Source organism: Vibrio paucivorans (assembly GCF_054053395.1).
On record NZ_CM133230.1, the window covers coordinates 3,052,858 to 3,283,543 of the forward strand.

Genomic DNA, 230,686 nt, shown 5'->3' on the forward strand with positions numbered 1-230,686 from the left:
TTGTTAACAACACAACATCGTAAGGAGACGGCAATGGCATTTGATAGTCAAGAACGCGCCAAGGCCTACTGGGACAAGAACGTCAAACTGATGATCAGTCTAATGGTGATTTGGTTTGTAGTGTCGTTCGGTTGCGGCATTCTATTTGTAGAAGAGCTCAACCAATTTCAACTAGGCGGTTACAAACTGGGTTTCTGGTTTGCTCAACAAGGCTCAATCTATGCCTTCCTAGGTATTATTTTCTACTACGCGTGGAAAATGCGCCAAATTGACCGTGAATTCGGCGTAGATGAGTAAGGAGTCACTCAGATGGATTTGAAAACAATCACCTACCTCGTAGTAGGTGCCACATTTATCCTCTATATCGGTATCGCCATTTGGGCGCGTGCTGGTTCAACCAAAGAGTTCTACGTTGCCGGTGGTGGTGTTAACCCTATCGCTAACGGTATGGCAACCGCAGCCGACTGGATGTCAGCCGCATCATTCATTTCGATGGCAGGCTTAATTGCCTTTATGGGTTACGGCGGTAGCGTATTCCTTATGGGCTGGACAGGTGGCTATGTACTACTTGCTCTGCTTCTAGCGCCTTACCTACGTAAGTTTGGTAAGTTCACAGTACCAGAGTTCGTGGGTGAGCGTTTTTACTCTAACACCGCACGTATCGTTGCTGTTGTGTGTCTTATCATTGCATCGGTCACCTACGTTATCGGTCAGATGAAAGGTGTTGGTGTTGCGTTTGGTCGCTTCTTAGAAGTGGATTACTCTACTGGTCTTCTAATCGGTATGTGTATCGTATTCATGTACGCCGTAATGGGTGGCATGAAAGGCATCACGTACACGCAGATTGCTCAATATTGCGTACTCATTTTAGCTTACACTATCCCTGCAATCTTTATCTCTCTGCAGCTAACAGGTCACCCGCTACCACAAATTGGTTTAGGTAGTACCATGGCCGGCACCGATGTCTATCTACTCGACCGGCTCGACCAGGTCGTCACCGAACTCGGCTTTAGTGAATACACCACTCAGGTTCGGGGTGACACACTCAACATGTTCGTTTACACCATGTCTCTAATGATTGGTACGGCGGGTCTACCTCACGTAATCATCCGCTTCTTTACTGTACCGAAAGTACGTGATGCTCGTACCTCTGCAGGTTGGGCGCTAGTGTTCATTGCAATTCTATACACAACTGCTCCTGCAGTATCTGCAATGGCTCGTCTAAACCTAATGGATACAGTTAACCCAGCACCAGGTCAGCACTTAGCTTACGACGAACGTCCTGACTGGTTTAAGAACTGGGAAAAAACAGGTCTACTTGGCTTTGACGACAAAAATGGTGATGGTCAGATCCAATACACTTCTAGCCCTGAAACGAACGAGCTAAAAGTTGACCGTGACATCATGGTACTGGCTAACCCTGAGATTGCGAAACTACCTAACTGGGTAATCGCACTTGTGGCAGCAGGTGGTCTTGCAGCAGCACTATCTACCGCAGCTGGCTTACTACTGGCAATCTCGTCGGCCATATCCCACGACTTAATCAAAGGGGTAATCAATCCGAACATCTCCGAGAAGAAAGAGCTGCTCGCCAGCCGGATATCCATGGCGGTCGCTATTGCAGTCGCGGGCTATCTCGGTCTCAATCCGCCTGGTTTCGCCGCAGGTACGGTAGCACTGGCATTTGGCTTGGCCGCATCCTCCATCTTCCCTGCGTTGATGATGGGTATCTTCAGCAAAGGTATCAATAAAGAAGGTGCGATTGCCGGTATGATCGCAGGTATCAGTATCACTCTGTTCTACGTATTCCAACACAAAGGCATTCTATTCGTTGCTGATTGGAAATACCTAGAAAGCTGGGGTAGCAACTGGTTCCTAGGCATTGAGCCAAACGCATTCGGTGCAATTGGTGCAGTATTTAACTTTATCGTGGCATTCGCAGTATCGAAAGTAACTGCAGAAACACCGCAAGAAGTAAAAGATTTGGTTGAACACGTACGTGTACCAGCTGGTGCTGGCGACGCGGTAGACCACTAAAATCTAACCCAAACCACAAAAGCCCCTTCGGGGGCTTTTTTATTCAGCGCAATGCTGTATTTTATTCAAGATAACAGTCAGTTACATAAAAAATTCAATTGTCAAACGCTCTATTATTTAGCAAACACCCAAGAACACCCCATATCGCAAGGAAGCTAATATGTTCAAAAACAAGCATTTCATCGTTGCTTTACTGGTCGCGCCAATTCTCTCTATTTTGGCTTATGTTGGTACCGACCTAGCACTGAGTGAAAAGCCTCATGCCGCCAAGAAAGGCGAAGCTTATAAGCTATTGAGCAAATCTAACTGCCGTTACACCAGCGGCTTGTGTGATATGGAAAATGGCGAATTCAAAGTGCAATTTCGCTCAGAAAGTTTGACTGATGAGCAGTTGGTTTTAAGCCTGAAAGCCAAGCTTCCTCTTCAAGGAATTAAAGTTTCCTTAGTTGATAGCCTAGACGCTCAATCCACACCTATCGATATGCAGCGCACCTCTGACGACGATTTAAACTGGACCGTCACACTACCAGCTCCAGTCTCTGATGAAAGCTGGCTAAGAGTCGCTATTCAAGCCGATGACACCTACTACTACGGCGATACTCAAACCCCATTTGTGGTGTATGAAACCTTGCTTGACCAAGAATAAGCGTCGCCTAGCATCTAGCGCCACTACTGGCGCACCCAAGCTAAAGACAAAAAATGGGAGCTCTAAGCTCCCATTTTGCATTATTTAGCCCCTGATTTAGGGCTCAACGTAGCTCACCACTTCTAGGCCAAATCCAGATAAAGCGTGATACTTTTTATCGGCTGAAGAGAGCAAGTTCATCTTACTGACCCCAAGATCAGCCAAAATCTGCGAACCGACACCGACTTGGCGTGATGTTTGATCTTTCTTATTCGGCTTAACGCTCACGCCAGTGTCGAGTGCTTGATAGTGCTTTACACGTGCGATCGCCGATTCTGATGACTCTTGCTGGCCTAATATCACCAATACACCGCCATCAGCACCAATCTTTTGCATGGATTTGTTCAGTGGCCAACTTTGCTTACTGTCACGAGTCGAAAACAGCACATCATTGAAGGTATCTTGCAAATGCACGCGTACATTGGTTGGTTCGCCATTTACGTCACCTTTACTCAATGCATAATGCACTTGGTTATCGACCGTGTCGCGATACGTGGTCATAGAGAACTCACCAAACTCCGTAGGCAGTTTGCACTCGGCAATACGTTCAATGGTGGTTTCTGTTGCATTGCGGTATTCAATCAGATCCGCAATCGTACCGAGTTTAATGCCATGTTTTTCGGCAAATACCTCCAGTTGAGGGCGTCTTGCCATCGTGCCATCTTCGTTAAGGATCTCTACGATCACCGATGCAGGTTCAACACCCGCGAGCTTTGCTAAATCACAGCCCGCTTCTGTGTGGCCTGCACGAACGAGTACTCCACCCTCTTTCGCCGCTAGTGGGAAGATATGGCCAGGAGTCACCAAATCAGTAGGCTTGGCACCTTGCGCGACAGCAGCTTGGACTGTAATAGCTCGGTCTTCTGCTGAAATGCCCGTTGTCACTCCTTGAGCCGCTTCGATAGAAACGGTAAAGGCTGTGGCCCACGGCTCCGTTGGGTTAGAAACCATCGGGAATAAGTTGAGCGATTCACAACGCTGCTTAGTCAGAGTTAAACAGATCAAACCTCGACCATGAGTAGCCATAAAGTTGATGTCTTGCGCGGTCACATGCTGCGCCGCCATCATGATGTCGCCTTCGTTTTCACGATCCTCATCATCCATTAGGATGACCATTTTACCTTGGCGATAATCTTCAATAATTTCTTCAATTGTACTAATTGGCATACGACCGCTCGCTTAGTCAGTGATAGTGTTAATGTGTTCAATGCATTGGCTCAGTACCGAGACAATGGTCTCCATACTTTCTGGTGACCGCCCACGAATAGGAAAAGAGTCCTTGCGACGATACATACGTAATGGTTTTTCAATGCTAAAAGGGATTTGTCGCGACGCCAAAGACTGCATAATCGGCTGATAGTTAATCACCCCTTCGCCCAACACTGGGAAGGTGAACTTGTCGTCATGCACTTGGACGTCTTTAACGTGGAAATGGCGGCAAAACGGCAGTGCTATCTGTGCTTCTTCACTCGGGCTTAGATTCGGCACTAATGACACTGAGTTACCAGGATCAAAATTCAAAGCCAGCGCCGAATTGTCCACTTCCGACAGAATTCTTACCCCATCATGCGCGCTCGCAAACGCGTTGAAGTTATGGTCGCCGCCATTTTCAATACAGATGACACAGCCTTTATCCTTGGCATATTCAGCCAATACTTTGAGGTTTTCGACAATGATGTGGCGATCGGCAATGGGACCAGTACAGGTATTTAAATAAGTCACGCCCAGCGCATGAGCGAAATCAATACGCATCATAAAATCTTCAATCGCTGACGGAGACGCTAAGTTCATCGTGCAGCCTAACGCTTGTGTGGTCAGTTGTTCTTTTTCTAGCAGAGACAACAAATATTGGGCATGGTTTTCAGAGAACATATCGCTGTCTAAGCTACCGACGTAGCCCTGATTGAAAGCGAACTCAACTTGGTTGACTCCCAAGTTTCGAATCGTTTTTAACGATGTTTTAAGGTCATGCCCGTCAAAAATAGCCGTATTGATGGCTAGTCTTTCTAATACATTCATAGTGTCCAACCTTTAGCAATTCTTTGTTTAAACCACCCACTGCTGCAACAAGACTTCCCAACCCAACAAAGAGATAAGCGAAAAACCGGTGGTAAATAGGATGACTCCAGCAGTAGCTTCTTTGGCGACTTGATAGCGCTCGGATAGCAAGTAGACATTCAACCCTGTCGGCAAGCTGGCCAAAATAACCAACACTTGGATTTCGATAACCGAGAGAGAGAACACATACTGTGCGCATAACAAGATAAACAGTGGAAATAGAAGAATCTTGATGGCCAGCAATAGGCCTATTTTTTCTTGAATCAGCGAGCGAAGAGAATAAAAGCTCAAGCTCGCGCCTAAGATGAATAAAATAATCGGTATAGCGGCCGCACCAATCATGGATAAACCATCAATTAACAGAGTCGGAAACTCAACACCCCACGCGTTAAGCAATAACCCAAACACGATGGCCAATAGGATCGGATCAGTTGCCACCTTTCGGTAGCTATAAAACCCCCGCTCCCCCGAGCGAATCATTAAGATATTTACCAGTGGTAAAACCAATAGTAGATTCGTCACAATCACACCCATCAACACTAAAGTGGCTTTGGGGCCATAAAGCGCCAGCACTAGCGGCCCACCCACCCCAACAGCGTTAGGATATAAAGCTGCGACAGCCTTGATATTGGACGAAGCCACCGTGTGATTACCTTGTGCGACGAGCCAAGCTTTCACTCCCCAGAAAACAGCGCCAAAACACACAATGTAAGTGGCGAATACCGACAATGATGGAAGGTTCTGCAGATCCGTTCGATATACCGATGAAAAAAACAAGCACGGTGCAAGATAAGTAAAAGCAAAGCTTCTCACCCAATCCACTCTGGGTTTGGAAATCGCAGCAATCAACTTGGCACACCCTAGTCCAAGAATGATCCAGCTCATTAACTTAACTTGCTCCATGCCTGACCCTAACTGCCGCTGCGTTCAGCGATACTCAGTAACTCTGAGTAGCCGTCTGCTTCCCATGCAGTTCGGCCCACAAACACACCGTCGATATCCGGCTGTTCGATTAAGCCACCAGCATTGGACAAGTTCACGCTACCGCCATACAGCAGAACCATGTTTTGAGAGACGTTTGCACCATAGAGTTCTGCTAGCGCTGAACGAATCGCTTGATGAATGGTTTGCGCTTCTTCTAGCGTTGCCGGTACGCCATGTTCACCTATCGCCCAAACAGGTTCATAGGCGATCACGACCTGCATTAACGACTCAACAGGAACGTCATACAATGCAATCTTCACTTGTCGAATGACAGATTCAGCCGATACGCCCCATTGCTTCTCTTGCGCAGTATCGCCAACGCACACCAGTGGAGTTAAGCCATGACGCAATGCAGCATGCACTTTCAAATTGACCGTTTCATCGGTCTCTCCAAACATAGCACGACGCTCAGAGTGGCCAATTTCGACAATCGAGGCACCACAGTCTTTCGCCATAAGAGGAGATACTTCTCCAGTGTAGGCCCCTTCATCCTGCCAACAAATATTCTGCACACCGACTCTAATCGGCTGTTCGCTGAGCAAACTGGACACCATTTGTAGGTAAGGGAAAGGAGGGATAACGAAAGGCTGGATGCGACTCGAGCAATGCTTCAATGACGGCAAGACAGCAGAAGCCCAAGCTTCTGCTGTTTGCGTATTTTTGTTCATTTTCCAGCTAGTGCCGACCCAAATCTTCTTCATGCGGTAACCTGCTCAGTCGCGTATTCATTCATGTACTGCAGAATAAACGCCATCGACATCGCACCTGGATCTGGATGCCCCAGCGAACGTTCGCCCAGTGTCTTCGCTTTACCTGTCGTTGCGATCATGTCTTTGGTTGCTTCCACACCTTGAGCCGCTGCTTCTGCAATAGCCGGTAACGTGCCGGTTAATGAACCAGACAGTTGTTCTGATTTCTCAACCGCAGCCACTAATGCATCGATCATGGTTTTATCACCCGGCTTAGCGCCACCACGGTCATAAACCCCTTGCAACCCACCAGCTAGGAACGTAGATAATGTAGCTGTATCCAGCTCTGTCGCACCTTTAATTGACTTCGCACCGCTGCGAAATAGCGTGCCGAAAATCGCACCGGACGCACCGCCCATAGTCGCCATCATCGTCGAGCCAATTTTCAACAGTAATTTACTGACATCTTCCGGCTGGTAATCGCTGTCTAAAAGCTCTGCAACCGCTTTGAAGCCGCGTTCCATACCAATGCCATGGTCACCATCACCAATCGCTTGGTCGTATTTGGTTAATACTGGCTCACTTGCAACCATCTTTTGAGCAACATAAGCCATCATGTTTTTCGCTGTTAATGCATCCATCTTTATTTCCTCAACGCAAATGATTCACAAGGTAGGTCAAATAATGTTTTTAGCTCGTCATCGAGCTTCATAAGAGTGATCGAGTAACCTGACATTTCTTGTGAGGTACAGTAGTTACCGACCAAGGTGTTATGTACTTTGATGCCACGCTCAGCCAACTTGACGTGAGCACGGCGGTTTGCAATCAGCAGCTCCATATAAGTCGAAGCGCCAAGGTTATTGACTAGCAAACAGACATCGTCACCTGATTGGTAAGGCAGGTCATCACACAGTTGGTCTATTAAGCGATCCACCACTTCATCCGCCGACGTCATTTTTTCGCGTGATACCCCCGGCTCACCATGTAGGCCCATACCGATTTCTAATTCGTCGTCTGGCAGCTCGAAGTTGAAGGTGTTGGTTTGTGGCACCGAGCCTGCCGATAGCGCTACACCAATGGAGCGGGTGTTGTCACGAGCACGCTCTGTTACCGCCACAATCTTGTCAAAGTCATCGTATTGCTCAGAAGCCGCGCCAGCGATCTTCAGCACATACAAATCACCCGCAGTGCCGCGGCGTTCTTGAATTTTGTCTAACGGTGCCGAAGCCACATCATCCCAAACACGAATAGTGTGAGTTTTGATGTCATCATCATCCGCAAGCTCTGCTGCGATATCGAAATTCATATTGTCGCCAGCGTAATTACCGTAAATGTAAATCACGCCTTTACCGTTATTGACCGCTTCCGTCGTTTGTAAAATCACGTTAGGCGCAGGCGCTGCAAAGATATCGCCAAGTGCCGCAGCATCCGCCAAACCCGGGCCAACATAACCCGCAAACAAAGGCTCATGTCCTGCACCACCACCTGTGACAATCGCCACTTTGCCCGATGGGAAGTCTGTGCGCATCGCTGCGGTAATCCCCGGTAATGCTTCCAATTTTCCATTCATTGCCGAGAGCAAACCATCGAACTGCTCCTGAGCGACATTCATAGGGTCATTAATTAATTTTTTTGGTGTTCTCATCGTCTTCCCTGCCCTATTACTGATTGTTTGCTTGGTAACTAGATGCCATACGAACGGTAAGCTTGAGTGCATTTTCCATCGCTGGGGTCGACGCGACATTCTTGCCGTAGATATCAAATGCGCTGCCGTGGTTTGCTGTTGCAATCGGAATTGGGATCCCGCCCTGAACAGTCACACCGCGATCAAAGCCCATCATCTTCAGTGCGGTTGCACCTTGATCGTGATACATGGATACAATCGAGTTCATGTTCTCTTTCTCCACCACCCACATCGTGGTATCACCAGGGAAAGGCCCAAACGCTTGAATGCCTTTCTGCTTAGCTTTTTCAATCGCTGGTGTAATGACGGTGATTTCTTCATCCCCAAACAGGCCACCTTCACCGCCATGTGGGTTAAGGGCTTGTACCGCAATACGAGGCTGCTCAAAGCCTGCTGATTTCAAGGTCGTGTTCATCAATTCGATGGTTTCCAGCACTGAATCTACCGTCAGATTCTCAACCACATTTTTGAATGGGATGTGCGAAGTCACGCGGCCAGCCCAGATATCATCAACCACATTCACTTCACAACCAAAGCCATGGAAGTCGGTCAATTCTGCAAACCATGACAGTTCATCACGATGGGCAAGCCCAGCCATGCTCATCGCTTGCTTGTTCAATGGTGCGAAACAGATGCCATGAGTTTTGTGCGCTAACGTCAGGTCAACAGCAATCTTCAGTGTTTCCAGAACATAAGTACCACCTTGCGGCGTGGCTTGGCCGTATTCAATGGCATCCGCGTGAGAGCTTGAGAAGCTCAACAATACCGGCTTACCCGGCTGGAAATCAGCTTGTTCAAAGTTGTCGACCACATCGTAATCAAATGACACTTGCGCGATGTCCATGCCTTTGCGCAGTTCATACTCATCGGCAATGATCAGAATGTTCGCTTGTTGGCGGTTTGCTTCCTCAGCCAATACTTTTACTGCCACTTCAGGACCGATACCTGAAGGGTCGCCGAGAACAAGTGCAATAGTAGGTTTAGTCATTTCTCAAATCCTTGAAGTTATTTATACATGTAGTCAACAAAGCCAACAGACAGTGCTGGAACGTAGGTCGCAAGCATTAACACTGCGAACAGCACACCAATAAATAGAATGTTCACTTTAGTCACTTGCCAAATGTCACGCTTCGCTATCGAACATGCAGTGATCAGCACACTCGCAACCGGAGGCGTCTGCTGACCAATCGAGATGTTAAGCGCAAGCATGATGCCGAAGTGAATTGGGTCGATACCCAGCTCATGAATCAGCGGTAATACGATTGGCACGGTTAAGATGATCGCTGCCGCACCGTGTAGGAACACGCCAACAACCAGTAACATTAGGTTCAGCATCATCAGCACAACGTATTTGTTTTCTGAGATGCTAAGAATGCCTGCAGCCATTGCTTGTGGTACTTCTTGCTCAGTTAGGAACAGGCCAAGCACCGCTGACGTCGCGACTAAAAGCATCACAACTGAGGTGCCCGTAACACCTTCCATCATCGCTTTGTAAAACAGCTTTAGGTTCATTTCACGGTAGATGAAGACACTGATAACAATCGCAAGTAGTACCGCAATACCCGCAGCTTCTGTAGCGGTCATAAAGCCAGAAAGAATGCCACCTAAAATGGCGAATGGCAGGGTCAGAGCCCAGAACGCATCTTTAAATGCCACCCACAATTTGCGTAAGCTGAACGACTCTTCACGAGGTAAATCGTATTTCACGGCGTAGTAGTAACAGACTGCAAACATACCCGCCGCACCCAGTAGACCAGAGATGATGCCGGCAACGAACAGCTGCGAGATCGATACATCCGCCATCGCGCCGTAAATAATCATAGGTAGAGAAGGTGGAATGATAACGGCGAGTGAAGCTGAAAAAGACGTGACTGCCGCAGAGAAACTGCCCGAGTAACCACGCTTTTTCATTGCAGGAATCAAGATCGAGCCCAGCGCTGCAACGTCGGCTACTGCTGAACCCGAGATCTCAGCGAAGATCATCGATACACCCACGTTAACCATTGAAAGGCCACCGCGAACAAAACCCACAATCGCGTTAACAAAGTTAATCAAACGCAGCGAGATACCACCGGTATTCATCAATGCACCAGCAAAAACAAACAGTGGAATAGACAACAGGGTAAATTTCGAGCCGCCTTCAAACATCGCCAATGCTGCGTTATAGATTGCATCGACCCCCGATGTCGCTACCATACCAACCAGAGCTACAGCACCAATGGCGATACCAATTGGCACGTTGATCATTACCAAGCCGATTAAACAAAATAGTACAACTAGCGCGCTCATTTCACTGCCTCCATGGCTTCAGCCATATCTTTTTTCGCATCCTTGATGGCTTCTCTGATCTCTTCGTTTTCTTGGTTAGAGCCAAGGCGAACCCACGCCCACGCTTTAGGGAAAGAGCACAGTTGCGCCACAATAAACAGCACTGCACCAATTGGTAATGCTGATTGCGCAAAGGCTAAAGGGATAAAATCGAGACTGGTTAGTGTCTCGTCACCGAAGATTTGTAAGATGTAGTAGCTGGCCCAGGCAATCACTGCAAAGAACGCAATGACGATGAATTCACTCAATAGGAAAATGGCTTTGCGCATACCCAGCGGCATATTGGCCACCAACCCGCCAAAGCCCATATGTGAGCGCTTTAACGCACACAAAGCCGATCCATAGAAGGTCAGCCAAGCTAAAAGAATGGCCGACACTTCGTCGTACCAATAAAGAGAAGCGCCGCTAAATCGTGAAAAAACAGCGACAATAATAATGGTGCTTAATGCGATGAGAATCGTCATCGAAATCGCGATCAGCACTTTTTCTAGAATATTTGAAATTGTATTTATGCTAGCTAAAAAAGACATCGTAAGCCCTCGCAACAAGTGACAGCTAGACTGCGCCTGCCGGCGCAGTCCTTAGAGATAAACGTTAGGGCGTTTTACCTTAGTTACTTGCCGCCATAACTTTGTCTAACATCACCTCGCCGTTGTTTACGTTTTTCACGAAGTCATCGTAGATTGGCTGACTTGCGCTAACAAAGGCATCGCGGTTTGCAACGTTAAGCTTCATACCACCAGCAACCAGTTTATCTTTTAGCTCGGTCTCAAGTTTTGTCGCTTCTTGATAACCCCATTGCTGCGCTTGCTTCGCTGAACTTTCTAAAACTGCGCGTACATCATCTGGGAACTTACCGTAGTGGCGCGCGCCCGCAGTTAGGTACGCTGGCGTGTACACGTGGTTTGTCACACTTAGGTAACCCTGTACTTCATGCAGTTTTGCCGCATAAATGTTGGTGTATGGGTTTTCTTGCCCATCGATAACACCAGTTTGTAAACCAATAAATACTTCACTAAAGCTCATTGGTGTTGGGTTAGCACCCCAGTTTTTGAACATTTTCACGCGCCAAGAGCTGTTCGGCGTGCGAACTTTCAAGCCTTGCAAATCTTCTGGTGTATTGATTGGGCGTTTCGCGTTAGTAATGTTACGGAAGCCGTTTTCCCAAAAGCCGATAACTTTGTAGCCTTTCTTCTCAGCGGCAGGCGCGATATATGGCCAGAATACGTCTTGCTCAATCTTGGCAACGTGTTCACGGTCAGACACAAGGAATGGCAGTTCAAACAGAGCCATTTCTGATACGTGAGTTGGCAGTGTTGATGTTAGTAGCGCCAAATCCACCGTGCCCAATTTCAGTTTTTGCTGAACATCTTTGTCTTTACCTAATTGAGCTGCACCGAAGAACTTCAGGTTGTAATCAATGCCTTGTTTCTTAAACTCTTCGTTAGCAACTTCGGTGAAGTATTGAGTTGTGTTGTACTGAAGTGAGCCGACTTGAGCACTGGTTGCCACTTTCAGGTCTTTTGCAAATGCGCTAGTCGATAGTAGGGTTGTGATTGCAACTGCAGTAAGCGTTAGTTTGGTATTTTTCATTTTTATTTCCACGTTATTCCATTAAACATTGAATCTAAATTAACTAATAAACTCTTTCTCTATCTCCTTGATTCTATTTACCTTTGGAGTAGATGGACCATCAGAAAACTCAGAATCCAACCAAGTATCCAAAATCGACTTAGCTAACTCATGACCGATGACTCGTGCTCCCATTGTGATAATTTGAGCATCGTTACTTTTACGCGCTCGCTCTGCTGAAAAAGTATCGTGGCAAAGAGCAGCTCGAATACCCGGTACTTTGTTCGCAACTATTGAGACGCCAATCCCCGTACCACAGAGAATAATTCCGCGTTGATGTTTACCTTCACTGACAGCAACACTGACTGTCTTTGCTATGTCTGGGTAAAGCTCTGCATTTTGTGGATCGACTCCATAATCAACAAATTCAATACCTTTCGAAGCCAAGTGCGATTTCAGACACTCTTTCAATTCAATCGCCGCATCATCACAACCTATCGCTATCATGTTTCCTCCTGCTCATATGACCACGAAAGTTACAAATGATATTGAACTCTTACACAGATAAATAACATATGAACATTTACCAAGTGGGATTTCGATCACTAATTAACTACATTTTGATAACAATTGCGTGATCACTATAGCGCTGGATATTTAAATTTATAATTATGTGATCCGTAACAATTAATTTTATCAAAAACAAATAAAATCCAATAAGAACAACATCATAAACAAATAAAAGCCTAACTATAGTACGCCAAAAGTAGAGCTTAAACTCTATTTTTAACTATAAAACACTCAGTAATCATTCACTAAATTCATGTGTACATAACAATTAACTTTTGATCTGGCCATATCGTGTTCTTTTGTTTTGCATAATGAACATATGAATTGTAATCTGAACAAATGAACAGCCATTAATACTTTAATAAGGACGTGTACCATGGATGAATTAGGCTTCGCACTCGCACAAGTAACCGAGAATGCCGCTTTAGCTGGCTACCAGTGGCTTGGTAGAGGAGATAAAGAGAAAGCAGACGCCGCTGCTGTAGAAGCAATGCGCTTACAACTCAATCGAACTCAGGTCGACGCAACCATTGTGATTGGCGAGGGAGAAATCGATGAAGCGCCAATGCTATATATAGGAGAGCAACTCGGACTGGGTGGTGTTGAGATTGATATCGCAGTCGACCCTATCGAAGGTACGCGTATGACAGCCATGGGACAATCCAATGCGCTCGCCGTACTCGCAGCAGCAAAAAAAGGCACACTGCTGCAAGCCCCAGACATGTATATGGAAAAGCTCGTTGTCGGCCCTCAAGCAACACACGCCATTGACTTAACACTCGATTTAACAGACAACCTGAAAAATATCGCCCAAGCGCTCAACAAACCGATTAATGAACTGGTAGTGGCGACGCTCGCAAAGCCGAGACATAACCAAGCCATTGAACAGATGCAAAGCCTTGGCGTAAAGGTGTACGCCTTCCCAGATGGAGATGTCGCGGCGTCATTACTCACTTGTTTGGAGGAGAGCGAAGTTGATGTGATGTACTGTATTGGTGGCGCTCCAGAAGGCGTCGTCAGTGCCGCTGTGATCCGAGCGATGGGCGGAAATATGCAAGCGCGCTTGCTGCTACGCGATCAAGTCAAAGGAAAAGACCAACACACCATCGCGTTAGCTAAAGTAGAGATTCAGCGCTGCGCGGAAATGAACGTTACCCCCAATACCGTTCTACCACTGAACCAACTGGCAAAAAGTTCCGAAGTGATCTTCGCGGCAACCGGAATCACTAAAGGCGACGTACTTAACGGTGTTCAAAAGCAAGGCCAATCACTAACTACCGAGACTCTACTTGTACAAGGCAAGTCAAAAAAGATTAGAATGGTTAAATCCACTCATGATTCACGCCTGCTAGATAGTGAACTTGAGTCAGCCGCGAAATAAGCAAGAGCCGCATTAAGCGGCCATTTCACAAGGAACAGCATGGAACTGAATAATATAGAACAGACCGAAGAGACTAACCTACTCACTGAAATCTCTGTTGCGTATTACCAAGACGGTGCCACTCAGGAAGAGATTTCAAAAAGATTCGGCTTATCTCGCGTCAAAATTGGTCGCTTATTAAAGCGCGCAAGAGACCAAGGCATTGTCGAAATTAAGGTCAAGTACCACCCTGTATTTGGTGCCAAGCTGGAAGAACAGCTTAAAGAACGTTTTGGCCTCAAGCGTGCACTGATCGCTCTTGACCAACCAACCGAAGACGAACAGCGAGCACTACTCGCCGGAGTGGTATCGACATACCTATCCGCGACTCTCAAAGACGGTATGGTCGTGTCGGTTGGCCAAGGTCGAAATGTTTCTGCTGTATCAGAGCATACCGGTATTGTGAATCCTAAGAAGTGTACCTTTGTGTCAAGTATCGGCGGGATTCACCCACGCGGCGGTATCCTCAATGCTGACCATATTTCTCGTCGATTCGCTAAGACCTTCGACGGGGTGAGTGAGACTCTGTATGCACCAGCGTATATCCGTAACCCAGAGTTACGTAGCGCGCTACTGGAAGATGAAACGGTACAGCAAACCATGGACATTGCTCGTAAAGCAGATGTCGCATTGGTTGGTATCGGTGATTTGAACGAAAGTAGCTATATGGTCAACCTAGGTTGGTTCTCAGTACAAGAAATGGTTGAGGCCCGTATTCAGCAAGGCGTTGTCGGGGAAGTTGGCGGTTATGACTTCTACGACATCAAAGGGGAAGTTCAAGACACTAAAATGAGTAACCGTGTCATTGGTTTAACCATTGCTGATTACCAGAAGATCCCTCAGGTTATCGCTATAGCCGCAGAAAGCAGCAAGCCATTGTCGATTGTCGGCGCACTGCGCACAGGAGCCATTGATATTCTTGCCACCAGTGTTGCCAATGCCATTACTATTCTCAATTTGGATGCTCAAAAGTAACCCAGCATTAATTGCGTGCAGACACCGAATGCAAACAGCGCCCTCTCCTATTTGGAGAGGGCGCTGTTATTTATATCGAACCAGTCTTTAGCCTAGCCCACCCGGTTCAATACTGCTCTCAACTTTAGAGGCTTAACCGGTTTAGGCATAAAGCTAAAGCCATTCGACTTGATCCCATCGAGCATATCATCGGTACGGTCAGCACTGATGATCACACCAATAAAGCTATCACCTAACCTCAAGCGGCACTGCTGTAATACCTCCAAACCCGTGCGGCCATTATTGAGACGATAGTCAGAGAAAATCACATCAGGTACCCACTGTTCATCGAGCGCTTTCATACTCTGTACTAGGTCTTCGGCTAGCTTCACCTCACATCCCCAACGAGCGAGCAGCGTTTCCATGCCCACCAGAATTTCTGGCTCATTATCCACACACAATACTTTAATGTGGCTGAGATCCGAGGCGGCAGGTACCGCTGCTTCTTTAGGTTGTACACTCGCCACATCAGCTTTATTTAACGTTAACGAGAATACACTGCCTTTTTCTGGCCATGAACGCATCGAGATTTGATGCCCCAACACGTGAGCAATACCTTTTGATATTGCTAGCCCCAAACCTAACCCTTGATCAGAACGTACTTGGCTACCTCGGTTAAATTCTTCAAAGATTTCCTGTTGCTTGTCTTGGTCAATGCCGACACCGTTATCCCAAACGTCAATTCGCACCTTGCCCGCAACTCGGCGGACCCCAAGCACAACTTTCCCCTTCGGGTTGTAACGGAAGGCATTAGTTAGGAAGTTTTGCACCACTCGGCGCAGCAACTTGGGATCGGACTGCACGATCAGCGAAGATGGAATCATTTCAAATTGGATCTGCTGCTGTTTGGCCAACGCACTAAATTCAGCATTTAGGTTGGTTAGAACATCTTTGATCGCGAAGTTGTGAACATTGACGTCCAGTTTGCCCGATTCCAATCGGGAGATATCAAGTAAGTCTCCAATCAAATCTTCCGCCGCACCAAGCGCACTTTCTATATGAGCCGACAGTTGTTTAGTTTCTTTATCTGGTGCCACTTCCGACAACGATGAGGCGAACAAACGGGCAGCATTAAGCGGCTGCATTAAGTCGTGGCTCACCGCCGCCAAAAAGCGCGACTTAGACTGCGACTCATGCTCTGAGCGCTGAGTCGCACTGACCAACTGTTTGTTGAGTTGCTCTAGTTCGCGGGTTCTTTCCAATACCCGCTCCTCCAAAGTTTCATTGGTTTCTTTCAGAGCTTGTTCCGCATCCCTGAACACGGTGATATCCGTAAAACTCATCACAAACCCACCGCCCGGCATCGGGTTACCTTGCACCTCAATGACTCGACCATCAGGGCGAACGCGCGACGAAGTATGTCGAGTGCCCTGCTCTAAGTGGAAAATCCGTCGGCGGACGTGATCTTCAGGATCACCTGGACCACACAGCCCTTGCTCAGCATTATGGCGAATCACATCAGCAATCGGCCTACCCACTTGAATCAAACCAGCAGGGAATTCAAACAGCTCAAGATAGCGCTGGTTCCACGCCACCAACCTGAGCTGCTTGTCGACTACCGCGATACCCTGTCCAATATGCTCAATCGCTCCTTGCAGTAATCCGCGACTAAAGTCATACAACTCGGACGCTTCATCAACGATAGTCGCCACTTCTTCGAGCTGCATATTCCGCCCTTGCAGGGCAGAAGTCAGAACCAACTTGGCGGAAGACGCACCGAACACCCCCGCGAGAACACGCTCAGTATGTCGAATTAAGCTGGCTGGCGCTTGTTGGTTGGGCAACAACGTATTGTGTTGCTGCTGCCAATATTGGCTAAATGCACTGCGAACTCGGGTCCGGCCGACAAAGCGAGATGCCAGCATTTCCAATTCACCGACTGTCACGCGGCTTTGGTACAAGCTCATGTTCTCACTTTCCGGCAGCGGCGTGCCAACAAACGAAGCCGACTGTAATCGCTCACTCAAGCTTGAGCGGGTTAGCAAAGAAATCACGACATAACAGAGAGTGTTACTGAGCACGCTAAGAACGATACCCCAGTCAGAACTACGTATCCCAGCATCGCTAAATAGTTCAGGCGGCGTAATCAGCCACAGTAGCAAGTTGTTGCTGGCATCGCCCGCCAAAATGCCGGTTTGGCTCATCAAGGTGATCAACCAGATACTAAACCCGACCGCGAGGCCAACGTAAACACCTTTGCGGTTACCTTGACGCCAGTACATGCCACCAATCAAAGCGGGTGCAAACTGGGTGATAGCAGCAAAAGAAAGGAAACCGATCGCGGAAAGCGAGTGAATGCTGTCGAGTGCTTGATAAAAACCCCATGCCCCCAGTAACAGCAATAAAATTAACCCGCGGCGAATGACCAACAGCAACCCAGAGAAGTGGCGATGATTGCGTTGGGTTAAACGCATGCGTCTTAGCAGCAGCGGCATCACTAAATCATTGGATACCATGATGGCTAGCGCAATGGTCGAGACAATCACCATTCCGCTGGCCGCAGAGGTGCCGCCTAAAAAGGCTAAGAGGGCGATGTTTTCTGCCCCTACTGACATCGGCACACTGATGACATAAGTATCTGCTGGACTGGTGGTCAACAGGCTCTGCCCTACCCATGCAATCGGCAAAACGAAGATCCCCATCGCAATCAAATACAGTGGGAACAACCAACGTGCAGTATGAAGATCTTGAGCTCGTTCATTTTCCACCACCATTGTGTGGAACTGGCGCGGTAAGCAGACGATCGCCATCATGGTCAATGCGGTGTGAATCAACAAGGTAGGAATGTTAGGCGATTGGTAAGTTTGAGCCGCTGTGGCGGCTAAATCTATAGTATCCACTTCCCAGGCTAGGTAGATGATAAAGAAACCGACCGCCAGAAACGCCACCAGTTTAACAATCGATTCGAACGCAATCGCCATCATCATGCCACGGTGGTGCTCAGTATTGTCGATGTGCCTAGTACCAAACAGCATGGTGAATATTGCTAGCATGCCGACCACAAACCAAGATACATGAGTATCTTGGTAGCCGAGCTGTTCACCCAATTTAGGGGCAACAATCTCAAGCCCCATGGTGATACCACGTAGCTGAAGCGCGATATAAGGAAGAATGCCAGCCACCGCAATTAGGGTCACCACCACAGCTAACCCTTGGGACTTACCGTATCGGGCGGCTATAAAGTCGGCAATGGAAGTAATGTGTTCACGCTTAGCAATCAGAATCAAACGGGCGAGAACCCGCCAGCCCAAGGTGAAAACCAGAATCGGCGCAATGTAGATCGGCAGAAATGACCAAGGGTTATTGCTCGCTTGCCCTACCGTGCCGTAAAAGGTCCAAGAGGTACAATACACTGCAATCGATAAGCTATAGATCCAAGGTCGCCAGCGCGCTAGCCACTTTGTCTGCCTGTCTCCATACCACGCAATCAAAAACAGTATGCCTAAATAGGCCAACGAGACAGGAACGACGATCCACCCTTGCATTAGATATCCCTTTCTAATTCAACAAAAAAGCCCCTCCATATAGGAGAGGCTTCATTTAACTACGTATTGTGGCTCAGGCAAAGGACACAACCCATACAGAAGTTAATTCTGTGGATTAGCCTCCGATTTCACCGCTGAGCCATCTACAATGCGCGCTTTATTCGGTTCTAGCTTAATGAACAGAGCCAAAAGTCCCATAACCGCCATCGCCCAGAATACATTCGCTCCCCAGTTCTCGTAGCCCCAGCCACTTAACGTGGTCATCAATGCGATAAATGCTCCAAGCGGAATCGCATTGTAAAGTGCTTGCAGCGCGACCATTTTATGCGACTCAGAACTTTGAATGTATTGAATTGCCGCGATATGCGCCATCGCAAACGTCACGCCATGCAGCAATTGAATCATTACTAGCGCTGCAATGGCTGTTGTGGAAGCAGTTAGCCCCCAGCGTGCCATCACACCGATCGCTGCCGCGACAAACAAGGCACGCAGCGACCAACCCGAGAACAAACGTTTACTTAGCGCAAAGACGGCAACTTCTGCCACCACACCTAGGCTCCAAAGATAACCGATAATGTCTTCAGAGTAGCCTGCCCCCTTCCAATAGATCGAGCTGAAACTGTAGTATGCCGCATGGCTACCTTGGATAAGCGCAACCAAAGCTAAGAATTTTACCACCGGCCATTCACGCAGAAGTTTCGACAATTTAGGCCTTTCTGCTTCATCTTGCTGCTCAGTAACTGGCATTGGATTAGTGTTACGCATTCCCACTAACAGCGAGAACAACACGCCCGCCATCGCGGTATACAAGATCATGTTGGCGCCATACTGTGCGACCAAAAAGCCCACCACGGTAGAACCACCAATAAATGCAATCGAGCCCCAAAGTCGAGTGCGCCCGTAGTCGAGCATTTTTAAACGCGCGTAGTAATTGGCCATCGCATCAGAAAGCGGAACGATTGGCCCGCAGCACAGATTAAATAGCACTGTCGCGAGCGCCATCATCCAGAAACTTCCGCCAGTAAAGAAGTGAAAGCCGACAAACAGTAACGCCGCAAAACTCAGCCAACGCAGTGCGGGCATTAAGTGTTCAACTCGATGAATGCGCGGAGTCAGAACCATATTCGCCACACAGCGAGTTGCAAAACCTATCCCGACCAGTACACCAATATCGGTAGCAGACACACCCTGCTCTTCAAACCACAGCGCCCAAAAAGGCAAATAGACACCATAAGCAAAAAAGAAGCCTACGAAATACTGGGATATCCAGCCATAAGGAGAAGGGTTAAGCATCTGGCACACCTAAAGTGATTTGATATGGAACAAGCGGCGCTATTATGCGGCTAGCGAACCAATAGAAAAAGGGTATAAAAGCAAAGCATCTATTTCCCTATTGAGTTCTAACACAATCATGACGTAACCAGTGCGGTACCCCTATTCCCATTTCCCTTACTGGCAATAATGAAACTTCGTAAAAACAGCATAAGAAACAGCACTCATTAGACCAAAGTCGTCTGGAGCAAATATTGAAATTTGGCACACTGAAAATACGGATAAGTCTCAAGGAAAAGTAGAATGCCTGATAAATTCAACATGCAGTCTCCCCCCTTTGACCGTTTGGATGACGGTCAACAAAAGCAGCTAAGATCGAGCTTAGATGTGGCTTATTTTCGTGAAAATGAAACCATTCTGTCGGCTGAGCAACCTTGTTTGCATCTACACATTTTAATCAAAGGTGCGGTTGAAGAACGCTCACCACAAAACAGTGAAGTGTTCGCGCATTATGCTAACGACGACATGTTTGATGTCCGCGCGCTACTGGAAGAACGCACTCGCCACCAGTATGTAGCGCTAGAAGACACCCTAGTTTACTTACTGCCCAAAGCGGTCTTTTTAGAACTCTACCAATCCAATGGCCAATTTGCCGCTTACTTCGATACCAACTTAGCTAAGCGCCAGGAACTGATTGAAGCCGCTCAGCAACAGCAAAATTTAGCTGAATTCATTCTGACCAAAGTCGATAGTTCTATTTACCACCCTCCGATGGTGATCTCGCCGCAGCAGCCCCTCAATCAAGTGACCCGGTTATTAAAAGACAACGCGATTGATTCCGCCTTGGTCAAACTGGACGATAGCGATCCAAGGCTCGCACAAAACCCTAGTGCACATCCGTACGCTATTGTCACCCGTACCAACATGCTGCATGCCGTGATGCTCGACCAACACCCGCTTGATACTCCAGTGGGCGACATTGCTACTTTCCCTGTATTCCATGTCGACAATGGCGATTTTTTGTTTAATGCCATGATTACCATGACCAGAAACCGCATGAAGCGAGTGATGGTGTGTGACGGCCATGAAGCGGTCGGCATGCTTGATATGACCCAAATCCTCAGTGCCTTTTCAACCCATTCTCATGTCCTCACTTTAAGCATCGCTAGAGCCACCAGTATTGACGAATTAGCCATCGCTTCAAACAAACAGCGACAACTGGTCGAAAGCCTATTAGGCAATGGCATACGAACACGGTTCATCATGGAGCTCATTTCCGCGGTCAATGAACAGATTATCGAAAAAGCCTTTGAGTTAGTGGTTCCCCCAGCCCTTCACGACCACTGTTGTTTGGTCGTATTAGGCTCCGAAGGGCGTGGAGAGCAAATCTTAAAAACCGATCAAGACAATGCGCTGATCATTAAAGATGGCTTGGAGTGGCATCAATGCCAACCTGTGATGGACGAACTCACTCACACCTTACAACAGCTTGGCTACCCACTGTGCCCCGGTGAAGTAATGGTCAACAACCCTAAATGGGTCAAATCGCAGAGTGATTGGAAAAAAGTCATATCAGGCTGGGTCCAATCAGCCAAACCCGCTCAGGTGATGGATCTGGCGATTGTCGCCGATGCCCATGCTATCGCGGGTAACAAGCAGCTTTTAGACACCGTAAGCTCTCACCTGAATGGCTTACTGGAAAACAAAATGCTGGTGCTGCAGGAATTCACTCGTCCAGCTCTACAGTTTTCTATTCCTCTGACGTTGTTTGGTAACGTTAAACGCAATAAAGATGGGTTGGATATTAAACGAGGAGGCATCTTCCCGATTGTTCACGGTATCCGTGCACTTAGCCTTGAGTACGGGCTAACTGAGAAAAACACCTTTGATCGAATCGAAACCTTAAGGGCCAAACGAATTCTCGAACCGGACACAGCGGACAACCTCAGTGAAGCATTAAAACTGTTCTTTAAACTCCGACTTGCTCAGCAACTTTCGCAGCAGCACAGCCACAACAAAATTGATTTAAAAATGATAGACCGTACTGAACGAGACTTGTTGCGCCACAGCCTGCACGTGGTGAAAAAGTTCAAACAGTTCCTAGGCTATCATTACCAAATAAGGGACTAACGCGTGTGTCGCTCTTGTATTCACTAAGCTCGAGATGACGCTTGGCTAAAAAGGTTTCCAGCGAAAGCTTCCACGTACTCATTTTAGGGAAAGAGGTATAAAATGAATTGGCTTGTACGACGTTATTGGCATCATAAATTAAAAGGCTCCCCTTATCGCTCGCTGTTTCGCAGCCCACAACAAGGGGAATATGTATCACTCGACTGTGAGACCACCAGCTTAGACCCTAAACGCGCTGAGCTCGTCACCATTGCCGCGACTAAAATCATTGATAATCGCATTATCACCAGTGAGCCCTTTGAAGTACGCTTGCGTGCTCCTCAGTCGCTAGACTCTGGCTCAATTAAGGTTCACAAAATACGCCATCAAGATCTGGTGGATGGCATCAGTGAACAACAAGCATTGCTCAAGCTACTCGAATTCATCGGTAACCGACCTTTAGTGGGTTACCATATTCGCTACGACAAAAAAATTCTCGATATTGCCTGCCGCAAGCACCTTGGTTTTCCACTGCCCAACCCACTGATTGAAGTCAGTCAGATGTACCACGATAAGCTGGAACGACACTTGCCGAATGCGTATTTTGATTTGAGCTTAGAAGCTATCTGTAAACATCTCGACCTGCCGATGCAAGACAAACATGATGCCCTACAAGATGCGATCTCTGCGGCGTTAGTATTTGTTAGGCTGACCAAAGGGGATTTACCTCTATTTGCGCCACCATACAGTCAATAGTCGGTGGCTCAAGTTAAGCTTCGAGCCAGCTCTCATTTATCAACATAAATCTCTTTCCCACCGATAAAAGCGTCACTCTCATCCTAAAGTCTAATTGTGGAAATCAACGCTCTAGATGAGAGTTATACACACAAAGGCTTTTCAGTTTAAAACGAAGAAAGCCATAACATGGAACACACCTATTAATTAGGATTCGCTAGTCATTGCAGTCAACCGTCAGTTTCAAACCAAATGACGGTGTTAAAACAAATGGTTTGCTCGCTCGTATTCAACGACAAACCGTTTCACAAGCAATTGGAATTAAGGCACAAGGAGAGAAGTAATGAGTGAAGCCCACGTTTATCCGGTAAAAGAAAATATTAAAGCAAATACACATGCGGATAATGACACTTACCTAGCTATGTACCAACAATCAGTGTCTGACCCAGAAGGTTTCTGGGCTGAGCACGGAAAAATCGTTGATTGGATCAAACCGTTCACTCAAGTAAAAAGCACTTCATTTGATACCGGCCATGTCGATATTCGCTGGTTTGAAGACGGTACGCTTAACGTTTCTGCTAACTGTATTGACCGCCACCTTGCTGAGCGCGGTGATGAAATCGCGATCATCTGGGAAGGTGATGACCCAGCCGACGACAAAACGCTAACCTTCAAAGAGCTTCACAAAGAAGTTTGTCTATTTTCGAATGCCCTCAAAGAGCAAGGCGTACGTAAAGGCGATGTCGTTTGTTTATACATGCCAATGGTAACCGAAGCCGCAGTTGCAATGCTTGCGTGTACCCGTATTGGTGCTGTTCATACCGTTGTTTTCGGTGGTTTCTCTCCAGAAGCGCTTTCTGGTCGTATCATCGATTCAGATGCAAAAGTCGTTATTACTGCTGACGAAGGTGTTCGCGGCGGCCGCTCTGTACCATTGAAGAAAAACGTTGATGAAGCACTGACTAACCCAGAGGTAAAAACCATCGAGAAAGTCGTGGTGTTCAAGCGTACTGGCGGTGATATCGATTGGCATGAGCACCGTGATGTTTGGTGGCACGAAGCAACAGCGAATGTTTCTGACGACTGCCCACCAGAAGAAATGAAAGCAGAAGACCCGCTATTCATCCTATACACTTCAGGTTCTACAGGTAAACCGAAAGGAGTACTTCACACCACGGGTGGTTACCTTGTTTACGCTACCATGACGTTCAAATACGTATTCGATTACCAGCCTGGCGAAACGTTCTGGTGTACCGCTGATGTGGGCTGGATTACAGGTCACACATACCTTATCTATGGCCCGCTTGCTAACGGTGCTAAAACTATCTTGTTTGAAGGTGTACCAAACTACCCGAACACTAGCCGCATGAGCGAAGTGGTCGATAAACACCAAGTCAATATCCTTTACACTGCACCAACGGCGATTCGTGCATTGATGGCGAAGGGCACAGAAGCAGTCGATGGCACTTCTCGCTCTAGCTTGCGTGTAATGGGCTCAGTAGGTGAACCAATTAACCCAGAAGCATGGGAGTGGTACTACAAAACCATCGGTAATGAGAATTCACCAATTGTAGATACTTGGTGGCAGACAGAAACTGGTGGCATTTTGATCGCCCCATTGCCAGGCGCAACGGATCTGAAACCAGGTTCCGCCACACGTCCATTCTTTGGTGTACAACCTGCACTTGTCGATAACATGGGTAATATCATCGAAGAGACAGCGGCAGAAGGTAACCTTGTTATCCTAGATTCATGGCCGGGGCAAATGCGTACCGTTTATGGCGACCATGAGCGCTTTGAACAAACCTACTTCTCAACCTTTAAAGGCATGTACTTCACCAGTGATGGTGCACGACGTGACGAAGATGGTTACTACTGGATCACTGGCCGTGTAGATGACGTGCTTAACGTTTCAGGCCACCGTATGGGCACAGCAGAAGTCGAGTCAGCGCTTGTTGCTCACCATAAGATTGCCGAAGCAGCGATCGTTGGTATCCCACATGACATCAAAGGCCAAGCGATTTACGCCTACATCACGCTTAACGATGGCGAGTTCCCATCAGCAGAACTACATAAAGAAGTGAAAGACTGGGTACGCAAAGAAATCGGCCCAATCGCAACCCCAGATGTGCTGCACTGGACCGATTCTCTACCTAAAACTCGTTCAGGCAAAATCATGCGCCGTATTCTACGTAAGATTGCCACTGGCGATACCAGTAACTTAGGTGACACTTCAACGCTGGCAGATCCAAGCGTGGTCGATAAGCTGATTGCCGAAAAAGCTGAGCTTGCATAAACCTTTATAGAGCACACCCAATACGCTCTGTTTTAAACATTCATTGATAAACAAAGCCGTCACTCTGTGGCGGCTTTTTCTTGTTTGCAGCTCTCAAATTTAACCACACATAATATATGGCTATAAGATTTTTTGTTAACTTGGTAACAGAAATTACCCATCCAACAAGGTGATTAGACCAGTAAATTGCTGCGATTTGCGCTGAATTGGCTATAATCTTGGTCAATTTCCGAAATTTGGCTATTTTTTAACAAAAAAATCATGCCGACTCGTAAATAATATGGGAATATTCAGATTCGTCTCAAGATATAGGAAAATGGCTACACAATGTCTGCAAAATCACGCATTCTAGTCTTAAACGGCCCAAATCTTAACCTTTTAGGCCTAAGAGAGCCGGCACATTACGGTTCTCAAACGCTAGACCAGATCATTGAAGCACTAACCGAACAAGCCAAATTGGCAGATATCGAGTTACAACACCTACAGTCGAATCGTGAATACGAGTTGATCGAAACTATCCATGCAGCTTATGGCAATGTGGATTTTATTATCATCAACCCAGCTGCGTTTACTCACACCAGTGTCGCGCTACGTGATGCGCTATTAGGTGTCGCTATCCCATTTATTGAGGTGCACTTATCCAATGTGCACGCTCGAGAGCCATTCCGCCACCATTCATACCTTTCTGATAAAGCTCAGGGGGTTATTTGTGGTTTAGGCGCTCAAGGCTATGAATTCGCTTTGTCTGCTGCTGTCAAACACCTGCAGGCCAAGTAACTTAATTACTGTCGCAGTAACTAAACACTCTGCAGCTCTACAAGAGCTGTCTTATTCACAAGATAAAAGAGAAAGAAAAGATGGATATTCGTAAAATCAAGAAGCTTATCGAATTAGTTGAAGAGTCTGGCATTGCTGAGCTAGAAATCTCTGAAGGTGAAGAATCGGTACGCATCAGCCGTAACGGCACTGCTGCTCCTGTAGCACCAGTACAATACGCAGCAGCTCCAGCTCCTGTAGCGGCTCCAGCGCCAGCAGCAGCTCCTGCGGCGGCACCAGCAGCTGAAGCAGCACCAGCTGTTCCTGCAGGTCATCAGGTTCTTTCTCCAATGGTTGGTACTTTCTACCGTTCTCCAAGCCCTGATGCAAAATCATTCGTTGAAGTTGGTCAAACAGTAAGCGCTGGCGACACTCTATGTATCGTTGAAGCAATGAAAATGATGAACCAAATCGAAGCGGACAAATCTGGCGTTGTAACTGCAATCCTAGTTGAAGACGGCCAACCAGTTGAATTCGACCAACCACTAGTTGTTATCGAATAATAGAGGCTTTCTCTTATGCTAGATAAATTAGTCATCGCGAACCGAGGTGAAATCGCACTTCGTATTCTTCGCGCATGTAAAGAATTGGGCATCAAAACCGTTGCTGTTCACTCAACAGCGGACCGCGATCTGAAGCACGTACTTTTGGCTGATGAAGCCATTTGTATTGGTCCTGCTCGTGGTATTGATAGCTACCTAAACATCCCTCGCATCATTTCAGCAGCAGAAGTAACAGGCGCGGTGGCAATCCACCCTGGTTACGGCTTCCTATCTGAAAATGCTGACTTCGCAGAGCAAGTTGAACGCAGCGGCTTCATCTTTGTTGGTCCAAAAGCGGATACAATTCGCATCATGGGTGACAAAGTTTCTGCAATCACAGCGATGAAGAAAGCTGGCGTACCTTGTGTACCAGGTTCAGACGGCCCGCTTGACGACGATGAGCAAGCGAACAAAGCCCACGCGAAACGCATTGGTTACCCAGTAATCATCAAAGCGTCAGGTGGCGGTGGCGGTCGTGGTATGCGTGTTGTACGTAGCGAAGGCGAGCTGATTGAAGCGATTGCAATGACACGTGCAGAAGCAAAAGCCGCATTCAACAACGACATGGTTTACATGGAAAAATTCCTAGAAAACCCACGTCACGTTGAAGTTCAAGTTATTGCTGACGGCCAAGGCGGAGCTATCCACCTAGGTGAGCGTGACTGTTCAATGCAGCGTCGTCACCAAAAAGTTGTCGAAGAAGCGCCAGCACCAGGTATCACTGAAGAAATGCGTAAGTACATCGGCGAACGTTGTACTCGTGCATGTCTTGAAATTGGTTACCGCGGCGCAGGTACGTTCGAGTTCCTATACGAAAACGGTGAGTTCTACTTCATTGAAATGAACACTCGTATTCAGGTGGAGCACCCAGTAACTGAAATGGTAACAGGCGTAGACCTAATTAAAGAGCAGCTTCGCGTTGCTGCGGGTCAACCTCTATCTTTCACGCAAGATGACATCAAACTACGCGGCCACGCGATTGAGTGTCGTATCAATGCAGAAGATCCAGAGCGTTTCCTACCATCTCCTGGTAAAGTAGAACGTTTCCACGCTCCAGGCGGTATGGGTGTTCGCTGGGAATCGCACATCTACACTGGCTACACAGTGCCTCCTCACTACGATTCAATGGTCGGTAAACTGATCACATTCGGTGAGAACCGTGATGTTGCCATTGCTCGCATGAAGAACGCACTAGGTGAAATGATCGTTGAAGGCATCAAGACCAACATTTCACTGCAAGAGTCGATCATGAACGACGAAAACTTCCAACACGGTGGTGCAAACATCCACTACCTAGAGAAGAAACTAGGCCTTCAGTAGAACTCAGTTCTAGCGAATATTTAAAATGCTCACTTCGGTGAGCATTTTTGTTTTCGGCTATTGATTAGCCTATAAAACCCACAGATTTCTGCTACACTCAGCGCCAATTCATTTACTCACTTTAAGAGCACAAACCATGCCTTGGATTCAAATCAAACTCAATGCGACTAACGCCAATGCGGAACAAATTGGCGATATGCTAATGGAAGAGACTGGAGCATTATCGGTAACGTTCCTAGATGCCCACGATACACCTGTATTTGAGCCTCTACCTGGTGAAACTCGCCTTTGGGGTGATACCGATATCCTGGCACTCTACGATGCAGAAGCGGATACAGGCTTCATTCTTGAGCAGATCAAACTCAGCAGCATGTTGGATGACAACTTTGCCTATAAAGTAGAGCAGTTAGAAGATAAAGACTGGGAACGTGAATGGATGGAAAATTTCCACCCAATGAAGTTTGGTGAACGCCTATGGATCTGCCCAAGTTGGCGTGAGATACCAGAACCAGATGCCGTGAACGTTATGCTCGATCCAGGCTTAGCTTTCGGTACAGGTACCCACCCTACGACTGCATTGTGTTTGGAATGGCTAGAAGGCTTAGATCTAGCAGGAAAAACCGTGATCGATTTTGGTTGTGGCTCTGGCATCCTTGCGATCGCTGCGATCAAGCTAGGGGCAGAAAAAGTCATCGGGATCGATATCGATCCTCAAGCTCTACTAGCCTCTAAAGATAACGCACAACGCAATGGTGTTGCAGAGCAGCTAGAAGTGTTCTTACCGCAAGATCAGCCAGAAGGCTTGCTGGCAGACGTCGTCGTCGCCAATATCCTTGCAGGCCCATTACGTGACCTTTCAGCCATCATTAAAGGGCTAGTTAAGCCGCAAGGCGTGCTCGCAATGTCAGGCGTACTCGACACGCAAGCTGAAGATGTGGCGAATTACTACCGTGACGAGCTTCAACTTGACCCTATCGTCGAGCAAAGCGAATGGTGTCGCATCTCAGGTCAGAAGCAAGACTAGACAAGACTTTGCGCGCTAATTGATTGATATTTAAACAATTCGCAAAAACAAATTGTAAATGCTCAAATATTAGTCTTTTCACGCAGCGAAAAAATGCGTAAAATGCGCGCCCTTGCTGGTACAGAACTGTGATGACGTTTTGAAAATCGGAAACTATCAACTTAAGAACAATCTAATCGTAGCCCCAATGGCTGGAGTTACGGATAGACCGTTCCGAGAGTTGTGCCTTCGCTATGGTGCGGGCATGGCCGTCAGTGAAATGATGTCCTCAAACCCAAAGCTATGGAAAACGTCAAAGTCGAAGCAACGCATGGTGCATGAAGGCGAATCGGGCATTCGCTCTGTACAAATTGCGGGAGCTGACCCACAGCTTATGGCCGACGCAGCTCAGTTCAGTGTTGAGAACGGTGCACAAATCATCGATATCAATATGGGTTGCCCAGCAAAAAAAGTGAATAAGAAGCTAGCCGGCTCTGCGCTACTCCAGTACCCAGAAATCATTGAACAGATTCTGCGTGCTGTAGTCAAAGCAGTAGATGTCCCCGTGACACTAAAAACCCGTACTGGCTGGGATACAGATAACAAAAACTGTGTCCAAATCGCTAAATTAGCCGAAGACTGCGGCATTCAAGCACTTGCACTACACGGTAGAACAAAGGCTTGTATGTACAAAGGTGAGGCCGAATACGACAGCATCAAAGCGGTGAAGCAAGCTATCTCAATTCCGGTTATCGCTAACGGTGATATCGATAGCCCAGAGAAAGCGAAGTATGTACTGGATTATACCGGTGCAGACGCTTTGATGATTGGACGCCCTGCCCAAGGTCGTCCGTGGATTTTTCAAGAAATCCAACACTATTTGGAAAACGGCACCACTATGCCTGAGCTTCCTTATAAGGAAGTGAAAGACATACTGCTTGGTCATGTGAACGCTCTCCATAGTTTTTATGGCGAGTATCTAGGCCCCCGCATTGCTCGTAAGCACGTGGGTTGGTACTTAAAAGAGCATGAGCAAGCGAGTGAGTTTCGCCGTACCTTCAACGCTATTGAAGCAGCAGAGCTGCAACTTGAAGCGTTAGAAGGTTATTTTGATAACGTTGCATCATAATTAAGAGAAGAGCTAGACCGAATATGTTCGAACAAAATCTGACTTCAGAAGCTTTAACAGTAACTACCGTAACTTCACAGGATCAAATCACGCAAAAGCCACTACGTGATTCCGTTAAAGCATCTCTTAAAAACTACTTGGCTCAATTAAACGGCCAAGAAGTAACTGAACTATACGAATTAGTTCTAGCTGAAGTTGAACAGCCACTACTAGATACCATCATGCAGTACACTCGCGGTAACCAAACTCGCGCAGCAACTATGATGGGCATCAACCGCGGTACTCTTCGTAAGAAACTAAAAAAATACGGCATGAACTAATCTAAGTTCTCCGTTCAGGTGTTTTAAACCGTGTGCTCGATGAGTACGCGGTTTTTTGTTTTAGCGCTTATGCTCTCAAGTTAGTTCTACTCCACAAAACCTACACACTTTAAGCAGCAAATACCCACTTCCTCTTCACTACCCAAATAGTCATCTCTCCACTACATTTATTGATAAAGACCACATTAGCCTATTGGTGGCCCGATAAATAACTCCAATGAAAGGGAAGCACTATGAACCAATTTAGCCTGCGCTCGATGTCTATTCAAAAAAGGCTCATCTTGCTGAGCGCTCTTATCACCGCATTGCTGCTAGTACCTCTTTGGTATGTCATCAACCAATACCAAAGTGACTTAATGACCGCTAAACAGCTCAAGACACGCCATCTTGTTGAGTCTGCCCACAGCATGGTCAGTCACTTCCACCAGCAACAAGTCGCGGGAGCAATGACTCAGGAGGAGGCGCAAATGATGGCTAAACAAGCCGTAGAAAAAATGCGCTACGAGGGTAAAGACTATTTCTGGATTAATGACATGCACCCAACCATGGTGATGCACCCAATCAAGCCTGCTCTCAACGGTAAAGATGTCTCGGGTGTGAAAGACCCAACAGGTAAGAAGCTATTTGTTGAGTTTGTAAACGTGGTTAAAGCCAAGAATCAAGGCTTCGTAAACTATATGTGGCCTAAGCCGGGCTCAGAAACCGATGTTGAGAAAACCTCTTACATCAAGCTTTTCAAGCCTTGGGGGTGGATCATCGGCACAGGTGTGTACATTGATGACGTTAATGCACTGGTTTGGGAAAGAATACGTTTAGTCATGGTGGCGCTGGTCATCTCTCTTTCAGTTATGATTGTCCTTGCCTTGTGGATCAGTCGCAGTATCAGCAACCCTTGTCAGGAGACATTAGATGCCCTAAATGACATCGCAAGTGGTGATAGAGACCTCACCAAGAAACTGTCAGAAAAAGGGAACGACGAACTCTCACACATTGCCATCGCATTTAACCAGTTCACCAATAAAATCCGCTCGATCGTGCTCGACATGACCCCAGTGAGCGAAAACGTCACCTCCGCTGCTGTCGAGTTAAATCATGTCGCACAAGATAGCTCTTCGAAAGCGAATCAACAGCAACAAGCGGTAGATACCGTAGCTTCAGCAGTGAATGAGCTGCACGCCAGCAACCAAGAAGTCGCTAATGCTGCTCAAAACGCAGCGAATGCCGCTCAGGAAGCCAGCCAGAAAGGTTCACAAGGTGCAGATGTCATTGTTCAAGCCTCACATCAAATCGATACTCTATCGAGCCAGCTGAGTGAAACCGAAACCAATACACATAAACTCGCGCAAGACTCACAAGATGTGGGTACAGTACTGGATGTGATTCGAGGTATTGCAGAACAAACGAATTTACTGGCGCTTAACGCTGCTATCGAGGCCGCTCGAGCAGGAGAACAAGGACGAGGCTTTGCAGTAGTCGCTGACGAAGTAAGAACATTGGCTACTCGTACTCAAGCGAGTACCGATGAAATAGAACAGATTATCTCCAGCCTCCAATCACGGGCAAAAGAAGTCTCCGAATCAATGGCACAAACTCAAGTTCAATCGGCTCAAACCCAAGAACAAGCCGAATTGGCGAAACAAGCTCTCAGTGCCATCGAAGAGCAGGTCAACATTATCTTATCTCTCAATGAGCAAATCGCAGAGGCAAGTTCTCAGCAAACATTGGCCACCGATGAAATCAGCCAAAATCTGACTAGCATTGCTGACAATAGCGCTCAGACTACCTCTCAAGCAGAACAAGTCGCTCAAGCCAGTTCCAACATGATGGACAGCGGTCAGCAACTGCAAGCTAACCTAGGGATGTTTAAAGTCTAATTAGGAAAGATGATGAGGCATCAGGCCTCATCATCTAACGCAGCTAGAATAGAACAGTGACTGGCATCGTCGTTGTCTGCACCACAACATGCATCGTTAATCTTCTTAAGCGCCCCTCGAATACGAGTCAATTCGGAGATTTTCTCATCAATCAGAGCCAGCTTAGCACTCGTGATTGATTTCACTTCAGAGCAGCTATGCTCAGTTGCTTCTAATTTAATTTCCAGCAACTCTTTAATCTCATCCAAGCTCAGGCCTAAATCCTTTGCTTTCAAGATAAAACTGACCTGTTTTTGGTTCTCTTCATTATATAAACGATAGCCAGAATCACTGCGCCCGGCAGGCTGAATCAACAGGTTCTTTTCGTAGAACCGCAGTGTATCAGCCGTCACACCACAGCGCTTTGCCAATTCACCGATCTGAAACATAACTTCCCTTATTAACTATCTCGTTACTTTTTAAGGCTAATAACGACTTTTTCATAAATATTTTTGTGATGCCAAACGATTGCGCGAGCTTTTTTGTAATAAATTAGTTAGAATGTGCGCCATCAAACTCAGAGACTACTTTATAACCAGATTGTACTGGAAAGGTCTTTACCAAAACTGGCCAATATTTTACTCCTCCCTACCAAGAAGAGTAAGAACAAGTTCACTTTTGGCAAATATCTTTATCTTATTTATAAACTCTGTGACATTGAGGAAATGGAAGCATGACTAACGCTCGTCCTATTCGCCGCGCTCTAATCAGCGTATCAGACAAAACTGGTATTGTTGAATTTGCCCAAGCGCTCGCTAACCGTGGTGTTGATATCCTTTCGACTGGCGGTACTGCTCGCCTACTTGCGGAACAAGGTATTTCAGTAACTGAAGTCTCTGATTACACTGGTTTCCCTGAAATGATGGACGGTCGCGTTAAGACTCTTCACCCTAAAGTTCACGGTGGTGTTCTAGGTCGTCGTGGTCAAGATGATGAAGTGATGGAAACTCACGGCATCAATCCTATCGATATGGTTGTTGTTAACCTATACCCATTCGCAGAAACCGTTGCTAAAGAAGGTTGTACTCTTGCAGACGCGGTAGAAAACATCGATATCGGTGGTCCAACAATGGTTCGTTCGGCGGCTAAAAACCACAAAGACGTAACTATCGTTGTTAACGCTCACGACTACGACCGTGTTATTGCTGAAATGGACGCGAACGAGAAATCTCTAACACTAGAAACTCGTTTCGACCTAGCTATCGCAGCATTCGAGCACACAGCTTCTTACGACGGTATGATCGCTAACTACTTCGGCACTATGGTTCCATCTTACGGTGAGAACAAGGAAGGTGATGAACCTTCTCCTGAGAACAAAAGTAAATTCCCTCGCACATTCAACCAACAGTTCGAGAAGAAACAAGACATGCGCTACGGTGAGAACAGCCACCAAGCAGCCGCATTCTACGTTGAAGCGAACCCTGAAGAAGCGTCTGTTTCTACTGCTCGCCAAATCCAAGGTAAAGCCCTTTCTTACAACAACATCGCTGACACAGATGCAGCACTTGAGTGTGTGAAAGAGTTCGACGAGCCAGCATGTGTGATCGTTAAGCACGCTAACCCATGTGGTGTAGCACTAGGTAAAGACATCCTAGAAGCTTACGACCGTGCGTTCAAAACAGACCCAACGTCTGCATTTGGTGGCATCATCGCATTCAACCGCGAACTAGATGCAGCAACAGCAACGGCTATCACTGAGCGCCAATTCGTTGAAGTTATCATTGCTCCTTCTGTTTCTGCTGAAGCAGTAGAAATCGTAGCGGCTAAGAAAAACCTTCGCCTACTTGAGTGTGGTGAGTGGACAACTAAGACAACTGGCTTTGACGTGAAACGCGTTAACGGCGGCCTACTAGTTCAAGACCGCGACCAAGGCATGGTGTCTGAAGATGACCTTAAAGTAGTTTCTAAGCGTCAACCAACCGCTGAAGAGCTAAAAGACGCACTATTCTGCTGGAAAGTAGCGAAGTACGTGAAATCTAACGCGATCGTTTACTCGAAAGGTGACATGACTATCGGCGTAGGCGCAGGTCAAATGAGCCGCGTTTACTCTGCGAAAATCGCAGGCATCAAAGCGGCAGACGAAGGTCTACAGGTTGAAGGTTGTGTAATGGCATCCGATGCATTCTTCCCATTCCGTGACGGTATCGACGCGGCAGCAGAAGCGGGCATCAAGTGTGTTATCCAACCGGGCGGCTCTATGCGTGATGACGAAGTTATCGCTGCAGCAGACGAGCACGGCATGGCGATGATCTTTACGGGCATGCGTCACTTCCGCCACTAATTTCCTGTTTATCTAAACGATTAGTAATTATCGAGCCTCTCAACTTTGAGGGGCTTTTAAGAATTAAAGACTTAAGGATTGAAACATGAACGTATTAATCATCGGTGCTGGCGGTAGAGAACATGCTTTGGGTTGGAAAGCAGCACAAAACCCAAACGTTGAAACAGTATTCGTTGCGCCAGGTAACGCAGGCACAGAGCTTGAACCAAAGCTTGAGAACGTAAACATTGGTGTTGAAGCAATTTCTGAACTGGTTGCTTTCGCGCAAGAGAAGAAAATAGAACTAACAATTGTTGGCCCAGAGGCACCACTAGTGATTGGTGTGGTTGACGCCTTCCGTGAAGCTGGCCTACCAATCTTCGGTCCTACAGAAGCAGCAGCGCAGCTAGAAGGCTCAAAAGCATTCACTAAAGATTTCCTTGCTCGCCATAAGATCCCTACAGGTGCTTACGCAAACTTCACAGAGATTGAGCCAGCTATCGCTTACGTTCGTGAGCAAGGCGCTCCAATCGTAGTCAAAGCGGACGGCCTTGCGGCGGGTAAAGGCGTTATCGTTGCGATGACTCTAGAAGAAGCAGAAGACGCAATCAAAGACATGCTAGCGGGCAACGCATTTGGCGAAGCAGGCAGCCGCGTGGTTATCGAGGAGTTCCTTGAAGGCGAAGAAGCAAGCTTCATCGTGATGGTTGATGGCCAAAGTGTTCTGCCGATGGCTACTAGCCAAGATCACAAACGCGTTGGCGATAAAGATACTGGCCCTAACACAGGCGGCATGGGTGCTTATTCTCCTGCTCCAGTAGTTACTCCAGAAATCCACGAGCGCATCTTGGAAGAGGTTATCTACCCAACGGTTCGTGGCATGGATGCGGAAGGTCACCCATACACAGGTTTCTTATACGCTGGTCTTATGATCGATAAAGACGGTACGCCAAAAGTTATCGAGTACAACTGCCGCTTCGGTGACCCAGAAACGCAACCTATCATGATGCGTATGGAGTCTGACTTAGTTGAACTATGTCTAATGGCTATCGACGAGAAACTAGATGAAGCAGAGTCTAAATGGGACCCACGCGCTTCTATCGGTGTTGTTCTGGCAGCTGGCGGTTACCCAGCAGACTACGCAAAAGGTGATGTAATCTCACTACCAGCCAACGAAGTTGAAGGTCAAAAAATCTTCCATGCGGGTACAGCAAACAACGCAGCAGGCGAAGTTGTCACTAACGGTGGTCGTGTTCTGTGTGCAACAGCTCTAGGTAACAGTGTTTCTGAAGCTCAGGAGAAAGCATACGCTCTAGCTAAGCAAGTGAGCTGGAATGGTATGTTCCACCGTAATGACATTGGCTACCGTGCAATTGAACGTGAGCAGCAAGCACAGTAAGCTCTAAAGCTACATACATTAAAAAAGGCGCTGTCGAATAGCGCCTTTTTATTGCATGTTAAATTATTCACTCAGCATGTCAGGCTTCGCTATACACTCGTGATCTTCATCAGCCAGCATCAATAGCTCTTCGACTGTCACTTTACTTAAGCGAGTTTTCCCTAAAAACGCTACATAGCTATCAATCGCCGCTAAACGATTTACTACAAAACTCGGCAACGTTTGGTTGAACTCGATTTTGTCATACACCTGGCCATTACAGGTCTCAAACTTAGAGCCGTCCCAGTAGCCTTGTATCAGCTCCATTCCTTCGCTGTCTTGCTCTTTGGTTACCGTCGCAATGGAATCCGCCTCTTTCTGATAACGAAGCAGCTGCTCTTGAGTGAGGGGAAGCACCTTTCCATCCACTCGATATTGCTGGTACACCGCTTCTCCTTCCTTATTGAAGCGAACATGGACGCGATACGGCACAAGCTTAGTGTTTTGCTTTAACTGTTCACCTTCACGAATCATCTCTCTAACCGTACCATCATCCCAACGGTAATCGGTTTTATACCAGCCGTAATCACCAGACGATACATAGTCTGCCGCAGAGCTTGGCTGAGTTAGCCTTTCGGTATACCAATAGAAGCTGGTTGCATCTCCCATGGACTGGCCGCCAGTGTAATGGGAAAACTGATCTAAATTTGGGCTAGGGACGGTTGAAGAACAACCTAGGAGTAGAGAAGTGATTAGTGAAGATAAAAAGACTTTGTTCATAAATGGAAATTACGCCGAGATAAAATTACCTCGGCGTAGTTTAAATTATTTCACTGAATCTTTCAGTGCTTTACCCGCTACGAAAGCAGGTACGTTTGCTGCAGCGATTTGGATCTCAGCACCAGTTTTTGGGTTGCGACCTGTACGAGCTGCACGGTGGTTTACTTTGAATGTACCAAAACCAATTAGTTGAACCTGGTCACCCTCTTTAAGTGCGTCAGTTACACCGCCAAGAGTAGCTTCAAGAGCAGCTTTAGCTTGTGCTTTAGATAGATCTGCTTTCTCTGCGATAAAGTCGATTAATTGGGTCTTGTTCATTAGGTTTCCCTTCTTATGTGTTATCGAGTTCAACTCACTCTAATGCATAAATGCCTCATCTGGCAAAGGTTTGTCGCTGATCTTTCGCTTTAATGACGTACTTTTAACCATAATATGAGCATTAACTCACAATTTGTTACCGAATCGGGCTAGTCAATGACTTGTTTTAATTCATAATCACCCCAATTTAATGATCACTGAATGACCGAGAAGCCTGATATTTCGGGGGATTCAGCGAATACAAAATACGCACACCAATAATGCACAGGTATAGCGAAACTCACAAAAGATTGACAAATCAAATGAGTAATAACGCAAAATTGGGGAGTGGTATCACCTATTAAAGGACATTTATGTTGCTGCTAACCATATACGTCTCGATTGCAATTGGCGTATCTTTCATCTGTTCAGTACTCGAAGCAGTGTTACTAAGTATCACTCCTAGCTACCTAGCGCAAATGCGCCAAAAAGGGCACCCTGCTGCAGATAAACTCAACAAGCTAAAAGAAGACATTGACCGACCCCTTGCTTCTATTCTTACTCTAAACACTATCGCTCATACCATCGGTGCTGCGACTGCAGGTGCCCAAGCTGCCGTAGTATTTGGTAGTGAGTGGCTTGGTGTATTCTCAGGTGTGCTAACTCTGGGTATTCTGGTTCTGTCTGAAATCGTACCAAAAACCATCGGTGCGACATACTGGCGCCAACTAGCTCCAGCGGCAGCAACAACACTTCGTTGGATGGTTTGGGCTCTAACACCGTTTGTATGGTTCTCTGAACAAATTACAAAACGCCTAGCTCGTGGACACGAAGCACCTAAAATGCGCGATGAGCTTTCTGCTATGGCAATGCTTGCAAATGAGAGTGGTGAGTTTGCAGATGGTGAGTCTAAGATCCTAAACAACTTGCTAGGATTACAGGACATTCCTGTAACTCAAATCATGACTCCAAGGCCTGTTGTGTTTCGTGTGGACGCAGAATCAACCATTAACGAGTTCTTAATAGAGCACCGCGACACGCCATTTTCGCGCCCTTTGGTTTACAGCCAAAGCAAAGACAATATTATCGGCTTTGTGCACCGTCTAGAGCTGTTTAAGCTCCAACAGGGTGGTAGTGGTGAGAAACAGCTAGGTGCGGTAATGCGTCCTGTTCATGTGCTATTGAACAACCTAACTCTGCCTAAAGCCTTTGATCAGATGATGACTAATCGCCTTCAACTCGCTATGGTGGTTGATGAATACGGTACCGTTCAGGGTATCCTAACTCTCGAAGACATCTTTGAACATTTGCTAGGTGAAGAGATCGTCGACGAAGCTGATAAAGCAACCGATATGCAAGAACTGGCGTTCGAACGCTGGGAAAAGTGGAAGAAGACCCACGGTGTAATCGAAAGTAGAGACGAAGAAGAATAATAAAAGGGGAGCTAACTGCTCCCCTTTTCAATTCTATAATGTGACGCCGATATTGCTGACCGCTTCATCACGTAATTCTTGGCGAAGATCTTTGATTAAATCAATATCTCTTTCCACCGCTTCACGTAGTGGCCTAAAGATCGCCCACTGCACATCCCACTCAGCACAAACAGCTTCATTTAACTTCTGTGTATCATTAGTCACTTCTTCACCGGTTTGGGCTTCTTCTAGTTGAGCGACCGTCACTACCGATTGTTGACTGACTTTCTGCATGCTTTCGTATAGATCATCTCGATCTAACAAACCATGCAGTAACGTCGACAAACCTATACACGCATCGATAGCTGGGTAAACACCATAGAAATCGAATTCTTCAGAGCTAGGAATAATCTCTTCCAACTTCTCAAGTTGACGCTCAAAGTTTACTTTGGCGTTCTTTACCGTCAACAGTTCCCAGACACTGTCGAGAATATCTCGGTAGATGCGTGCTTCTGCGAATTCTGTATTCTCACAAAACATGGCATAGTTAGGGTACATACGCTCACATAAGCACGCCATAAAGGTAATCTGTTGCCAGGGTTCAAACTTCTCAAGACGAACCTGAAGAGGATTCTGTAGCATAGTCACTCGATCGTTGCAGAAAAAGACAGCGGAAGTGTACTTGATAACCAACAGGGAAAAAAGCAAGCGAATGAATAATTTCTCTCATAAGCTCTATATTCTTACAGAGCAAGACCAAACTTATATCCACGAGTTAGAAAAACACGCATTACCAGACTTAGAGATAACCTCAGATCGATCACAAGCTACGATTCTTCTAGCATCTCCTCCTCTAGTGGCAAAGCACCTAGAAGAATTTTCTCAGCTAGAGTGGCTACAATCCGTGTATGCTGGTATTGATGCTTTAACGAAACCTGAACTGCGTAACGATTACGAACTCACTAATGTAAAAGGGATCTTTGGTCAGCAGATCTCCGAATATGTGTTGGGCTACACTATTTCGCATTATCGTCATTTCAACACTTATCAAGAGCAGCAAAAGAATAAACAATGGCAGCCACACAGCTATTCCTCCCTGCAAGGAAAACAAATGGTGATATTGGGTACTGGCTCTATTGGCAGCTTTCTAGCGAAAACAGCCAATGCATTTGGAATCAAAACCATCGGTCTTAATCGGACCGGTATTCCTGCCAAAGATTCTCCATTTGTCGATACTTATCACATACATGAGTTAGCAACAGCACTTACCAATGCAGATATCATCGTAAACACACTTCCTGCGACCAAAGACACTGCTGGCTTACTTACATATCGAAAGCCTAAATAGCTGCCATAACGCAATACTGTTCAACGTAGGTAGAGGGCAAACTGTGGATCTGGTCGGGTTGTTAGCCGCAATTAAGAACCAAAATATTGCACACGCATTTTTGGACGTCTTTAGCAAAGAACCAATAGAAGGTGAATCAGAGCTATGGGACAACGAAAAGATTACTATTACACCGCATATTGCAGCGAGTAGCTTCCCTTATCAGGTTGTTGAACAGTTCAAGGACAACTACCTGCGTTGGCGTGACGGTTTTAAACTCAACAATTTGGTCGACTTTTCTCGAGGTTACTGATGCTTGACCAGTTACTTAGCCATATAAAACAGTGCCAAACCTGTGCAAATCACCTAGATTTAGGCCCAAATCCAGTTGTACAAGCGTCACGTACCTCAAAACTTCTTATCATAGGCCAAGCACCAGGGCTAAAAGTCCATCAAACTTCAATACCATGGAATGACCCAAGCGGTGACCGCTTAAGGAAGTGGTTACAGTTAGACAAGAGCGACTTCTATGACAGTAGCAAGATCGCTATTGTTCCTATGGGCTTTTGTTACCCAGGAAAAGGAAAAAGTGGTGATCTTCCACCTAGGCCCGAATGTGCTCCCTTGTGGCATAAGAGATTGCTAGAGCTAATGCCACAAGTGGGAATGACACTACTCATCGGGCAATATGCACAAAACTATTATCTCCCAGATAAACCAAGTACTCTGACAGAGACAGTTAAAAACTGGCAGCATTGGGCACCAAAGCAAATACCAATGCCTCACCCCTCCCCAAGAAATACACTCTGGCTCAAGCGTAACCCTTGGTTCGAACAAGAGGTTGTCCCCTACATAAGGACATACGTACATCAATACTTAGAAAAGGACGAATCTAAGTCACAGTAGTAGAGCACCGTACCACATAAAACAGATAAACTTCTTCAGAATAGGTCTCTCTATAAGGGAAACCAAGTGCTCGACACTAAAAAGCCCAGTCTTTTGACTGGGCTTTTCTACATAGCCTAACCGACTGAGTGACAACTCTATGTTGGTAATTCGCTATTTTCATTTGCTCCAAATACAAAAAGACCTCAGCATTTCTGCTGAGGTCTCGAAATAAATGGCGGAGTGGACGGGACTCGAACCCGCGACCCCCGGCGTGACAGGCCGGTATTCTAACCAACTGAACTACCACTCCGCAGTGGTATCATCCGCCTGAGCAGATGTACTAAATTTAAAGCCTGGCGATGTCCTACTCTCACATGGGGAAGCCCCACACTACCATCGGCGCTATTGCGTTTCACTTCTGAGTTCGGCATGGAATCAGGTGGGTCCACAACGCTATGGTCGCCAAGCAAATTCTTTATCAATTTGCTCGCAAATTCAAACGCACTTTAGTGCGGCCCTTTAGGGTGAGATTTGCTTGCAAATCGAATAATTCGGAAAACTGATTTTAAGTTCTACTTATACACATTCAATGTTCTATTTGAGTCCATCAAAACCCCTTGGGTGTTGTATGGTTAAGCCTCACGGGCAATTAGTACAGGTTAGCTCAACGCCTCACAACGCTTACACACCCTGCCTATCAACGTTCTAGTCTCGAACAACCCTTTAGGACGCTTAAAGCGCCAGGGAAGACTCATCTCAGGGCTCGCTTCCCGCTTAGATGCTTTCAGCGGTTATCGATTCCGAACTTAGCTACCGGGCAATGCGTCTGGCGACACAACCCGAACACCAGAGGTTCGTCCACTCCGGTCCTCTCGTACTAGGAGCAGCCCCCTTCAATCTTCCAACGCCCACGGCAGATAGGGACCGAACTGTCTCACGACGTTCTAAACCCAGCTCGCGTACCACTTTAAATGGCGAACAGCCATACCCTTGGGACCGACTTCAGCCCCAGGATGTGATGAGCCGACATCGAGGTGCCAAACACCGCCGTCGATATGAACTCTTGGGCGGTATCAGCCTGTTATCCCCGGAGTACCTTTTATCCGTTGAGCGATGGCCCTTCCATACAGAACCACCGGATCACTATGACCTGCTTTCGCACCTGCTCGAATTGTCATTCTCGCAGTCAAGCGGGCTTATGCCATTGCACTAACCTCACGATGTCCAACCGTGATTAGCCCACCTTCGTGCTCCTCCGTTACTCTTTGGGAGGAGACCGCCCCAGTCAAACTACCCACCAGGCACTGTCCTCAACCCAGATAATGGGTCTAAGTTAGAACATCAAACATACAAGGGTGGTATTTCAAGGATGGCTCCAACGATACTGGCGTACCGTCTTCAAAGCCTCCCACCTATCCTACACATGTAGGCTCAATGTTCAGTGCCAAGCTGTAGTAAAGGTTCACGGGGTCTTTCCGTCTAGCCGCGGGTACACTGCATCTTCACAGCGATTTCAATTTCACTGAGTCTCGGGTGGAGACAGCGTGGCCATCATTACGCCATTCGTGCAGGTCGGAACTTACCCGACAAGGAATTTCGCTACCTTAGGACCGTTATAGTTACGGCCGCCGTTTACCGGGGCTTCGATCAAGAGCTTCGACCGAAGTCTAACCCCATCAATTAACCTTCCGGCACCGGGCAGGCGTCACACCGTATACGTCATCTTACGATTTTGCACAGTGCTGTGTTTTTAATAAACAGTTGCAGCCACCTGGTATCTGCGACTCTCAATAGCTCCATCCGCAAGGGACTTCACCGTCAAGAGCGTACCTTCTCCCGAAGTTACGGTACCATTTTGCCTAGTTCCTTCACCCGAGTTCTCTCAAGCGCCTTGGTATTCTCTACCCGACCACCTGTGTCGGTTTGGGGTACGATTCCTTACAATCTGAAGCTTAGAGGCTTTTCCTGGAAGCATGGCATCAATGACTTCACTACCGTAGTAGCTCGACATCGTGTCTCAGCCTTAAAAAGAGCCGGATTTACCTAACTCTCAAGCCTACGCACTTGAACCTGGACAACCGTCGCCAGGCCCACCTAGCCTTCTCCGTCCCCCCATCGCAATTGTAAGAAGTACGGGAATATTAACCCGTTTCCCATCGACTACGCCTTTCGGCCTCGCCTTAGGGGTCGACTTACCCTGCCCCGATTAACGTTGGACAGGAACCCTTGGTCTTCCGGCGAGGAGGTTTTTCACCCCCTTTATCGTTACTCATGTCAGCATTCGCACTTCTGATACCTCCAGCAGGCTTTACAACCCACCTTCAACGGCTTACAGAACGCTCCCCTACCCAATACAATAAATTGCATTGCCGCAGCTTCGGTGTATAGCTTAGCCCCGTTACATCTTCCGCGCAGGCCGACTCGACTAGTGAGCTATTACGCTTTCTTTAAATGATGGCTGCTTCTAAGCCAACATCCTAGCTGTCTAAGCCTTCCCACATCGTTTCCCACTTAGCTATACTTTGGGACCTTAGCTGGCGGTCTGGGTTGTTTCCCTCTCCACGACGGACGTTAGCACCCGCCGTGTGTCTCCCGGATAGTACTTACTGGTATTCGGAGTTTGCAAAGGGTTGGTAAGTCGGGATGACCCCCTAGCCTTAACAGTGCTCTACCCCCAGTAGTATTCGTCCGAGGCTCTACCTAAATAGATTTCGGGGAGAACCAGCTATCTCCAGGTTTGATTGGCCTTTCACCCCTAGCCACAAGTCATCCGCTAATTTTTCAACATTAGTCGGTTCGGTCCTCCAGTTGATGTTACTCAACCTTCAACCTGCCCATGGCTAGATCACCTGGTTTCGGGTCTATATCCAGCAACTCGACGCCCAGTTAAGACTCGATTTCTCTACGGCTCCCCTAATCGGTTAACCTTGCTACTGAATATAAGTCGCTGACCCATTATACAAAAGGTACGCAGTCACACCACGAAGGTGCTCCTACTGCTTGTACGTACACGGTTTCAGGTTCTATTTCACTCCCCTCACAGGGGTTCTTTTCGCCTTTCCCTCACGGTACTGGTTCACTATCGGTCAGTCAGTAGTATTTAGCCTTGGAGGATGGTCCCCCCATATTCAGACAGGATATCACGTGTCCCGCCCTACTCGATTTCACTGATTATGATGTGTCGGTTACGGGGCTATCACCCTGTATCGCGAGACTTTCCAGACTCTTCACCTGCATCATTAAAAGCTTAAGGGCTAGTCCAATTTCGCTCGCCGCTACTTTCGGAATCTCGGTTGATTTCTACTCCTCCGGGTACTTAGATGTTTCAGTTCCCCGGGTTCGCCCTGTTAACCTATGTATTCAGTTAACAGTAACTGCTTATGCAGTTGGGTTTCCCCATTCGGAAATCCCAGACTCAAATGGTTTTTACTACCTAATCTGGGCTTATCGCAAGTTAATACGTCCTTCATCGCCTCTGACTGCCAAGGCATCCACCGTGTACGCTTAGTCACTTAACCATACAACCCGAAGGGGTCTTTACGTATGGCAAACAACCAAGGTGTTGTCTCTCATTATTTGAATGAGCGAGAGACATTCGATTTTGCCGGACTCAAATATGAATAACTCGAAAGTTATTCCCAAGAACACTTGAATGTGTGTTGGTACCTACATCTCTATGAGACATAGGATTTGAGAACTTTTATTTGAATAACATCAATCAAATGTTATTCGTCAGCTTTCCAAATTGTTAAAGAGCATGTTTCTCGTTAGAGAACATTTTCTAAAGACTTTCGGAGGCGTCAAAAATCCGAACCATCAGCAATATTTTGTTGTGGTTTGGACAATGAATTTCCAAAAATATTTAGAGAATGGTGGGCGATACCGGGCTCGAACCAGTGACCCCCTGCTTGTAAGGCAGGTGCTCTCCCAACTGAGCTAATCGCCCACTAAAAGTTTTAATTCCTTCGTGGAGAAAGAATGGTGGGTCGTGCAGGATTCGAACCTGCGACCAATTGATTAAAAGTCAACTGCTCTACCAACTGAGCTAACGACCCAATGGTATCCCGTAGGGGAGTCGAACCCCTGTTACCGCCGTGAAAGGGCGGTGTCCTAGGCCTCTAGACGAACGGGACACTAGTGCGAAATGTCTTGGGGGACATCTCTATCTCTTAAACTTCTTAAACCATACCAATCTGTGTGAACACTCATCGCAATAATCATCGTATAAGGAGGTGATCCAGCCCCAGGTTCCCCTAGGGCTACCTTGTTACGACTTCACCCCAGTCATGAACCACAAAGTGGTGAGCGTCCTCCCGAAGGTTAAACTACCCACTTCTTTTGCAGCCCACTCCCATGGTGTGACGGGCGGTGTGTACAAGGCCCGGGAACGTATTCACCGTAGCATTCTGATCTACGATTACTAGCGATTCCGACTTCATGGAGTCGAGTTGCAGACTCCAATCCGGACTACGACGCACTTTTTGGGATTCGCTGACCATCGCTGGCTCGCCGCCCTCTGTATGCGCCATTGTAGCACGTGTGTAGCCCTACTCGTAAGGGCCATGATGACTTGACGTCGTCCCCACCTTCCTCCGGTTTATCACCGGCAGTCTCCCTGGAGTTCCCGACATTACTCGCTGGCAAACAAGGATAAGGGTTGCGCTCGTTGCGGGACTTAACCCAACATTTCACAACACGAGCTGACGACAGCCATGCAGCACCTGTCTCAGAGTTCCCGAAGGCACCAATCCATCTCTGGAAAGTTCTCTGGATGTCAAGAGTAGGTAAGGTTCTTCGCGTTGCATCGAATTAAACCACATGCTCCACCGCTTGTGCGGGCCCCCGTCAATTCATTTGAGTTTTAATCTTGCGACCGTACTCCCCAGGCGGTCTACTTAACGCGTTAGCTCCGAAAGCCACGGCTCAAGGCCACAACCTCCAAGTAGACATCGTTTACGGCGTGGACTACCAGGGTATCTAATCCTGTTTGCTCCCCACGCTTTCGCATCTGAGTGTCAGTATCTGTCCAGGGGGCCGCCTTCGCCACCGGTATTCCTTCAGATCTCTACGCATTTCACCGCTACACCTGAAATTCTACCCCCCTCTACAGTACTCTAGTGAACCAGTTTCAAATGCAGTTCCGAGGTTGAGCCCCGGGCTTTCACATCTGACTTAATCCACCACCTGCATGCGCTTTACGCCCAGTAATTCCGATTAACGCTCGCACCCTCCGTATTACCGCGGCTGCTGGCACGGAGTTAGCCGGTGCTTCTTCTGCAGCTAACGTCAAACACTAAGAGTATTAATCTTAATGCCTTCCTCACTGCTGAAAGTGCTTTACAACCCGAAGGCCTTCTTCACACACGCGGCATGGCTGCATCAGGCTTTCGCCCATTGTGCAATATTCCCCACTGCTGCCTCCCGTAGGAGTCTGGACCGTGTCTCAGTTCCAGTGTGGCTGATCATCCTCTCAGACCAGCTAGGGATCGTCGCCTTGGTGAGCCATTACCTCACCAACTAGCTAATCCCACCTAGGCGTATCCAATAGCGCAAGGCCCGAAGGTCCCCTGCTTTGCTCCGAAGAGGTTATGCGGTATTAGCCATCGTTTCCAATGGTTATCCCCCTCTACTGGGCAACTTCCTAGGCATTACTCACCCGTCCGCCGCTCGACGCCGTTACCATCCCCCGAAGGTTCAGTTAACTCGTTTCCGCTCGACTTGCATGTGTTAGGCCTGCCGCCAGCGTTCAATCTGAGCCATGATCAAACTCTTCAATTTAAGATTTTGTCGGCTCAATGAATACTGAACATTACATAAAGTAATGTTTGAATTGACTGTGCTGAATCCGAAGATTCAATGGTCACTTCGTTTCATTGAAACCTAATTTGAAACCGAAGTTTCTAATTGGATTATCATCAACGAGTGCCCACACAGATTGATAGGTTTAAATTGTTAAAGAGCTTGCCTTTCAGTGCCTTAGCACCTAAGCAGGACGCGTATAATACGCTCTCTACTTCGAAAGTCAACATAAAATTCTAAGCTTTTTACTCAAAACCTTATGTTGACTCGTCTCAATGAGACAAGTCGAGATTTAAAGCCTGGCGATGTCCTACTCTCACATGGGGAAGCCCCACACTACCATCGGCGCTATTGCGTTTCACTTCTGAGTTCGGCATGGAATCAGGTGGGTCCACAACGCTATGGTCGCCAAGCAAATTCTTTATCAATTTGCTCGCAAATTCAAACGCACTTTAGTGCGGCCCTTTAGGGTGAGATTTGCTTGCAAATCGAATAATTCGGAAAACTGATTTTAAGTTCTACTTATACACATTCAATGTTCTATTTGAGTCCATCAAAACCCCTTGGGTGTTGTATGGTTAAGCCTCACGGGCAATTAGTACAGGTTAGCTCAACGCCTCACAACGCTTACACACCCTGCCTATCAACGTTCTAGTCTCGAACAACCCTTTAGGACGCTTAAAGCGCCAGGGAAGACTCATCTCAGGGCTCGCTTCCCGCTTAGATGCTTTCAGCGGTTATCGATTCCGAACTTAGCTACCGGGCAATGCGTCTGGCGACACAACCCGAACACCAGAGGTTCGTCCACTCCGGTCCTCTCGTACTAGGAGCAGCCCCCTTCAATCTTCCAACGCCCACGGCAGATAGGGACCGAACTGTCTCACGACGTTCTAAACCCAGCTCGCGTACCACTTTAAATGGCGAACAGCCATACCCTTGGGACCGACTTCAGCCCCAGGATGTGATGAGCCGACATCGAGGTGCCAAACACCGCCGTCGATATGAACTCTTGGGCGGTATCAGCCTGTTATCCCCGGAGTACCTTTTATCCGTTGAGCGATGGCCCTTCCATACAGAACCACCGGATCACTATGACCTGCTTTCGCACCTGCTCGAATTGTCATTCTCGCAGTCAAGCGGGCTTATGCCATTGCACTAACCTCACGATGTCCAACCGTGATTAGCCCACCTTCGTGCTCCTCCGTTACTCTTTGGGAGGAGACCGCCCCAGTCAAACTACCCACCAGGCACTGTCCTCAACCCAGATAATGGGTCTAAGTTAGAACATCAAACATACAAGGGTGGTATTTCAAGGATGGCTCCAACGATACTGGCGTACCGTCTTCAAAGCCTCCCACCTATCCTACACATGTAGGCTCAATGTTCAGTGCCAAGCTGTAGTAAAGGTTCACGGGGTCTTTCCGTCTAGCCGCGGGTACACTGCATCTTCACAGCGATTTCAATTTCACTGAGTCTCGGGTGGAGACAGCGTGGCCATCATTACGCCATTCGTGCAGGTCGGAACTTACCCGACAAGGAATTTCGCTACCTTAGGACCGTTATAGTTACGGCCGCCGTTTACCGGGGCTTCGATCAAGAGCTTCGACCGAAGTCTAACCCCATCAATTAACCTTCCGGCACCGGGCAGGCGTCACACCGTATACGTCATCTTACGATTTTGCACAGTGCTGTGTTTTTAATAAACAGTTGCAGCCACCTGGTATCTGCGACTCTCAATAGCTCCATCCGCAAGGGACTTCACCGTCAAGAGCGTACCTTCTCCCGAAGTTACGGTACCATTTTGCCTAGTTCCTTCACCCGAGTTCTCTCAAGCGCCTTGGTATTCTCTACCCGACCACCTGTGTCGGTTTGGGGTACGATTCCTTACAATCTGAAGCTTAGAGGCTTTTCCTGGAAGCATGGCATCAATGACTTCACTACCGTAGTAGCTCGACATCGTGTCTCAGCCTTAAAAAGAGCCGGATTTACCTAACTCTTAAGCCTACGCACTTGAACCTGGACAACCGTCGCCAGGCCCACCTAGCCTTCTCCGTCCCCCCATCGCAATTGTAAGAAGTACGGGAATATTAACCCGTTTCCCATCGACTACGCCTTTCGGCCTCGCCTTAGGGGTCGACTTACCCTGCCCCGATTAACGTTGGACAGGAACCCTTGGTCTTCCGGCGAGGAGGTTTTTCACCCCCTTTATCGTTACTCATGTCAGCATTCGCACTTCTGATACCTCCAGCAGACTTTACAATCCACCTTCAACGGCTTACAGAACGCTCCCCTACCCAATACAATAAATTGCATTGCCGCAGCTTCGGTGTATAGCTTAGCCCCGTTACATCTTCCGCGCAGGCCGACTCGACTAGTGAGCTATTACGCTTTCTTTAAATGATGGCTGCTTCTAAGCCAACATCCTAGCTGTCTAAGCCTTCCCACATCGTTTCCCACTTAGCTATACTTTGGGACCTTAGCTGGCGGTCTGGGTTGTTTCCCTCTCCACGACGGACGTTAGCACCCGCCGTGTGTCTCCCGGATAGTACTTACTGGTATTCGGAGTTTGCAAAGGGTTGGTAAGTCGGGATGACCCCCTAGCCTTAACAGTGCTCTACCCCCAGTAGTATTCGTCCGAGGCTCTACCTAAATAGATTTCGGGGAGAACCAGCTATCTCCAGGTTTGATTGGCCTTTCACCCCTAGCCACAAGTCATCCGCTAATTTTTCAACATTAGTCGGTTCGGTCCTCCAGTTGATGTTACTCAACCTTCAACCTGCCCATGGCTAGATCACCTGGTTTCGGGTCTATATCCAGCAACTCGACGCCCAGTTAAGACTCGATTTCTCTACGGCTCCCCTAATCGGTTAACCTTGCTACTGAATATAAGTCGCTGACCCATTATACAAAAGGTACGCAGTCACACCACGAAGGTGCTCCTACTGCTTGTACGTACACGGTTTCAGGTTCTATTTCACTCCCCTCACAGGGGTTCTTTTCGCCTTTCCCTCACGGTACTGGTTCACTATCGGTCAGTCAGTAGTATTTAGCCTTGGAGGATGGTCCCCCCATATTCAGACAGGATATCACGTGTCCCGCCCTACTCGATTTCACTGATTATGATGTGTCGGTTACGGGGCTATCACCCTGTATCGCGAGACTTTCCAGACTCTTCACCTGCATCATTAAAAGCTTAAGGGCTAGTCCAATTTCGCTCGCCGCTACTTTCGGAATCTCGGTTGATTTCTACTCCTCCGGGTACTTAGATGTTTCAGTTCCCCGGGTTCGCTCTGTTAACCTATGTATTCAGTTAACAGTAACTGCTTATGCAGTTGGGTTTCCCCATTCGGAAATCCCAGACTCAAATGGTTTTTACTACCTAATCTGGGCTTATCGCAAGTTAATACGTCCTTCATCGCCTCTGACTGCCAAGGCATCCACCGTGTACGCTTAGTCACTTAACCATACAACCCGAAGGGGTCTTTACGTATGGCAAACAACCAAGGTGTTGTCTCTCATTATTTGAATGAGCGAGAGACATTCGATTTTGCCGGACTCAAATATGAATAACTCGAAAGTTATTCCCAAGAACACTTGAATGTGTGTTGGTACCTACATCTCTAAGAGACATAGGATTTGAGAACTTTTATTTAGATAACAATCAATCAAATTGTTATCTGTCAGCTTTCCAAATTGTTAAAGAGCTAGATTCATTGAAGAACCATTTTTAAAAGCACTATCGCTAATGCGCTTAAAGATGGTGGAGCTAAGCAGGATCGAACTGCTGACCTCCTGCGTGCAAGGCAGGCGCTCTCCCAGCTGAGCTATAGCCCCATCAAGGTGTCGATACTATCAGCCAATCCCCTGAGAGGAAGATTGGTGGGTCTGAGTGGACTTGAACCACCGACCTCTCGCTTATCAGGCGAACGCTCTAACCACCTGAGCTACAGACCCAGTATCGTCTCTTAAACTTCTTAAACCATATCAATCTGTGTGAACACTCATCGCAATAATCATCGTATAAGGAGGTGATCCAGCCCCAGGTTCCCCTAGGGCTACCTTGTTACGACTTCACCCCAGTCATGAACCACAAAGTGGTGAGCGTCCTCCCGAAGGTTAAACTACCCACTTCTTTTGCAGCCCACTCCCATGGTGTGACGGGCGGTGTGTACAAGGCCCGGGAACGTATTCACCGTAGCATTCTGATCTACGATTACTAGCGATTCCGACTTCATGGAGTCGAGTTGCAGACTCCAATCCGGACTACGACGCACTTTTTGGGATTCGCTGACCATCGCTGGCTCGCCGCCCTCTGTATGCGCCATTGTAGCACGTGTGTAGCCCTACTCGTAAGGGCCATGATGACTTGACGTCGTCCCCACCTTCCTCCGGTTTATCACCGGCAGTCTCCCTGGAGTTCCCGACATTACTCGCTGGCAAACAAGGATAAGGGTTGCGCTCGTTGCGGGACTTAACCCAACATTTCACAACACGAGCTGACGACAGCCATGCAGCACCTGTCTCAGAGTTCCCGAAGGCACCAATCCATCTCTGGAAAGTTCTCTGGATGTCAAGAGTAGGTAAGGTTCTTCGCGTTGCATCGAATTAAACCACATGCTCCACCGCTTGTGCGGGCCCCCGTCAATTCATTTGAGTTTTAATCTTGCGACCGTACTCCCCAGGCGGTCTACTTAACGCGTTAGCTCCGAAAGCCACGGCTCAAGGCCACAACCTCCAAGTAGACATCGTTTACGGCGTGGACTACCAGGGTATCTAATCCTGTTTGCTCCCCACGCTTTCGCATCTGAGTGTCAGTATCTGTCCAGGGGGCCGCCTTCGCCACCGGTATTCCTTCAGATCTCTACGCATTTCACCGCTACACCTGAAATTCTACCCCCCTCTACAGTACTCTAGTGAACCAGTTTCAAATGCAGTTCCGAGGTTGAGCCCCGGGCTTTCACATCTGACTTAATCCACCACCTGCATGCGCTTTACGCCCAGTAATTCCGATTAACGCTCGCACCCTCCGTATTACCGCGGCTGCTGGCACGGAGTTAGCCGGTGCTTCTTCTGCAGCTAACGTCAAACACTAAGAGTATTAATCTTAATGCCTTCCTCACTGCTGAAAGTGCTTTACAACCCGAAGGCCTTCTTCACACACGCGGCATGGCTGCATCAGGCTTTCGCCCATTGTGCAATATTCCCCACTGCTGCCTCCCGTAGGAGTCTGGACCGTGTCTCAGTTCCAGTGTGGCTGATCATCCTCTCAGACCAGCTAGGGATCGTCGCCTTGGTGAGCCATTACCTCACCAACTAGCTAATCCCACCTAGGCGTATCCAATAGCGCAAGGCCCGAAGGTCCCCTGCTTTGCTCCGAAGAGGTTATGCGGTATTAGCCATCGTTTCCAATGGTTATCCCCCTCTACTGGGCAACTTCCTAGGCATTACTCACCCGTCCGCCGCTCGACGCCGTTACCATCCCCCGAAGGTTCAGTTAACTCGTTTCCGCTCGACTTGCATGTGTTAGGCCTGCCGCCAGCGTTCAATCTGAGCCATGATCAAACTCTTCAATTAAAGTTTTGTTGAAGCTTAAAGCTTCGGCTCAATGAATACTGATTACATTTTCTTTGCTTATAAAAAGCAGAGTAATGTGAATTGACTGTGCCAAGCTGTCCTTTCAAATAAAAAGACGACTCGTTTGGTCACTCAGTTCATTGATAAATCTTTTGGATTATCATCAACGAGTGCCCACACAGATTGATAGGTTTAAATTGTTAAAGAGCTTGCCTTTCAGTGCCTTAGCACCTAAGCAGGACGCGTATAATACGCTCTCTACTTCGAAAGTCAACATAAAATTCTAAGCTTTTTACTCAAAACCTTATGTTGACTCGTCTCAATGAGACAAGTCGAGATTTAAAGCCTGGCGATGTCCTACTCTCACATGGGGAAGCCCCACACTACCATCGGCGCTATTGCGTTTCACTTCTGAGTTCGGCATGGAATCAGGTGGGTCCACAACGCTATGGTCGCCAAGCAAATTCTTTCTCTCTATTTCTAGAGAATAACTTGGAAAACTGATTTAAGTTCTACTGATACACATTCAATGTTCTATTTGAGTCCATCAAAACCCCTTGGGTGTTGTATGGTTAAGCCTCACGGGCAATTAGTACAGGTTAGCTCAACGCCTCACAACGCTTACACACCCTGCCTATCAACGTTCTAGTCTCGAACAACCCTTTAGGACGCTTAAAGCGCCAGGGAAGACTCATCTCAGGGCTCGCTTCCCGCTTAGATGCTTTCAGCGGTTATCGATTCCGAACTTAGCTACCGGGCAATGCGTCTGGCGACACAACCCGAACACCAGAGGTTCGTCCACTCCGGTCCTCTCGTACTAGGAGCAGCCCCCTTCAATCTTCCAACGCCCACGGCAGATAGGGACCGAACTGTCTCACGACGTTCTAAACCCAGCTCGCGTACCACTTTAAATGGCGAACAGCCATACCCTTGGGACCGACTTCAGCCCCAGGATGTGATGAGCCGACATCGAGGTGCCAAACACCGCCGTCGATATGAACTCTTGGGCGGTATCAGCCTGTTATCCCCGGAGTACCTTTTATCCGTTGAGCGATGGCCCTTCCATACAGAACCACCGGATCACTATGACCTGCTTTCGCACCTGCTCGAATTGTCATTCTCGCAGTCAAGCGGGCTTATGCCATTGCACTAACCTCACGATGTCCAACCGTGATTAGCCCACCTTCGTGCTCCTCCGTTACTCTTTGGGAGGAGACCGCCCCAGTCAAACTACCCACCAGGCACTGTCCTCACCCCAGATAATGGGGCTAAGTTAGAACATCAAACATACAAGGGTGGTATTTCAAGGATGGCTCCAACGATACTGGCGTACCGTCTTCAAAGCCTCCCACCTATCCTACACATGTAGGCTCAATGTTCAGTGCCAAGCTGTAGTAAAGGTTCACGGGGTCTTTCCGTCTAGCCGCGGGTACACTGCATCTTCACAGCGATTTCAATTTCACTGAGTCTCGGGTGGAGACAGCGTGGCCATCATTACGCCATTCGTGCAGGTCGGAACTTACCCGACAAGGAATTTCGCTACCTTAGGACCGTTATAGTTACGGCCGCCGTTTACCGGGGCTTCGATCAAGAGCTTCGACCGAAGTCTAACCCCATCAATTAACCTTCCGGCACCGGGCAGGCGTCACACCGTATACGTCATCTTACGATTTTGCACAGTGCTGTGTTTTTAATAAACAGTTGCAGCCACCTGGTATCTGCGACTCTCAATAGCTCCATCCGCAAGGGACTTCACCGTCAAGAGCGTACCTTCTCCCGAAGTTACGGTACCATTTTGCCTAGTTCCTTCACCCGAGTTCTCTCAAGCGCCTTGGTATTCTCTACCCGACCACCTGTGTCGGTTTGGGGTACGATTCCTTACAATCTGAAGCTTAGAGGCTTTTCCTGGAAGCATGGCATCAATGACTTCACTACCGTAGTAGCTCGACATCGTGTCTCAGCCTTAAAAAGAGCCGGATTTACCTAACTCTTAAGCCTACGCACTTGAACCTGGACAACCGTCGCCAGGCCCACCTAGCCTTCTCCGTCCCCCCATCGCAATTGTAAGAAGTACGGGAATATTAACCCGTTTCCCATCGACTACGCCTTTCGGCCTCGCCTTAGGGGTCGACTTACCCTGCCCCGATTAACGTTGGACAGGAACCCTTGGTCTTCCGGCGAGGAGGTTTTTCACCCCCTTTATCGTTACTCATGTCAGCATTCGCACTTCTGATACCTCCAGCAGACTTTACAATCCACCTTCAACGGCTTACAGAACGCTCCCCTACCCAATACAATAAATTGCATTGCCGCAGCTTCGGTGTATAGCTTAGCCCCGTTACATCTTCCGCGCAGGCCGACTCGACTAGTGAGCTATTACGCTTTCTTTAAATGATGGCTGCTTCTAAGCCAACATCCTAGCTGTCTAAGCCTTCCCACATCGTTTCCCACTTAGCTATACTTTGGGACCTTAGCTGGCGGTCTGGGTTGTTTCCCTCTCCACGACGGACGTTAGCACCCGCCGTGTGTCTCCCGGATAGTACTTACTGGTATTCGGAGTTTGCAAAGGGTTGGTAAGTCGGGATGACCCCCTAGCCTTAACAGTGCTCTACCCCCAGTAGTATTCGTCCGAGGCTCTACCTAAATAGATTTCGGGGAGAACCAGCTATCTCCAGGTTTGATTGGCCTTTCACCCCTAGCCACAAGTCATCCGCTAATTTTTCAACATTAGTCGGTTCGGTCCTCCAGTTGATGTTACTCAACCTTCAACCTGCCCATGGCTAGATCACCTGGTTTCGGGTCTATATCCAGCAACTCGACGCCCAGTTAAGACTCGATTTCTCTACGGCTCCCCTAATCGGTTAACCTTGCTACTGAATATAAGTCGCTGACCCATTATACAAAAGGTACGCAGTCACACCACGAAGGTGCTCCTACTGCTTGTACGTACACGGTTTCAGGTTCTATTTCACTCCCCTCACAGGGGTTCTTTTCGCCTTTCCCTCACGGTACTGGTTCACTATCGGTCAGTCAGTAGTATTTAGCCTTGGAGGATGGTCCCCCCATATTCAGACAGGATATCACGTGTCCCGCCCTACTCGATTTCACTGATTATGATGTGTCGGTTACGGGGCTATCACCCTGTATCGCGAGACTTTCCAGACTCTTCACCTGCATCATTAAAAGCTTAAGGGCTAGTCCAATTTCGCTCGCCGCTACTTTCGGAATCTCGGTTGATTTCTACTCCTCCGGGTACTTAGATGTTTCAGTTCCCCGGGTTCGCCCTGTTAACCTATGTATTCAGTTAACAGTAACTGCTTATGCAGTTGGGTTTCCCCATTCGGAAATCCCAGACTCAAATGGTTTTTACTACCTAATCTGGGCTTATCGCAAGTTAATACGTCCTTCATCGCCTCTGACTGCCAAGGCATCCACCGTGTACGCTTAGTCACTTAACCATACAACCCGAAGGGGTCTTTACGTATGGCAAACAACCAAGGTGTGTCTCTCATTATTTGAATGAGCGAGAGACATTCGATTTTGCCGGACTCAAATATGAATAACTCGAAAGTTATTCCCAAGAACACTTGAATGTGTGTTGGTACCTACATCTCTAAGAGACATAGGATTTGAGAACTTTTATTTGAATAACATCAATCAAATGTTATTCGTCAGCTTTCCAAATTGTTAAAGAGCTAATCACTTCAAAGGAAGTAACCATTTTTAAAGATTCTACTTTCTATTCTAAGGAAAAAAGAACACTTAAAGATGGTATCCCGTAGGGGAGTCGAACCCCTGTTACCGCCGTGAAAGGGCGGTGTCCTAGGCCTCTAGACGAACGGGACACTAGTGCGAAATGTCTTGGGGGACATCTCTATCTCTTAAACTTCTTAAACCATACCAATCTGTGTGAACACTCATCGCAATAATCATCGTATAAGGAGGTGATCCAGCCCCAGGTTCCCCTAGGGCTACCTTGTTACGACTTCACCCCAGTCATGAACCACAAAGTGGTGAGCGTCCTCCCGAAGGTTAAACTACCCACTTCTTTTGCAGCCCACTCCCATGGTGTGACGGGCGGTGTGTACAAGGCCCGGGAACGTATTCACCGTAGCATTCTGATCTACGATTACTAGCGATTCCGACTTCATGGAGTCGAGTTGCAGACTCCAATCCGGACTACGACGCACTTTTTGGGATTCGCTGACCATCGCTGGCTCGCCGCCCTCTGTATGCGCCATTGTAGCACGTGTGTAGCCCTACTCGTAAGGGCCATGATGACTTGACGTCGTCCCCACCTTCCTCCGGTTTATCACCGGCAGTCTCCCTGGAGTTCCCGACATTACTCGCTGGCAAACAAGGATAAGGGTTGCGCTCGTTGCGGGACTTAACCCAACATTTCACAACACGAGCTGACGACAGCCATGCAGCACCTGTCTCAGAGTTCCCGAAGGCACCAATCCATCTCTGGAAAGTTCTCTGGATGTCAAGAGTAGGTAAGGTTCTTCGCGTTGCATCGAATTAAACCACATGCTCCACCGCTTGTGCGGGCCCCCGTCAATTCATTTGAGTTTTAATCTTGCGACCGTACTCCCCAGGCGGTCTACTTAACGCGTTAGCTCCGAAAGCCACGGCTCAAGGCCACAACCTCCAAGTAGACATCGTTTACGGCGTGGACTACCAGGGTATCTAATCCTGTTTGCTCCCCACGCTTTCGCATCTGAGTGTCAGTATCTGTCCAGGGGGCCGCCTTCGCCACCGGTATTCCTTCAGATCTCTACGCATTTCACCGCTACACCTGAAATTCTACCCCCCTCTACAGTACTCTAGTGAACCAGTTTCAAATGCAGTTCCGAGGTTGAGCCCCGGGCTTTCACATCTGACTTAATCCACCACCTGCATGCGCTTTACGCCCAGTAATTCCGATTAACGCTCGCACCCTCCGTATTACCGCGGCTGCTGGCACGGAGTTAGCCGGTGCTTCTTCTGCAGCTAACGTCAAACACTAAGAGTATTAATCTTAATGCCTTCCTCACTGCTGAAAGTGCTTTACAACCCGAAGGCCTTCTTCACACACGCGGCATGGCTGCATCAGGCTTTCGCCCATTGTGCAATATTCCCCACTGCTGCCTCCCGTAGGAGTCTGGACCGTGTCTCAGTTCCAGTGTGGCTGATCATCCTCTCAGACCAGCTAGGGATCGTCGCCTTGGTGAGCCATTACCTCACCAACTAGCTAATCCCACCTAGGCGTATCCAATAGCGCAAGGCCCGAAGGTCCCCTGCTTTGCTCCGAAGAGGTTATGCGGTATTAGCCATCGTTTCCAATAGTTATCCCCCTCTACTGGGCAACTTCCTAGGCATTACTCACCCGTCCGCCGCTCGACGCCGTTACCATCCCCCGAAGGTTCAGTTAACTCGTTTCCGCTCGACTTGCATGTGTTAGGCCTGCCGCCAGCGTTCAATCTGAGCCATGATCAAACTCTTCAATTTAAGATTTTGTCGGCTCAATGAATACTGAACATTACATAAAGTAATGTTTGAATTGACTGTGCTGAATCCGAAGATTCAATGGTCACTTCGTTTCATTGAAACCTAATTTGAAACCGAAGTTTCTAATTGGATTATCATCAACGAGTGCCCACACAGATTGATAGGTTTAAATTGTTAAAGAGCTATTCTAGCTTGACTTGCGCTTAGCGCCCTGTCGCTAGGGGTGCGTATAATACGCTTTGCTTTTTGAGAGTCAAGTGTTTATTTCAACTTTCTTTTCTCTCTCCCAACCCTTCATGTGACTTCCGTCTCACTCCGTGTCGGTGAGGCGGCATTATAGGGAGGTCTGGAAGGATGACAAGCCTTTTTTTGAATTATTTTTCTAACCGTTCAAAAAGCCATCAAAACGATGTTTATCGAATAAAATTTCAACATTTGAGACATGTCACACCAATGCGTTGGAAAAAGTCCAACCATATACGTAAGATTCATGTGTCTAATTTGTTAATGACAGACGTAACTATCTCTATTACTTACAATGTAGTATTCCAATATGAACTCTAATAAATCGACCTTATTGATTGTCGCCCTAGCAGTGTTGGGTGGAATCATCTTCTCGCAGGTAGCGGTTCCCGCTTCCGTAGCATTCGTTATTGGTGTTTGTGCTTCAGCTTTTATCTTAAAACTTTCCAACAACAGCACGACCACTACTGACTCATCTTCACCTTCAACGAAAACTCTTTATGTCGGCAACTTGCCATATAAAGCAAACGAAGCACACGTTCGTGAGCTGTTTGCTAAGCATGGTGAAGTTTTTGCGGTTCGTTTAATGAAAGACAAACGTACTGGAAAAAGAAGAGGCTTTGGCTTTGTTGTGATGGCCTCTAGTGATGCTAACAACGCGATTGATGCGTTAAACGATCAAGACTATATGCAACGTACTTTAAAAGTGCGTATTGCTAATGACCCTAAACACCCTGAAGCGGACGACACTGCACAGGGCTAAACCCTAACTGAATTAATGTCGTATTGAGTGCGCTTTCTTGCCAAGGAGGCGCACTACAATAAATCTGATGAGCTCCTCGTTTCGAGCCTTCCGCATTTATCCCGAGCAAATCTTTTACCCTTCTTGCAATAGCATTGCCTGAATCCACCAGCAAAACTTCTTCGCCAAGAACTCGTTGAATTTCTTCTTTGATCAAAGGGAAATGAGTACAGCCAAGTACTGCAACATCCACTTTGCTTTGAAGCGGGTCCAAAATAGCGGCCAACTCTTGCAACGATATGGCTTGGCCTCTGAGCTTTTCTTCCGCCATATCGACTAAGCGCGTTGAGCCAATCATTTCTACGCTTTTGTTATTAGAGAAGTCTCGTATCAGATCTTGTGTGTACTCTCTTGTAACGGTTGCAGGGGTCGCAATCAGCCCCACCGCTTTGCTCGCCAACGACGACGCAGGCTTAATAGCAGGCACTACCCCTACGACAGGAATCGATAGTTTTGCACGTAAAGTCGGTAGTACAATGGTACTCGCGGTATTGCATGCAATAACAACAAGGTCAATATGGTGAGAATCAACAAAGCTCGACACCATCGCGTCCACTCGCTGGATCAATGTGGCCTGCTCTAGCTCACCGTATGGATAGGCTTGGTTATCAAAGATATAGGTGTAACTCAGTTGAGGAAGCAACGCTTTGATTTCTTGATATACCGATAGCCCACCCACGCCGGAGTCGAAGATAAGTATATTTTTGTTCGCTGATTGTTCCACACTGCTCACCTAAAAATGAAAACTCAGCGATCATACTCACTATTGGTCGTTTGGCAAATACCTTGCTCGATACCTTTGGTGGCTAAAGCGTTCACCCACGTCTACATGAGTCTTGTCCAACTCTATACGACCATTAAAGCAAGGCGCTTCAACCACCAAGGTGTGAAACTCGCCATCTTCACCACAAGGGTCAACATGACTAGGTAGCTCACCTAAAAGTGCGTCGTTATACCAATGCCCACACCAGCGGCTTGATAACACCTGCCCGTCTACGGTCACCAGAATAGTCTTAATCCCCCGCTCTATGATCTCAATGGCAAGTTGCTTACTCGATTCTCCAAGTAGTGGGAACACACACTGCCAACCAGCCGGTTCGATATAACTGCGTCGGTAGTCTGCTATTCCATTGCAAAACATGTCGCCAAAAGCAACGGCATCAATTGCAAGACCTGATTGCTTCAAGCCCTCAACCACCAATGACTGATAGACGTCATTAGCAGGGAAAACTTCGGGCAGCTCTATTTTGATTAGTGGCAGCCCGACTAAATTGGCTTGCATGTCGATAACTTCGAGTGGTGTAGCCTGAAAAGGCACTTCATCTTTTACGTAAGTCGTATAAAGACCCACAACATTGTAGCGCTCATCTTCTAACAAGCGCAGTAAGGTTAATGTGGAGTCTTTACCACTTGACCAGCTAATTACTACGTTCTTTTTCATTGCTGATACCTATAGAAAAGTAAAAACCGCCCGAAGGCGGTTTAGGTAATTAGAATTGGTAGGTTAGATTAGCGAAGTACCTACGCTCTGGGGCGTTGTAGCCTAGCGTAGTTTGGTAATCTTCGTTGGTTAAGTTATCGATACGGCCTCTAACCACTAGCTCAGATGAAATCCAGTAACCTACCGACACATCCCACAAGCTCACAGATGGAAGAATGTTTTCAGGACTGTATGTCTCATTCGGGTTACCTAGTCTGTCCCCAGTGTAGGTGTAAGTTAAGTTCAAATCAAAATCTTGGTATGACGCGTCCATTAACCACTTATAGTTTTCATCTGCGCGTTTAGCCAACTTATTACCTTGAGAGTCTTTATGATCTTTAAACTCTGCAATGACAGTATGATGGATGAACCACGTCTCAAAGCGTCCAGATACTTCAATCCCTTTAAGCTCCGCATCCACATTCTGTGGGTACCACCACGGACTGCCTTCATACCAGATAATCAGATTATCGACTTCATTGTCATAAGCCGTTACCTCAAGGTTAAACAAATCGAATTGTCCTGAGTAACCAATCTCACGGTTATTCGCTTCTTCAGGTTCAAGATCTGGGTTAGTAGTCAAATCAGAGTAGCTCGGTGCTTTAAACGAAGTACCAGCTGCGGCTCTCAACGAGTGTTTTGGAGTAATGTGGTAACGCGCACCTAGAGACCAAGTAGTATGGTTATCATAAGTGTCATGCTTATCACCACGTACGCTACCGACTAGCTGCAGATCCCCGATACGATAATCTGTCGACACATAGACACCCGTTGTATCACGAGATTCACCAGCTAGTGCATCTGGGGAGCCATAAGAAAGCGCGTCATCATCAAGCTTTTCACGGCGCCAATCAGCACCTGCTCCTACAGATAAATCTTCAGTCACACTGTATTGATTCAAGAACTGAAGATTGGTTAAGTCGATCTTCTTTTGTGTACTAGCGTTATCTTTACCCTCGGCTTGAGAATAATCTAGGTTTTCGATCGCTTGTTGGTTAGCGCGCAGTGTCGAACTTAGCTTTTCACCTTTGTATTCAAGCTCACCAGTAATACTTAGATTTTCTGAGTAACCGTAGTTCTTACCACTTGAATCATATTCCGTTAGGCTGTCATACCAACGAACAGAAGCTGAACCTGTAAGTTGCGATGTAATTGCCTGAGAATATGAAGCAAACAAGTTTTGGCTTTCATAACCATAGTTCACCCCAGTTGCAGGGTCTTTAATGTCGTAGCCATCCGTTTCTTCAAAGCCACCAGCAAGCTTAAAGATGCCGCCATTAGACAGCTCTTGTGTTGTAGAGAAGTTCGCTTCTTTTTGCGCATCGCTGCCAGCTCCAACTGAAACCGTTGTCGATTCTGACGCCTCACCAGAAGCAGTAATTACGTTAATCACCCCTGCAATTGCATCCGAGCCGTATAACGCGCCGCCAGATCCTCGAATCACTTCTACGCGCTCAATAATGCCCACTGGAATGTGATTAAAACTGATACCACCAGCGGCTGAATCAATGCGTACGCCATCGACGAGAAACAGTACTTGGTCGCTATTGTAGCCACGCATAAATACCGAAGCGCTGTGGCCACGACCACCGCTTTGCGAGACTTCAATACCTGGAACGCGTTTCAATACGTCTACTAAAGACTTAGCTTGAGTTTCTTCAATTTCTTGCTTGGAGATCACCGTTGTAGATGCAATGACATCACTCAAAGGTTGCTCAAAGTGACTTGCTGTCACCACAACGGTTTCATCCGCTTGCTGGGCATAAGAAAGAGAGGCGTGCGGAAGTAGCGATGCCACGGCAATCGCTAGAAAAGACTTGTTCATTTTATATTTATCCTAAATCGCGTAAATCCCTCCGAACCTATGCTGCTTCCGAGCATATTGTTGGTTCGGGTACTGGCAGGTCTTCGGACTTAAGAGCTTGGCTAAGCCGCCTAATCACTCGACTTCCCACATAGTCCACTATGCAGTGTCATTTGAGCTTTCGTTCTCTTTTACCGCTGCGCGTCAGTTCTGGATTTTCACCAGATTCCCTTTTCAGCCATCTATACATCTAGAATGGCACCAGCTTGGCGCAGATACTATTAAGCTATTGATAATTTGTCTAGTTAAAGATTGGTATAAGCTATAGTTTTACAGACTAGTTAAAGCCAAATTGTCCTCAACACTGGACAAGTCCGAGGGATTGAATAAAATCTGCGCTCCTGTTTAAACGCATCCGATGCTTAACGCATTTCCAAAAAGGTATTTCCATGGCGACTCTTGATGTAAACCCTCAACATTACCAGCAACAACTGGCGGAAAAGACCGAGCGTCTAACCCAGATGTTCGCACAGTACAGTGTGCCTGAGTTGGAGGTGTTTGAATCACCAGAGCAGCATTACCGCATGCGTGCAGAGTTTCGAATTTGGCATGAAGGTGAAGACCTTTACTACATCATGTTCAACCAAGAAACCCGTGAGAAATACCGCGTTGATCAATTCCCAGCCGCTAGCCGTTTGATCAACGACCTAATGCCATTGCTTATCGATGCGATGAAAGACAATGACTCTCTGCGCCGTAAGTTATTCCAAGTAGACTTCCTATCCACACTGAGCGGTGAAATCTTAGTTTCTCTGCTTTATCACCGTCAGTTAGATGATGCTTGGATTGAACAAGCCAAGACACTTAAACAACGCTTGAATGACGAAGGCTTTAACCTCAACATCATCGGGCGTGCACGTAAAATGAAAATCGTGTTAGATCGTGATTACGTGATTGAGAAGCTCGACGTTAATGGTCAGGCATACACCTACCAACAAGTAGAGAACAGCTTCACTCAACCAAACGGCAAAGTGGCCGAGAAGATGCTTGAATGGGCCGTAGACTGCACCCAAGATAGCCAAGGCGATCTGTTAGAGCTTTACTGTGGTAACGGCAACTTTTCTCTAGCATTAGCGCAAAACTTCGACCGCGTGTTAGCGACTGAACTCGCGAAACCATCGGTACAATCTGCCCAATACAATATTGCGGCCAACGAAATTGATAATGTGCAGATCCTTCGTTTATCTGCTGAAGAATTTACAGAAGCGATCGAAGGCAAGCGTGAGTTCCGCAGACTCAAAGATGCGGGTGTGGATTTACAGAGCTACAACTGCAATACCATTTTCGTTGATCCACCACGCGCAGGTATGGATATCGATACCTGTAAAATGGTGCAAGGCTACGAGCGCATTATGTACATCTCATGTAATCCAGAGACACTCAAAGAGAACTTAGACGTTCTGTGCGAAACACACAACATCACTCGATTTGCCCTATTTGACCAGTTCCCATATACCCACCATATGGAAGCTGGAGTATTACTCGAGCGCAAAGCAGACTAATCTGCCATTCTTCAGATACAAAAAAACGAGCCATTTGGCTCGTTTTTTATTGCGATAATTTTATTCGGCGTTGCGGGCGAAAAAACCCATCTTCTTACCTATCCACAGCATCAACAACAGCACCACCATAATGGCGATAAAGTTTGATCCCGAATCAGGGTGCTGCGCCTTAATAAAGGCCGAGTGGCCAAAAGCACCAACAAAGAAACACGCTAAACTCACCAAAGGAATATCCTCCGATACAGGGCTACGCAGATATTCTTGGTACAGAGCTTGTACTGACAGCACTAATGCAATCAGAGGAAAAATAGAAAAAGACACTTCACTCATCGTCATCCAAGACAACAATGCGTCGCCACACATACCGGCAATCAGAGCTAAAATCAGCGTTTTTCTCTCTGAGCCACGATTAACTAGGTTACTATCATTCGACATTAATCTATCCCGCCTTTTAATCGGTTACGTTCACGTTCTTTGCGATACCAGAAAGCCCCTTTGGCTATCATTCGCAATTGCATGATCAAGCGCTCAGCCAGTTCTTCTCGCTCGCGTCGATCTAAGTCCAGTGCTTCTGCTCCAGAGCTGAAAACTAAGGTCACCGATGCTTCTGCTTGGGTAAACGCTTCGTCTCGACTCATTCCAGAGCTAATAAGGTATTCTGTTAATTCTGCAGCAAAGTGCTGTATTTCGCGAGCCACCGCAGTACGAAATTCAAAAGAGGTACCCGAACGCTCACGAAGCAATAATCGGAATACGTTTGGGCTGCTTTCGATAAACTCCATGAAAGTTTCCACAGAGGTGCGAATAACACTGCCTTCTTTGACAATACGTTGCCTTGCCTGACGCATCAATTGGCGAAGAAGCAAACCACCTTCGTCAACCATTGTTAAGCCTAGTTCGTCCATATCTTTGAAATGACGATAGAAAGAGGTCGGTGCAATCCCCGCTTCACGGGCCACTTCTCGTAAGCTTAAATTAGAAAAGCTTCGATCGGCACTCAATTGGCTGAAAGCTGCATCGATTAGAGAACGACGCGTTTTTTCTTTTTGCTGTGCTCGGATTCCCATGGACTTCATACCAATATTCTTAATTCAGCTCGCAACATGATGAGACATACTATAGCGCGAAATGAGACGACTCAGAACCGCGAAACTCTAAAGCGCTACGAGAAACTATGCTGCGTTACGATTTGAGCAGCCAATTAAACGCGCTTGGACAGATTTTGCAAACACTTCGCTAGAATTTGGAGAGCTATAGCATACGATTGCCGGTTTTCTCACGGATGTACGTGATCACTTCCACTGTCTGGTGTGGAAATCATTTACGCATCAATGGAATCAGTTAAAATCTCGCTACAGCAATGTTAATAGCTATAACAAACAAGGATTAAAATATGGCCCAGTGTAACCACTTTGATGTAATCGTTATTGGTAGTGGCCCAGGCGGTGAAGGTGCAGCAATGGGATTAACCAAAGCGGGACTCAACGTCGCTATTATTGAAAAGGAAAGCAGTGTTGGGGGCGGGTGTACTCACTGGGGTACCATTCCTTCTAAAGCTCTTCGTCATGCCGTTAGCCGCATCATTGAATTCAATAACAACCCTCTCTTTTGCAACAATAACACCAGCCTACACTCCACGTTTTCCAATATTCTTGGCCATGCCAAATCAGTGATCGACAAACAGACACGCCTGCGCCAAGGCTTTTACGATAGAAACGACTGTACGCTGATCTTTGGTACTGCAAAGTTTACTGATTCTAACTCCGTATCTGTCACCCAAGCTGATGGCAGCATTGATACCTACACAGCCGATAAATTCGTCATTGCTACAGGCTCCCGACCATACCAGCCTGCCAACGTCGACTTCACTCACGAACGCATTTACGACAGCGACTCGATTTTGAACCTCAAGCATGACCCTCGCCATATCATCATTTATGGTGCAGGTGTCATCGGTTGTGAATATGCCTCTATCTTCCGTGGGTTAGGGGTTAAAACTGACCTAATTAATACTCGTGACCGCTTGTTATCTTTCCTTGATAACGAGACGTCCGATGCATTGTCATACCACTTCTGGAACAGTGGTGTGGTTATTCGCAACGACGAAACTTTTGAGAAGATTGAAGGCACAGAAGATGGCGTTATCGTTCATCTGGAATCTGGTAAAAAAATGCGCGCCGATTGTATTTTGTATGCCAATGGCCGAACAGGTAACACCGACAAGCTTAACTTAGAGGCAGTAGGCCTTACCGCCGACTCTCGTGGCCAAGTATCGGTAAATAGTAATTACCAAACCGAAACCGACCATGTTTATGCCGTGGGAGATGTGATTGGCTACCCTAGCTTAGCAAGTGCAGCTTACGACCAAGGCCGTGTAGTGGCTCAGGCAATCACTCAAGGTCAAGCAACGGGTTACTTGATTGAAGACATTCCAACGGGTATCTATACCATTCCAGAAATCAGCTCTGTTGGTAAAACCGAGCAAGAGCTAACTGCGGCAAAAGTGCCTTACGAAGTAGGACGCTCTTCGTTCAAACACCTCGCTCGTGCACAGATAGCAGGGAAAGACATTGGTAGCTTGAAGATATTATTCCACCGAGAAACCAAAGAGATCTTAGGTATCCACTGCTTTGGCGAACGTGCGGCTGAAATCATTCACATCGGTCAGGCCATCATGGAACAAAAAGGTGAAGCGAATACCATAGAGTATTTCGTTAACACCACTTTCAACTACCCAACTATGGCTGAAGCGTATCGTGTCGCTGCCTTGAACGGGTTAAACCGCTTGTTCTAGTTAAGCTTTAACCCACAATAAAAACAAAAAACGCAGGCATAGCCTGTGTTTTTTTGTTTCTGTATGTCGCCCAACCATTAGGCCAAAAACGTTTGTCTCCGCCATTGGTGGATAAATATCACTGCTAGGCCAATACCGCGCATCGCCATGAAAGTCAGCATGGCAAACCACAACGCATGGTTACCAAGATCGATGGAGAGATAAAACACAGCAAAGAAGCAGCAAGTGGCAACAAACATACTGTTACGCATCTCTTTGCCTTTCGTCGCACCGATAAAGATCCCATCAAATAAGAAGCACCACATTGCCGTTAGCGGCATCGCCACCAGCCAAGGCAAATACACTAAGGCATTTGCCTGAACCGCAGGTATGTCGGTGATCAAATTGATCAGCTGAGATCCCACCCCTGCAAAAGCCACGGTTAAGACTAAACAAATCACTAAGCTCCAAAAGAAGGTACCGATTAACGACTGATTTAACTGCTGACGATCTTTAGCCCCTATCGCCTTGCCAACCATCGCTTCCATCGCGTAGGCAAAACCGTCCATTCCGTAAGAAATCATCATCAAGAAACTCATTAAAACCGCATTGGCTGCGACAGTTTCATCGCCAAAGCTGGCACCTTGAAAAGTCATAAAGCTGAAAGTGGCTTGAAGGCATAACGAACGTAAAAAAATATCACGATTCAATTTCACGAATCGACCAATGTTGTGACCGGCTACGGATAACAAGGATAGTGGTGAAGGCAGCTGCTTGTGCTGCCATGTGCGCCACACGCAAAGTAACCCAAACGCTAAACCGCTGTAATCAGCAATCACCGAGGCCAATGCAGCGCCTTCGACTTTCCAACCGAAACCTATCACAAACAATACATCCAAGATGATATTGGTCAGGTTTGAAATGATCACCATCCACATTGGGGCTTTGGCATTTTGTGTGCCGAGCAACCAACCGAGCAACACAAAGTTGGCTAACGCTGCAGGAGCACTCCAAGCACGAATTGCAAAGTATTGTTGCCCATAGAATTTCACTTCATCGCTTGCGCTACTTAAAGAAAAGATGGCGTCGGATACCCACACATGCAGCATTAAGAACAGTGAGGCAAAACCCAACGCCATCAGCAATCCCTGTATAAGCACCAGCGCCAACTGACGCCTGTCTTCCGCACCATAGGATTGTGCCGCGAGACCAGTGGTCGACATGCGCAAGAAGCCTAGCAGCCAAAATGTCACACTGATCATGGTACCGCCAAGTGCGACACCACCGAGATACCAAGCATGTTCTAGATGGCCGATCACTGCGGCGTCCACTAAACCGAGTAAAGGAACGGTGATGTTAGACAACACCATAGGAATGGCGAGCAGTAACACTTGCTTGTGTACTGCTCGATTAGAAAGAGTTTGAGTTATATGTTGAATCACGGCCACCTCGCTTCAGAGAGCAAAGTGTAACCGGATCACCAACGAAGCTGAACCAATACTGGGGTTAATCGTTGTTTATAAGCGGAAAACTTTGTTAGCCAGCGCTGCCAAAATTTCCAACGGCCACAGTTTTTATCCAATGGAGAAAATGTCTTGGTCCATTTCGTCCAAGGCAGATACTGTAAGATTGCCTCTCCCGGCGCGCTGAAACCATGGCTATACGTTCCAGACCCCATCTTTTGGCCGATACTGCTTGAGGCCTTATCGCCCGCAAGCACGATACAAGCGCTGGCAGTATCAAAATGACGCCCTAGTGATTGAACAAATTTGGCTACTTGCCTCTCGCTACAGTCGAGTAAGGCATGCTCACACACCACCATGACAGATGCTTGCTGTGGGATAGGTAAACTTTCTAACCACTGCAAATCGTCCACGCTGCCGCAATGGTGCTGATAACGTTCACTGTTATGAAAAAGCTTTTGACGCCACAGAAGGTTTTCAGTGACATCCAACTCTAACCAGTGACAGCGACCATTATCGACTCGGTAAAATCGCGTATCCAGCCCAGCACCAACATTGAGAATCCACGCTTCAGGGTGTCTTTCAATGAAGGCTTTGACTTGTTGGTCGCACAGCTGAGTGAGAGTGGCATGCAGTAGCTGCTTTTGGTCCACGTCCCCAGATAGGCACTCTGGTGCGAGTTGGCAATGGCGACAAGCATTGGCAGCAATCGGATCGTAGACTAAACCGTTATCCACCAAACTCTCACGACTTCTTAACCAAAGCGGCTGAAGTAAGTTGGCGGGTATTTGATAACGTCGATTTGAAGAAGGTGGAGTGGCAGGCATTATCATCTTCCTTATGTCACCAGAAAGAAGATGATAATGAATATCATTTATAGACGCAAGTTATTGAGAATTGATCTCAACAATTATTGGTTTTACATCCAATCTGTATTGCGAATGATACCAACAGCGAGACCTTCGATAGCAAGATGCTGGGAGGTGAGGTCAACTTGGATTGGCGAAAACTCTTCGTTTTCAGCATGCAACAATACGGTAGAGCCTTTGCGCTCAAGTCGCTTAACGGTAACATCGTCGTCGACACGAGCCACGACAACTTGACCATCGCGCACATCTTGCGTTTTGTGTACGGCCAGTAGGTCGCCATCCATAATACCGATGTCTTTCATACTTTCGCCATTAACACGAAGTAAGAAATCGGCCTGGGGCTTAAACATTCCTGGATCCACTTGATAATGTGTTTCGACATGCTCTTGCGCCAAAATAGGCTCACCTGCTGCGACTTGACCAATCAATGGCAAGCCTTGCTCTTCATCGTTAGCCGCATCCAGCAAAATGCGGATACCACGAGAAGCGCCTGGGATAATTTCAATCGCTTGTTTACGAGCTAGCGCTTTAAGGTGCTCTTCAGCAGCGTTAGCGGATCGGAAGCCAAGCTCACGTGCAATTTCAGCACGAGTCGGTGGCATTCCTGTTTCATCGATCTTGCTCTTAATAAGATCGAAAACTTGTTGTTGTCGGGGCGTTAACGGCTTCATAAGTCACCTGTCTTTTTATACAGTTAACTGGAAGTATATCCAGTAAGTTATGAAATGAAAAGCCAATTGGTTGTTTTTTAATTTATTTCTGCTTTTTGCTAGAAGAACAGTATCTCAACCCAGGTGTAGCCTGTGATGATCATCGCTACCATCACTGCTGCCGAACCAATATCTTTCGCTCGCCCAGCGAGTTCATGGTGTTCTGTACCTACTCTATCCACCACAGCTTCGATAGCACTATTAAGCAATTCCACCAACATCACCAGCAGCACTGTGACAATAAGAAGAATTCTTTCCACTTGGCTGACATCTAACCAAAATGCCAGTGGAATCAGGACTACACTAAGTAATATCTCTTCGCGAAACGCGGCTTCATTTTTAAACGCGGCTTTGAGGCCTTGGCAGGAGTAGCGGGTGGCATTCTTAAGGCGTTTGAATCCATGTACAGGTTTTGATGACACGTAAAAACTCTCACTATGAATAATTGGGATGAATAAATTGGCGCAAAATTGACGTTTTCGTAGTCAATTAAAGTTAAAAGGTTAGACCAGTTTCTGGTATCCTTGCTGCGCAAAAAATTACTCGCTGAATATATTGTTACTGAAAAAAATATTCTGATAAACAGTCTTCAATACATTTACGCTTATTTGAAAAACTTGAGGCTATGACCCTTTATGTCTTCAGGACAATCTCTATCACGTTCATTACTCAAATTACCGCTGTCGGTATTGGTAAAAGGAACGTCTATTCCTTCAAACCCCATTGAAGATCATAATATTGATACTAACAAGCCCATTGTCTATGCACTACCTTTTCGCTCCAGCGTTGACTTGCTGACACTGAAAAAGCACGCTGTCGAGCTTGGTCTACCAGACCCGCTAGAGCCAATGGAAATCAATGGTAAAACATTTAATCGTTATGTATTTACCTCTTCACGCCCAACACTCATGCAGCGTGATGAAGATGTACCAAGCGAATCCGTTACCCTATTTTCTGAATTGTTAGAACTGCACAAGTTTGATTCGGAGCTAGATGTCCAGGTTATCCCTGCAACGGTGCTTTGGGGAAGAAAGCCTGGTAAAGAAGGTAAAGAAAAGCCGTATTTGCAAGCCCTGAATGGCCCACAAAAAGCCAAAGCGGTATTCGCCGCTGGCCGTGACTGCTTGGTTCGCTTTAGCCCGGTTGTTTCTCTGCGCTACATGGCCGATTCTCACGGAACCGACGAATCCATCGCGCACAAGCTGGCTCGTGTCGCTCGCATCCACTTCTCTCGTCAGAAGCTAGCCGCTTCCGGCCCTAACCTACCGAATCGCCAAGCGCTATTTAACCGCTTAATTCAATCTGAAGTGATTGAGAAAGCGATCGAAGATGAAGCGAAAACAAAGAATATTTCGATAGAGAAAGCTCGCAAAGAAGCGCATGACATCATGGATGAAATCGCGGCAGACTTCTCTTACTCTCTAATCAAAAACGGTGAGCGAATTCTTGGCTGGCTTTGGAACCGCATTTATCAAGGCCTGAACATTTCAAATGCCGCCACCGTACGCAAGCTAGCCCAAGACGGTCACGAGATCGTATATGTGCCGTGTCACCGCAGCCACATGGACTACTTGTTGCTTTCTTATGTGTTGTATAAAGAAGGCATGGTGCCACCGCACATTGCTGCGGGTATCAACCTAAACTTCTTCCCGGCAGGGCCGATTTTCCGTCGCGGTGGCGCATTCTTTATTCGCCGCAGCTTCAAAGGCAATAAACTGTACTCAACCATTTTCCGTGAATATCTTGCCGAGCTCTTTGCTAAAGGGTATTCAGTCGAATACTTCAGTGAAGGTGGCCGCTCCCGCACTGGCCGCTTGCTACAAGCGAAAACCGGCATGCTGGCGATGACCATTCAAGCTATGCTGCGTGGCCTGAACCGCCCTGTGACATTAGTGCCTGTGTACATTGGTTACGAGCATGTGATGGAAGTAGGCACTTACGCAAAAGAGCTACGCGGTAAGCGCAAAGAAAAAGAAAACGCCGGTCTTGTTCTGCGCACCATTCGTAAACTGCGCAACTTTGGCCAAGGCTACGTGAACTTTGGTGAGCCAATTCCGCTCAACCAATACCTCAATGATAAAGCGCCGGAGTGGACTAAAGATATCGATCCATTAGGGACGACTAAACCACAATGGATGAACCCTGTGGTCAATGATCTGGCGAACAAGATGATGACTCACATCAACGACGCAGCAGCGGCCAACGCTCTGACCCTATGTGCAACGGCCTTGCTTGCTTCACGCCAACGAGCGCTTTCTCGCGACAGCTTAGTGAAACAAATTGACTGTTACCTATCACTACTGAAAAACGTTCCGTACTCTGACACCTTTACGGTGCCAAATGCGACGGCAGAAGAGTTAGTTTCACACGCTGAGTCATTAGATAAGTTTGTCATTGAAACCGATACCATGGGTACGATCGTGTCACTCGACCGTAATCAATCGATCTTAATGACTTACTACCGCAACAACATCATCCACTTGTTTGCCATTCCATCACTGATTGCCCAAATGTTGATCCGTCAGCAGCAGCTACCAGTATCGCAAGTGAAAGAAAACGTCGCGACGCTTTATCCGTTCTTAAAACAAGAACTGTTTATCGGTATTGAGCAAAGTCAGCTTGATGAACTCGTTATGTCTTATCTGACCGAGCTTGAGCAACTTAACTTGGCGACCATTGGGCAAGACGACAGTGGCCAACAAGTGGTGTCGATGAACCAAGCAAACACTCAAACGCTGATGTTGCTTGGCAGAACCATTTCAGAGACGCTGCAACGCTATGCCATCACTATGAACTTGCTGGTTGCTAACCCAGAGCTCGGTAAGTCTGACTTGGAACAGAAGAGCCAAGATATTGCCCAGCGACTTGGTCGCTTGCATGGTATCAATGCCCCAGAGTTCTTTGATAAGGGCGTGTTCTCTTCGATGTTCAGCACTTTGAAGCAACAAGCATACTTAGATCAAGACGGTAACTGTGACATCGAAAAAACTAAGCACCTAGCGCAGCAGCTCTATTCGATGCTGTACCCTGAAGTGCGGATGACGATTCAAGAAAGTGTTTGCCAGTCTGGTGAGTAAACACAAAAAAGGCACCGAAAGGTGCCTTTTTTATATCAGTATCGAATTACCAGAATGCAACCAGTAACCCTAAAGTGATGCTCATTCCTACATAATTGTTATTGAGGAACGCTTTAAAACAATCATCGCGCTCACGATGTTTAATCAAGATTTGCTGGTAGACAAACAGTGCGCCGACCACCAATAGGCTCCAGTAGTAACTGCTACCCAATTGATACCAGCAGCCAAGTAGAATAAGAAGAGCTAAGGTCGCTAGCTGTAATGCCCCAATGATCATTTTGTCTCGACGGCCAAACAAAATCGCAGTGGACTTAATACCAATTTCTAAATCATCGTCACGATCGACCATCGCATATTGCGTATCGTAGGCGATGGTCCATAGTGCGTTGATTAAAAATAAAAACCATACCATAGAAGGTAATTGCTCTGTTTGTGCTGCCCACGCCATAGGGATTGACCAACTGAATGCTAAGCCCAAAAACAACTGTGGTAAATGGGTATAGCGCTTCATAAATGGGTAGATAAAAGCCAGCGCAATACCCGCAAACGACAGCTTAATAGTCAGAGGGTTCATAGTGAGCACCAACAGGAATGACACGACTCCGAGAATCACAAACAAGCCAATGGCTTCTTTGCTCGAAACCAGCCCCGACGGCATTGGACGGTTCTGAGTGCGCTTTACATGACCATCGACTTTACGGTCAGCGAAATCATTGATTACGCAGCCTGCAGAACGCATCAATACAACGCCCGCCGTAAAGACCAACAGAACATCAATTCTAGGCATTCCTTCCGCCGCTACAATGAGCGCCCACAGAGTTGGCCAAAGTAACAACAATGAGCCAATAGGCCTATCCATTCGCATTAGCTGCCAATAGGCACGCGCTTTCGCCGCGGTCATTTACACTCTCTCCTTAGAGTAAATCGGTGAAGTCGGCAAAAATAGTTCTGCCACCAACATTGGTTTTTGGTTCATCCATAAGCGAGAACGACGAGCCAACAGGCGCCCTTCTGGTGTCTCGGCCCAGCCGACTTGCAGCGCATCACGCTTCACATCTTCCGTACTGAAAACGGTCAACCCTAACGGAATTTCACCTTGTCTCGCGAGGTCATAAGGCTGCCCGGCCAATGACGAATTTGGAATCAAAGTTCGGCCAAGTACCCACGGCTCACTATCACCACTTAATACGACTTTACGTAATAGGCAGTCTTCTGGCGACAATAGATCGACTTCTTGTTCATTCAACCTTTCGGTTTTAACTGTTCGGTTATGCACTAACTCAACAGATAACTCTTGGCAGTGCTGCTCTAATAAACGTGACAAAGATCCTTGTTCCAATAACCATTGCTTTGCAATCGCATTCGGAAAAGGAAAACTTGTAGGTTGCTGCCAATTTACTTTACGTAAAGCAGATAGATAGAGCGGAGTTGATTGATTCATACTAGTATTCAATAAGCGGCTTTATCATCGTACAATAAAGGTTCGTAGGTTAGTGATATACATCCCAACCGTCGAGTGCTTAACGCATTTCATTACAAATAGATGCTCTATTGTAACAAGTCTCAGACGATTCGAGTATCGCGATTAGAAGAAAGAAAAGTTAGAAATATGCTTAAACGTTACCTAGCCCAAATAATTCTCGCCTCAACCGTACTGATTTCGATGCCAAGCATGGCTGAGCAAGAAGCAGGCCCTCAACTCGCCTATTTTACACTAGAGCCTGATCTCACCACCAATTTCCACACCAGTGGCAAAAAGCTCGGCTATATTCAGGTTCGCATCGATATCATGGTAGCCAATGCGGCCGACTTACCGATCGTCGAGTTGCACCAACCATTGATTAGAGATGCCGTTATTGAGCTACTAGGTAAACAATCTGAAGATACAATAAAGTCACTGGCTGGCCGCGAGGATCTGCGCAAAACCTTAGTCGAGCAACTCAATGGTATCTTACTACCAGAAACAGGCCGTACTATTATCGCGGACTTACTGTTTACCAAGTATCTCTACCAGTAGACCTAAACCCGTTATTTAAAAAGCGGCTGTTAGCCGCTTTTTTATTTCACTCGATTCCATTTACTGGCATCTAAGTAACCCAGTGCCACACCAGAAAGTAAACCGACTAAATGCGCGGTATTCGCAATAGCCATAAACGGCTGAACGAATCCAAGTACCAGCCAAACTAACATAAAACCAATCACTGGTTTTGGCATTTGAAGACCAACTTGCGGTGCTTTGGTCCCTAGTAACCATAGATAACCGACTAAGGCATAAACAACACCAGACAATCCACCAAAGTTCGCCCCTTCAACCCAGTACTGACCAGCTCCCGATAACGCAGCAGAAACCACAAATATCTGTAACAGTTTACCTGCGCCTAAACGCTTTTCTATGTCCCCCCCTAACTGCCACCACCACAGTAGGTTAAAGGCAATATGCATAGCCGAGAAATGCAGAACAGCATGGGTGACCCAGCGCCATATTTGCCACTGTTGGCCAGCAAAAGCGGGAAAGTGAAATGCTTCTAATATGGTTCGACCAAAACCAAGCTGCATCAAACCAAAAACCACGCTGCAGACAACCATCAGGGTTAATGTGACTGGGCCCGCCTTGGCTTTTATCATCGACATAAAGCTAGGAGAGTGGTAGCTCAAGACATTTCTTCGACTCTCGGCCATATTCCACGATGCCGCTTGATACTTTCTATCGTTTGGGTTTTGTAAGAATTGCGTTAGCTCTGCTTCCACTTCGACTTGATGCTGACTGTCAGTTAGCCAAAGTCCGAATTGCCCTTCTCCTTCCGGCGTCATTTGCACATCAATTTGGCGTGAAGCCATGTAGTCGATGAACGCTTGAGCCATGCGAGGATTGGATAAAGAAAGCAGTCTGATCATAGAGAAACCCGGTCTAGTGTTAGCCTTGTACAACAGGGAGCTCTGAACGGTGCCATGCTTCAAAGCCCCCGTCCACACTATACACCTCTTCAAACCCTTGGTTCACTAAATATTGCGCCGCACCTTGGCTACTGATTCCGTGATAGCACATCACCAAAATGGGTTGCTCAAATTCAACTTCATCCATAAAGCTCACAATCGAATCATTGGTGAGGTGGAAGGCACCAGTCGCGTGAGCAACCGCAAAAGATTGCGGATCACGGATATCAACAAGTCTAGCGTCAGAAGAAGTCAGCAGTTGCTGCGCGGCAACTACATCGATGTGTTTAAACTGGTCCATTAGATTCTCATACACAAGTTAATTCAGTGACGTCATTGTAACCTATCCAGTGCTAACCCAATACACGAGGTTAGTAAGGTTATCCACCAGTGATCACTTTTACACCATTTGTGGATAAATCTGTGGATTGCGTTGATAAAGTGCTTTTAAGCCTTTGGATCCACAAGATATAGTAATGATCCTTATTCATTTGTGTGTAACAAAAAACATATCCCCAAATTCTGATGCCCGTTTTCGCCTTATTCACCCTGCTTTCTGACAACTGGCAAAGAAATTCCTCACAGAGTTACCCACAGGTAGCACAGATAAAATAGATCGCAACTATCGATCGGAAATAAAAAAACCGAGATCAAATGATCTCGGTTTCTAGTTATTCGATTTGTCGCCTAGCTGAAGTTAAAACTCACCAACGGCCAGTTTAAGCTTTTTCATCGCGTTCTTTTCAAGCTGACGAATTCGCTCAGCAGAGACATTATACGTTTCAGCTAGCTCTTGCAGCGTTGTTTTCGCATCGTCTAACCAACGAGAACGTACGATATGCTGGCTACGCTCATCTAGACTTGCCAAAGCAAGGTTCAGACGGTTATTAGTGTGCGCTTCCCAGTTATCTGCTTCAACGTTCTCAGCTAAGTCAGAAGACTTGTCTTCTAAATAAAGGACTGGCGCAGAATAAGAAGCACTTGAGTCATCATCTTCGGTTGGCATTTCAAATGTCGCATCTTGTGCAGCCAAACGGGATTCCATTTCGCGAACTTCAGATGGTTCAACGCCCAACTCTTTCGCAACCGTTTCAATTTCACCATTGTTAAACCAACCTAAGCGCTTTTTCGACTTACGCAGGTTAAAGAACAGTTTACGCTGTGCTTTAGTGGTCGCGATTTTCACAATACGCCAGTTACGCAGTACGTATTCATGAATTTCTGCTTTGATCCAATGTACCGCGAACGATACCAAGCGAACACCCACTTCAGGATTGAAGCGCTTAACCGCTTTCATCAAGCCGATATTACCTTCTTGAACGAGGTCAGCCATTGGCAGGCCGTAACCTGAATAACCACGCGCAACATGGACAACAAAACGCAAGTGAGACAAGATCAGCCCTTTCGCTGCATCGATTTCACCTTTGTAATGTAGTCTTTCAGCAAGTTCACGTTCCTCTTCAGCGGTCAGCATTGGGTAGCTGTGCGCCGAGCGGATGTAGCTGTCTAGGCTATCTTGTGAAACAACTGCCATTGAGTACGATTGCTTTGTCATTCAAATCCTCATCAATCTCTGATCTGGAGTACGTGTTTTAACCCATCAATACTGAACCTAAACTGAACAGGTTTCAAGCAGGGGGAATCAATTATGCACAAACCATTCATGGTTACAAGCAAAAAAGTATACGGTAGCGTGTACTTTTTTCAATATTATGACAATGGCAAGTTAAACTGGTTCAATTTCTTTTAAATGCCTTTTTGCAGAGACCCTCGCAGCACTGCAACCTAAGAAGGTTCCAAGCATAATCAGCAGTAAGGATTCATCCCAATTCAGGCCAAGTAAACGGAAGTGACTATCGTAAAGCAACGCAAGATCTGCCACTGTGCTGTTTAGCAGAATGGTAATCAATGCCGTCAATGTCCAAGCGGACAGCGCCCCAATCAAACCAAACCACATGCCTGAATAGAGGTAAGGTCTGAGAATAAAGCTATCGGTCGCTCCAATCAGCTTCATAGTTTGGATTTCGTCTTTATTTGCCAATACGTTAAAACGCAAAGTATTGCCAACGATAAGGAATACAGAGCCAAGCATTAACACCGATAGGGTAATCACAATCACAGACACCAAGGTGCGAATCGCATCGAGCCTTGTTAACCAATCTTCATCTAGACGAACATCGGTGATTTCCTCTTCATCAGACACCTTGCGAGCAATCCCTTTAATGACCTGCTTGTCTTCAGTATTCGGAGTAATGATTAACACCCCAGGCAAAGCATAGTCATCAAGCAAGCTGATCGCTTGTTCGAAGCCCGAGTATTGGCTTAGATCATCTAACCCTTGCTGAGAAGAAATGTACTCTACCTCTGCAACTTCTGCCCAACTTTCTATCTCATCTTTTAATACCATGACTCGCGCTTCAGGCGTTCGCTCTTGAATGTACGCACTCACTTGCGAAGGACTGGCAACATTATCGGCTACCGCAGCAATGTTTTTTCCAAGCAGATATAAACTTGCAGGCATGGCTAATGCCATTGAGATCACAGCAAGCGTGAGAATATTGCCTAACGGACGAAGCCACATTTGAGCAAATGACGCTTTAGCCTGATCGAGGTGAACTTTAAAAAAACCATTCGTTTTAAGCTGGTTTTGAGCGCGGCCTTTAGAGGCTTTCTTAAGCTTTTTATTACTGGCCATAACCTTCCACCTCACTCAAGAAACCTTGGTTAAGTTCAAGGTGACGATATTGTGGGCGCGTGTTAACCAACCCAAGATCGTGGGTTGCTAACAAGATAGTAACTCCAGCGCGATTAAACTCTTCAAACAGCTTCAACACACGATTAGACAGTTCTGGGTCTAAGTTACCCGTTGGTTCATCAGCAAGCAGTAAGGTTGGGCGATTTACCACCGCTCGAGCGATACCTACGCGCTGTTGCTCACCACCAGACAATTGACTAGGCAGACAACGTGCTTTGTCTAATAGACCCATTTTGTCTAACGCCGCTGAAACACGGCGTTTGATGTCGTTTTCAGAAATAGACTCAATACGCATAGGCAGTGCGACGTTATCGAATACACTACGATCCATCAGCAACCGGTGATCTTGAAATACAATACCAATGTTACGACGTAGGAATGGTATGTCTTTATTAGGGATACGTGTAATGTCGTGGCCATTAAAGCTAACTTTACCATCCGTTGGTCTTTCAATCGCACATATCAATTTCAGCAGGGTACTTTTACCCGCACCCGAATGACCGCCAAGAAACGCCATCTCTCCACGCTTAAGGTGAAAGTCGACTTTTTGTAATGCTTGTCGCCCACCGCGATAAGCCTTACTCACTTGCTGAAAATTAATCACCCATCAATCCTCTTGGTTCGCTTCAACAACGATACTGCCTATAAGCGATTATTCATCGCGGCTAAATAATGCATCAATAAACTCTTGCGTCTCGAATGGACGAAGATCATCAATGCCTTCACCTACACCGATAAAACGAATCGGGATTTGGAATTGATCGGCAATGGCAAAGATAACACCACCTTTTGCTGTGCCATCAAGTTTGGTTAGCGTAATACCAGTCAATGGTGCCACTTCACTGAATAACTTGGCTTGGCTGATTGCATTTTGACCAGTACCTGCATCCAGTGTTAGCATGATTTCGTGAGGCGCTGAATCGTCGATTTTCTTCATTACACGAACGATTTTGCGTAGCTCTTCCATTAGGTTAGCTTTGTTTTGTAGTCGGCCTGCTGTATCAGCAATCACCACATCAACACCACGTGCTTTCGCCGCTTCAATGGCATCGTAGATAACCGAGGCACTATCAGCACCCGTATGTTGAGCAATCACAGGGACTTCGTTGCGTTCACCCCAAACTTGCAACTGTTCAACTGCAGCAGCTCGGAATGTATCGCCAGCAGCCAGCATGACCTTCTTGCCTTGTGCTTGGAACTGTTTGGCCAGTTTACCAATAGTGGTCGTTTTGCCTACGCCGTTCACACCAACCATCAAGATGACGTAAGGCGTTTTAGTCGTATCGACTTCAAGTGGCTGTTCAACTGTACTTAGGATCTCTGCCATTTCTTCTTTAAGCAGTCCATACAAGGCTTCACCGTCTTTCAGGTCTTGGCGTGATGCTTTTTCAGTTAAGCTGTCGATAATCTTAACGGTCGTATTCATTCCGACATCAGCAATCAACAGTTGCTCTTCAAGTTCTTCAAACAGCTCATCGTCGATTTGTTTGCCTTTAAACAAACCAAAGAAACCAGCACCAATATTCGCTTTGGTACGGCTCAAACTACGCTTTAGGCGAGCAAAAAAACCTTCAGTCGGTTTTTCTTGCTCTTGAACACGCGCAGCAACAGGTTGTTCCTCGACTGCTTCTGCTTCTGCTTCTGCTTCTGCTTCTGCTTCTGCTTCTGCTTCTGCTTCTGCTTCTGCTTCTGCTTCTGCTTCTGCTTCTGCTTCTGCTTCTGCTTCTGCTAGTTCAGTGTTCGCCGCTTCTGCTGTCTCTTCAACAATTTCTTCTTGCTGTGGTTGCTCGTCTTCTGTTTGTTGTACTTGTTCTTCCGCAACCGGTTTAGCTTGTTCTTCATCTCCGAAACCAAGCCAAGACAGTAATCCGCGCTTCTTTTTTTCCGTCATCTGGGGATATCCTAGATTTACTTAACTAACTACGACACTTTTCCAATAGAATTATCCTATCTACGGAAAACAAAATGACAAAGCCTTGAAAACTTTTCAATTAGGCTTTTCTAATTGGTTTAATGTTACACTTTGTCATTATAAAACTCAGGGCTTCACCGATACGATATCATCAAGGTGACTGAGTATAGTAACACTTAATTAGCGGTCAAAAAATCTATGGTAAGACGTCGCCAGCAAAACACATCACAAAAAAAGCCATCCACGGGCTTTGTTCGCATTATTAGTGGCTTATGGAGAGGTCGAAAACTACCGGTGCATGACGCAGAAGGTTTACGACCAACCACCGACAGAGTCAAAGAAACGGTCTTCAACTGGCTAGCGCAGGATGTGCCACAAGCCAAGTGCCTGGATCTGTTCGCAGGCTCAGGTGGGCTTGGCTTTGAAGCAGCTTCGCGTCAGGCTGAGCATGTCACCCTCGTGGAGCTCAACCCAGCAGCCTTTAAGCAAATCCAGTCCAATATTGCTGCGCTTAAGGCCGACAATCTATCAGTCACCAATAGTGATGCACTGGCTTTTCTTAAACAACCAGGTACTCCACAACATGTGGTCTTCATTGATCCACCTTTCAGAAAAGGCTTACTCAATGAAACGATTGCTCTTTTGGAGCAAAATAACTGGTTGGCAGAAGGCGCTATGATTTATATTGAAACAGAGAAAGAATTAGCATTAGAAGGTATTCCCGAGCATTGGCACTTATACCGCGAGAAAAGTGCTGGGCAAGTCAGCTACCGACTATTCGAAAGAACTACAGCTTAGAGGACTTAATTATAATGAAGTATTTGATCCTACTAGCGAAAGCGGCGATTGCTTTCGTTTGGTTTATTTTGATTTTTAACTTCTTCCAACCCTTTCCAGGTAAAGCCGCGATTGCACTCTACATTATGACGGCATTCTTGCTGATGATGCACGGGCTGCAAATGGCGATTTTTATCGGCGCCTTTGGTGACAAAATCAATATGAGCAAATGGGAAAAGTGGTCGATTCTGATATTTGGTATCTTTGCTCTGCTAGATATTCGTCGTAAGCACATGATGGGATAACCAATAAAAACGCCGCTCTGAGAGCGGCGTTTTTATTTTTAAATGTATGTAGCTCAAACTTAACCTGCAGCAGCCATTCCCATGTAACCTTTCACACCGTTTAGGAACATCTGAGTCGAGATCATCACCAATAGCAAGCCCATCAGGCGCTCAACCGCTTTCAAACCACGCTCACCCAATATTCTGTGGAAGAAACCATAGAACATCAAAATAAAGAAGGTCGCCCCCCAGGCAATCATCACCGCTGCAGAGAGCTCCATCAGATTATCCGGGTGTTGGCTAGACAGTAACAGTAGCGCCGCAATGACTGACGGCCCAGCAATCATTGGAATCGCCATTGGTACAATAAACGGTTCTTCACCTGCCGCTAACCCAGTGATGCTTCCCGCACTAGGGAAGATCATCTTAATCGCAATAATAAACAGGATGATACCGCCCGAGATGCTCAGCGTCTCTGGTTCTACGTGTAAGAAGCTCATGATGCTTTGGCCAGCGAACAGGAATAGCATCAAAATAAGTAGCGCAAACATCAACTCACGGACTAATACTTTACGTCGACGCTTTGGATCTAAATGCTTCAGTATGGAAAGAACAATAGGTAAGTTGCCAAGAGGATCCATGATCAAAAATAGCATGGTAGCGGCAGATAAAATTTCCATAGCAAGTAGGTCCCGTCATTAAGAATCGGCGCAGTATAACACTTCAAATATTCGAAACCAGACGTAGACCCACTGCTAAAATGTAAGTTAGTGGTTACATACCCTTTCTGCATTGAGTGTCCACTTCTCACCCTGCTTAATGACTTTCTCACGCTGGATGAAAAATACCAACAATGCATCTAAATCAAAGCCTTGCTTACTGCAAGTATGAAATCTAGCCTCAGGTCCGAACTGTTGCGCCACAGCAGTGCGCAGTTCAGCTTCTGTCATTGAATTTTCTCGTAGTAAGTTTAGTACTTTATGCGCATGTATCTCGTTAGACATGGTCGCTCCTCCTCGCCCTTAATTGGCATCAGAGTACTCAATCGAAGTTAAAGATACATTGATTTCAGATAACATTCCTCAAGCACTCTACTAAGGAGGTAGTGTCCCGTAAGGAGTATCTCATCGGCTATAAAGCAACAGAAGCAGTGATGAGAGACAAGGCCAGTAAGTAAGTGCCGGATATCAAGTAACGCCCGGCCCAAATAGCTCGGCGATAATCATGGATCGCTAATAGACCTGCTGACACACTCAATGAAATCGCCCCGAGGAAACCAGCAAGGCTCGGAGCATCTTGGTGCAGTAGCCATAGTTCTCCAGCGGCCCATGCGAACTGAACCAAAACCAGCCCCATTACCGCAACTGGGAATATTAACCGGTCAATTTGTGGGAGCAGTAAGAAAAACATCACAACACTACTGGCCAGTAGCATTGCTGGGAGCCACCAAACCATCTCGGTGGAAAGCTGTAGCCAAAATGATTTGCTAAAGCAGATTTGCGCAGTAATAAAACTGGCGAAACATAGGCGCTTATAGCGCTTCAGCTGGTAAAGGATATCAGCAAAGATGGACACCACTAGCCCTACTCCCACCCAGGCACTAGCTGGGGTAAGCGCTTGATTCTGGCTGTACAAAATAGCCAATAGCAACAGTAGGCTCAATGTTTTAAACATCATTGCCTGACCATTCTTATTGTCTTGAATTGCGTTCACGCTAATAAAGCCAGATAGCGCGACAGACAGCCAACTCCACATGTATACACCTCTTGTTTCTTTCGCCGCCAGTGTAGGCAGCTAAAAGTCGATGTCCAGCAGCGAACCGTAAAACTTGGATCTTGATTACGAATCACTCTATTCACACACAGCAATGTTTAAAACGAATTGTCAGCAGAGATTCAATAATCCGTAAATTACAGCCTGTTGCGTTCTCTGTGATCGTCTAGATTTAAAAACCAAACCTCTCTAGATAAAGAAAAAGCCCCTCAGAGCAACAAAACACTCAGCAGTCAAAGGGAAAAAGCAAATAAATACAAAGATTTAAAAAACAACAACACCATTAATGGCAGCTAGTATCGATAGAAGCAAGATAAGCGGCAGTGTGGAATAGCAGCTTTCCAAATTAAAGCCCACTGTATCAATATGTGATAAAGGCTCTCATCCGAGCTGTTTACTTTCCTCATAAAACTAGATTTTACCCACAACTGACATTGCAGATCACCCTAAGCCTAAAAAGTAAAAGAAATAAAAATAAATGACAAATCTAACAATCAAAATGAACATTAAATTCAATCACTTAAAACCAAGCAAGATTAAACAAAAACCACTTTGAACATTTTAAAAACAGCACAAAACAATAAGAAAACTTACCCATTTACTAGGAACAAGCAGACAGTAAAGTTACTTTTTTGAAGTTTTCACCAAGACAGGCTTGATCAAACCCATAAAGTAGTGCTAATCTTTATTACATAGTGTTGAACATCAAAATTAAGGAGCAGTGTTATGATTTCTTCTTCACAAAAACAAGGACTTGTAATGATCGCAGTAGTCGTTGGCCTAATGACACTGCCGATGATGTACTAAGTATCTAATACAAAAACAAAAAAGGACGCATTTGCGTCCTTTTTTGTTTTTGCTGATTGGTTCGTAATTAAATTGATACATTCCAGCAATAGGTTACAGTCGTCGTTAAGTACCCACATTCAGAAATAACAAAGCACCCGATGGTAAGAATCGAGTGCTTTAACTTGGAGAGAGTTTTTAATAAAAAGGTAGGTAACCTCTGCTACTAAAAGAAAATGTATCGGAGAAGTTACTCGTTGTCTGGCTTACTGCCATCCCTTATCGGGATCCATTTTAAACAAGAACTCTAAGAATATTCTCGTCGTCTCATGCTCTGTTGCTTTGCGTGCATGATCGCGTTGTAGTTCCGCCAACACCACGTTCCACGTAATCGGTTTTACCCCTGCCTGCATCATGCGTTTCATACCATTGTCATGAGACATCTGCGTGATACTGCCGACGGTATCTTCAGGCACTAGTACTTCATAACCATTTTGTGTCGCTTCTATTGCAGGATAAGCCAGACAAACATCTGTCCACAATCCACCCATAATCAGCTTTTTACGCCCTGTCGCTTCTACCGCCGCCACAAACTCCGCTTCTTCCCAAGCATTAACATTGGTTCTATCGATAATGACCGCATCTGGTGCCAGCTCTACTAATTCTTTCAAGAATGGTTCAGAGCCATTCAGCCCTACCCCGACATGGGAAAAAATAATCGGTAGATCAAAATGAACTGCAGACTTAATCAACCCCTTGGTATTGTTGAGCAACGTTTCATGACCGATATTTTTCACCCCCATCAATATATGTGGTTGGTAATCGATTAAGATTAGAGCTGAGTTACTTGGAGAGATAAACGGATCTTCAGCCGCATCACGTATCGGGGTACCTTGATAACCTTTAGGGTATTGCGCTACACCATTCACTGTTTTTATCGTGGTAACTCCACTCGAAGAGCTGCCCAAAGCCGCGCTAGAAAAACCCATCAGCAATAACGTTGATGAGGCGATAGCGATTAATCTTTTTTTAATATCCATATACATACTTCTTCTGTTGTTAAGTGTTGTGTCGATAAGGTAACTGAGCACTTTATTGGAAAGCGCTTAATCCTTTGTATTCAATAAACTCAATAACGTTGTTATCTGGGTCACGAATGAAAAACGAGGTACCAGTAGGGTGATTCATAGGCTCACCGCTGAGTGGAATTTGCAGTGCCTTCAAGTGCTCTAACACTGCTTCTTTGTTGGAGATTTCCAGTGCAACATGTGTAAAGCCGGTATGCTTGATTGGCGTATCCATCAGCATATTGGTATGGTCTTTCTGATCTGAATTGAGAATAAAATTGATGTTGATACCAGAGGGATGTTCAACAATGGCCACTGGCTCAGGGCCACTTGGGCCTGTGATGTATTCAAAGCCCAGTTGGGAATAAAAGTCGCGCGCTGTTTCAAAGCTGCTCACTCTTAAGCCTATGTGATTGATTCTGCTTATTTCCTTCATGCCACTCTCCGTATTGTGAGCTAATCTAATCTCCGTAAATAAATGATAGATTTAATCCATACGTTGATTAATAACCTAGAATGAAAATGATTATTTCCAAATGAAAGCCAATCAACCATACTGGGGGATAGGTGAAAATTGCGGAGAGCAATAAATGGAATTTAATGGAAAACTGCTCGATGGCATGGTGATCTTTTCGCAAGTGATCAAGAGCGGAAGCTTTACTAAAGCAGCAGAAATAAGCGGACATTCAACCTCTTATATCAGCAAAGAGGTAAATAAATTAGAAGCGCGTTTGGGAGTGCGTTTACTCAACCGCACCACTCGTAGTATCAAATTAACGCCTGAAGGAGAGCTGTATTATCAGCAATGTCAGCAAATTATTGATCACGCCACGGCTGCTCAAACCTTGCTATCAGGCCATCAAGCAGAACCTCAAGGCACGTTACGTATAAGCTGCCCTGTTAGTTTTGGTCTAGCCAAAATACGTCCAATTCTGGCTAAATTCATTGAGCAATATCCGAAGATTAACGTCGAGTTGGATTTGAATGACCGTAAAGTAGATATCATTACCGAAGGTTGGGATTTGCTGATCAGAGCATCAGTAGAAATGGAAGATTCCAGCTTAATCAGCCGCAGGCTCACTTCAGCACGCAGTGTGACCATTGCAGCCCCTTGCTATTTAGCTAAATATGGCACACCAGAACATCCAACAGATTTAAGCCGCCATAACACAATCAGTTACAGCAACCTGAAACAACCTAATGTTTGGCGCTACCTCTTAAACGATAGCAGTACTGTAGAGGTTAATGTAACAAGCCGCCTAATTTCCAACAGCCCAGAAATGGAGCTGGCTTTATGTATAGCAGGGCAAGGCATTACACGGCTACCTTCATTTAATCTGACCGACGAGCTTCAAACAGGGAAATTGGTGCAACTTTTTCCGGAGTTACCTGAAGTTGATATTGGTGTGTATGTGGTTTATCCCAGCCGCAAGCATATGGCATCTAAGGTTAGACATTTTATCGATTTTATCTTTGCTGAGTTAGGAGATTAACAGAGCAAAGTTATTGGAAGTGCTTAGACAAGATGTCCCAATGAGCGTAATAAAAGCCTAGCGCCGCCAAGGTAATTAGCGTCATCAATGTAATCGCCACACGCCAAATGAAGCGACTACTGCGCGGAGTCAGTTCTCTTTCGCACTCATCACAAGTTGCCAAAAACTCTTTCGCTTTATCTAACTTGTAATCGTCTTCGTGAACCACTTTATTACGAATCGTCGCGATAAACCTTAGCTTCCCTACAACATCATGAGGCAAACGATCCTCACAGCTGGTGATCAGCTGATGCAGACCTTTTCCTTCCGCGTGGTACTGGCCACGTAGCAGTGACTCTAATTTTCGAGTCCGTACAACCACTTTTTCAATATCTGACATGGCTTCCCTCCATCGATATTAAGTTTAGACAAGCCTAACGCTATTCTTCTATATTCAGATCACTTTTTCGAGTCTTTTACAGTAAATTTGCGTAAAGGTGACCAATGCTAAGCCTTTGAAAAACGTGATATCTCTCGAATAAAACTCGACATTAACTGTGTAGATCACGAATCAAGTTCGGCAAAGCATCTCAATTTGTCCCTCAGCGTTACAATAGCGCATTCGATATTATGGAGAATGTGATGCCTATTTCATTATTTGTTGCAATCACTCTATTGGCTGTGCTGGCCGCATGGGTGTTCCTCAGTTTCTATCGAAAACACATGCAGGGAGAGAATGCGCCTGAACAAGCGGTTAATGTGGTGATATTGGATAAACAGGCCATCGAGATTCAAGACGCGCAACCAGGCGAAGACGATCAAGAGTATTGGATATACGTTCAGAAAGGGCGTTTAGGGCCAAAGCGTGAATTCCAAGTGGGTGTTCACTATTACCACGCTTTGAACCCTGGAGATAAAGGTAAGCTCACTTATCAGGGAGATAAATTCCTACATTTCGCGATGAAACGCTAAGGAAGCAACCAGCTTGTCTTACTCGAACGCGAGAACAACCAGCTCATTGCTAGCGCTCCAGCCCCACTTAGCACAATCCATACAGGGATAACCCAACCAGGGTGTCCCTGATACCAGCCAAACTCTTTCATTGGCCACAAGAAAATCGGGTGAAGAATATAGATCCCCAAACTATGTTGGCTGATGAAACCAACTACCTTATTAGCACCCAGAGACAAGCCTTCACCAAAGTAACGGCATAGCATGAAAATCATGCTGGCTGCTAACACTACGTTGAGCGTCTTATAAGACAGCCATCGCCCCACCGTATACTCCCCTGCTGCTAAACTATTGCTCACGACCATCATTACGGTCGTAGCCAGCGCAGCGATTCCCAAGCCAGTCGCAATCATCACACTGGTTTTAGTCAGCGGAATCTTCTTAAACAGAATATAGCCGAGTGGTAAGTAGCCACTATACAACCATAGCTCAATGCTCCATGGGCCATCGATTTTCATCAAATAAAGTAACGTGGTTAGCAGCCATACCGCGGTGAATGCATACACTCCTGCGTCCCCAGTTTTGCGCACCATGATTTGCAAAAATGGAATAACGAAATACAGCGGGATAAAGTAATAGAAAAAGCCCAGATGGTAATACGTCGCGTGTTCTGCACTATTAACCAGAACTTCTTTACTGACCGCCCCATCGTAACCAGCGGCGCTCCAACCAGACAGGTACGCATAGAACAGCGACCAGAGTAAAAACGGCACCAAAACCTTACCTAAACGCCGCTTCACATAATACTTGGCATCAAATGGCCGCGTATCACTCAACATCAACGCACCGGTAATCAAGATAAATACTGGCACCGCCCAGCGAGTAACACCATTCACCCCGACCGCAGTAAACCATTCGTTAAATGGGATCACCCCAAGCTCATTCCGATAAGGAGCCAGCACATGAATAGCGATAACTGCAACCGCAGCAACACAGCGCAGTAAATCGAAAAACAGGACCCGTTGCCTCATTAGCATCTCTCTTGTGTCAGATAACCAATTGAATATAGCAATAAAAAAGCTGACTCTGCTATTAACAGAGTCAGCTTTAGGTCAAAGAATTATCAATTATGCAACATTCACTTCACGTAGCTTTGGCAGTTTTACCGATATCAAGGTAGTAAGAGCAAGGAATGCAAAAGAGACCCATAGACACGCAGCTAGCCCAGCCATCTGGAATACCCAACCAGACAATATAGTGCCAATTAAGCGCCCCATGGCATTGGCCATATAGTAGAAACCAACGTCCAGCGATACACCATCACCTTTGGCATAGCTCACGATCAAATAGGAATGCAGAGACGAGTTCACAGCGAAGATAGCACCAAACACCATCAATCCTCCGACAATGACAAGCTCTGGCTGCCAACCTATCTGTACCGCATAAGCGATAAATGCAGTCACAATCGCCAATCCACCAGCCCACAGCATAGCAGCGTGACCATCAGGCACTTTGCCTTGGGCTTTGCCGGTTATTTTAGGTGCTAAGCCCTGAACAAATCCGTAAGCGATGGTCCACGCAGCTAGGAAGCCACCGACCCACAAATGCTCCCAACCAAATACACTGCCCAGATAAATCGGCAACGCAATAACAAACCAGACATCCCGTGCACCGAATAAGAACATACGTGCAGCGGATAGAATGTTGATCGACTCAGATTTAGAAAAGATTTGCTTAAACTTCGGCTTAGTCTTCGCTTTACCCATGTCACTTTCAAGGCCAATTAAGCTGCCAATGAACACCAGAGTTAACACTGCTGCCATGGTTAAAACGGCATACTTGAAACCAATTACTGAGAGCAGTAAGCCACCGATAAAGAACCCCGCGCCTTTCAGGGCATTTTTCGAGCCGGTCAATATCGCAACCCATTTATACAAAGCGCCCTGCTGCTCATCCGGCACCAACGTTTTAATCGAGCTTTTGGCGCTCATCTTGTTTAAGTCTTTAGCAATGCCAGACAACGCCTGCGCTGCCATTACCCACGGAATGGTGAGCCATGCCGCTGGAACGGCGAGCATAGACAGAGCAATGATCTGCATCGCCAGTCCCAAGTTCATGGTTTTATTCAACCCAAGCCTTGCACCTAACCAACCACCAATTAAGTTAGTGACCACACCAAAAAATTCGTAAAAGAGGAATAGAGAGGCGATTTCCAATGTGCTGTAACCCAGATCGTGGAAATACAGCACCACCAGCATACGTAATGCACCATCGGTAATCGTGAAGTTCCAGTAATTGAACGTCACGAGCATATATTGGCGAACACTTTTACTGACATTTGCAAACATAACGTACCTATTTGCCTTTATTGCAAAGAGAAAAGAGCTTTTGGGTTATGGTATTCCAAAAGCTCTATGAGCGAATTACTGGCCAGCAACCGCTGTGATGTATTCTACTTGAACAGGTTTAGTAAAGGCGCCTGGGCGAAGCGCTTGTACTTGGCTGACGATGTCAGCTAATGGCCACTGCTTCTCTAGCAGAAGATGAGCCGCCAGCAACCCCGTTCGGCCAGAGCCTCCCATGCAGTGCATCGCGACTTTACCACCGTTATCCACCACTTGGTGTAGCGCTGGGCTAGCCACATTCCACTTAGCCTGGAACGCTTCACCTGGCGCACAATCATCTTCAATTTCAATTTGGTACCACTGCATGCCTTGCTGCTGAGCTTTTTCACCCAGTTCAGCCACCGCCTTGCTCGCCAGTTCAGAGTCATCCAGAGCGGTAACAATCGCCTCCACACCTTGCTCTTTAAGTTGAGCAAGTGACGCATCGAGATCGATACCTTTCGTACCTGGACACGGAGTCAATACAAGCGCACCAGTGTTTAAATCTAGCTGCCAAGTCGGGTGAGTTTGAGTCTGAGACATCACTTTGCTCCTTATGCTAAACCAACATTACGAACCAATTCTGCGGTACGCGTTGCGTAGCCCATTTCGTTGTCATACCAAGCGTAGATTTTCACCATACGAGTCCCCACAACCATGGTTGATTGTGCATCAACAATCGTAGAACGTTGATCACCTTTGTAATCGATAGACACTAACGGACGCTCTTCAAAACCCAGAATGCCTTTTAGCTCACCTTGAGAAGCTTCTTTCAGTAACGCATTAACTTCTTCTGCTGTGGTATCACGTTTCACATCGAAGATGATGTCAGTCAAAGACGCATTCGCTAGAGGCACACGTACCGCGTGTCCATTGATCTTGTCTTTTAGCTCAGGGAAGATTTCCACGATAGCTTTAGCACTGCCCGTTGTGGTTGGAATTAAACTCATGCCACATGCACGAGCACGACGTAAGTCTTTATGCGGCGCATCCAAAATGGTCTGAGTATTGGTAAGGTCATGGATAGTGGTAAATGAAGACTGCTCAATACCTAACTTTTCATGAATCACTTTCACCACTGGTGCAATACAGTTCGTGGTACATGACGCCGCAGTAACGATCTTATGTACTGCTGGATCAAAAATGTCATCATTCACACCGACAACGATGTTAGCCACACCGTCTTCTTTAACTGGAGCACTTACTACAACGCGTTTTACGCCTTGTTCTAAGTATTGGTTAAGGAACGAAGTTTTACGATGCACACCGGTTGCCTCAATCACTACATCACATCCAGACCAATCCACCGCGTTAATTTCTTTCTCATTGGTCACTGCGATACGCTGACCTGCAATCACCAACTCACTTCCTTCTGTTTTCACTTCATGAGCCCAGCGACCTTGCACAGAATCGAATTCCAGCAGGTGACCCAATGTTGCAGCGTCTCCAGCCACATCGTTAATTTGTACAAATTCCAATTCAGGCCAATCAAAAGCGGCGCGCAATGCAAGGCGACCAATACGACCAAAACCGTTAATACCTACTTTAATTGTCATAGCTGTATCTCTTATCAATGTTTTACTAATTAGGGGCCAAATATTATTGGCAGCAGACAGGACGACACTCTATCGCCCTTACTCGCGCAACATCCTCTTGATATTCTTGCTTGAGGCAGTTTGATGCGACTAAATCTTCAATCAATTTGTTCATCCAACCAGGCAAATCATCGGCCACGCGATAAAACACCCATTGCCCTTGGCGAACATCGACTAATACGCCACTAGAACGAAGTTGAGCTAGGTGACGCGACACTTTGGGTTGACTCTCTAGCAACGCCTGGGTCAACTCACCAACTGATAAACACTCTTCACGAACAATCAACATCAAGCAGCGAACTCGTGTTTCGTCAGACAATAATTTGAAGAACTGGTGTGGTAACATAACTAAACATTCTCATATGCAGATATCCATATATATTAATCACAAAAAAAGGCACGTCAACACGTACCTTTTCTTTGTCATAAAACTTTCATATTCAAACCAGCAACACGCGGCTAGATAATTCTTTTCAAATCTTGGCTCCAACGCTGAGCAGCAGACAGATTATGGATAACATCCTCAACATTAATACCAAGCTCCTTACACCCTTTTTGCACACCTTGCCAGTCGGCTTTTTCATAACATTCTTCGACATTTAGCAGAGCACCAAAAGGGCCTTTTCTCTCGAGTAAAGCCGATTTAATGTCTTCAGAAAGTGGCAATTGAGAAACCAGATGTTCCAACGAAGTGTCGAGTAGCGCATCTAGCATAGAGAACAAACCGACCAAAAATGCCTGTTCTCGGTATTGGTTAAACGCTTGTGTGCGGGACATTAGCATACAGAACTGGGCACGTTGCAGTGACAGGTTATACAATTCAGCCGGTTTTTTGGCTGATACAAACGATGCTACCGCGAGCGAAACAAATAGTTTGAGCTTATCTTGCCCCAGGTAAACCAATGCTTGCCGGAATGACGAAATCGATACTTCTAACCTATCCGACATGGTATTAACAAAACGCAGCAATTTATAAGATAACGCAACGTCCTTCGCCACGATCTGCTCAACTTTGACATAATTGACTTCAGCCTTGCAGACCTCTTGAAACAGTTCCATCGCAATGACCTGCTCTGGACTCACATAACTTTGCTTAATCATCTCTGGCTTGCTGAAGAAGTAACCCTGAAAGAACGTAAACCCAGCAGCTCGAGCGGCTAAAAACTCTTGCTCGGTTTCCACTCTCTCCGCCAAGAAGCGACGCTTCACACCTTGCGCCTTACGCATCTTTACGTAATCACAAGCTTGCTCTAAACCCAATGCCATTAGGTCTAGTTTGACGATATGTACGTACGGAAGAAACCGTTCCCATTCTAAGTTATAAACAAAATCATCTAGTGCTATTAAGTAGCCTCGCTGGCTCAATTCTTTAATCGCCTCAAATAGATCGTCGTCAGGAGGGCAATTTTCCAACACTTCAACGACGATCTGCTCTTTTGGCAAACTTAATGGAAGCCTACGAATCAAACTTTGATATGGGAAGTTTATAAAGCAACGAGAAGTTGGTAGAGAAGGGTTCATACCTATCGACAGAAAGTTCTCAACAATCAGTCGATAAGTTGCTCGATTAGAATCAACGTTAGCCGGAAATGCGTTACGCTCACCGTCGCGAAACAACAACTCATAGCCTAAGGTTTGGCGTTTAGAGTTGAGAATCGGCTGACGGGCAACATATGTGCTTTGCATTATCGAAATAGAGCTCATTACACCTAACGTTAGGACTTAGCAGCAGCAAGTAATGCTCCGCACCCCATGAACATAGAACCAAAGACCTTATTAATCTTCATCATAATACGTTCAGAGCGAATGAAACGTCCCATTTGCGCCGCCAAAGAGGTGTAACCCAGCATGACAATGCTATCAATGGCTACCGTTGTGACCCCTAATACCGCTAACTGTGTGAGTTGATCTTTCGCAGGATCGATAAACTGAGGAAACAAAGCGACTAAGAACACAATCGACTTAGGGTTGGTCAGGTTGATCAGAACCGCTTTATTCATCATCGACCATGCTGATAATTCAGTGCTGTCGGCTTGGGTCGTCAAACTGGATCTATCGCGCCACTTTTGAATACCAAGCCATACCAAATACGCTGCCCCGACCCATTTAATGATCGAGAATGCTAGCGCCGACTTCGCGACTAAAGCACCAACACCAGCACCCACCAAAATAATGTGGAACGCTAAGCCAATCTGCAATCCAACAATCGCGGCTAGAGACTTACGAGTGCCATAACTTAAACCATTACTAATCGAATTTACTGTACCTGAGCCCGGTGCCAAACTAAAAACAATCGCAGTGACCACATAGGCCAGCCAAACATGCGTATCCATAGTAATATTCCTCGACTAAATGCAATTAGCCCCACATAATTTACACTTGTTGTATCGCGAACCCGGCACAGACCAGTCATGACCCAAACTCGTTCGAATAACTCATCTTATACTCAAGAGTTATGCTTTGAGCAAGCAATCAATCAAGATATTGCGCTGCTTTGGCAATCACGTAGCGAAGGAAAACTTAAATCTTTCGATAAAACTGATATTTACTGGTGCAAGCTCACCAACCCAAATCACAACAAAGCAATAGTTGTGGTCAATGGGAGAATCGAGTCGGCGTGGAAATACCAAGAACTGTTTTACGACTTGTTCCAGAAAGGATATGACATTTATTCGTTTGACCACCGTGGCCAAGGCCTTTCTTCACGCCTGATCGACGATTCTGAAATGGGTTACGTCAAAGAATTTAGTGACTACTTAATGGACATGGACAAAGTGCTGCAGCATTTTGACCTTAGCCACTACGACAAACGTTACTTATTAGCTCATTCGATGGGAGGCGCAATCGCGACTCGCTATATTCAAACCCATCCTGAGCACCACTTTGATGCCATAGCCCTCAGCGCCCCTATGTTTGGGGTCAATATGGCGCCTTACCTGCGCCCCGTCGCCATTCCTCTTAGCCAAATATTAACCGCGGTATACCCAAAACCGACCTATGCTCCAGGGCATCAAGCGTATTACCCGAAACCATTTGACATAAACCCACTCAGTCAAAGCGAAGTGCGTTATCACTGGTTCCGCGATCTGTATGAAAAGATGCCAGAGCTGAAAATCGGCGGGCCAAGTACACGCTGGGTGTGGCAAGGTCTCATGGCAGCGAAGCAGTGTATTCAGCAAACGCGCCAAATCCGAATTCCATTACTGCTGCTTCAAGCCAGTGAAGATACTATTGTGTCGAACCGAGATCAGATCCGCTTTATCAAAAAGCTAGTAAAAACCAACCATGACTGCGCTTTGAAAATCATATACGGAGCAAAGCACGAAGTGTTGTTTGAGCAAGACCAGTATCGCAATGACGCTTTGGACACCACACTCGAGTTTTTCCACCAACACTAGGGCATGTTGAGATAAATAAGGAAAAAGAGCGCTTACAATTTGCCCTCTTTTTCTTCCTCTTTTTGGCGTAAAATGAGCACACTCAGTACAGAGAGCTACTCTCTTTTGGCTGCCATGCTTCGCTTTATGAGGATACTATGACCACAGCTTTGCAAGACTCACCGTTCCATATTGTTGCTTCTGATCTCGACGGCACACTGTTAGCGCCGAATCACCAACTTAGTGATTTCACTAAGCAGACTCTAAAAGAGCTTCACCAACAAGGCTTCACCTTCATCTTTGCAACCGGTCGCCACCATGTGGATGTTGCAGGTATTCGCGAAACGGTCGGTATTCCAGCTTATATGATCACTTCTAATGGCGCGCGTGTTCATGACCAAAACGATCAACTGATGTACAGCAAAAACGTACCAGAGTCATTAGTGCAGCCGGTCATTGATGTCGTTAAGTCCGATCCAAACATCATGATTCACATGTACCAAAACGAATCTTGGTTGTTAAACCAGGAAGATGAAACGTTACGCCACTTCCACGACGAGACCGGCTTTAGCTACCAGCTATTCGATAGCGACAACGCACCAACTGACGGCATTGCAAAAGTATTCTTCACCGATCCGAATCACGATCATGACCACCTGGTTACTTTTGAAAACAAACTCAATGAACTGTTTGGTGACAAGCTGAATGTCGCCTTCTCGACTCCTTGGTGTTTAGAAGTTATGGCTGCGGATGTATCTAAAGGTGAAGCACTCGATGTCGTGGCAAAATCTCTAGGAAAAACCTTAGACAACTGCATCGCGTTTGGCGATGGCATGAACGATGTAGAAATGCTGTCGATGGCGGGTAAAGGCCTAGTCATGGGCACATCTCACCACAAAGTGATGGCGGCCCTTCCTGACAACGAAGTGATTGGTAGCAATGCAGACGACGCAGTCGCCCACTACCTAAAAGAACACTTGATTTAATCGCCATTAGCGAACATAAAAAGGCAGCGAAAGCTGCCTTTTCTATGTCTGCCATACCGATCCTAAAGCGTTTCTTTGGCCATAATGGCCTGCCACTCCTGCTCACTGACTGGCATGATTGATAAACGGTTACCACGCTTCACTAATGGCATATTCTCTAGCTCTGGCATCGCTTTCATCACGCTCAATGGAATAATCCGCTCGGTTTTACGCACAAACTCAATATCCACCATCATCCAACGTGGGTTCTCTGGATCGGATTTAGGATCGTAGTAATCGCTCTCTGGGTCGAACGCATAATGGTCTGGGTAGGATTCCTTAATCACTTTTGCGATTCCAGCAACACCGACTTTCTTACACGACGAATGGTAAATGAGCACTAAGTCGCCTAGTTTTACGTCATCACGCATCATATTACGCGCTTGGTAATTACGAACGCCCTCCCAGCACGACGTGTTTTGTGTTCGTAAAGTGTCAATTGAGAAGGTGTCGGGTTCTGTTTTAAATAACCAATATGCCATAATGAATTCCAAATAATCCGTTCTGAGGAAGATATAGCATGAAGGCGTACCAAATCCCAATGGCTTTAGCCGCAATCTTTGCATTGCAGGCATGTACCAGTGTCGATAATAAAGACCAGCAGCCAAAATCGATTCCCGCCACGCTAGACCAGCCGACCTCGATTGCACCGCAAACTTTCATCATGCGCGGCGAAGTTGTCGTCGGGCATGAAGCTCGCTCTTTCACGCCTTGTGGTAGCAATCATCAAATGTGGTTAGCGCTTTCTCCAGAACAAACTCAAAAAGCGCTGTCGTTAGTTCGTGCGCCGTATGAACCTCTCTATGGTGAGTTGATTGGTCATCTACAAGCTCCCACCAACAATGGCTTAGACGCTGACTTCGATGCCGTATTTGTCGTTGACGAAATCAATATGCTCACTGCCGAAAACCCAAGACGTTGCGGACAAGCCCCTAAGGCGACACGCGCCTTTGGTATGGAACCCGGCTGGTCTGCCACATTCAACAAACAGACAGTGACATTCCAAACAATGGGTTCAAAGCCACAAGAGCTGACCATCGAGCGTAGCCAAATATCCTCAACTAAAAGAGAATACCAACTCGATCGAGGTCAGTTGACGTTAGATGCAGGTCGTTGCAGTGACACAATGAGTGACAGCACCTATGGCTGGACGAGTTCGTTGACTCTAGACGATAAGCAATACAAAGGCTGTGCCACCCTGGCCAATGTCGACAGCACTTTGAACTGGACAGGGCTGTACCACGCCGCTTCAACCAAAACCAGTGACTTTAGTATCCGTTTACAGCTCAATCCAGACCACACCGCAACCACCAGTTACGACTACAACAATGGCGATCCAGCAACCATAGAGCGTGGCTACTGGCAGCAACTGAACCCAGACCAAATTCAAGTTGTCATGACTCGCCACCAGCAGCAATACCTCGTCTCCGAGCGTATTTTCACTCGTGATGGTGAGCAAATTAATGCCGAAAAAGAACGAGTTGGGGAAATTGTCTACCCTATCGCTAGCGGTGGCTTAACGCTATTTAAAGCGAAGCAGGAGGGCGCTTCCCCTGCCCCAAAGCAATAGAGCTTAGCCAAAAAGGTGCGGCCTCTATTCCGGCCAAGGCAGAATTTAATCGCGAAGTAGACCAAGCGCTACGCCAGTATTTTGCAATGCACAATAGCGCACCGGACAAGGTGCGCTACAACTGGTTGGCCTATGACCTTAACGGTGACGGCAAGGAAGAGTTACTTGCTCAACTGAACTGGTGTGGTTCAGGAGGCTGCACACTGCTGATTTTTGAAAATCATCAAGATAAATGGCGATTCAATAGCCGTATCACCTTGGTTCGAACTCCGATTGATGTCAGCTCAAGCTCGACCAATGGATGGCGAGATCTGCTATTTACTGTAAGTGGTGGTGGAGCTAAAACACAGCAACACCTGATGCAGTATTCCGGCGTCAGCTATCCGCTCAACCCAAGCACGGCTCCGGTCGAAAAAGACAGTAAACAAAGTGACGCAGTATTATTTTCAGATGGCCAATCACCGTTTCAATACGGATTGGAGATGTAGCGCCCCATGACTCAGACTTGCCCGCAATGTGGTTTTTCTCATCACTGCTTATGTCCGCTTTACCCTAAGCTCGATAGCAGTGTGCACATAGCGTTACTCACGCATGAAAATGAGCTATCACGAGACACCAATACTGGTCAGATTCTCCAGCGCTGCTTACCATACTGCACCACTCATGTGTGGCATAGAAAAAGCGCGCCGGAATCGCTGCAAATCCTACTCAGCGATCGAGATTATGCTCCCTTCATTGTTTTTCCTAGTGAAAACAGCTTACCCATTGAACATGTGATAAGCGCAATTGATACAACAGATAGCGAGTTGGGTTCTTGCGCCAGAAACCCCGTATTTATCGTCTTAGATGGTACTTGGCAGGAAGCCAAAAAGATGGTGAAGAAAAGTGCTTGGTTAGAGGACCTGCCACATGTTTCGATCACCGCCAGCAGTGATTCTTCTTATCAGCTCAGACGCAATCAAGACAGTGGCAATTTGTGTACGCTTGAAGTCGGGTGCGAACTGCTAAGAGCACAAGGCGATCTGGCTCAAGCCAGCCAGCTAGAGTCTTTCTTTCGCCATTACATGAAGGTATTTAAGGCCGACAAGAGTGGTCATGCTTTAAAGTAACGCTAATCGAGTAGATCCAGCAGCTCATCGAGTTGATGAATTTCCACATCAGGAAGTGAGCGAGCATGGCGATGTTGAGTCAAACTATCGCCTTGATCGTTAAACCAGCATGCTTGAAAGCCATTCACTTTAGCGCCATAAACATCCGATTTGAGATGATCACCAACATGCAAAATGTTATGAGCCGGCAGTTGTAAATAATCACGCGCCTGGTCAAACATATCCGGGAAAGGCTTAGCTTTACCGTCTGGACCAGCTTTCAGTACTAATTGGAAATACGGCGCTAAACCAATCCTATCCACGTCGACATTGCCATTTGTGATCGCCACCAAAGGCAGCTTTTGAGCCAGTAGCCCCATCACTCGATGGCTCTCTTGTGGAACGTCAAACTGGCTTCTCAGCTCAAGTACTTTAATAATTGCCTCATCCGCCGCCAGCTTGGCTTGCAGCGGCGTATAACCTAACGCCGATAATCCTTGCTGTATTTGAGTGTGACGCCACAAAGTGACGTCGTGAGTCAGCATCGGATCGTTCAATGCGACCTCTCGCTTTAATGTCTGCCACCAGCTCAGTGGTTGAGTAGCAGATACAGGGTGTTTTTGGTGCAGCCACTCAGCCATCTGTCGTTCCACTCGACGTATAATTGGCCGGTTGTCATACAAGGTGTCGTCTAAGTCAAAGCTCATCGCTTTTATCGGCGACAAGCGGCGGTAGAAGTGCATTACTCTTTCCCCTTTTTCTTAGCCCTTGGATGCGCTTGGTCATAAGCTTGTGCTAAATGCTGGAAATCCAAATGGGTGTATATCTGCGTGGTCGAGATATTTTCGTGGCCCAACAGCTCTTGCACTGCACGCAGGTTATTACTCGACTCGAGCATATGAGTAGCAAATGAGTGGCGCAATTTGTGAGGGCTAATATGGCTCGCGACCGCTTGTTTCTGCCCCCACTCCGCCATACGTTTTTGCACGTTACGATGAGAAATACGAACGCCAAGTTTAGACACAAATAACGCTGGTTCATCTGCGTTGGCTAGCGAGCCTCTCACTTTCAGCCATTTCGCAACCCACTCTTGAGCTAGACCAGAAAATGGAACTTTACGTTCTTTGTCACCTTTACCGACCACGCGAATTTCACCAGCACCTAAGCTAATGTCTTTAACGTTGATACTCACCATTTCTGCCAAACGTAGGCCAGCACCATACATCAGTTCCATCATGGCACGATCTCTAATCGATAACGGATCATCTTCATCCACTTCGAGTAACTGACCAACCTCATCCACATCTAAGTTCTTAGGCAGAGGACGCTGCTTACGTGGAGCGGATACCCCCTTGGCTGGGTTAGCGCTCAATTCACCACGTAGAATAAGGAAATCGAAAAAACTGCGTAGCGACGACAGCCTCGTCGCCAAGCTACTGGCTTTCATGCCTTCGCGCATACCTTTACTTGCCAACTGACGTACCCAAGCCGCATCGACTTGATTCCAACTTTTTAGCCCCATTTGAACGAGATGACCGGCCATAGTTTCAAGTTGTTGTTTGTAGTTACGTTGAGTATGCAGGCTCAGCCCTTTCTCGCTTCTAAGGTATTCGTAAAAGCGGTCTAAGGGCTGTTGTAAGCTACTGGGCAGTGTGACTGGAGATTCGCTCATGTTCGACCGATTGCCATGGCAGGGTTTCAATTAGATGAGGTAGTACCAACGCTAGGTGGCGTAAGAATAAGGTATCCATGTGTGGTTGAAAATGGCCACCGTCTTCACTCGCAAACACTAATACGCCCTGTAGTTTACCTTTAACCAGTGGCAACACCACGTAAGAACCCATTTCCGGTGCAGGAGTCTGCTCTCCTAGCAAACCAATGCGATCTGCTTTGCGCATACGCCCAAGATAGGCATCTCGGCCATTCAAGTTGTTGGTCGCAAAACGCTGGTACTGTTCTTTGGTTAACGATAGATGGCTAAGCTTATTACCCGTTAACTGTTCAGAGTCAATTAAGCGCACAAAAGCGCTCAAGCCAAGGGCTTTCGCTTTGTTTTGAACAGCGTGAATAACCTGTTCTAACGCCTCGCATTTGAGCACTTGCTCTTGCAGATCCATAAATTCATGGAAAGTGCGATCGTTGTTTTTCGCCATCGACATTAGAGCCGTGATTTCTTCTTCCAGCTCTTCAATGCGCTGCCTTTGACGATTCATTTGTAAATGCACCAAGGACACTGCGCCTTGTTCTTGGTTCGGTATTGCCAGCCTATCGACTAACTCTCTACGATGCTGAAAGAAATCAGGGTTATCCTTCAGGAATTCGGCCACAATTTCTTCGGTCAGCGCCGTCACTTCAATATCAGACAAAATCGTTCCTTTCGCTAACGATTAACAAGACAATTGACCGTCAAACACATGTGTCGCAGGGCCAGTCATATACAAGGGTTTTCCAGGACCTTGCCACTGAATCTTCAGGTCACCGCCTGGTAAGCTAACTTTCACAGAGGAATCTAATAGCCCCTGAACAATACCTACCGCAACCGCACCACATGCTCCGCTGCCACACGCTTGAGTTTCACCCGCACCGCGCTCGTATACTCGTAAGCGTACTTCTTCTCGGTTAACCACTTGCATGAAGCCCGCGTTTACACGCTCAGGAAAACGCTCGTGTGACTCAAGCAGAGGCCCTAAGTTATCAACATCAGCAGTGTCGACATCATCAACCACAGTCACCACATGAGGGTTACCCATGCTCACTGCACCGCAGAACAAGGTGTGCTCATCGGTACGTAAAATATAGGTTTTTTCTGTCTGTTTTGCTTTAAAAGGGATCTTAGAAGGTTCAAATTCCGGCACACCCATGTTTACCGTGACTTGATCATCTTCTTCAATATTCAGCACCATTTTGCCTTTTTTAGTGCTGACATTAATGCTGAACTTATTCGTTAAGCCTTTCATACGAACGAATCGAGCGAAGCAACGTGCACCATTGCCACACTGCTCTACTTCACTGCCATCCGCATTAAAGATTCGATAATGAAAATCTGTTTCTGGGTCATACGGTGCTTCTACAATCAGCAGCTGGTCAAAGCCAACACCGGTATGACGATCCGCCAAGCGGCGGATCAAATCAGGGGAAAAAAAGATGTTTTGCGTAATGCAGTCCACGACCATGAAGTCATTACCCAAACCATGCATTTTTGAAAAATGGAAATGCATAATGCTCCAATTACTCCGGAAGGACACTTTCTAGAGCCCAAAGGCTCGATAACTCTTCACGCTGGCGGACTAAATGAGTCTTGTCACCGTCGACCATCACTTCTGCAACACGCGTACGAGTATTGTAGTTCGATGACATCACAAAGCCGTATGCACCCGCAGAGCGAACCGCCAATAGGTCGTTTTCTTGAAGCACTAGTGAACGGTCTTTACCTAGGAAATCACCCGTCTCACAAATAGGGCCCACAAGATCATAAGTCGATGCTTCACCTTCACGAGGAACGACTGGAACAATGTCTTGCCACGCTTGGTAAAGCGCAGGACGCATCAGATCGTTCATTGCTGCATCAATGATGGCAAAATTCTTGTGCTCAGTATGTTTAAGGAACTCAACTTTCGTCAGCAGAACCCCTGCGTTTGCTGCAATGGCACGGCCCGGTTCAAAAATCAGTTCAAGGTCTTGGTGATTTTCCAATCGCGCCAACAACGCTTTCGCATAATCAGAAGGCTGAGGAGGTAACTCATCACGATAAACAACGCCTAAGCCACCGCCTACATCTAAGTGTTTAATGTTTACACCATGTGCTTTTAGGTCGTCGATCAAAGCCAATAGGCGATCAGTCGCATCAATGAATGGTTCGATGTCTGTTAGCTGAGAGCCGATATGACAATCAATGCCTTGAACGTCTAGATTTGGTAGTCCTTGCGCAAACTGATACACAGCAAGTGCACGGTCAAAAGCAATACCAAATTTATTATCACGTAAACCCGTCGAGATATAAGGGTGAGTATTCGCGTCCACATCTGGGTTAATACGCAGAGAAATCGGTGCAGTCACACCCAGCTCACCAGCTACTTTGTTTAGTCGCTCTAGCTCAGGCTCAGACTCAACATTGAAACACTTAATTTTCAGTTCCAGTGCACGTTTCATTTCGGCTTCGGTTTTACCGACACCAGAGAACACGACTTTCGATGCATCACCGCCCGCCGCAATCACACGCTCTAGCTCACCGCCAGAAACGATATCAAAACCAGATCCTAGACGTGCTAGCGCATTCAAAACGCCTAAGTTTGAGTTCGCTTTTACTGCGTAACACACTAAATGTGGATGGTCTCCAACCGATTTATCAAACGCATTCCAGTGACGCTCAAGCGTAGCACGCGAATACACATAGAGTGGCGTGCCGTATTGCTCTGCGATGCTGGTTAGCGAAACATTCTCAGCCCAGAGTTGGCCATCATCCTGATAGTTGAAGTAATCCAAAATTCTTTCCCTTATAAATTCGACTTGTCAGTATAAATTATTGAGCTTGCTCATTCTGCGGTGCATCTTCTGGCATGTAAAGCGGACCAGTTTGACCACAGCCGGCTAACGCCAAAACTGAGAACATAAATAGTGCTACAACGTATTTTTTCATTTTGCTTTTCGTGATTATTAATTCAATGCCCCCTATAATCGCACCACACTCAGGAAAAGCAATAGGATAGAAAGGATGAACGATACTGAATTTCATCAACTGGTAGATGCACAGATGCAAATCATCGAAGAAGCAATTGATGATTCTGGTGCAGACGTCGATTACGAGACCACAGGTAACGTAATGACACTGGAGTTTGACGACCGTAGTCAGATCATCATCAACCGCCAAGAGCCGATGCATGAAATTTGGTTAGCGTCTAAATCTGGTGGCTTTCACTTCAAGCTTATTGAAGATAAATGGACATGTTCCAAGACTGGCCTAGAGCTGTTTGAAATGGTCAAGCAGGAGTGCGTTAAGCACGCGGGCGAAGAGATCGACTGGGTTTAAGCCCAAAATAAAAAAGAGCGCCTAGCGCTCTTTTTTATTATTCGTTGTTTTAGCTAAGCATTCACTGCCCGTGATGGCTTAGAATACGTGGCGTTATCATTGCGATAAGGCACGATATAGCTCTCACCTTCTTCTGGGTGCACAATCTGGTAATACTGTGGCAGGTTAAAGTTAATCAACTTAGAAGACACACTGTTGCCATCTTTCACTGAAGTGTAAAAACTATTTACACTCGAGATCATCTCATCTTTCTCACCACTGAACTGGTGGTAGACCTCAATTTGGTTTGACTCGTCCAACACGTAAATGTTGAATCCTTTCTCCGTGTCTTCAAAGAAGAACTGCACTAGACCTTCACTAGCAAAACCATCCACAATTTCCGGTAGCTGGAAGTCCTGCTCTTTATCGAGCATCAATAGTGGCGAGCCTTTCAACTTGTTAGTTGAGATACTACGGTAGAAATCGACTGAATTTTCCAACTTCTGTACAGACACGCCGCGGCGTTCGAAGAACAACCCATACATTTGCTCAGCAATACGAATCGCTTTAAAGCGGCGACGCTTCTCCTGTTCTACCGGTTTTAAACGCAGATCGATACATTCAGCCAGCAGTTGATACACCATATTACGCATCACACCGCGTAGGTTTTTGCTGTAGCAGAACACATCAACCGATTCCGGCGGTATCGCATCTTGGTGCATCTTACCTAGGATAGTTTTCAATGCGTCCAACATAGCGGTTTCGCCCTTGAAATGCAGCGTTCGAACTTCATGCCATGAGTTGCGATACACCAAATCGACGCTGCCAACTAAACTCTTATGTTCAGGACCAAAACTAAAAATATCCGTCGTTTTCAAATCCACTTTTAGCGACTTACCGCTTAACTCAGCAGTTGGGTCATTTTCAAAGTTGATGAACATGGCAAGTTGGCTAATTTCACACGGACTTGCTAGCGCCTGCATACTCGGGCGTCGTTTGCGTAGCGAGAAGGTGTTACGCAAGTCACTCACCATTTGGTAGAACTTATCGATGTCGAGGTGTGCATCACGTACGACTGAGTGTAAACGAGTGGATTCAGTGATCATGCCATTGAAGAACGACCACGCCACCAACTTACTTAGGTATTCGTTATGCTCTAGGTTTGGCTGGCCAATAATGCGGTGCGGGATAAGAGGTTGTTTATACAGATACCAACCCGGCTGATTTGTACCACCTTCTCTCACTTCGATGAAGGTTAAATCTGGCTCATGAAGATCTGGCGAGATCTGCGGGTTCAGCAGTGTCACTTTACCCGGAAGTACCTCAAACGCAGCATACAGCTTACGAGCAAGAATACTGATGTCTTGTGGGCTGATAGCAGAGGTAATATCGTTGCGGCGTGCAAATTGAATCAGGTTACGGTAACTCAGCATCAACGCGTCGAGCAACGCATGGTGTACAACTTTAACCTGCTCTACTTTCCAATTACGACGGTCGTCTAACTCCATAATCGTCGTTTGATCCCAGTCCCACTTCTGTACCATGTCAGTTAGGGCCTCACGTCGCCAAGCGACAGAACCAATACCAGGTTCTCGAGAGAGCTTCTCGTGAGTTTTAAGGTAGAAACAACGACGGACTAAGTCTAAACGAGTACTATCACCGATACGTTCTAAATATCGAGTCACTTTTTCCAGCATTAAGTAGTACGCGTCCATCCCATAAAGATCAGGCTCATGAGCGAAGAAACGACGCTTAGTATCAATGCTTAATAGTTGCGTGTGGGGGTACTCCCACGAATACGCCTCTAGCAAAATGGCTTTCAGTACCGACTTATATGGTGAGTCGATACTCTTATACAGCTGCCAAAGGTTTGAACCGAAGTATTCTTCTGCTGGGATACGGTTTAAACGACCAAAGTCGATCCATTCACTACAGTTGATGTAGCCCTTACCGCATAAGTCTTCTACGTATTCGTCGTAGCACTCTTCCATTTCTGGTGGCACGATTTGCCACAACAGACGTTGCCCCGCTAAACGGACAGCAGAACGGTAAAATTCATCAAGTAACAGTAAATGCTGAGAAGAACCACAGTTATCACCCGTCATCTCTTCTGAATGGTTGCTTTTGAAACGCTCTTCATCCATTAAGAAGAAGTTAGCTTCTACACCTTGGCTTTTCGCCCAATCGGTGATCAGCAAGCACTTATTGGTCAAACTATCCCGTTGTTCGCAGGTCATCGTAGGGGATACGCACACCCAAATATCAAGATCACTCGAGGTACTTTGACCAATTGATGAAGTACTACCCATGGTATACAAGCCAAGAATCGCTGGTGCTTGGGCACTTTCTAACTCTTGACCTATGGTTAGCTGGGTATCTTCAACAAATTGTTGCTGAACATCATTAAACTGCAAGCCAAATACGCCGAATGGAACATCAGAATCGTAATAGCCGGGAATAATAGGATGATTGAAGTGAAGCAATGCAGGAATGAGGTGGAATACACGTTGGCTTTGCAAATCCATAAGCGCAAGCGCACGTTCAATACGCTGCTGATTTAGATTATCTAATCGTTGGATTAAAGTCTTCGTGTAAGCCTGCAAGGTTAATTCCTTGATTGAATTATAATTTTGCGATTTTGATGATAAATCCATCAAAAGCACTGACAAAACGTGATCAATTTAACACTTTTTTTTGTGTTGGTAAAGAATTGAGCCACAGAAGATAAAGCCGCTCTATCTCCATCTTTTGCCTTATTTATTTTTTACATAGTGTCGTAGCTAACTGCCTTTTCTAATAATAGCCTATTTTACAAACGAGAGGTTAATCACACTATTTTGACCAAAGTCTGCTAAACGGTCATCAATTTTTCATCACAGCGATCTAGTAGTAAGACTTTCTTTTTTGGAATGGTACGATTAGTGTAATCCGTATCCGTTAGCAGGCGATTTCGCTTGTATGACACCAGTTTCGATCAATAGAGAACCTTATGACACAACCAGCCCCAATCCGAATCGCGACGCGTAAAAGCCCACTAGCTCTTTGGCAAGCGCACTACGTTAAAGACGCATTACAAGCTGCTCACCCTGGTTTGGAAGTTGAGTTAGTCACTATGGTCACAAAAGGTGACATCATTCTAGATACCCCTCTAGCCAAAGTGGGTGGAAAAGGCCTATTCGTAAAAGAGCTGGAAGTGGCGATGCTAGAAGGTCGTGCTGATTTAGCGGTTCACTCTATGAAAGACGTACCTGTAGATTTCCCAGAAGGGTTGGGGCTAGTCACGATCTGTGAACGTGAAGATCCTCGCGATGCGTTTGTCTCAAATACCTACAACAACATTGATGAACTTCCTCAAGGCGCCACTGTGGGCACTTGTAGCTTGCGCCGTCAGTGCCAATTGAAAGAATACCGCCCTGACCTGATCATCAAAGAACTACGTGGCAATGTGGGCACTCGCTTGGGTAAGCTCGATGCAGGTGAATACGACGCTATTATTCTTGCCGCAGCGGGCCTAAAACGCCTTGAACTGGAAGAGCGTATTCGCAGCTTTATTGAACCAGAACAATCATTGCCAGCGGTTGGTCAAGGTGCTGTAGGTATTGAATGTCGCCTAGATGATGAGCGTCTACATAAGTTACTTGAGCCACTCAATCACGCAGATACCGCCGATCGCGTACTCTGTGAGCGTGCAATGAACTTAACTCTAGAAGGTGGCTGTCAGGTACCAATCGGCAGTTACTCATTATTGGAAGGCAACGATATCTGGCTACGTGCTTTAGTCGGTGAACCTGATGGCTCATTAATCGTTCGCGGTGAAATTCGTGGACCACGTCAAGATGCCGAAAAGCTAGGTGTAACACTCGCTAACCAACTGCTAGACGATGGCGCGAAAGACATCCTAACTCGACTCTACGCTGAGCACGAGTAATCGTTATGACGGTATTGGTGACACGCCCTGACAAACAAGGGCGTCAGCTGTGCCAACTACTTGCGGATGTGGGTATTGAAAGTATCCATCATCCGCTCATCACTATTGAGCCCGAGCCGAAATTAGAGCAGCTAAGCAGCAAACTCGGTACCTTCGATATTGTCATTGCCGTTAGCCAACATGCTGTGACCTACGCTCACCAAGCTATCTCTAGCCTTCATAAAAACTGGCCAACCACACCTCTATACCTTGCCGTTGGTCAAAAAACCGCACAGATTTTAAGCAAAGCCTCACAGCAATCAGTAAACTACCCTCATATCAGTGATAGTGAGCATTTACTGGCTATGGAGGAGCTAGGCTCAGTCGCAGATAAAAGAATCTTGATCCTACGGGGCAATGGTGGACGTGAGCTCATTTTCGATACGCTTGTTTCGCGTAAAGCTCATGTGGAATATCAGCAAGTGTATCGGAGAATCAACCTCCCGTTCATGTCAGAGCCAACGGTTAGTTACTGGCAAAGCAACGACGTAGATACCCTAATTATTACCAGTAGCGGGCAACTTGAGCACCTATACAACCAGATAGATGCCCTCTACCACAGCTGGCTTCACGATCTACTTCTCGTGGTACCCAGTGAACGCATTGCGGCAGATGCAAAAAAAATGGGCTTTAACCATATCATCAGCGCCAGTAGTGCAAGCAATCAGAACTTAATGGAAGCTCTCCAGCTCAAAGAACAGGACATACGCAATGACAAGTAAAAAAAATAACGATCACGTTGAACCTGAAGATAACAAAACCCAAGAAACAGCTCAGACTCCCAAGGTAGAGAAGCACGACGCTACTAAGCCAGAGAAAAACAAAGATACCAGCACCACAATTACCTCTGAGAGCACCCCAAAAGCATCTGCTGATGCTTCACACTCATCTCAGCAAGAAGCTATCCAAAAACAAGCCAAACGAGGAGTGAAGCTGGGAGCGATAGCCATCGCGCTATCAGTAATATTTGGCAGCGGCCTTATGTTCCAGATGCAACAGCAAAGCGCGCAATACGAAGCACAAATCGCCGCTCTGCAAGCGCGGCTAGAAAAGGCTCAAACAAGCATGACTTCCGATCTCTCGACCATAAAGCAAGACACTATTGCCAAAGCGACAGAAGTGACTCACCGAGCGGAAACAGTTTTAACCCAACAGCAAAAAAGTATTGAGAGCTTGCAACTAGCTGTAGCGGATGTAAAAGGCCGCCGTCCGAACGACTGGTTACTTGCCGAAGCTGACTACCTTGTTAAACTCGCGGGCCGCAAACTCTTTTTAGAACAAGACGTGGTAAGCGCCACCAAGTTGATGGAGAGTGCCGACCAACGTATCGCTTCTCTTAACGATCCAAGTCTGGTTCCGCTACGTAAAGCAATGGCCAATGACATTACGAAGTTAAAAACCGTGCCATTGATCGATCGAGATGGTTTGGTACTAAGACTCACTGCGCTTCAACAGCAAGTAGACGCTTTGCCGCTAGCCAATGCAATTTTGCCGGAGGCCCAAGTGGAGGAGAAACAAGTGGTGTCTCAAGATATCTATGATTGGAAAGATAACTTGATGACCTCTCTAAAAGATTTCTCTGAAAACTTCATTACCTTCCGTACACGTGATGGCAACGTCATCCCATTGCTATCACCTCAACAACACTTCTACTTGAAAGAAAACGTCAAAGGAAAACTCGAAACGGCGATTAAAGCGGTTTACGACGAGCAAGGTGAAATTTATACCGCCTCTCTATCTACTGCACAGCAATGGTCAAAAGCCTTCTTTAACAACGACGATAATGCCGTTATTGAATTCAATAAAGCGTTAGGGCAGCTTAGTGGGCAGAACATACAGGTTGATTACCCAGTAAAACTACAAACTCAAAACGTATTAGCTGACGTCATTAATGAACGCTTACGCCGTGAAGTCACCACAATGATCACGGAGGAAAAATAATGTTCCGACTGATCTTTTTATTCGTTGTCCTTGGAGCTGGGTTATTTGCCGGCACTCAATATGCTGGACAACAAGGTTATGTGCTTATATCCGTAGCCGATAAAACCATTGAAATGAGTGTGACAACTTTGGTGATCTTTGTGATCGCCACTCTAGCGGTGCTGTTTGGCCTAGAGTTCATTATTAAGAGGGCCTTAAGAGCAAGCTCCAGCACTTGGAACTGGTTCAGCGTTCGAAAACTGAAACGTTCTCGCCGTTATACTAACGAGGGCATCATCAAGCTATTGGAAGGGGATTGGAAAGCTGCGGAGAAGAAAGTCACTCGGTGGTCTAATCATCATGATATGCCATTGTTATGTTATCTAGTCGCATCAGAAGCAGCACAAGGCATGGGGGACAAACAGAAACGAGACCATTACCTTGAGTTAGCAAGTCAGCAAGAAAACTCTCTGTTAGCCGTTGAACTAACCAAAGCAAAACAACAAGTGCGCGAGTCTGAGTTCAACCTTGCGTTTGATACCCTAACGACTCTAAAGAACAGCTACCCAAATAACAGCATCCTACTCAACTTGCTTAAAACGGTTTATATCGAACTGAAGCTTTGGCAACCATTACTCGATTTACTACCTAAGCTCAGTAAGGGTAAGCTCATCGATAGTGAAGAGCTTCAAATACTTAGCCAAAGAGGCCAGTGTGGGCTTCTCTCGGATGTTGCTCAGCAACAAGGCAGCGAAGGGCTAGTTAATCACTGGAATAGCTTACCTAAAAAGGTGAAAACCGATCTTCACCTCATCGAATGCTTTGCCAAACAGCTTATGGCACGTAAAGCTGATTCACAAGCGTACACTGTCGTCAAAGAAGCCATCAAAAAACACCCTAATTCAAGCCTGTATAACTTGCTACCAGAAATGAACTTATCGGACTCACACCCTGCCGTAATCATGCTTGAAGGTTGTTTGAAGAAAGATGGTAACAACGCTCCAGCTCATAGCGCATTGGCTCAGTTCTATATGCGTGACGAGAATTGGGAACAAGCTCAACAGCACTTAGAGAAAGCGCTCTCTGTACGCTCAGACGTATCCGATTATGCGTACCTAGCAGACTGTTTAGAGAAGCAAAACCTAACTAGAGCAGCTCATGAAGTCTCACGCAAAGCTTTGACCTTAGCAAGCTCAAGCTAAGCGATAGTTCATAATCTACTAGGCCGATGCTCATGTATCGGCCTTTTTTATCCACTCCAAATAACACTATCAATAACCCTTTCATAGAGTGATCCATCTCAGTTACACACCTAGTAGAGCTAGCTTAGGTTTCTTGACTGAGGAGAGCGTATAAGGCACTCGATAAGTAACCACCTAGTACAAACCAGCTATACAGGCGTTATATCAAATAGGTTCCTTCAGCAAAGGATTCGCAGCTAACGTTGCTCTTTAGTCGCCCTAAAAGTAAAGAAACACCATCAAGCTAAAAATCTATTTGTATTTGGGGCCCATCATTGCACTCACTTCCTAAATACAAAAAGGCCTCATAATTTCTGCTGAAGCCTTTTATATAGCAGGGAGTAGAGATTAGACCAAGCTGGCACCCCAGCCCCAACGTTGCTTCGTGGAAGTAGCGGACATAAAAAAGCCCCAGCGTTTCCGTTGAGGCTTAATATATCGGCACGAAGGCTTCACCTAAACTCGCACTATTTTTGAATTAGGGGAGTACGCTGCTCTATCCACTTCCAAGCCCGAAACGTAAAAAGCCTCAGTCATTCGACTGAGGCTTTTTAATAATGGCAGGGGTGGAGAGATTCGAAAGCTTCGCCCCAACACGCGCTGTTTTTGAATTAGGGGAATCCGCTGATCCACCTATGTCCCAAACCCGAAATACAAAAAAGCCTCAGTCATTCGACTGAGGCTTTCTAATAATGGCAGGGGTGGAGAGATTCGAACTCCCAACACGCGGATTTGGAATCCGCTGCTCTGCCAATTGGAGCTACACCCCTAAAATTCTCTTTTCTAGATTCACAAAAACCTCGCATAAGCGAGGTCTTGGAATAAATGGCGGAGTGGACGGGACTCGAACCCGCGACCCCCGGCGTGACAGGCCGGTATTCTAACCAACTGAACTACCACTCCGCAGTGGTATCATCCGCCTGAGCAGATGTACTAAATTTAAAGCCTGGCGATGTCCTACTCTCACATGGGGAAGCCCCACACTACCATCGGCGCTATTGCGTTTCACTTCTGAGTTCGGCATGGAATCAGGTGGGTCCACAACGCTATGGTCGCCAAGCAAATTCTTTATCAATTTGCTCGCAAATTCAAACGCACTTTAGTGCGGCCCTTTAGGGTGAGATTTGCTTGCAAATCGAATAATTCGGAAAACTGATTTTAAGTTCTACTTATACACATTCAATGTTCTATTTGAGTCCATCAAAACCCCTTGGGTGTTGTATGGTTAAGCCTCACGGGCAATTAGTACAGGTTAGCTCAACGCCTCACAACGCTTACACACCCTGCCTATCAACGTTCTAGTCTCGAACAACCCTTTAGGACGCTTAAAGCGCCAGGGAAGACTCATCTCAGGGCTCGCTTCCCGCTTAGATGCTTTCAGCGGTTATCGATTCCGAACTTAGCTACCGGGCAATGCGTCTGGCGACACAACCCGAACACCAGAGGTTCGTCCACTCCGGTCCTCTCGTACTAGGAGCAGCCCCCTTCAATCTTCCAACGCCCACGGCAGATAGGGACCGAACTGTCTCACGACGTTCTAAACCCAGCTCGCGTACCACTTTAAATGGCGAACAGCCATACCCTTGGGACCGACTTCAGCCCCAGGATGTGATGAGCCGACATCGAGGTGCCAAACACCGCCGTCGATATGAACTCTTGGGCGGTATCAGCCTGTTATCCCCGGAGTACCTTTTATCCGTTGAGCGATGGCCCTTCCATACAGAACCACCGGATCACTATGACCTGCTTTCGCACCTGCTCGAATTGTCATTCTCGCAGTCAAGCGGGCTTATGCCATTGCACTAACCTCACGATGTCCAACCGTGATTAGCCCACCTTCGTGCTCCTCCGTTACTCTTTGGGAGGAGACCGCCCCAGTCAAACTACCCACCAGGCACTGTCCTCAACCCAGATAATGGGTCTAAGTTAGAACATCAAACATACAAGGGTGGTATTTCAAGGATGGCTCCAACGATACTGGCGTACCGTCTTCAAAGCCTCCCACCTATCCTACACATGTAGGCTCAATGTTCAGTGCCAAGCTGTAGTAAAGGTTCACGGGGTCTTTCCGTCTAGCCGCGGGTACACTGCATCTTCACAGCGATTTCAATTTCACTGAGTCTCGGGTGGAGACAGCGTGGCCATCATTACGCCATTCGTGCAGGTCGGAACTTACCCGACAAGGAATTTCGCTACCTTAGGACCGTTATAGTTACGGCCGCCGTTTACCGGGGCTTCGATCAAGAGCTTCGACCGAAGTCTAACCCCATCAATTAACCTTCCGGCACCGGGCAGGCGTCACACCGTATACGTCATCTTACGATTTTGCACAGTGCTGTGTTTTTAATAAACAGTTGCAGCCACCTGGTATCTGCGACTCTCAATAGCTCCATCCGCAAGGGACTTCACCGTCAAGAGCGTACCTTCTCCCGAAGTTACGGTACCATTTTGCCTAGTTCCTTCACCCGAGTTCTCTCAAGCGCCTTGGTATTCTCTACCCGACCACCTGTGTCGGTTTGGGGTACGATTCCTTACAATCTGAAGCTTAGAGGCTTTTCCTGGAAGCATGGCATCAATGACTTCACTACCGTAGTAGCTCGACATCGTGTCTCAGCCTTAAAAAGAGCCGGATTTACCTAACTCTCAAGCCTACGCACTTGAACCTGGACAACCGTCGCCAGGCCCACCTAGCCTTCTCCGTCCCCCCATCGCAATTGTAAGAAGTACGGGAATATTAACCCGTTTCCCATCGACTACGCCTTTCGGCCTCGCCTTAGGGGTCGACTTACCCTGCCCCGATTAACGTTGGACAGGAACCCTTGGTCTTCCGGCGAGGAGGTTTTTCACCCCCTTTATCGTTACTCATGTCAGCATTCGCACTTCTGATACCTCCAGCAGGCTTTACAACCCACCTTCAACGGCTTACAGAACGCTCCCCTACCCAATACAATAAATTGCATTGCCGCAGCTTCGGTGTATAGCTTAGCCCCGTTACATCTTCCGCGCAGGCCGACTCGACTAGTGAGCTATTACGCTTTCTTTAAATGATGGCTGCTTCTAAGCCAACATCCTAGCTGTCTAAGCCTTCCCACATCGTTTCCCACTTAGCTATACTTTGGGACCTTAGCTGGCGGTCTGGGTTGTTTCCCTCTCCACGACGGACGTTAGCACCCGCCGTGTGTCTCCCGGATAGTACTTACTGGTATTCGGAGTTTGCAAAGGGTTGGTAAGTCGGGATGACCCCCTAGCCTTAACAGTGCTCTACCCCCAGTAGTATTCGTCCGAGGCTCTACCTAAATAGATTTCGGGGAGAACCAGCTATCTCCAGGTTTGATTGGCCTTTCACCCCTAGCCACAAGTCATCCGCTAATTTTTCAACATTAGTCGGTTCGGTCCTCCAGTTGATGTTACTCAACCTTCAACCTGCCCATGGCTAGATCACCTGGTTTCGGGTCTATATCCAGCAACTCGACGCCCAGTTAAGACTCGATTTCTCTACGGCTCCCCTAATCGGTTAACCTTGCTACTGAATATAAGTCGCTGACCCATTATACAAAAGGTACGCAGTCACACCACGAAGGTGCTCCTACTGCTTGTACGTACACGGTTTCAGGTTCTATTTCACTCCCCTCACAGGGGTTCTTTTCGCCTTTCCCTCACGGTACTGGTTCACTATCGGTCAGTCAGTAGTATTTAGCCTTGGAGGATGGTCCCCCCATATTCAGACAGGATATCACGTGTCCCGCCCTACTCGATTTCACTGATTATGATGTGTCGGTTACGGGGCTATCACCCTGTATCGCGAGACTTTCCAGACTCTTCACCTGCATCATTAAAAGCTTAAGGGCTAGTCCAATTTCGCTCGCCGCTACTTTCGGAATCTCGGTTGATTTCTACTCCTCCGGGTACTTAGATGTTTCAGTTCCCCGGGTTCGCCCTGTTAACCTATGTATTCAGTTAACAGTAACTGCTTATGCAGTTGGGTTTCCCCATTCGGAAATCCCAGACTCAAATGGTTTTTACTACCTAATCTGGGCTTATCGCAAGTTAATACGTCCTTCATCGCCTCTGACTGCCAAGGCATCCACCGTGTACGCTTAGTCACTTAACCATACAACCCGAAGGGGTCTTTACGTATGGCAAACAACCAAGGTGTGTCTCTCATTATTTGAATGAGCGAGAGACATTCGATTTTGCCGGACTCAAATATGAATAACTCGAAAGTTATTCCCAAGAACACTTGAATGTGTGTTGGTACCTACATCTCTAAGAGACATAGGATTTGAGAACTTTTATTTGAATAACATTAATCAAATGTTATTCGTCAGCTTTCCAAATTGTTAAAGAGCTAGATTCATTGAAGAACCATTTTTAAAAGCACTATCGCTAATGCGCTTAAAGATGGTGGAGCTAAGCAGGATCGAACTGCTGACCTCCTGCGTGCAAGGCAGGCGCTCTCCCAGCTGAGCTATAGCCCCATCAAGGTGTCGATACTATCAGCCAATCCCCTGGGAGGAAGATTGGTGGGTCTGAGTGGACTTGAACCACCGACCTCTCGCTTATCAGGCGAACGCTCTAACCACCTGAGCTACAGACCCAGTATCGTCTCTTAAACTTTTTAAACCATATCAATCTGTGTGAACACTCATCGCAATAATCATCGTATAAGGAGGTGATCCAGCCCCAGGTTCCCCTAGGGCTACCTTGTTACGACTTCACCCCAGTCATGAACCACAAAGTGGTGAGCGTCCTCCCGAAGGTTAAACTACCCACTTCTTTTGCAGCCCACTCCCATGGTGTGACGGGCGGTGTGTACAAGGCCCGGGAACGTATTCACCGTAGCATTCTGATCTACGATTACTAGCGATTCCGACTTCATGGAGTCGAGTTGCAGACTCCAATCCGGACTACGACGCACTTTTTGGGATTCGCTGACCATCGCTGGCTCGCCGCCCTCTGTATGCGCCATTGTAGCACGTGTGTAGCCCTACTCGTAAGGGCCATGATGACTTGACGTCGTCCCCACCTTCCTCCGGTTTATCACCGGCAGTCTCCCTGGAGTTCCCGACATTACTCGCTGGCAAACAAGGATAAGGGTTGCGCTCGTTGCGGGACTTAACCCAACATTTCACAACACGAGCTGACGACAGCCATGCAGCACCTGTCTCAGAGTTCCCGAAGGCACCAATCCATCTCTGGAAAGTTCTCTGGATGTCAAGAGTAGGTAAGGTTCTTCGCGTTGCATCGAATTAAACCACATGCTCCACCGCTTGTGCGGGCCCCCGTCAATTCATTTGAGTTTTAATCTTGCGACCGTACTCCCCAGGCGGTCTACTTAACGCGTTAGCTCCGAAAGCCACGGCTCAAGGCCACAACCTCCAAGTAGACATCGTTTACGGCGTGGACTACCAGGGTATCTAATCCTGTTTGCTCCCCACGCTTTCGCATCTGAGTGTCAGTATCTGTCCAGGGGGCCGCCTTCGCCACCGGTATTCCTTCAGATCTCTACGCATTTCACCGCTACACCTGAAATTCTACCCCCCTCTACAGTACTCTAGTGAACCAGTTTCAAATGCAGTTCCGAGGTTGAGCCCCGGGCTTTCACATCTGACTTAATCCACCACCTGCATGCGCTTTACGCCCAGTAATTCCGATTAACGCTCGCACCCTCCGTATTACCGCGGCTGCTGGCACGGAGTTAGCCGGTGCTTCTTCTGCAGCTAACGTCAAACACTAAGAGTGTTAATCTTAATGCCTTCCTCACTGCTGAAAGTGCTTTACAACCCGAAGGCCTTCTTCACACACGCGGCATGGCTGCATCAGGCTTTCGCCCATTGTGCAATATTCCCCACTGCTGCCTCCCGTAGGAGTCTGGACCGTGTCTCAGTTCCAGTGTGGCTGATCATCCTCTCAGACCAGCTAGGGATCGTCGCCTTGGTGAGCCATTACCTCACCAACTAGCTAATCCCACCTAGGCGTATCCAATAGCGCAAGGCCCGAAGGTCCCCTGCTTTGCTCCGAAGAGGTTATGCGGTATTAGCCATCGTTTCCAATGGTTATCCCCCTCTACTGGGCAACTTCCTAGGCATTACTCACCCGTCCGCCGCTCGACGCCGTTACCATCCCCCGAAGGTTCAGTTAACTCGTTTCCGCTCGACTTGCATGTGTTAGGCCTGCCGCCAGCGTTCAATCTGAGCCATGATCAAACTCTTCAATTTAAGATTTTGTCGGCTCAATGAATACTGAACATTACATAAAGTAATGTTTGAATTGACTGTGCTGAATCCGAAGATTCAATGGTCACTTCGTTTCATTGAAACCTAATTTGAAACCGAAGTTTCTAATTGGATTATCATCAACGAGTGCCCACACAGATTGATAGGTTTAAATTGTTAAAGAGCTTGGCTTTTCAAGAAACTTTTCTCTCAAAGCGGAGGTGCATTCTAGCGAGATAATTTGAAGAGTCAAACACTTTTTCAAATTTATTTTCTCAGAAGCTTTTCACCTCTCTGACGTTGCTGAAGCCTTGTGGCGTCTGCCGTGTCAGTGGATGCGCATTATAGGGAGATTAGATTTGGGTGCAAGCCCTTTTCTCAAAAAAAACCGAAAAATGGTTTGTTCGATTAATATTGCATCAAAAAGTCAAAAAAGAGGGCTAAAAGCCCTCTTTTTCATCACAGAACGCTAACAAATTAGATAAATGCGTAAGCGTCTGCATACATGTTGGCACTGCTCGCTTCTTTGTTTTGAGTAAACTGCTCACGTGCAGCACCCGCCATTTCAAATCGACCAGCAATGTAAATGTCATAATCCGCAAGAGATTCGAAATCACTCTCTACAGCTTGAAGCACATTACCTACTTTACCTTGCCAATCAGCTTGAGCATCTTCGACGACTGGAATGAAGTGAACGTTACTATGTTCTTCTGCAATTGCTAGCAACTCAGCTTTCGCATACAACTGACTGTCATCTTTAGCACCCCAATAAAGATAAATTTCATTAGATTTATTACGGCTTATACAGTGATCTAGAATAGAGCGTACATAACTGAACCCTGTACCACCAGCAATAAGGAGTAGTGGTCGTTCACTTTCTTCTTTTACCCAAGCGTCACCGTGTGGCGCATCGATATTGATATCACTGCCATCTTGCAACGCTTGCTTCATCGCTTCGACAACTTCCAAAGCGTAAGCATTGTGCTCAGCAGCACCTATATGAAGCTCCAGCTCGCCTTCATGACGACAAGGACTGCTCGCAATTGAAAATGGACGCTTATCTTTTTCACCCATTTCTACCATTAGATACTGACCTGCTTTGAACGCAACTGGCGTTTCAGGGTGTAGCAAAATTTGGTAGGTATTACTTGCCAATGGCTCAATGGACTTCACTTTACATTTAATAGTCATGGTCTTCCTCTCACTTACTCGTCTAGAGTAAGGACTAAATTACTTTCTGCGAAGGCTTGGCATGGAAATATCCAACCTTGATCTTGCTCTTTCTCTGTAAGCATAGGTTCAAGATGATATGACACATGACCTTCTATTTTCTTGCACATGCACATCGCACATGCACCAACTTGGCAACGATGTGGAAAGTTGATGTTTTGGTTGAGCGCCGCTTCCAACACCGTCTGCCCTTTTGAAACTTGGAATTTTATTTCATTGGGTAACAAAATGACTGTATAGGTCATAAGATACCTAGTTGATCCCAAATTGCGTCAATCTTAGCGACGAGTTCAGGGTCTTTGGTTATTGGAATACCCCACTCCCGCTCTACTTCACCCTCAAGTTTATTGGTCGCATCCAAGCCTGCTTTAGACCCATGCTTATCGCACATTATAGTGTCTCGAGATGGATCCATACGGGTGGTAATTGCCCATATAACATCGTTCCAATCTCTGATATTGACGTCTCCATCAACCACGATAGCAAACTTGACATTCACTTTGTCATGAAGCTGAGACCATAACTGCGCTAGAACATGCTGAGCCTGTCCCGCCTTCTGCTTATCGATGGATAGAATGACCATCCGGCTGTCGCCTACTCCTGGCGCTAAATAACAGTCATTCACCTCAGGTATCTGAGCTTCCACCATCAGCTCGCATTCTTGCTCATCAACTTCTCGGGTTACGTTCTGTTGCTGCGGAATAAACTTCGCTCCTAGCGCTTCCTCCGCTTCCCATTTCACAGTTGCGTCGAAGCCCATTTTTGAGCCCAACCCAACAACAGGGGAAGCAAAGTCGAGTGAATCGATCGGAGTACTTTCAATCATGACGATATCACGATGAGGCTGCATAGTGTCGTTCATCGCTTGAACCACCTCATGCCAATCTCGCGCATTCACACTTTCATCACACACAACCACAAACTTGGTGTACATAAACTGACGTAAGAAAGACCACACCCCCATCATGACGCGCTTTGCATGGCCTGGATATTGTTTCTTCATCGTTACTACGGCCATTCGGTATGAACACCCTTCTGGCGGTAGATAGAAGTCTTCGATCTCTGGAAATTGCTTTTGCAGGATCGGGACAAACACTTCATTGAGCGCCACGCCTAATACTGCAGGCTCATCTGGCGGGCGGCCAGTGTATGTGCTGTGGTAAATAGGCTTTTCACGCATAGTGACGTGCGTGATGGTAAATACGTGATGCTTCTCTTTTTCGTTGTAGTAACCCGTATGGTCGCCATATGGACCTTCGTCGGCAAACTCACTCGGATCGATGTAGCCTTCCATTACAATCTCGGCACTGGCTGGCACCTCAAGATCATTGCTCACCGACTTGACGACTTCCGTTTTACTGCCACGGAGTAAACCTGCAAATGCATACTCCGATAAAGTGTCAGGAACCGGAGTCACGGCACCAAGAATCGTCGCAGGGTCAGCGCCGAAAGCAACAGAGACAGGAAATGGCTTGCCAGGGTTGGTTTCCATCCAGTCACGCAAATCAAGCGCACCACCACGGTGAGCTAACCACCTCATGATGATCTTGTTCTTACCGATTTTTTGCTGGCGATAGATACCCAGATTTTGGCGTTTCTTGTTCGGACCTCGAGTGACCGTCAGTCCCCACGTTAAAAGTGGAGCCACATCATCTTGCCAACAACTCATCACGGGGATTTTATCCAGATCGACTTCGTCACCCTGCCATACCACTTGCTGGCAAGCTGCCTTTCTTAGGCGCTTAGCCGGCATATTCAGAACTTGTTTGAATACTGGCAGTTTATCCAATGCGTCTTTGAAACCTTTTGGTGGTTCTGGCTCTTTTAAGTACGCGAGCAACTTGCCGACTTCCCTTAACTCTTTGACCTCTTGTCGCCCCATACCCATTGCAACGCGAGCTGGTGTACCAAACAAGTTAGTCAGTACTGGGTAGTCGTAACCAATTGGGCTTTCGAACAGCAATGCTGGACCTTCAGCACGCAAAGTACGATCGCTGATTTCGGTCATCTCGTAGTGAGGGTCAACAGGGTGAGAAATGCGTTTTAACTGGCCTTTTTGTTCCAAATGGTCAATAAAATCGCGTAAATCCTTAAAACTCATAGGCCTTCTAGCTGGCTGGTTAATCTGGCAGCAGTATACCAAAAAGGAGCAATTGCCGTTGCTCCTTTTTGTGTGTGTCCATTACAAACACTATCCACAGAAAACGTCTTACTGAGATAAGACTTGAGAAATAGCATTACTTTTCACTTGCTGGTTACTGCTCAAAAGCTCTTCTAACCACCCACGGTAACCTTGCGCGGCTAACTCACGAGCTACCAGTGGTGCTTCATCGGTAATCGACATACGAGAAACCAAAAATTCTTTGACCTCTTCAGACATTGGCTTTACTCGGGTCAATTCAAGCAACGCCTGTTCTTTCAAGCTCGGGTTCGATGTCGCATTCATCACTTGGTTTAACGCAAACTTATCCCCTACATTGGCCAATCGCACTAGCTCATTTTCACTGTGATGATCTGCCTTCATTAACCAAAGTAACTTATAGATGTCTGGGTCTTCGCTCACCTGCGCCAAGCGAACCATAGCTTGAGAAGATGGCAACCAACTTGTCACCGCTTGTGAAGTAAACTGTTTAGTCAGCGCTTGCACCGCTTCTGGGGATAAGCTGTCTAGCTCTCGAATAAGTAACGCTTCACGGGTCTGAACCTGATACTCACTACCCGACAACCACGTTAGAAGGTTAAGCTCTTTACGCTCCGCCATGAGAACAAAATCAAGTGTGGTTTGGTCTTGTTGCCATTGCTTAAGTAACCGACTCGCAATAGCAGGGTAATTAAATGCAGGGGTAACGAACTCATATCCGTCACCTTTCTCTAGAACTTGGTATGTGGGTACCAGCTTTTGTTGGGATTCAACAAAGATAGCCATCTTAGACGTAAGCGCGACATCTTGCTGTTCAATTTTCTGTAGCAATAGAAAGCGCGCGACTTCTTGCTGAGGCAACGCTAGTCGCTGAAGTGCAAATTTGAGTGAATCGACTTCATCTTCTACAGCGTATTGAAGAAGCTCAGCGACTTTAGCTTGGATCTGCTCATCTTGCTTCCATTGCTGTACAACAACTGGCTGCATTTCCGTCGCAGACGCCAGTGGCATTCCTATAAGCAGTAGCCCAGATAGGAGAACTGACGACAACATTCCTTGTTGCATGTTAACCTCCTTGTAACAATTGCCTTCATTCTGAGCGTTCTATTGATAGATTGCAATAAAAAACGCCACCCGATAAGAGGTGGCGTTTTCTGAATCTTAAGTCAGAGTTTACTGGCGACGCATCGCGTCAAAGAACTCATCGTTGGTCTTGGTCATCGCAAGCTTGTCGATGAGGAACTCCATTGCATCAATTTCGCCCATTGGGTGAACAATCTTACGCAGGATCCACATCTTCTGTAGTTCATCGTTCTTAGTAAGAAGCTCTTCACGACGAGTACCAGAGCGGTTGAAATCAATCGCAGGGAAGACACGCTTTTCAGCAATCTTACGATTAAGGTGCAGTTCCATGTTACCTGTACCTTTGAATTCCTCGTAGATAACTTCGTCCATCTTAGAACCAGTATCAACCAGTGCTGTAGCGATGATAGTTAAGCTACCGCCTTCTTCAACGTTACGAGCGGCACCGAAGAAACGCTTAGGACGGTGTAAAGCGTTTGCATCCACACCACCGGTTAGTACTTTACCTGATGAAGGTACTACGGTGTTGTAAGCACGAGCTAAACGAGTGATTGAGTCGAGTAGGATGACGACGTCTTTCTTGTGCTCAACAAGGCGTTTTGCTTTCTCGATAACCATTTCCGCAACTTGGACGTGACGAGATGCAGGCTCATCAAACGTTGATGCCACTACTTCACCTTTAACAAGGCGTTGCATCTCAGTTACTTCTTCCGGACGCTCATCGATCAGTAGAACCATTAACTCACACTCTGGGTGATTGTGAGCAATGCTTTGTGCAATATTTTGCAATAGCATGGTTTTACCCGCTTTTGGCGGAGCAACGATAAGACCACGTTGGCCTTTACCGATTGGTGAAGCCAAATCGAGGATACGCGCTGTAATATCTTCTGTTGCACCATTACCACGCTCCATCACCATACGTTCGTTGGCGTGCAGCGGAGTTAAGTTTTCAAACAGGATTTTGTTACGTGCGTTGTCAGGTTTGTCGTGGTTAACAGTGTTGACTTTTAGTAGAGCAAAGTAGCGTTCGCCATCTTTCGGTGGACGAATCTTGCCAGCAATCGAGTCACCTGTACGAAGGTTGAAACGACGAATTTGGCTTGGCGATACATAGATATCATCTGGGCCAGCAAGGTAAGAACTGTCGGCGCTACGAAGGAAACCAAAACCGTCTTGCAGAATTTCGAGTACCCCATCACCAAAGATATCTTCACCACTTTTCGCGTGAGCTTTGAGGATGGCGAAGATGATGTCTTGTTTTCTTAGGCGAGCTAGGTTCTCAAGACCAAGGCTTTCACCAAGTTTAACAAGCTCAGACACGGGTCTGTTCTTCAATTCAGTTAGATTCATTGTGGTAGATACTTGTTTAGTCAAAATAGGATCTGTTTTCTAGTTTAAGAGGGATTTGGTCTCAGGATCGACCAAGAAGTGAACACTTGTTTATTTAACGTGCGATAAACTAGCACTAAATAGTAGCCTAGTCTAGATTTTGTTGAGCAGCAAAAACAAAACCGTGCATTTATTCAAATCGCACGGTTTGCTTAGTTTGCTACTTATAGATTAGCGTCTAGGAACTCTTTTAATTGAGTCTTAGAAAGTGCACCAACTTTAGTTGCTGCGACGCTACCATCTTTGAAAAGAAGTAACGTTGGGATACCGCGAATACCAAATTTAGGTGGAGTACCAGCGTTTTGATCGATATTTAATTTACCGATAGTCAGCTTGCCTTCGTACTCATCTGCGATTTCATCAAGAATTGGTGCAATCATCTTACAAGGGCCACACCATTCTGCCCAAAAGTCCACAAGAACAGGGCCTGCAGCGTTAATTACGTCGGCATCAAAACCGTCATCTGTTAGCTGCAAAATCTTGTCGCTCATCTTCCACTCCAATGTATTATTTCTGAACTGGTTGGATGATAACCAGTAAATAGATGCCCTATTGGAATGTATTTACTTTCGTATTGCAAGCTTAAGCTGATATTCTATAGCAATGAAAAAGACGCATATCACAGAGCAAAAGTTCGCCGACTTGGATTTAAACGCCCAAGTTATTGAAGGATTGGAGAAAAAAGGGTTCGAATATTGTACCCCTATCCAAGCCTTGGCGTTGCCGGTACTGCTCACCGGCCAAGACATCGCAGGCCAGGCCCAAACGGGTACTGGTAAAACGCTAGCGTTTCTTACTGCTACCTTTAACCATTTGTTGAATACACCTGAGCATGAAGGTCGTAAACCAACTCAGCCGCGTGCCATTATTATGGCTCCGACTCGTGAGTTGGCGATTCAGATCTTTAATGATGCTGCTCCATTAATGGAAAGCACTGGCATCAAAGCTGCACTTGCTTACGGTGGTGAAAGCTACGATAAGCAACTAGCGAAGCTTGAGAAAGGTGTAGACGTATTGATCGGTACTACGGGTCGTATTATCGATTTCTACAAGCAAAAGGTTTTCAACCTAAACCACATTCAAGCCGTTGTCCTAGACGAAGCCGATCGCATGTTCGACCTTGGTTTCATTAAAGACATCCGCTTCTTGTTCCGTCGTATGCCTGAGCCAAAAGACCGCCTAAACATGCTGTTCTCGGCGACTCTATCTTACCGCGTTCAAGAACTCGCGTTTGAGCACATGCACAACCCAGAGCATGTTGTTGTCGAACCAGACCAAAAAACAGGTCACCGCATTCAAGAAGAATTGTTCTACCCGTCGAACGAGCACAAAATGCCACTGCTTCAAACTCTGATTGAAGAAGAATGGCCTGACCGTGCGATTGTATTTGCTAACACTAAACATAAGTGTGAGTCGGTATGGGGCCACTTGGCAGCAGACGGTCACCGCGTTGGCCTACTAACAGGTGACGTTCCACAGAAGAAACGTGAAAAAATCCTTGAGCAATTCACTAAGGGTGAAGTCGATATCCTTGTTGCAACCGATGTTGCGGCTCGCGGCCTACATATCCCACAGGTAACGCACGTATTTAACTACGACCTACCTGACGATTGTGAAGATTACGTTCACCGTATTGGCCGTACTGGTCGTGCTGGTGCTAGCGGTCACTCGATCAGCTTTGCCTGTGAAGATTACGCTATCAACCTACCAGCGATTGAAGAGTATATCGAGCACTCAATCCCAATGTCGGAGTACGACTCATCTGCGCTGATCGAAGATCTTCCAGCGCCGCTACGTATGCGTTCCCGCAACCCTCAGCAACGCCGCTCTAACACAGGTGGTTCTCGCTCAGGAAACCGTCGACCAAACAACCGTCGACCAAGACAGCAACGTCAATCACAATCGCAATAACAAGGAAGCTATAGTCGTTTATGAATCAGGCAGTCTCATCACCGCTTTACGCAGCCATCGACCTCGGGTCGAACAGTTTTCACATGCTCGTTGTGCGTCATATCGATGGCAGCGTTCAAACAATGGCGAAGATAAAACGCAAAGTACGTTTAGCCGCAGGGTTAGATGAAAATAATGCGTTAGGTCAGGAAGCTATGCAGCGTGGCTGGGACTGTTTGAGTCTCTTTGCTGAGCGACTACAAGATATTCCGAAGCAAAACATCCGCATTGTGGGCACAGCGACACTTCGCACTGCAACCAATGTGGATGTCTTTTTACGTAAAGCCAATCAGATTCTAGGCTATGACATTGAAGTCATCTCTGGCGAAGAAGAAGCCGCTACCATCTATAAAGGTGTCGCACACACCTCTGGTGGCATGGGGCGCCGACTCGTAGTCGATATTGGCGGAGCAAGCACTGAACTTATCATCGGCGAAGGATTTGACGCTAAAGCACTCACCAGTTTGAAAATGGGCTGCGTGACTTGGCTAGAGCGCCACTTCAAAGACCGTCAACTGACGGCAACTAACTTTGACAACGCAATCGCAGCAGCGAAAGACACATTAGCCCCTATCCTAGAGCAATATACGCAAATTGGCTGGGACGTCTGTGTGGGTGCGAGTGGTACCGTTCAAGCGCTACAAGAAATCATGCTGGCGCAAGGGATGGATGAAGTCATTACCCATGCAAAACTTAAGCGACTGCAGAAACAGGCCATGCTAGCCGACCACCTGGAAGAGCTTGAGATCGAAGGGTTAACATTGGAAAGAGCTCTGGTATTCCCGAGTGGCTTATCCATTTTGATTGCCATCTTTGAGCTACTCAACATCGACTCGATGACACTGGCCGGCGGCGCACTCCGTGAAGGGCTGGTCTATGAAATGGTCGATGGCCTACGTCAAAACGACATTCGTGCTCGCACCATTTGTAGTGTACAAGCACGTTATCAAATCGACGTGGCTTACGCCGAGCAAGTATCCAACCTCGCAGGTAAACTGCTTAAACAGTGTGGCGGCGATAACTGGATTGCCGAACCACAAGGTGCAGTATTACTGCAAACTGCCGCCAAGCTGCATGAGATTGGTTTAACCATCGATTTTAAAAAGGGTGGCGAACATAGCGCATACCTTTTAAACCACTTAGATTTGCCGGGCTACACCCGCGCACAAAAGCACTTTCTAGCCGAAGCTGCTCGTCGCTACCGTGAGCAACTTAGCTCACTGCCTGAACAACACGCTTTATCAGGTACCAGCGGCAAACGAGTGTTGCGCTTATTGCGTTTAGCAGTACTACTTACACACAGACGCAGTTGTGAATTAGAGCCAGCAGTGACACTTCGTGCTGAACAAGACACACTCACCTTGTCCATCGACAAGCAGTGGCTTGAATCGAACCCACTCACCAGTGCTGAGCTCGAGATTGAAGCCAACCGACAAACCGATATTGGTTGGCCTTTATCGATTATTGAATGCTAAAAAAGCCCTCTTCGGAGGGCTTTTTTATTGCTCACCCACCACAAGTAACTCAATTATCAATAGATGACTTAAGCGCAAAAATTCAAACAACATCATAAAAATCATTACATTATGCCATATACTGTTTTTGATGGAGTTCGACACTAAGGAGCACGGTGCATGGTGAGTAAGGCGACTAGCTTTAATATTGATGAATGGTCTTTCATTCCAAATGAAGGGCAGATTGTGTTTAGCGATAAGACCATCAACATCGACAAGCGCCTTAGTAAACTGCTGGAGTTCTTTTGTCAGAACCCTGGGCAGACGCATACCCGTGATGAGCTGATTGAAAATGTCTGGAATGGCATGATTCTGACTGATCAAGTCGTCACCCAAGCTGTGTTCGAGTTGCGCAAGGTTCTAAAGCAAAACTCGACCAAGAATGAAAGCTATATCATTACTGTTCCCAAACGAGGTTATAAGTTTTTTGCCGAAGTAGGCGTCAGCTATGAAACCAGCAACAGCGGGGTTACCGACTACCCTCAGCCTGAAACTAGACCGGAAATTAAAGAAGACACCGCCCCTTCTACAAAAACTCCTACCCCAAGGACAAAGCCTTGGTTACCAATAGCACTCGCAACCATCATCTGCTTCGAAACAGGCTACATCCTATATTCCGCCTTGGGCAACCAAACTTCACCTCCCATCAGTCAGCCGACTCGGCTAGGAAACTTTGAGTCTCGCTACGTGGTATTAGAGATCAGTGACGACATTCAACAGGATCCGGTTTTGTTTGGTGTGGTCACTAAATTTATTGAATATGTTGGCTACTACAGCAATATCCGCATTGTCCATAGTCCTGAGTTGCAGAAAATCGCTGCGATTGAGCTGAAACTGGCGACCTCTCCTAGCCGTGATGGCCAATACACTCGCTTAACCATGCGCTATCACAACCGCGTGTCTAATCAGGGCCACCTTAGCCGACGCTACCCCACCGAGCTGGCATCGATTCATCAAACGCTGTTCTCGATGTTGGATGACATGTTGGGCGCACTGTATATCTCACCACCCAAGCAAGAGTTGATGCAGCTACTTGAACAACTTCCTAGTGATGAAGCAGCGTTAGAACACGTTCTTACTGGCATTGGTTACTTGTATAACGGTGAGCCAATGGAAAAGGCTTTAGTGAACCTTCGCCTCGCCAAACAGTTAGCTCCGGATCACGACTTCACCTACACCGTGAATTACATCGGTGAAATGTTCCGTATCTTCAATTCCAATGATTCAAACAAGCAGCAGATGACTGTTGCTCTTAATGATGAGTATCGCGATAGACTCACCCGTCTGCTTGAACAAGGGAAAATGCCACGTGTTTATGATGCGATGGCAATGATGGCACTTTCTGAAGACAATCCAGAAAAAGCCATGCGCATACTGCTATCTCTGCCCGATCAAAAACATTCTATCCTGTCTTACTTGTTGCTTGCCAAAGCAGAAGAGTCACGAGGAAATGGCGGCGCAGCAAAAGAACTGTACCTCAAAGCCACGCAGAGTAACTCATCATTACGAGCAGTACAGTTTGCTTCACCACTATTCTTTGACAGCAACTTAGACCCACTACTTAAAGAATTTGAGTAGCTTCCAGTCGTTGACGAAACTTTTCATCAGCCGCTACCTCAGATAGGGAGCGGCTGATATTTTTCTGCTGCCTATCCAGAATAATGTGCAGAATCTCAAGCGTTAGGCCAAATGCAAGCACGACATAGGTGTAGCTCTTGTCCACTTCAAACCCAGTACCTTCAAATACCAACATCGCCCCCAGAAGAATAAGAAACAGTAGTGCTAATAGCTTGAGTCCAGGATATGCCGCGATAGTGAGCTGAATTTTTTCCGCCAGTGCCAGCATAATAATGGCGGAAATCACAATCGCGGCAACTATGATCTCGATATCATGAACCAAGGCAACCGCCGTGATCACCGAATCAAATGAGAATACTGCGTCAATCGCAATGATTTGCAGAACAATTAAGGTCACGCTTGCGGTCATAGCGCCTTTTTCAGCGTGCCCTTTCGACTGCAGCCAAGCCAGCAACTCCTTTAAGCTCTTTAACAGCAAAAAAGCACCACCAAAAATCAAAATTAAATCTTTACCCGAAAACATCCATGTTGAAATGCCAACCACTGGCTCGGTTAATGACATAAGCCAAGACACCGAAAATACCAAACCAATACGAGAGACTACTGCCAAGCCGATACCTAAGTTACGCACTTTTCGTTGTAGCCCTGTCGGCAAACGCTCAACCAAAATCGAGATAAATATGACGTTGTCGACGCCGAGAATCACTTCCAGCAATAACAAAGTACTAAACGCAACCAAATAGTCAGTGACCATCACTTCACCCCCTGACACTTAATAACTGAAGATGAAAGATTGGACTGTCTATTACGCCATTTATAAACGCATACACTGACTAGTTTGATTGCAATAAATATCATGGTTTTCCCACCTGAAAGTAAAAAGGTCGGCCATTCTACAAATCAATAAATCTGTGACATCAGCAAAGCGTCACCTATCAATAACCAGAATATAAAAAAAATATAAAGCAATTATTTTCAACTACTTAAATATAAAAACACTAACCACAGCCGAGTGCGTGGAGTTCGAAGCCGACTAGCAATTAGTGGAAATGATAAAAAGATAAGAGTTTGATGATGCGGAAAATAGCGCCGCTTTACACAATACCCTCTCATTCATTTAGGGGGCGCTATGCTAGACACCATCTATACAATTTTTGCCACGCTACGAGAGTACGACATATTGCTTGGGTTGCTTTTCTTACTGGTATTTTGGCTACTTAAACGTTTTACCAACAGAACCATCACCACACTGGCGCACAATAAAGCGGTTTCATCGACACGCAGCGCGTTCATCATTCGTTGCTTCAATATCACCTATTTTGTGTTTCTGTCGGCCAGTTACATCATTGTTAGTGGTATCGGCTACGGTAATTTCTCGATTTTTATCTCGTCTGTGTTTACGGTGTTTGGTGTCGGCTTCATCGCCCAATGGTCTATTTTGAGTAACATCACCGCCAGCTTTTTAATTTTCTTTGTCTTCCCGTATCGAATCGGAGACTTCATAGTGGTCGCCGATGGGGAAGGCATCGAGGGAAAAATCCTTGAAATACGCATGTTCCACACCTTAATTCGTCACCCAGATGGCAACATTATTACCTACCCTAACTCGCTACTGCTGCAAAAGAGCGTGACAAAGGTGATACAGAAAAACATTACCACCACGATAAAGAACGCAGAGATCCGCAGGCAATCTAAGCTGGAAGAAAAAGGCAAGGCATAAAAAAGCCCCTTGGCTGATAACAACCAAAGGGCTCTCGAAATAACATCAAGGGTGGTTTAGCGACTAAGCATTCACACCCGAAGCTTTGAAGCTAGGATTCACTGCTGTGATTTTCTTCACGATGTAGTTAAGAAGCACACCGTACATTGGCACAAATAAGCCAAGGCTGATCACGAGCTTGAAGCCGTAGTCCACCAGCGCGATTTCAGTCCAGTGCTCAGCCATAAACGGATCTGGGCTTTGGTAGAAAGCAATCGCAAAGAAAGCGATGGTATCCAACGCATTACCAAACAGCGTTGAACAAGTTGGTGCAATCCACCACTGCTTGAGTTGACGCAGGCGGTTAAACACATGCACATCTAAAATCTGACCGAGTAGGTAAGCCATGAAGCTTGCGATCGCGATACGCGCAACAAATAAATTGAACTCACTTAAGTGGCCGACACCTTGGAATTGCCCTTCAAAGAACAGTACCGATAAAACGTAAGACACTGCCAGTGCGGGTAACATCACCAAGAAAATAATGCGGCGCGCCAACTGAGCCCCAAAAATACGTACTGTTAGGTCAGTGGCTAAGAAGATAAATGGAAAAGTGAATGCGCCCCAAGTGGTATGAAAACCAAACACAGTGAACGGCAGTTGTACCAGGTAATTACTGGATGCAATGATGATCAGGTGAAATAGGACTAATAAGAAAAGGGCTTTGCGCTGCTGCGCAGGGGTAAAGTTACTCATGCGATACCTTTTTAGTTTGGTTTGGGGGCGAGGGAACCCAAATTGAATGGAGCTATTTGTAGCGCCGATTCATACCAACAATGTAAAAAATTAACCCGCTGAACTCGTTTGTTTGATGAGTCACAGCGGCGGGCGATTATACATTAACCAATTCCTGTCGCAAGGGTCAGTTTTTGCGCAATCGATTAAACCCATCAAATAAATTTAAATGATGGGAATCATTTTTCTATATGTTCGAATTGATATTTATGACGCAGCTTTAGAAGCCGCGGCGAAACAGACCGGCTAAATAATTGAGTTCTTCTTGTGAGTCTGCGACTGATAAAGCTTCTAACCAAAGGGACTCACTGTAATGCTCTGCTTTGAGGAATAATTGGCAACCTTCAAAGTCAATCAACCAAGAGTGTATATCGGCATCCCACTGTTTCTCTATCACACTGGCCGACAGCATCGATACCAACTGTTCACCCAACTCCGGAAAGTAATCGAAATCAAAGCTTGGTGCGCTAATTAAAATACGCCCTTCACTTTGCTGGTACTCCATTAAACCAAATTGCTTATCCATGATGAGTTAAATGCTCCTGAATGAGATCTAAAAATGGGTCTGCGTACTTCTCTAGCTTGCGTTGCCCAACTCCATTTACGGCCAACATTTCACCGTAAGAGGTTGGCAGAATTTCGGCCATATCAATTAAGGTGGCGTCACTGAATACCACATAAGGTGGCAAGCCATCTTCATCGGCAATCGCCTTACGCAGTTTACGTAGCTTAGCGAACAGCTTTTTATCGTAGTTTTTGCTCGATAGCTTATCCGATTTAGCCGCGCGCGCAGCGGTATCGAGCCTTGGAACCGCTAACTCGAGCTCCATATCACCACGCAGCAATGGGCGCGCTTCTTCAGTGAGCTGTAACGTCGAGTTACGGGTGATGTTTTGGAATAATAACCCTTTGTGGATCAGCTGGCGGAAAATACTCACCCAGTAATCATGACTATGATCCCGACCAATCCCATACGTGGAAAGCTTATCGTGGCCATTTTCTCGAATACGAATGTTCTGCATCCCACGTAGCACTTCCACAACATAGCCAATACCAAAGCCTTGGTTAACTCGGTACACACAAGACAACGCTTTTTGCGCTTCTTCTTTGGCGTCGAATCGTTTTGGTGGATCGAGGCAAATATCGCAGTTACCACATGGCTGCTCGCGATATTCACCAAAGTAGTTAAGTAGAACTTGGCGGCGACATGTCTGCGCTTCCGCAAAAGCATTCATCGCATTGAGCTTATGACTCTCAACCTGCTTTTGCGGGCCATCGTCTTTTTCATCCAACATACGGCGCAGCCAACTGATATCAGCTGGGTCGTAGAGCATCATTGCTTCTGCTGGTAAGCCATCACGCCCTGCTCGGCCAGTTTCTTGGTAGTAAGATTCGATGTTACGTGGAATATCAAAGTGCACCACAAAGCGAACATTGGGTTTATTGATCCCCATGCCGAATGCCACTGTCGCGACAACGATTTGAATATCGTCTCGTTGGAATGCTTCTTGAACGTAGGCACGCTCGTCGGTTTCCATACCCGCATGATAGCCCGCGGCACGAATGTGGTTGTTGCACAACTTTTCAGTCAGCATTTCCACTTTCTTACGGCTACCACAGTAGATAATGCCGCAGTTACCTTTTTGAGTATCAAGGTAACGAATCACCTGAGAAACAGGTTTATGTTTTTCGACCAAGGTGTAGCGAATGTTTGGGCGATCGAAGCTGCCTAAGTAGCTATGTGGTTCGTTTAGACTGAGGCGATGGACAATGTCATTGCGAGTCGCATCATCGGCTGTCGCAGTCAGAGCCATAAATGGCACGTGAGGGAACTGTTGCTTCAACTGCCCTAGCGACGCGTATTCCGGTCTAAAATCATGCCCCCACTGAGAAATACAGTGCGCTTCATCAACGGCAATCATCGAAAGCGGCAAACTTTCCAATCGTTCGATGAAATCGCGCATCAGCACACGTTCTGGCGACACATACACTAATTTAAGTGCGCCAGAATTCATGCGGTTGTAGACGCTAATCAGCTCTTCTCTTGGCATTGCAAAGTTAATGCACTCAGCCGCCACACCATTGGCTTTAAGCTGATCGACTTGGTCTTTCATCAATGAAATCAAAGGCGAAATCACTAAGGTTAAACCAGAGCGCACCAATGCCGGAATTTGGTAACACAGCGACTTACCGCCACCGGTTGGCATAATCACTAGGCTGTCTAGGCCGTTGACTGCCGCTTCGATGACCTCAAGCTGACCATCACGGAAACTTTGATAGCCAAATACATCTTCTAAGATGCCTTGCGGCGTAGGCGCTTCCGCTTCTGGTTGCTGGGCTAACAGTGTCGAGGTCATGAATTATCTCAGTTGAATATCTACGGGTGCGTTACATACGTAAGGGGCACATTGTAGTGGGGAATTGGGGTGAATAAAACCGCAAATTGTTAGGTGAATCTGCACCGCCCTCGTATACTGACCTATCCATCCTAATCACTTTGCACTGTGACGTTCCATGACATTAGAAGAACAACAAAGAGCACGCCAAGGCGTGTTACTCGCGATTGGCGCTTACACCATGTGGGGTATCGCCCCGATCTACTTCAAAGCGCTCGGTGAAGTCTCCGCATTTGAAATTCTGAGCCACCGTGTAGTGTGGTCATTTTTCTTGCTAGCAGGATTGCTGCACTTTAGCCGTCGCTGGCGAAGTGTGCGCGGTGTAATGAAGTCAAAGACCAAGATGATCTACCTCGTGACAACGGCAGTCCTAGTTGGCATAAACTGGTTAATTTTCATTTGGGCGGTGAACGCGAATCATATGCTGGATGCCAGCTTGGGCTATTACATCAACCCATTGATAAACGTGTTGCTCGGAATGATTTTCTTAGGCGAAAGACTAAGAAAGCTGCAGTGGTTTGCGGTTGCGTTAGCCGCATGTGGCGTATTAGTCCAACTGATTGCGTTTGGCTCAGTGCCTGTCGTGGCAATTGCGCTTGCGATGACTTTTGGCCTCTACGGGCTGCTGCGTAAAAAAGTCAGCCTAGATGCACAAACAGGTTTGTTCGTTGAAACCTTAGTGTTGCTACCAGCAGCGTTGGTTTACTTACTGTTTATTGCCGACTCGGCCACATCCAGCTTCGCAGACAACCCAATGACGCTCAACCTGCTCCTGATCGCCGCAGGTGTAGTGACCACCCTACCACTACTGTGCTTTACTGGCGCGGCCACGCGTTTAAAGCTGTCGACTCTGGGCTTCTTCCAATACATAGGCCCAAGCTTGATGTTCTTATTAGCCGTGCTGATCTACGGTGAAGATTTTACCCCAGACAAAGCCATCACTTTCGCCTTTATCTGGGGCGCACTGGTGGTATTTAGCTTCGATGGTTTACGTAATAACAAGAAAACCAAGCGTGCTAATCAAGTATCGAAGTAACCACTGTTCGAATTGATCGTTTTTTACAAGACAAGTTCAAATTTGAAAGATAAGCTTGGTTATATTCTAACCAAGCTTTTTCGTGCATGGATACTGTTCACTACTACAACACCGCCGATAGCTCGCTCAATTTAATTGAGGCGAATTACCACAAGTTCGCATTTCAGCGCCATTATCACTTGGATTACCATATTGGCTTAATCACCCAAGGTGAACAGAAGTTCCACACCAAAGGCAGCAGTCATCATGTCGGAAGTGGGCAGATTGTGATTATGCCGCCAGACGAACTGCACGATGGGCACTCCCAACTTGATTCTGGCTACCAAGTCCGTGTCTTTGCGATCGAACCACACTGGCTGAGCGATCTGGCCGATCTTAAGCAAAGTGGTCAAATGATGCGCTTTAATCAGTTGATCATCTCGGATCGAGCTGTTTTTTCACAATTATTTAACCTTCATCGTGCATTAAGCCAAGATAACCTCAGCCAACTAGAGAAAGATTGCCTACCTTACCAAGGACTTAGCCATTTATTTACCCATTATGGATCCGTCCAACAAAAAGATCCGATTGCGCTGGGTAATCAATCGCTGGCAACCTTAAAAGACTACTTACTGGCGAACCTCGACCAAGCGGTACGATTAGACCAGCTGTCCGATTTATGCCAACTCAGTCCAACCCAGTTTCAGCGCCACTTTAAGGCCAAAACTGGCTTTACCCCTTATGCATGGCTGAGCCGCCTACGCTTAGAGCAGGGAATGAAACTACTCAAATCGGGCTGCAAAGGCACACAAGTCGCCCATCAAGTTGGCTTTTACGATCAAGCTCATTTCAGCAAAGCATTTAAAATGACTTATGGTGTTTCCCCTTCTTATATTAGCGGCTGTCAATAATTTACAATCGCGGTACTTTGGGTTGTGGCACACTCTGAGCCATTAATCTGCTTACAAGTACCACACCCATGAACGAAACCACTATTTTACTCACCTTAGCCAGCGTCCATTTCATCGCGTTAATGAGCCCAGGACCAGATTTCGCCTTAGTGGTACAAAACGCCACTCGTTATGGACGACAAACGGGTTTGTATATTGCTTTGGGGCTGTCGGTTGGCATCTTACTTCACTCATTACTGAGCCTGACAGGCGTTAGCTACTTAGTGCACCAGCACCCTACTCTGTTTGCCTTATTGCAATTAGCTGGAGGTAGTTACTTAGCCTACTTGGGCTACGGTGCACTGACAGCCACCACAGCTCGACTGCGACAACCAAACGATGGCTCACAACCTACGGTTAAGCCGCATTTGCTATTGAGCAACAAACGCCAAGCATTCTCACGTGGATTCGCCACTAACATCCTTAATCCAAAAGCCTTAGTGTTTTTTGTCAGCTTGATGTCGAGCTTAGTTCCAGCGGGTATGTCGTTGGTTGGAAAAGGCATCGCGCTAGTGATCCTATTTGGTTTATCTATGCTGTGGTTTTCGCTACTGGCTTGGGTTCTGTCGACCGCCAAGTTACAAACTAAGTTGCTTAAGGCCAGCGTGTATATAGATGCGGTTTGCGGCCTAATCTTTAGCACCATTGGCGTCAGCATCTTTATTCAGTCAATCCTGTCGCTGGTCGGCTAATTCGCAAACTTGAATCACGCTTACAATTTGATAACAAAGGGCTAGACCTGCTCAATATCCACTGCCAATCTGTCTCTGAAAACTGATACCTCTGTTTCAGTCTTAAAAAACCATGTCTCAGAAAATAATAACAAGGAGAACACGATGCTGTGGAACAAAAAGCTCATCGTAACTTGCGGGGCTCTACTCGCATCCCAAGTCAGTTGGGCTAATCAAGCTGCCGATGCCGTCGCTCCAGAACACAGTTCTGGTTTCGAAAAGAAATCTCTGGTCAAAGCCAGTGATTGGATGGTGACAGCGGCCAACCCTATCGCAACTCAGGCAGGCGCCGATATCCTCAAACAAGGCGGCAACGCGATTGATGCTATGGTGACCGTACAGCTGATGCTGGGGCTAGTCGAGCCACAGTCTTCGGGTATTGGTGGCGGCGCGTTCTTGGTGTACTGGGACGCGAAGAACAATCAGCTCACCAGTTACGATGGCCGAGAAACAGCCCCGCTCAACGCAACACCCAAGTTGTTCCTGGATGAATCGGGTCAACCCATGAAGTTCTATGACGCCGTGGTCGGTGGCCGCTCTGTTGCGACGCCGGGTACTGTTCAATTGATGTGGGATACCCACCAAAAGTACGGCAAGCTAGAATGGGCAAAGCTGATTGCTCCTGTGATCAAAGTGGCTGAACAAGGCTTCGAAATCAGTCCACGTCTCGCTACGCTGATCGACAAAGACCAACAACGCTTAAGCCGCTTTGCGGCTACTAAAGCCTATTTCTTCGATGATAATGGCCAGCCCAAGCAAGCAGGGACCTTACTGAAAAACCCAGAGTACGCCGCAACCTTAACGGCTATTGCTGAGCAAGGGGCGAAAGCCTTCTACCAAGGCGACATCGCGCAGAATATCATAGATACAGTAAAAAACGCCCCGGGTAACCCAGGCGTGCTGGCTCAAGTCGATTTCGACAGTTACCAAATTAAACAGCGAGAACCGGTATGTTCACCGTATCAAAGCTATCAGGTATGTGGCATGGGGCCACCAAGTTCAGGCGCGCTGACCGTTGGGCAAATTCTGGCAATGACCGAACAGTTTGATCTACGTTCATGGGGAGCCAACAGTGCGAAATCTTGGCAGGTGATTGCCGATGCTTCCCGTCTCGCGTTCGCTGACCGAGGCCTGTACATGGCCGATCAAGATTTTGTTCCTATGCCAACCCAAGGTTTACTTGATACAAGCTACATGAAAGACCGTGCAAAGCTGATTACTCCGGGCAAAGCGTTAGAGTCGGCCCCTGCGGGTAACCCTCCTTGGGCTCACGCTATGAAACTCAGCCAAGATGAGTCGATTGAACTCCCTTCAACCAGTCACTTTAATGTCGTCGACCAAGACGGCAACGTGGTATCCATTACCACCACTATTGAGAATGCCTTTGGTTCACGCTTAATGGTGAACGGCTTTTTACTCAATAACGAACTGACTGACTTTTCTTTCCGCACACATAGTGACGGCAAGCCAATCGCTAATCGGTTAGAACCAGGCAAGCGCCCACGTTCATCAATGGCACCGACAATCATGATGCAAGATGGCAAGCCTTATATGGCTATAGGCTCTCCCGGTGGCAGTCGCATCATCGGCTATGTCGCACAAACCATTATTGCCCACACTCAGTGGGACATGGATATTCAGCAAGCAGCTAATCAACCGCGCTTACTCAACCGCTTTGGTGAGTTGGATGTAGAACAAGGGACATCTGCGGAAACGCTTAAACCTGAGCTAGAGAAAATGGGCTTTGACGTTAATGTACGCGACCTAAATTCGGGTATTCATGCAATTAGATTGACTAAAGATGGATTAGAAGGCGCAGCCGACCCACGCCGAGAAGGGACAGCGATAGGCCACTGATCACATACATTACTCGATCCGCTCACCCTCTTGTGCGAGATCTCGCACAAGAGGGTGAGTAAAACTCTCTTTTTACTACAGATAAAAGAATATAAAAAAACATAACCCATTGATTCAAATGGACATGACTAGTTATTAACCACTCTATTGAGTCAAGTATTTATACTGAGTGCGTTGCTGATAAATCAGGAATCGATAATATTAACCCTGTCGGAAGGAGTCTGACACGGAACAGGAAAAAGCCACGGACTTGGTTATCTTCAGGATGAAGATTCGATTATTTAGGATGAATAATCGGCATGGATAGCGAAATGGACATTGAATGGACGCAATAGTAACTAGGATGGTTGCTACTAAGGAAAGACAATGGACACCTCTGGACGAGGAAAGGACTGAACATCAGGATGATGTAAGGGACACCGCTCAAGGAACAAGTGAAGCGCGCTAACGAGGATTGTTGGCAGACCAGGATAAGGTCATGGACACCGCTAGGATGGCGACGAAAGGAATACGCTGAAGGATTACAGCACACTATCATGGATTAGATGCATGGAGCACACTTAGTAGCCGGATTGCTGCGAGTAAGACTACGACCCCGATGAGCGCAAGCTCTCGGGGTTTTTCTTTTTTAATCCTACTATCTTTACCCCTGTGGATTTCTATCCAACTTAAATGGGATAAATCCCCTCTCTCACATAAAAATTCACACTTTCACGGTTCACTTCTTGGCCATCTCTACGTAATGTAGTTGCCATGAAATTCAATCAGTTTCATAACCACACACATAATAAGGACTATTATCATGTCAAATGTAACTTTTCAAGGCGCTGCTGTACCCCTTTCTGGCTCTTTCCCTGCGAAAGGCACTCAAGCCACTTCCTTTTCTCTTACTGCAGGCGACCTTTCAGAGCTGACTCTTGAGGCGCTCAAAGGAAAGAAAGTTATTCTAAACATCTTCCCAAGCATCGATACGCCAGTGTGCGCTCAAAGCGTCCGTGCGTTCAATGAGAAAGCAGCTAACCAAGACAACACGGTTGTGCTATGCATCTCGGCTGACCTCCCATTTGCAGCAGGCCGTTTCTGCGAAGTAGAAGGCATTGAAGGCGTACAACACGCTTCAACGTTCCGTTCTCCTGACTTTGCTCAAGCGTACGGTGTTGCGATCGCAGAAGGTGCATTGGCTGGCCTAACCGCACGCGCAGTCGTGTGCATCAATGAAGAAGGCCTGATCACTCATAGCGAGTTAGTAGCAGAGATCACTGAAGAGCCAAACTACGACGCGGCACTGGCTGCGCTGTAATAGACTCGACTCAATAGTAAAAGAGCTGCCAATGGCAGCTCTTTTTTATTAACAGTTAGGTACGTGAAGGCTTTACAGCTTTTCTAGCCGCGCATACGCCGTGACCAACCACTTGATCCCTTCACCATTAAAAGCAACTTGTACGCGGCCTTGTGGGCCACTGCCCTCAAAGTTAATGATGGTACCTTCACCAAACTTAGGGTGCATCACGCGTGAACCAAGTGCAAAGCCGGTTTCATTGAAGTTCTCTTTCACCGCAGTCTGACTAAAGCGACCACTGCTCGCTGGGCGACTGACTTGGGCTTTCATACGTACTTCGTCTAAACAGCCTTCTGGCAGTTCACGGATAAAGCGTGACGGTTTGTGATATTTGTCCTGACCATAAAGACGACGCATCTCGGCATAAGTAATGTAGAGCTTTTCCATTGCACGCGTCATTCCTACATAACATAAGCGACGCTCTTCTTCTAAACGCCCCGCTTCTTCCGCAGACATCTGGCTTGGGAACATGCCTTCTTCGACCCCAACCATAAACACCATTGGGAACTCTAGACCTTTTGCACTGTGCAGCGTCATCAATTGCACGGCATCTTCAAATTCATCTGCCTGCCCTTCACCGGATTCCAACGCCGCGTGAGTTAAGAAGGCCGTTAGCAAGGTCATTTCTTCCGCTTCTTCCGGCTTCTCGAACTGGCGAGTTGCGGTCACAAGCTCTTCCAAGTTCTCAATACGCGCCTTGGACTTTTCACCTTTTTCCTGCTCATACATGGCATACAAACCAGAGTACTTGATCACATGGTCAGTCTGCTCATGCAGTGGCATTTCTACCGAATCGTCTTCCAGGGCATTAATCAGCTCAATAAAGCGACTTAATGCTCCCGCAGCACGGCCTGGTAACACTTGTTCGTCCAAAAGAGCTTGAGAGGCATCCCACATTGTCGCGCCGCGATCTCGCGCCGCAAAACGAATGGTCTCTAGCGTTTTATCACCAAGGCCACGTGTTGGGGTATTCACTACTCGCTCAAATGCTGCGTCGTCGTTACGGTTAGCCATCAAACGCAGGTAACTTAAAGCGTCTTTGATTTCCTGACGCTCGAAGAATCGCATGCCGCCATAGATTCGGTAAGGTAAGCCCGCTTGAATTAACGCTTCTTCCAACACGCGTGACTGGGCGTTATTTCGGTATAGCATTGCAGAGTCGTTCAGAGCTCCACCTTTATCCTGCCACTCTTTGATCTTGCTGACCGCAAAGCGTGCTTCGTCTAGCTCGTTGTAAGCAGAATAAACCGAAATGGGCTCACCCTCTTTACCCTCTGTCCACAGCTCTTTACCCATACGCTCAGTGTTATTAGCAATCAGGGTATTCGAGGCTTCCAGAATAGTTTTGGTCGAGCGGTAGTTTTGCTCGAGGCGAATCGTATTAACGCTTGGAAATTCAACAGTGAATTTTTCAATGTTTTCGACTTTAGCACCACGCCAGCCGTAGATAGACTGGTCGTCATCACCAACGATCATTACGTGACATTCAGGCCCAGCCATCATACGTAGCCACGCATACTGAATGTTGTTGGTATCTTGAAATTCGTCAACCAAAATATGTTTAAAGCGCGCTTGGTAATGCTCACGAATGTGTTTTTTATCACGCAGTAACTCGTGTGCTCGCAGCAGAATTTCCGCGAAATCGACCAGGCCAGCACGATCGCAGGCTTCTTGATATGCCGAGTAAAGCTGCAGGTACGTTTGCGTCACCGGATCGTGGTAGGCATCAATGTGGCTCGGGCGTAACCCTTCATCTTTCTTGCCATTAACCCACCATGCCGCTTGCTTAGCTGGCCACTGCTTTTCATCTAGGTTCTGTGCTTTGATTAAGCGACGCAATAGGCGAATCTGGTCATCGGTATCGATGATTTGAAAATCTTCCGGTAGCTTGGCATCAAGATAGTGCGCTCGAAGAATACGGTGACAGATGCCATGAAAAGTACCGTTCCACATGCCAGATGCGCTGCCCATCATCAGTTCTTCAATACGACCGCGCATTTCTGCTGCCGCTTTGTTAGTAAAGGTGACCGACATAATGGAAAACGGAGAGGCTTGCTCGACCGACATCAGCCACGCAATACGGTGTACTAAGACGCGAGTCTTACCACTACCCGCACCCGCAAGCACCAACAAATTCTCTAACGGCGCAGCGACAGCTTCACGTTGTTTATCGTTGAGACCGTCGATTAAAAGGTTGGGATCTATCATGGCTAAGCTACTGGTTATTTATACATGGACGGTGATTATAACCTAAACAACTCACCGATATCAGACAAAAAACGATAAAAAATTCGCTGATTTTTTACACACTAAATCAATAAGTTAAATTAAAATTTGAAATAAATTGATAATAAAACATAACTTTTGTGAAAGTTTTTCAGCGCATTTTCTATCCTTTAATTTAAGCAAGTTGATGAATTACCTGATGATTCACTTGCTCAATCAAACAAAGGAATAAAGTCTGAGGAAATTACTATGAAAAAGTCTAATCTTGCTGTTACCGCTGCTGTTACTGGTCTTCTTGCTCTAGGTGGCACTATGCTTACTGCCGCTCCTGCTGTCGCTGCTGAAAAAGAAAAATGCTACGGCGTTTCTAAAGCAGGTAAAAATGATTGTGCAACTAAAACAAGCTCTTGTGCAGGTACTGCAAAAGAAGATAACCAAAAAGATGCGTTCGTAGTCGTTCCTAAAGGACTGTGTGGCAAACTTACTGGTGGTAGCACCGAGTCTGCTTAAGCAAGCTCTGCAAATAAGTAATCTAAGGTGTGCTGACGCTCAACCAGCACACCTGATTTATTTCTACTGATTGCTTGTTTCTATCTGCCGTTAGCTTCTACAACATTAAATTAGGATTATCGCCGTGTCGCATGCCACTTATCACAATAAAGTTGGGGTTGGTTTACGCACACCTCACCTTGAGTTTTTCGCTTCCCAACCGCCAATGCTGGATTGGTTGGAAATTCATAGCGAGAATTACTTTCAGCCGCATTCGTCGGCGCGCAAAGCACTCAGGGCGATGTCCAATCAATATCAAATCAGCTGCCATGGCATCGGCTTGTCACTCGGTAGTGTCGAGCGAGTTAGCCAATCACATCTCGCCCAGCTCAAAGAGCTGATTAACGACATTAACCCCTTCCTAGTGTCTGATCATTTGAGCTGGAGCGAGAATGGCGGCGTCTATTTCAACGATTTACTTCCACTACCCTACACAGAAGAAGCTTTGCAAGTTTTTTGCCGAAATGTACTGGAAGTACAAGACACGCTGGGTCGTGAGTTGTTGATTGAAAACCCATCCAGCTATTTGAAATTTAACCATTCCACTATTTCGGAATGGGAGTTTCTAGCCGAAGTGCATAAGCGTACCGATTGTCGGCTGTTGCTTGATCTCAATAACGTGCACGTCTCAGCGTTCAATCACGGTTTCGACTGCGACACCTATCTCAATGCCATTCCGGCCCATGCCGTCGATGAAATTCACTTAGCTGGTTTTACCGTTAAGGAGCTTGAAAAAGGTAAAATATGGATTGATACCCACAGCCGACCAGTCAGCCAAGAAGTGTGGCACCTATTTGAAAAGTGGACCACGCAGCACGGTGCGAGGCATACGCTAATTGAATGGGATCTCGATATCCCAGAACCGCAAGTGCTGCTGCACGAAGCCAGTAAAGCCAGCGATCTGCTTTTGCATATTGAGCAACTCAAGAGGCAAGCGTCATGACGGTTTCACTTGCACAATTGCAGGGCCAGTTTGCTAAAGCGCTGCATTATCAGGCCACAGGAGAAGAATGCCATGTCGTTAGCGATTTATTCAGCGCTGATGAACGGATGCAAATCTACCGCAATAACTTTGTGATCAGTTTGAGTGAAGTGCTGAGTGCCACCTATCCTATGGTCGAGCAATTGCTTGGCGAAGAATGTTTTGCTCAGCTGGCACGTCAGCATGTCCTCGGCTACCCACTGACTCAAGGTGACGTCAGTCATTATGGTGAGCATTTCGCTCGTACTATTGAGCAATTTCCTGCGGTATTAGAAGCGGCGCCCTATGCAACAGAGGTGGCTCGTTTCGAATGGTCGATAGACCTCGCTCAACAACAATTTAACTCTCTCGATTTGGCCACTGACGTCCGCCCGCTGAGTGAACTCAGCCAAATTGCCCCCGAATTACACGGCCAACTGCGATTCCATCTTCAGCCTAGTGTGATTGCGTATGCTTCACAGTATGCAGTGTTCTCTTTGCAGCTTGCCATTTTGAACCAACAATTCGACGGCTTAGAAATCAATCAAGCTGAGCAAGGTGTGATCGCATGTGATTCCCAAGGCACCCCATACAGCAAATCGCTGCCAGAAACCCAATTTCAACTGCTTAGCCACTTACAGGCTGGGCAATGCTTGGCTGATGTTCCAGCCGAGTTACTTGGCCAATTGAATGGCCTGATTGAGCTAGCCCTTATTGCTGGCTTCACCCTTTCCCACGAATAAGGACAGAGCGATGACAAATTCTATAAAAAACCTCGCCGAAACATACGACAGCTTAGTGTCCAAACTGCAATGTGGATTTGTACCACTGCTGCTGCTTTTCTGCCGACTTTGGGTCGCTTGGGTATTCTTTAACTCCGGACTCGTTAAAATCGCCTCTTGGGACAGCACGCTGTATCTCTTTGAATACGAGTACCAAGTCCCGATCCTACCTTGGCAACTCGCCGCTTACATGGGTACGGCTGCAGAGCTTATTCTGCCAGTATTCGTTGCACTAGGCCTGCTCACTAGACCAATGGGCGCTATCTTATTTGTGTTTAACATCATTGCCGTGGTTTCCTACCCACTCCTTTGGGAAAAAGGTTTCTACGACCACCAGCTATGGGGGTTAATGATTTTGATCTTCGTGGTGTGGGGGCCGGGACCTCTTTCAGCCGACAAATGGCTACGCAGTAAGTTTCTTTAAGCCGAGTTCATCTCACAGCCTGAATACCTAAACACAAAAAAGCCCACCGACTGGTGGGCTTTTCATTACTGATTGTTAGCGATTAAGCACTGCTATTACGCTTCAATTCCAGAATGGCGCAACAAGGCATCAATTTGTGGCTCACGACCACGGAAGCGTTTAAACAACTCCATCGGTTCTTCACTGCCACCCATCTCTAAAATATTATTCAAGAAGCTCTGGCCAGTTTCAGTATTGAAGATACCTTCTTCCTCAAAGCGAGAGAATGCATCCGACGACAAGACTTCAGCCCATAGGTAGCTGTAGTAACCAGCGCTGTAACCACCCGCAAAGATATGACCAAAGCTGTGAGAGAATCGGTTCCACTCTAAGCTTGGCAGTACTGCCACTTTCGATTTCACGTCCGCCAGAGTTTCTAGCACTCGCGGGCCGATTTCTGGGTCAAATTCCGTGTGCAGCGTAAAGTCGAACAAACCGAATTCAAGCTGTCGCAAAATAAACATCGCTGATTGGAAGTTCTTCGCAGCTAACATCTTATCGAGCATCTCTTTTGGCAGAGCTTCACCCGATTCATAGTGACCAGAAATAAAGGCTAGTGCTTCTTCTTCCCAACACCAGTTTTCTAGAAACTGACTTGGCAGCTCAACCGCATCCCAAGGAACACCGTTGATACCCGACACTGCTCCCGCATCGACTTGCGTTAGCATATGGTGAATACCGTGGCCAAATTCGTGGAACAGAGTTACGACTTCATCATGAGTAAATAGCGCTGGTTTGTCGCCAACAGGCTTGTTGAAGTTACAGGTAAGGTAAGCCACAGGAGATTGCAGTTCACCCGACTGAGTAATACGACGACCGCGGCAATCATCCATCCAAGCACCGCCACGCTTATGCTCACGTGCATACAAGTCTAGATAGAAGCTACCACGCAACTGGCCTTCAGCATCGAAAATCTCAAAGAATCGAACCGAGTCATGCCAAGTATCAACGCCCTGCTTTTCTTTTACGCTCATACCAAATACGCGGTTAAGCACTTCAAATAAACCACTAATCGCTTTCTCTTCAGGGAAATAAGGGCGCAGTTCTTCATCAGAGATCTGGAATAAGTGCTGCTTTTGTTTTTCGCTGTAGTAAGCGATGTCCCATAGGTTCAGCTCTTCTACACCAAAGTCGTTCTTAGCGAATTGGCGCAGCTGCTCTACTTCACGCTCACCTTGAGGTTTCGCTTTCACGGCAAGGTCGTTCAAGAAACCCAGTACTTGCGCGGGAGTTTCCGCCATCTTAGTCGCTAATGACTTTTCGCTGTATGTGTTGAAACCAAGCATGCGCGAAATCTCGTGGCGCAGTTTAAGTTGCTCAGCGATGATCTCACTGTTGTCCCACTTACCCGCATTTGGACCACGATCAGACGCACGCGTTACGTACGCTTCGTACAGCTCTTTACGCAACTCTTGATTGTCACAATAAGTCATCACAGGCAGGTAAGACGGCATGTCTAGTGTCAGTAGGTAGCCTTCAAGCTCTTTAGCTTCTGCTGCCGCTTGCACTGCGGCTAATGCCGATTCCGGTAAGCCTGCCAGTTCTTTTTCATCTGTGATGTGTTTGTTCCAGCCCATAGTGGCATCCAACACATTGTTTGAGAACTGCGAACCTAGCTCAGACATGCGCTTGCTGATCTCACCGTAACGGTGTTGCTCATCAGCTGGTAAGCCGATGCCCGACAACTCAAAATCACGCAACGAATCCGTGACCGTTTTCTTCTGAGCTTGAGTGAGCGTGGCAAACTCATCGCTCGCTTTAATGCTCTTGTAGGCTTCAAATAGCCCTTTGTGCTGACCTACCCACGTGCCGTACTCCGATAACAGAGGTAGACAGCTTTCGTAAGCTTCACGCAGTTCGTCACTGTTAACGACAGAATTCATATGGCTAACTGGCGACCAAATACGGCTTAGACGATCATCCACTTCTTCAATCGGTGCAATTAAGTTGTCCCAGCTAGGCTGCGTATTGCCTTCCAACACTTGCTCTATTTTTGCACGGCAATCCGCGATCGCTTTTTCTACCGCAGGCTTTACATGTTCTGGCTTAATTTCTGAAAATGGAGGCAAATCGGTGAAGCTAAGAAGTGGGTTCGACATAAATCTTTCCTTTTATTGGGGAAGCGAACTGACGGGTTCGTCTTAGTTATTTGTAGTTCGGTCTTAATCGTTCTTAAATACTAAATATAGGTAGGTTCAGCAATTTTCAATAGTAACGTATACTATCGACTATTATTCTTTGCACCCATTTGAGAGTGTTATTTTGTTAAGTTATCGCCACAGCTTCCACGCAGGCAACCATGCTGACGTGGTAAAACACATTGTTCAAAGCCTTATTCTTAATTCTCTGAAACAGAAAGAAAAGCCTTTTGTCTACCACGATACACACTCTGGTGTTGGTCGCTACGACTTAACGCATGAGTGGTCAGAAAAGACAGGTGAATACAAACAAGGTATTGCACGTGTTTGGCAACAAAACAACATCCCAGAAGACATTCAAAGCTACCTTGAGTCGATAAAGGCACTCAACAAAGGCGATGCATTACGCTACTACCCTGGTTCACCACGCGTTGCTCGCGCCCATTTGCGCCAACAAGATCGCATGGTTCTGACCGAGCTGCACCCAAGCGATCACCCACTGCTTGAACAAGAGTTTCACCGCGACCGCCAAGTATCGATTTATAAAGAAGACGGTTTCCAACGCCTGAAAGCCAGCCTGCCACCAAAAGAGCGCCGTGGTCTGGTACTTATCGACCCACCGTACGAGCTTGCGAAAGAATATCGAGATGTCGTTCAGGCTATCGCACAAAGTCATAAGCGCTGGGCTACAGGGATCTATGCGATTTGGTACCCAGTGGTTAACCGCTGCGATATCGAAGACATGTTGGAAGGCCTAGAAGGGCTCGGTATTCGTAAAATCCTGCAAATCGAGTTAGGTGTTTCACCAGACACCAATGAGCGCGGCATGACAGCTTCAGGAATGATTGTCATCAATCCCCCATGGAAGCTAGAAAGCCAAATGAAACAGATTTTGCCTTTCTTGAAAGAGGCCATTGCCCCTGCAACTGGCCACTTTAAAGTGGAATGGATTGTTCCAGAGTAACCGCCCCCCAAGAATGGAATATTTCATTAAGGCGTAACCGATTGAAGTTACGCCTTTTTTATAGACGCTCCCAAAATAATTTTTTATTTTTACCCAATAATTTCGTCTTTTGAACTTCCATAGCGTCTTAGGTTATGTAAATACCTCAGATTTAGGAATTCAGACCATGATTAAAATTGTTAGCTTTAAAATTTGCCCATTTGTTCAACGTGTTACTGCCGCTCTTGAAGCGAAGAAAATCCCATACGAGATTGAATACATCGAACTAAAAAACAAACCACAGTGGTTTTTAGACATTTCACCCAATGGCCAAGTGCCAATCTTGGTAACGGAATCGGGTACAACGCTGTTTGAATCGGATGCCATCATCGAATACATCGAAGATGAGTACGGCCCACTTGAGCAAGGTGTCACCAATGAGCAGCGCGCACTTGATCGCGCATGGAGCTACTTAGGTTCCAAACACTACCTTGCACAATGCGGCACGATGAGCAGCAAAGACAAAGAAACCTTTGAGCAACGCGCAGAAAAGCTTATCACTGCGTTCAAAAAAGCAGAAAAGCAACTGTCTGGCGACACTAAGTTCTTTAAATCAGATAACCTAAGCAACGTCGATATGGCTTGGCTGCCATTATTGCACCGCGCGGCGCTGGTTAAGGCGCACTCGGGTTACGACTTTTTCTGTGGACTACCAAAAATGCAAGCATGGCAAAACAACCTGCTGGACACTGGTTTGGCCGAGAAAACCGTTTCTAGCGACTTCGATAAGAAGTTCTCGAGCTTCTATCTAACCAACACCTATGTTGGTGAAGGCAAAGATATCCAAGCGCAAAGCGGCTGCGGTCCTGCTAACTGCTGCGGCTAATCATTCTAGCTGGCGCTTTGCTTCCCATCACAAAGCGCTTTACGGGTGAAAAATCAGCGGAATAACCCCTTATTCCGCTTTCTTAGCCTCTCATCGCTATTTGTCATAAGTAATGTCACTTTTTTCCATTTAGGAAATAGCCATTCTCGACTTATGATAGGAGTATAGGATTACTGTTGGTCACCTTGAGATCACTTGAGGTGACCCCAATGTATTTGTTAGCAATAAAGAATAACTAAGCTCGGAGAAAGTCATGGCGACTCATTTTGATTACATCTGTATCGGTGGCGGCTCAGGCGGCATCGCATCAGCAAACCGCGCAGCAATGTACGGCGCAAAAGTAGCACTGATTGAAGCACAAGACCTAGGTGGTACCTGTGTGAACGTTGGTTGTGTGCCTAAAAAAGTAATGTGGCACGGTGCTCAAATCGCTGAAGCGATGCATTTATACGCAGAAGATTACGGCTTCGATGTGGATGTAAAAGGCTTTGACTGGAGCAAGCTAGTTGAAAGTCGCCAAGCCTACATTGGCCGTATCCACCAATCTTACGACCGTGTACTTGGTAACAACAAAGTAAATGTTATCAAAGGTTTCGCTAAGTTTGTCGATGAGAAAACGGTTGAAGTAAACGGTGAACACTACACGGCAGACCACATTCTTATCGCAGTAGGTGGCCGCCCGACTATTCCAAACATTCCAGGTGCTGAGTACGGCATCGACTCAAACGGTTTCTTCGAGCTAAACGAGCAACCTAAGCGTGTTGCGGTTATCGGTGCCGGTTACATTGCGGTTGAAATCGCAGGCGTACTGAACGCGCTTGGTACTGAAACACACCTATTCTGCCGTAAAGAGTCACCACTACGTAGCTTTGACCCAATGATCATCGAAACACTGGTCGAAGTGATGGAAGCAGAAGGCCCAACCCTGCATACACACTCAGTACCGAAAGAAGTGGTAAAAGAATCAGACGGCAGCCTGACTCTGCACCTAGAAAACGGTAACACTCAAAACGTTGACCAACTGATCTGGGCAATTGGTCGTCACCCTGCGACTGATGCTATCAACCTAGCTTCAACAGGTGTGGCAACCAACGACCGTGGTTACATCAAAGTAGACGAATTCCAAGCGACTAACGTGCCTGGTATCTACTGTGTTGGTGACATCATGGAAGGCGGTATCGAACTAACTCCAGTTGCGGTTAAAGCAGGTCGTCAGCTATCTGAGCGCCTATTTAACAACAAGCCAAACGCTAAGATGGACTACGACTTAGTTCCAACGGTGGTGTTTAGCCACCCGCCAATTGGCACTATCGGCTTAACCACTCAAGAAGCGGAAGAGAAGTACGGCAAAGATAACATCAAGGTATACACCTCTGGCTTTACGGCAATGTACACAGCCGTTACCAAGCACCGTCAACCTTGTAAGATGAAGCTAGTGTGTGCTGGTGAAGAAGAAACGGTTGTTGGCCTACACGGCATCGGCTTCACGGTCGATGAAATGATTCAAGGCTTCGGTGTTGCTATGAAGATGGGCGCAACCAAAGCAGACTTCGACTCTGTTGTTGCTATCCACCCAACAGGCTCTGAAGAGTTCGTTACTATGCGCTAAACCGTAGTAAGTCATTAGACATAATAAAGGGCCATCAACCTAAGTTGATGGCCCTTTTGTTTGGCAATCGAATCACTAAGCGCTAGTTGATCGCACGTACCAGCTCAGCGATACCTTCCCAATCACCGTTATCCATCATAGCGGTTGGTACCATCCAAGTGCCGCCACAGGCTACGACAGATTTCAGCGCTAGGTAGTCGGCTACGTTAGATGGGCTTACACCGCCAGTTGGCATGAAGTTAACTGGGTAGACTGCTGTCAGTGCTTTTAGCATAGACACACCGCCAGATGGCTCAGCTGGGAAGAATTTTAGGGTCTTCAAACCCATCTCCATAGCTTGCTCAACAAGGCTTGGGTTGTTCACACCCGGAACAATCACCGCACCACGTTGCTGACAGTATTTCACTGTCGTTGGGTTAAGCCCTGGGCTTACGATAAAATCAACACCCGCATCAATTGCGATATCAACTTGCTCTGTTGTTAACACGGTACCTGCGCCAATAAGTAGCTCTGGGTATGCTTCACGCATGATACGAATTGACTCAGCTGCTGCCTCGGTGCGGAAAGTCACTTCGGCACAAGGTAGACCGTTTTCTACCAACACTTTCGCCAACGGCAGCGCGTGCGCTACGTCGTTGATAGCAATAACTGGGACGATTTTGATTTCTCTTAATCGTTGTTCAATGGTTTTCATGCAGAACCTCTAAAGAATAAAGCTTAATGTAGCAACAATGACGAACGCGATAGTACCCAGTAGGGTTTCCATTACGGTCCACGTTTTCAATGTTGTCTTCTCATCCATTTCTAGCAAGCGCGAAACCAGCCAGAAACCTGAATCGTTAAAGTGAGACAGTACCGTTGCACCACCTGCAATTGCAATAACGATAAAACATAAATCGAGTTCGCTCAGGCCAGTTGAAGCTGCAACAACAGGTGCAATCAACGCTGCAGTAGTCGTCAGTGCGACCGTTGCAGAACCTTGAGCCACACGCAAACAGGTTGAAATGACAAATGCAGCAACAATCACTGGCATACCTGTGTCAGTTAGAACACCCGCCAGTGCATCACCAATGCCACTCGCGCGAAGTACACCACCGAACATGCCACCCGCACCAGTTACTAGAATCACACCACAAATAGGGGCTAGTGACTCACCACAAAGTTTTTCAAGCTTAGCCATGCCGTAATCTTTGGCAAATACCGCAAGACAAACCATCAGGGTGATAAGCAATGCAACAGGTGTTTTACCTAGCATGCGCAGGAATTCCACGACCGGCGAGCTGCCGTCAATCACGCCAGCAACTGCCAATGTATTTAGGCCTGTATCTAAACAGATAAGAATGACTGGCAGCACAAGGATGCTCATTACCGTGCCGAACTTAGGCAGCTTAGACTCATCCACTACCGTGTCGCTGTTGAAGAACGCTTTCGAAAGTGGGATATCAAATTTCTTACCTGCATATAAGCCGTATAGGTAAGCGCCGAAGTACCAAGTTGGAATAGCAACGAGAATACCTACCACTAGCAGCAAACCAATATTCGCGCCTAGGAAATCCGCGGCTGCAACTGGGCCTGGGTGTGGAGGAACAAAACCGTGCATTACCGCAAATGCACCAGCAGATGGCAGAGCATATTTAATCGGAGAGCCGCCAAATCGCGCAGCAACACTTAGGATGATAGGCATCATCACCACAAGGCCGACATCAAAGAAGATTGGGAAGCCGAACAAGAGTGACGCTACACCTAAAGCGAATGGCGCGCGCTCTTTACCAAAGCGACCAATCAAAGTATCTGCCAGCACCTTTGCACCGCCAGTCACTTCAAGAATTTTACCAATCATGGCACCAAGACCAACCAGCAATGCAACCGAGGCAAGTGTTCCACCGAACCCTCCCATCATGGTTGGTACAACTTGGTCTGTCGTAACGCCAGTCGCCAACGCAGTCAGCAAGCTGACAATGGTCAGAGACGCGAACGCGTGCACTTTCAGTTTAATAATCAATACCAACAACGCAGCAATAGCAAGGGCTGCAATCGTCAGTAAGTAGGTTGGGTCAGAGGCTTGGGCTAGCTGCTCCATAAGTTCACCTTTCAAAAATTATTGTTTGTGTTGTAGTTCACATTTATTTTAGTTACCGGTAACATGTTACCGATAACATGAATAAGATAAACCCATATTTTTAAGTGAATGCCAAAATTGGGATCACGCGCAAATTTGTTATGAGGATAGGTTATGGCTGGTAGTAGTGTCATCGTAATGGGCGTCTGCGCATGCGGAAAAAGCACCGTTGGCGAGCATCTAGCAAAGAAGCTCGGGCGTAAGTTTATTGATGGAGACGATCTTCATCCACGAGCAAATATTCAAAAGATGTCATCGGGTCAACCGCTAGATGACGAAGATCGTAAGCCGTGGCTGGAACGTATCCGTGATGCTGCTTATAGCTTAGAAAGCAAAAACGAACATGGCATCATTGTTTGTTCGGCACTAAAGAAAAAGTACCGAGATCAAATCCGTGAAGGCAACCATAACGTGACGTTTCTGTTCCTTGATGGCAATCAAGAGCTAATCCTTGAACGAATGAGAAAGCGCCAAGGCCACTTCATGAAGGAAAACATGGTGAAGAGCCAGTTCGAAACCTTAGAGCGCCCAGACCATGAACCACAAACTCTAGTCATCAACATTGATGGTGAGATTAGTGATGTGGTCGAGCGTGCGGCCGCAGGCCTAACGCAAAGCCAAGAGGTAGCATAATGACTCATTCTGTAATTTTGGCGGTGACGGAACGATTACGTAACCGCAGCCAAGCAACACGTACTGAGTTTCTCAAGCGCACGCAAGCTCAAGCCGCTTTAGGCAAGGGCCGAGCAGGTTTGTCCTGCGGAAATCTAGCACATGCGGTGGCGGCTTCTTGCTCAAGCGAGAAAAAATCGATCCTCGATTTCACTCAGTCCAATGTTGCACTGATCAGCTCCTACAACGATATGCTCAGCGCCCACCAGCCCTATCAGCACTACCCTGATCAAATCAAACAGGTACTGGCTCAGTATGGTCATACTGCGCAAGTCGCAGGATGTGTTCCAGCGATGTGTGATGGGGTGACTCAAGGCCAAGCTGGTATGGATATGTCTCTGTTTTCCAGAGACTTAATTGCCCAGTCGACAGCGATGTCCCTGAGCCATAACGTATTTGACTCTACTCTGCTGCTGGGGATCTGCGACAAGATCGCTCCGGGGCAACTGATGGGCGCCCTCTCTTATGCTCACCTCCCTACTGCATTTATACCGGCAGGCTTAATGGCGACGGGGATCAGCAACGAAGAGAAAGTCGATGTTCGCCAGAAATACGCTGCGGGTGAAGTGGGTAAAGATGCGCTACTCGATATGGAGTGCCGCGCTTATCACTCGCCGGGCACCTGTACTTTCTATGGCACTGCCAATACCAACCAGCTGGTCTTTGAAGCCATGGGTCTAATGCTACCGGGGTCCGCCTTTGTTCACCCGCATTCGGATCTTCGCCAAGCGTTAACTGAGCACGCAGCCATGAAAATCGCATCCATGACTGAAGGTTCGGCGCACTTCCGCCCATTATCGGAAGTCGTAACTGAAAAGAGCCTCATCAACGGTATCATCGCACTGCTGGCTTCAGGGGGCAGCACCAACCATAGTATTCATATGGTCGCGGTCGCTCGCGCTGCTGGACTTATCTTAACTTGGCAAGACATCAGTGATCTGTCTGAAGTGGTGCCGCTGCTCGCCCGCGTCTATCCAAATGGACCAGCGGACATGAATGCCTTCCAGCAAGCGGGGGGCGTACCGGCACTATTACAACGGTTAGATCAATCTGACCTACTGCACCGCGACGTAACACCAGCATTTGGTGACTTTGCCAGCCAAATGAGCTTACCGGAGATCCAAAACGGTCAGCTGCAATGGGTAGCTTGCCAGCAATCAGGCGATAGCGATGTAATCGCAGCACCAGACAAGGTATTCCAAGCAACTGGCGGTACACGTGTACTAAAAGGTAATTTGGGTAATGCGGTAGTAAAAGTCTCGGCTGTGAAAGAAGACCAACGCATTATTGAAGCACCAGCTAAAGTGTTCCAATGCCAGCATCAAGTCGAAGCCGCCTATCAGCGTGGCGAGCTCAACCAAGACTGTATTGTTGTTGTGACTCACAATGGCCCTGCAGCCAACGGTATGCCTGAGCTGCACAAGCTAATGCCAATTCTAGGTAATGTGCAAAAATCCGGTTTCCAAGTGGCATTGGTAACAGATGGGCGCTTATCAGGCGCGTCAGGCAAGATTCCTTCTGCTATCCACCTTTCTCCAGAAGCACTGCGTGGTGGAGCGATCGGTTTGGTTCGTGATGGTGATATTATCCGCCTTGATTGTCAGTCAGGTGAACTGAATAACCTTACAGACACCAGTGGCCGTGAAACATTAAGCGCGAACACTGAATCTGAACAGCAAACTTGGGGGCGGAACTTGTTTAGTGTGATGCGACATAACGTATCCAGCGCTGAGCAAGGGGCTAGTTTTATCGTCTAGACATATTTCTGGACGGGACAATAACGACAAAAAGGGCGAAGCCATTGGCTTCGCCCTTTTACGTTGTTCCTACTCGTTCAAAGCGATTAGATGCTCTCGCCTTCAGTGATCTGGTAGCCCATATCGACAATGGGCTGTTCTACTTCTTCGCCTTTTAGGCGAGCCAATAGGAGTTCGGCACTCTTTTCACCAATCTGAAAACGGGGTGTATCGACACTGGTCAGTTTAGGACTGATTGTTTGGCCAATATCCAACGCATTGTAGCCCACAACCGACAATTGCTGAGGCACTTGAATCCCACGCTTTTGGGCACTGAGTAAGGTACCAATCGCAATGTCATCGTTAGTACAAAATACCCCATCCAGATCTGAGTGCTCGGCAAGCGCTTTATCGAGCAGAGCATCGGCGAGCGAGAAGCTTGAGTGCTCCTCGGTAAGAATGTGTTTAACCTCAAACCCAGCTTCCTGCATCGCTCGATCATAGCCTTGCATACGGAGCTGAGTACGAGTATCCAATCGCGCGCCAAAGTAAGCAATTGAACGCTTGCCGGCTTCTATCATGCGCTTCACAACATGGTAAGACGCATCAACGTGGTCCAATCCAACCGCCATATCAATTGGCGCTTCCGGCAATTCCATCGTTTCTACCACAGGTACACCAGCATTCTTAATCATCTGCAAAGTACGCGGAGTGTGGTGACTCTCGGTTAAGATAAGTCCATCCACTTGGTACGACAGCAAAGAGGCAATCTTGCGCTCTTCTTCTTCTACATCATAGCTAAAGTGTGCCAGCAACGTTTCATAGCCATTGGCACGCGTGACGGTTTCAATACCTTGTACGAAAGACGCAAAAATTTGGTTTGATAATGATGGCAACAGCACACCAATCGCTTTACTGGAAGACTTCGATAGCATAGCGGGGGCACGGTTTTCGATGTAGCCTACTTCCTCGATCACTGCAGCGATTTTAACGCGAGTTTTTTCAGCCACGGATTCTGGACTACGCATGTAGCGTGATACCGTCATCTTTGTTACACCCACTTTATCTGCGACATCCTGAAGCGTTGTGCGGTTCTTTTTATTTTGTTGAGACATAGAGTTTTTATTGAGCCGTCATTTGAGTTGGTAATAATGTTACAAGTAACATTATTACCAACTTGCATCACTCGACACAAGCTTAGTTCTGCAATTGAGGGAGAGAAGTGTGTTAGGTGTGGAATTAAAAACCAACCAAGGTGATTTTTCCTGCTTCGAAGCCTTTTAGCTCACAGGAAAAATCGATGCGCTTGTCAGCCCCTTTCCCATACAGCACTTCCAACTTATCAAAGGCTTTGGCGACAAAGCTGACGTTCTTCAACTTCAAGCTCTTACGGGTTTGGTTATCTAGAAATGCCAACGATGACGCTTCAAGTACCTTTTGACAGCTTTCAGCCATCTCGTTACTCAAAGTCTGGCTACCTAGAGCCTGTTTGAGTTGTTGGGGAGAAATTTTTGATGAGCCTTGCGCCATAACGCAAATGGCATGCATATCGAGCAACGCCACCGCGCGAGGTTTTTGAGTATCGGGGTCGGCATAGATCGCCATTAAGCACGGCACTTTGGTTTCATCGAACGGTTGCTGCGGAATCGCTTTAAGGGTGATGCCATCCCCGACGGCCTTTTTCAGCAATTTTTCTAGTTGAGTGAGTTTTGGAAGGGCGAGCTCTTCATGAACTTCGACTCCTTCACCTGCATCCAATAGCCCCTGCTCTATGGCATATACCAGTGGGCGAAGCTCTCGATGCAGGGCTTCGTCGTCGAATGGTTTCGATAGAACGAACAAGGCCCATGCGTTTTCGGCTTGTTTAATATGTGGCGGGTCATCGACAGTGGTGAGCATCGCAACCTTAATTCCTTGATTAAGCTGCATGATTTCTTTGGTTAGCTCTAAGCCACTTTTTTCCGGCATATACCAATCGGTCAGCACAATATCAGGGTGCCAGCTCTCAACGATCTCTAGAGCTTTCACTCCATTTTCAGCGGTCTGAATTGTTAAGCGGCGGTAGTCGAACGCCTCTAATGCGCGTCGAATTATCTCTACGGTCGCCTTGCTATCATCAACGATTAATATTTTCACAGCATGCTTTTCTAGCCCTAACCTGTTCAAAGTATAGGCACATTTTTCAGTAACAACTAAACTTACCCCGAGAGAAACTAACTGTTCTGGGTGTTAAAAATGTCAATACAGGAACTACTCACAGAGAAAGTGTTATCCATACTGGCGATTGATCTCGGCTTAGTCATCTTGCTGATGTGGTTTCTGATCTTGCTACTTATCATCCGTGAGTTTAGAAAGTTTGCTCAAAAGTTCTCTCAGCCGACCTCTGGAGCTGATGGTTTGGACCCTGCCACGCTCCAGTTGTGCCAACAATCAGTGGATAACGCACTCAACTACATCTCTGAAAATGGCGATACGCTGAACGACTTAATCCAGATTCAAAAAGCGCTTGAGCAGCAAGTCGCCATCATTCAAAAATCTACCGGGGGTAATATCAGCCCAGAAGACCAAGCGTCTATCGATGAACTCAATAAAAAGCTCAACAAGTCCCATAAGCTGATCCGCAAACTCAAAGGCGACCTAGATAAGAGCGTGAAAGGGCTCAAAATGACCCGTAAAAAGCTATTCGACCAAAATGATACGGTAGAGAGCTTGCGTGAAGAAAAAGCCGCAGTAGAGAAAGAATTCGAGAAACTAGAAGAAGAATATATTCAGATAAGCAAAGCGGGCGGTTTCTATGAAATGGCACAAGGCTATCAAGCCGAGAAGAAAGAATTGCTGGAAACCATCGAACAATATAAAGAGTTGGCCGATCAAGGCGGTGGGAACTCAGAAGAGCTAGAAAGCATGCAACAAGAGCTACAAAACACGCTGCTCCAGCTTGAGCACATGACTAAAGAAAAAGAGTTTGTCGAAAAACGCTATTTAGATTTAGTGGATGGTGCCAAAGACTAGTTACCCTCTGAAGCTATTTCACGCAAATCACATTGAGTAGCGAAGTCCCCTTCAACTGGCTGATTTTGCCACTGGTAAATAGCCCTTTTTTGGCAAAGCCCCAGTACGGCAGGTGCATTGGCCACTTTTCCGTTTCCATGACTTTGGATTCCAGCAACTGCTTCCACTCTGCTTCGACGGGTAAGCGCATCGCTAGGCTACTGCAGGTTTTGCTCGCAGTTTGGTAGTTCATACGGTTCCAAGGCAAGCTATGTTCCATATAGAACTCTTTGTGCATCATTTTGTACGGCACGGCGTATTTCAGCCCAGAGACGGTGGTACTAAGGCGAATGTCGATATCGTTGCTTGGTTTATCTGCACCCACTACAGGTAATGCTTTTGCGACAGGGGCGCTCTGTGGGTTCGCTACAGGTGCTTTAGTCGCCGCTGTCTTGGTAGGCTCTGCTTTATTGGTTTTAGAAGCTGATGGTTTTGTGGCTGGTTTGGCTGCTACTACCTTAGCAGCAGGTTTCGACTCCATTGCCACTTGTGGTTTCGCTTTCGTCCCTTTAACCACTTCACGAATGAAGGCTTCCTTGTAACCTGATACTTTCTTTACCTTGCGTAGCTCTGTGCTGGCTTTGGTAAACTCGTTGTACGGACCAATCAAACAGCGGTAGCCTTTTGCTTCAGGCTTAGCCCAAACATCGACAGAAATTTTTTCGTACAGTTTTGCTGCTTTGGCTAACGGTAGAGGTTTCGAATAGACCCCACATTGAATCCAGAATACAGATTCTTGCCCTTTCGGCTGTTGCTTGCCCCACAATCCCTTGCCTATTGGGCAAGATTTGTCGAGAACAGGAAGTTGACTGGTGGATGCTTGAGTTGCATCGCAAAGGAACTCTTCTGCCATTGCTGGGCTGGAAATAGCCGGTAAAGCCAATACAGCAACGCTCAAAAGCTTGGTTAAAGCCGTGATCGACTTGGCTGCCATTTTACTATCCATACTCTCTACTAAACCTTATCTACTGCGATATTCTTTCACGTTCAGTGTTGAGAAAACGTGAATACATCATTCGCCACAAGAAGTGCGTGCCATCCTGCTCACACCAACCTTGCCGTGACATCATTACTATAAAAACAATGCAAAAAAAGAGCCGTAATTGCTTACGACTCTAGTTTAGGTAGATTATTGATTAGAAATCAATTGGCTCCGATCACCCTTTGTAGATTTTAGGGTTAAATACGTCGCGTAACCAGTCACCAAGTAGGTTAATAACCAACACAAGAGTAACCAGTACGATGCCAGGGAATGCTGTGATCCACCAAGCACCTGAGAAGATGTAGTTAAAGCCAATGCTGATCAAGGCACCCAGTGACGGTTGGTCTACCGGTAGGCCTAAACCTAGGAACGATAGTGCCGCTTCCGACATAATTGCATTCGCCACCTGTACAGTAGAAATAACCAAGATTGGTGACAGGCAGTTCGGCAGAATGTGGCGGAACATAATACGTGGTGCTTTGAAGCCCATGACACGCGCTGCTTCGACGTATTCCTTCTTCTTCTCAGCCAGTACTGATGCACGAATAGTACGTGCATACTGAGGCCATTCAGCCACACCGATGATCACCACCAGCATCACGACCGCATACTGACTGTAGAAGTCACTGCCAAAACTGGCTTTAAAGATCGCCGATACAATGATCGCAACCATCATGGTTGAGAACGATAACTGAACATCCGCGAAGCGCATTAGGAAACTATCGATACGGCCACCGAAGTAACCCGCAGACAGACCAATAACAATACCGAGAACCAATTGTAGGCCAACCGCTAAGAAACCAATCGTTAGCGATAAGCGCGAGCCATAAAGAATAGTCGAAAGAATATCGCGACCTTGCTCGTCAGTACCCAGAACAAAACGCTCATCGCCATCTTCCATCCATGATGGAGGAAGCTCTGAATCCATGATATCGATCGATGATAAATCGTAAGGGTCGGTCGGTGATAGAATCGGTGCTGCAAGTGCCAACACCAAGAACACCATAAACACACTAAAGCTCGCCATAGCGACTTTATCGCGCTTAAAGTAATACAGAAAATCTGACTGTTTGAAACGCTCCCAACGAGATGGAGCTGCTGATACTTGTTCCATTATTAAGCTCCTTTACCAGTTAGGTTCACGGTTGGGTTGATCACACCGTACAGCAAGTCAACGATCGTGTTAGTCACAACGAAAATCAGGCCAACGAAGATAACGTAAGCAGTGATAAGCGGAGTATCTACACGGTTAATTGCTTCTAGGAAAAGGAAGCCCGTACCAGGCCACTGGAATACGGTCTCAGTAAGGATGGTGTAAGCCACCATAGTACCAATTTGAACACCACCGACTGTCAGTACCGGTAGCATGGTATTTTTCAGTGCGTGCTGGTAGTAGATTTTATTAAGCGCTAGGCCTTTCGCCTTACCAAACTTAATGTATTCAGAGCTCAGCACTTCTAGCATTTCAGAACGTACCAAACGGATGAACAGTGGCAGCATGATGGACGCCAGTGCAATACACGGCAAGATTAGGTGCGCTAAGCCATCAAGCGTGAAGAAACCCGACTCCCAGCCTAATACGTTGGCGGTTTCACCCCGCCCATAGGACGGCAACCAGCCGAGTTCGATAGAGAAAACATACATCAACATTATCGCGGTTAAGAAGACCGGTATTGAAATCCCGATACTACTGAACGCCATTACTGCTTTGGTAAATATACTTTTTGGGTGAATGGCAGAGTAGACACCGAGTGGAATAGAACACACGACAATGATTAAGGTTGCGCCGAACACCAACTCGAGCGTCGCAACTAATTTATCTAAAATAACTTCAACAGCAGGACGCTTGAAGAAGTATGAAGTGCCAAGATCGCCCTGTAGAGCTGCGCCTACAAAACGAGTGTATTTTGTAACGAAGGGATCATTTAGGCCCAGTTCATCACGCAGTGCTTGACGCTCTGCTTCCGAAACCGACTGCCCCACAAGCTCACGCAACGGGTCACCCAGGTTATCCTGAATGGCAAACGCCACCAAACTGATCACAAACATCACTATCAGTGCCTGAAACAGGCGCTTGACCAGAAACGAAAACATTCCTTGCCCCTTAAACTATCCATAGATTTCAGTCTGAATTACGGTGCCTAGCCCGACTGAAACAAAGCTAGGCACCCTATCCTTCCCAGTATTCAAGCTTCCATGTGGTCGCCTGAATACTTAACTTTTACAGTGAGTTGTTACTTAACAACTAGGTCACCGAAGTAAGGGAAGTTCATCGCGTTTACGATTGGAGCGATATCTACGTTAAATTTCGCGCCCCATGCTAGGTTCTGCCAGTGTAGAGGAACGAACGCTGCTTCGTTGTACAGCGTTGCTTCTACTTTCTGTAGCATTTCTGCACGTTTCGCTGGGTCAGTTTCTACGTTAGACGCCGTTACTAGTTCATCTAGCTCTGGGTTTGAGTAGTGACCACAGTTGTATTGGCCTTTACCAGTCTCTTCGTTACGAGTCATGGTTAGGAACTCAGAGAAGTTCGCTGAATCTTCTGTATCTGAGTGCCAGCCGATCATTAGCATGTCTGCTGCACACTTATCGAACTCAGGCCAGTACTGCGCTTTAGGCATTGTCTTCAGGTCAACTTTGATGCCGATCTTAGAAAGCATTGCCGCTGTCGCTTGTGCGATTTTCGCATCGTTAACGTAGCGGTTGTTAGGTGCCATCATAGTTAGCGTGAAGCCATCTTCGTAGCCCGCTTCCTTCATTAGCTCTTTCGCTTTCTTCAGGTCGTAGCGTGGCACTAGATCAGCTTGGTAACCTGCGTAACCTTCAGGACCTTGTTGACCAGCAACAGTAGCGAAGCCTTTCATGATTTTCTTCACGATACCTTCGTTGTTCACTGCGTGAACAATCGCTTGACGAACGCGAACATCTTTTAGTGCTTCATTGCTGTTTTGGTTCATTTGGAACGTGATGATACGAGTACCTGGTAGTGTTACTAGGTCAACGCCATTTGCACCTTTCACACGCTTGTGATCGTTTGGTGCTACTGGAGCAATCATATCTACGTCACCAGAAAGAAGTGCAGCAACACGTGTTGCGTCTTCTTTGATTGGTACTAGAGTTAGCTTGTCAACGTTACCCGTGTCTTTGTCCCAGTAATCGCCAAAGCGCTCAAACGTTACTTTTACGCCTTGCTCACGCTGAGTCACGATGAATGGACCAGTACCAGAAACGTTGGTTGAAGCGAACGAGTTACCGTGCTTAACCACTTCTGACTTGTCTTTGCCATCTTCTGTCTTACCAGAGTAGAACTTGCTGTCCATTGGGAAGATGTAAGTCGCTGTTTGAAGCACTAGTGGGTAAGCGCCTTTAGAAACTAGCTCAACTGTGTAGTCGTCAACTTTAACCATCTTCTCGTACGGTTCGAAGATAGCTTTAAAGTCTGGAGAGTTTTTCAGACGGTCGAACGTCCAAACCACATCATCTGCTGTTAGCTCGTTACCAGAGTGGAACTTCACGCCTTTACGTAGAGAGAAACGGAAAGTCGTGTCATCTACACGCTCCCATTTTTCAGCTAGACGAGGTTCAAAATCCAATTTCTGTGTGTAACGAACTAGTGGATCAAATACCATGTGAGACATTTGTAGCGTGCCGCCAGATAGCTGCTCATGCGGGTCAAGCGATACTGGGTCTGCGTCATACGCTACTGTGATATCTGCTGCCGCTGCGCTAAAGCTTAGGCCTGCTGCCATCAAAGCCACTGCTAGTTTGCTTTTCATGGTTTTCATTGCATAACTCCTTATGCGGGAATCCAAATCCCTAGTTGTTGTGTTTGCTTCTGTTTATTCACGCCAAGCTCGCTTGGCTTTATACCAAAGGTATGGTCACGACTTACGCCGTTTTTACTTCTTCTCTTAAGCCTGTAAATTCAGGCATTAAAGAAATCAGTTGTTTGCTGTATTCATGCTGAGGCGATTGGAACAGTTGCTCGGTAGGAGCCACTTCCAATAGCGTCCCCATCTGCATCACACCCACGCGATCACACATTTGGCGAATCACTGGTAAATCGTGACTAATAAACAGCATGGTGAGGTTTAGCTCATCCTGAAGGTCTTTCAGTAGGTTAAGGATCTGTGCTTGAACCGATACATCCAGAGCAGACGTTGGTTCATCACAAATCAATAAACGTGGGCGGGTTGCCAGTGCACGTGCAATAGAGATACGTTGGCGCTGACCACCAGAAAATTCGTGTGGATACTTCACGCCAGCCATTTTTCCTAGGCCTACGTGATCCAATAGATCGTTGACGATCTGTCTGGTTTCCGTTTCATTACGTGTCAGTTTGTGGAAACGAATTGGCTCCGCAATGATATCGAAAATCTTCATACGCGGGTTCATTGAAGTGTACGGGTTTTGGAATACCATCTGCATTTGACGGCGCAGCGGTCGACGCTCATTTTCCGACTTCAAGCTGGTTAAATCGATACCTTCAAACGTCACTTTGCCAGAGTTTGGCGCATATAAGCCGGCAATCACACGAGCGATGGTCGATTTGCCCGAACCTGACTCACCTACTAGACCAAATGTCTCACCTTCGAACACTTCAAAGCTGACATTGTTTGATGCTTGCACGTACTCTCGGCGACTTTCAAATAACGAATCTTTGGTGACAAAACGTAGGTTAACGTTCTCTACAGTGAGCAGTGAACCACTGTAATCTCGGTGATCTTGGCTCTGACCTAACCAGTGGTTTTTCACATCTAGTGGTTCCATTTCGTGGGCTTCTTCGATGTAGCTCACCAATGGGAAACGAGAAAGTTTTACGTCTGATCGAGGAACAGCAGAAATAAGGCTACGCGTGTATGGATGGTCGGGATCGCCAAGTACTTTTTTCGTTGGACCGAACTCAACCAAGTCACCACGGTACATAACCGCAACGCGATCAGTGACGTTAGATACCACACCCATATCGTGGGTTACCAACATACAACCAACGTTGTTCTTGATACACAATTCACGGATCAAGCTTAGAATTTGGTCCTGAATCGAAACATCCAATGCGGTGGTTGGTTCATCAGCAATAATTAGGTCTGGCTCGCCAGCTAACGCAATTGCGATAACAACACGTTGGCGCATACCACCAGAGAACTGGTGAGGATACTGCTTCAATCGGTTTTCAGGCTGCGGGATACCTACTTGATTCATCAATGACAGCGCGCGTTGATACGCTTCTTCGTCTGTCACTTTCATGTTGGCATGAATCGTTTCAGTCAGCTGCTGCTCAACCGTAAAGAGTGGGTTTAGAGAGGTCATTGGATCTTGGAAAATGAATCCAATTTTAGAACCGCGTACTTTGCGCATCTGTTCAGGAGTTAGGCCAGATACCTTCTCTCCATCAAGGAAAACGTCACCACTCGCGATACGGCCAGGAGGGCTCAACAAGTCAATCACCGCGTTACCCACAGTGGATTTACCTGCACCAGATTCCCCTACTACACCGACAATTTCGCCACGCTCTATATTAAATGATAGTGACTTCACCGCCGCGTGCACGCCATGGCGAGACGGATACTCTATTCGAAGATTTTTAACTTCTAAAAGTGACATTAATCAGACCTCTACTGCTTTGACAGTTTTCTGCCTTGTCTGATACCAACTCAAATATGAAACTGAGCTGGTATTACATTGAATCCATTCTTGTCAGTATATTGTTCTGACAATTTACAAGGTCATCAATTTGGCAAATATTTCACAGAAAAGCAACATATAGAGTATAAAAAGTCGAGTTCGAATTAAAATAGAGCAGCTTACCGACATAATTATGCATTTTGCATGCATTAACTATTGGTAAGACCAATGCAGAGCAAGAGCAGGCACAGCCTTAGCCTGTAGTGAAATTGGCCATAGAGAGCGGTTTTTATAAAACAATATAAACTTAAGGCAGAGAATAAATCATCAGTAGTTAAAACCACCCGAACATTAACATAGCAGAAACATAATCCAGCCAGATAAATACACCTAGCACTTAACACTAATCTTTAGGTTTTATTACAGAACATTACACTGATAAATTTATCTAAATACAAACCTAGACTTATAGGCCATAGGTATTGGAACAACTGCAAAGCATAGAAGAACACTAAGTATCTGATGTGATATTGGTCTTCATTTAGCGATATCACCGAGGCTTTTTGACGTAAGCTTAATCAAAGTCACAACAATAGAGAAAAGCAGATAGAGCAGAGACAAACAGCCTGCATTTTCCCTTTTCGAGCACAGCAACTCACTGCTGGAGAATAAAAAGCTTCGTCATTTATGACGAGTTTTTAATACTGGTGGTAAAGAGACATACCTTGAACATCTGGCGAACCCCATTTGGTTCGGATCAATATAAACCAGAATTCAAAAAGCCCCGCTCTTTCGAACGATGCTTCTGATAGTGGTCGGTGAAGATACATACCTGAACATCAGACGAACCCCATTTGGTTCGAATCGATATGGACCTGAATGTAAAAAGCCCTGTTCTTTCGAACAGGACTTCTAATGCTGATCGGTGAAGAGACATACCTTGAACATCAGACGAACCCCATTTGGTTCGAATCAATATGGACCAAAATGCAAAAAGCCCCGTTCTTTCGAACAGGGCTTCTAATGCTGATCGGTGAAGAGACATACCTTGAACATCAGACGAACCCCATTTGGTTCGAATCAATATGGACCAAAATGCAAAAAGCCCCGTTCTTTCGAACAGGGCTTCTAATGCTGATCGGTGAAGAGACATACCTTGAACATCAGACGAACCCCATTTGGTTCGAATCAATATGGACCAAAATGCAAAAAGCCCCGTTCTTTCGAACGAGGCTTCTAATAGTGGTCGGTGAAGAGGGATTCGAACCCCCGACCCTCTGGTCCCAAACCAGATGCGCTACCAAGCTGCGCTATTCACCGAAATCAATGGGGTGGCTAACGAGATTCGAACTCGCGACCACCGGAATCACAATCCAGGGCTCTACCAACTGAGCTATAGCCACCACTGATTCTTTTTTATAACCGCTGTTGCGATTATTGAAATTGTAGCCGGTGGAGAGCCAATTCAAGGAACTGACGAACCCCCGACCCATTCTTACGTTATCAAGATAACCCAAGAAATAGATAGTGGTCGGTGAAGAGGGATTCGAACCCCCGACCCTCTGGTCCCAAACCAGATGCGCTACCAAGCTGCGCTATTCACCGACGATGTATTTTTTTACTTGGTTATACTGCTATTAAAGCAATTCCAATTTCATCTCGAACTGAATCAAGATAGGAAGCCGAAGCTACCGAAATAATGGGGTGGCTAACGAGATTCGAACTCGCGACCACCGGAATCACAATCCAGGGCTCTACCAACTGAGCTATAGCCACCATTATATTGCCAATTTCACTTACCTTAATAAGCGTCCGGATGGCGCGCCCGAAAGGATTCGAACCTTCGACCTTTGGCTCCGGAGGCCAACGCTCTATCCAGCTGAGCTACGGGCGCATGCCCTATCGGCGGAGTGGAATAATACGTATATCACACTATGCCGTCTAGTACTTTTTCAACTTTTTTTCCCGTTTGATTCCTTTTTGGGCAATTAAAGTGTGACAAAGACCTATTTCAGAAGTTATTCCCCATATAAAGGCAGTAACTTGTTGTTTATTGCAACAAGTTAACAGGATATAATCACCCATTATTTACATTGATTTAACAGCAATAGTGCTATTTGAATCAAAACATACACTCTAGACAATATAAATTGGTAAGCACGCACTTACCTTGGGAATGTGAAGTGAGTTTTATGGATATGTCTCGACGAATGATCAGCGTTTTGTTCGCTGCTTTAACTTTTTCTACAGCAGCATTTGCAGCTGACGTGAGCCAAGAAGAATACGATGCAATCGCAGAGCGCATCAAACCAGTCGGCGATGTTTACCTAGCGGGTAGCGAGCCTGTAGCAGCAGAACCAACTGGCCCTCGTGATGGTGCAACAGTTTACGGTATGTTCTGTACTGCATGTCACAGCTCAGGCGTAAGCGGCGCACCAAAAACAGGTGATGCGGGTGACTGGGCTCCGCGTATCGCACAGGGTAAAGACGTGCTAAAAGACCACGCGATTAACGGCTTCAACGCAATGCCAGCGAAAGGTTCTTGTATGGACTGTTCAGACGATGAAATCGTTGCGGCAATTGATCACATGATCAAAGGTCTATAGCTCACAAACGTTGAGTGACCCAACAATCGATTAATAAAAGAAAGGCTTGAGCAATTAACTCAAGCCTTTTTTATTTCCTCTATATAGAAGAACGCTTTTTACTTCTTAAACATTGCCCTTAAGTTAGCAATATGAGCTTGGCCTTTTTCCATTCTCTCTTCAGCAGAAACCGGCTTTTTGGTTTGCTCCCATTCCACATCATCAAATGGCAACTCATCTAAGAATCGACTCTGTGTCGGCTTAATCAACTCACCAAACTGGCGGCGTTCTTTACACATGGTAAAGGTCAGCTCTTTTTGTGCGCGAGTAATCCCCACATACATCAAGCGACGCTCTTCTTCGACGTTGTCTTCGTCAATACTGGTTTGATGCGGTAATATCCCTTCTTCACTACCAATCAAATAGACATAAGGAAACTCCAGACCTTTTGACGCATGCAAAGTCATCAGTTGTACTGCATCGCTGTCTTCATCTTCTTCTCCTCGCTCCATCATGTCACGTAGGGTCAGGCGCTGAACCACTTCCTTGAGCGTCTTCTCTTCCTGGTCGTAGTTATCACCTTCTAGGTCAGCGACAATCCAGGAATAAAGGTCGGATACGTTTTTCATGCGCATCTCTGCCGCTTTCGGGCTCGCCGACGTTTCGTATAGCCAGTCTTCGTAGTTGATGTCGCGAACTAATGAACGTACCGCATCTACCGTATTACCGCGTTCGGCGTTATCTGAAATAGACACAATCCACTGAGTAAAACGACGCAAGTTTTCCAAGCCTCGACCAGTGAGATGCTGCTCGAGGCCAATCTCAAAGCTGGCTTCAAACAAACTCTTACCTCGCATATTGGCGTAGCTGCCGAGCTTTTCTAGCGTTACAGGGCCAATCTCACGGCGCGGTGTATTTACAATACGAAGAAACGCATTGTCATCATCGGGATTCACTAACACACGCAGGTAAGCCATGATGTCTTTGATTTCCGCACGAGCGAAAAATGAAGTGCCACCCGACAATTTATAAGGCACTCGGTTTTGCATCAGTGACTTTTCGATCAAACGCGATTGGTGATTGCCTCTATATAAGATGGCGTAATCACGATACTCAGTGCGATTGAGGAACTTATGCGCAATGAGCTCACCAGTCACCCGTTCGGCCTCATGCTCTTCATTTTTCGCCAGCAACACTTTGAGCTTTTCACCATCAGGGATCTCTGAGAATAGTGACTTCTCGTAAACGTGTGGGTTATTGGCAATCAAGATGTTCGCAGCACGTAGGATGCGGCTGGTTGAACGGTAGTTCTGCTCAAGCTTAATCAGCCTCAAGTTCGGGTAATCTTCACCAAGCAACACCAAGTTCTGCGGTTTAGCACCACGCCAGGAGTAAATCGACTGGTCATCGTCCCCTACTACCGTCAAGCGACCACGCTCACCAACAATTAAACGCACCAGTTCATACTGGCTGGTATTGGTATCTTGGTACTCATCTACCAGCAAGTAACGAATACGATTTTGCCAGCGCTGACGCACTTCTTCGTTAGTGCGCAGTAAAAGAACAGGCAATGAAATGAGGTCGTCAAAATCGAGCGCGTTATAGGCTTTCATCTGCTTTTGGTACATCTCAAAGCAAAAAGCAAACAGCTGTTGCTGCTCGCCTTGCGCGCGCGCTTTCACTTGCTCTGGCGTCAACATGTCGTTTTTCCAGTTGGAAATAGAGCTGAGTAACTGACGCAGCAGATCTTTATCACCATCCAATTGCTTTTCGGTCAGCTCTTTCAGTAACGCTAACTGGTCTTGGTCATCAAACAGTGAGAAGCCAGCCTTAAGGCCCAGCGCTTTGTACTCGCGACGAATAATATTCAAGCCCAGTGTGTGGAACGTCGACACCATTAAGCCTTTTGCTTCTTGTTTGCCCAGCGTCTGGCCAACACGCTCTTTCATTTCACGCGCGGCTTTATTGGTAAATGTCACAGCAGCAATGTTACGTGCCTTGTAACCACACTGCTGAACCAAATAAGCAATTTTATTGGTAATTACACGGGTTTTACCCGACCCAGCCCCCGCCAGTACTAGGCACGGACCAGAAACGTATTTTACCGCTGCGTCTTGATTTGGGTTCAGCTTCATAGCGTTCTCAGGATGGTAATGGAAATTGGCGACTATAATAATGCTGCAACAGTGCGATTGCTACGCTCTCGTTGACAAGATTTTCACCCATTAAGCGAAATAATAGGTTGCATATACCTATACCTTTTGCACTATAATGAATGAACGTTCATTCACTGACAGCTAAATGTAAACTATGTCTGATTCTGATCCTATGGTAGACAAAAGACAAAAAATCATAGATGCCGCTGAGAAACTGATTGCAGAATCAGGCTTTCAGGGGCTCTCGATGCATAAACTCGCCAAAGAAGCGGGCGTTGCTGCAGGAACGATTTACCGCTACTTCTCTGATAAGGACGACTTGTTGCGACAAGTTCGTTTGGCCGTCATACAACGCAACGCTGAGATTATTCAGCGTGGTGTTGAAAGCTCTATGACGCTAAAAGAACGTTTTCGCAAAATGTGGTTAAACATTTTTGATCTTTCGGGCTCTAACCTAGGAACACTGAAGAATCGTGCTCAGTACGATTCTTTGCCTTGTGTTCGTAGCCACGAAACCAAAGAGATCGAACGCAAAATGTTTAGCAAGGTCGATCAGCTTTTCTCTGAAGGGCGCGAGCAAGGGGTATTTAAATCCCTCGACAACCCAGTGTTAGCTGCACTTAGTTTAGAGGTCAGTGTCACTCTGGCTCGAAAACAATCACTCGGATATTACCATCTGGACCAAGACGCGATTGAAGGCGCGATTGAAGCCAGCTGGGATGCGATTACAAAACACTAATTTGGAGTTCTTATCAGAATGAAAAAGTGGACTTTCTTTATGCTACTTATCGCGATACTACTGTTTGGTAGCGTGATAGGTTTCAATCTATTCAAACAGCAGAAAATCGCTGAGTACTTGGCTAACCGCCCTGAACCTGAGTTCCCTGTCACGGTGACTGAAGTTCAACCAGTTGACTGGGTTCCAGTGATTGAAGCAATCGGCTTTATCGAACCGAATCAAGGTGTGACCATTTCTAACGAAGCGGCCGGCGTCATCGACAAAATCGCATTCAACTCTGGTACTCAAGTAGAACAAGACCAACCGTTGGTTCTATTGGATTCAGATGTAGAAAAAGCGAACTTGAAGAGCTCTCAAGCACGCTTACCTGCTGCAGAAGCAAAATACAAACGCTACCAGGGCCTATACAAAAAAGGCTCGATTTCTAAAGAAGCGTACGATGAAGCAGAAGCAAACTACTACTCACTGGCAGCAGATATTGAAAGCCTAAGAGCTTCAATTGATCGCCGTGAAATCAAAGCGCCATTTGCGGGTGTCGTTGGTATTCGTAATGTATACCTAGGCCAATACCTACAAGCAGGTACTGACATCGTTCGTTTAGAAGACACCAGTGTAATGCGTCTGCGCTTTACCGTTTCTCAAACGGATATCTCTCGTATCAGCCTTGGCCAGGAAGTCGATATTTTTGTTGATGCTTACCCAGAGAAGCCTTTCAAAGGTTCAATCTCGGCAATCGAGCCTGCGGTAAACATCCAAAGTGGTCTGATCCAAGTTCAAGCGGATATTCCAAACAGCGACGGTACACTGCGTAGCGGTATGTTTGCGCGCGCAAACATCATCCTACCTAAGCTAGATAACCAAGTAACGCTGCCGCAAACCGCAATTACTTTCACTCTATACGGCGACAACGTCTACATCATCACTGAAGAAGATGGTGAGAAGCGCGTTAAGCAACACGTAGTGAAAGTGGGCGAGCGAACTAAAGACATCGCACACATCCTAGAAGGCGTGAAGCCTGGTGATGTAGTTGTCACGTCTGGTCAGGTTCGTCTAAGTAACGACGCAAAAGTTCGTGTAGTAGAAAGCGATGCAACTACTCCACCAGCTGAAACACCAATGCTGTAATTGGAGGCCTCATGCGCTTTACTGATGTTTTTATTAAACGTCCAGTTTTAGCGGTATCGATCAGCTTTTTGATAGCGCTGCTTGGTTTACAAGCCGTATTCAAAATGCAGGTTCGTGAATACCCTGAAATGACAAATACTGTAGTAACCGTCACCACGAGTTACTACGGCGCCAGTGCCGACTTAATCCAAGGCTTTATTACTCAGCCATTGGAGCAAGCCGTCGCGCAGGCAGACAATATCGACTACATGACCTCGTCATCGGTGCTTGGTAGCTCGACGATTACCGTAAACATGAAGTTGAACACCGACCCGAACGCAGCACTGTCTGACATTCTGGCCAAAACCAACTCGGTTCGTTCGCAGCTTCCTAAAGAAGCGGAAGATCCGACGGTAACCATGTCGACCGGTTCTACGACGGCGGTACTCTACATTGGTTTCACCAGTGACGAGCTGTCTTCAAGTCAGATCACTGACTACCTTGAGCGTGTAATCAATCCTCAGCTATTCACCGTAAACGGTGTGTCTAAGGTTGATCTCTACGGTGGTATGAAATACGCACTGCGCGTTTGGTTAGACCCTGCCAAAATGGCGGCGCTTGGCCTAACGGCGACTGATGTGATGAACGTCTTGAATGCGAACAACTACCAGTCGGCGACTGGTCAGGCTGTCGGTGAATTCGTTCTGTATAACGGCAGTGCCGATACTCAGGTATCTAACGTTGAAGAACTGTCGAACCTAGTAGTGAGCTCAGACGAAGGTGACATCACCCGCCTAAGCGATATTGCCAAAGTAACCCTAGAGAAAAGTCACGACGTCTATCGCGCAAGTGCGAACGGTCAGGAAGCCGTGGTTGCAGCAATCAATGCGGCACCAAGTGCAAACCCAATCAATATCGCTGCTGATGTTCTGGACCTGTTGCCTCAACTAGAGCGCAACCTGCCTAGCAACATCAAAATGAACGTCATGTACGACTCAACTATCGCGATCAACGAGTCCATCAATGAAGTAATCAAAACTATCGTTGAAGCGGCACTGATCGTATTAGTGGTTATCACCCTATTCTTAGGTTCGTTCCGTGCGGTAATCATTCCTATCGTTACCATCCCGCTATCACTAATCGGTGTAGCTATGGTAATGCAGGCGATGGGCTTCTCATGGAACTTGATGACGCTGCTGGCGATGGTACTTGCGATTGGTCTGGTGGTAGATGATGCAATCGTTGTACTGGAGAACGTCGACCGTCACGTTAAACTCGGCGAATCTCCGTTCCGTGCCGCCATCATCGGTACTCGCGAAATTGCTGTGCCAGTAATAGCGATGACCTTAACGCTGGGTGCAGTATACGCGCCGATTGCGCTAATGGGTGGTATCACCGGCTCGCTCTTTAAAGAGTTCGCGTTAACCCTAGCAGGTGCGGTATTTGTATCGGGAATTGTGGCATTAACCCTGTCTCCGATGATGTGTTCAAAAATGCTGAAGGCAAACGAAGAGCCAAGCAAGTTTGAGCAGAAAGTACATGGTTTCCTAGACCGCATGACTAACCGCTACGCGAAAATGCTTAATGCGGTAATGCAGCACCGCCCTGTGGTGATTGCATTCGCTATTATCGTATTTGCTAGCCTTCCAGCGCTGTTCAAGTTCATTCCAAGTGAACTAGCTCCGTCGGAAGATAAAGGCGTAATCATGCTGATGGGTACAGCGCCATCGAATGCCAACTTAGACTTCATGCAAAATACCATGAACGATGTAAACCGAATTCTGTCTGACCAGCCAGAAGTTTCGTTCGCTCAGGTATTTACTGGTGTACCTAACTCAAACCAAGCCTTTGGTATCGCATCAATGGTGCCTTGGAGTGAGCGTGAAGCTAGCCAATCTGAAGTGGCAAACCGTGTAGGTGGTTTGGTGGGTAATGTTCCTGGTATGGCAGTAACTGCATTCCAGATGCCAGAACTGCCAGGTGCGGGTTCTGGTCTACCGATCCAGTTCGTTATCACGACACCTAATGCGTTTGAAAGCTTGTTTGCTATCACAACTGATATCCTTGCTGATGTGAAATCAAACCCGATGTTCGTTTATTCAGACCTTGACCTGAACTACGACTCGGCAACGATGAAAATCAACATCGACAAAGATAAAGCCGGTGCATATGGCGTAACCATGCAGGACATTGGTATCACGCTAAGTACTATGATGGCTGATGGCTACGTCAACCGTATCGACTTAAACGGTCGTTCTTACGAGGTTATCCCTCAGGTTGAGCGTAAGTGGCGTCTAAACCCAGAATCAATGAACAACTACTACGTTCGCGCTGCGGACGGCCGAGCGGTTCCACTGGGCAGTTTAATCACCATTGATGTTGTAGCAGAGCCTCGCTCACTACCGCACTTCAACCAGCTAAACTCAGCTACCATTGGTGCGGTTCCAGCACCAGGTACAGCAATGGGTGATGCTATTGCATGGTTCGAAAGCACCGCGACAGACAAACTTCCAAATGGCTACAACCACGACTACATGGGTGAAGCTCGCCAATACGTAACTGAAGGTAGCGCTCTTTACGCGACATTCGGTCTCGCACTGGCCATCATCTTCCTAGTTCTGGCGATTCAGTTCGAATCTCTGAAAGACCCGCTGGTTATCATGGTATCCGTACCATTAGCAATCTGTGGTGCTTTGATCGCCTTAGCATGGGGTGCGGCAACCATGAACATCTACTCGCAGGTTGGTTTGATTACTCTGGTTGGTCTTATCACCAAGCACGGTATCTTGATCTGTGAGGTAGCGAAAGAAGAGCAGCTACACAATAAACTGGGCAAAACAGAAGCGGTGATGGAAGCGGCGAAAGTACGTCTGCGCCCTATCCTAATGACGACTGCAGCAATGATTGCAGGCCTTATCCCGCTTATGTACGCAACAGGTGCAGGTGCCGCACAGCGCTTTAGTATCGGTATTGTAATCGTTGCTGGTCTAGCAATTGGTACTATCTTTACCTTGTTCGTACTGCCAGTGATTTACAGCTACTTAGCTGAGAAACACAAACCACTGCCAGTCTTTGTAGAAGATAAAGACTTAGAGAAACTAGCACGCGTTGATGAAGCGAAAGCGGCACATCGTGAAATGGCTGATAATAATTAGTCGATATAGACTCATCGATAACGACGAGCGTATCGTGTGTTAATCGGTCAGCACTTTAAGTAAAAGGTCACTTCGGTGGCCTTTTTTATTGCTTGCTGATCCCCTAATAAGGTCGAATTTTTGCCATCCAAGTAGCGACTTTCTATCGGCAATTACTTAGAATGAGCACAAATTGAAAGGAGTTTTCATCCCCATGTTTGATCCAAAGAAACTAGAGCAAATCGCTAAACAAATTCATGACTCTATGCCAGCTCCTGTAAAAGAGCTTGGTGCAGACGTAGACCAGAAAGTTCGCCAAGTTATCCAAGGCCAACTAAACAAGCTAGACGTAGTAAGCCGTGAAGAATTTGACGTGCAAACTCAAGTGCTACTTCGTACTCGCCAAAAGCTGACTGAAATGGAACAAAAGCTCGCTGACCTAGAAGCGAAGCTTGCTGACAAGTAAGCTGTAATCAAAGATACAAAGGGCTGACGCAAAACGTCAGCCCTTTTTCGTTTTGGTCACGTTCTAAATGAGCCGCCCAAACCCACAATCCAGATAAACAAAAAAGGCTTGGTCAACGGCAACCAAGCCTTTTTATTTGATGTTGTGTTATTTGTATTTTTAACCCCATCTGCCTGGGGTTCTTACTAACCTATTATCTAGGTTATTCAATTACGCTGAATTAAGGTTTCATTTCTAGGAGAAGGCGCGGAGTTTACGATAGTAAATGAGCACCTTCGACACCGAAATGGAACCTTAAGGCAAGTAATTAGCCGCCTACTGCGATGTTCTTCATATCCGTCATGTAACCACGTAGCTCTTCACCGATGTACTCAACTGGGTGGTTGCGGATAGTATCGTTTACTGCGATTAGCGTAGCGTTGTCTACTTGGTTAGACGTTTCGCCTAAACCTTTACCGATTACATCAGTACCTACTGAAGGCATGAACTTCTCACGTAGTAGCGGAGTTGCTACGTTAGCAAATAGGTAGTTACCGTATTCCGCTGTATCTGAAATTACAACGTTCATTTCGTATAGACGCTTACGTGCTACTGTGTTTGCGATTAGTGGTAGCTCGTGTAGTGACTCGTAGTACGCTGACTCATCAATGATGCCTGATGCAGTCATTGCTTCGAATGCTAGTTCAACACCAGCACGAACCATTGCTACTAGTAGGATGCCGTTGTCGAAGTACTCTTGCTCAGAGATTTCGATATCGCCTGCTGGGTAGTTTTCAAACGCTGTTTCGCCTGTCTCTTCACGCCAGCCTAGTAGGTTTGCGTCATCGTTCGCCCAGTCAGCCATCATAGTGCTTGAGAACTCACCAGTGATGATGTCATCCATGTGCTTGTTGTAAAGCGGACGCATTAGCTCTTTTAGCTCTTCAGAAAGCTCAAATGCTTTGATTTTCGCTGGGTTAGATAGACGGTCCATCATGTGAGTGATACCACCGAACTTCAGTGCTTCAGTAATGGTTTCCCAACCGTATTGTAGAAGTTTACCTGCGTAGCTTGGGTCGATGCCGTCAGCAACCATCTTCTCGTAAGAAACGATAGAACCCGCTTGTAGCATGCCACATAGGATAGTTTGCTCACCCATTAGGTCAGATTTAACTTCTGCAACGAATGAAGACTCTAGACAACCTGCACGGTGACCACCAGTACCTGCAGCCCATGCTTTTGCGATATCCCAACCTTCACCTTTTGGATCGTTCTCTGGGTGAACCGCGATTAGCGTTGGTACACCGAAGCCACGCTTGTACTCTTCACGTACTTCTGTACCAGGACACTTAGGTGCAACCATTACAACTGTTAGGTCTTTACGGATTTGCATACCTTCTTCAACTACGTTGAAGCCGTGTGAATAACCTAGTGCAGCGCCTTCTTTCATTAGCGGCATTACCGTCTCAACAACGTTAGTGTGCTGCTTGTCTGGAGTAAGGTTGATTACTAGGTCTGCTTCTGGGATTAGCGTTTCGTAGCTCGCTACTTCAAAACCGTTCTCTTTCGCGTTTTTGTACGATTGACGCTGCTCGTCGATCGCTGCTTGGCGTAGTGCGTATGCTACGTTCAGGCCAGAATCACGCATGTTTAGGCCTTGGTTCAGACCTTGAGCGCCACAACCTACGATTACGACTTTCTTACCTTTTAGGTAATCAGCTTCTGTTGCGAATTCTTCGCGGTCCATAAAGCGACAACGACCTAGTTGGTCTAATTGCTCACGTAGGTTTAGGGTATTGAAATAGTTAGCCATATTGGGCGCTCCTTTGAAATTATCCATAATGGTCGGTCGTTCTCTTACCGAGTGAGGTCATACTAAAACAGACACGAAGTTGCTTAAAGTGATATATTCACAATTAGTTATTGCAATTTATGCAACGTAAGATGACCTATTTATGAATATTAAACACCTGCAGATGTTCATTCATTTGTGTGATAGTAAAAACTTCAGCAAGACAGCTTCGGCAATGCACATCAGCCCTTCTGCACTCAGTCGTCAGATACAAAAACTGGAAGAAGAAACTGGGCAAAATTTGTTTCTGCGCGATAACCGGAGTGTTGAACTTACGCCGGCAGGAAAAAAGTTGCTACCGGTGGCAATGAAAATATTGTCAGAATGGCAGCAATATAACGCTCAGTCAGAAGGACATGAGCAAGAGCTAACAGGCGAGATTCGATTGTTCTGTTCCGTCACCGCCAGCTACAGCCATTTGCCAGAACTTCTATCTGATTTTCGCCTGCAACACCCTCTGATCGAATTTAAGCTTTCGACAGGCGACCCAGCCCAAGCAATAGAGAAAGTACTGGCCGACGATGTCGACATTGCAATCTCCGCCAAACCAGAGCAACTTCCGGCTCGGATTGAGTTCGAAACCATCAGTGAGATTCCTCTTTCGGTCATTGCCCCTATTGGTGTAAGCAACTTTGCTGATGAGTTGCAGAAAGACAAGCCTGATTGGTCTTCCATTCCTTTTATCGTGCCAGAGTCAGGTACTGCGCGAGATCGCGCCAATGCTTGGTTCAAAGCGATGAAAATCAAGCCAACCATCTATGCTCAGGTATCAGGGCATGAAGCGATTGTCAGTATGGTGGCGTTAGGTTGTGGTGTCGGTATTGCACCCGATGTGGTGATCAACAACAGTCCGGTGAAAGAGAAGATCCAACGTTTAAAAGTCGCTTCAATCAAACCTTTCAAACTGGGTGTGTGTTGCAAGCGCTCACAACTAGACAACCCACTGGTAAAAGCCTTATGGGAAATGGCACACGATACCTATATCGCCCCATAACTTTCCAATATCCAGAAACAACAAAGCCACCGCTTTTTCAGATCGAAAGAAAAACAGTGGCTTTTGCATTAAAAGCAGTTTTCTAGATAGTTGGAGTCACAGCTAGGTGTCGAACAACCTTATTCCCATGAGCATAGTCCGCTATGTGATTGGGATGAGATTGTGAAGACAACGACGCTGTAGCTTCAAATATGACGAAAACTTAGATGACGCGAGAGAACTGCTGCTGCCTAGCCTTAGCTCTTAAATACTTGTCAAAACACATACAGATGTTACGTATCAGCAAACGACCACGCAAAGTGACGCGGATTTCGTTGTCATCGACTTCAACCAATTCATCATTAATGAAAGTCTGAAGAAGCTGCAGATCTTCTTTGAAGTATTGGTTAAATGGCACATTGAATTCAGCTTCAATCTGGGTTTTATCCAACTTGAAGTTACAGATAAGCTGCTTAATCACTTCACGGCGAAGTAAGTCATCACTATCTAAAGCAACCCCTTTCCATAAAGCATGGCGCTCATCGTTTACTTGCGCATAGTATTTCTTCAGTTCTTTTTGGTTTTGCGCGTACGCATCACCAATCATGGAAATGGCTGAGACACCAAAGCCTACTAAATCACATTCGCCTTGAGTGGTATAACCTTGGAAGTTACGGTGCAGTACACCTTCACGCTGCGCAACAGCCAACTCGTCATCAGGTTGGGCAAAGTGATCCATGCCAATGAATTGATAGCCCGCACCAGTTAGTGTCGTAATGGTATCTTGCAAGATCGCCATTTTTTCTTCGGCTTTCGGTAAGTCTTCATCTTTGATTTTACGCTGCGCTGCAAACAGTTGCGGCATGTGCGCGTAGTTAAAGATAGACAGGCGGCCAGGCTGCATCTCTAGTACTTGCGCTAGCGTATCAGCAAAGCGCTGTTGCGTTTGCTTTGGTAAGCCGTAGATTAAGTCTAGATTGGTTGAGCGGAAGCCTAGCTTTTTCGCTCTTGCTACCATCGCAATAATGAAGTCTTCATCTTGCTCGCGGTTAACCAGTTTTTGTACTTCTTTATTGAAGTCCTGCACACCAATACTTAAACGGTTAAACCCTTCACTGCGCAGGTGATCGAGCATATCGAGTTCAATCTCACGCGGATCGACTTCGATGCTGATTTCTGCAGTGTCTTCAAATTGGAATTCGCCACGTAGAATCGCCATCAAACGGCTAATTTGCTGCTCAGTTAAGAAGGTTGGCGTGCCGCCACCAAAGTGTAGCTGCGTTACTTTGCGTCCTTGAAGCAAACTCGCGCGTTGGCGGATTTCATGCTCGAGTACATCAAGGTATTCGTCGGCTTTGTGCGAGTGGCGAGTAATAACCTTGTTACAGCCACAGTAGTAGCAAAGCTTGTGACAGAACGGGATATGAATATACAGAGACAGTGGACGCTCAGGATACTGAGTACACGCCATATCGTAATCGGCAATCGTAAACGCTTCGTGAAACTCTAACGCCGTTGGGTATGAGGTATAGCGAGGCCCAGAATAGTTATACTTATCTAGAATGGCTTGATCCCATACGATTTGCTGGCTGGCGACAACTGACTGCGACATGATGGTACTTTCCGTTTGTAACGAGGTTTCAATTCACTGTGGCCGCAATAGCGATTAAAGTTCGCTGTTGCGATAACGGGCTATTTTGCCACACGACTATGACGAACGTCGGTAGGCAAAACAAGTTTTGGTTAATATTGTTCAGAACTGCTAGCCCGATCACTTACTTAAAAGTATAGCGACTAGGCCAGCAATAAGATGCGGTTACCCAGTAATAGGTAGCCTTAATTAAATCATCTGAATGTTGATTTGATTGTTGAGAGGCTTAACGGTTTGTTGCAGCTGCTTCAATTCTTCGACTATCGCATCGTTCAAACGTGATTCCGCTTTCTGACGAGCTAGGTTCTGCTGCATACGCTCTTTTTTCGCGAGCTGCTGTCTGTCTTCTCCACGCGCCATGTCTTTCACTATATGGTATAGCTCAGACGTAGCTGGGTAAGTCGCATCAAAATCGACTCTCGCCTCACCTTGTACGTAGTCCATGATGTTATACACACGGATGCTAATTTCAGACAAGTCACACTGCCCTTGGATTCCCGCTAGACAGAGGGTATGTACATTCTCGAAGATATTGGCGTTACGTTTTTCGATAGCCAACTCTTGATGACGCAGTTGCAATTCCTTTTGCTTCTTAACTTGGAGCAGAAGGTAACCTGCATAGGATGCTAAGCCGAGAATAATGATTCCACCCGCAATGGCTAACAAGGTTACATTCATATTAGTGCTCTACTCTTTAAAGTCGTTAAGGTCTAAACCTTCAAACTGAGAAAGAAGGTCATCGTCAGAAGCTGGCTTCTTGCTCGCTTTTTTCGCTTTCGGCGCTGGCGCTTCGACTTCTTCTATCTCGTCTTCTTCATCTTGATACAAGCCAAGCTGCTTCATAAGTACTTCGATGCGATCTAGCTTCTCATCAACATAGCTTTGTAAGCCTGCACCTAGGTTGTCGCCGTTATCTAAACGATCAAGCAACACATTCAATTGCGCATCATTTTCCAACATTTCTAGCTCTTTTTCAGCTGAGATGCGGCGCTCTTGTTTGGTGAGTTTCTTCGGCGCTTCAACGACCAAAGGAATCTTCTTTTTACTGCCTAAGCGAGGATCGCGTTTTTGCTGCTCTTGGCGTTGCTTCTGCTTTGACGCTTCAGAGTTACGGTTACCGGTTTTTAGGCCTTTACGCTTTTTTAGTCTTTTACGAAGGCGACCTTCAACATCAGACTCTGTGCGATTACGAGTAACGACAACTTCATCTTGTCTTAACGCACTCGGTTTTCTTGATTTCTTACTACGACTCATTACTGGAGTTTCCTCAGCAAAATTACATCATTGCCAATAAATTCTAGTTCGAGCTTATCCCGCTCTGCCAAGTATTGAAAGGTTCGACGACTAAAGAAGATAACGTGGGTTACGTCGTTCTTATAGTGCCATGTTGCAAACGCTTCTTTATCAATGACCATTTTGGTCATAAGACCAATCCAGCCACCCGGCTTAACTAAATTTAACCATTGCTGCCACACCTTATCGGGCTCATAGAGATGCTCGATAACTTCTGTCGCAGTCATAAAATCATACGTTTTCTCAAACACCACTTGATTCGGGTGATAATAGATATCGTACAGCTCAATATCGTGGCCACGCTCTTGCAACATTAATGATAATGTTGGGCCTGGGCCACAACCAAAATCTAACCCATGTGAGTTAGGTTGAATTCTCTCTGTTATCGGGTCAGCAATACGCGACAAGAACTTACGATAGCCCATATCGCTAGGATCATTTTCATGCAGATCATAGTGGGCTTTTTCTTCATTCGCCTCCAAGCGCTGGCTTGGATCCACAAACACCAATTCACAATTATCGCACTGTAAATAGTCACGTCGTTTATCCGAGTGGTAGTGCGTGACGGTGGGATTGTGGCATAACGGGCAGCTGTGCATATTTCCATCCTCAAACAGGGATGCGAAACATACCAGAAACTCGATTCAGAGTGGAGTAAAATTGAGCAATTAATCACCAAAACCAGAAAAAAAACCGTTACTGGCGACGAAACATAAAAAAAGCGATGATCTAAGACCATCGCTTTCTAAATACCACCCTAGGTGGTGAAACTGTGTTGCACTCAAATTGGTGCACAATCTTCCATTTGTTTTTAGCGCTTTCCCTGCAAAAAGGTGTTGTTCTTCATCATCCTGATGAATTTTGGCTTTCCGTTTAACTTCCTGTACGAGTTAGCTTCCCGTATCTGGGCTAGTCCTTAGCCTGATCCTTGCGCTGTCTAAATCCTTAGACAAGTTGACCATCCATATCAGGTTGGCTTCATGCCGACCTTAATCCTTTTTGACCACCATGCTTCCTTAGCATGCATCCTTGGAGACCATCGTGGTCTGAATTCCTGTTTCAGCTCCCTGCTGATGTGATTACTTTACTCCAGCTCGATTTTGAAACAACGACCAATAAGAAAAAAAAGGTCTTTTTTTACTGCGGCGGATTAAGATCTTTATTTTTCATGTGCTTACAAAGAAGACATAGTGATCGTTGCGTTAACGTATGGCAGATCTCTTACAAAGGGTTAAGCAAACTTGGTAGCACGATAAAAAAGGCACCGTGCTGCATGTCTCAAAGTTGGCGCGCAACCAGACCGTGAAAGATGAATGCTCTACAAAAGAAAACGCCCCAGCAGGCAGCTGAGGCGTTTTCATTTAACTTTGCTCGAACGATTTAGGGCTTAGTGTAGGCCACCAACATATTTAGACAGTACAACAATTTCTTCATCTGTTAGTTTCTTCGCAACGTCGCGCATCATTTCATTCATGTCATTTGCACGAGTGTCGTCACGGAATTTTTCTAGCTGAAGCTTGATGTAATCAGCATGTTGACCAGAGATTTTCGGGAACCCTGATAGCTCAGTACCATTACCACGTGGGCCATGACACGCAATACACGCCGTTAAGCCACGCTCTGCATCACCTGCTGTGTACAGAGTTTTACCCTGTTCAACTACATTTTCTGGCGTAGTATTTGGTGAAATAGGCAATGAAGCATAGTAAGCCGCTAGATCAGCCATATCTTGCTCAGACAGTGGCATCGCCATACCGCCCATCACAGGGTCGACACGACCTTGCTTACCGCCACTAGTCATACCTAGCTTTAGGTCTTTCAACTGCTTCTCAAGATACTTAGCATGTTGACCCGCTAGCTTAGGGTACATCGTTAATTGACTGTTACCATCTGCCCCGTGGCAGGCAACACATGTTTGGGATTTTGCTTTACCAGCTTCAATACTACCTTGGGCCCATACTGAGCAGCTGGCTAAAAGACTCAAGATTAGCGCTAATTTCTTCATGACATTCCATTATAATTATCAAGCTTCCGGTACCACTCTGCGTTGCCACTCATGGTACAATAGGCGACCTTATGCCGAGCACGGTTATTTTACACAATTTCACAAAAAAGTAATCAATCGACTACACAAAGTCGAGATGGAGTTAACAGTGAGCGTAAAAATTCATTACCAAAACACGCATTTCATTACCAGTGCGCCTGATATTCGTCATTTACCAGAAGACGAAGGAATCGAAATTGCGTTCGCAGGACGCTCCAATGCGGGAAAATCCAGTTCATTGAACCGCTTAACGAATCAACGTGCACTGGCCAAAACCAGTAAAACCCCTGGCCGTACACAGTTGATAAACCTATTTAAAGTCGATGAAGGTTGTCACATTGTCGACTTGCCAGGGTATGGTTTTGCCCAAGTTCCGCTAGAAATGAAAAAAAAGTGGCAAAAGTCACTGGGTGAATACCTACAAAAGCGCAAATGCTTGAAAGGCTTGGTTGTGTTGATGGATATTCGTCATCCAATGAAAGACCTAGACCAGCAACTTATTTTCTGGGCGGTCGATTGTGGCATTCCAGTACAAGTTTTGTTAACAAAAGCAGACAAACTAAAGAGTGGCGCACGTAAAGCTCAAGTATTGAAGATCAAGAAAGATGCAGTTGGTTTTGGTGGTGATGTGAGTGTTGCTGCTTTCTCTTCATTAAAGGGAATCGGTGTCGATACGCTACGTAATAAGCTAGATGAGTGGTACGCACCAGCTTTTGCCCACCTAGATGCTGATATAGAAGACGCAGAGAGCGGAGATAGCGACACACAAAATGAGAGTTCAGAAGATTAAACACTTCTGACTGCGTAATACCTCTAAGAAGCCCTGCCGACTGTGTGGGGCTTTTTTTGTCGCTAGCGTTATTACAGGCATAAAAATCCCCACCATCCTGGTGGGGCAACGGGAGAGAAATAGAAGTAATTATTATTATGCCGCTAGCATCACTGATACTCGGATAATTTTCAACCATTAGATTCCCGGCTCTGGGAGCAGTTCAAATATCTATTAACTCATTAATAAAAAACAGATTATTGATAAATCCCCTACTCCAAACTCACTTGGTTAGTTACAGAAAATAACAAAACTGTGAAGGAAGCAAAATTACTAAAGCAGCGTTAAGAAAGCGCTCATAGAAGTGAAAGTTTAGAACGGAAAGGGGATGGATTACACCAGCGAGAAATTTTCTTTCGCCCAATAAAAAACGCCCCAGTCAAAAACTGACTGGGGCGGCTGAATCAGCCTAATCCAATAACGTGAAACAAAAGGTCTGAAAGATAGAACATCTTACCTCTGTACCCTACGCCGATTAATGTACAACAATTGGTCAGAAATAGAAACTGTTTTTGTAGTTTTTTTTCATTAAATTTTTCTTAAAGTACAAATGGCGATTTTTATCAGGCTCTTTTTTAGCGACAAAAAAAAGCCAGCGTTTGTGCGCTGGCTCATGATTATTCACTCAAATTGACTAATATTTGTCTAGTGGGCCTGATCCCAGTTGTCACCATGGCCCGCTTCGGCCACTAGAGGCACATCTAACTCCGCAGCCGATTCCATCAATTGTTGTACTTTACTTTCAATTTCGGTCAAAGCTGACTCTTCCACTTCAAACACCAATTCATCGTGTACTTGCATAAGTAGTTTCACTCGGCCCGCGCCTTCAGCTTGAATCCACTCATCCACCAACAACATCGCCTTTTTAATAATATCTGCTGCTGTACCCTGCATTGGTGCGTTGATAGCGGCACGCTCAGCGGCTTTACGACGCATACCATTACGCGATTTGATTTCAGGTAAGTGCAAACGACGGCCAAAGATGGTTTCAACAAAGCCCTGCTCAGCCGCTGCACTACGAGTGTCTTCCATGTATTGCATCACACCAGGGTAACGCTCGAAGTACGTATCCATATACTGCTGTGCTTCACCACGTGGAATACCCAGTTGCTTAGCCAAACCAAACGCACTCATGCCATAGATAAGACCAAAGTTAACGGCTTTTGCACGGCGACGCTGTTCGCTACTGACTTGGTCGATATCAACACCAATGATCTCTGCCGCCGTCGCAGCGTGGATATCTTTACCTTGCTGGAAAGCATCCAATAAGGCTTTATCACCCGATAGGTGCGCCATGATACGCAGTTCGATTTGAGAATAGTCGACAGCAAGAATCTTATGCCCATGAGGTGCAACGAAAGCTTGGCGGATTCGACGGCCTTCTTCATTACGAATTGGAATGTTCTGTAAGTTAGGATCGGTTGAAGACAAACGCCCTGTCGCCGTGACAGCTTGATGGTATGAGGTGTGAACTCGCCCGGTTTCTGGGTTAATCATCTTAGGCAGTTTATCGGTGTAGGTCGACTTCAGCTTCGCCAAGCCGCGATACTCCAGAATCAACTTCGGTAGTGGGTAATCCAGTGCCAATTCTTGTAACACTTCTTCGTTGGTCGAAGGTGTACCCGATGGCGTTTTCTTGATGACAGGTAAACCCATCTTCTCAAATAAAATCGCCTGTAACTGCTTAGGAGAATTCATATTGAATTCTTGCTCCGCAATTTCATACGCCTTTTGTTCTAGCTCATCGAGACGAGCAGCGATCTCTTGAGATTGCGCACCAAGTAACATGTCATCGATAAACACACCGGTTCTTTCAATACGAGATAAAACAGGCACCAATGGCACTTCAATATCTTGGTAGATGGCTTTGAGCTTTTCATCTTGTTCAATGTTGCTGTAAATGCGGTTATGCAATCGCAATGTCACATCTGCATCTTCAGCCGCATATGGGGAAGCTTGCTCAAGATCGATTTGATTGAAAGTAAGCTGGTTCTTACCTTTACCTGCAATTTGTTCAAATGAGATACAGCTATGCTGCAAGAAGCGTAGCGCTAAACTGTCCATATCGTGTTTGCCACCAACGCTATTGAAAACGTATGAAGCAAGCATGGTGTCATGCTTAATGCCCTTCATCTCAATACCGTAGCGAGCCAATACGCTTGCATCGTATTTCAGATTTTGGCCAACCTTGGCTTGAGTGTCATCCTCTAAGATAGGCTTCAGTTGCTCAAGGACCCAATCGCGATCCAGTTGCTGTGGTGCATCAAGGTAGTCGTGCGCAACAGGTACATAGGCTGCGATCCCTTCCTCTGTCGCAAATGATAAGCCGACAAGGTTGGCAACCATGTAGTCTAAGCTATCGGTTTCAGTGTCAAACGCAAATACGTCGCTGGCTTTTAGCTTCTCGAGCCATTGATTGAAGCTCGCTTCATCCAAAATGGTTTCGTACTGGCTGCGATCAATCGTTACGGCTGAGGTATCCATCTCTACAGTGCTGGTTGCCGCAACGCCACTACGGACAGCTCCTGACTTTTCGTCGGCTTCCACAACGCCAGTGCCGCCTTCTAATAACTCATTCAGCCATGATTTAAATACTAACTGACCGTAGAGTTTGATCAGCTCATCTTTGTTTGGCTCAGCTTTTAGCAAAGATTCTGGTGTTTCTTCTAACTCAACATCCAATTTAATGGTAGCCAGCTCATAAGAAAGCTCGGCATTTTCTTTGTTGTCGACCAGCTTTTTAGCCATCGTTTTTGAACCGCGGAAACCAAGCGGTGCTATGTCGTCTAGATTTTCGTAAAGCTTGTCTAAGCCACCAATGCCTTGCAGTAAAGCGGTCGCGGTTTTATCACCGACACCCGGTACGCCCGGAATGTTATCCACTTTATCACCCATCAGAGCGAGGTAGTCGATGATGAGCTCTGGTGGGATACCGAATTTCTCTATCACGCCCTCTCTGTCCATCACGACATTAGTCATAGTGTTGATCAAGGTAACATTGTCATCGACTAGCTGAGCCATATCCTTATCACCGGTACTAATCAATACCGGCATACCAGCTTTGGAGGCTTGCGCCGCGAGCGTACCGATTACGTCATCGGCTTCTACACCAGGGATAGAAATAAGAGGCAGCCCCATTGCACGAATAACATTGTGCAATGGTTCGATCTGGCAACGAAGATCGTCCGGCATAGGTGGTCGGTTCGCTTTGTACTCTGGATACATATCATCACGGAATGTCTTACCTTTCGCATCGAAGACCACTGCAATACGATCAGAAGAAAACTGGCGCATCATACTGCGTAGCATATTCACTACACCGTAGACTGCGTTAGTTGGAATATCACCGTTGCTCATGGTGCCAGGGTAAGCATGAAAAGCGCGGTAAAGGTAAGAAGAACCGTCGATTAAAATCAACGGATTATCAGGTATGCGAGCCATAGTCTTTTGTATCCAAAGAGAATGCAGAATAAGATCTGCCTAGAATGCCATGACTGCCATTTTGATTCCATTTTAAGTCGATAAACCTTACTCACACATTTGAAGATTTATTCACCTTGAGCCGACACCATCTGTGGATAACTCTGTTTATATAATTTTCATGCTCGCGTTGCGCAACTCAAACAATATGAATTTGATAGGTATAATGCATTGATTTAAATGAATATTGATCAAGATCGTTCATTCCCACCATGATCCCTAAGCGATCTTGCATTGTGGAAAAGACTGCTGGTGTCCTTTTATTCGCACACCAAGATCCAAATTTTAGGCAGAAAAAAAGCGACACCCGAAGATGTCGCCTAGCATAAGGGGTCAAAGCTGATTCAAGGTGAATGAACAACTTTGCCATAAAGCTATAAATTACACTGGAAGCAATGTGAGCAATGTCGTGTCAAAAAGAACTAGTGCAAGTTCGTTTAAGTTCAGTGTCATCACCGTCTCCAATCTGAATCTGGTAATTCAACGTCCTTGTGAACTTTTCCTCATTCCCTAAGACAGGTTTAATAATAATGATTCTCATTTAACAGTCAACACCTAAATGAGATTTTTTCTCATTTATTTTTTAAGCGACTTAACAAACTCGATCCTAGATTCAATAATAGGATCTCTTTTTTCATAATTTTCAATTAGATATGAGTTTCTAATCAGAAGCCTTAACATCGCAGGAAATTGATTGCGCGATTTTACTTTCAGCTGTGTATAGCCGTGCTCCACCACCCACTGTTCTTGGACGTCCAATAATTTTTGCGCCACCCCTTTATTTCTCGCTAAAGGGGACACACCACCAAACCAACTATAGAACGTCTCATTATCGATCTCGTAGCCAATCTTAAATCCAAGTAACTGCCCCCGCTCTTCTGCCACTAAGACTAATGACGTTTTCCCATCCAATCGTTTCAGCAGAGATTGTACGGTTTCTTTTTGGGCAAATTCTTGAATTGCTGAGACAACTTGAACCACTTCTTCCAAGCTACCTTGTCGAACTACTACACTCATACCTTCTCCCAAAATTAAAAAAGGCCAGCATGATGCCAGCCTTATTCTCTAACTTAACAGACCCTAGTCTTGATTCAGATGCTGAGCCGCTTGAGCGTTTTCTTCCGCTAGCCACTCGGCCACGTCTTTTGCAAAATACGTCAGGATGCCATCAGCACCAGCTCTCTTAAAGCACAACAAAGATTCCATCACGGTATCACGCTCACTTAGCCAGCCATTTTGAATCGCCGCTTTATGCATCGCGTACTCACCAGAAACTTGGTAAGCAAAAGTTGGCACTTGCAGCTCAGTTTTCACACGACGAACAATGTCTAGATAAGGCATGCCAGGCTTAACCATTACCATATCAGCGCCTTCATTGATATCTAGCGCCACTTCTTGGATCGCTTCATCGCTGTTGGCCGGATCCATTTGGTAGTTCTTCTTGTTACCACCTTTCAGGTTGGATGCCGAGCCGACTGCATCACGGAATGGACCATAATAGCAAGACGCATACTTAGCCGAGTAAGCCATAATTTGGGTATGAATGTGCCCCGCTTCTTCTAGCGCTTCACGAATCTTACCGATACGGCCATCCATCATATCTGACGGAGCAACCACATCTGCACCGGCTTCAGCATGAGACAGAGCCTGTTTAATCAACACTTCAGTGGTCTCATCGTTTTGCACATAACCATCTTCATCAATGATGCCGTCTTGACCATGGGTTGTGAATGGGTCCAGTGCCACATCAGTGATCACACCAATTTGTGGGATGTGTTCTTTCAGTGAACGAACAGCACGTTGAACAAGGCCTTCTGGGTTATACGCTTCTGCAGCACATAAGCTTTTCGCATCTTGGTTAACCACTGGGAATAGAGCGATCGCAGGTACACCCAAATTCGCTAAGTACTGCGCTTCTTCCAGCATTAGGTCGATCGACAAACGCTCAACACCTGGCATGGATTCCACAGGCTCACGACGGTCTTTACCCATTAAAATGAACATTGGGTAAATAAGATCGCTCACTGATAGCTGATTCTCCGCCATTAAACGACGGCTAAACTCGTGCTTACGCATACGGCGCATACGACGCCCTGGAAATTGCCCTTGGATAGATACAGACACTCTATTCTCCTTGTCTGGTTAAAGTGCGTAGCAAAATCATATCACTCTCGCTTGCTGACGCTAGCAGCAAAATTGAAAAATTAGAAAAATGACCAAAGGTTCACACTACCGTATACTTTGCCCAGATAGTCTGATAGCCCACAACGAGAGTGACCATGATCGATACACATGCCCATATTTACGCCACCGAATTTGATCAAGACCGCGACCAAGTGGTTCAGCGAGCGTTAGAGCAAGGCATTGAAAACATCCTACTACCAAACATCGACTTAGATTCCATTCAACCGATGTTAGCCACAGAAGCCGCATACCCAGAAGTATGTCGTTCTATGATGGGCTTGCACCCTTGTTATGTAGACGCCAACGTTAAAGATACTCTAGCAACCATTCACTCTTGGTTTGATAAACACAATTTCATTGCTGTCGGTGAAATCGGTATCGACCTGTATTGGGATAAAACCTATAAAGCAGAACAAGAGATGGCGTTTGTTACTCAGCTTAACTGGGCCAAAGAAATGAACTTGCCCGTAGTAATTCATACCCGAGACTCCATCGAAGAGACACTCACTTTACTTAAAGGCGAGCAAGATGGGTCACTCAGTGGAGTATTCCACTGTTTCGGCGGCAGCATTGAAGAAGCCAAAACCATTAATGATCTCGGTTTTCACCTTGGTTTGGGCGGTGTATCGACGTTCAAAAACGGGGGAATGGATAAAGTCATTCCACACCTGAACTTAGATTACGTCATTCTAGAAACAGACTGCCCTTACTTAGCGCCAGTGCCACATCGCGGCAAACGTAATGAGCCTGCCTACACGTCATTGGTCGCACAGCGCGTAGCCGACTTACGTGAGCTTAGCCTAGAGCAAGTAGACCAGTTCACCACCGCTAATGCTCGCGCTCTATTTAAGCTGTAAAGGTAAACCTAGCGCTGTCTAAAGTGATCGCCTCGAATAATCGATGAGCAGGCCCTAACAACGAAAAAACAGCAATAAAAAGGCTTGCCGATTGGCAAGCCTTCTCTTTATCTGCTTCAGTAAACTAGTCTGCTTGTTGCTCTTCTTCGTCTCTGTCTTTTCGTACATAGAAGCGGGCGAAGAACAATCCAACTTCAAACAGTAGACACATTGGAATAGCAAGTAAGGTTTGCGAAATCATATCTGGCGGTGTCAGCATCATGCCGATGACAAATGCACCAACTACTATATAGGGGCGCTTCTCGCTCAGACTTTTCGGATCCGTTGCACCAGTCCAACATAGCAAAATGATCGCTACAGGCACTTCAAAAGCGATACCAAACGCCAAAAACAGTGCTAGGACAAAATCTAAGTAACTCGAGATGTCAGTGGCAAACTCCACACCACCTAATGAAATTGCGGTAAAGAAGCCAAACACCAGTGGAAACACCACAAAGTAGGCGAACGCAACACCACAGTAAAACAGTAGCGAGCTCGAGAACATCAACGGCATAATCAGCTTACGTTCATGCTTATACAAACCCGGAGCAACGAATGCCCAGACTTGATAGAGAATAAACGGCACCGCAACGAAAATAGATGCGATCAACGTTAGCTTTAACGGGGTAAAAAATGGCGATGCAACATCGGTTGCAATCATCGTTGCCCCTTCTGGTAGGCGGTCTACCAAAGGTGCAGAAACAAATTCGTAGATATCGTTAGCAAAATAAATCAGCCCGAGGAACACCACCAATACGGCCAGAATAGCGCGTAATAAGCGGTTACGAAGTTCCAACAAGTGGCTGATTAAAGGTTGTGTCTGCTCAACCGAAGACATATCAAACCTCAACTATATAAGATCGAAAAGGAGCTACAAACTCATTACCTTAAGCTGTAGCTCCTATAATGCGAGACTATTCGGCTTTTTTATCTGCCGTTGTACTTGGTTGCGTAGCGTCGTGATTCACCACTTTGCTTTCAACTGTACCTGCGTCATCGGCGCTTGGAATGGACTCAATGCTCTCATTCACAGCCTCTGCCTGTTTCGGTGCAGAGTCGCTTTTGCTCGCATACGGACGTTGGACATCTTGCGCAGCCTGCTTGAGCTCTTCAACAGAAGATTTCAGCTCAGGAGACAGGTCTTCCATCCCCATCTTTTCTGCTTTACGCAAGTTTTCTTGCAGCTCTTGAACTTTAAGCTCGTGTGACAATTCATCTTTCACACTGTTTGCCATGTTTTTCGCTGCGCCCACAAATTTGGAAACACTGCGAATCGCATGAGGCAAACGCTCTGGCCCAAGTACCACCAGCCCCACTACAGATATTAATACCAGTTCCCAAAAACCGATATCAAACACTTGTTACGCCTGCTCTTTGTCTTTCTTAGTTTCTGTATCAGCGGCTTCTTTTTTCTGCTGCTCTACGCTCTTTTGCTGATCAACAGCTTTTGGTTCGAAGTCAGCGTCTTTCTTGTCTGCTGATTCGTCTTCGCTCATCGCCTTCTTGAAGCCTTTTACTGCGCCACCCAAATCACCACCGATACCGCGTAGTTTCTTTGTTCCGAACAGCAATACAACAATTACGGCAATGATAAGAAGTTGCCAAATACTAATACCACCCATTCTTTTTACCTCGGGTCTTTATTACACACAATTTTTTCAAGAGTTTAACGTCTAACGACGGTAAGCTCGCCAACTAAGCAACCAAAATGTGACACCTGCGACGCCACTTACCACTGATAGCTGCTCATAAGCGTTGTTCACCAATATTGCCGAGCATACGACTAAAGTGGCTCCAACACCAAATAAAAACTTTCCTGTCGCCTGCTGGCGCTTGCTTTCTCGATAGCCTTGATAAAGCTGATCCATTCTCTGGTTCATCGCTTTACCTTGTCGCAAGCTATCGTATAGCAGCTCCGGCAGTTCCGGTAACTTCTCTGCCCAAAACGGCGCGCGATCTTTCACCGCATTGATCACCGCTTGTGGGCCCACTTGATTCATCATCCACTCTTCTAAGAATGGCTTTGCGGTTTCCCATAAATCAAGTTGTGGGTAGAGCTGACGCCCTAATCCTTCTACATACAGCAATGTTTTTTGCAACAACACCAACTGCGGTTGTACTTCCATATTAAAACGGCGAGCCGTATTAAATAGGTTAAGTAGTACATGGCCAAACGAAATTTCACACAAAGGTTTGGCAAAAATCGGCTCACATACAATACGAATCGCAAACTCAAATTCATCAATGTTGGTTTCACGTGGAACCCAACCAGAATCGACGTGCAATTCCGCCACTCGGCGATAGTCTCGGTTGAAGAAAGCTAGGAAGTTTTCCGCTAGGTAGCGCTTATCTTCACTGTTCAATGTCCCGACGATGCCACAATCCAAACCAATCCACTGTGGGTTTTCTGGATGCTCAGGCTGAACAAACACGTTACCTGGGTGCATGTCCGCGTGGAAAAAACTGTCGCGAAATACCTGAGTGAAGAACACACTCACACCACGCTCAGCTAGCAGCTTCATGTTGGTGCCGTTCGCTTTCAAACCTTCAATATCAGAGACTTGAATACCATAGATACGTTCAGAAACCATGACAGTTTCATTACTGTGCTCGGTAATCACTTCTGGTACGTAGAGTTCCTCACTGCCTTCGAAGTTACGACGCAGTTGAATCGCATTCGCGGCTTCACGACGCAGGTCAAGTTCGTCGAGTATGGTCTTTTCGTACTCACGTACCACTTCAACCGGTTTTAAACGACGTGCTTCAGGTTGCGCCTTTGCAACAATTTTTGCCATGCGATGCATCAATTTTAAGTCAGCATCTATGACAGGTTTAATGTCTGGGCGAATGACTTTCAACACGACTTCACGACCAGACTCTTTCAGTTTAGCAGTATGGACCTGAGCAATTGAGGCCGATGCCAGTGGTGTAATATCGAAATCCGTAAACCACTGCTCGAGTTCACCACCTAATGCCAGCTCCATTTGCTGTTTGGCTAACTGGCCATCAAAAGGCGCGACCTTGTCTTGTAACATCGCAAGTGGATCGGCGATATGCGGAGGGAAAAGATCTCGCCTGGTCGACATCATTTGACCAAACTTAATCCACACCGGACCCAACTCTTGCAAGGCAAGGCGCAGTCGGTCACCCAGAGGTTTATCGGCGTGTTTGTTTTTAATCCAAAATAGAGATTTACGTGCCAGAAGTGGCGCTTTGGTCAACTCATGAGTAGGCAAGAGCTCATCTAAGCCATACTCAAGCTGCACTTTAATAATATGGTAGAGGCGTTTTACTTCGGTTGGGGTCATGCGTTCTCCACCAAGCGGTTTAAGCGTTCTTCAATACGAGCAGCTTGGCTTTTCACCTCATCGACCTGATCGCAGAAATACGCGACTTCCAATGGCCCAGGCGCGACTCTCCATTCCTCAGTTAATACTTGTGCGAGATGGTCTTGATGCTTAGCCACTCGTTTTTGAACAAAGGCACCAACATCTTTCGCACCTTGTACGAGAGTGTGTGCAACCACATCACCCGTTGCACGAGATAACCATTCTTCGACGTTAGGCTTGCAGTCCGTCATCAATTGAGCAAACTTTTGAGCCAGCTGGATATCGCCTTCTAACACCAGTTTATCTTGCTTGATCAGCTTAGTGATATTGGCTTGCTCACGCAGCTCCGGCAATACTGATAGGTTCAGTGACAAGTAACAGTCGGGTTGACCTTCATAGTTACCCAATACATCTATCTGTTGGCTGAAGATAAAAGTTAGGGTTTTGTTTAACTCTTTAAGGTGAACCTGAATGACTTGACCTTTTAGTCGAGCCAAACGACGCACCAACTCTGGGTCATCGTTGACTAAAGTATTCAGTGACGTTTCAATCGCTGCGGTAACTAACGGTTCAAATGGCATATTGGCCCCTAAAACTTGTAACCGCGGTGCAGTGCAACAATACCGCCAGTAAGGTTGTAGAAGTTAGCATTTTCAAAGCCAGCTTGTTCCATCATACCTTTTAATGTTTCTTGGTCTGGGTGCATACGAATAGATTCCGCTAAGTAGCGGTAGCTGTCTGCATCGTTAGCAATGATTTCGCCCATTTTAGGCAGCAAGTGGAACGAGTATGCGTCGTACACTTTTGATAATGGCTCAAGAATCGGCTTCGAGAATTCAAGTACCAGCAAACGACCACCTGGCTTAAGAACGCGGTACATTGAACGAAGTGCTTTGTCTTTATCAGTGACATTACGTAGACAGAAGCTGATAGTAATCGCATCAAAATAGTTATCAGGGAATGGCAGCTCTTCCGCATTCGCTTGAACGTAATGTACGTTGCCAACAATTCCGCTGTCGCGCAGTTTGTCACGGCCTACGTTTAACATCGAATTGTTGATATCAGCCAGAATGACATGGCCTTTCTCACCAACAATACGAGAGAACTTAGCGGTTAGGTCACCGGTACCACCACCCAAATCCAGAATACGTTGCCCAGGACGAGCACCGCTGCAATCAATAGTGAAACGCTTCCATAGGCGGTGAATACCACCAGACATCAAGTCGTTCATGATGTCGTATTTCGCTGCCACAGAGTGGAATACTTCTGCTACTTTGGCGACTTTCTCTTCTTTCGCCACGGTTTCGAAACCAAAGTGAGTGGTTTCATTCGTTTCTAACGCTGTTTTTGATTGCACGTTTGTATCCGTCATGATGATTCCTCTTGTGCAGCACTTAACCAACATGAGCAAAGAATCGCCCTTGTACTGCGGGCGATTAGTTTACTTTATCCTCAGCTTGATGTCTTTCTTTGATGCTCAAAATACCTATTCAGATTTAGCTAATGCGTAGTCAGCGCTATCTGATTGATTTGATGAGTGAACCTCAAGGCTATCTTCCTCATCATGACCAGCTAACTCCACAAGGCTGTGAGAGATAGGCCGCTTCACCTCCACCCCTAGCTGTTTAAAGGATTCAGCCTGACGGATAACATTGCCACGCCCTGTCGCCAGTTTATTCATCGCCCCTTGGTAGTTTTGGTTGGCTTTGTCTAGCGCACCGCCCAAACTCTCCATGTCATCGACAAACAAACGTAGCTTGTCATACAGCTTGCTGGCTTTATCGGCGATGTGTTGAGCATTTTGATTCTGGCGTTCATTACGCCACAGATTATCTATGGTCCGCAGTGCCACCAGCAAGGTAGTCGGGCTCACCAAGATAATGTTTTGTTCCATGGCATCTTTGACCAAACTAGGGTCAGCTTGAATGGCCACTTGAAAGGCAGGTTCAACCGGAATAAACATCAAGACATAATCGAGGCTTTGAATGCCTTTTAACTGATGGTAATCCTTCTGACTTAAACCTTTGATATGAGCGCGCAATGCCACTAAGTGATCGGCCAAAGCGCGTTCTTTTGCTTGATCGGATTCTGCGTTGAAGTAACGCTCAAAAGCAACCAACGCCATCTTGGAATCCACTACAACTTGCTTATCGTGAGGCAGATGGACAATCACATCCGGTTGATAGCGTTTGCCTGCTTCATTTTGTAAGCTGACTTGAGTTTGGTACTCATGCCCTTCACGAAGGCCTGATTCTGCCAATACTCGCGCTAAGACCACTTCCCCCCAGTTACCTTGCTGCTTGTTGTCCCCTTTGAGGGCCTGAGTCAGGTTGACAGCTTCTTTGGTCATTTGCTCATTAAGGCGCTGAAGGTTTTTTAGCTCATGGACTAAGGTATGACGTTCTTTCGCCTCTTGGCTAAAACTGTCGTTGACCTGTTTCTTAAAGCCTTCCAATTGCTCTTTTAAAGGTGAGAGCAACCCTTCCAAACTTTGCTTGTTCTGCTGATCGACTTTAGCTGTCTTGGTTTCAAATAGCTGATTAGCAAGGTGTTCAAACTGTTGTTTTAAGCGCTCTTCTGCTTGCTCTAACAGCTGCAGCTTTTCTAGATTGGCTTTGTTTTCTTGCTCATGTCGTGCTTCTTGCTCACGCAGTTGCGCTTCAAGCTGAGACTTATGCTCACGAATCTGGTTAAGGTCATCAGCATACTGCTGGCGCTCTTGCTTAACGGCTTCAAAGTAACGCAGCTTTTCCATGACCGCCATTAGCTTGCCGTGTGATTGTTTAAGCTCATAGGCCGATTTATCACGCTCGCTGTCGAGCTCGTCGAGCTCCGACTGGGCTTCATGCAGCTCTTTTTTGGCTTGCTCCAATTGGGCGGTATAAAGCTGCTGATTAGACTCAATTTGCTGCTCCAATAAACGAGTATGGAACTGCATTTTTTGCTTCACCCACCAACCAGCAGCGCCACCAGCGATGATTGCACCGCCAAAGGTACTGATCAAAATCTCTTGATGCTCAATAATCCATTGCATTGTAAAGGCGTAACCTACCGTAAAGACAATTAGTTAAATGGTATTTCGATACTGGATAAATGTCCAGTTTGTCGCATTTCTAATCAACAGATAGACTAGGCGCTTCTCACCTCAAACTACCGTTAGAAAGGACACTATGAACGAGCGTCGCGCAATAGGATTTGGGCTTTCAGCCGTATTACTTTGGTCTACCGTAGCGACAGCGTTTAAGCTGACTCTGGCGGAGTTTACTCCGATACAAATGCTAACGATGGCGAGTGTGGTTTCAGCCATCGCGTTGATCATCATTTGTGCGCTGCAAGGTAAGCTCAATCAGCTGTCTACCACCTTTTTATCCAATCCAGGTTATTACCTGCTGCTTGGCCTAATCAACCCACTGGCCTACTACCTGATCTTATTTAAAGCCTACGACTTGTTGCCCGCTTCCCAAGCTCAAGCTATCAACTACAGTTGGGCGATCACCCTGACGTTAATGGCCGCTGTTTTTTTGGGGCAGGCAATACGTAAAAAAGATTGGATAGCGTGCGCGTTCAGCTACTTAGGTGTGGTGGTCATTGCCACTAAAGGTGATTTACTCGGATTACAGTTTGATAGCCCACTTGGGGTTGGTTTAGCGCTACTTTCAACGCTGCTTTGGGCTGGCTATTGGATTTTAAACACCAAGAACAAAGCTGATCCGGTTGTCGGTGTGCTACTTGGCTTTTTAATTGCTATTCCGTTTGCCATTGGACTGAGCATTTATGAAGGTGCACCATGGAGCCAAATCACCACGAAAGGTTGGGCTGCGGTCACTTATGTGGGCTTATTTGAAATGGGAGTGACCTTTGTACTGTGGCTAAGTGCATTAAAGTCGACTCAAAACACAGCACGAATCAGCAATTTGATTTTTGCCTCACCGTTTATCTCTCTGATGCTATTGGCAACCATCATTGGTGAAGAAATCCACCCTGCAACACTAGTTGGCCTGGTACTTATCATTACAGGCCTTGTGATCCAGCAGATCAAATGGGGCAAAAAAGATCGCCCCGCAGAAAATCAGATCTAACCAGTTAAAAAAGCTGATAGGCCATTTCACTGCCTTGCCCGCGAATCCCGTCAATATCGCTGGCAAGGTCGGCTGATAGTCCTAATGCCTTGGCAGCTGGGTGATTGGCTAAGTAATGCTGCTTCTCGTCTTCCTCTAGCATCGAATCCCACCGACGATGAATATCTCGCGCTAAGTACAATACACAGGCCAAGCGCTTCGATTCATTAGCCTTGCTCGGCTGATTCACGTTCGCGATCGCATCTACCATTGCGGCTGGGAATTTCCACGTTTCCGCTAACACGGCCCCCAGTTGCTGGGCATCGGTTTTGAGTACGTCTCGCTGTACTTGCAATGGGTCTTCACCCGCTTCAACTCGCACGGTAATTTCTTGCGCTTTATCTGGCACTAACGAATGAATCATCAGTTCGCCGATGTTGTGCAATACCCCTGTGGTGAACACTTCATTTGGATCCAACTTAGCACTTTTCGCTAGCGTGCTGGCAATCATGGAGATCTCAAACGTATTGGCCCAATAGTCTTTAATGTTGAGCGTCTCTAACTTGGGAAAAGTGGTCGAGAGGATCGAGGAAGAAATAAGCGTACGGATTGCTCCAGCCCCTACCCGGACTATGGCATCGTTAATAGTCGACACCCCTTTTACGCCACCGAAGTGAGCCGAATTGGCCATGCGAAGCACACGCGCACTGAGTACCTGATCCATTGACATTTTTTTCGATAGCTCACCAAAATCTATGGTTTCTCTGTTCACCATATCGAGCAATTCTTGCAACACACTTTCAATACGAGGCAGTTCGTTGATTCGAGAAATAAGCGCTTCTTGACTCATTCGTCTACTCCTTCCGCTTAATCAATAGCACTCCATTAATATAGGTCAGGATCGGTGAGTTCGGACGTCAAAATGCACGCATATCATCACGCACTTTGCAGTTCGGCGTATGCTTCATAGCGTATCTATTGAGCAAAGTGTTACAATCTAGACAGCCTTGAGCTGACTCTTTGCGCAATACAAGACAATAAATAGCGCAGATGTTGAACACTTTATTGATATTGCTTGCTATGCCAGATTACTCATTACCCTCTAGTCAGGTGGAAAGTTGGCGTCAACTTTTCCATCAATATGGTTCAGATTCTCTGAACTGTTATCAGCTGTACTGCCTACAAGATGGTGTAACTTGGCAGCCCATATTCGCGCCATGTGACGAGCAATCTGACTCAGAAGGTTTACTTGAAGAGCTCACTCAGCTGCATGCTCAGATAAACCCAATGACTATCCAGTGTCATCACATCAACACTACAGAATCCCAACACCTCACTTGCCCAATTTGGCGCGAAAATGGTGTGTTGTTTGGCTTTCTGGTGGCTAAAACTCAACCTTCAGTCCAAACAAATGCTAAAGATAGTATCGAAATACTGTGCGCAAAAGTGAGTTACGATCTCAGCCAATTGTTTGTTCCAACGCCAGGTTCACTGCCAACATTGCAGGAGTTTATCGACAGCTTAGAAGACCACACCTGGATAAAAAGCGCGGATGGTCAGTACTTGATGTGCAATCACAGCGTCGAGCAAGCATGGGGGCTCAGTACCGACAAGATTGTCGGCAAGTATGATAACGAGCTTTTTGACCAAGAACTGGCGAACAAGTTTGCAGACACCGATAATGTCGTGATTGAAAGTGGCAAGCAGTTCATCGTTGAGGAGTGCCCTTCCGAGGGAAAAGACAACGAGAGTGTTTGGCTAGAAACTATCAAGTCTCCTGTTAATAACCGTAAAGGCGAACCGTTAGGCGTACTAGGCATGACGCGAAACGTCACCCGCAGGAAGATGGTTGAGAATCAGCTTGAGCTAGCATCAAAGATATTTAACAACTCCCAAGAAGGCATGCTGATAACAGACAGCCGCGCCAACATTATTGACGTCAACGCAGCCTTTACGACAATCACTGGCTACGATGCTAAAGATGTTATTGGTCGAAATCCCAAAATTCTGCAATCTGGCCATCATGATGATGAATTCTATAAGCAGCTGTGGGAACAGTTAAACAATAAAGGCCAATGGAAGGGCGAATTTATTAACCGTCGCAAAGACAACAGCGTTTACCCTCAAATTGCCACTATCAGTGCTGTTCAAGACGACCACCAGCAACTGATTAACTACATTTGTGTGTTCGAGGACATTACCACTCAGCGGGCTCACGAAGAAAAACTAGAAAAGATGGCGTTCTACGACCCATTAACTGAGCTGCCCAACCGAAGTCATATCATTAGCCTGCTGGGTCAACAAATTAAACACGACCAAGCGTTTGCTACGCTGTTTATGGACATTGACCACTTTAAGCATATTAACGATAGTTTAGGTCACTATAGCGGCGACCAAATCTTGATCGAGCTGGCCGATAGACTCAAGCATACACTCAGGCATCACGATCATATTGCTCGAATTGGTGGTGACGAATTCGTTATTGTTCTCACCGAGTACGACGATACTGAAAATCTGAAGGTCGTAATCCACAAGATTTTGTCTCTGTTTAACCAGCCTTTTTCGCCGCTTGATACTCAGTCTCTTAGACTTTCTACCAGTATTGGTGTAGCGCTGTACCCTCAAGATGGTAATGACACCGAGACTTTACTAAAAAACGCCGATACAGCGATGTATAAAGCCAAGAAGAATGGCCGCAACGGTTACGCATTTTATACCCCCGACCTCACCACTCGCTCTGTCTCACACGTCCGTTTGCAAAGCGCACTACATGAAGCCATTGAACTAAACCAACTGAGTTTACGCTACCAGCCACAATACAACTTACGCACGATGCAGTTGCTCGGCTTTGAAGCATTACTACGTTGGTACCACCCTCAATTTGGTTTTGTCTCGCCTGAACAGTTTATCCCGGTGGCAGAGAAAGCGGGTTTGATCAATCAAATTGGAGAGTGGGTACTAACAGAAGCGTGTAAACAAGGTAGAGCTTGGTTAGATAGGGGCTATTATTTTGAGCGGCTGGCCGTCAATGTATCAGCCATTCAATTGCAGCACAGTGGCTTCACCAATCGCTTAAAGCAAATTCTTCAGCAAACCGCCTTTCCTGCGGAACACTTGGAAATCGAAATAACCGAAGGGTTCTTTATGCAAGACCCGACTCAAGCAGCGAACTACCTAAATGATCTTCGCTCACTGGGTGTCGTTGTCTCATTAGATGATTTCGGAACGGGCTACTCTTCGCTTTCCTATCTAAAAGGTCTACCACTCGACAAATTGAAAATTGACCGTTCATTTATCAGTGATGTGCCGAACAACCCTGATAGCAACGCCATCGTCAATGCTATCTTGGCTATGGGGAAAAGCTTATCTTTAACCGTTATTGCAGAGGGTATCGAGACCCAAGCGCAACATGAATATCTATTGGATCATGGCTGCTCTTGTGGGCAAGGCTTTCACCTAGGAAAACCAGATAAGCCCGAAGCACAAACTCGCTTGTTAGAACCTTAAGACGCTCCATCTACAATAAGTATTAACACCAATGAGGAAGCTTTGGTTTCCTCATATGGTGGTAGAAAATTAACGACTATCTTATCTTGGGTCATCTAATAAATTGACCCAAGCTATAACTCTACACAACTCACAGCCCACCCAAGTCAAATCGACACAAAAGAAAAAATTAGACTCAAAAAACAACAAGGTCAATTAGACCCAAACAGAAATAAAACCAATAAATACAATCACATAAAAACTGGCATACTTTCTGATATATCGACTCTAGTTGTATAAGTCAGGAAATTTAATATGTCGTTCAAAAATAAACACTATCAACCAGAGAGCTTGTCAGAAAAGGCAGCTCTACTGGTCACTCGACTTCTTAAAAAAACGCTCAACCTTTTCTATGGTAAACACCTTGCCAAAAGAGCCATGTTGCTGGAAACCATTGCAGCTGTCCCTGGGATGGTTGCTGGGGTCAGTAACCACCTCAAGGCTCTGCGCAGGATGAAAGATGATGGCGGCTGGATAAAGGAGCTGTTAGACGAAGCAGACAACGAGCGAATGCACCTAATGATTTTCCTCGATGTCACTCATCCTTCTATTTTTGAGCGCATCATGGTGATGTCGCTGCAATTCATCTTCCTGATCATATACGGTTTTATTTACTTAGTTTCTTCTAAGACCGCGCATCGTATTGTTGGTTATTTTGAGGAAGAAGCGTGTAACAGTTATTCCGAATACATATCGAAGATTCAAGATGGAACCCTCCCCAACCAGCCTGCACCACAGATTGCGATTAACTACTACCAACTACCAAGCGATGCCAGTTTCTTAGATGTACTTGAAAGAATCAGAGAAGATGAAGCTGAACACCGCGATAAAAACCACGAATTTGCTGATTCCTATAAAAACAAACAACTTCCCGCTCACCAAAGCTAGCGACCAAAATAACAAGAGCCAGCATTACGCTGGCTCTTTTGAACAAATATGAAGGCTGATTAACTACACTCGCTGCCCGGCTGCGAAGCCTGAACTCCAGCACCACTGGAAGTTGTAGCCCCCTAGCCAGCCAGTAACATCCATCACCTCACCAATGAAGTACAAGCCCGCTACCGATTTGCATTCCATCGTCTTCGACGAAATCGTGTCGGTATCAACACCGCCCAAAGTTACCTCTGCCGTTCGGTAGCCTTCAGTGCCATTAGGTACTATCTGCCACTGTTCTAACGTGCTGACAATAGCGCTCAGTTCTTTGGGATTATATTGTTTAAGAGGCTTGTCTGAGATCTCTTTACGCTCAATCAGAACTTCGACCAGGCGCTTAGGTAACACTTTGGCTAGCGTGTTCTTCATGCTTTGGTTAGGGTGCTTCTCACGCGAGGCTTCTAGTAGCTGCGTAACATCCGCTTCTGGGACTAAGTTAATCGTTACCTTCTGACCCGCTTTCCAGAATGATGAGATCTGCAATACAGACGGCCCAGAAAGGCCACGATGCGTAAACAGCAAAGCTTCTTTAAATACCGTTCCATCTTCCGCTGTGATTTCCGCCGGTATCGCAATGCCAGATAACTCAGCAAAATCTTCTTTGTCTTGCTTGTGTAATGTAAACGGCACTAAGCCCGCCGTCGTAGGCACAACAGGTAGCCCGAATTGCTCAGCAATTTTATAACCAAATGGCGTCGCACCAAGCTTAGGCATGGATAAACCGCCCGTTGCCACCACCAACGACTCGCATTCAATCACGTCAGTATCAAGATGCAGTGAGAAGCCGGATTCTGTTTTCTCTATATGGTGTACATCGGTTTTATAACGCTGTGAGATGTTGGGCATGTCACACTCTTTGAGCAACATCGACACGATGTCTTTTGCCGAATCGAGGCAGAACAACTGGCCATGGTCACGCTCTTCAAACTCGATCCCATATTTGCTGACCATCGAAATGAAATCCCAGTTGGTGTACTGAGACAACGCCGATTTAACGAAGTGAGGGTTACGACATAAGTAATTATTCGCCGACACGTCATAATTGGTGAAATTACAACGACCACCGCCTGAGATAAGGATTTTTCGTCCTGGTTTCTTTGCGTTATCAACCACCAGCACTCGGCGCCCTCGCATACCAGCTTGGGCAGCGCACATTAAACCTGCAGCGCCTGCACCAATGATAACGACATCAAACTTGTTACTCATGACCGTGTCTACTCGAACTATTGCAATAAAAAAGGATGTGCGAAAGCGCACATCCTTACTAACTTTGGCCGCTATTCTAACGGCTATTCAGCACAATGCCAATCTAGGGTTACACCATGAAGGCGGCAAGTAACGTAACAGCAAGTAGCCCAGAAGAGAGAATGAAGAGCTCACGGACTCTATCGCACTTACCAGTAAATACTGGGTCGTGGTGGTGATGGTACTCTTTACTCTTAAGATAGTGGAACAGCCGCACTTGTTTAGTGACGTTACCATGAGTGGTAAAGAATCCGCCGCCATCCACTTGCTGATAAAGCAAAGGATGCGCTTCACGCATGATGTAAATAAGTGAGCGTAGCGCCGTTAGATAGCGCGCCATGTTGACACAGGTAACCAGCATCAACGCTAGTAGAATGGTATCTCCACTGATCATCTTCTCCTCCCTACACCTTCTAACTGTGCCCGAGAGAAAAAGACGATCAATTAAGAGGTCTTTTCGCTGAAATTACTCAGCTGGGGCATCCATGATAGAAGATGAACCTTCTTTTGCCAGTGCTGCTAGGTCTTTGTCGATAAAGAACAGCGCTTTGCCGTCTTCGCCTACTAAGTCTAGCTTGTCTAAAATCCCTTTAAACAACTTCTCTTCTTCGTGCTGTTCAGCAACGTACCACTGCAGGAAGTTGAATGTAGAGTAATCTTGGGTAGTGAAAGCAACGTGAGCCAGCTTGTTGATTTTTTGCGTAATCATCTGCTCATGCTCGTAAGTTAAACGGAATACTTCGCCAAGGCTGCCAAATTCATGCTGCGGGGCTTCAATTGCACCTAGAATTGGCATCGCACCTGTTTCACTTACGTAAGTGAAAAGACGCTGCATGTGCTCCATTTCTTCCACTGCATGAGTACGAAGAAACTCGGCTGCGCCTTCAAAACCTTTGTCTTCACACCAAGCACTCATTTGTAAGTATAGATTGGATGAGAAAAATTCGAGATTAATTTGCTCATTCAATTGATCAACCATAGCTTGAGGCAACATTTTCGACTCCTAATGACTCTATCTAGTTGTATTTACTATATCAGTTTTCATAACCATAACATCTTGCGCAGTGAATGTGGATCTGAGATCGCTGCTGCAAATTTATTCTCCTCCCGGTGCTAAATTGTAGATAGACCCTTACAAGGAGATAGCATCATGAGTTATCAACATATTTTGGTTGCCGTCGATCTTTCTGAAGACAGCAAAGTGTTAGTGGATAAAGCCGTGGCGCTCGCTAAACCATTGAACGCCGAAATATCCTTTATTCATATCGATGTGAACTACGCAGAGCTCTACACTGGCTTAATTGACATCAACCTTGCAGAAACCCAGCACCAAGCGATGGAAGCGTCGCAGAAGCAGTTACAAGCCTTTGCCGACCATGCTCAATACCCAGTGAAACACACCCTAGTGGGAAGCGGCGATCTTGGCAGTGAGCTGTGCGACACCATTAAAGAGTTCAATATTGACTTGGTTGTATGTGGGCATCATCAAGACTTTTGGAGCAAGCTTCTGTCTTCGACCAGGCAACTGATCAATTGCTCTCCAGTAGATATGCTGGTGGTACCACTCAAAGACTGACTCTAGCGTCAAACTCGGTTAGACTGCAGGCACTTATTGATAATGAATATTAGTCATGTTTTATCTATCTGCAGTCACCCTACTTTGGGCATTCTCATTTAGCTTGATCGGCGTTTACCTCGCCGGTCAGGTCGATTCATGGTTTTCGGTTTGGATCCGTGTCGCTTTAGCCAGCGTAGTGTTTCTACCGTTCCTTAAATTCCGTGGTGTTGAAAAGTCATTGATCGCTAAGTTAATGGTCATTGGTGGTTTTCAACTGGGCTTAATGTACTGTTTCTACTATCAGTCTTTCCTTCTTCTATCAGTCCCAGAAGTCCTACTATTTACGGTATTTACTCCTATATACGTCACTCTAATCTATGACTTACTCAAAGGACGTTTTTCTCCTTGGTATCTCGTTACCGCAGCCATTGCAGTTGCTGGTGCAGCGTTCATCAAGTTTGATGGTATCAATGAGAATTTCATCTTAGGCTTTTTGGTCGTGCAGGGTGCCAACCTATGTTTTGCCATTGGTCAGGTTGGTTACAAGTACGTTATGGAGCAATCGCCAGTAGAACTACCACAACACACGGTCTTCGGTTACTTCTACTTGGGAGCTTTGTGTGTTGCGACAGTGGCATTTGCTTTGATGGGTAATATCGACAAACTGCCTACTACCCAGCTGCAATGGGGCATTTTGATCTACCTAGGCTTGATCGCCTCAGGATTGGGGTACTTTGCTTGGAATAAAGGCGCATGTCTTGTCAACGCTGGCGCACTCGCGGTGATGAACAATGTGCTGGTTCCCGCTGGTTTGCTGGTCAACATTGTTATCTGGAATAGAGATGTCGATTTAGTACGCCTGTCGATTGGTGGCGCCATTATTGCGCTATCTCTGTGGGTGAATGAAACTTGGGTTAAGCGCCGCGTCGCGCAGCAATACCAACAAGCCTAATCCATTTCAAATAGCAAAACGCCCGCAATACTGCGGGCGTTTTTATATTCGTTTTATTCTGACTTAATGGTTTTTAATGAACCTGTGAGTGTGTACTCACTTCCAGTGGTGTATTACTTAGCGTTGCTAATTGGCCATTCACTCGAGCGAACTTACCTTCTAGCTTTTGATGCTTCTTAAGTAGTTTCTGTTGCTTCTTAAGCACCTTGCTGAGCTTCTTGTGATATTTCTTCTGCTTCTTGAGTGCTTTGCTGGCTTTCTTCAATGCTTTCTTCGATGCTTTCTCACTGGGTGCTGCAGTATCCACCGCTTCAACCTCTACACTAGGCAAGACAGCAGGTGCAACCTGTTCTAGTTTAGTTTCTTGGTTGTCCGGTAAAGCCTCAGCGAGCAAGCCACATTGGCGTTGTTGCTCAATCGGTTTATCTTGGCAAGATTTTGGCGGGATGGCAGCAGGTTTACACAACGAGCTTTTACTCGCAGAAGAACGAGCGCATGAACGACAAACATATTTCGGCTCCGTCACCAGTTGGTGTATCTCGCCTAAATTACTCGCAATGTCATGTCGATTAAGCTTACAAAATCGTTTAGCCATACTACTCACCAAGCTAAGAATAAAAATGATTCTTAGTTAGATATACCTTTAGCTCAGCAAGTAAGCAAGCAGAAAATAGTGTACTTTTGTCAGTTAAACGTTAAGTCATTGATGCGATTACATACACATCAAAGCGATTTTTTTTGGTTTCTATCGCCATCGTCGGTTTTTGCTGATCCAACCATTGGGCGTAGTCTGGACGCTTCACCACTACCCGTTTGGTCGCTAACGCCATTGCGGGTTCCAGTAGTGCGTCGGCATCGTTGTCGGCCCCAACCAAGGATTGGAAAACACGCATCTCCTTTTTCACCAAGGCAGACTTTTTCTTGTTTTCTGGATGAGGATACATAGGGTCAAGGTAGACTACATCAGGCTTAACGAAGGTTCCGTCCTCTGCAAGTTTATCTAACGCATCATGGCTGGATGCATGGATAAGTGAAAGCCGTTCCGTAACCCATACACCGATTTCAGGGTCTTGCTTGGCACGTTGTAAGCCATCATCCAGTAATGCAGCTACCACTGGGTGCCTTTCAACCATTTGCACACGACACCCCAAAGACGCCAGTACAAAGGCATCTCGCCCTAACCCAGCCGTACCATCTAAAATGGTTGGCGTCGCACCTTTATTTAACCCAGCAGCTTTAGCAATCGCCTGGCCTTTACCACCACCAAATTTACGCCTGTGACCAACTGCGCCGCCGATGAGGTCTACATAGATCGCCCCCAGTTTGGGTTCGTCGAGCTTACGTAACTCTAGCCGTTCATCAGTCAGCACCAATGCAAATAAGCTGTCAGTGTCGTGAACTAACCCCCATCGCTCCGCTATCTCGTCTAGCTGTAGGGTTTGACTTGGGTTTTCACAAATCAGTTGTAGATGCAACGTAAGCTCCAGATAAGGTATATCGGTCGTAAGTGAGCTGCAGTTTACCTAACTTTAGCTTCGGCGACTATTGGATTGAAGGCATGGAATTATCGCTATGATTCGTATCGCGCAACTCATTAGATTCACTTACAGCTAACTAAGCCCTGCTTGCTTCCCCCTCTAACTCGGCCACCAGCTCCGCGAGCGGTTTGGGCTTACCGATGATATAACCTTGAGCATAGTTCACCCCAAGCTCTTGCAACTTATCAATGATCTGGGTGTTCTCTACAAACTCAGCGACGGTTTTCTTACCCATTTGCTGAGCTAAGTCGTTAATTGCTCGTACCATGATGTAGTCCATTTCATTGACATCAATATCGCGAACGAAAATTCCATCGATTTTCACCACATCAACTGGCAGCTTTTTCAAGTAACCGAAAGAAGATAAGCCTGATCCAAAATCATCCAATGCAATTACACACCCCAACTGCTTGAGTTGAGTAAACAACTCAATAGCTTGGTTCATATTACTCATTGCTGCTGTTTCAGTGATTTCTAAACATATCTTCTCACACGGTACCGGGCTGGTTTCTAGGGTATGTAGCAGGAAGCGGATAAACTCCCGGTTGCCCATCGAATGCCCGGATAAATTAATTGAACATCGGCTTAGCTGATCTAGTGAGTTAGGGTTCGCCTCAAGCCAATGAAGAGTCTTAGTTATGACTTGTTTATCGATCAGATGAGCAATGTTGTATCGCTCGGAAGCTGGCATAAATATCCCGGGAGAGATGTATTCACCTTTAGGGTTACGAATACGTACGAGTATCTCAAAGTGCATATTGGCTTGCTGCTCAGACAGGTCGAGGATGCGCTGAGCAAACAGTTCAATGCGGTCATGAGCTAATGCATCGTGGACAAGGTTAACGCTTTCCATTTCACGCTCTCGGCGCTGCAAATCCGCATCATCTGGGCAATATAAGTTGAAACGGTTACGCCCCTCTTCTTTGGCAGCATGACAAGCGGTGTCAGCTTGAGCATGAACCATTTGCGGTGAAGAAGCGGTATGGTCTATCAATCGAATACCAATTGAACAAGTCAGGTTTAGGCGAATATCATCCCACAGGAACGCTTGCTCGCTGAGTGTAGTAATGATCTGTTTCGCCAACCTTACCGCGTCGTTCTCGGTGCAGTCTTTCAATAATATCGAGAACTCATCGCCCCCCATCCGAGCCAGTAAGGCCTTATACGGCAGTATCTCTTCCAGCATACTGGCGCAGAACTGAATCGCCGCATCGCCCGCTTCATGGCCAGCGGTATCATTAAGTACCTTGAGTTGATCCATATCGAGGTACAGCATGGCATGAGTGCGCATATGGCTCTGTGTTTCTTTCAGCGCTTTGTCTAGTTCCAACTCAAAGTAGTTACGGTTGTAGGTATCGGTGAGCAAGTCGTAACGTGCTTGATATTCCAGTTGTGCTTCAAGCTTTCTGTTTTGCGATACATCTTCACCCACAATTAAGATGCTTCCCGATTCAACCATAGGACGGATGTTTTCCCTCACCCACACAGCATGCCCATCATGATGGCGATACTCTATTTCACGACGCCATACACCTTTCATCACTTGTTTTGGCTGCAGCAGAACCTGCCTAGGTTCGATAGATTCTTTATGGGTATAAAACTCTTTAAGTTTTCGTCCTAACAGATCACCAGAGCGATGGCCCAGTAGTTGCTCGGCGAACCGGTTAACTTGTTGGATACGATTGTACTCATCGAGTGTAATCATCATTACTGGTTGTTGGTCGTAGTAGTGACTAAGCTTAGCTTCTCGCTGAAACAGTTTATCTTCAGTAATTTTTCTAGAGGTGATGTCCCGCGCTTCAAACAGGTACTGATGCTCTCGATCGCTCTTTATCTGCATTTGCTTGAGTGTAATCTCAAGCACCATAGACCCCTGCTCACGATGCCAGAACTCACCTTCAAACTGGCTGACACTGGCACTATCATTGCTGTCTGGATTGAAGAATGCTTCGATCTGCTCTGAAGAGTCGCGATGCCAATGTTTGTGCTGCCAAATAGGTTTATTCAATTGGTAATGCTTGTCGTAAAGCAGTTCCTGCAGTTTGCTATTGTTCGACTGAATACGTCCAAACTGATCTAGGATGCCAATATACTGATAGGTCTGGTCGAATACCGACTCCAGTAATACCTGGCTGTTAATCGCCGCTTGCTGGCTGACTTTAAGTTTTCGTAAGTAATAGACAAGGAAGAAAATAATCGCGCTGAAAATGGAGATGATTGCCGCAAGCCATTTGAGCTCTTGTTGGTAACGTTCAGCGAAAGTCTTAGGCTTATTGAACAACACCGCATCAGCAACATTATCGACACCGAGCCCCCAGTGCTCCAAAGCTTGATAGTCCAACTTAATTTCAGGGGTACCGACTTTCACTTTCGGTAGCGGTTTATCGGGGTTATTCAACGCTTTTATCAGAACTTGCGCGGTTTCTCGCCCTTGCTGCTTACCACTTTGAATCACCCCACCGACAGCGCCGTTGCCCAGCCCTAGGTCATGAACCATATAAACGGGTGCTGATGCGTACTCATTGAACGACTGCCATACTTTATCGTTCACTACCCATCCGTTCTCATCTCGGTAATAAACCCAGAATAAAACACTTTCCTCACTATCAATCTGACCTACCCACGTTTTCAGCTGTTGGTAGGTAGTGGGCGTGTAGTTTTCAACCAGCGATTGGTAACTAGGATGAGAATTAAGAAACTTGGTTACTTGTTGGCGCACTGCTTTGCCAGTCACCGAATGGTCGCTTACTACGTAGACTTTCTTAACATTCGGCTGCAGTTTTTTAATTAGGGTGATGTTACTCAGGATATCTGTGTCTTCATTGACACCGGTCGCTTTAAGCCCAGCATGTAAAGCTGGTTGGTAGTCGTTGATACCACCAAATACCACCAGCGTATCGCCTAATTGTGGAGCCAGCCGCTTCATCAAATCTAAGGCGTTATTGTCACTCACAACCACAGCGCGATATTGCTCTTGCTCAAATTTGGTTTTGTACAGCTGGTACAGTTGTTCTAAGTACTCAGGGCTCTGTAGCCTTTTGGTATCTAAGTAGACAACTCGAGTAGAAACATCTTGCTCTGATAGCACATTTTCAAGTCCTTTCTGAAAGGCATCAGTCCAGAAAAAGCCTTGGTGATAGGAGTGAACAACGAGCACATCCTTTTCTTGTGCGAAACCACTGAAGCTAATCAAGCTAGCGAATAATATAAAAATAAAGCGCAAAGGATGTTTCTCGTTGTTGAGTATGGGTAATAGAATCGATAGTGATGATAAATTATACTCGCTCCATCCCCAAATTTCTGATTCGAAATTGTCTAAGGACACACAATGCAAAGCGCCACGACAAAACTAGACACGCTAGATAAAGCCATTCTCAAGACGCTCATGGAAGATGCCCGTAAACCCTACGCAGAAATGGCCAAACAGTTTGAGGTAAGCCCTGCCACCATTCACGTTCGAATCGAAAAGATGAAAGCGGCTGAGATAATTCAGGGAACCGAGGTCATCGTTGATACCAAAAAGCTTGGCTATGACGTGTGTTGCTTCATCGGCATTAATTTGAACGCAGCGCGCGATTACCATTCTGCACTAGAAAAACTCAATGCTTTAGAGGAAGTGGTTGAAGCATACTACACCACTGGTGCGTACAATATCTTCGTGAAACTGATGTGCCGTTCGATTGAAGAGCTGCAGTATGTACTGATTGATAAGTTGCAAGCCATCGATGAGGTACAGTCGACCGAGACTCTTATCTCGCTACAAAACCCGATCAACCGTAACGTGAATCCATAAAAAAAGCTCATTATAGCAATGAGCCCTTTTCAAAATTGTTTTAAGACGAGACGGTTCGACTAACGTTCTAAGTACGCTTTCAGTTCTTCAGCTGAAATCCCCTGCTCGGCTAGCTGCTTAGCCATCAACTCAACTTGTTCGTCTTTTCTGGCTTCAATCACCTGCTGAAATTGAAATACGATATCACGAAGCATATGAATCGGTACTTGCTTGGCTGCGCTACGAATACGCTCGCCACTTTGGTTCCCCAACTCGTTCAGTAGCTTGCCGAACATAACCTTCTCAGGTGAGTCTTCAAGCTGCTCTAAAACGCGAGCCATTTCATAAGTCGTCATTGCCATTACAGGTGTTATTCCAATTAGTTAACTTGTTGGTGAACGGTAAATATACACCTGTTTTAACAGCAGGAAAACACTCTTTACCTTGATTTACGCCATCGCATGTTGATGCCAGCGCTTACCTGCTTTGGAAAACAGGATAATCAAAGCCGGTGCCACTAACCACATTTGCAGCGCAATCATAAACTGCGGTTCTAGACCAGTACGTTGCATGATTCCCACTACTAGGCCCGAACCACTCATTTGAAATAAACCAAGCAGTGCCGCAGCTGTTCCGGCTTTGTCTCCAAAAGGAGCTAACGCCTTGCCCGCGGCAGAACCAAGTATCCAAGCAAAACCGACCGACGAAATGAAGATTGGCAGCATGAACGCAAATGCTGTTGGGGTATTAGCTAATAGCAACATGATAACACCCGCCAGCAGTAGCATGACTACACCAACAATCAGAGACAGACGTGTTCCAAACTTATCCATGAACTTCGGTGCACTCATACATGCGGCAATGTTGATCACCGCATTAACTCCGAACCAGAAGGTAAACTCATTCATAGTTAGCCCTAGGTTTTCCATCAACACAACGGGTGCGGAAGTTACATAAGCTAGGATGACCGCCATCGCCAACATACACATCGACGCATGGAATAAGAATGAAGGTGTCTTCAATACCGACCAGTAACGTTCAAACTTAAACACCGCTTGCTTTTCAGTTGCAGGATTAGTTTCTTTCATAGAAGTCAGCATCAGCAGGCCAATCACTAGCGCGAAAATTGCCATAAAGCTGAAGTTGCTTCGCCAACCAAATTGCTGAGTCAGCCAGCTACCTAGTATCGGAGCCAATGCTGGGATAAAACAAATCGCCCCATTCAAGTAACTGATCATCTTGCCACTTTTCTGTGGACCGAAAATGTCGCGAACTGTTGCAAAAGCTGCTACCGATGTCGCGCACGCACCTAAGCCTTGTAGCAGCCTAGCCATTAACATCCACTCAATGCTTTGAGCTGCCCACGCCAAGCAAGCACTCAAGCCATAGATGCCAATTCCCGCCAATGCAACAGTTCGACGTCCGAGTTTATCTGCCAGTGGGCCAGCAAACAGTTGGCCTACACCCATGGCAAATAGGAACCATGTAATAGTGTCTTGTGCTAGAGCGTGTTCCACGTGAAACGCCTGAGAAATTAGGGGTAACGCAGGCAAGTAAATATCAATAGCCAATGGGCTAAACAGTACCAACAAAGTCAGTAACATCATTTGCAACTTGCTGTTTGGCATTACGCTCGTATTCGACACAAGAAACTCCTATAAACTTTACTTCAATGGCGCTCATCTTAGAGAAACTATGATATGAATGAAAATGGCATATACTCATTACCATTATTCCAATTTGGAAAATCACAATGAATATCGAAAAGCTGGCCCGTATAGACCTCAACCTATTGGTGTGCCTCAATGTTTTATTTGAAGAACTCAGCGTTACTCGTACTGCTCACCGCTTGTGCTTAAGCCAGTCTGCCGTGAGCAAGTCATTGGCAAAGTTGCGCGAACAGTTTGATGATCCCTTGTTTATCCGCTCGTCACACGGATTAAGAGCAACGCCTAAATCTCTGTTTTTAAAACCAAAGCTTGAAGTACTAGTTAATCAGCTTGAGCTAATAACTCAGCCTGAAGAGTTCTCACCAAGCTCTAGTGAATACCGCTTTCACGTTGCTGCAGTAGAAAGTGTGTACCCGCTAATACTCCCTCACTTTTTGCCAGCTATTTTTCAACATGGCCCAAATTTAAACATCTCCACACACCCGTGGACTGACCAAACTTTTAAAAGGCTTCAATTGGGTGAATTAGATTTGGGTATCACAGGGCGAGATATCGATATCAATGATGCAAAGCTGACGATGCTCCCTCCCGATGATATTTGTGAGCAGGAGATCTATCGAGATACACAAATGTGTGTAGTCAGGAAAGACCACCCTGTTCTAAGCGGCAACTGGACGCTCGAGACCTATCTTTCGATGCGTCATGTTCAAGTACGCTGCGACGGCAATGATCGTTGGCTACTCGATTATCGTTTGGCCGATATTGGCGTTGAACGAGACATCGCAATCACGGTGCCGGATTTCAATAGCGCGGCGAGCCTATGCACCTACACCGACTTTGTGTTCACTGCACCTAGCCACTTTACCCACTTAGTCGCGAAACAGATGGACTTAGTCGTGCTCCCTCTGCCAATGGAATTTCCGCCAATGGCCTACACCCTTTTCTGGCATCTAGACAGAGAGAATGACCCAGCACTGACCTGGCTAAGAAATATTATTAAGCAAAAAACCCTTCACCTCAGATAATTTGCAGGCTGACGGTAAAAGGAGTAGCTTATTCGTCTACCGTCCTTAACTTTCAATGAGATTCTCGCGATAGGACATCAAAACAAGGATAATTTCAGATGCTACATTCAACTAATGAGCGTGTTTCCGCTTTGCGTGCTTGGCTTAATGACAACAACTTCGACGCTATCATCATTCCTCACGAAGATGAGTATCTTGGCGAATACGTCCCTGCCCATAACGAACGACTACACTGGCTGACAGGGTTTACTGGTTCAGCGGGCGCGGCCGTCATCACCCAAGATAACGCAGCCATATTTGTCGATGGTCGATATACCGTTCAAGTACGTAAAGAAGTACCAGGTGAATTGTTTGAATACCGCCACCTAATCGAAGAACCAGCTCTCGATTGGATTATTGATAACGTAGCTAAAGACAGCAAAGTCGCCTTCGACCCACGTATGCATAACGCAGCGTGGCTAAATCACGCGCAAGCAACCTTGAGTGCCACTCATCACTTATCATCTATTGAAATCAATCCAATAGACCTACTTTGGGCAGATCGTCCAGAACCAGTGATCTCTGAAGTAATGTTGATGACAACGGAGCAAGTTGGACAATCTAGCTCCGAGAAGCGCACTCAAATAGCAGAACTCATCAAAAAAGCAGGCGCAGACAGTGCGGTCATCACCGCCTTAGATTCAATCTGTTGGCTGCTTAATGTTCGCGGACTTGATGTCTCTCGACTACCAGTGTTGCTTTCACATGCTATCTTGCACAGCGACTCAAGCATTGAATTTTTCCTAGACCCAAACCGTTTACCACAAGAGTTCAACCAACACTCAGGGCCTAACGTTGAAGTCCATCACCCGGATACCCTTCAAGTTCGCCTAGAAGCACTAGAAGGAAAGCGAGTCCTTGTTGACCCAACCACAAGTAATGCTTGGTTTAAGTTAGTACTTCAAAATAGTGGTGCCAAAGTGGTTAGCGCAGCTGACCCTTGTTTGCTACCGAAAGCGACTAAAAACCCAGTAGAGATCGAAGGCATGAAACAATGCCACCTGCGTGACGGTGCTGCGATGGTTGAATTCCTATATTGGTTAGATACCGAAGTCGCTGCAGGACGCCTACATAACGAAGCAAAGCTATCTGACCAGCTTGAAAGCATTCGTCGTAAAGATCCAACCTTAAAAGACCTTAGCTTTGATACCATTTCAGCCGCTGGCGGCAACGCAGCCATGTGTCACTATAATCACGAGAATCAGCCTCAACCAGGCGAACTCACCATGGATTCTTTGTACTTAGTTGACTCAGGTGGTCAGTACCTTGATGGCACAACGGACATAACACGTACGATTGCCATCGGCCAACCAAGTGCAGAGATGATTAACCAGTTCACTCTGGCACTTAAAGGCCATATTGGCATTGCAAGAGCGCGCTTCCCACAAGGCACTAAGGGCTATCAAATTGACGCACTTGCTCGTCAGCATCTATGGGCAGAAGGTTATGATTATGACCATGGAACTGGTCACGGTGTTGGTCACTTCCTAAGTGTTCATGAAGGACCACAAAGCATTTCGAAGAAACAAATCGATGTATCACTATTGAAAGGTATGGTTCTATCCAATGAGCCTGGCTACTACCGTGCTGATAAGTTTGGTATTCGTATAGAGAACCTCGAATTGGTCGTTGAGTTAGAAACTGAAGGTGATTTCCCAGTCCTTGCATTTGAGTCTCTTACTCGTTGCCCGATTGACTACCGAAACATTAACGTTAATAAGCTGACCAAGTTTGAGCTTAATTGGCTTAATAACTATCACGAAAAGGTATGGCAGGAAATTAGCCCATTAGTGAGTGGCGAAGCTAGATCATGGTTACGCAATGCGACTCAACCTCTTGCCTACAAGAACTAGAAATCTAACGTAAACAAAAAGGCTACTCACTCTTGAGTAGCCTTTTTTGTTTCACGTGAAACACTCAAACGGGAGGTTGTGCTGAACTACCCTGAATAAGCGTTATGCCAATCTTTCCATACAGGATCAAAGCCGCGTTGCTTAATCATGCTTTCAACACTTTGGGCCGAGCGTTCATCACTAATTTCAAATTGCTCTAGCTCTACATCTTCTAAAGCGTAGCCACCAGGTTGAGTTTTTGACGCCGCAGACATACTCGTAATCCCCAATGGCAACACATTATCTCTGAAGTGCGCGGACTCCCTTGTAGACAGAGAAAGTTCAACTTCCGGATTTAGCAAACGGTAAGCACAAATTAATTGCACCAACTGCTTATCCGACATAACAGATTTAGGCTGCAACCCACCTTCACATGGTCGTAAACGAGGGAATGAAATCGAATAACGCGTTTGCCAATAAGTTCTCTCTAAGTAATCTAAATGCGATGCAACGTAGAAGCAATCTGTCCGCCAATCTTCCAACCCGATAAGGGCGCCAATACCTATCTTGTCGATGCCCGCCCTTGCCAAGCGATCTGGTGTTTCTAAACGGTATTCGAAATTTGTCTTGTTCCCTCGTAGATGATGCTCAGCATAAGTCGAAGGATGATACGTTTCTTGGTAAACCATTACAGCGTCAAGGCCTAAAGTTTTCAGCTCAGCGTACTCATCTTGCTCTAGAGGTTGAACTTCCATCGCAAGGTAACTGAATTCTTGCTTAATTTGTGGCAAGGCTTGGCGGAAATACTTCATTCCAACTTTAGTTTCATGTTCCCCAGTCACGAGTAGAACACTGTCAAACTTCATCTGCTTAATGGCTTTGATTTCTGCATCAATTTCTTCGCTATTGAGAGTGCGACGCTTAATGCGGTTCTCCATCGAGAAACCGCAATAGGTACATGCATTGGCACATAGATTCGAAAGATATAATGGAATGTACAACGCCATCGTATTACCAAAACGTTGGCGTGTTAGTGCTAAAGAACGTTGTGCCATCTGCTCTAAGTAAGGTTCTGCGGCAGGAGAGATAAGCGCCTTAAAGTCTTCCAAATCGCACTTTGGCTTAGCGAGCGCCCTTTCTACATCAGCTGCCGTTTTTGTACGGATAGACAAAGAAATGTCATCCCAATTCATTTGATTAAATTGCGTAAGAAAGCTCATTAAAAAGCCCCGTTAATCTAAGAAGGCTGTGAGTGGACTGGAAGCAACGGCGTGGTTAGCCACTGAAGCCATACCAGATTCGTAAGCAATTCGACCTGACTCCACTGCCATACGAAACGCTCTTGCCATCGCTACAGGGTCTTTCGCTGCAGCAATCGCTGTATTAACCAATACCGCATCAGCTCCAAGTTCCATGGCATAAGCAGCATGTGAAGGCGCTCCAATACCAGCGTCGACAACAACCGGTACGTTCGCTTGATCGATGATGATTTTAAGGAACTCTTCGGAGACTAAGCCTTTGTTTGAACCTATAGGCGCACCTAGCGGCATTACTGCTGCACACCCAACTTCTTCTAGCCTCTTACACAACACAGGATCGGCATGGCAATAGGGCAGCACATTAAATCCGTCTTTGACCAATTGCTCAGCGGCCTTCAGTGTTTCGACTGGATCTGGCATTAAATACTTAGGGTCTGGGTGAATCTCCAGCTTTAGCCAATTAGTTTGAAGTGCTTCTCTAGCAAGGTGCGCCGCGAATACGGCATCTTCAGCATTCTTAGCACCAGAAGTATTGGGTAATAGATTTACTCCGGCCTTTACGATTGGACTCAGAATATCGTCGTCTTGGTTGCCGATTTCAACTCTCTTAAGTGCCATAGTCGAAAGCTCAGAACGTGACTCGATAATGGCATCAATCATTAGCTGATTGTTGGCAAACTTTCCTGTACCCGTGAATAGACGAGATTGAAACGTTTTATCTGCTATTTTTAACATAGTTAACCTCCTGCGAATGCTTGAAACAGTGAAATGGCGTCGCCTTGATTAACTTGGGTTGTATTCCAATTGCTACGAGGGATTACGACATTGTTGATTGAAAAAACGCAGCCTAGTTCAGGTAAACCAAACTGGTGGATAATATCGCTAAGCGAAGCACCTGATGAGATCGACTCTGCTTCACCGTTAATTTGTATTTCTATACAAGACATTGCTCTACTCTATTTGCTATTAGCCGCTTGCTTACTTTGAGCAAGTGGTGCATTGCGAATCTTTTGTAATTGATAATTGCTGCCAATCCATAGATTTGCCGTCAAACATTTTTATCGCGTTGGTAGGCAGTAAGAACTCACCTACCGAGATCTTCTGAATCGCGGCTAGCGCTTGGAGGTTGCCCATCGTGCCGACCACAGGGCCGACAATACCGCCGGCCGTGCAATTCGTTTCTTGAGGTAACTCATCAAACGGGTAAGCACATCGATAACAAGGTACATCATCTCCAGTGAAATCAAATACAGATAGTTGCCCCTGCCAACCTATCGCCGCTGCAGTCACGAGAGGTGTTTGAGAGTTAAAACAAGCTTTATTAATTGACTGCCTTGTCGGCATATTGTCACAACAATCTAGTACCAAGTCAGCCAGCATGACTTCGAGCGAAAGTTGACTATCATCCATTCGCTTTCCGACTGTTCGTACTTGGCAATCAGGGTTAATGTTGGCTACTTGTTTTTGTACCGATAGGACTTTCGACTGATCTAAATCACTTTGGCGATAAATCACTTGGCGCTGTAGGTTACTGCTGTCAACGGCATCGTCATCAACAATAACGAGTTTCCCTACTCCCGCAGAAGCAAGGTACATAATCGCCGCACTACCTAACCCCCCACATCCAATCACTAACACATGGCTGTTAAGTAATCTCTGTTGGCCTACTTCACCAATGTCTGACAAACAAACTTGTCTTTGATAGCGAAGAAACTGGCTATCCGACAACATGTTGTTTTTCCTTGTCTATACAAGATTGTGGTTTATTGATGAGCGAGTTAAACCAATCAACGACCTGTTGAGGTTGATCTGCCAAAGTAATTGCGCGAACGACTGCAAGACTGGTCACTCCACACTCCCAAACTTGTGGTGCAGTATTGCTATCAATTCCACCGATTGCCACTGTCGGGAACCCAAGATCGTTGTGATAAGGAATCGTATCGATTAACTGTTGATAAAGCTTAAGGCGCACTAAACCTTGAGGCTTTGAAGGCATTTCCTTAGTTGTGGTTGGGAAAATATGCCCCAGTGCAATGTAGCTCGGTGAAATTTGGCAAATACGCATCAACTCATAATACCCATGGGTAGATAAACCAAGTTTGATGCCAGCTTGAGATAGAGAAACTAAATTTGATTCTTCGATATCTTCCTGACCTAAGTGAACGCCGTATGCGCCATGCTTGATAGCCAGTTGCCAATAGTCATTAATAAAGACTTGCGCATTGTATTCTCGCCCTAGGCGAATAGACTTACTTATTTGATGTTCTAAGTCTGGAAGCTCGCTGTTTTTGATTCGTAGTTGAACCGTTTTAACACCCATTTTTAGAAGAGCTTCGATCCACTCGACACTGTCAACAACCGGGTATAAACCTAGCTTTTCCTTAGCTATTTGTGGGAATTGAATACTATGCTCACCTATTCCCCAACCAACATGAATGCCTAGCTGATCGAGTTCCAATATTGGTGTCGGATAATCTTCAAACTGGGTCGGCCATGTTTCACGTGAAACATTCATTGCCGCTCTTGCAACCATTAAAGCATCTTCTATCGGGAAATCTAATGCCAATAAAGCCACAACCCAACTGGAATGTCGCTCAATTTCATTTTCACTGATTGTGGATGCTGATTGAATCGCACGTTGAGATGTAGGTCCGCGCCAGACATCTAAATACTGAGTGGTAATTTCTGCCGACTCACCTAGAGCCAAGTCCAAATTGAACTCGACATTAATATATATGTGGTGAGGCTCAACAACATTTCGCTGCAGTAGTGTATCGAAGCGTTCGATGGAATAATCCAGAAGCACATCTTGGTGACTATCTGAAGTATGACACTGATGAGAACGCTTTATACCTATAGTCTGAAGTTGGCCTTCAAGGCCAACTTCAAGATACGGAGTTGAGCTTACACCCAACTCGATATCCTCAATAGCGAAGCCATAGGACTTCGCTACCAATAAGCATTGCTGTATCTCACCCGTTAAGTTTATATTTTGGGTTGGTATAAGGATTTTCACTTTTCGCCTTCAAGTTCGAGTGATTTGCTATCAACCGCTGGATGGTAAAGCTCAGAGCCAGTTTCAAGGAACTCTTTGGACTTCTGACGCATACCTTCCAATGGATCGTCTAGCATTTTGATTTCTATCGCCTGATCTGCCGCGACTTGCTCCGTGTCTTTTGCGTATTCGCGAACCTCTTGAGAAATCTTCATTGAACAGAACTTAGGCCCACACATGGAACAGAAGTGCGCCACTTTTCCAGATTCCTGAGGCAGAGTCTCATCATGGAAAGCGCGGGCGGTTTCAGGGTCCAATGACAAATTAAATTGGTCTTCCCAACGGAATTCAAAGCGCGCTTTTGACAGAGCGTTATCGCGGATTTGTGCACCAGGGTGACCTTTTGCCAGATCAGCGGCATGAGCAGCCAATTTGTAGGTTATTAAGCCTGTTTTTACGTCTTCCTTGTTGGGTAGGCCTAAGTGCTCTTTTGGCGTCACATAGCAAAGCATTGCACAGCCGTACCAACCAATCATCGCAGCGCCGATTCCTGAGGTAATATGATCATAGCCAGGTGCTACATCTGTAGTTAATGGGCCAAGAGTATAGAAAGGTGCTTCGTGGCAATGCTCCAACTGTTCTTCCATGTTCTCTTTGATCATGTGCATTGGAACATGCCCAGGGCCTTCAATGATGACCTGTACATCGTACTCCCAGGCTACTTTGGTTAACTCGCCAAGGGTACGTAGTTCCGCAAATTGAGCTTCGTCGTTCGCATCTGCAATCGAGCCTGGACGTAAGCCATCACCAAGGGACAGCGCGACATCGTACTTAGCACAAATTTCACAGATCTCTCTAAAGTGAGTGTATAGGAAGCTTTCCTGGTGGTGAGCTAGACACCATTTCGCAATGATAGAACCACCACGAGACACAATGCCAGTCACACGCTTAGCTGTCATTGGGACATAACGCAGCAGCAAACCAGCATGGATAGTGAAGTAGTCAACCCCCTGCTCGGCTTGCTCTATCAAAGTATCTCGCATTACTTCCCAGTTAAGGTTCTCTGCAACACCATTTACTTTTTCCAGAGCTTGGTACATTGGTACAGTACCAATTGGCACAGGGCTATTACGTAGAATCCATTCACGAGTTTCGTGAATGTTTCGCCCAGTAGAGAGATCCATCACGGTATCCCCACCCCAACGCGTCGCCCAAACAAGCTTTTCTACTTCTTCTTCAATAGAAGAGCTCACCGAAGAGTTGCCAATGTTTGCATTTACTTTAACTAAGAAGTTACGGCCAATGATCATCGGCTCAGCTTCAGGGTGGTTGATATTGGATGGAATGATTGCGCGACCTTCAGCGACTTCTTTCCTAACAAACTCAGAAGTGATCTCTTTAGGTAGATTAGCACCAAAGTTCTGCCCTGGATGTTGATGGTTAAGTTGCTCATCAGCATACTTTCGACGCCCCATATTTTCGCGAATAGCGATATACTCCATTTCGGGTGTAATAATCCCCTTGCGAGCGTAATGAAGTTGGGTGACGCAAGAGCCTTCTTTCGCTTGGCGGATGCGCGGTAAATTGCCATAGCGCAGCTCATCTAGAGTTTCGTCTTCCAAACGAGATTTAGTATAAACAGAGCTCACATCATCAAGTAATTGAGTATCTTCACGCTCTTCAATCCAGTGTTCACGTAGCTTTGGCAACCCTTGGTATAGGTCAATGGTATGAGTAGAGTCGGTATAAACACCAGAGGTATCATAGACGTGAATTGGCTCATTAGGCTCAAAAACAGGTTCTTCTTTGGTACCGCCAATCAAGCTATCTGCTAGCTTAATTTCTCTCATTGGTACTTGGATATCGCTACGTGTTCCTTCTACGTAGACTTTAGATGAGTTTGGATATGGCTCTACCGACAATGAATCGATGAACTGTTTAGCTTCCAGTCTTGCTTGTTTACGACTCGACATAGCATTTTTCCTTGCGTGTAATTATTTACTTTGGATAAAAATGCTTGGCGGATTGATGCTACAAGAGCGATCACTCGGACGAGTAATCAGATGATAGAATAACCAGATGAATCTCTAGTTTAGTATCTTCTCTTGTTCCCTTCGCAGGTATTAGCCTGATCAGGTTCAACGGATCCCGAGTTAACGGTCTCAGCCTTATGGCACTCCGACAAGTGAATTTTATTATATGGAATCGAGTAGGATTTACAAACCCGATTTGTATACTTTTTGCTTAGTTTTTGTTCACGATTTGATCAACAACTGAAATCCTACCCAAGCGGCAGAAATACTAAGCACAACGTTGAGTAAGACATTCAATCCCATTTTGAAAAATGCGCCCTGCTGCATAAGCAACACGTTATCCATTGAGAAAGTTGAGAAAGTAGTCAGTGCACCTAGAAAACCTAAGCCTATAATTTGCCTCCAAGGTTCAGTCGCTAATAGTTCATTCTCAAACGCCGCGATTAGTAGACCCATAGCAAACGAACCAATTACGTTGACTGTGAGCGTTCCATATGGGAACCCTCTACCAAACAGTGCAACACATAGTTCGGAGACTAGATAACGTGAGCACGCACCAAATGCCCCACCTAATGCAATGAAGCCGAGTATTGATAGTTGTCCCATAATATTCCCCAAATTTTTGTATGGCTATTTTAGCGTTTGATACAAAATATGCGAGAAATCAAACTAACATACGTAGAATAATAACTTGATTACTCATCTACTTTTAAAAAGTTACAGGTGTCACTTAACTTCAATATAACCCATCAGCCCAGTCTTCATATGTTCAATGACATGACAGTGGTACATCCAACGCCCAGGGTTATCTGCGACAAACGCGGCCTTAGCCGTTCCGTTTTTACCGAGCAACACCGTGTCGGTATGGAATGGTTCTGATAGTTGTTTTCCATCAAGTTCCAATACGGTAAATGTATGTCCATGAAGATGGATCGGATGGTGATACTGAGTGACATTTCTTAGATTGAAGATATAAGTCTTGCCTAGCTCCAACGATGCTAATGGTGCGGGTATATTATCTTTACTCATACCTTCCCATGCACGCCGATTCGTCAGCCAAAATGTCGGCTTCGATTTACCATCTTTGCCCGTTGGAGATATAGCACCTTCCCATTCAAAAACAAAGTCAACCTGCTGAGCGTTTTTAATATCAAGCTCAGGTACGGGGTTTAGTGGCAAAGCAGGGAGTTCCTTACCTTTTGGTAGGCTGGAATCGATAATCTCAAATTCACATAGTGGGAAAGGAAATCGCCCTTTCATGTGTCGGACGTATACGCGCTTCCCAGGCTCTGGCGCGATTAAGCCGACATCAAACCTCATTCCTGGCCCTATCTTATGCTCAGATAGCTTATAGGGGCTTCTAATGGGGTTCCCATCTATTGCAATTACCCAAGCTTCTGCACCTTCAATAGCTATAGGGTAGGTAATTGTATTATCGACGTTAGCAATGCGCAGCCTCACTGTCGCATTGGATTTAAGAGTATAAGCAGGCTCATGTACACCATTCACTGTTCCCCACTCGCCCGGAGTCCCCATTCGAGCGCTAAGGCGAGGAATCATTAAATCTTTCCACTGACCTTGTTTATCTAAATGCCAGTGTTTGAGCATCAAGTCATATTCTTCATCAAACTCAACAGGAATTGCTTCTTCAACCACAATCAACCCAACGAGCCCCATTCCCAGCTGCTTAACGCTGTTCATATGCGGGTGGTACCAAAATGTACCGGCATCTGGTGGAGTAAATTCATAATCAAAGGTTTCACCTGGCATGATAGGAGGTTGACTTAAAAAAGGCACACCATCCATTTCAATAGGGATTCTTAAACCATGCCAGTGAATTGTCGTTGGCTCAGAGAGTCCATTAGTAAAACGGATCACTACCTTTTCACCTTGCCTACAACGAATTGTAGGTGCAGGGATGGTACCGTTAAAGGCAAGTACACTGGTCTTATTGTCACCAACCAAGCGTGCAGTAGAAGGCTCAGCAGTAAGATAAAAAATTTTGTTGGAACCCTCGTTTTGTATCTTGGTTAATGAGCAAGCAGGCAATGCAAATAGAGCGGCTACAGCTGAAGAACAGCGCAGAAAATTCCGGCGAGTTGTATCCATCAAAACAATCCATTCTAGTGAAATATCACAATTTTATATCACTAATGAAAATCATTCTTAATAAGGCGTTATAAATGTGGGTGGTGTCTTAACAGACTTAAGGGTGACGACAAATACCATAAAGAGTTATAGCTACTAATTAGATATAAGAATAAAGAGAGCCGAATACTAGTAGTATTTTTATATTAGCGTAAACGAAAAAGCCCAGTCTTTTGACTGGGCTTTTTAATAAATAGCGAGTAGTTGAAACTCAAATTTTCCGACTCTGTATGACAGATCGCATTCCTTTGAACATCACCTAACTGACTGAACGACTACTCTGTTTTGGTAACTCGCTGCTTCTATTTGCTCCAAATGCAAAAAGACCTCAGCATTTCTGCTGAGGTCTCGAAATAAATGGCGGAGTGGACGGGACTCGAACCCGCGACCCCCGGCGTGACAGGCCGGTATTCTAACCAACTGAACTACCACTCCGCAGTGGTATCATCCGCCTGAGCAGATGTACTAAATTTAAAGCCTGGCGATGTCCTACTCTCACATGGGGAAGCCCCACACTACCATCGGCGCTATTGCGTTTCACTTCTGAGTTCGGCATGGAATCAGGTGGGTCCACAACGCTATGGTCGCCAAGCAAATTCTTTATCAATTTGCTCGCAAATTCAAACGCACTTTAGTGCGGCCCTTTAGGGTGAGATTTGCTTGCAAATCGAATAATTCGGAAAACTGATTTTAAGTTCTACTTATACACATTCAATGTTCTATTTGAGTCCATCAAAACCCCTTGGGTGTTGTATGGTTAAGCCTCACGGGCAATTAGTACAGGTTAGCTCAACGCCTCACAACGCTTACACACCCTGCCTATCAACGTTCTAGTCTCGAACAACCCTTTAGGACGCTTAAAGCGCCAGGGAAGACTCATCTCAGGGCTCGCTTCCCGCTTAGATGCTTTCAGCGGTTATCGATTCCGAACTTAGCTACCGGGCAATGCGTCTGGCGACACAACCCGAACACCAGAGGTTCGTCCACTCCGGTCCTCTCGTACTAGGAGCAGCCCCCTTCAATCTTCCAACGCCCACGGCAGATAGGGACCGAACTGTCTCACGACGTTCTAAACCCAGCTCGCGTACCACTTTAAATGGCGAACAGCCATACCCTTGGGACCGACTTCAGCCCCAGGATGTGATGAGCCGACATCGAGGTGCCAAACACCGCCGTCGATATGAACTCTTGGGCGGTATCAGCCTGTTATCCCCGGAGTACCTTTTATCCGTTGAGCGATGGCCCTTCCATACAGAACCACCGGATCACTATGACCTGCTTTCGCACCTGCTCGAATTGTCATTCTCGCAGTCAAGCGGGCTTATGCCATTGCACTAACCTCACGATGTCCAACCGTGATTAGCCCACCTTCGTGCTCCTCCGTTACTCTTTGGGAGGAGACCGCCCCAGTCAAACTACCCACCAGGCACTGTCCTCACCCCAGATAATGGGGCTAAGTTAGAACATCAAACATACAAGGGTGGTATTTCAAGGATGGCTCCAACGATACTGGCGTACCGTCTTCAAAGCCTCCCACCTATCCTACACATGTAGGCTCAATGTTCAGTGCCAAGCTGTAGTAAAGGTTCACGGGGTCTTTCCGTCTAGCCGCGGGTACACTGCATCTTCACAGCGATTTCAATTTCACTGAGTCTCGGGTGGAGACAGCGTGGCCATCATTACGCCATTCGTGCAGGTCGGAACTTACCCGACAAGGAATTTCGCTACCTTAGGACCGTTATAGTTACGGCCGCCGTTTACCGGGGCTTCGATCAAGAGCTTCGACCGAAGTCTAACCCCATCAATTAACCTTCCGGCACCGGGCAGGCGTCACACCGTATACGTCATCTTACGATTTTGCACAGTGCTGTGTTTTTAATAAACAGTTGCAGCCACCTGGTATCTGCGACTCTCAATAGCTCCATCCGCAAGGGACTTCACCGTCAAGAGCGTACCTTCTCCCGAAGTTACGGTACCATTTTGCCTAGTTCCTTCACCCGAGTTCTCTCAAGCGCCTTGGTATTCTCTACCCGACCACCTGTGTCGGTTTGGGGTACGATTCCTTACAATCTGAAGCTTAGAGGCTTTTCCTGGAAGCATGGCATCAATGACTTCACTACCGTAGTAGCTCGACATCGTGTCTCAGCCTTAAAAAGAGCCGGATTTACCTAACTCTTAAGCCTACGCACTTGAACCTGGACAACCGTCGCCAGGCCCACCTAGCCTTCTCCGTCCCCCCATCGCAATTGTAAGAAGTACGGGAATATTAACCCGTTTCCCATCGACTACGCCTTTCGGCCTCGCCTTAGGGGTCGACTTACCCTGCCCCGATTAACGTTGGACAGGAACCCTTGGTCTTCCGGCGAGGAGGTTTTTCACCCCCTTTATCGTTACTCATGTCAGCATTCGCACTTCTGATACCTCCAGCAGACTTTACAATCCACCTTCAACGGCTTACAGAACGCTCCCCTACCCAATACAATAAATTGCATTGCCGCAGCTTCGGTGTATAGCTTAGCCCCGTTACATCTTCCGCGCAGGCCGACTCGACTAGTGAGCTATTACGCTTTCTTTAAATGATGGCTGCTTCTAAGCCAACATCCTAGCTGTCTAAGCCTTCCCACATCGTTTCCCACTTAGCTATACTTTGGGACCTTAGCTGGCGGTCTGGGTTGTTTCCCTCTCCACGACGGACGTTAGCACCCGCCGTGTGTCTCCCGGATAGTACTTACTGGTATTCGGAGTTTGCAAAGGGTTGGTAAGTCGGGATGACCCCCTAGCCTTAACAGTGCTCTACCCCCAGTAGTATTCGTCCGAGGCTCTACCTAAATAGATTTCGGGGAGAACCAGCTATCTCCAGGTTTGATTGGCCTTTCACCCCTAGCCACAAGTCATCCGCTAATTTTTCAACATTAGTCGGTTCGGTCCTCCAGTTGATGTTACTCAACCTTCAACCTGCCCATGGCTAGATCACCTGGTTTCGGGTCTATATCCAGCAACTCGACGCCCAGTTAAGACTCGATTTCTCTACGGCTCCCCTAATCGGTTAACCTTGCTACTGAATATAAGTCGCTGACCCATTATACAAAAGGTACGCAGTCACACCACGAAGGTGCTCCTACTGCTTGTACGTACACGGTTTCAGGTTCTATTTCACTCCCCTCACAGGGGTTCTTTTCGCCTTTCCCTCACGGTACTGGTTCACTATCGGTCAGTCAGTAGTATTTAGCCTTGGAGGATGGTCCCCCCATATTCAGACAGGATATCACGTGTCCCGCCCTACTCGATTTCACTGATTATGATGTGTCGGTTACGGGGCTATCACCCTGTATCGCGAGACTTTCCAGACTCTTCACCTGCATCATTAAAAGCTTAAGGGCTAGTCCAATTTCGCTCGCCGCTACTTTCGGAATCTCGGTTGATTTCTACTCCTCCGGGTACTTAGATGTTTCAGTTCCCCGGGTTCGCTCTGTTAACCTATGTATTCAGTTAACAGTAACTGCTTATGCAGTTGGGTTTCCCCATTCGGAAATCCCAGACTCAAATGGTTTTTACTACCTAATCTGGGCTTATCGCAAGTTAATACGTCCTTCATCGCCTCTGACTGCCAAGGCATCCACCGTGTACGCTTAGTCACTTAACCATACAACCCGAAGGGGTCTTTACGTATGGCAAACAACCAAGGTGTTGTCTCTCATTATTTGAATGAGCGAGAGACATTCGATTTTGCCGGACTCAAATATGAATAACTCGAAAGTTATTCCCAAGAACACTTGAATGTGTGTTGGTACCTACATCTCTAAGAGACATAGGATTTGAGAACTTTTATTTAGATAACAATCAATCAAATTGTTATCTGTCAGCTTTCCAAATTGTTAAAGAGCTAGATTTTGCTTTCTACTTAAAGAAAGAAACCATTTTTAAGAACACTTACGCAAATGTGCTTAAAGATGGTGGGCGATACCGGGCTCGAACCAGTGACCCCCTGCTTGTAAGGCAGGTGCTCTCCCAACTGAGCTAATCGCCCACATTAGTTTTAATTCCTCGTGGAGAAGAATTTCAAGATGGTGGAGCTAAGCAGGATCGAACTGCTGACCTCCTGCGTGCAAGGCAGGCGCTCTCCCAGCTGAGCTATAGCCCCATTCTTGAGAGTCATTCTTTAAATAAGAATGGTGGGTCGTGCAGGATTCGAACCTGCGACCAATTGATTAAAAGTCAACTGCTCTACCAACTGAGCTAACGACCCAATGGTATCCCGTAGGGGAGTCGAACCCCTGTTACCGCCGTGAAAGGGCGGTGTCCTAGGCCTCTAGACGAACGGGACACTAGTGCGAAATGTCTTGGGGGACATCTCTATCTCTTAAACTTCTTAAACCATATCAATCTGTGTGAACACTCATCGCAATAATCATCGTATAAGGAGGTGATCCAGCCCCAGGTTCCCCTAGGGCTACCTTGTTACGACTTCACCCCAGTCATGAACCACAAAGTGGTGAGCGTCCTCCCGAAGGTTAAACTACCCACTTCTTTTGCAGCCCACTCCCATGGTGTGACGGGCGGTGTGTACAAGGCCCGGGAACGTATTCACCGTAGCATTCTGATCTACGATTACTAGCGATTCCGACTTCATGGAGTCGAGTTGCAGACTCCAATCCGGACTACGACGCACTTTTTGGGATTCGCTGACCATCGCTGGCTCGCCGCCCTCTGTATGCGCCATTGTAGCACGTGTGTAGCCCTACTCGTAAGGGCCATGATGACTTGACGTCGTCCCCACCTTCCTCCGGTTTATCACCGGCAGTCTCCCTGGAGTTCCCGACATTACTCGCTGGCAAACAAGGATAAGGGTTGCGCTCGTTGCGGGACTTAACCCAACATTTCACAACACGAGCTGACGACAGCCATGCAGCACCTGTCTCAGAGTTCCCGAAGGCACCAATCCATCTCTGGAAAGTTCTCTGGATGTCAAGAGTAGGTAAGGTTCTTCGCGTTGCATCGAATTAAACCACATGCTCCACCGCTTGTGCGGGCCCCCGTCAATTCATTTGAGTTTTAATCTTGCGACCGTACTCCCCAGGCGGTCTACTTAACGCGTTAGCTCCGAAAGCCACGGCTCAAGGCCACAACCTCCAAGTAGACATCGTTTACGGCGTGGACTACCAGGGTATCTAATCCTGTTTGCTCCCCACGCTTTCGCATCTGAGTGTCAGTATCTGTCCAGGGGGCCGCCTTCGCCACCGGTATTCCTTCAGATCTCTACGCATTTCACCGCTACACCTGAAATTCTACCCCCCTCTACAGTACTCTAGTGAACCAGTTTCAAATGCAGTTCCGAGGTTGAGCCCCGGGCTTTCACATCTGACTTAATCCACCACCTGCATGCGCTTTACGCCCAGTAATTCCGATTAACGCTCGCACCCTCCGTATTACCGCGGCTGCTGGCACGGAGTTAGCCGGTGCTTCTTCTGCAGCTAACGTCAAACACCAAGAGTATTAATCTTAATGCCTTCCTCACTGCTGAAAGTGCTTTACAACCCGAAGGCCTTCTTCACACACGCGGCATGGCTGCATCAGGCTTTCGCCCATTGTGCAATATTCCCCACTGCTGCCTCCCGTAGGAGTCTGGACCGTGTCTCAGTTCCAGTGTGGCTGATCATCCTCTCAGACCAGCTAGGGATCGTCGCCTTGGTGAGCCATTACCTCACCAACTAGCTAATCCCACCTAGGCGTATCCAATAGCGCAAGGCCCGAAGGTCCCCTGCTTTGCTCCGAAGAGGTTATGCGGTATTAGCCATCGTTTCCAATGGTTATCCCCCTCTACTGGGCAACTTCCTAGGCATTACTCACCCGTCCGCCGCTCGACGCCGTTACCATCCCCCGAAGGTTCAGTTAACTCGTTTCCGCTCGACTTGCATGTGTTAGGCCTGCCGCCAGCGTTCAATCTGAGCCATGATCAAACTCTTCAATTTAAGATTTTCTCGGCTCAATGAATACTGAACATTACATAAAGTAATGTTTGAATTGACTGTGCTGAATCCGAAGATTCAATGGTCACTTCGTTTCATTGAAACCTAAATTGATACCGAAGTATCTATTTGGATTATCATCAACGAGTGCCCACACAGATTGATAGGTTTAAATTGTTAAAGAGCTTTCCGAACTGAGCTACGCTCAAAACGGACGGCCATTTTAGCGAGTTAAGTTTTAGTGTCAACCACTTTTTTCAAAACTTTTTTAAGCACTTGGCTTAGCTATTTGACCTTGCTGATTGGGCTCTCGTTCCTTGTGGAGCGTTGCCGTGTCAGCGAGGGGGCATTATAGAGATCGCCATCACATTGGCAAGCCCTTTTTCGAGTTTTTTTTGATTTTTTTATTGTTCGAGTAAAAAACGTTCAAAAGGGACTAAAAGTGGTGTTTAAAGCTACATATTTACAAACTTTTTCGCGAATAAAGACACTTTTTTCCAGTTAGTATATTCAACTTCTTTATTGGTATCCGTTTCACCACCTGTCATCGTCATAATGAAACGAATCATCACTCGATCGAACCATTTATAGCGTGGGTAGTATAAAGCACCAGCAAACACACCTATTAACTCGGGCTGCCAAGCTGACTTAGTCAAAAAGGTCTTAATGTATGCGCTACCTTCGGGCGTATCTTTCCCTTGGTCTTCTTTTCTTGCTGTCAGGTTTACACAAAAGAACGCCACTTTGTTTTGCTTAAGCTGCTCAACATTGTTTTCAATAAATTGGTATAGCTTCTTATTGAAGTGGCCATAGCGAATCGAAGCGCCAATAAGAACTCTGTCATACTGCGTAAAATCGACTCTATCTACAGAGTGAAGATCGACAACTTCACATTCAAATTCGGATAACTCTTCTTCTATATAGTGGAGAATCTTCTTAGTTTGTCCTTCACGACTCGAGTAAAGAAATAAAGCTTTCATGACTTTTTGTCCTTAGCTACGCCAAAATGTTGGAGTAAGTAAAATAAGTAAGGTAAATATTTCGAGACGACCGAATAGCATTGAAACAATCAGAACCCATTTAGCTTTGTCGTTAATCTCACCAAAATGCAGGGCAACTTCACCTAAGCCCGGGCCAAGGTTATTCAAAGTAGCGGCAACGGCAGAAAACGCACTAAGCTCATCAATTCCTGTTGCGATTAGGGCCAACATACAAACCACAAATACCAACGCATATGCAGAGAAGAATCCCCACACAGCATCAACGACACGCTGGCTCAATGCAGTTCCTCCGACTTTGATGGTGTAGACTGCTCTTGGGTGGATTAGACGCTTCATCTCACGAGCTCCTTGCAAGGTCAGCAGCAAGATACGTATCACCTTCATACCACCACCAGTCGAACCAGCACACCCACCGATAAAGGATGAGAACAGCAACAGTACCGGCAGAAACAATGGCCATTCCGAGAAGCCTGTTGTCGTAAAGCCTGCCGTAGTTGAAATAGAAACCGTTTGGAACAGCGCCTGATCGAAAGCATCGTAAGTGGAGTCGTAAGAATGGTGGTTTAGCAATACAAGAAAACACACTACGAAAAGTACGGCTTGGATAAATAAGAAAGCACGAAATTCTGGATCTTTCCAATAATATTTTGGATGAACGCCACCAGACGCAAAGGCCGCGAAGTGAAGTGAGTAGTTACACGCTGAAATGAGTAGAAAGACTACGGTAATCATATTGATTGCGTAGCTATCAAAGTAGCCCATGCTCGCATCATGGGTAGAGAAACCACCAATGGCAATCGTTGAGAAGCTGTGACTAATGGCATCAAATGGGGACATTCCCGCTAACCAAAATGCCAATGCACATGCGATAGTTAAGCTCAGATAGATATACCACAGCGCTTTTGCTGTCTCGGCAATCCTTGGGGTCATCTTACTGTCTTTGACAGGGCCAGGGATCTCAGCTCGGTAAAGCTGCATTCCACCGATACCTAGAACTGGCAGTATGGCTACAGCAAGTACAATGATACCCATTCCACCAAACCATTGCAGAAACTGGCGATAGAACAAGATTGCTTTGGGCAAGTCATCAAGACCAACGATGACAGTCGCCCCGGTAGTCGTTAATGCTGAAAAGGATTCAAAGAAGGCATCTGTAACTGAGACACTCGGATTGTCAGACAACAGAAAGGGAATTGAGCCTGCACTACCGATTACCGTCCAAAACAGAACAACAATAAGAAAGCCATCACGTGCTTTCAGTTCATGCTTGTGTCTTCTATTTGGAAACCAACACAGCCCGCCGAAAAACAAGAGAACAAAAAACGTCGTTACGAATGGTACACCCGCACCGTCGCGATACAGTAATGCGACGAAAGCAGGTGCCAGCATAGAGACACTAAATAGCGCGAGCAGCAGCCCGACGATTCGGATGATTGAACGAAATTGCATTATTGTTGAATTGAAGCAGTGCTTCCTGACTTCCTAGTTATCTTTTACTGGGGTGACAATTGCCTTTGCACCACTCTTATTAACGATACTTTGAGTGAAAGCATCAACATGACGCAATTCAATCTCTAATACCAATAGCACTTGATCGCTATATTGCGCTTCAACCTCTACGGCTTCAAACTGAGCCATAACGGACTGTGCGATCGGCATAAACCCATAGTCTAACGCTAGGTTTAATTTTGTGGTTATTTTTTTCTCGATTGTTTGAAGCAGCTTAAGCGCTTGTTGAACCCCGCCACCATATGCTTTTACTAACCCACCAGTACCTAGCTTAATTCCACCAGAGTAGCGCGTCACAACCGCAGAAATTTCCCCAACCCCAGAGCCAGAAAGTTGAGCCAAGATAGGTTTGCCTGCGGTCCCAGAAGGTTCACCATCATCACTGAAACCCCATTTCATCGAGTCTTCACTTCGCCCTGCGACAAATGCCCAACAATT

The 230,686-nt window shown here is 46.4% G+C and carries 185 protein-coding genes, 21 tRNA genes, 15 rRNA genes, 3 pseudogenes and 2 riboswitches (1 of these 226 cut by a window edge); of the genes and pseudogenes, 73 read left to right on the plus strand and 151 right to left on the minus strand.

The window, feature by feature from the left end; translation table 11 throughout:
- Positions 1 to 33 precede the first annotated feature (33 nt).
- From ACXABW_RS13890 to ACXABW_RS13900, 3 genes are all read left to right on the plus strand, one after another.
- Positions 34 to 297 (plus strand): DUF4212 domain-containing protein, encoded by a 264-nt coding sequence (locus tag ACXABW_RS13890; RefSeq protein WP_252028578.1) that lies wholly within the window; start codon positions 34 to 36, stop codon positions 295 to 297.
- A 12-nt stretch (positions 298 to 309) separates the two neighbouring features.
- Positions 310 to 2,037, plus strand: a complete 1,728-nt coding sequence (locus ACXABW_RS13895; protein ID WP_252028580.1) for a sodium:solute symporter family protein — start codon at positions 310 to 312, stop codon at positions 2,035 to 2,037.
- Between the two features lie 160 nt (positions 2,038 to 2,197).
- Positions 2,198 to 2,683, plus strand: coding sequence for a hypothetical protein (locus ACXABW_RS13900; protein ID WP_265687375.1), 486 nt, complete (start codon positions 2,198 to 2,200; stop codon positions 2,681 to 2,683).
- Between the two features lie 96 nt (positions 2,684 to 2,779).
- Here the strand turns inward: ACXABW_RS13900 and ribB are convergent, their stop codons facing one another.
- The 11 genes from ribB to rpiB all read right to left on the minus strand — a co-directional run bounded on the left by ribB (position 2,780) and on the right by rpiB (position 12,544).
- Positions 2,780 to 3,889, minus strand: a complete 1,110-nt coding sequence (gene ribB, locus ACXABW_RS13905) for a 3,4-dihydroxy-2-butanone-4-phosphate synthase (protein WP_252028584.1) — start codon at positions 3,887 to 3,889, stop codon at positions 2,780 to 2,782.
- A 12-nt stretch (positions 3,890 to 3,901) separates the two neighbouring features.
- The gene (locus tag ACXABW_RS13910) at positions 3,902 to 4,741 is read right to left on the minus strand and encodes a sugar phosphate isomerase/epimerase family protein (RefSeq protein ID WP_265687377.1); all 840 of its coding nucleotides are present in this window, start codon (positions 4,739 to 4,741) and stop codon (positions 3,902 to 3,904) included.
- Between the two features lie 27 nt (positions 4,742 to 4,768).
- Positions 4,769 to 5,683, minus strand: a complete 915-nt coding sequence (locus ACXABW_RS13915) for an AEC family transporter (RefSeq protein ID WP_457523174.1) — start codon at positions 5,681 to 5,683, stop codon at positions 4,769 to 4,771.
- An 8-nt stretch (positions 5,684 to 5,691) separates the two neighbouring features.
- Entirely contained in the window at positions 5,692 to 6,465 is a 774-nt protein-coding gene (locus ACXABW_RS13920; RefSeq protein WP_457523176.1) for a triose-phosphate isomerase, read from the minus strand.
- Positions 6,462 to 7,094, minus strand: coding sequence for a dihydroxyacetone kinase subunit DhaL (gene dhaL, locus ACXABW_RS13925; RefSeq protein ID WP_457523178.1), 633 nt, complete (start codon positions 7,092 to 7,094; stop codon positions 6,462 to 6,464). Before dhaL ends, ACXABW_RS13920 begins: the two co-directional genes overlap by 4 nt.
- A 2-nt stretch (positions 7,095 to 7,096) precedes the next feature.
- On the minus strand, positions 7,097 to 8,098 hold the full coding sequence (locus tag ACXABW_RS13930) for a dihydroxyacetone kinase subunit DhaK (RefSeq protein ID WP_457523180.1): 1,002 nt from the start codon (positions 8,096 to 8,098) through the stop codon (positions 7,097 to 7,099).
- A 16-nt stretch (positions 8,099 to 8,114) separates the two neighbouring features.
- Positions 8,115 to 9,125, minus strand: a complete 1,011-nt coding sequence (locus ACXABW_RS13935) for a 4-hydroxythreonine-4-phosphate dehydrogenase PdxA (RefSeq protein WP_265687309.1) — start codon at positions 9,123 to 9,125, stop codon at positions 8,115 to 8,117.
- A 17-nt stretch (positions 9,126 to 9,142) separates the two neighbouring features.
- Positions 9,143 to 10,426, minus strand: coding sequence for a TRAP transporter large permease (locus tag ACXABW_RS13940; RefSeq protein ID WP_457523181.1), 1,284 nt, complete (start codon positions 10,424 to 10,426; stop codon positions 9,143 to 9,145).
- Positions 10,423 to 10,995, minus strand: coding sequence for a TRAP transporter small permease (locus ACXABW_RS13945; RefSeq protein ID WP_252028594.1), 573 nt, complete (start codon positions 10,993 to 10,995; stop codon positions 10,423 to 10,425). Before ACXABW_RS13945 ends, ACXABW_RS13940 begins: the two co-directional genes overlap by 4 nt.
- 79 nt (positions 10,996 to 11,074) lie before the next feature.
- Positions 11,075 to 12,058, minus strand: a complete 984-nt coding sequence (locus ACXABW_RS13950; RefSeq protein WP_252028596.1) for a TRAP transporter substrate-binding protein — start codon at positions 12,056 to 12,058, stop codon at positions 11,075 to 11,077.
- 39 nt (positions 12,059 to 12,097) lie between these two features.
- Positions 12,098 to 12,544 carry a ribose 5-phosphate isomerase B gene (gene rpiB, locus ACXABW_RS13955; RefSeq protein ID WP_252028598.1) on the minus strand — a complete coding sequence of 149 codons (447 nt, stop codon included), beginning with the start codon at positions 12,542 to 12,544 and terminating at the stop codon, positions 12,098 to 12,100.
- Between the two features lie 439 nt (positions 12,545 to 12,983).
- Here rpiB and glpX point away from each other — a divergent pair, with 439 nt between their 5' ends.
- Both glpX and ACXABW_RS13965 read left to right on the plus strand, forming a co-directional pair.
- Positions 12,984 to 13,988: a class II fructose-bisphosphatase gene (gene glpX / locus ACXABW_RS13960; protein WP_457523184.1), complete on the plus strand. Its 1,005-nt coding sequence runs from the start codon at positions 12,984 to 12,986 to the stop codon at positions 13,986 to 13,988.
- Positions 13,989 to 14,027: 39 nt separating this feature from the next.
- A complete protein-coding gene (locus ACXABW_RS13965; RefSeq protein WP_252028603.1) occupies positions 14,028 to 15,002 on the plus strand; it encodes a sugar-binding transcriptional regulator in 975 nt (324 codons plus the stop codon).
- A 92-nt stretch (positions 15,003 to 15,094) separates the two neighbouring features.
- On the opposite strand, the gene ACXABW_RS13970 is transcribed toward ACXABW_RS13965, so the two are convergent.
- Both ACXABW_RS13970 and ACXABW_RS13975 read right to left on the minus strand, forming a co-directional pair.
- The gene (locus ACXABW_RS13970; RefSeq protein WP_457523185.1) at positions 15,095 to 18,526 is read right to left on the minus strand and encodes a hybrid sensor histidine kinase/response regulator; all 3,432 of its coding nucleotides are present in this window, start codon (positions 18,524 to 18,526) and stop codon (positions 15,095 to 15,097) included.
- Positions 18,527 to 18,628: 102 nt separating this feature from the next.
- Entirely contained in the window at positions 18,629 to 19,819 is a 1,191-nt protein-coding gene (locus ACXABW_RS13975) for a 3-phenylpropionate MFS transporter (protein WP_457523186.1), read from the minus strand.
- Positions 19,820 to 20,101: 282 nt separating this feature from the next.
- Here ACXABW_RS13975 and ACXABW_RS13980 point away from each other — a divergent pair, with 282 nt between their 5' ends.
- The 10 genes from ACXABW_RS13980 (at position 20,102) to ACXABW_RS14025 (ending at position 31,942) form a co-directional block, all read left to right on the plus strand.
- Positions 20,102 to 21,928 (plus strand): DUF294 nucleotidyltransferase-like domain-containing protein, encoded by a 1,827-nt coding sequence (locus tag ACXABW_RS13980; RefSeq protein WP_457523187.1) that lies wholly within the window; start codon positions 20,102 to 20,104, stop codon positions 21,926 to 21,928.
- 102 nt (positions 21,929 to 22,030) lie between these two features.
- Positions 22,031 to 22,663, plus strand: coding sequence for a 3'-5' exonuclease (locus tag ACXABW_RS13985; RefSeq protein WP_457523189.1), 633 nt, complete (start codon positions 22,031 to 22,033; stop codon positions 22,661 to 22,663).
- 322 nt (positions 22,664 to 22,985) lie between these two features.
- Positions 22,986 to 24,938, plus strand: a complete 1,953-nt coding sequence (gene acs / locus ACXABW_RS13990; protein ID WP_457523190.1) for an acetate--CoA ligase — start codon at positions 22,986 to 22,988, stop codon at positions 24,936 to 24,938.
- 327 nt (positions 24,939 to 25,265) lie between these two features.
- Complete coding sequence (gene aroQ / locus ACXABW_RS13995) at positions 25,266 to 25,715, plus strand: type II 3-dehydroquinate dehydratase (RefSeq protein WP_457523191.1); 450 nt, start codon at positions 25,266 to 25,268, stop codon at positions 25,713 to 25,715.
- A gap of 80 nt (positions 25,716 to 25,795) precedes the next feature.
- Positions 25,796 to 26,257 carry an acetyl-CoA carboxylase biotin carboxyl carrier protein gene (gene accB, locus ACXABW_RS14000; protein WP_252028614.1) on the plus strand — a complete coding sequence of 154 codons (462 nt, stop codon included), beginning with the start codon at positions 25,796 to 25,798 and terminating at the stop codon, positions 26,255 to 26,257.
- A gap of 15 nt (positions 26,258 to 26,272) precedes the next feature.
- The gene (gene accC / locus ACXABW_RS14005; protein WP_252028616.1) at positions 26,273 to 27,616 is read left to right on the plus strand and encodes an acetyl-CoA carboxylase biotin carboxylase subunit; all 1,344 of its coding nucleotides are present in this window, start codon (positions 26,273 to 26,275) and stop codon (positions 27,614 to 27,616) included.
- 136 nt (positions 27,617 to 27,752) lie between these two features.
- Entirely contained in the window at positions 27,753 to 28,640 is an 888-nt protein-coding gene (gene prmA / locus ACXABW_RS14010; RefSeq protein ID WP_457523193.1) for a 50S ribosomal protein L11 methyltransferase, read from the plus strand.
- Positions 28,641 to 28,779: 139 nt separating this feature from the next.
- The gene (dusB, locus tag ACXABW_RS14015) at positions 28,780 to 29,748 is read left to right on the plus strand and encodes a tRNA dihydrouridine synthase DusB (protein ID WP_252028620.1); all 969 of its coding nucleotides are present in this window, start codon (positions 28,780 to 28,782) and stop codon (positions 29,746 to 29,748) included.
- A 23-nt stretch (positions 29,749 to 29,771) separates the two neighbouring features.
- On the plus strand, positions 29,772 to 30,068 hold the full coding sequence (gene fis / locus ACXABW_RS14020) for a DNA-binding transcriptional regulator Fis (RefSeq protein WP_000462885.1): 297 nt from the start codon (positions 29,772 to 29,774) through the stop codon (positions 30,066 to 30,068).
- A gap of 233 nt (positions 30,069 to 30,301) precedes the next feature.
- Positions 30,302 to 31,942, plus strand: coding sequence for a methyl-accepting chemotaxis protein (locus tag ACXABW_RS14025; RefSeq protein ID WP_457523195.1), 1,641 nt, complete (start codon positions 30,302 to 30,304; stop codon positions 31,940 to 31,942).
- Positions 31,943 to 31,962: 20 nt separating this feature from the next.
- Here the strand turns inward: ACXABW_RS14025 and zntR are convergent, their stop codons facing one another.
- The gene (zntR, locus tag ACXABW_RS14030; RefSeq protein ID WP_252028624.1) at positions 31,963 to 32,370 is read right to left on the minus strand and encodes a Zn(2+)-responsive transcriptional regulator; all 408 of its coding nucleotides are present in this window, start codon (positions 32,368 to 32,370) and stop codon (positions 31,963 to 31,965) included.
- Positions 32,371 to 32,654: 284 nt separating this feature from the next.
- Here zntR and purH point away from each other — a divergent pair, with 284 nt between their 5' ends.
- Together purH and purD are read left to right on the plus strand one after the other, a co-directional pair.
- Positions 32,655 to 34,262 (plus strand): bifunctional phosphoribosylaminoimidazolecarboxamide formyltransferase/IMP cyclohydrolase, encoded by a 1,608-nt coding sequence (gene purH / locus ACXABW_RS14035; RefSeq protein WP_457523196.1) that lies wholly within the window; start codon positions 32,655 to 32,657, stop codon positions 34,260 to 34,262.
- 85 nt (positions 34,263 to 34,347) lie between these two features.
- Positions 34,348 to 35,640 (plus strand): phosphoribosylamine--glycine ligase, encoded by a 1,293-nt coding sequence (gene purD, locus ACXABW_RS14040; RefSeq protein WP_252028629.1) that lies wholly within the window; start codon positions 34,348 to 34,350, stop codon positions 35,638 to 35,640.
- Between the two features lie 63 nt (positions 35,641 to 35,703).
- Here the strand turns inward: purD and ACXABW_RS14045 are convergent, their stop codons facing one another.
- Together ACXABW_RS14045 and hupA are read right to left on the minus strand one after the other, a co-directional pair.
- Complete coding sequence (locus ACXABW_RS14045; protein ID WP_457523197.1) at positions 35,704 to 36,399, minus strand: DUF1481 domain-containing protein; 696 nt, start codon at positions 36,397 to 36,399, stop codon at positions 35,704 to 35,706.
- 45 nt (positions 36,400 to 36,444) lie between these two features.
- On the minus strand, positions 36,445 to 36,717 hold the full coding sequence (gene hupA, locus ACXABW_RS14050; protein WP_252028633.1) for a nucleoid-associated protein HU-alpha: 273 nt from the start codon (positions 36,715 to 36,717) through the stop codon (positions 36,445 to 36,447).
- Between the two features lie 353 nt (positions 36,718 to 37,070).
- Here hupA and ACXABW_RS14055 point away from each other — a divergent pair, with 353 nt between their 5' ends.
- Positions 37,071 to 38,129 (plus strand): CNNM domain-containing protein, encoded by a 1,059-nt coding sequence (locus tag ACXABW_RS14055; protein WP_252028634.1) that lies wholly within the window; start codon positions 37,071 to 37,073, stop codon positions 38,127 to 38,129.
- Positions 38,130 to 38,162: 33 nt separating this feature from the next.
- Here the strand turns inward: ACXABW_RS14055 and ACXABW_RS14060 are convergent, their stop codons facing one another.
- A complete protein-coding gene (locus ACXABW_RS14060; protein ID WP_457523198.1) occupies positions 38,163 to 38,750 on the minus strand; it encodes a YjaG family protein in 588 nt (195 codons plus the stop codon).
- 70 nt (positions 38,751 to 38,820) lie between these two features.
- Here ACXABW_RS14060 and ACXABW_RS14065 point away from each other — a divergent pair.
- Together ACXABW_RS14065 and ACXABW_RS14070 are read left to right on the plus strand one after the other, a co-directional pair.
- Positions 38,821 to 39,748 (plus strand): annotated as a pseudogene (locus ACXABW_RS14065) (D-2-hydroxyacid dehydrogenase).
- The gene (locus tag ACXABW_RS14070; RefSeq protein ID WP_457523200.1) at positions 39,748 to 40,341 is read left to right on the plus strand and encodes a uracil-DNA glycosylase family protein; all 594 of its coding nucleotides are present in this window, start codon (positions 39,748 to 39,750) and stop codon (positions 40,339 to 40,341) included. Before ACXABW_RS14065 ends, ACXABW_RS14070 begins: the two are co-directional and overlap by 1 nt.
- Before the next feature lie 215 nt (positions 40,342 to 40,556).
- On the opposite strand, the gene ACXABW_RS14075 is transcribed toward ACXABW_RS14070, so the two are convergent.
- From ACXABW_RS14075 to ACXABW_RS14150, 16 genes are all read right to left on the minus strand, one after another.
- Positions 40,557 to 40,633: transfer RNA gene (locus ACXABW_RS14075), tRNA-Asp, on the minus strand.
- Positions 40,634 to 40,674: 41 nt separating this feature from the next.
- A 5S ribosomal RNA gene (gene rrf, locus ACXABW_RS14080) occupies positions 40,675 to 40,790 on the minus strand.
- 161 nt (positions 40,791 to 40,951) lie between these two features.
- A 23S ribosomal RNA gene (locus tag ACXABW_RS14085) occupies positions 40,952 to 43,841 on the minus strand.
- Positions 43,842 to 44,193: 352 nt separating this feature from the next.
- A tRNA-Val gene (locus ACXABW_RS14090) sits at positions 44,194 to 44,269 on the minus strand.
- Positions 44,270 to 44,302: 33 nt separating this feature from the next.
- Positions 44,303 to 44,378 (minus strand) — tRNA-Lys (locus tag ACXABW_RS14095).
- A 2-nt stretch (positions 44,379 to 44,380) separates the two neighbouring features.
- Positions 44,381 to 44,456 (minus strand) — tRNA-Glu (locus ACXABW_RS14100).
- A 92-nt stretch (positions 44,457 to 44,548) separates the two neighbouring features.
- Positions 44,549 to 46,101: ribosomal RNA gene (locus tag ACXABW_RS14105) — 16S ribosomal RNA — on the minus strand.
- A gap of 318 nt (positions 46,102 to 46,419) precedes the next feature.
- A 5S ribosomal RNA gene (rrf, locus tag ACXABW_RS14110) occupies positions 46,420 to 46,535 on the minus strand.
- Between the two features lie 161 nt (positions 46,536 to 46,696).
- Positions 46,697 to 49,586 (minus strand): 23S ribosomal RNA (locus ACXABW_RS14115).
- Between the two features lie 294 nt (positions 49,587 to 49,880).
- Positions 49,881 to 49,956: transfer RNA gene (locus ACXABW_RS14120), tRNA-Ala, on the minus strand.
- 43 nt (positions 49,957 to 49,999) lie between these two features.
- Positions 50,000 to 50,076, minus strand: a tRNA-Ile gene (locus tag ACXABW_RS14125).
- 67 nt (positions 50,077 to 50,143) lie between these two features.
- Positions 50,144 to 51,696, minus strand: a 16S ribosomal RNA gene (locus tag ACXABW_RS14130).
- A 344-nt stretch (positions 51,697 to 52,040) separates the two neighbouring features.
- Positions 52,041 to 52,156, minus strand: a 5S ribosomal RNA gene (gene rrf, locus ACXABW_RS14135).
- Positions 52,157 to 52,264: 108 nt separating this feature from the next.
- Positions 52,265 to 55,154, minus strand: a 23S ribosomal RNA gene (locus ACXABW_RS14140).
- A 311-nt stretch (positions 55,155 to 55,465) separates the two neighbouring features.
- Positions 55,466 to 55,541 (minus strand) — tRNA-Glu (locus ACXABW_RS14145).
- Positions 55,542 to 55,633: 92 nt separating this feature from the next.
- Positions 55,634 to 57,186: ribosomal RNA gene (locus tag ACXABW_RS14150) — 16S ribosomal RNA — on the minus strand.
- The 16S, 23S and 5S rRNA genes sit together here with 7 tRNA genes alongside, the layout of an rRNA operon.
- A 553-nt stretch (positions 57,187 to 57,739) precedes the next feature.
- Here ACXABW_RS14150 and ACXABW_RS14155 point away from each other — a divergent pair.
- The gene (locus ACXABW_RS14155; protein ID WP_252028640.1) at positions 57,740 to 58,192 is read left to right on the plus strand and encodes an RNA recognition motif domain-containing protein; all 453 of its coding nucleotides are present in this window, start codon (positions 57,740 to 57,742) and stop codon (positions 58,190 to 58,192) included.
- Here ACXABW_RS14155 and murI read toward each other — a convergent pair.
- From murI to ACXABW_RS14170, 3 genes are read right to left on the minus strand one after another with little or no spacing between them, the layout of a single operon-like run.
- Entirely contained in the window at positions 58,155 to 58,955 is an 801-nt protein-coding gene (gene murI / locus ACXABW_RS14160) for a glutamate racemase (protein ID WP_457523201.1), read from the minus strand. The two genes, ACXABW_RS14155 and murI, sit on opposite strands and share 38 nt — an antisense overlap.
- Before the next feature lie 39 nt (positions 58,956 to 58,994).
- Positions 58,995 to 59,672 carry a Dph6-related ATP pyrophosphatase gene (locus ACXABW_RS14165; protein ID WP_457523203.1) on the minus strand — a complete coding sequence of 226 codons (678 nt, stop codon included), beginning with the start codon at positions 59,670 to 59,672 and terminating at the stop codon, positions 58,995 to 58,997.
- Between the two features lie 49 nt (positions 59,673 to 59,721).
- Complete coding sequence (locus tag ACXABW_RS14170) at positions 59,722 to 61,536, minus strand: TonB-dependent receptor domain-containing protein (protein ID WP_457523205.1); 1,815 nt, start codon at positions 61,534 to 61,536, stop codon at positions 59,722 to 59,724.
- A gap of 57 nt (positions 61,537 to 61,593) precedes the next feature.
- Positions 61,594 to 61,796, minus strand: a riboswitch (cobalamin riboswitch).
- A gap of 168 nt (positions 61,797 to 61,964) precedes the next feature.
- Here ACXABW_RS14170 and trmA point away from each other — a divergent pair.
- A complete protein-coding gene (gene trmA, locus ACXABW_RS14175; protein WP_457523206.1) occupies positions 61,965 to 63,077 on the plus strand; it encodes a tRNA (uridine(54)-C5)-methyltransferase TrmA in 1,113 nt (370 codons plus the stop codon).
- A gap of 60 nt (positions 63,078 to 63,137) precedes the next feature.
- Here trmA and ACXABW_RS14180 read toward each other — a convergent pair whose 3' ends face one another.
- Both ACXABW_RS14180 and fabR read right to left on the minus strand, forming a co-directional pair.
- Entirely contained in the window at positions 63,138 to 63,512 is a 375-nt protein-coding gene (locus tag ACXABW_RS14180) for a YijD family membrane protein (protein WP_252028650.1), read from the minus strand.
- A complete protein-coding gene (gene fabR, locus ACXABW_RS14185) occupies positions 63,512 to 64,153 on the minus strand; it encodes an HTH-type transcriptional repressor FabR (RefSeq protein WP_252028652.1) in 642 nt (213 codons plus the stop codon). Before fabR ends, ACXABW_RS14180 begins: the two co-directional genes overlap by 1 nt.
- Before the next feature lie 317 nt (positions 64,154 to 64,470).
- Between fabR and sthA the strand changes: the two genes are divergently transcribed.
- On the plus strand, positions 64,471 to 65,871 hold the full coding sequence (gene sthA / locus ACXABW_RS14190) for a Si-specific NAD(P)(+) transhydrogenase (protein ID WP_457523208.1): 1,401 nt from the start codon (positions 64,471 to 64,473) through the stop codon (positions 65,869 to 65,871).
- 77 nt (positions 65,872 to 65,948) lie between these two features.
- On the opposite strand, the gene dinF is transcribed toward sthA, so the two are convergent.
- From dinF to ACXABW_RS14210, 4 genes are all read right to left on the minus strand, one after another.
- Complete coding sequence (gene dinF / locus ACXABW_RS14195; RefSeq protein WP_457523209.1) at positions 65,949 to 67,292, minus strand: MATE family efflux transporter DinF; 1,344 nt, start codon at positions 67,290 to 67,292, stop codon at positions 65,949 to 65,951.
- A gap of 35 nt (positions 67,293 to 67,327) precedes the next feature.
- Positions 67,328 to 68,146: a class I SAM-dependent methyltransferase gene (locus ACXABW_RS14200; RefSeq protein WP_457523211.1), complete on the minus strand. Its 819-nt coding sequence runs from the start codon at positions 68,144 to 68,146 to the stop codon at positions 67,328 to 67,330.
- An 86-nt stretch (positions 68,147 to 68,232) separates the two neighbouring features.
- On the minus strand, positions 68,233 to 68,853 hold the full coding sequence (gene lexA, locus ACXABW_RS14205) for a transcriptional repressor LexA (RefSeq protein ID WP_252028657.1): 621 nt from the start codon (positions 68,851 to 68,853) through the stop codon (positions 68,233 to 68,235).
- Positions 68,854 to 68,951: 98 nt separating this feature from the next.
- Positions 68,952 to 69,314 carry a diacylglycerol kinase gene (locus tag ACXABW_RS14210; RefSeq protein ID WP_265688604.1) on the minus strand — a complete coding sequence of 121 codons (363 nt, stop codon included), beginning with the start codon at positions 69,312 to 69,314 and terminating at the stop codon, positions 68,952 to 68,954.
- A gap of 213 nt (positions 69,315 to 69,527) precedes the next feature.
- Here ACXABW_RS14210 and plsB point away from each other — a divergent pair, with 213 nt between their 5' ends.
- Positions 69,528 to 71,969 carry a glycerol-3-phosphate 1-O-acyltransferase PlsB gene (plsB, locus tag ACXABW_RS14215; protein WP_252028661.1) on the plus strand — a complete coding sequence of 814 codons (2,442 nt, stop codon included), beginning with the start codon at positions 69,528 to 69,530 and terminating at the stop codon, positions 71,967 to 71,969.
- A gap of 46 nt (positions 71,970 to 72,015) precedes the next feature.
- Here plsB and ubiA read toward each other — a convergent pair whose 3' ends face one another.
- Together ubiA and ACXABW_RS14225 are read right to left on the minus strand one after the other, a co-directional pair.
- On the minus strand, positions 72,016 to 72,870 hold the full coding sequence (gene ubiA, locus ACXABW_RS14220) for a 4-hydroxybenzoate octaprenyltransferase (protein WP_252028663.1): 855 nt from the start codon (positions 72,868 to 72,870) through the stop codon (positions 72,016 to 72,018).
- Positions 72,871 to 73,410 carry a chorismate lyase gene (locus ACXABW_RS14225; RefSeq protein WP_457523213.1) on the minus strand — a complete coding sequence of 180 codons (540 nt, stop codon included), beginning with the start codon at positions 73,408 to 73,410 and terminating at the stop codon, positions 72,871 to 72,873.
- A gap of 168 nt (positions 73,411 to 73,578) precedes the next feature.
- Between ACXABW_RS14225 and ACXABW_RS14230 the strand changes: the two genes are divergently transcribed.
- Complete coding sequence (locus ACXABW_RS14230) at positions 73,579 to 73,986, plus strand: flagellar basal body-associated protein FliL (RefSeq protein ID WP_457523215.1); 408 nt, start codon at positions 73,579 to 73,581, stop codon at positions 73,984 to 73,986.
- A 41-nt stretch (positions 73,987 to 74,027) separates the two neighbouring features.
- On the opposite strand, the gene glpG is transcribed toward ACXABW_RS14230, so the two are convergent.
- From glpG to ftsY, 6 genes are all read right to left on the minus strand, one after another.
- The gene (gene glpG, locus ACXABW_RS14235; RefSeq protein WP_252028668.1) at positions 74,028 to 74,864 is read right to left on the minus strand and encodes a rhomboid family intramembrane serine protease GlpG; all 837 of its coding nucleotides are present in this window, start codon (positions 74,862 to 74,864) and stop codon (positions 74,028 to 74,030) included.
- Positions 74,865 to 74,883: 19 nt separating this feature from the next.
- Positions 74,884 to 75,204, minus strand: coding sequence for a thiosulfate sulfurtransferase GlpE (glpE, locus tag ACXABW_RS14240; protein WP_252028670.1), 321 nt, complete (start codon positions 75,202 to 75,204; stop codon positions 74,884 to 74,886).
- A 396-nt stretch (positions 75,205 to 75,600) separates the two neighbouring features.
- On the minus strand, positions 75,601 to 76,458 hold the full coding sequence (gene rpoH / locus ACXABW_RS14245; protein WP_252028672.1) for an RNA polymerase sigma factor RpoH: 858 nt from the start codon (positions 76,456 to 76,458) through the stop codon (positions 75,601 to 75,603).
- Positions 76,459 to 76,629: 171 nt separating this feature from the next.
- The gene (gene ftsX, locus ACXABW_RS14250; protein WP_252028674.1) at positions 76,630 to 77,598 is read right to left on the minus strand and encodes a permease-like cell division protein FtsX; all 969 of its coding nucleotides are present in this window, start codon (positions 77,596 to 77,598) and stop codon (positions 76,630 to 76,632) included.
- Complete coding sequence (gene ftsE / locus ACXABW_RS14255) at positions 77,588 to 78,262, minus strand: cell division ATP-binding protein FtsE (RefSeq protein WP_457523217.1); 675 nt, start codon at positions 78,260 to 78,262, stop codon at positions 77,588 to 77,590. The genes ftsX and ftsE overlap by 11 nt, the downstream gene beginning before the upstream one ends.
- A 48-nt stretch (positions 78,263 to 78,310) precedes the next feature.
- Positions 78,311 to 79,549, minus strand: a complete 1,239-nt coding sequence (ftsY, locus tag ACXABW_RS14260; RefSeq protein WP_457523219.1) for a signal recognition particle-docking protein FtsY — start codon at positions 79,547 to 79,549, stop codon at positions 78,311 to 78,313.
- Between the two features lie 219 nt (positions 79,550 to 79,768).
- Here ftsY and rsmD point away from each other — a divergent pair, with 219 nt between their 5' ends.
- Both rsmD and ACXABW_RS14270 read left to right on the plus strand, forming a co-directional pair.
- Positions 79,769 to 80,368, plus strand: a complete 600-nt coding sequence (gene rsmD / locus ACXABW_RS14265; RefSeq protein ID WP_457523221.1) for a 16S rRNA (guanine(966)-N(2))-methyltransferase RsmD — start codon at positions 79,769 to 79,771, stop codon at positions 80,366 to 80,368.
- Positions 80,369 to 80,382: 14 nt separating this feature from the next.
- Positions 80,383 to 80,652, plus strand: a complete 270-nt coding sequence (locus ACXABW_RS14270) for a DUF1145 domain-containing protein (RefSeq protein ID WP_252028680.1) — start codon at positions 80,383 to 80,385, stop codon at positions 80,650 to 80,652.
- 59 nt (positions 80,653 to 80,711) lie between these two features.
- Here ACXABW_RS14270 and ACXABW_RS14275 read toward each other — a convergent pair whose 3' ends face one another.
- The 5 genes from ACXABW_RS14275 to ACXABW_RS14295 all read right to left on the minus strand — a co-directional run bounded on the left by ACXABW_RS14275 (position 80,712) and on the right by ACXABW_RS14295 (position 84,693).
- Positions 80,712 to 81,311, minus strand: a complete 600-nt coding sequence (locus tag ACXABW_RS14275; RefSeq protein WP_252028681.1) for a YhgN family NAAT transporter — start codon at positions 81,309 to 81,311, stop codon at positions 80,712 to 80,714.
- An 87-nt stretch (positions 81,312 to 81,398) separates the two neighbouring features.
- Positions 81,399 to 81,635, minus strand: a complete 237-nt coding sequence (locus ACXABW_RS14280; RefSeq protein WP_457523223.1) for a YecH family metal-binding protein — start codon at positions 81,633 to 81,635, stop codon at positions 81,399 to 81,401.
- 127 nt (positions 81,636 to 81,762) lie between these two features.
- On the minus strand, positions 81,763 to 82,386 hold the full coding sequence (locus ACXABW_RS14285; protein ID WP_457523225.1) for a lysoplasmalogenase: 624 nt from the start codon (positions 82,384 to 82,386) through the stop codon (positions 81,763 to 81,765).
- Between the two features lie 1,070 nt (positions 82,387 to 83,456).
- Positions 83,457 to 84,230, minus strand: coding sequence for an isochorismatase family protein (locus tag ACXABW_RS14290; RefSeq protein WP_457523227.1), 774 nt, complete (start codon positions 84,228 to 84,230; stop codon positions 83,457 to 83,459).
- Between the two features lie 52 nt (positions 84,231 to 84,282).
- On the minus strand, positions 84,283 to 84,693 hold the full coding sequence (locus tag ACXABW_RS14295) for a VOC family protein (protein WP_252028686.1): 411 nt from the start codon (positions 84,691 to 84,693) through the stop codon (positions 84,283 to 84,285).
- A gap of 154 nt (positions 84,694 to 84,847) precedes the next feature.
- Here ACXABW_RS14295 and ACXABW_RS14300 point away from each other — a divergent pair, with 154 nt between their 5' ends.
- Entirely contained in the window at positions 84,848 to 85,750 is a 903-nt protein-coding gene (locus tag ACXABW_RS14300; protein WP_252028688.1) for a LysR family transcriptional regulator, read from the plus strand.
- Between the two features lie 10 nt (positions 85,751 to 85,760).
- Here ACXABW_RS14300 and ACXABW_RS14305 read toward each other — a convergent pair whose 3' ends face one another.
- Positions 85,761 to 86,129: a DUF4145 domain-containing protein gene (locus ACXABW_RS14305; protein ID WP_252028690.1), complete on the minus strand. Its 369-nt coding sequence runs from the start codon at positions 86,127 to 86,129 to the stop codon at positions 85,761 to 85,763.
- A 242-nt stretch (positions 86,130 to 86,371) separates the two neighbouring features.
- On the opposite strand from ACXABW_RS14305, the gene ACXABW_RS14310 reads away from it, so the two are divergent.
- Positions 86,372 to 86,701 (plus strand): DUF2500 domain-containing protein, encoded by a 330-nt coding sequence (locus ACXABW_RS14310; RefSeq protein ID WP_265688638.1) that lies wholly within the window; start codon positions 86,372 to 86,374, stop codon positions 86,699 to 86,701.
- Here the strand turns inward: ACXABW_RS14310 and ACXABW_RS14315 are convergent.
- The 7 genes from ACXABW_RS14315 to rhtB form a co-directional block, all read right to left on the minus strand.
- Positions 86,698 to 87,711: an acyltransferase gene (locus tag ACXABW_RS14315; RefSeq protein WP_457523228.1), complete on the minus strand. Its 1,014-nt coding sequence runs from the start codon at positions 87,709 to 87,711 to the stop codon at positions 86,698 to 86,700. The genes ACXABW_RS14310 and ACXABW_RS14315 overlap by 4 nt on opposite strands.
- Before the next feature lie 96 nt (positions 87,712 to 87,807).
- The gene (gene arsJ, locus ACXABW_RS14320) at positions 87,808 to 89,028 is read right to left on the minus strand and encodes an organoarsenical effux MFS transporter ArsJ (protein ID WP_252028696.1); all 1,221 of its coding nucleotides are present in this window, start codon (positions 89,026 to 89,028) and stop codon (positions 87,808 to 87,810) included.
- A 75-nt stretch (positions 89,029 to 89,103) separates the two neighbouring features.
- The gene (locus tag ACXABW_RS14325) at positions 89,104 to 89,607 is read right to left on the minus strand and encodes a cyclin-dependent kinase inhibitor 3 family protein (protein WP_457523230.1); all 504 of its coding nucleotides are present in this window, start codon (positions 89,605 to 89,607) and stop codon (positions 89,104 to 89,106) included.
- 11 nt (positions 89,608 to 89,618) lie between these two features.
- Positions 89,619 to 90,620, minus strand: coding sequence for an ArsJ-associated glyceraldehyde-3-phosphate dehydrogenase (locus ACXABW_RS14330; RefSeq protein WP_252028700.1), 1,002 nt, complete (start codon positions 90,618 to 90,620; stop codon positions 89,619 to 89,621).
- A 43-nt stretch (positions 90,621 to 90,663) separates the two neighbouring features.
- Positions 90,664 to 91,005, minus strand: a complete 342-nt coding sequence (locus ACXABW_RS14335; protein ID WP_252028702.1) for a metalloregulator ArsR/SmtB family transcription factor — start codon at positions 91,003 to 91,005, stop codon at positions 90,664 to 90,666.
- A 113-nt stretch (positions 91,006 to 91,118) separates the two neighbouring features.
- Positions 91,119 to 92,345, minus strand: a complete 1,227-nt coding sequence (locus tag ACXABW_RS14340) for an EAL and HDOD domain-containing protein (RefSeq protein WP_265688266.1) — start codon at positions 92,343 to 92,345, stop codon at positions 91,119 to 91,121.
- 29 nt (positions 92,346 to 92,374) lie between these two features.
- Positions 92,375 to 92,992 carry a homoserine/homoserine lactone efflux protein gene (gene rhtB, locus ACXABW_RS14345; protein ID WP_457523232.1) on the minus strand — a complete coding sequence of 206 codons (618 nt, stop codon included), beginning with the start codon at positions 92,990 to 92,992 and terminating at the stop codon, positions 92,375 to 92,377.
- 78 nt (positions 92,993 to 93,070) lie between these two features.
- Here rhtB and ACXABW_RS14350 point away from each other — a divergent pair, with 78 nt between their 5' ends.
- Both ACXABW_RS14350 and ACXABW_RS14355 read left to right on the plus strand, forming a co-directional pair.
- Complete coding sequence (locus tag ACXABW_RS14350; protein ID WP_457523234.1) at positions 93,071 to 94,057, plus strand: alpha/beta fold hydrolase; 987 nt, start codon at positions 93,071 to 93,073, stop codon at positions 94,055 to 94,057.
- Between the two features lie 137 nt (positions 94,058 to 94,194).
- Positions 94,195 to 95,022 (plus strand): Cof-type HAD-IIB family hydrolase, encoded by an 828-nt coding sequence (locus ACXABW_RS14355; protein ID WP_265688269.1) that lies wholly within the window; start codon positions 94,195 to 94,197, stop codon positions 95,020 to 95,022.
- Positions 95,023 to 95,084: 62 nt separating this feature from the next.
- On the opposite strand, the gene ACXABW_RS14360 is transcribed toward ACXABW_RS14355, so the two are convergent.
- On the minus strand, positions 95,085 to 95,543 hold the full coding sequence (locus ACXABW_RS14360; RefSeq protein WP_252028711.1) for an EVE domain-containing protein: 459 nt from the start codon (positions 95,541 to 95,543) through the stop codon (positions 95,085 to 95,087).
- A gap of 38 nt (positions 95,544 to 95,581) precedes the next feature.
- Between ACXABW_RS14360 and ACXABW_RS14365 the strand changes: the two are divergent.
- Positions 95,582 to 97,119, plus strand: a pseudogene (locus ACXABW_RS14365) (COG3650 family protein).
- A gap of 6 nt (positions 97,120 to 97,125) precedes the next feature.
- A complete protein-coding gene (locus ACXABW_RS14370; RefSeq protein WP_457523236.1) occupies positions 97,126 to 97,740 on the plus strand; it encodes a tRNA-uridine aminocarboxypropyltransferase in 615 nt (204 codons plus the stop codon).
- 2 nt (positions 97,741 to 97,742) lie between these two features.
- On the opposite strand, the gene yigB is transcribed toward ACXABW_RS14370, so the two are convergent.
- The 6 genes from yigB to lptM are packed head-to-tail and all read right to left on the minus strand — an operon-like array spanning position 97,743 to position 102,355.
- Positions 97,743 to 98,462, minus strand: coding sequence for a 5-amino-6-(5-phospho-D-ribitylamino)uracil phosphatase YigB (gene yigB, locus ACXABW_RS14375; RefSeq protein ID WP_457523238.1), 720 nt, complete (start codon positions 98,460 to 98,462; stop codon positions 97,743 to 97,745).
- On the minus strand, positions 98,462 to 99,391 hold the full coding sequence (gene xerC, locus ACXABW_RS14380; RefSeq protein ID WP_457523239.1) for a tyrosine recombinase XerC: 930 nt from the start codon (positions 99,389 to 99,391) through the stop codon (positions 98,462 to 98,464). Before xerC ends, yigB begins: the two co-directional genes overlap by 1 nt.
- Positions 99,360 to 100,085, minus strand: coding sequence for a DUF484 family protein (locus ACXABW_RS14385; RefSeq protein WP_457523241.1), 726 nt, complete (start codon positions 100,083 to 100,085; stop codon positions 99,360 to 99,362). Before ACXABW_RS14385 ends, xerC begins: the two co-directional genes overlap by 32 nt.
- 21 nt (positions 100,086 to 100,106) lie before the next feature.
- The gene (gene dapF / locus ACXABW_RS14390; protein WP_252028720.1) at positions 100,107 to 100,937 is read right to left on the minus strand and encodes a diaminopimelate epimerase; all 831 of its coding nucleotides are present in this window, start codon (positions 100,935 to 100,937) and stop codon (positions 100,107 to 100,109) included.
- A gap of 10 nt (positions 100,938 to 100,947) precedes the next feature.
- Positions 100,948 to 102,201, minus strand: a complete 1,254-nt coding sequence (gene lysA / locus ACXABW_RS14395; protein ID WP_457523243.1) for a diaminopimelate decarboxylase — start codon at positions 102,199 to 102,201, stop codon at positions 100,948 to 100,950.
- 37 nt (positions 102,202 to 102,238) lie between these two features.
- On the minus strand, positions 102,239 to 102,355 hold the full coding sequence (lptM, locus tag ACXABW_RS14400) for an LPS translocon maturation chaperone LptM (RefSeq protein WP_449361608.1): 117 nt from the start codon (positions 102,353 to 102,355) through the stop codon (positions 102,239 to 102,241).
- Between the two features lie 75 nt (positions 102,356 to 102,430).
- Here lptM and cyaY point away from each other — a divergent pair, with 75 nt between their 5' ends.
- A complete protein-coding gene (gene cyaY / locus ACXABW_RS14405) occupies positions 102,431 to 102,745 on the plus strand; it encodes an iron donor protein CyaY (RefSeq protein WP_252028723.1) in 315 nt (104 codons plus the stop codon).
- Between the two features lie 53 nt (positions 102,746 to 102,798).
- On the opposite strand, the gene ACXABW_RS14410 is transcribed toward cyaY, so the two are convergent.
- Complete coding sequence (locus tag ACXABW_RS14410) at positions 102,799 to 105,327, minus strand: class I adenylate cyclase (RefSeq protein ID WP_457523246.1); 2,529 nt, start codon at positions 105,325 to 105,327, stop codon at positions 102,799 to 102,801.
- Positions 105,328 to 105,713: 386 nt separating this feature from the next.
- Between ACXABW_RS14410 and hemC the strand changes: the two genes are divergently transcribed.
- The 4 genes from hemC to ACXABW_RS14430 are packed head-to-tail and all read left to right on the plus strand — an operon-like array spanning position 105,714 to position 109,813.
- Entirely contained in the window at positions 105,714 to 106,652 is a 939-nt protein-coding gene (gene hemC, locus ACXABW_RS14415) for a hydroxymethylbilane synthase (protein ID WP_265688277.1), read from the plus strand.
- A 5-nt stretch (positions 106,653 to 106,657) separates the two neighbouring features.
- Positions 106,658 to 107,413, plus strand: coding sequence for a uroporphyrinogen-III synthase (locus tag ACXABW_RS14420; RefSeq protein ID WP_457523248.1), 756 nt, complete (start codon positions 106,658 to 106,660; stop codon positions 107,411 to 107,413).
- Entirely contained in the window at positions 107,403 to 108,632 is a 1,230-nt protein-coding gene (locus tag ACXABW_RS14425; protein ID WP_457523250.1) for a uroporphyrinogen-III C-methyltransferase, read from the plus strand. The genes ACXABW_RS14420 and ACXABW_RS14425 overlap by 11 nt, the downstream gene beginning before the upstream one ends.
- On the plus strand, positions 108,632 to 109,813 hold the full coding sequence (locus ACXABW_RS14430; protein WP_457523251.1) for a heme biosynthesis HemY N-terminal domain-containing protein: 1,182 nt from the start codon (positions 108,632 to 108,634) through the stop codon (positions 109,811 to 109,813). The genes ACXABW_RS14425 and ACXABW_RS14430 overlap by 1 nt, the downstream gene beginning before the upstream one ends.
- A 732-nt stretch (positions 109,814 to 110,545) precedes the next feature.
- Here the strand turns inward: ACXABW_RS14430 and ACXABW_RS14435 are convergent.
- The 14 genes and pseudogenes from ACXABW_RS14435 to trxA form a co-directional block, all read right to left on the minus strand.
- Positions 110,546 to 110,622: transfer RNA gene (locus tag ACXABW_RS14435), tRNA-Trp, on the minus strand.
- Between the two features lie 56 nt (positions 110,623 to 110,678).
- Positions 110,679 to 110,755, minus strand: a tRNA-Asp gene (locus ACXABW_RS14440).
- A 41-nt stretch (positions 110,756 to 110,796) separates the two neighbouring features.
- Positions 110,797 to 110,912: ribosomal RNA gene (gene rrf, locus ACXABW_RS14445) — 5S ribosomal RNA — on the minus strand.
- 161 nt (positions 110,913 to 111,073) lie between these two features.
- Positions 111,074 to 113,963 (minus strand): 23S ribosomal RNA (locus ACXABW_RS14450).
- A 291-nt stretch (positions 113,964 to 114,254) separates the two neighbouring features.
- Positions 114,255 to 114,330: transfer RNA gene (locus ACXABW_RS14455), tRNA-Ala, on the minus strand.
- Between the two features lie 43 nt (positions 114,331 to 114,373).
- Positions 114,374 to 114,450, minus strand: a tRNA-Ile gene (locus ACXABW_RS14460).
- Between the two features lie 67 nt (positions 114,451 to 114,517).
- Positions 114,518 to 116,070, minus strand: a 16S ribosomal RNA gene (locus tag ACXABW_RS14465).
- A 474-nt stretch (positions 116,071 to 116,544) separates the two neighbouring features.
- Positions 116,545 to 117,258: an NAD(P)H-flavin reductase gene (fre, locus tag ACXABW_RS14470; RefSeq protein WP_252028732.1), complete on the minus strand. Its 714-nt coding sequence runs from the start codon at positions 117,256 to 117,258 to the stop codon at positions 116,545 to 116,547.
- Between the two features lie 14 nt (positions 117,259 to 117,272).
- On the minus strand, positions 117,273 to 117,542 hold the full coding sequence (locus tag ACXABW_RS14475) for a 2Fe-2S iron-sulfur cluster-binding protein (protein WP_252028734.1): 270 nt from the start codon (positions 117,540 to 117,542) through the stop codon (positions 117,273 to 117,275).
- On the minus strand, positions 117,539 to 117,946 hold the full coding sequence (locus ACXABW_RS14480; RefSeq protein WP_457525033.1) for a hypothetical protein: 408 nt from the start codon (positions 117,944 to 117,946) through the stop codon (positions 117,539 to 117,541). Before ACXABW_RS14480 ends, ACXABW_RS14475 begins: the two co-directional genes overlap by 4 nt.
- 65 nt (positions 117,947 to 118,011) lie before the next feature.
- Positions 118,012 to 119,398 (minus strand): annotated as a pseudogene (ubiD, locus tag ACXABW_RS14485) (4-hydroxy-3-polyprenylbenzoate decarboxylase); the annotation flags it as partial.
- 108 nt (positions 119,399 to 119,506) lie between these two features.
- Positions 119,507 to 120,502 carry a hypothetical protein gene (locus ACXABW_RS14490; RefSeq protein ID WP_457523253.1) on the minus strand — a complete coding sequence of 332 codons (996 nt, stop codon included), beginning with the start codon at positions 120,500 to 120,502 and terminating at the stop codon, positions 119,507 to 119,509.
- 108 nt (positions 120,503 to 120,610) lie between these two features.
- A complete protein-coding gene (gene rho, locus ACXABW_RS14495) occupies positions 120,611 to 121,870 on the minus strand; it encodes a transcription termination factor Rho (protein WP_004741192.1) in 1,260 nt (419 codons plus the stop codon).
- Between the two features lie 203 nt (positions 121,871 to 122,073).
- Complete coding sequence (gene trxA / locus ACXABW_RS14500; protein ID WP_004409639.1) at positions 122,074 to 122,400, minus strand: thioredoxin TrxA; 327 nt, start codon at positions 122,398 to 122,400, stop codon at positions 122,074 to 122,076.
- A gap of 112 nt (positions 122,401 to 122,512) precedes the next feature.
- Between trxA and rhlB the strand changes: the two genes are divergently transcribed.
- From rhlB to ACXABW_RS14515, 3 genes are all read left to right on the plus strand, one after another.
- A complete protein-coding gene (rhlB, locus tag ACXABW_RS14505) occupies positions 122,513 to 123,820 on the plus strand; it encodes an ATP-dependent RNA helicase RhlB (protein WP_457523255.1) in 1,308 nt (435 codons plus the stop codon).
- Positions 123,821 to 123,840: 20 nt separating this feature from the next.
- A complete protein-coding gene (gene gppA / locus ACXABW_RS14510; protein ID WP_457523257.1) occupies positions 123,841 to 125,334 on the plus strand; it encodes a guanosine-5'-triphosphate,3'-diphosphate diphosphatase in 1,494 nt (497 codons plus the stop codon).
- Positions 125,335 to 125,493: 159 nt separating this feature from the next.
- The gene (locus ACXABW_RS14515; RefSeq protein ID WP_252028740.1) at positions 125,494 to 126,951 is read left to right on the plus strand and encodes a winged helix-turn-helix domain-containing protein; all 1,458 of its coding nucleotides are present in this window, start codon (positions 125,494 to 125,496) and stop codon (positions 126,949 to 126,951) included.
- Here ACXABW_RS14515 and ACXABW_RS14520 read toward each other — a convergent pair.
- On the minus strand, positions 126,935 to 127,705 hold the full coding sequence (locus tag ACXABW_RS14520; protein ID WP_265686775.1) for a TerC family protein: 771 nt from the start codon (positions 127,703 to 127,705) through the stop codon (positions 126,935 to 126,937). The two genes, ACXABW_RS14515 and ACXABW_RS14520, sit on opposite strands and share 17 nt — an antisense overlap.
- Before the next feature lie 375 nt (positions 127,706 to 128,080).
- On the opposite strand from ACXABW_RS14520, the gene ACXABW_RS14525 reads away from it, so the two are divergent.
- Positions 128,081 to 128,671: a mechanosensitive ion channel domain-containing protein gene (locus ACXABW_RS14525; RefSeq protein WP_265686776.1), complete on the plus strand. Its 591-nt coding sequence runs from the start codon at positions 128,081 to 128,083 to the stop codon at positions 128,669 to 128,671.
- A 63-nt stretch (positions 128,672 to 128,734) separates the two neighbouring features.
- Here ACXABW_RS14525 and ACXABW_RS14530 read toward each other — a convergent pair whose 3' ends face one another.
- The 3 genes from ACXABW_RS14530 to recQ form a co-directional block, all read right to left on the minus strand.
- Positions 128,735 to 129,406 carry a 7-cyano-7-deazaguanine/7-aminomethyl-7-deazaguanine transporter gene (locus tag ACXABW_RS14530; protein ID WP_252028746.1) on the minus strand — a complete coding sequence of 224 codons (672 nt, stop codon included), beginning with the start codon at positions 129,404 to 129,406 and terminating at the stop codon, positions 128,735 to 128,737.
- A 259-nt stretch (positions 129,407 to 129,665) separates the two neighbouring features.
- Positions 129,666 to 129,971 (minus strand): DUF3630 family protein, encoded by a 306-nt coding sequence (locus tag ACXABW_RS14535; RefSeq protein WP_457523260.1) that lies wholly within the window; start codon positions 129,969 to 129,971, stop codon positions 129,666 to 129,668.
- Positions 129,964 to 131,802, minus strand: coding sequence for an ATP-dependent DNA helicase RecQ (gene recQ, locus ACXABW_RS14540; RefSeq protein WP_457523262.1), 1,839 nt, complete (start codon positions 131,800 to 131,802; stop codon positions 129,964 to 129,966). Before recQ ends, ACXABW_RS14535 begins: the two co-directional genes overlap by 8 nt.
- A gap of 157 nt (positions 131,803 to 131,959) precedes the next feature.
- Here recQ and rarD point away from each other — a divergent pair, with 157 nt between their 5' ends.
- From rarD to tpx, 5 genes are all read left to right on the plus strand, one after another.
- Positions 131,960 to 132,877, plus strand: a complete 918-nt coding sequence (rarD, locus tag ACXABW_RS14545) for an EamA family transporter RarD (protein WP_457523264.1) — start codon at positions 131,960 to 131,962, stop codon at positions 132,875 to 132,877.
- 86 nt (positions 132,878 to 132,963) lie between these two features.
- On the plus strand, positions 132,964 to 133,767 hold the full coding sequence (locus ACXABW_RS14550) for an AraC family ligand binding domain-containing protein (protein WP_457523266.1): 804 nt from the start codon (positions 132,964 to 132,966) through the stop codon (positions 133,765 to 133,767).
- Positions 133,768 to 133,835: 68 nt separating this feature from the next.
- The gene (locus ACXABW_RS14555) at positions 133,836 to 134,498 is read left to right on the plus strand and encodes a LysE family translocator (protein ID WP_457523268.1); all 663 of its coding nucleotides are present in this window, start codon (positions 133,836 to 133,838) and stop codon (positions 134,496 to 134,498) included.
- A gap of 144 nt (positions 134,499 to 134,642) precedes the next feature.
- The gene (ggt, locus tag ACXABW_RS14560) at positions 134,643 to 136,394 is read left to right on the plus strand and encodes a gamma-glutamyltransferase (protein WP_457523270.1); all 1,752 of its coding nucleotides are present in this window, start codon (positions 134,643 to 134,645) and stop codon (positions 136,392 to 136,394) included.
- An 802-nt stretch (positions 136,395 to 137,196) separates the two neighbouring features.
- Complete coding sequence (tpx, locus tag ACXABW_RS14565) at positions 137,197 to 137,694, plus strand: thiol peroxidase (protein ID WP_252028766.1); 498 nt, start codon at positions 137,197 to 137,199, stop codon at positions 137,692 to 137,694.
- Positions 137,695 to 137,766: 72 nt separating this feature from the next.
- Here tpx and uvrD read toward each other — a convergent pair whose 3' ends face one another.
- Positions 137,767 to 139,941 carry a DNA helicase II gene (uvrD, locus tag ACXABW_RS14570; RefSeq protein ID WP_457523272.1) on the minus strand — a complete coding sequence of 725 codons (2,175 nt, stop codon included), beginning with the start codon at positions 139,939 to 139,941 and terminating at the stop codon, positions 137,767 to 137,769.
- Positions 139,942 to 140,208: 267 nt separating this feature from the next.
- Between uvrD and ACXABW_RS14575 the strand changes: the two genes are divergently transcribed.
- The 4 genes from ACXABW_RS14575 to ACXABW_RS14590 all read left to right on the plus strand — a co-directional run bounded on the left by ACXABW_RS14575 (position 140,209) and on the right by ACXABW_RS14590 (position 142,675).
- The gene (locus tag ACXABW_RS14575; RefSeq protein WP_252028770.1) at positions 140,209 to 140,469 is read left to right on the plus strand and encodes a BufA1 family periplasmic bufferin-type metallophore; all 261 of its coding nucleotides are present in this window, start codon (positions 140,209 to 140,211) and stop codon (positions 140,467 to 140,469) included.
- A 124-nt stretch (positions 140,470 to 140,593) separates the two neighbouring features.
- Positions 140,594 to 141,451 carry an MNIO family bufferin maturase gene (gene bufB, locus ACXABW_RS14580; RefSeq protein WP_265686784.1) on the plus strand — a complete coding sequence of 286 codons (858 nt, stop codon included), beginning with the start codon at positions 140,594 to 140,596 and terminating at the stop codon, positions 141,449 to 141,451.
- Entirely contained in the window at positions 141,448 to 142,212 is a 765-nt protein-coding gene (locus ACXABW_RS14585; protein ID WP_457523275.1) for an HvfC/BufC N-terminal domain-containing protein, read from the plus strand. The genes bufB and ACXABW_RS14585 overlap by 4 nt, the downstream gene beginning before the upstream one ends.
- Before the next feature lie 10 nt (positions 142,213 to 142,222).
- Positions 142,223 to 142,675, plus strand: a complete 453-nt coding sequence (locus ACXABW_RS14590) for a DoxX family protein (RefSeq protein WP_252028774.1) — start codon at positions 142,223 to 142,225, stop codon at positions 142,673 to 142,675.
- 95 nt (positions 142,676 to 142,770) lie between these two features.
- Here ACXABW_RS14590 and prlC read toward each other — a convergent pair whose 3' ends face one another.
- Complete coding sequence (gene prlC, locus ACXABW_RS14595; RefSeq protein WP_457523277.1) at positions 142,771 to 144,813, minus strand: oligopeptidase A; 2,043 nt, start codon at positions 144,811 to 144,813, stop codon at positions 142,771 to 142,773.
- Between the two features lie 163 nt (positions 144,814 to 144,976).
- Here prlC and ACXABW_RS14600 point away from each other — a divergent pair, with 163 nt between their 5' ends.
- From ACXABW_RS14600 to gorA, 3 genes are all read left to right on the plus strand, one after another.
- Positions 144,977 to 145,816: a 23S rRNA (adenine(2030)-N(6))-methyltransferase RlmJ gene (locus ACXABW_RS14600; RefSeq protein ID WP_457523279.1), complete on the plus strand. Its 840-nt coding sequence runs from the start codon at positions 144,977 to 144,979 to the stop codon at positions 145,814 to 145,816.
- Positions 145,817 to 145,982: 166 nt separating this feature from the next.
- Entirely contained in the window at positions 145,983 to 146,681 is a 699-nt protein-coding gene (locus tag ACXABW_RS14605; protein WP_457523281.1) for a glutathione S-transferase family protein, read from the plus strand.
- Between the two features lie 253 nt (positions 146,682 to 146,934).
- Complete coding sequence (gorA, locus tag ACXABW_RS14610; RefSeq protein WP_457523283.1) at positions 146,935 to 148,290, plus strand: glutathione-disulfide reductase; 1,356 nt, start codon at positions 146,935 to 146,937, stop codon at positions 148,288 to 148,290.
- Between the two features lie 82 nt (positions 148,291 to 148,372).
- Here the strand turns inward: gorA and ACXABW_RS14615 are convergent, their stop codons facing one another.
- Both ACXABW_RS14615 and ACXABW_RS14620 read right to left on the minus strand, forming a co-directional pair.
- Positions 148,373 to 148,984, minus strand: coding sequence for a bifunctional 4-hydroxy-2-oxoglutarate aldolase/2-dehydro-3-deoxy-phosphogluconate aldolase (locus tag ACXABW_RS14615; protein WP_252028782.1), 612 nt, complete (start codon positions 148,982 to 148,984; stop codon positions 148,373 to 148,375).
- Between the two features lie 9 nt (positions 148,985 to 148,993).
- Positions 148,994 to 150,370, minus strand: coding sequence for a GntP family permease (locus ACXABW_RS14620; protein WP_457523285.1), 1,377 nt, complete (start codon positions 150,368 to 150,370; stop codon positions 148,994 to 148,996).
- Between the two features lie 153 nt (positions 150,371 to 150,523).
- On the opposite strand from ACXABW_RS14620, the gene ACXABW_RS14625 reads away from it, so the two are divergent.
- Positions 150,524 to 151,042 (plus strand): gluconokinase, encoded by a 519-nt coding sequence (locus ACXABW_RS14625; protein ID WP_252028786.1) that lies wholly within the window; start codon positions 150,524 to 150,526, stop codon positions 151,040 to 151,042.
- Positions 151,042 to 152,838, plus strand: a complete 1,797-nt coding sequence (edd, locus tag ACXABW_RS14630) for a phosphogluconate dehydratase (RefSeq protein WP_457523288.1) — start codon at positions 151,042 to 151,044, stop codon at positions 152,836 to 152,838. Before ACXABW_RS14625 ends, edd begins: the two co-directional genes overlap by 1 nt.
- 86 nt (positions 152,839 to 152,924) lie before the next feature.
- On the opposite strand, the gene ACXABW_RS14635 is transcribed toward edd, so the two are convergent.
- Together ACXABW_RS14635 and ACXABW_RS14640 are read right to left on the minus strand one after the other, a co-directional pair.
- Positions 152,925 to 153,932 carry a LacI family DNA-binding transcriptional regulator gene (locus ACXABW_RS14635; protein WP_457523289.1) on the minus strand — a complete coding sequence of 336 codons (1,008 nt, stop codon included), beginning with the start codon at positions 153,930 to 153,932 and terminating at the stop codon, positions 152,925 to 152,927.
- 124 nt (positions 153,933 to 154,056) lie between these two features.
- Complete coding sequence (locus ACXABW_RS14640; RefSeq protein WP_457523291.1) at positions 154,057 to 154,953, minus strand: response regulator; 897 nt, start codon at positions 154,951 to 154,953, stop codon at positions 154,057 to 154,059.
- Positions 154,954 to 155,052: 99 nt separating this feature from the next.
- Here ACXABW_RS14640 and ACXABW_RS14645 point away from each other — a divergent pair, with 99 nt between their 5' ends.
- Positions 155,053 to 155,829: a chromosome partitioning protein ParA gene (locus ACXABW_RS14645; RefSeq protein ID WP_457523293.1), complete on the plus strand. Its 777-nt coding sequence runs from the start codon at positions 155,053 to 155,055 to the stop codon at positions 155,827 to 155,829.
- Positions 155,830 to 155,842: 13 nt separating this feature from the next.
- On the opposite strand, the gene ACXABW_RS14650 is transcribed toward ACXABW_RS14645, so the two are convergent.
- From ACXABW_RS14650 to ACXABW_RS14695, 10 genes are all read right to left on the minus strand, one after another.
- Positions 155,843 to 156,814 carry an SPOR domain-containing protein gene (locus ACXABW_RS14650; RefSeq protein WP_457523295.1) on the minus strand — a complete coding sequence of 324 codons (972 nt, stop codon included), beginning with the start codon at positions 156,812 to 156,814 and terminating at the stop codon, positions 155,843 to 155,845.
- 211 nt (positions 156,815 to 157,025) lie between these two features.
- Positions 157,026 to 157,964: an ABC transporter permease gene (locus tag ACXABW_RS14655; RefSeq protein WP_265686840.1), complete on the minus strand. Its 939-nt coding sequence runs from the start codon at positions 157,962 to 157,964 to the stop codon at positions 157,026 to 157,028.
- Between the two features lie 2 nt (positions 157,965 to 157,966).
- Positions 157,967 to 158,944, minus strand: coding sequence for an ABC transporter permease (locus ACXABW_RS14660; RefSeq protein ID WP_252028798.1), 978 nt, complete (start codon positions 158,942 to 158,944; stop codon positions 157,967 to 157,969).
- Positions 158,945 to 159,084: 140 nt separating this feature from the next.
- On the minus strand, positions 159,085 to 160,635 hold the full coding sequence (locus ACXABW_RS14665) for an ABC transporter substrate-binding protein (protein ID WP_457523297.1): 1,551 nt from the start codon (positions 160,633 to 160,635) through the stop codon (positions 159,085 to 159,087).
- Positions 160,636 to 160,738: 103 nt separating this feature from the next.
- Complete coding sequence (locus tag ACXABW_RS14670) at positions 160,739 to 162,454, minus strand: dipeptide ABC transporter ATP-binding protein (RefSeq protein ID WP_265686838.1); 1,716 nt, start codon at positions 162,452 to 162,454, stop codon at positions 160,739 to 160,741.
- A 1,264-nt stretch (positions 162,455 to 163,718) separates the two neighbouring features.
- A tRNA-Pro gene (locus ACXABW_RS14675) sits at positions 163,719 to 163,795 on the minus strand.
- A gap of 7 nt (positions 163,796 to 163,802) precedes the next feature.
- Positions 163,803 to 163,878, minus strand: a tRNA-His gene (locus ACXABW_RS14680).
- A 125-nt stretch (positions 163,879 to 164,003) separates the two neighbouring features.
- A tRNA-Pro gene (locus ACXABW_RS14685) sits at positions 164,004 to 164,080 on the minus strand.
- 95 nt (positions 164,081 to 164,175) lie between these two features.
- A tRNA-His gene (locus ACXABW_RS14690) sits at positions 164,176 to 164,251 on the minus strand.
- 41 nt (positions 164,252 to 164,292) lie between these two features.
- Positions 164,293 to 164,369: transfer RNA gene (locus ACXABW_RS14695), tRNA-Arg, on the minus strand.
- A gap of 298 nt (positions 164,370 to 164,667) precedes the next feature.
- Here ACXABW_RS14695 and ACXABW_RS14700 point away from each other — a divergent pair.
- Positions 164,668 to 165,081, plus strand: coding sequence for a c-type cytochrome (locus ACXABW_RS14700; protein WP_252028802.1), 414 nt, complete (start codon positions 164,668 to 164,670; stop codon positions 165,079 to 165,081).
- Positions 165,082 to 165,179: 98 nt separating this feature from the next.
- Here ACXABW_RS14700 and rep read toward each other — a convergent pair whose 3' ends face one another.
- The gene (rep, locus tag ACXABW_RS14705; protein WP_252028804.1) at positions 165,180 to 167,195 is read right to left on the minus strand and encodes a DNA helicase Rep; all 2,016 of its coding nucleotides are present in this window, start codon (positions 167,193 to 167,195) and stop codon (positions 165,180 to 165,182) included.
- A 175-nt stretch (positions 167,196 to 167,370) separates the two neighbouring features.
- On the opposite strand from rep, the gene ACXABW_RS14710 reads away from it, so the two are divergent.
- From ACXABW_RS14710 to ubiK, 4 genes are all read left to right on the plus strand, one after another.
- On the plus strand, positions 167,371 to 167,955 hold the full coding sequence (locus tag ACXABW_RS14710) for a TetR/AcrR family transcriptional regulator (protein ID WP_252028805.1): 585 nt from the start codon (positions 167,371 to 167,373) through the stop codon (positions 167,953 to 167,955).
- A gap of 18 nt (positions 167,956 to 167,973) precedes the next feature.
- A complete protein-coding gene (locus ACXABW_RS14715) occupies positions 167,974 to 169,080 on the plus strand; it encodes an efflux RND transporter periplasmic adaptor subunit (protein ID WP_457523299.1) in 1,107 nt (368 codons plus the stop codon).
- A gap of 11 nt (positions 169,081 to 169,091) precedes the next feature.
- A complete protein-coding gene (locus ACXABW_RS14720) occupies positions 169,092 to 172,214 on the plus strand; it encodes a multidrug efflux RND transporter permease subunit (RefSeq protein WP_252028807.1) in 3,123 nt (1,040 codons plus the stop codon).
- A gap of 193 nt (positions 172,215 to 172,407) precedes the next feature.
- Positions 172,408 to 172,659, plus strand: coding sequence for a ubiquinone biosynthesis accessory factor UbiK (gene ubiK / locus ACXABW_RS14725; protein ID WP_112417885.1), 252 nt, complete (start codon positions 172,408 to 172,410; stop codon positions 172,657 to 172,659).
- 307 nt (positions 172,660 to 172,966) lie between these two features.
- Here the strand turns inward: ubiK and ilvC are convergent, their stop codons facing one another.
- Positions 172,967 to 174,451 carry a ketol-acid reductoisomerase gene (gene ilvC, locus ACXABW_RS14730; RefSeq protein ID WP_252028808.1) on the minus strand — a complete coding sequence of 495 codons (1,485 nt, stop codon included), beginning with the start codon at positions 174,449 to 174,451 and terminating at the stop codon, positions 172,967 to 172,969.
- A 142-nt stretch (positions 174,452 to 174,593) separates the two neighbouring features.
- Here ilvC and ilvY point away from each other — a divergent pair, with 142 nt between their 5' ends.
- Complete coding sequence (ilvY, locus tag ACXABW_RS14735; protein WP_457523301.1) at positions 174,594 to 175,484, plus strand: HTH-type transcriptional activator IlvY; 891 nt, start codon at positions 174,594 to 174,596, stop codon at positions 175,482 to 175,484.
- Between the two features lie 202 nt (positions 175,485 to 175,686).
- Here ilvY and hemN read toward each other — a convergent pair whose 3' ends face one another.
- The 5 genes from hemN to ACXABW_RS14760 all read right to left on the minus strand — a co-directional run bounded on the left by hemN (position 175,687) and on the right by ACXABW_RS14760 (position 180,412).
- Positions 175,687 to 177,075, minus strand: a complete 1,389-nt coding sequence (gene hemN / locus ACXABW_RS14740) for an oxygen-independent coproporphyrinogen III oxidase (RefSeq protein WP_252028810.1) — start codon at positions 177,073 to 177,075, stop codon at positions 175,687 to 175,689.
- A 228-nt stretch (positions 177,076 to 177,303) separates the two neighbouring features.
- On the minus strand, positions 177,304 to 177,792 hold the full coding sequence (locus ACXABW_RS14745; protein WP_457523302.1) for a DUF2489 domain-containing protein: 489 nt from the start codon (positions 177,790 to 177,792) through the stop codon (positions 177,304 to 177,306).
- A gap of 9 nt (positions 177,793 to 177,801) precedes the next feature.
- Entirely contained in the window at positions 177,802 to 178,368 is a 567-nt protein-coding gene (gene yihI, locus ACXABW_RS14750) for a Der GTPase-activating protein YihI (protein ID WP_252028812.1), read from the minus strand.
- Positions 178,368 to 179,006 carry a class I SAM-dependent methyltransferase gene (locus tag ACXABW_RS14755; RefSeq protein WP_457523304.1) on the minus strand — a complete coding sequence of 213 codons (639 nt, stop codon included), beginning with the start codon at positions 179,004 to 179,006 and terminating at the stop codon, positions 178,368 to 178,370. The genes yihI and ACXABW_RS14755 overlap by 1 nt, the downstream gene beginning before the upstream one ends.
- A gap of 788 nt (positions 179,007 to 179,794) precedes the next feature.
- A complete protein-coding gene (locus ACXABW_RS14760; RefSeq protein ID WP_252028814.1) occupies positions 179,795 to 180,412 on the minus strand; it encodes a c-type cytochrome in 618 nt (205 codons plus the stop codon).
- 148 nt (positions 180,413 to 180,560) lie between these two features.
- On the opposite strand from ACXABW_RS14760, the gene yihA reads away from it, so the two are divergent.
- Positions 180,561 to 181,241, plus strand: coding sequence for a ribosome biogenesis GTP-binding protein YihA/YsxC (gene yihA / locus ACXABW_RS14765; RefSeq protein ID WP_457523306.1), 681 nt, complete (start codon positions 180,561 to 180,563; stop codon positions 181,239 to 181,241).
- A 443-nt stretch (positions 181,242 to 181,684) separates the two neighbouring features.
- Here yihA and ACXABW_RS14770 read toward each other — a convergent pair whose 3' ends face one another.
- From ACXABW_RS14770 to hemB, 4 genes are all read right to left on the minus strand, one after another.
- Positions 181,685 to 181,732 (minus strand): hypothetical protein, encoded by a 48-nt coding sequence (locus ACXABW_RS14770; RefSeq protein WP_438356636.1) that lies wholly within the window; start codon positions 181,730 to 181,732, stop codon positions 181,685 to 181,687.
- Between the two features lie 193 nt (positions 181,733 to 181,925).
- Positions 181,926 to 184,721, minus strand: coding sequence for a DNA polymerase I (gene polA / locus ACXABW_RS14775; protein WP_457523307.1), 2,796 nt, complete (start codon positions 184,719 to 184,721; stop codon positions 181,926 to 181,928).
- Positions 184,722 to 185,336: 615 nt separating this feature from the next.
- Entirely contained in the window at positions 185,337 to 185,777 is a 441-nt protein-coding gene (locus ACXABW_RS14780) for a GNAT family N-acetyltransferase (protein WP_252028818.1), read from the minus strand.
- Between the two features lie 63 nt (positions 185,778 to 185,840).
- Positions 185,841 to 186,884 (minus strand): porphobilinogen synthase, encoded by a 1,044-nt coding sequence (gene hemB / locus ACXABW_RS14785; RefSeq protein WP_265686828.1) that lies wholly within the window; start codon positions 186,882 to 186,884, stop codon positions 185,841 to 185,843.
- Positions 186,885 to 187,039: 155 nt separating this feature from the next.
- On the opposite strand from hemB, the gene ACXABW_RS14790 reads away from it, so the two are divergent.
- On the plus strand, positions 187,040 to 187,801 hold the full coding sequence (locus ACXABW_RS14790; protein ID WP_457523310.1) for a TatD family hydrolase: 762 nt from the start codon (positions 187,040 to 187,042) through the stop codon (positions 187,799 to 187,801).
- Between the two features lie 124 nt (positions 187,802 to 187,925).
- Here the strand turns inward: ACXABW_RS14790 and tatC are convergent, their stop codons facing one another.
- The 7 genes from tatC to rmuC all read right to left on the minus strand — a co-directional run bounded on the left by tatC (position 187,926) and on the right by rmuC (position 194,203).
- Complete coding sequence (gene tatC / locus ACXABW_RS14795; protein WP_265686826.1) at positions 187,926 to 188,678, minus strand: twin-arginine translocase subunit TatC; 753 nt, start codon at positions 188,676 to 188,678, stop codon at positions 187,926 to 187,928.
- 76 nt (positions 188,679 to 188,754) lie between these two features.
- A complete protein-coding gene (gene tatB, locus ACXABW_RS14800; RefSeq protein ID WP_252028823.1) occupies positions 188,755 to 189,198 on the minus strand; it encodes a Sec-independent protein translocase protein TatB in 444 nt (147 codons plus the stop codon).
- Positions 189,199 to 189,201: 3 nt separating this feature from the next.
- Positions 189,202 to 189,462 carry a Sec-independent protein translocase subunit TatA gene (tatA, locus tag ACXABW_RS14805; protein ID WP_252028825.1) on the minus strand — a complete coding sequence of 87 codons (261 nt, stop codon included), beginning with the start codon at positions 189,460 to 189,462 and terminating at the stop codon, positions 189,202 to 189,204.
- 51 nt (positions 189,463 to 189,513) lie between these two features.
- Positions 189,514 to 191,148 (minus strand): ubiquinone biosynthesis regulatory protein kinase UbiB, encoded by a 1,635-nt coding sequence (ubiB, locus tag ACXABW_RS14810; RefSeq protein ID WP_457523312.1) that lies wholly within the window; start codon positions 191,146 to 191,148, stop codon positions 189,514 to 189,516.
- On the minus strand, positions 191,145 to 191,750 hold the full coding sequence (locus ACXABW_RS14815) for a ubiquinone biosynthesis accessory factor UbiJ (protein ID WP_457523313.1): 606 nt from the start codon (positions 191,748 to 191,750) through the stop codon (positions 191,145 to 191,147). The genes ubiB and ACXABW_RS14815 overlap by 4 nt, the downstream gene beginning before the upstream one ends.
- A gap of 8 nt (positions 191,751 to 191,758) precedes the next feature.
- Positions 191,759 to 192,541 (minus strand): bifunctional demethylmenaquinone methyltransferase/2-methoxy-6-polyprenyl-1,4-benzoquinol methylase UbiE, encoded by a 783-nt coding sequence (gene ubiE, locus ACXABW_RS14820; RefSeq protein ID WP_252028831.1) that lies wholly within the window; start codon positions 192,539 to 192,541, stop codon positions 191,759 to 191,761.
- Between the two features lie 114 nt (positions 192,542 to 192,655).
- The gene (gene rmuC / locus ACXABW_RS14825; RefSeq protein ID WP_457523315.1) at positions 192,656 to 194,203 is read right to left on the minus strand and encodes a DNA recombination protein RmuC; all 1,548 of its coding nucleotides are present in this window, start codon (positions 194,201 to 194,203) and stop codon (positions 192,656 to 192,658) included.
- Between the two features lie 136 nt (positions 194,204 to 194,339).
- Here rmuC and ACXABW_RS14830 point away from each other — a divergent pair, with 136 nt between their 5' ends.
- A complete protein-coding gene (locus tag ACXABW_RS14830; protein WP_252028833.1) occupies positions 194,340 to 195,248 on the plus strand; it encodes a DMT family transporter in 909 nt (302 codons plus the stop codon).
- Positions 195,249 to 195,252: 4 nt separating this feature from the next.
- Here the strand turns inward: ACXABW_RS14830 and ACXABW_RS14835 are convergent, their stop codons facing one another.
- Positions 195,253 to 196,077 (minus strand): HDOD domain-containing protein, encoded by an 825-nt coding sequence (locus ACXABW_RS14835; protein ID WP_265686824.1) that lies wholly within the window; start codon positions 196,075 to 196,077, stop codon positions 195,253 to 195,255.
- A gap of 230 nt (positions 196,078 to 196,307) precedes the next feature.
- Here ACXABW_RS14835 and ACXABW_RS14840 point away from each other — a divergent pair, with 230 nt between their 5' ends.
- The gene (locus ACXABW_RS14840; RefSeq protein ID WP_457525035.1) at positions 196,308 to 198,734 is read left to right on the plus strand and encodes an EAL domain-containing protein; all 2,427 of its coding nucleotides are present in this window, start codon (positions 196,308 to 196,310) and stop codon (positions 198,732 to 198,734) included.
- A 294-nt stretch (positions 198,735 to 199,028) separates the two neighbouring features.
- Entirely contained in the window at positions 199,029 to 199,661 is a 633-nt protein-coding gene (locus ACXABW_RS14845; RefSeq protein WP_457523316.1) for an alternative oxidase, read from the plus strand.
- A 63-nt stretch (positions 199,662 to 199,724) separates the two neighbouring features.
- Here the strand turns inward: ACXABW_RS14845 and ACXABW_RS14850 are convergent, their stop codons facing one another.
- From ACXABW_RS14850 to ftnA, 3 genes are all read right to left on the minus strand, one after another.
- The gene (locus tag ACXABW_RS14850; RefSeq protein ID WP_457523318.1) at positions 199,725 to 200,912 is read right to left on the minus strand and encodes an NAD(P)/FAD-dependent oxidoreductase; all 1,188 of its coding nucleotides are present in this window, start codon (positions 200,910 to 200,912) and stop codon (positions 199,725 to 199,727) included.
- Between the two features lie 109 nt (positions 200,913 to 201,021).
- A complete protein-coding gene (uspB, locus tag ACXABW_RS14855; protein ID WP_252028841.1) occupies positions 201,022 to 201,345 on the minus strand; it encodes a universal stress protein UspB in 324 nt (107 codons plus the stop codon).
- 72 nt (positions 201,346 to 201,417) lie between these two features.
- Entirely contained in the window at positions 201,418 to 201,945 is a 528-nt protein-coding gene (gene ftnA, locus ACXABW_RS14860) for a non-heme ferritin (protein WP_252028843.1), read from the minus strand.
- A 156-nt stretch (positions 201,946 to 202,101) separates the two neighbouring features.
- Between ftnA and uspA the strand changes: the two genes are divergently transcribed.
- Together uspA and ACXABW_RS14870 are read left to right on the plus strand one after the other, a co-directional pair.
- Entirely contained in the window at positions 202,102 to 202,527 is a 426-nt protein-coding gene (uspA, locus tag ACXABW_RS14865) for a universal stress protein UspA (RefSeq protein ID WP_252028844.1), read from the plus strand.
- A gap of 55 nt (positions 202,528 to 202,582) precedes the next feature.
- Positions 202,583 to 203,461, plus strand: coding sequence for a carboxylate/amino acid/amine transporter (locus ACXABW_RS14870; RefSeq protein ID WP_252028845.1), 879 nt, complete (start codon positions 202,583 to 202,585; stop codon positions 203,459 to 203,461).
- Between the two features lie 73 nt (positions 203,462 to 203,534).
- On the opposite strand, the gene ACXABW_RS14875 is transcribed toward ACXABW_RS14870, so the two are convergent.
- The 3 genes from ACXABW_RS14875 to ACXABW_RS14885 form a co-directional block, all read right to left on the minus strand.
- On the minus strand, positions 203,535 to 204,056 hold the full coding sequence (locus tag ACXABW_RS14875; protein WP_457523319.1) for a hypothetical protein: 522 nt from the start codon (positions 204,054 to 204,056) through the stop codon (positions 203,535 to 203,537).
- 100 nt (positions 204,057 to 204,156) lie between these two features.
- Positions 204,157 to 204,936, minus strand: a complete 780-nt coding sequence (locus ACXABW_RS14880; RefSeq protein ID WP_265688144.1) for a class I SAM-dependent methyltransferase — start codon at positions 204,934 to 204,936, stop codon at positions 204,157 to 204,159.
- Positions 204,937 to 205,075: 139 nt separating this feature from the next.
- Positions 205,076 to 208,222 carry an ABC transporter substrate binding protein gene (locus ACXABW_RS14885; protein ID WP_457523320.1) on the minus strand — a complete coding sequence of 1,049 codons (3,147 nt, stop codon included), beginning with the start codon at positions 208,220 to 208,222 and terminating at the stop codon, positions 205,076 to 205,078.
- Between the two features lie 105 nt (positions 208,223 to 208,327).
- Between ACXABW_RS14885 and asnC the strand changes: the two genes are divergently transcribed.
- Positions 208,328 to 208,792, plus strand: coding sequence for a transcriptional regulator AsnC (asnC, locus tag ACXABW_RS14890; protein WP_252028852.1), 465 nt, complete (start codon positions 208,328 to 208,330; stop codon positions 208,790 to 208,792).
- Between the two features lie 59 nt (positions 208,793 to 208,851).
- Here the strand turns inward: asnC and tsrA are convergent, their stop codons facing one another.
- Together tsrA and ACXABW_RS14900 are read right to left on the minus strand one after the other, a co-directional pair.
- A complete protein-coding gene (tsrA, locus tag ACXABW_RS14895) occupies positions 208,852 to 209,133 on the minus strand; it encodes an H-NS-like global regulator TsrA (protein ID WP_457523321.1) in 282 nt (93 codons plus the stop codon).
- 87 nt (positions 209,134 to 209,220) lie between these two features.
- Positions 209,221 to 210,399 (minus strand): multidrug effflux MFS transporter, encoded by a 1,179-nt coding sequence (locus ACXABW_RS14900; RefSeq protein WP_457525036.1) that lies wholly within the window; start codon positions 210,397 to 210,399, stop codon positions 209,221 to 209,223.
- A gap of 125 nt (positions 210,400 to 210,524) precedes the next feature.
- Here ACXABW_RS14900 and ACXABW_RS14905 point away from each other — a divergent pair, with 125 nt between their 5' ends.
- Both ACXABW_RS14905 and ACXABW_RS14910 read left to right on the plus strand, forming a co-directional pair.
- On the plus strand, positions 210,525 to 211,466 hold the full coding sequence (locus ACXABW_RS14905; protein ID WP_457523322.1) for a LysR family transcriptional regulator: 942 nt from the start codon (positions 210,525 to 210,527) through the stop codon (positions 211,464 to 211,466).
- Positions 211,467 to 211,564: 98 nt separating this feature from the next.
- Positions 211,565 to 213,358 (plus strand): aminopeptidase P family protein, encoded by a 1,794-nt coding sequence (locus ACXABW_RS14910; RefSeq protein WP_457523323.1) that lies wholly within the window; start codon positions 211,565 to 211,567, stop codon positions 213,356 to 213,358.
- A gap of 86 nt (positions 213,359 to 213,444) precedes the next feature.
- On the opposite strand, the gene thiH is transcribed toward ACXABW_RS14910, so the two are convergent.
- The 19 genes from thiH to ACXABW_RS15005 all read right to left on the minus strand — a co-directional run.
- Entirely contained in the window at positions 213,445 to 214,557 is a 1,113-nt protein-coding gene (thiH, locus tag ACXABW_RS14915) for a 2-iminoacetate synthase ThiH (protein ID WP_457523325.1), read from the minus strand.
- A gap of 12 nt (positions 214,558 to 214,569) precedes the next feature.
- Entirely contained in the window at positions 214,570 to 215,331 is a 762-nt protein-coding gene (locus tag ACXABW_RS14920; RefSeq protein WP_457523326.1) for a thiazole synthase, read from the minus strand.
- A 2-nt stretch (positions 215,332 to 215,333) separates the two neighbouring features.
- Positions 215,334 to 215,543, minus strand: a complete 210-nt coding sequence (gene thiS / locus ACXABW_RS14925) for a sulfur carrier protein ThiS (RefSeq protein WP_457523328.1) — start codon at positions 215,541 to 215,543, stop codon at positions 215,334 to 215,336.
- Between the two features lie 31 nt (positions 215,544 to 215,574).
- On the minus strand, positions 215,575 to 216,327 hold the full coding sequence (locus ACXABW_RS14930; RefSeq protein ID WP_457523330.1) for a HesA/MoeB/ThiF family protein: 753 nt from the start codon (positions 216,325 to 216,327) through the stop codon (positions 215,575 to 215,577).
- Positions 216,314 to 217,612 carry a thiamine phosphate synthase gene (locus ACXABW_RS14935; protein ID WP_457523332.1) on the minus strand — a complete coding sequence of 433 codons (1,299 nt, stop codon included), beginning with the start codon at positions 217,610 to 217,612 and terminating at the stop codon, positions 216,314 to 216,316. Before ACXABW_RS14935 ends, ACXABW_RS14930 begins: the two co-directional genes overlap by 14 nt.
- A complete protein-coding gene (thiC, locus tag ACXABW_RS14940) occupies positions 217,609 to 219,564 on the minus strand; it encodes a phosphomethylpyrimidine synthase ThiC (RefSeq protein ID WP_457523334.1) in 1,956 nt (651 codons plus the stop codon). The genes ACXABW_RS14935 and thiC overlap by 4 nt, the downstream gene beginning before the upstream one ends.
- Positions 219,565 to 219,683: 119 nt before the next feature.
- Positions 219,684 to 219,782: riboswitch (TPP riboswitch) on the minus strand.
- Positions 219,783 to 219,846: 64 nt separating this feature from the next.
- Positions 219,847 to 220,230, minus strand: a complete 384-nt coding sequence (crcB, locus tag ACXABW_RS14945; protein ID WP_252028866.1) for a fluoride efflux transporter CrcB — start codon at positions 220,228 to 220,230, stop codon at positions 219,847 to 219,849.
- Between the two features lie 120 nt (positions 220,231 to 220,350).
- Positions 220,351 to 221,733, minus strand: a complete 1,383-nt coding sequence (locus ACXABW_RS14950) for a multicopper oxidase domain-containing protein (RefSeq protein ID WP_457523337.1) — start codon at positions 221,731 to 221,733, stop codon at positions 220,351 to 220,353.
- A gap of 397 nt (positions 221,734 to 222,130) precedes the next feature.
- Positions 222,131 to 222,207 (minus strand) — tRNA-Asp (locus tag ACXABW_RS14955).
- A 41-nt stretch (positions 222,208 to 222,248) separates the two neighbouring features.
- Positions 222,249 to 222,364: ribosomal RNA gene (gene rrf, locus ACXABW_RS14960) — 5S ribosomal RNA — on the minus strand.
- A gap of 161 nt (positions 222,365 to 222,525) precedes the next feature.
- Positions 222,526 to 225,415 (minus strand): 23S ribosomal RNA (locus tag ACXABW_RS14965).
- A 308-nt stretch (positions 225,416 to 225,723) separates the two neighbouring features.
- A tRNA-Val gene (locus ACXABW_RS14970) sits at positions 225,724 to 225,799 on the minus strand.
- Between the two features lie 38 nt (positions 225,800 to 225,837).
- Positions 225,838 to 225,913: transfer RNA gene (locus ACXABW_RS14975), tRNA-Ala, on the minus strand.
- A gap of 29 nt (positions 225,914 to 225,942) precedes the next feature.
- Positions 225,943 to 226,018 (minus strand) — tRNA-Lys (locus ACXABW_RS14980).
- 2 nt (positions 226,019 to 226,020) lie between these two features.
- Positions 226,021 to 226,096: transfer RNA gene (locus tag ACXABW_RS14985), tRNA-Glu, on the minus strand.
- Between the two features lie 92 nt (positions 226,097 to 226,188).
- Positions 226,189 to 227,741, minus strand: a 16S ribosomal RNA gene (locus tag ACXABW_RS14990).
- A 452-nt stretch (positions 227,742 to 228,193) separates the two neighbouring features.
- Positions 228,194 to 228,718 carry a menaquinone-dependent protoporphyrinogen IX dehydrogenase gene (hemG, locus tag ACXABW_RS14995; RefSeq protein WP_457523339.1) on the minus strand — a complete coding sequence of 175 codons (525 nt, stop codon included), beginning with the start codon at positions 228,716 to 228,718 and terminating at the stop codon, positions 228,194 to 228,196.
- Between the two features lie 12 nt (positions 228,719 to 228,730).
- Positions 228,731 to 230,188, minus strand: a complete 1,458-nt coding sequence (locus tag ACXABW_RS15000; RefSeq protein ID WP_252028869.1) for a TrkH family potassium uptake protein — start codon at positions 230,186 to 230,188, stop codon at positions 228,731 to 228,733.
- A 33-nt stretch (positions 230,189 to 230,221) separates the two neighbouring features.
- Positions 230,222 to 230,686, minus strand: the 3' portion of a protein-coding gene (locus ACXABW_RS15005) for a YigZ family protein (protein WP_265689023.1). Its footprint extends 159 nt past the window's final position; only the last 465 of its 624 coding nucleotides appear in the window; its start codon lies beyond the right edge, outside the window; the stop codon is at positions 230,222 to 230,224.

Coding starts and splice junctions, on each gene's coding strand:
- ACXABW_RS14830 (WP_252028833.1), top strand. CDS start 194,340: ATGAACGAGCGTCGCGCAATAGGATTTGGGCTTTCAGCCGTATTACTT.
- ACXABW_RS14155 (WP_252028640.1), top strand. CDS start 57,740: ATGAACTCTAATAAATCGACCTTATTGATTGTCGCCCTAGCAGTGTTG.
- ACXABW_RS14225 (WP_457523213.1), bottom strand. CDS start 73,410: ATGAATCAATCAACTCCGCTCTATCTATCTGCTTTACGTAAAGTAAAT.
- fre (WP_252028732.1), bottom strand. CDS start 117,258: ATGACTATTAAATGTAAAGTGAAGTCCATTGAGCCATTGGCAAGTAAT.
- tsrA (WP_457523321.1), bottom strand. CDS start 209,133: ATGGCAATGACGACTTATGAAATGGCTCGCGTTTTAGAGCAGCTTGAA.
- rmuC (WP_457523315.1), bottom strand. CDS start 194,203: ATGCAATGGATTATTGAGCATCAAGAGATTTTGATCAGTACCTTTGGC.
- ACXABW_RS14285 (WP_457523225.1), bottom strand. CDS start 82,386: ATGTGGAGTTGGCTGTCTGTCGCGCTATCTGGCTTTATTAGCGTGAAC.
- rsmD (WP_457523221.1), top strand. CDS start 79,769: ATGGTAAGACGTCGCCAGCAAAACACATCACAAAAAAAGCCATCCACG.
- ACXABW_RS14165 (WP_457523203.1), bottom strand. CDS start 59,672: ATGAAAAAGAACGTAGTAATTAGCTGGTCAAGTGGTAAAGACTCCACA.
- ACXABW_RS14850 (WP_457523318.1), bottom strand. CDS start 200,912: ATGAGTAACAAGTTTGATGTCGTTATCATTGGTGCAGGCGCTGCAGGT.
- hemN (WP_252028810.1), bottom strand. CDS start 177,075: ATGTCGCAGTCAGTTGTCGCCAGCCAGCAAATCGTATGGGATCAAGCC.
- xerC (WP_457523239.1), bottom strand. CDS start 99,391: ATGAGCGAATCTCCAGTCACACTGCCCAGTAGCTTACAACAGCCCTTA.
- ACXABW_RS14555 (WP_457523268.1), top strand. CDS start 133,836: ATGAACGAAACCACTATTTTACTCACCTTAGCCAGCGTCCATTTCATC.
- ACXABW_RS14070 (WP_457523200.1), top strand. CDS start 39,748: ATGCTTGACCAGTTACTTAGCCATATAAAACAGTGCCAAACCTGTGCA.
- ACXABW_RS14715 (WP_457523299.1), top strand. CDS start 167,974: ATGAAAAAGTGGACTTTCTTTATGCTACTTATCGCGATACTACTGTTT.
- rhlB (WP_457523255.1), top strand. CDS start 122,513: ATGAAAAAGACGCATATCACAGAGCAAAAGTTCGCCGACTTGGATTTA.
- yihI (WP_252028812.1), bottom strand. CDS start 178,368: ATGAGTCGTAGTAAGAAATCAAGAAAACCGAGTGCGTTAAGACAAGAT.
- rhtB (WP_457523232.1), bottom strand. CDS start 92,992: ATGGATACGCATGTTTGGCTGGCCTATGTGGTCACTGCGATTGTTTTT.
- glpG (WP_252028668.1), bottom strand. CDS start 74,864: ATGATCAGACTGCTTTCTTTATCCAATCCTCGCATGGCTCAAGCGTTC.
- ftsX (WP_252028674.1), bottom strand. CDS start 77,598: ATGGCCAGTAATAAAAAGCTTAAGAAAGCCTCTAAAGGCCGCGCTCAA.
- gppA (WP_457523257.1), top strand. CDS start 123,841: ATGAATCAGGCAGTCTCATCACCGCTTTACGCAGCCATCGACCTCGGG.
- ACXABW_RS14670 (WP_265686838.1), bottom strand. CDS start 162,454: ATGTCACTTTTAGAAGTTAAAAATCTTCGAATAGAGTATCCGTCTCGC.
- ACXABW_RS13980 (WP_457523187.1), top strand. CDS start 20,102: ATGCCTGATAAATTCAACATGCAGTCTCCCCCCTTTGACCGTTTGGAT.
- trmA (WP_457523206.1), top strand. CDS start 61,965: ATGGCGACTCTTGATGTAAACCCTCAACATTACCAGCAACAACTGGCG.
- tatA (WP_252028825.1), bottom strand. CDS start 189,462: ATGGGTGGTATTAGTATTTGGCAACTTCTTATCATTGCCGTAATTGTT.
- edd (WP_457523288.1), top strand. CDS start 151,042: ATGACTCATTCTGTAATTTTGGCGGTGACGGAACGATTACGTAACCGC.
- rpiB (WP_252028598.1), bottom strand. CDS start 12,544: ATGATAGCGATAGGTTGTGATGATGCGGCGATTGAATTGAAAGAGTGT.
- ACXABW_RS14310 (WP_265688638.1), top strand. CDS start 86,372: ATGCCTATTTCATTATTTGTTGCAATCACTCTATTGGCTGTGCTGGCC.
- ACXABW_RS13910 (WP_265687377.1), bottom strand. CDS start 4,741: ATGAATGTATTAGAAAGACTAGCCATCAATACGGCTATTTTTGACGGG.
- hemG (WP_457523339.1), bottom strand. CDS start 228,718: ATGAAAGCTTTATTTCTTTACTCGAGTCGTGAAGGACAAACTAAGAAG.
- ACXABW_RS14025 (WP_457523195.1), top strand. CDS start 30,302: ATGAACCAATTTAGCCTGCGCTCGATGTCTATTCAAAAAAGGCTCATC.
- ilvC (WP_252028808.1), bottom strand. CDS start 174,451: ATGGCTAACTATTTCAATACCCTAAACCTACGTGAGCAATTAGACCAA.
- ACXABW_RS15000 (WP_252028869.1), bottom strand. CDS start 230,188: ATGCAATTTCGTTCAATCATCCGAATCGTCGGGCTGCTGCTCGCGCTA.
- ACXABW_RS14520 (WP_265686775.1), bottom strand. CDS start 127,705: ATGGTCACTGACTATTTGGTTGCGTTTAGTACTTTGTTATTGCTGGAA.
- ACXABW_RS14280 (WP_457523223.1), bottom strand. CDS start 81,635: ATGTCTAACGAGATACATGCGCATAAAGTACTAAACTTACTACGAGAA.
- rho (WP_004741192.1), bottom strand. CDS start 121,870: ATGAATCTAACTGAATTGAAGAACAGACCCGTGTCTGAGCTTGTTAAA.
- ACXABW_RS14710 (WP_252028805.1), top strand. CDS start 167,371: ATGTCTGATTCTGATCCTATGGTAGACAAAAGACAAAAAATCATAGAT.
- ACXABW_RS14835 (WP_265686824.1), bottom strand. CDS start 196,077: ATGAGTCAAGAAGCGCTTATTTCTCGAATCAACGAACTGCCTCGTATT.
- ACXABW_RS14370 (WP_457523236.1), top strand. CDS start 97,126: ATGACTCAGACTTGCCCGCAATGTGGTTTTTCTCATCACTGCTTATGT.
- ACXABW_RS13900 (WP_265687375.1), top strand. CDS start 2,198: ATGTTCAAAAACAAGCATTTCATCGTTGCTTTACTGGTCGCGCCAATT.
- ACXABW_RS13935 (WP_265687309.1), bottom strand. CDS start 9,125: ATGACTAAACCTACTATTGCACTTGTTCTCGGCGACCCTTCAGGTATC.
- ACXABW_RS13890 (WP_252028578.1), top strand. CDS start 34: ATGGCATTTGATAGTCAAGAACGCGCCAAGGCCTACTGGGACAAGAAC.
- asnC (WP_252028852.1), top strand. CDS start 208,328: ATGCAAAGCGCCACGACAAAACTAGACACGCTAGATAAAGCCATTCTC.
- ACXABW_RS14480 (WP_457525033.1), bottom strand. CDS start 117,946: ATGGTGGAAGCTCAGATACCTGAGGTGAATGACTGTTATTTAGCGCCA.
- purH (WP_457523196.1), top strand. CDS start 32,655: ATGACTAACGCTCGTCCTATTCGCCGCGCTCTAATCAGCGTATCAGAC.
- ACXABW_RS14950 (WP_457523337.1), bottom strand. CDS start 221,733: ATGGATACAACTCGCCGGAATTTTCTGCGCTGTTCTTCAGCTGTAGCC.
- ilvY (WP_457523301.1), top strand. CDS start 174,594: ATGAATATTAAACACCTGCAGATGTTCATTCATTTGTGTGATAGTAAA.
- dapF (WP_252028720.1), bottom strand. CDS start 100,937: ATGCATTTCCATTTTTCAAAAATGCATGGTTTGGGTAATGACTTCATG.
- ACXABW_RS14845 (WP_457523316.1), top strand. CDS start 199,029: ATGTCGTTCAAAAATAAACACTATCAACCAGAGAGCTTGTCAGAAAAG.
- yigB (WP_457523238.1), bottom strand. CDS start 98,462: ATGCACTTCTACCGCCGCTTGTCGCCGATAAAAGCGATGAGCTTTGAC.
- ACXABW_RS14790 (WP_457523310.1), top strand. CDS start 187,040: ATGATCGATACACATGCCCATATTTACGCCACCGAATTTGATCAAGAC.
- ACXABW_RS14660 (WP_252028798.1), bottom strand. CDS start 158,944: ATGTTTTCGTTTCTGGTCAAGCGCCTGTTTCAGGCACTGATAGTGATG.
- accB (WP_252028614.1), top strand. CDS start 25,796: ATGGATATTCGTAAAATCAAGAAGCTTATCGAATTAGTTGAAGAGTCT.
- ACXABW_RS14290 (WP_457523227.1), bottom strand. CDS start 84,230: ATGGATATTAAAAAAAGATTAATCGCTATCGCCTCATCAACGTTATTG.
- dhaL (WP_457523178.1), bottom strand. CDS start 7,094: ATGGATGCATTAACAGCGAAAAACATGATGGCTTATGTTGCTCAAAAG.
- ACXABW_RS14900 (WP_457525036.1), bottom strand. CDS start 210,399: ATGCCAAACAGCAAGTTGCAAATGATGTTACTGACTTTGTTGGTACTG.
- ubiE (WP_252028831.1), bottom strand. CDS start 192,541: ATGACGGATACAAACGTGCAATCAAAAACAGCGTTAGAAACGAATGAA.
- ACXABW_RS13920 (WP_457523176.1), bottom strand. CDS start 6,465: ATGAAGAAGATTTGGGTCGGCACTAGCTGGAAAATGAACAAAAATACG.
- ACXABW_RS13930 (WP_457523180.1), bottom strand. CDS start 8,098: ATGAGAACACCAAAAAAATTAATTAATGACCCTATGAATGTCGCTCAG.
- accC (WP_252028616.1), top strand. CDS start 26,273: ATGCTAGATAAATTAGTCATCGCGAACCGAGGTGAAATCGCACTTCGT.
- ACXABW_RS14295 (WP_252028686.1), bottom strand. CDS start 84,693: ATGAAGGAAATAAGCAGAATCAATCACATAGGCTTAAGAGTGAGCAGC.
- ACXABW_RS14535 (WP_457523260.1), bottom strand. CDS start 129,971: ATGGATAAGCAATTTGGTTTAATGGAGTACCAGCAAAGTGAAGGGCGT.
- fabR (WP_252028652.1), bottom strand. CDS start 64,153: ATGAAGTCCATGGGAATCCGAGCACAGCAAAAAGAAAAAACGCGTCGT.
- ftnA (WP_252028843.1), bottom strand. CDS start 201,945: ATGTTGCCTCAAGCTATGGTTGATCAATTGAATGAGCAAATTAATCTC.
- ACXABW_RS14045 (WP_457523197.1), bottom strand. CDS start 36,399: ATGAACAAAGTCTTTTTATCTTCACTAATCACTTCTCTACTCCTAGGT.
- ACXABW_RS14665 (WP_457523297.1), bottom strand. CDS start 160,635: ATGAAAACCATGAAAAGCAAACTAGCAGTGGCTTTGATGGCAGCAGGC.
- acs (WP_457523190.1), top strand. CDS start 22,986: ATGAGTGAAGCCCACGTTTATCCGGTAAAAGAAAATATTAAAGCAAAT.
- fis (WP_000462885.1), top strand. CDS start 29,772: ATGTTCGAACAAAATCTGACTTCAGAAGCTTTAACAGTAACTACCGTA.
- ribB (WP_252028584.1), bottom strand. CDS start 3,889: ATGCCAATTAGTACAATTGAAGAAATTATTGAAGATTATCGCCAAGGT.
- polA (WP_457523307.1), bottom strand. CDS start 184,721: ATGGCTCGCATACCTGATAATCCGTTGATTTTAATCGACGGTTCTTCT.
- ACXABW_RS14525 (WP_265686776.1), top strand. CDS start 128,081: ATGCTAGACACCATCTATACAATTTTTGCCACGCTACGAGAGTACGAC.
- recQ (WP_457523262.1), bottom strand. CDS start 131,802: ATGACCTCGACACTGTTAGCCCAGCAACCAGAAGCGGAAGCGCCTACG.
- arsJ (WP_252028696.1), bottom strand. CDS start 89,028: ATGTTTGCAAATGTCAGTAAAAGTGTTCGCCAATATATGCTCGTGACG.
- uspB (WP_252028841.1), bottom strand. CDS start 201,345: ATGATCAGTGGAGATACCATTCTACTAGCGTTGATGCTGGTTACCTGT.
- rep (WP_252028804.1), bottom strand. CDS start 167,195: ATGAAGCTGAACCCAAATCAAGACGCAGCGGTAAAATACGTTTCTGGT.
- ACXABW_RS14655 (WP_265686840.1), bottom strand. CDS start 157,964: ATGGAACAAGTATCAGCAGCTCCATCTCGTTGGGAGCGTTTCAAACAG.
- ubiA (WP_252028663.1), bottom strand. CDS start 72,870: ATGACCGCGGCGAAAGCGCGTGCCTATTGGCAGCTAATGCGAATGGAT.
- ACXABW_RS14755 (WP_457523304.1), bottom strand. CDS start 179,006: ATGCACAGCTGCCCGTTATGCCACAATCCCACCGTCACGCACTACCAC.
- ACXABW_RS14430 (WP_457523251.1), top strand. CDS start 108,632: ATGTTCCGACTGATCTTTTTATTCGTTGTCCTTGGAGCTGGGTTATTT.
- rarD (WP_457523264.1), top strand. CDS start 131,960: ATGACATTAGAAGAACAACAAAGAGCACGCCAAGGCGTGTTACTCGCG.
- ACXABW_RS14605 (WP_457523281.1), top strand. CDS start 145,983: ATGATTAAAATTGTTAGCTTTAAAATTTGCCCATTTGTTCAACGTGTT.
- ACXABW_RS14550 (WP_457523266.1), top strand. CDS start 132,964: ATGGATACTGTTCACTACTACAACACCGCCGATAGCTCGCTCAATTTA.
- ACXABW_RS14645 (WP_457523293.1), top strand. CDS start 155,053: ATGTCAATACAGGAACTACTCACAGAGAAAGTGTTATCCATACTGGCG.
- ACXABW_RS14340 (WP_265688266.1), bottom strand. CDS start 92,345: ATGCAAAGCACATATGTTGCCCGTCAGCCGATTCTCAACTCTAAACGC.
- ACXABW_RS14335 (WP_252028702.1), bottom strand. CDS start 91,005: ATGTTACCACACCAGTTCTTCAAATTATTGTCTGACGAAACACGAGTT.
- glpX (WP_457523184.1), top strand. CDS start 12,984: ATGGATGAATTAGGCTTCGCACTCGCACAAGTAACCGAGAATGCCGCT.
- ACXABW_RS14650 (WP_457523295.1), bottom strand. CDS start 156,814: ATGGATAGTAAAATGGCAGCCAAGTCGATCACGGCTTTAACCAAGCTT.
- ACXABW_RS13985 (WP_457523189.1), top strand. CDS start 22,031: ATGAATTGGCTTGTACGACGTTATTGGCATCATAAATTAAAAGGCTCC.
- ACXABW_RS14490 (WP_457523253.1), bottom strand. CDS start 120,502: ATGCAACAAGGAATGTTGTCGTCAGTTCTCCTATCTGGGCTACTGCTT.
- ACXABW_RS14530 (WP_252028746.1), bottom strand. CDS start 129,406: ATGAGTAACTTTACCCCTGCGCAGCAGCGCAAAGCCCTTTTCTTATTA.
- ACXABW_RS14515 (WP_252028740.1), top strand. CDS start 125,494: ATGGTGAGTAAGGCGACTAGCTTTAATATTGATGAATGGTCTTTCATT.
- ACXABW_RS14300 (WP_252028688.1), top strand. CDS start 84,848: ATGGAATTTAATGGAAAACTGCTCGATGGCATGGTGATCTTTTCGCAA.
- ACXABW_RS14720 (WP_252028807.1), top strand. CDS start 169,092: ATGCGCTTTACTGATGTTTTTATTAAACGTCCAGTTTTAGCGGTATCG.
- ACXABW_RS14315 (WP_457523228.1), bottom strand. CDS start 87,711: ATGAGGCAACGGGTCCTGTTTTTCGATTTACTGCGCTGTGTTGCTGCG.
- ACXABW_RS14840 (WP_457525035.1), top strand. CDS start 196,308: ATGCCAGATTACTCATTACCCTCTAGTCAGGTGGAAAGTTGGCGTCAA.
- trxA (WP_004409639.1), bottom strand. CDS start 122,400: ATGAGCGACAAGATTTTGCAGCTAACAGATGACGGTTTTGATGCCGAC.
- sthA (WP_457523208.1), top strand. CDS start 64,471: ATGGCCCAGTGTAACCACTTTGATGTAATCGTTATTGGTAGTGGCCCA.
- ubiK (WP_112417885.1), top strand. CDS start 172,408: ATGTTTGATCCAAAGAAACTAGAGCAAATCGCTAAACAAATTCATGAC.
- ACXABW_RS13915 (WP_457523174.1), bottom strand. CDS start 5,683: ATGGAGCAAGTTAAGTTAATGAGCTGGATCATTCTTGGACTAGGGTGT.
- ACXABW_RS13965 (WP_252028603.1), top strand. CDS start 14,028: ATGGAACTGAATAATATAGAACAGACCGAAGAGACTAACCTACTCACT.
- ACXABW_RS14875 (WP_457523319.1), bottom strand. CDS start 204,056: ATGGCTAAACGATTTTGTAAGCTTAATCGACATGACATTGCGAGTAAT.
- purD (WP_252028629.1), top strand. CDS start 34,348: ATGAACGTATTAATCATCGGTGCTGGCGGTAGAGAACATGCTTTGGGT.
- rpoH (WP_252028672.1), bottom strand. CDS start 76,458: ATGACAAAGCAATCGTACTCAATGGCAGTTGTTTCACAAGATAGCCTA.
- ACXABW_RS14760 (WP_252028814.1), bottom strand. CDS start 180,412: ATGAAGAAATTAGCGCTAATCTTGAGTCTTTTAGCCAGCTGCTCAGTA.
- ACXABW_RS14355 (WP_265688269.1), top strand. CDS start 94,195: ATGACCACAGCTTTGCAAGACTCACCGTTCCATATTGTTGCTTCTGAT.
- ACXABW_RS14475 (WP_252028734.1), bottom strand. CDS start 117,542: ATGACCTATACAGTCATTTTGTTACCCAATGAAATAAAATTCCAAGTT.
- lexA (WP_252028657.1), bottom strand. CDS start 68,853: ATGAAGCCGTTAACGCCCCGACAACAACAAGTTTTCGATCTTATTAAG.
- ACXABW_RS14700 (WP_252028802.1), top strand. CDS start 164,668: ATGGATATGTCTCGACGAATGATCAGCGTTTTGTTCGCTGCTTTAACT.
- tatC (WP_265686826.1), bottom strand. CDS start 188,678: ATGTCTTCGGTTGAGCAGACACAACCTTTAATCAGCCACTTGTTGGAA.
- ACXABW_RS14615 (WP_252028782.1), bottom strand. CDS start 148,984: ATGAAAACCATTGAACAACGATTAAGAGAAATCAAAATCGTCCCAGTT.
- uvrD (WP_457523272.1), bottom strand. CDS start 139,941: ATGATAGATCCCAACCTTTTAATCGACGGTCTCAACGATAAACAACGT.
- cyaY (WP_252028723.1), top strand. CDS start 102,431: ATGAACGATACTGAATTTCATCAACTGGTAGATGCACAGATGCAAATC.
- ACXABW_RS14325 (WP_457523230.1), bottom strand. CDS start 89,607: ATGTCTCAGACTCAAACTCACCCGACTTGGCAGCTAGATTTAAACACT.
- ACXABW_RS14055 (WP_252028634.1), top strand. CDS start 37,071: ATGTTGCTGCTAACCATATACGTCTCGATTGCAATTGGCGTATCTTTC.
- ACXABW_RS14575 (WP_252028770.1), top strand. CDS start 140,209: ATGAAAAAGTCTAATCTTGCTGTTACCGCTGCTGTTACTGGTCTTCTT.
- ACXABW_RS14360 (WP_252028711.1), bottom strand. CDS start 95,543: ATGGCATATTGGTTATTTAAAACAGAACCCGACACCTTCTCAATTGAC.
- lptM (WP_449361608.1), bottom strand. CDS start 102,355: ATGAAAAAATACGTTGTAGCACTATTTATGTTCTCAGTTTTGGCGTTA.
- prlC (WP_457523277.1), bottom strand. CDS start 144,813: ATGTCGAACCCACTTCTTAGCTTCACCGATTTGCCTCCATTTTCAGAA.
- ACXABW_RS14420 (WP_457523248.1), top strand. CDS start 106,658: ATGACGGTATTGGTGACACGCCCTGACAAACAAGGGCGTCAGCTGTGC.
- uspA (WP_252028844.1), top strand. CDS start 202,102: ATGAGTTATCAACATATTTTGGTTGCCGTCGATCTTTCTGAAGACAGC.
- tpx (WP_252028766.1), top strand. CDS start 137,197: ATGTCAAATGTAACTTTTCAAGGCGCTGCTGTACCCCTTTCTGGCTCT.
- thiC (WP_457523334.1), bottom strand. CDS start 219,564: ATGTCGAGTCGTAAACAAGCAAGACTGGAAGCTAAACAGTTCATCGAT.
- ACXABW_RS14920 (WP_457523326.1), bottom strand. CDS start 215,331: ATGTTAAAAATAGCAGATAAAACGTTTCAATCTCGTCTATTCACGGGT.
- ACXABW_RS14620 (WP_457523285.1), bottom strand. CDS start 150,370: ATGGAGCAGCTAGCCCAAGCCTCTGACCCAACCTACTTACTGACGATT.
- ACXABW_RS14425 (WP_457523250.1), top strand. CDS start 107,403: ATGACAAGTAAAAAAAATAACGATCACGTTGAACCTGAAGATAACAAA.
- ACXABW_RS14270 (WP_252028680.1), top strand. CDS start 80,383: ATGAAGTATTTGATCCTACTAGCGAAAGCGGCGATTGCTTTCGTTTGG.
- thiH (WP_457523325.1), bottom strand. CDS start 214,557: ATGAGCTTTCTTACGCAATTTAATCAAATGAATTGGGATGACATTTCT.
- ACXABW_RS14930 (WP_457523330.1), bottom strand. CDS start 216,327: ATGTTGTCGGATAGCCAGTTTCTTCGCTATCAAAGACAAGTTTGTTTG.
- ACXABW_RS14635 (WP_457523289.1), bottom strand. CDS start 153,932: ATGTCTCAACAAAATAAAAAGAACCGCACAACGCTTCAGGATGTCGCA.
- ACXABW_RS14780 (WP_252028818.1), bottom strand. CDS start 185,777: ATGAGTGTAGTAGTTCGACAAGGTAGCTTGGAAGAAGTGGTTCAAGTT.
- ACXABW_RS14305 (WP_252028690.1), bottom strand. CDS start 86,129: ATGTCAGATATTGAAAAAGTGGTTGTACGGACTCGAAAATTAGAGTCA.
- ACXABW_RS14180 (WP_252028650.1), bottom strand. CDS start 63,512: ATGTCGAATGATAGTAACCTAGTTAATCGTGGCTCAGAGAGAAAAACG.
- ACXABW_RS13945 (WP_252028594.1), bottom strand. CDS start 10,995: ATGTCTTTTTTAGCTAGCATAAATACAATTTCAAATATTCTAGAAAAA.
- ACXABW_RS13970 (WP_457523185.1), bottom strand. CDS start 18,526: ATGCAAGGGTGGATCGTCGTTCCTGTCTCGTTGGCCTATTTAGGCATA.
- plsB (WP_252028661.1), top strand. CDS start 69,528: ATGTCTTCAGGACAATCTCTATCACGTTCATTACTCAAATTACCGCTG.
- glpE (WP_252028670.1), bottom strand. CDS start 75,204: ATGGACCAGTTTAAACACATCGATGTAGTTGCCGCGCAGCAACTGCTG.
- ACXABW_RS14230 (WP_457523215.1), top strand. CDS start 73,579: ATGCTTAAACGTTACCTAGCCCAAATAATTCTCGCCTCAACCGTACTG.
- ubiB (WP_457523312.1), bottom strand. CDS start 191,148: ATGACCCCAACCGAAGTAAAACGCCTCTACCATATTATTAAAGTGCAG.
- ftsY (WP_457523219.1), bottom strand. CDS start 79,549: ATGACGGAAAAAAAGAAGCGCGGATTACTGTCTTGGCTTGGTTTCGGA.
- ACXABW_RS14815 (WP_457523313.1), bottom strand. CDS start 191,750: ATGCCATTTGAACCGTTAGTTACCGCAGCGATTGAAACGTCACTGAAT.
- hupA (WP_252028633.1), bottom strand. CDS start 36,717: ATGAACAAGACCCAATTAATCGACTTTATCGCAGAGAAAGCAGATCTA.
- ACXABW_RS14625 (WP_252028786.1), top strand. CDS start 150,524: ATGGCTGGTAGTAGTGTCATCGTAATGGGCGTCTGCGCATGCGGAAAA.
- ACXABW_RS14330 (WP_252028700.1), bottom strand. CDS start 90,620: ATGACAATTAAAGTAGGTATTAACGGTTTTGGTCGTATTGGTCGCCTT.
- ACXABW_RS14745 (WP_457523302.1), bottom strand. CDS start 177,792: ATGAATGTAACCTTGTTAGCCATTGCGGGTGGAATCATTATTCTCGGC.
- ACXABW_RS14870 (WP_252028845.1), top strand. CDS start 202,583: ATGTTTTATCTATCTGCAGTCACCCTACTTTGGGCATTCTCATTTAGC.
- ggt (WP_457523270.1), top strand. CDS start 134,643: ATGCTGTGGAACAAAAAGCTCATCGTAACTTGCGGGGCTCTACTCGCA.
- gorA (WP_457523283.1), top strand. CDS start 146,935: ATGGCGACTCATTTTGATTACATCTGTATCGGTGGCGGCTCAGGCGGC.
- crcB (WP_252028866.1), bottom strand. CDS start 220,230: ATGGGACAACTATCAATACTCGGCTTCATTGCATTAGGTGGGGCATTT.
- ACXABW_RS14585 (WP_457523275.1), top strand. CDS start 141,448: ATGACGGTTTCACTTGCACAATTGCAGGGCCAGTTTGCTAAAGCGCTG.
- ACXABW_RS14200 (WP_457523211.1), bottom strand. CDS start 68,146: ATGATAATGCCTGCCACTCCACCTTCTTCAAATCGACGTTATCAAATA.
- ACXABW_RS13895 (WP_252028580.1), top strand. CDS start 310: ATGGATTTGAAAACAATCACCTACCTCGTAGTAGGTGCCACATTTATC.
- zntR (WP_252028624.1), bottom strand. CDS start 32,370: ATGTTTCAGATCGGTGAATTGGCAAAGCGCTGTGGTGTGACGGCTGAT.
- ACXABW_RS14350 (WP_457523234.1), top strand. CDS start 93,071: ATGACCCAAACTCGTTCGAATAACTCATCTTATACTCAAGAGTTATGC.
- ACXABW_RS14060 (WP_457523198.1), bottom strand. CDS start 38,750: ATGCTACAGAATCCTCTTCAGGTTCGTCTTGAGAAGTTTGAACCCTGG.
- ACXABW_RS13950 (WP_252028596.1), bottom strand. CDS start 12,058: ATGAAAAATACCAAACTAACGCTTACTGCAGTTGCAATCACAACCCTA.
- ACXABW_RS14905 (WP_457523322.1), top strand. CDS start 210,525: ATGAATATCGAAAAGCTGGCCCGTATAGACCTCAACCTATTGGTGTGC.
- ACXABW_RS14170 (WP_457523205.1), bottom strand. CDS start 61,536: ATGAACAAGTCTTTTCTAGCGATTGCCGTGGCATCGCTACTTCCGCAC.
- ACXABW_RS14910 (WP_457523323.1), top strand. CDS start 211,565: ATGCTACATTCAACTAATGAGCGTGTTTCCGCTTTGCGTGCTTGGCTT.
- ACXABW_RS13940 (WP_457523181.1), bottom strand. CDS start 10,426: ATGAGCGCGCTAGTTGTACTATTTTGTTTAATCGGCTTGGTAATGATC.
- hemC (WP_265688277.1), top strand. CDS start 105,714: ATGACACAACCAGCCCCAATCCGAATCGCGACGCGTAAAAGCCCACTA.
- thiS (WP_457523328.1), bottom strand. CDS start 215,543: ATGTCTTGTATAGAAATACAAATTAACGGTGAAGCAGAGTCGATCTCA.
- ACXABW_RS14275 (WP_252028681.1), bottom strand. CDS start 81,311: ATGGAAATTTTATCTGCCGCTACCATGCTATTTTTGATCATGGATCCT.
- ACXABW_RS14590 (WP_252028774.1), top strand. CDS start 142,223: ATGACAAATTCTATAAAAAACCTCGCCGAAACATACGACAGCTTAGTG.
- aroQ (WP_457523191.1), top strand. CDS start 25,266: ATGTCTGCAAAATCACGCATTCTAGTCTTAAACGGCCCAAATCTTAAC.
- prmA (WP_457523193.1), top strand. CDS start 27,753: ATGCCTTGGATTCAAATCAAACTCAATGCGACTAACGCCAATGCGGAA.
- ACXABW_RS13975 (WP_457523186.1), bottom strand. CDS start 19,819: ATGCTTAACCCTTCTCCTTATGGCTGGATATCCCAGTATTTCGTAGGC.